The following is a 170,039-nucleotide window of genomic DNA, read 5'->3' on the forward strand; positions in this document are numbered from 1 at the left end:
GAGACGGAGACTGTTGGGGGCGTGTGCGGTCGTGACAGTGGCACTGGCGTGGGCCTGTGGAGAGTCCGAGAAGCCGATCCAGCCGTTCGCGGATCCGCCGGAGGAGCCGCAGGTGCCCGAGACGCCGAACCCGGGCAATCCACCGGACCCGGTCAACCCGAATCCCGGCAACCCGCCGGACCCGGTCATCCCGGATCCGGGCAATCCGCCGGACCCGGTCATCCCGGATCCGGGCAACCCGCCGCCGCTGGCCGGGCCGGGCCCCTGGCCCAACGAGCCCATCGTCAACTACACGCAGCGCTACAACCTGGGCCGCGTGCGCTCGGTGGGCGTGGATGACGCGTACAACATCTGGCTGCTGGACGGCGAGCGCATCGGCGTGCTGCGCCCCGGAGACACCCAGCCGCGGTGGGTGAGCAACATCGGCCAGGCGAGGCTGGGCTTCGGGCCCGACAAGCTGGCGCTGGGCTCCACCGTCATCTGCGGCGGCAGCGCGGGCCGGGCCTACGTGGGCTACTCGGCGCCGGACCTGTCGCCGGCGTTCATCTACAGCCCGGACGGGCGCTCGCACCCCAACTACGATGATCCGGACCCCACCCGCTTCGATCCGGTGCGCTACGAGGAGTACCAGAAGGGCGACCTGGACGCGGTGAAGCTCACCGAGGACGGCTCCATCGTGCTCGAGGAGCACCTGCAGAAGTCCGCCCGTCCCAACGGGCCGCAGAACGTCGGCATCCGCAACACGAACGATCACCACTTCGACGAGGACCGCACGGTGCTCAGCTGCACCAAGGTGATGCACGGGCAGCACAAGGGTGAGCTGTACATCGGCACCAACCACGGCGTCACCCGCATCCGGGGGCTGGTGTACAACAGCCACCGCCACCCCATCTGGTACAAGCCCAAGGTGGACGACCAGGGCAACGTCGTCGGCAAGACGCAGATGACGGGCCTGTCCTACGCGCTGGGCATCGGCCTGAACGGCGACGTGCTCATCGGCAACGACTGGAACGTGGGCGTGGTGGCGCCCTCGCCGAACCTGGCCGACTGGGACAAGGTGGACGACAGCCTCAACCTGGAGCGGCTCAGCACCTACGTGCCCCAGGTGAACAGCCAGGAGGAGTTCGACTACTGGCGCGGCTTCCAGCAGACGAAGGACGGCAGCTACTACCTGGGCAGCCGGGACTTCGGCCTGTGGCAGCTGAACATCGTGCGCAAGTCCGATGGGCGCGGCGTGAAGGTGGCGGGGCTGCCCACCGACTCGGTGCTGTCGCTGGCGGCCACGGAGGATGGCTCGCTCTTCATCGGCACGGGCGGCGGCGGCCTGTGGCGCATGGATGCCCAGAAGCAGCTCAGCAAGGTGAACGGCGTGGCGGGCAGCACCGTGAAGGAGCTCCGCTATGATCCGACGGTGAGCCCGGCCATGCTCTACGTCCTCACGGATGCGGGGCTCACGGTGCTGCGCGGCCACTGAGCCTCACGCGAAGCGCGGTAGGACAACGGGGTGAGGGTGCTCAGGCGCCCTCCCCCGTTTTCTTTTGTCTGCCCATGTCGGACGGCCGGTGGGCAGCCCGGGAAGCTGCACGAAGTGTAGGTGCCGGAATTTCCAGGAGCCGCTCGCGTTTTTCCTTCCCGCCAGGTCTCTGGATGCTCGTGGGGCAAGCAGGTCCAAACCCCCACCTTCAACCGCGTGGGACCTGTTCTCTAGAATCCACCGCACCCCCGCACCGATGGAAGGAACAGAATGCGCCTGAGACTCTCCCGCCGCACCGCCCACCGCGCCGCGAGCCCGGCGCCATTCTCCCAGGGGCGCAACACGCTGGCGCTGGCGCGGAACGAGGTGGTGGCGAGGGGCTACGAGGATCCGCTGCGCTCCGAGCTGCGGCTGCGCTGGAGGGACCACTTCGCGCTCAACGAGTACGAGCTGCATGTCCCCGGGCTGCACCCGGCGCACCACGGGCTGCGCGTGGCGCAGCTGTCGGACATCCACGTGGGGCAGGCCACCTCGGACATCCGCATCCGCCGGGCGGTGATGGCGGTGAACGCCTCGTCGCCGGACATGGTGTTCCTCACGGGCGACTACGTGACGCACAGCCCCAAGCCGCTGCCGCGCGTGCGCGAGGTGCTCGCCGGGCTGCAGGGCCCCGTCTTCGTGGTGCTGGGCAACCATGACCACTGGGTGAACGCGCCCTACCTGCGCGACGGCTTCGAGCGGCTGGGCTACACGGTGTTGCAGAACGAGCACCGGACGGTGAGCGTGCGCGGGGCTCCCGCGTGCGTGCTGGGCGTGGACGACGGGCGCACCGGCCGGGATGACGTGGAGGCCACCTTCCGGGGCGCGCCCACCTCCGGCACGCGGCTGGTGCTGGCGCACACCCCGCCCACGGTGGAGAAGCTGCCGCCGTACGCGGGGCTGGTGCAGTTCTCCGGGCACACGCACGGTGGCCAGTTCGTCGTGCGCGGCCTCACCGAGGCCCTCTTCCGTCGCGCCGGCCAGCCCTACATCCGCGGGCACTACGCGGTGCGGGGCAACCAGCTCTATGTGAACCAGGGCCTGGGCTTCGGCTTCGGCGGGCCGTACCTGCGCCGTGGCACCGAGCCGGAGGTGGCCTTCTTCACCCTGCGCGCCGCTCCCGCGGTACAGGCGGTGGAGTAGTCCCCGGCCTCACGGCTTTGGGCTCTCGGCTGTCCGGCCGTGGGCACGCGCCTCCGCGTCGTTCCCGGAGGCGTGCCCGGCCAGCGCCTGGCGCGCGTCCCGCGGCAGCAGCACGGTGAAGGTGGTGCCCTCCTCCTCGGTGGAGCGGACCGCCACCCGTCCCCCGTGGGCCCGGACGAGCTCCCTCACGATGTAGAGCCCCAGCCCCAGCCCCTGGCGGCGCTTGCCCGGGGCGCTCGCGGACTGGAAGGGCTCGAAGATGGTGGCCAGCCGGTGCTCCGGGATGGGCGCGCCCGGGTTGTGGACCTCCAGCGCCAGCCGCTCGCCTCGCGGGTAGGTGCGCACGAAGACCGGCACGTCCGCGCCGCCGTGCTCCAGCGCGTTGGCGACCAGGTTGCTCACCACCTGCGCCAGCCGCTCGGCATCCCAGATGCCCTCGCTGGAGCCCTCCTCCTCGTAGGAGATGTGCCGGTTCGGGAAGGCCGTCGCCAGCTCGGCCACCACCTGCTGGCACACCGTGGACAGGGACGTGGCGGACAGCGACAGCGGGATGCCGTCCGGGCGCCGCGCCCGCGTCAGGTCCAGGATGTCGGCGATCATCTTCGCCATGCGCGCCGCGCTCGACTCGATGCGCTGGCCCAGCTCCTGCTGCATGGCGGTGAGCGAGCCGTAGTGCGCCATGGCTCGCGCCGAGAGGGTGATGGCGTTGAGCGGGTTGCGCAGATCATGGCCCAGGATGCCGAGGAAGCGCTCTCGGAACTCGGCCTCCTCGCGCATGCGCTCCTCGCGAGCCCGGGCCCGCTCCAGCGCCTCGCGGGCCTCGCGCGCCTCCAGCCGCTCGCGGGTCGTGTCCCGCAGCCACAGCGCGAAGCCATCGCCCCACTGCACCGCGGTGGCGAGCCACCAGCTCTCGGCTACGTCCGTCCGCAGGTGCAGCTCGGCGACGTAGGGCTCGCCCGTCTCCACCACCCGAGCGCAGGCCGGCAGCTCGAGCAGGCTCGCGAGAGACTCCACCCACCGGGAGAGCCGCCCGTCCGGCCCGTCCATCCGGGCACAGGCCTCCGCGGCCGGGTTGCCCGACACGCAGCGGAAGGCGAGCAGATCTCCAGCGCTATCGCGCATCGCCTCGAAGAGGAGGCACGGCGTCGAGCTGTCGGCATGGTGCCGTCCCACCAGGCGCTTTCCTGGCGAAGGAACCGTGTACATGGATGCAACCCCCCAGCGCACCGCGATCGAGCCAGGGAGTCGGACACAGGAGAGAGCGGAGCGGCGATCAGGACCCTGCCATATTTCAGGGAAGTCGTGATCCTCCACCGCGCTCGAGTGCACGAAGATGATCAGCGACGAACACTCCCACCGTCCAGCGCCGAGAGGCTGTTCTTGGCTCGACAGCCCTTTCGTTCAAGGGAGCTTGATCAATAGCGCCCCTTGAGCCCGAGGATGGGCAGCACCACGGGAAGGCCGATGGGCCGCTTCTCCAGCTGCGTACCCGTGGGTCCCAGGCCCACATAGTCGAACCCCACCACCTCCTGGCTGATCGTCACGTTGAGCATGTCCAGGTAGGCCTCGAGCGTGAACGTCTCGTAGGCCCAGGCCTTGGCCACCCGCACGTCGAAGCGGAAGAAGGCGGGCAGCCGGTCCACCTGGTCGCGATCCACGGGAATCCAGTCGGTGTGGGGGGTGCCATCACTCGGGTCGACCCGGACGCCCACGCGGTGCGTCTGGTTCCCGAGCGCGCTCGTCTCCGGGCGCCCCGTGTTGAAGTGCAGCACGCCGCCCACGGTGATGTTGTTGGAGAACCTGTAGCTGAGGACCATGTTGAGGATGTGGGTCTGGTCGAAGACGAAGGGCAGGTCCTTCGCCACCACTTCCACGGCTTTCTGCTGCTCGTCATGGCGGACGAAGCGCGTGTAGCGCGTGCTGCGCTGCAGCGAGTACGAGAGCCACCCGAACCAGTTGCCGCCCAGCGGGCGGCGGATCAACACCTCCATGCCGTACGCCATGCCGTGGCTGGCCAGGCTCGGAAGCTCCTCGTCGTCGATCTGGATCTGCGAGGCCCTGACCCGCTCGCGGCGGGGCGTCAGCCGAGGCTTGTCGATGGGCTCCGGGTCCGACGGGAACGAGGGGTCCTCCTCGTCATCGTCGAAGAGCGTCTCGTCCGCGAAGGGGGTCAGCTCCACCGTGCGCAGCATCGGGTTGACGTAGAAGTCCAGGCCCACCTCGAAGTTCTTGGGCGCCTTCCACTCGGCTCCCACGGAGAACTGGAGCGCCTCCTGCAGCCCCTGCCCCAGCCCCGCGATGTCCACCACGGGCAGGCTGATCAGCGTGGTGGGCGCCTGGTGGAAGAGCCCCGCGCCGTCCTTGAGCGTCAGGTCCTCGCGCAGCTGGTAGCGCGCGGTGAGCCGAGGCTCCACGGCCACGTGGTTGGTGCCGCCCGACAGGTGGTAGTTGTCCACGCGCAGCCCGGGTACCACCGTCCACCGGTCGTCCGGCTGCCACCGCAGCTCGCCCCAGGCGCCCGTGAAGAGGCCCACGGCGACCGGCATGGTGATCTCCAGCTCCTCGAACTCGTCGAAGGGATCGTCCTCGGAGAGCAGGGTGACCTCCGCGCTCTTGCGGTCCACGTCCGCGCCGCCGCGCAGCGACAGGCGCTCGGCGAGCTTCGCCTCGTAGCCCACCCGGACCGCCAGGCTCCCCTGGTCGATGGCGAACTCGGACTCGTCCTCCGGACCGCGGCTCACCGTCGAGAGCCGATCCACGCCCCACGTCACGCCCAGCTCCAGCTCGCCGGGCCCCGCGCTCCGCCGGTCTCGCAGGTCCAGGCGGTGGAAGGCGATCCTCTGCAGCGCCGTGGTGCCGAGCTCGTCCTGGGCCTCCGTGCCCAGCGTGTCCGAGGAGCCGAACGCTAACAGCCGCAGCTTGCCGCCCGCCAGGTCCTGCTCCACGCGCGCCTGGTAGTCCCAGAAGTCCAGGACGAGCCTGTCGTTCTTCCTGCCGCGCGGCGGCGGATCCTGGATGGCGTTGGCCGCCAGGGAGATGATCCACGGCGTGTACGAGTAGCGTCCGGCGATGGAGACGTTGGTGCCCGTGGACTTGAAGGGGTACTCGAGGAAGACGCCCGCGTTGATGAGGTCCGCGTAGGCGCTGCCGTGGACGCGGTCATCGTTGGGACGGCTGAGCCGGCCGTTGATGGCACCGCCCATCAGCCGTCCGTACTCGGGCGGCGGCGTGCCCGGGTAGAAGTCGATGGTGTCGATGAAGTCCGGGTGGACCACCGCCGGACCGAGGAAGAGGTGGAAGAGGATGGGCACGCGGATGCCGTCCAGGTAGTAGCCCGTGGACGACGGCTGGCTGCCGCGCACCACGGGGTACGCCACGCCCGACACCATGCTGCCCACGCCGGGCAGCAGCATCACCACGCGGAACGGGTCTCCCATGGTGCCCGGCACTTCGCGCAGCTCCGCCTCGCGCAGGGTGACGCGGGACACCTCGGTGCGCTCGCGGTCCCCGCGCACCACCGTCTCGTACGGGTTGATGATGAGCGGCTCCAGGCCGTAGACCACCTCCAGCGTCTCGCCCCGGCTCAGGTTCTCGATGAAGGTGCCGGGCTTGTGCCCGGATGCCGTCACGCGCACCTTCTGGCCGGCCGCGGGCCAGCGGGCCTCGAAGCGTCCCTCCGCGTCCGTCTCCACCGGCGAGTCCGGCGCGGCGTCCGACACCAGCACCGCTCCCGGCAGTGGCCGGCGGTTGCCCTTCTGCCGCACGAGGCCCTTGAGCGTGACGGGAGCAAGCCGCGGCGCCGTGCCCCCGTCTCCGCCCTCGACGGCTGCCTCGGCGGGCGCCTCGAAGCGGTACTCGAAGCCGATGCGCACCGGCACCGGCTGGCCGTCCAGCAGCGCCGGAGTGAAGCGCAGCCCCATCGCCGCATGCAGCGCGGCGTCATCGAGCAGCGGATGCGGCCCCTCCACCAGCGTGGCGGACTCCACCTCGCCCGCCTCATCCAGCAGCAGCTCCAGCCGCACCGTGCCCGTCACCTGCTCCGTGGCGAGCTCCCGCGGATAGGATGCGGGCGAGTCCGCCAGCAACGTGGGAGCCTGGAATGCCGGCCCCGTGCCCGCATCGGCCGTACCGCCGGCCTCCAGCTCGAAGCCCGCGTCCGTCCGCCGCAGTCCCACCTCCGTGGCCGTTCCCGCGTCCGGAGTCCCCGCATCCGCCGGCCCACTGCCGGCGCCCCACGCCCCCTGAGCCAGCAGCACCAGCCCCAGAGCCAAACTCAACCCGAGAGCGCGACTCACACCGGCGCGCCTGTCCCGCCCACTCCGCCTGGGCAGTTCCGGGGAAGGCCTTGCCCCCTGGAGGGAACCGCCTGCGCCAAGGCAAAGCCCCGGCCAGGGAGGCGCCCTGGGCGCGAACCGGTCGCGAACTGGTACGACAAGCAGACCCGTTCGCCCAGGGTGCGCCCTGGGCTCGGACCGGTTGCGAACTGGTATGACAAGCAGACCAGTTCGGAGCCAATGCGACCGGCAGGAGGGCGGTCCGGACGCGGGGGCGGGCTCGGGCCCTCGACCCGTCCCAGGTGGCGAAGCCCGTTCGGGAGTCGTGAAGAGAGCTCTTCGGACCTGCTCAGCCGCCATGTCCCATCCCCAGCTTCCGCATGGGGTCATGAGGCCAGGGGCTCCGCGGGGATGACAAGCGCCGGTTGCCGCCTGTCGGCCTCTTCGTCGCGCCTTGAACGCACAGCGGCGTGCCAGACACCCACGCCCGGCACGCCCGAGCCTGGGACGAGCAGGCGCGTCTCAAATGCGCGCGATGATGGCCGTGGCCACCAGGTGCATCAGCTTGATCTGCGGCCGCTTCAGCCGACGCAGGCTTCGCAGCAGCCGCCGCATCTCCGGCGTGTCATCCAGCCCGGAGGGCACCTCGTCGGCCCAGGGGGACTCCCCGGAGCCGTTGCGCGGCGCCAGCCCCATGAGCTCGTCCGGGCCGCTGCGCAGCGCCACGCACAGCCGCAGCAGGGTGGGCACGCTGGGCAGCATCTTCCCGCGCTCCATCCGCCCGTACACCTCGGTGGCCACGCCGATGCGCTCGGCCACATCCGCCTGCGTGAGCCCCGCGCGCATCCGCGCCAGCCGGGACGACTCGCCCACCGTCGTCGCCAGCCGCTTCTCCATCCGCCGCACCGCCTGAGGCAGTGCTGGCCCCTTGCGGCGCGAACCTCGCCGCCCCGAGGAGAACGAGACCGTGGAACCTTTCAGGTTGGCTCTCAACACACGAACCTTGCGCACATGGCCGGCTGTAGGGGAGTGGCCTGCTGGCGCTCGCCTCCAGGCGAGTCGTTATAACCTGCCACGTCGGGAGCACATACCCCTATTTACCAGGTAGCGCCCTATTTGATGGGTTGTCTCCCCCGCCCTTCCCGCCGTCTAAGCCCTGGATTTTCCGATTAGGCCGCGCCGCCTCGACACACCGCGTCAGACAGGCCCTATCAGGTAGGACGGCGCCCAGGCAGTCAGTGGTGCCTCCACGCCCTCCCAGGTGACCCGATAGGTGACGCGGGCCAGCGGACGAACCATACTCTCCAGGTCCTCCCCGCCACAGGAGAGCCGTCATGCCGTCCCTGTCCTCAGAGCCCCCCCTGTCCGAGGTGCTGCTGCGGTCCGGACCCACGTCATATGAGTTCGTCCGGAAGCTGGGCCCGGCCCGCAACGGAGAGCTCATCCTGGCCCGCCGCCGCTATGACGAGGGCTTCGGCGGCTTCAGCGTCATCAAGCGCCCCGTGTCCCCGGTGTCCGAGGAGGCTCGGCGCCGGCTGCTGGACGAGGCCCGCGTCAGCTCGCGGCTGCACCACCCCAACCTCCTCACCACGCTGCAGCTCAAGGGCCCCGATGGCATGCCGCACCTGGTGCTGGAGCACGTGCCCGGCTACCGGCTCGAGGCGCTGCTGGAGGCCTCCGAGCGGGCTCGGCAGCCCCTCTCGGAGGGCCTGGCCTGCCATGTGGTGGCGGAGATCGCCGATGCGCTGCACCACGCCCACACGCTGCTGGATGAGCACGGGCGCCAGCTGGGCATCGTCCACCGGGATGTGACGCCCCACAACATCCTCCTGAGCGAGCACGGCGAGGTGAAGCTCTTGGACTTCGGCGCCGCCTGGTCCCGGCTGGAGGGGCGCGTGAGCAGCGAGGGCCCCGCCGTCCAGGGGAGCCTCGCCTACGCCGCCCCCGAGCACGTCCACCGCCTGGCGCTGGACGGCCGCGCCGATCAGTTCTCCCTGGGCATCGTCCTGCTGCAGCTGCTCACCGGCCGTCACCTCTTCGAGGGCGCCGACCGCTTCGACGCGCTCCAGCGCCGGCCGCGCCGGGTGGAGAATGCCACCACCCGCCTGTGCGCTCGCGAGCTGGCCGCGCGCATCCGCGGCTACACCGTGGCGGACCTGGAGGCCGCCACGCGCGCGGTGCCCGAGGTGCTGCGCCCCATCGTCCACCGTGCGCTCGCGCCGGAGCGCACCAGCCGCTTCCCCTCGTGCGCCCACCTCTCGCGGGCCCTGCGCGACCACCTGCGAGACACCGAGCAGGCGTGGGGGCGGCACGAGGTACTCACCGAGCTCGTCACCCTGCGCTACGTCACCCTGCGGGTGGAGTCCGGGGAGGCCCCGGATGACGCCGTCCATGATCGGCTGCTGCCCGAGCAGCCTGCCCCACGGTCCGCTCCTCGCTCCCACACGGTCCACAGAGGGGCCAGGCTGCGTGGTACCCCGCGGCGCCGTTGATCCATCGAGTACACAACATCCCCGAATCCAAAGACTTCACTCTTCACCGGCTTCGGATGAGGCTTCGGGGTGAACTCGTGCGCCCGTGAACAGGGGGATGGACCGCAATGCAGGAGCACTTCCGCGTCCTAGTCGTCGAGGACCACAACGACAGCCGGGAGATGCTGGAGGAGTTCCTCACCGAGGAGGGCTTCACCGTGGAGAGCGCCGTCAACGGGCTCCAGGCCCTGGAGCGGCTGCTGCGCCCGCCTCGGCCAGACCTGGTGCTGCTGGACCTGATGATGCCGGTGATGACGGGGTGGGACCTGATGGCTCGGGTGGAAGAGGAGCCGTCGCTGTGGGGGCTGCCGGTCATCATCGTCTCGGGCGCGGGCGCCACGCGCCCCGTCCCGCGGCGCATCGTGGCGTCCATCCCCAAGCCGTTGGATCTGAACCTGCTGATGGACACCATCGCGCGCCTGCGCACGGGCCACGGCAGCGCGCTGGCCGCTGGCCGCTGAAGCTTCCGCCTCAGGACGCCGTCAGCGCCGGGGCCGTCGCCGCCATCCGGGGCAGGATGACCCGGAACGTCGTGCCCGCCTCCTCGGTGGACGTCACGTCGATGCGGCCGCCGTGCCCCTTCACCACCTGCTCGACGATGTAGAGGCCCAGCCCCAGCCCGCCTCCCTCGGAGGAGGCGCGCCGGAACGGATCGAACAGGTGCGGCAGCGCCTCGGCGGGGATGGGGCTGCCGCCGTTGTGCACCTCCAGCTCCACCATCTCTCCGGTGTCCCGCAGCAGGAAGGAGATGGCCGTGTCCGGCGGGCTGTACTGGAGCGCGTTGCTGCCCAGGTTGGTCACCACCTGCAGCAGCCGGTCCGCGTCCCACTCGCCCTCGTAGCGCCCGGGCTCCGCGCGCAGGCGCACGTTGCGCTCGGGCCAGGCGGCCTCCAGCTCCTCCACGCCCTGGCGCAGCACCTGGCGCAGGTCTCCCGTCGTGCGGTGGATGGGGATGCCGCCGCCCAGGCGCCCGCGGGTGAAGTCCAGCAGCTCGGAGATCATCCGCTTCATCCGGTCGGTGGACTTGGCGACGCGGGCCGCGGCGCGCTGATCCCTCGCGGACAGCGTCTCGCTGTGCAGCAGCTGGGTGGCGGACAGGTGGATGGCGTTGAGCGGGTTGCGCAGGTCATGGCTGACGATGCCGATGAGCTTGCCTCCGAACTCGGCGGCCTGACGCGCGGCGGCCTCGGCGCGGCGCAGCGGCGTCACGTCCACGAACGTCACCACCGCCGCGACGATCTGCCCCACCCTGTCCCGGATGGGCGCGCTGGAGCAGAGCACGGCGGTGCGCTGACGATCGCTCCGGCGGAACTCGATCTCCTCGCCCTGCACCACCTCGCCGCCGAGCAGCGCGCGCGCCAGCGGCCACTCCTCGGGCGTATAGGGCCGGCCATCCAGGTGGAAGCCTGGATAGGCGGAGTACTCGCCGATGTGGTCGGCCTGGATGAAGGGCATGCCGAGGATGCTCTCCACCTGCCGGTTGCCCATCAGCATCCGCCCCGAGGGCGCCTCGGCGAGGATGACGCCCGCCGGCAGCTGCTCCAGCAGCGTGGCCAGCCGGGAGCGCTCGGCCTCGATGTCGGCCAGCAGCCGCTGGCGCTCGAGCTCCGCCGTGCGCCGCTGGGTGATGTCCAGGAAGGTGCCCGCGCGCTGCACCACCTTGCCGGACGCGTCCCGCAGCGCCGTCACGTGCGTGAGGACGGGGAAGCGGCTGCCGTCCTTGCGCAGGTGCATGGACTCGTACTCGTGATGGAGCTTGGAGCTGGCCGCCGCCACGTGCCGCGCCAGCACCGCCCGGGACTCCGGGGCGAAGACGTCCACCAGCGGCCGGCCGATCAGCTCCTCGCGCGTGTAGCCGTGCATCTGCGCGAACGCCGGGTTCACGTCCTCCAGCACGTTGTCCTCGGAGCGGGCCAGCGCCACGCCCACGCCCAGGTGGGTGAAGATCTCCTCCCACCGCTCGCGCTGCGACTCGCTCGCCCGCAGCCGGGCCATGGACTGCTCGGCCTGGGTCCGGGCCACCTGCTCGCGGGCATGGGCCTGGGCCCGCGCAATCATCGAGGTGGTGCGCGCCGCCATGGTGCGCAGCAGCAGCCGATCCTCGTCGGAGAACTCGTGGCTGGCGCGGCTGCCCATGTGCACCACGCCGAGCACCTCGTCGCCCAGCAGCAGCGGCACGGCGTAGAGGGCGCGCAGGCCACTGCCGCGCAGCGCCTGACCGAGCACCCGGGCATCCGTCGCCGCGTCGCGCACGGTGGTGGGCTGGCGCGAGGAGGCCGCCTCGCCGGCGAAGCCCTCTCCGACGCGCACGCGGAAGTCCTCCTCGAAGGTGATGCCCACCGAGCTCTCCACCCGGAGGAAGTCCCCCTCTCGCACCAGCACGGTGACCGAGTCCACCACCGGAACGGTCTCCCGCAGCACCTCGAGCAGGCGCGGCAGGAAGGCAGGAAGGTCCGGGCTGCCGATGGCCGCGGCGGAGATGCGGTCCAGCGCCTGCAGGGTGCGCTCCCGCACCTGCATGTAGCGGCTGACCGAGGCGGCCACGGCCTCGTCCACCGCCTCGTGGAAGAGAGTCACCGCCTCCCACGTATCGGTGAAGCCCTGGGCCGCCCACAGCCGCAGCACGCACCGGCGCAGCAGCCGGTACTCGGTGACGACCTGCCGCAGATCGAACCCCTCGCCCAGCCGCTCCAGGGCATGCACATCCGGGACGGAGCCGAGCTCGGCGGCCACCTCCGTCTCCGGCGAGCGGGAGATCAGCCGCGCGATGCTGTCCAGCAGCAGCGGCAGGTGGTCTCGCAGCGCGGTGCGCGACAGGCTCTGCGCGGCGGGAAGCTGACGCACCTCCGCCTCCCATGCCTCCAGGATGGCGTCACGGTGGGTGCGGAAGAACTCTGCAAGTCGAGGTGCCACGCGAGAAAGGTATGCGAGGGAACGAGAGACCGAGGCTGCGGGTGATCAGGAAGTCGAGGCCGCCATCCCTTCATCCGGGCCCCTGAGCTCCAACAAATGGAGCAGCCCATGCTTCCAGTCCACGGCGTAGTGAACATGGAAGCCCGAGGGAAGCAAGCAGGCGCCAGCGTGTTCCGTTCCCGGTGTCTGGCTCTCCGTGCCGAGCAGCGGACCGGAGAAGATGGCGCCCAGTTCATGCAGGACGCGCTCGCGCACGGCCGGCTGGCAGGCGGAGAGCACTCCCACCGCCTGGGGCATGAACTGGAGTCGGAAGGCCATCGTGGCCTCCAAGCTGGCCACTCGCCGGGGAGAGAGCAAGCGGCCTGGGAGCCAGCCGAGGGCCGCCATCTGTCACTCAGGCAACGGTTGAGGGCCCCTGAGGGGCAGTTCCTCTCCTCCCAGGAGGAGGGTTCGGGGGGATGGCCCTAGGCTGGCGCTCTCATGTCCGCTCCCCCGAGACTGCTCATCGTGGAGGATGATCCCAGCTGGCGGGAGGTGCTCCGGGTGACGGCCCGCTCGGAAGGGTGCGAAGTCGCCCTCGCCTCCGACGGGCTGGAGGCGCTCTCGTATCTGAGCGACGCCGGGCGGCAGCGACCGAACCTCGTCGTGCTGGACCTGATGCTGCCCCGCCTGGACGGCTGGGAGCTGTACGGGCGGATGCGCACCCATGAAACCCTGCGCGACATCCCGGTGCTGATGATGTCCGTGGCCAGCCAGAGCGTGACCCTGGGTGGCGTGGTGGGCTTCCTGCACAAGACGGCCACGCCGGAGCCCGCGCTGCTGGAGCTGCGGCAGCGTCTGCGCCGCTTCGAGCACTCCGGCCGGGTGCACGAGGAGCGCGGGCCCTATGGCCTGCGGATGTCGGAGGAGACGCTCCTCACGCTGAGCGCGCTGCCCTCGTCGCTGCACCACGCCGTGCGTCAGCACCTGCACCGGGCCGCGGAGTTGGCGGACGGTGCGCTCCCCCTGGCGTCCACCTGGCTCGTCGCGCTGCCGGGAGAGCCTCCCTCGCTGCTGGTGACGGTCCAGGGCATCCGGGTGGTGCTGGAGGTGGACGACGTGGCGCGCGAGCTGACCGCCACCACCGCCATCATCCCCACCTACCTGCCGCGCACGTAGCGCTCGCGCGCCGGCTACTGGACGGGGATGCGCCTCGCCGCGCCTTCCCTCAGGTCCACCCGAAGCAGCCGGCCCGTGGTGTCGAAGATGAGCAGCTCGCCCGCGCAGAAGCGGGCTCGCACGCGGGCCTCGCCCTCGAAGAGGAAGCGCGCCCGGGCCGGGCCTCCCTTCGCGGAGAGCTCCACCTGGTGGCCCTCGCCCGTCCTCATGCTCGTCAGCGACCACGGCGGCGAGACGAGGAAGCCGTCCACCCGCTCCACCCTCGCCGTCTTCTCGTCCACAACCACCATCGGCAGGCCGTCTCCGTGGCGGCGCTCGGCGCGCGAGCGCAGCGTGGGGCCTCCGGGCAGGGCGTATGTCCACAGCTGCGGCTCGCGGCCAAAGGTGGCGAAGCGCAGCGAGTCCGCGTCCGCCTCCAGCGCCACCACCACGCCGCCCACCTGGGAGACGCGCCAGAGCGCGCGCAGGCCGTCCGTGGCCAGCGCGTCCACCGCCATCACCGTGTCCGCCTCGGCGAGGAACCACAGGTTGCCGTCGTAGCTGGGGGCGAACGCATCCACCTTCGCGTCGCACCAGTGCCGGGCGCGCCGGGGGCCGGGCTCGATGACGGAGATGTGCTTGAGCTCCCCGCGCGGCGCGAGCGCCAGCACCCGGTCCTCGTGCACCGACGGCACCAGCCAGAAGGCCGGCACGTCGAAGTGCGCCACGCGGGTGCCATCCGAGCGGATCAGCCGCACCCCGCCCTCTCCGAGCGCCAGCAGGATGCGCTGGCTCGACAGCGCCACCGCGTCGTGGATGGGGTAGGGGCCGGCCTCGGTCGCGGCGATCCGCTCGTGCAGCAGCGCGGCGCCTTGCTCCTCGGCCCAGTTGCGGGGACGGGGATCGGCGAAGGTCGGGAGATCGGCCCGCAGCGTGCCATCCCCCACGTCCCGGAGGAGCCGCGTGAGGAAGCTCGCGTCGATGCGCGTGTGGCCCGCCGCCCTGTCCCTGAGGAGCGCGCGGACCGCCGGGCCCACCAGGAGGGTGCGCGGCTCGGAGCGCTGCTCGGTGGCGAGCACCTCCGCGAAGGCGAGCCGCTCGGCCGCGCGGGGGTGGCTCTCGTCCTCGAGCAGCGCGAGCGCCGAGGCCTGCGCCGAGGCGAAGGCGTCCGGGAAGGCCAGCATCAGCCGCGCCAGGGCACGGGCGCCGCTCACGCCGCCGACCGTGGCGCCCTGCTCCAGCCAGGCCCGCGCCAGGGGATGCGCATCCTCCAGCGGCCACACCACCACCGCGGCGCGCAGGTAGTCCCCGGCCTCCGCGAGCGTCTCCGCCCAGAGCAGCCGCAGCGTGCGGGCCTCGGACGGGTGCGTGCGCTCCAGCCGCAGCACCGCGTCCGGGAAGGCGCCGCTGCGCCGGGCGATGGCCACCGCGCGCCGGATGTCCCTGGCCAGCAGCCACTGGCGCACCACCAGCCCGGGAGCCAGCCCGCGCCCCTCGGCCAGCTCGGCCGCGAGCCGCAGGCGCTCGTGCTTCTCGAGGAAGGACACGGCCTCCTCGTGCGCGCCGAGCAGCTCGGTGAGGACGAAGGCGGCCTCGTCGATGCGGCCCTCTCGCTCCAGGCGCTTGAAGGCGGCGCGGTAGCGCTCCTTGAGCGCGGAGTAGATCTCCTGGCCGCCACCGAAGATGGCCGCGCCTCCGCCCCGACGCGTCTGGATGGCGAGGCTCTCGCGCGGGCCCGGCAGCCCCAGGGCGATGCGCGCCTGCTCCGTCAGCTTTTCAGCACCCAGGGGGATGGCGTGGCGCAGCGCCTCGTCGAGGTTGCCCTTCTCGAACATCTCGAAGAGGCGCTGGACGTACTCCGCCTTGCGCTGTCCCAGCAGCGGGCCGAGCGGCGTGTTGCGCAGCAGCCACTCCGAGAGCCGCGACACGAGTCCCGGGCCTCGCGGCGGGGGCGGTGAGGAGGGCGGCGGAAGCGCCGGCTGGCTCGAGGCAGCGGAGGCCGGGAACAGGGACTGCCGCAGGAACCCGAACATGCGCGACAGCAGGGACGGTGCTCCGGGCCGCTGCTCGCGGACCTGCGCCTTCGCGGGCGCGCCCGAGGGCAGCTGGGGGATGGCCTCGGCGGTCGACGAGACGCGGGGGGCCAGCGCGCGCTGGAGCCAGGCCTTGAGCCGGCCCAGGGCCGAGGAGCTCGCGCCGGGGGCCGGCGTCGCCGAGGCGGGAGTGGCGCTGGCGACCTTCTGGGCCGTCGCGGGCGTGCCACGCTCCGCCCTCCACCACGCGCGCAGCCGATCCCACAGCGAGGCTGAGGCGCCCACGCTCGCGGCCTGCACCTTCTGGAGCGCCTGGGGGACGGGGCGGCCCTCCATGCGCGCCCGGACCGCCTCGGCCTCGGGACTGGCGGGAGGCACGCCGCCGAAGAGGCTGCGCGCGGGCGTCGCGACGGGCTCGAGCACCTTGATGGGCCTGGGGGGCGCTCCGAGCCCCTTCACGGTGACGGTGCTCCACTCGGAGACATCGAGCCACTCCGCCACATCCAATCGGCGAGAGGGCTCCGCGGAGAACACCTCCGCGCGTCCGGCTCGCACCAGCACGATCGAGCCGGGAGGAGGCGCCAGCTGCGCCCGCTCGGTGGCCGACAGAGGCGCGGAGAGCAGCACGCCATCCTCGAGGGTGAGCGGCAGCCCGGGCGCGGTGGCGCAGTTCACGGGCTGGACGCGCGGCAGCCGCAGGAGGAAGCCTCCCGCGATGGCGAAGACGGCCGTGCCCGGCGTCCACGTGGCGAGCACGCGCCCACGGGCCTCGCGCTCGCCCAGGAGCGAGGGATCGAACCAGAGGGCCGACGTCACCACGATGCCGCGGTGCAGGTGGAGCCGAGGCCTCACGGGGCGCGCGCTCATGCCGCCTCCTCTGGAGCCGCGCGATACAGGGCCATGCCCTGCTGGAGGCTCCACACCACGAGCTCACCCTTCACCGTCAGCCACGCGAGCACGGGCAGCCCGTGGCTCACCGCCGCGTGTGCCACGTTCTCCGCGGCGCGCGTCAGCAGCTGCATCCTCGAGGGAGTCTGCAGCATGAAGGTCCGTCGGTCGGAGGCGAGCAGCACCAGCCCCGGCTCCTCCAGGGCCTGGGAGCTGTCGGCCACGCCCACCACCCGGTATTCCGGGCGGACGTCGAACCGGACGTGGCCATGGGCGACCAGCACCTGCCAGGTGCCGGGGCGCTGGCGCAGCGCGAGCAGCCCCGCATCCGCGTGGCCCAGGGAGGCGGTGTGGCCGAAGTAGGCCTCGTCCTCGCCGGTGCCGAGCGGCAGGTGACGCTGGTGGTTGTCCTCCAGCAGGCCCAGCCACATGCCCTCCACGGAGGAGCCCTCCGTGGGCGTCATCACGAAGGCGGGCTTGCGCCGCACCTCGGCGAAGGCGCTCACGCGGCTCGCCAGCAGCGCGGGCCCCTGCTGGCTGACGACGAAGAGGCGGCCCTCGCTGTCACGCGCCAGCACGCGCTCGCGGTCGTCCTCGAGCACCGAGGTGGCCAGCCCTGGAAGGCGGTTCGGCGGAGGCGCGTCCGGCAGCAGCCCCTCGTAGCCGAGGTAGGGGATGCCGCGAGGCCTGCTCCCTCCGATGCCCCTCACGCCTCCATGAATCCAGAGGACCTTCTCGTCGCGGGTCAGCACGAGCAGCCCGCCATTGCGCCGCCAGCCGACGGCCACGAGCCGATGGTCCGCCGGGGGCTGGAAGCGCCGCGGCTTGGGGACGGTGGAGCGCGGCGAGTGGGGGATGGGCTGAGCGGCCACGCTTCCATCCGCGCGGATGAGGATGAGCCGCGTGCCATCCGCGGAGAAGAAGAACGCCTGGATGCGGGTGGCGTTGGACAGGCGCACCGGCGTCGCGGCGCGAGCGGTGAAGGGCTCCCTCAGCAGGCGGACGCACTCCTCCGGCGGGGGCAGCTCCAGCGCCACGGAGGCGGGGGCACGGGCCACTCGCCGCACCGAGACGCAGAGCGCGCGTGCGCCGGGAGCCATCCGCTCCTCCACCTCCACGCGGGACAGGCCCGCGGCCTCGGGGAGGCGGGCGAGCCGCGAGCTGCCCACGAGCCAGCAGTCCTCCGGGGCGGAGCCGAGCGCCAGCGCCTCGCGCCACCGGCTCACGTGCTCTCCCGTCACGGGCGTGATGCTGCGAGCGGCGAGCCAGGACTGGACGGTGCCCGCGGTGATGGCGCTGAAGGGGCCTCGGTCCGGAGAGGACTGGAGCACGCCCCAGGCGAACTCGGCGCCGGCGGCCTCGGCGCGCCGCTGCAGCACCACGAGCAGCGCCAGGTGGGCGATGCGGGGAGCACCGAGCTGATCCGGCCCCGCGTCCAGGAGCACCACGGAGCGCCGCGAGCCCTGGGGCTGCTTGAAGGCGGGCTTGAGGAAGGCGTGCTCGCCGAAGGCCGCGCGGCGGATGAACTCGTCGGGGGACTCCAGGGCGTAGAGCCACTCGGTGAGCAGGAGCCGCTCATAGGGGCCGCGGCGGGTGAGCCCTTCGTAGCCCTGGGGCTCTCCGCCGTCCGTCTCGCCGCGAGGGCGGAGCGCGCCGATGGCCGCGGCCAGCCGGGCCACATGCGGGCCGAGGCTGAGCGCCAGGTCCTCCGGGAAGAGGGAGAGCTGCATCGCCCAGGGGCGCAGCACGGCGGGCAGGCTGCTCACGGGGAGCCCTCCGCGGCCTTCAGCCACGCGGCGAGCGTCTCACGGGCCACCGGCCGCGCGGCCCCCACGGGCACCAGGAACCCCGAGCGCGGGAGCACGGCGAGCGGTGCCCCGTCCGAGGCGTGGGCCACCAGGGCGCGCTCGAGCAGGGCGGGGGCGACCTCGGGCGCGAGCGCGCACGGAAGCAGCAGCGAGGGCGCGGCCCCATCCCTCCCGAGGTACACGGCCCCATCGACCCACGGCAGCGAGTGCGCCTCTCCCAGGAGGACGAGGAGGTCCGAGCCGGCCACGCCGCTCCAGGCGCCCAGCCGCGCGTCGTCCGCCGCGAGCGCCCTGCGAGCGAGCGCGAGCGCCACGGCCCCGACGCCCGCGACGGCGAGGGCGGGCAGCGGCTCCATCCGGGGGCTCCACGTCACCGGGAGTCGCGCGGGGGCTTGCGATGAGGCACGAGCGCTCAAGGGAACCCGACCTTGATTGAACCGAGGCAAGCGCACGCCTCACGCCTGGGCCACGGCGGCAGGGACGGCTGGGGCGTCAGTCTCGAGCACCATGCGGATCTCCTCGCGCAGGGCCTGGAGCTCCGTCGGCAGGGCCTCGGGCGCGAACCCGGCGTCCATCTCTCGCACCACCCCCTCCAGCTTGAGCCTCCACGCGGGCAGCTCCTCGGCGCCCTCGCCGGGCCGTCCCGCCAGTACCTCGCGCCCCGCCCGAGCGATGCGCTGCGCCCGCGCCAGGGGCCCCGCGCTCGCCTCCAGCGCCGCCGCCGCGAGCGCCGGGTTCTCCGTGGCGGCCAGCAGCTCGCGCAGCACCTCGCGCGCCAGCGCCTGCCCCTCCTTCGTGGGCACCGCGTAGATGAGCGGCCACAGGTCTGCCACTCCCGGCGTCCTGCGCCCCGCCAGCGCCGCCGCCGCGGCGATGAGCCGCTGCACCTTCACCGCGCGCCGGTCGGACAGCCCGATGCCCGAGGCTCGCAGCGTGCGCAGCGCATGCGCCAGGTGAGGCCGCACCGGTGCCAGGTCCGACTCCTGCGCGGCGCGCGCCAGCACATCCAGCGCCTGCAGCGAGGCCACCCGGGCCTCGCCCTCGCGCCACAGCGAGGCACCGCCCGCGAGCAGCTCCTCCAGCCGCGGGTCCGGCACGGGCTCCACGAAGATGCGCGCCAGGAAGCGGTCCGCGAAGGCCGCCAGGGACTCCTCCTCGGGCAGGCCGTTGGAGGCGCCCACACATACCCGTAAGGGAACCTTCATCCGGGTATGGCCGCGCCGGAAGGTGCGCTCATTGAGTACCCCGAGCAGCGTGTTGAGGATGGCGGTGGAGCCGAGGAACACCTCATCGAGGAAGGCCACCTCCGCCTCGGGCAGCATGCCGGTCGTCTCGGTCTCCACGGTGCCCTCGCGCAGCTTGCGCAGGTCCACCGGGCCGAAGATCTCCGACGGCTCGGTGAAGCGGCCGAGCAGGTACTCGAAGTAGCTGCCACCCAGGGCCCGCGCGGTGCGGCGGACGGCCTCGCTCTTGGCGGTGCCCGGCGGGCCGATGACGAGCAGGTGCTCGCCGGCGACGGCGGACAGCGCCACCAGCTCCACCATGGCCTCGCGCTCCACCAGGCCCCGGCCGGCATCGGCGAGGGCATCCCGGAGTGAGGCGGCGGCATCTTCGAAGGTCAGGGACATGGGAGCACAGTGTACGAGGCATGCGCTCGATTCCGAACGGTGAACCGAGCCCCGGGGGGCGGGTGGACCGGCCCCCTGCCCAGTGGGCTAGGCTGCGGGGGGATGAGACGCGGATCCATGCACGGGGCGTTGGTCGGGCTTCTACTCTGGGCGGGAGCCGCCCAGGCCGGAGAGTGGCGCGGGTACCTCTCGCTCGGAGCGGGAGTGGCGCTGGATCGCCTCAGCGAGTGGGACGCCAAGGGCGCCGCGATCAACGCGTACTTCGGCGTGGAGCTGCCCGTGGGGCTGTCCTTCGGCATCTACGGCGAGGCCGCGGAGACGTGGGGCCAGAAGTTCGAGGACTTCCGGGACTCGCAGTCCACCAGCCGGGTGCAGCTCGACTACCGGCAGTACGGGCTGGAGATACGGTTCCGGGGGTTCCGGGACAGGATGATTTCGCCCTGGCTGGCCGTGCGGCTGGCGCGCAGCCGCTCCACGCCGCAGACGCCGGACGAGTTCGGCCAGCTCGTCCGCCAGGAGTTCGATGCGATGAGCGCGGCGGTGCGCGGCGGCTTCGACGTGTGGCTGGGCATGAACTGGGGCCTCACGGCGGCCACGTCCTGGCAGTGGTGTGACGTGCGCTACGAGAAGGCCGCTGTCCGCGAGTGCACCCGGCCCATCAACTCGCTGCTCGTCGGGCCCACGCTGCGCTTCTGAGCGGGCGGGGACGGTTGTTCACTCCCGCGCGCCCGGGCGTCGTCGCGCGTTCGCGACTTCATCGCACGGGGCGCGAGCGCTAAGGTGACGCCCCTATGAACCGCGAATACCACCGCTGGTACAGCCACCGCCTGGGCCGGGACATGGAGCTGCTGCTCTTCGGGCACTCGGGCGAGCCGGTGATCATGCTGCCCACGAGCCGCGGTCGCTTCTACCAGAACGAGGACTTCGGGCTGGTGGGCGCCATCGCGGACCGCATCCAGGCGGGCCGCTACCTGGTGGTGTGTCCGGACGGAGTGGACGAGGAGAGCTGGCTCAACCGGCACATCCACCCGCACGACCGGGTGGCTCGGCACGCGGCGTGGGAGTCCTACCTGCTGCACGAGGTGGTGCCTCTGGTGATGAGCCGCGGCACGGGCGGGCGGCTGACGCTGGCTGGGTGCAGCTTCGGCGGCTTCCACGCCTACAACGTCGGCCTGCGCCACCCGAACACCTTCCGGCGGCTCATCTCCATGGGCGGCAAGTTCGAGACCGAGCCGTACCTCGACGGCTACCACGACGAAAGCGTGTACTTCCACTCGGCCCTGCAGTGGCTGCCGAACGTCTCGGATCCGGCGCAGCTCTCCGCGCTCCAGAAGGTGGAGATGGTGCTGGCGGTGGGCGAGCACGACTTCTGCCGCGGCGCCAACGAGCACCTCTCCAACGTGCTGTGGAAGAAGGACATCGGCAACCACCTGTCCATCTGGCAGGGCGGCACCCACGACTGGCCCACCTGGCGGCGGATGATCCAGCAGTACCTGCCCTGGTAGCCGCTCAGGCCTCCAGCGGGCGCAGCGTGCCGGCGCTCATCCGATGGAAGCGCCACACCAGGGCGAGCGCCACGGCGATGAGCCCCGCGCACAGGCCCCACCAGATGCCGACGATGCCCAGCTTCAGCCCGAAGCCCAGCAGCAGGGACAGCGGCAGGCCGATGGCGTAGTGCCCCACCATGTTGGCGAGGAAGGTGAACCGCGTCTCCCCCGCCCCGCGCAGCACACCGGCCCCCACGCCCTGCAGCCCGTCGAAGATCTGGAAGACGGCGGTCACCATCCACAGGGGGACCAGCAGGGGGATGACCTCCTCCGACGCGCCGGCCAGCCGGGACAGCGTCTGCGGGAAGAGGGCGAACACCAGCGCCGACAGGGCCATGAAGCCCCCACCGCCCGCCAGGGCGATGAAGCCGCTCATCCGCGCCTGGGGCGTGTTGTGCGCCCCCACCGCCCAGCCCACGCGCACGCTGCCCGCGTTGCCGATGCCCACCGCGATGGTGAAGGAGACGCTCGCGAAGGAGATGGCGATCTGGTGCGCCCCCATGCTCGCCTGGCCCAGCCGGAAGGCCAGGACGCCCGCGAGCGCGAAGACGCCGATCTCCGCCGCCAGGTGCAGGCCGATGGGCAACCCCACGCGGAAGGCCTGCCCCAGGTCCGGCCACACCGGGCGACGCACGGGCGCCGGCCCCTCCGAGGCAGTGGACCGCACCGCCGCCAGGACGATGGCCAGCTGGAGCACGGTGCACAGCAGCGTGGCCAGCGCCGCGCCGGCGGCGCCCATGGCGGGGATGCTCCGCAGCGGCCCGAAGCCCTCCGGCAGCACGCCGCCACCGAAGACGAGGAGGATGTCCGCGCCCAGGTTGAAGATGTTGGCCGCCACGGTGGCCACCACCAGCGGGCGGGTGTTCGCGGTGGACTGCAGGTAGCCGCGCACCATGAGGAACGCCAGCATCGTCACCAGGCTGGGCGCGCGCCAGTACAGGTAGGCCCGAGTCTCCGCCAGGTCCTCCGTGGCATACCCGAAGAAGGGCAGCACCTCCGGCACCAGGACCACCACGCCGCCCAGCATCACCCCCGCGATGAGCGCCATCCACCCGCCCTGCCACAGCAGCGCCCGGGCCCGGGACAGGTTGCGCGCCCCGAAGGCCTGGGACACCAGCGGGTCGAACCCCATCATCACCCCCATGCCCAGGCCGCTGACAGCGAAGAAGAGGGCGTTGGCCAGGCCCACCGCGGCCAGGGCCGAGGTGCCGGCGTGGCCCACCACCAGGGTGTCGACCAGGCCCATGAGCGCCTGGCCGCCTTGAGCAATGGAGATGGGGATGGCGAGCTTCATCAGCTCGCGGAACTCCTCGCGACGGGACTTCACAGGGGCAGACATGGGACAGGCCGCCTATAGCGTCTTCTGGCGCGAAATGCGCTTCTGAAGAGCCGACGGGCCCACCGGCGGGCGCTGACCCCGGGCAAAAAAAAGGCGGCCGGCTCGCATCCCCCGAGGGAGCCGACCGCCCTTCCCTCTTTCGAGGGGGGTGCTACGGGTAATAAGGCGTCGAGAAGTTCGTCTCGAAAGTCGTTGTGGCCAGAGGCACCTGCAGGTTGCTCACATGCGCCACGCGCACGCCGGCGTCGGTGATGGCGTAGACGTAGTCATCCGCCATCACGCTGCGGCGCACGTTGGGCGTCCAGTACCACGTCCAGTCCCGGTAGTTCTGGGTCCGATACAGGTCCGACATGGAGAGGGTGCCCACCGGGGTGAAGCCCGTGGCCGCGTTCACGTTGAACACGCGTAGCTCGCTGCGGAAGCCGCTCCAGTAGTCCGAGCCGTTGTACACGTAGTCCGCGAAGGGCAGCGCCAGCAGCCCCTTGGACGGGAAGAAGTTGAAGGCCTTGTGGTCCCAGAGCGCCTCGCTCCAGCCAGAGGTGGTGCCCACCAGATGGGTGAACTTCTCCGTGGGGTGCGCCGGATCCGTCACGTCGAACATGGACAGCTTCACCGTGCGCTGCCATCCCTCGTTCGGGTTCTCAGGAATGTGCACGCCCACGGTGATCAGGTGGTTCTCATCCAGCGGGTGGATGTAGCTGGAGAAGCCCGGCACCTTCAGCTCGCCCACCTTGCGCGGGTGCTCCGGGTCGGACAGGTCGAAGGTGAAGAGCGGATCCACCCGCCGGAAGGTGACGACGTAGCCCTTGTCGCCGATGAAGCGCGCGCTGTAGATGCTCTCGCCCTTGGCCAGCTCCTCCGACTGGCCCGCCTTCACCAGCCGGCCGTTCTGCTCCCGGAAGGTGACCACGCGGTTGGTGGTCTCCGTGCGGCCCCAGGGGTTGTCACCGTCCTCCTTGAAGGTGTTGATGGTGGTGGCCACGCGCAGCACGCCCTCGTGCTCGTCCATGCTGAACTGGTTGAGCGGGTGGCCCTCCACCACGCCGCTGGCCACGTAGCGCGCCGAGCCCGGGGTGCGGATGTCGAACTTGTGCAGGTACGTGTGGTCCTTCTGCCCGTCCTCCGGCCACCACCACCAGTGCCGGCTGGCCAGGTAGAGGCTCTCGGTGTTGGCGTACACCTCGCCCGGGTCCGTCACCAGGCTGGTGCGGTGGATGGTGGACTCGGCGCCGGGGGCGTCCAGGTTCAGCGAGGCCACGGTGACGAAGCCCACCTTGGCGGGCGTGTTGCTGCGGAAGAAATCCCGGCAGTCGTAGCCGACCTCCACCCTCGAGCCGTCCGGCAGCTTGCGCCAGCCCTTCGGCAGCCACTGCTCGAGCGTCTGCTCGCGGATGAGCTTCTCGTTCTGGACGATGAGCTTGTCCAGCTCGCGCTTCAGCCGGTCCTCGTCGTCCCAGAGCCCCTCCGAGTACTCCGGCCACCAGCGCGTGTTCTGGGGCCAGCGGAACGAGTCATTGAGCAACAGCCGCACCGCGCTGTCCGTGCGGCGCGCGTTGGCGTAGTAGCCGGGGATGTAGAGCTGATCCTGGACCTGCGGCGCCGCCAGGTCCGTGACATCCACCACCGTCACCTTGGTGGCGCTCATGTCATAGGTGTAGCAGCCGCGGAACGCATCGCACTGCGGCTCGGTGCTGCCGTCTCGCTGCAGGGCGACCTGGGAGAAGATCACCACGCGGTTGCCCTGCAGGAACATCTCGCGCGGCCAGCCCTCGAGGGCCACGCTGCTCAGCGCGCTGAGCGAGGCGGCGGGCCAGGAGCGGTGCACGTACAGCTTGCGGCCGGAGACGACGAAGATGCGCGTCCCGTCGTTCTTCACGAAGTCCGCTTCATCCACGCCCTCCACCTGGTTGTTGGTGTCGGTGTAGTCGTCCGGACCCGCTTTCCCCGTACCCGGGCCACCGGAGTTCGAGTCCCCCGCCGCCGGAGCACTGGGGGGAGCACCCGCGCCGTCCTCCATGATGGGGCCACCGCGCCCCCACCCGCCGATCATCTCCTTCTGCCACGACAGCTGGGTACGCATGTCCAGCACCGCGGTGTCCTCGATGTAGGACTCGAGGTCCTCGCAGCGCTCGAAGCTCTCGAGCCGGGCCTGCAGCTGGACCGGCTGGTTCCCCGGGACGCCGCCGCGCTCGCCGTCACACCCGGCCACCGCCAGCGCCAGCCCGAATCCGCCGTATCGAAGCCATCTCATAAAATCCCTCAACACTGCTCCGGCCCACCGGGGTGCCCGCCGCGGCCAACCCCGGTCGCATGCCGCGCCGGGCGTTGCCACACACGTGCCAACGGTGAAGGAGTTGGGATTTCAGGAGGTTAGGGGTTACGGGGGATCTCAGAAAGTTGATGACCTGGCAGGGAGGGCCAGGGAAAAACCGAGAGCGCGGGGGACAAACCGCTGGAACTGGGCGGCCAGCGCCGTGTCCACCCGCTCCAGGCGCAGCCCCATGCCCGCCGGGCCCTGGAAGGCCGAGCCGCGGCGCGGCGGGTTGGACCAGGCCACCACCGCCTCCACCGAGGAGGAGACGCGCTGGCCGGCCAGCGTCACCCGGAGCGCCAGGCGCGCCCCGGCCCGGGCCGGCGTGAGGGTGCGCACGAAGAGGGCCTCGGGGCTGGCGTCCGAGCTGAACCCGGTGAGCAGGGGCCCGCAGCGCGTGGTGAACTCCACCACGGAGAACAGGGGCACCCGCTCGGCGGCGCGCACCGGCGCCACCCCGGGCGCCAGCCGCTCCAGCACCCGCGCCACCAGCGCGTCCGGCGCCATCAGCCGGCGCTCCAGCAGCGGCTCTCCGGAGAGCTCGCGGGCCTTGGCGTGCACCTCCGTGGGCTCCTCCACGCCCGCCACCAGCACCAGCGGCTTGCGGGGCAGCAGCACGTGCAGCTTCCTGGCCAGCGCCAGCCCGTCCTGGAAGGCGAAGGAGCGGGACACATCCACCACCAGCCCGTCCAGCCGCGAGCCGAACGCCACCGCCAGCGCCTCCGCCTCCACCGCGTGGCGCGCATAGAGGACGTGGAAGCCCTCGTGCTCCAGCGCCCCGCCCAGGAAGGAGCCCATGGAGCGGCTGCCCTCCACCAGCAGCACCCCCAGCCCCGGAGGAGGCCCCTGGCGCGCGTGCTCCCGAGCCGCGCGCACCGCGAGCACCTTGGCCGTCAGCGCGTCGAACTCCACCGGCTTGGGCAGGAAGTCATCCGCCCCCGCGCGCGAGCAGAGCATCACCTCGTGCGGCGCGCTGGCGCCCGTGAGCATGACCACCGGCACGCTGCCCGCGTTCGGGTGGGCCTTCATGCGCCGACAGGCTTCATCTCCCTGCATGCCCTCCATGCGCAGGTCCATCAGCACCAGCGCGGGCACGCGGCGCTCCAGCTCGGCCAGACACGCCGCGCCGCCCTCGAGCGGCACCGGCTCGCAGCCCAGGCGCGACAGGTGTTGGCACACCAGGTCCCGCACGGCGCGGGAGTCATCGACGACGAAGACTTCGTCGCGCGTGAGAGCCGGTTCCATGTTCGCCCCCGAAAGCACCCCTTACGAGCTAGGGACGCTCCCCGGGCAGGGCCATGTAAGGGGCTCTGTGCTGTACATGGGCGGACGCCCCAAGCGTATGAGGAGCAACACGCCGCTGCCCGGCAGATCAGTTCCCGACAGTGCGAGGCAGGACGCTCAGGCCGGGCGGCCGGAGAGCACCTGGGTGAGCTGACGTGTGACGGTGGCGCACTGCTCGCTGTTACCGGCCTCGAGGGCGGCGCGGCCGGTGTCGAGCAGGTTACGGACGGTGCCCACGGCGGCGGTGGCCTCGGGGCTGGGGTTCTCCTCGGCGCTGCGCTGGAGCAGGCGCGCCAGCTTCTCGCCCTTCTCCAGCAGCTTGCGGAGCTTCTCCTCCGTGCCGCGCGCGTCCTCCCAGGCCTGGGAGCTGGAGTAGCGGGCCTGCTCCTGGGAGAGCTTCGCCGCCTCGGGCGCGGGCAGGCTGGGGCGGGCCTCCAGGCGGACCTGCTCGGCCATGCCCGTCCTCAGGTCCACCGCGCGCACCGAGAGGATGCTCTCGCTCGAGAGCGCGAACGTCACCTCGATCTGGTTCTCCGCGCGCTGGCCCGCCTGCAGGTTGCGCAGCACCACCTCGCCCAGCTTGCGGTTGTCGTCCTGGAAGTCGGCCTCGCCCTGGAAGATGGGGATGCGCACCTCGGCCTGCCCTGCCCTGCTGGGCAGGAAGATGTCGCGCGCCACCACCGGCACCTGGGTGTTCTTGGCGATGAGCCGCTTCACGCGCCCGCCCAGCACGCCCACGCCCAGCGACTGGCCCGCCACGTCCAGCAGCAGCGCCGCGCCGGACTGGCGCACCAGCTCGTCCGCCTGGATGGCCGCGCCCAGCGCCACGGCCTCGTCCGGGTTGACGTCCGTGGACGGCGCGCGGCCGAAGAAGTCCGCCACCAGCCGCTGCACCAGGGGCACGCGCGTCATGCCCCCCACCAGGAGCACCACGTCCACCGAGCGCGGGTCCATCCTCGCGTCCTGCATCACCGTCCGACACACCTCCAGGCAGCGGCGGGACAGCGGCTCGGACAGCGTCTCGAAGAAGGAGCGCGTGAGGACGGTCTCCACGCCCGTGAGGCGCCGGTTGGCCGAGGTGTAGTCGCCCAGGGCCGCCACGGAGATGAGGGCCTCCTCCTTCTGCGTCAGCTCGCGCTTGGCGGCCTCCGCGGCCACCTTCAGCCGGCGCAGCGACGAGGTGTCCCGGGACACCGCCTCGCGCAGCGGCTCCTCCACCTGGGCCACCAGCCACTGGACGATGCGCTGATCGAAGTCCTCGCCGCCCAGCGTCGAGTCGCCTCCGGTGGCCCGCACCTCGAAGACGCCGTTCTTCACCTCGAGGATGGACACGTCGAAGGTGCCGCCGCCCAGGTCGAACACGAGCGCGTTGCCCTGGAAGCTCGTCGACAGGCCGTAGGCGAGCGCCGCCGCGGTGGGCTCGTTCACCAGCCGCAGCACCTCCAGGCCGGCGATGGAGGCCGCCTCGCGCGTGGCCGAGCGCTGGTTGTCATCGAAGTTGGCGGGCACGGTGATGACGCAGCGGCCCACCTTCTTCCCGAAGTGCGCCTGCGCATCCAGCTTCAGCTCGCCCAGGACCATCGCCGCCACCTGGGTGAGGGGCAGCACCTTGCCCGCCAGGTTCACGCGCACATCCCCGGTGGGGCCTGGAATGAGCGGGAAGGGCACCAGCTTCCTGGCCTCCTCCACCAGCTCGGGGGTGCAGCGCCGCCCCAGGAAGCGCTTGGTGGCCCACACCACGCTACCGGGCTGGTCCTCCGCCATGCGCTGGGCGGGGGTGCCCACCACGCGCTCCCCGTCACTGTCCAGGCCTACCACGGAGGGGGTCAGCCGACCTCCCGCTCGCGACGGGATGATGCGCGCCCGGCCCCCTTCGACGGTAGCCACGGCGCTGTTGGTGGTCCCCAGATCGATACCGATGACAGGTTCTTGCATGGGCCGAATGCGGTTCCACCGGGATGGAGCGCCCCTCCCCCGACGTGCTGAAGGGCTATGAGCCAGAGGCTAGCGATGTCCCTTCCCCGGAGTCCAGCCAGCCATGCGCTGCCGGAAAGGCTCCCATCACCCGACATTCACCACGGCCTCACCCCAGCCGTTGCCCGGGGCCTGGGGGCGTGCTAAGGGCGCGGCCGCCATGGTGAACGTGTCCATCGCCCGCCGCTATGCCCGTGCGCTCCTCGACGTCGCCGCCGAGGGCAACCGCACCGATGCCGTCGCTGATCAGCTCGCCACCTTCGTGAAGGCGTTCGAGCAGAGCCGCGAGCTGTCGGACCTGCTGCTCAACCCCGCCTACAACACCACCCAGCGCAGCCAGGTGGTGGAGGCGATCATGAAGATGATGGGCAACGTCGAGCCCGCCCTGGCCAACACCCTGCGCCTGCTGGTGGAGCGCAACCGCCTCACCTACCTGCCGGACATCGCCCGCGTGTACCGGGACCTGGCCGACGCCCGGGCCGGCCGCGTGCGCGGCCACGTCACCAGCGCCAGCAAGCTGCCCGCGGACGCCCTGGAGCAGCTGCGCAAGAACCTCCAGCAGCTCACCCAGCGCGACGTCATCCTCGAGTCCCGCGTGGACCCCGCCCTGCTGGGGGGTGTGTCCGCCCAGGTGGGCAGCGTCCTCTACGACGGCAGCGTCCGCACCCAGCTGGAGCAGATGCGCCGCCAGCTCAAGCAGCAGGGCTGAGACGTCCCAGGGCGGAATTTTCCCGCCCGGGTGACCCTACTCCTCAGGTCCTCCAGGGCTCCAGCGCAATCCGCAAGCCCGGTATTTCCAGCAGGTCCCGGAGCAGCTATACTTGGCTGCCTCCCAGCGGACTTCTGTCCGCGATGACGTGGCCGACCTGCTCATGGCGCAGCCTGCTCTCCCGCGCAATTCCAATGGCGCCCTGCCCCCGGCGGTGCCGGAAGAGGCCAGGCCCTTCCTTCACGCGCTGCTCAACGCACCAGGTTGGGCCGTGGGCTTCCTGGACCGGGAGCTGCACCTGCGGTGGGGCAACGACGCGCTGGCGGCGCTGACGGGCGAGCCGCTCTCGCACCAGCTGGGCCGCTCCGTCGCGGAGCTGTGGCCGGTGCTGGCCCCGGCGCTGCTGCCCGTGTGTGAGCGGGCGCTGGCGGGAGAGACCATCCAGGGCTTCACGGTGACGGGAGAGCCCGACAGCACCTCGGACGGACGGCGCATCCACCTGCGGATCAGCCTGCTGCCGGCGGTGTCCGGTGGGGTGCAGGCCGGCCTCACCCTCCTGCTCCAGGACGACACGGAGCGGATGGAAGAGCTGGTGCAGCTGCGCGAGGCCGAGACGCGGCTGAAGACGCTGGTGGACCTGTCGTGCGACGGGTACCTGCTCCACGACGGCATCACCGTGCTGGAGGCCAGCCGCGGCAGCGCCTCGCTGCTGGGGTGCCTGCCGGAGGAGCTGGTGGACCAGCCGCTGTTCCGGTTCCTGGCCCCGGAGAGCCGCCAGGCGGCGCAGGACGCCTACCGGACGCAGCAGGAGATGCCGTACGAGCTGACCATCCTGCGCTACGGCGAGGTGCGCGTGCCCATCCAGGTGCTGGCGCGCGAGGTGACGTTCCGAGGCCAGAAGGCGTGCCTGTGGGCGCTGTGGGACATCACCGGGAAGAAGGCGGCCGAGGAGGCCGCCACGCGCGCCGAGTACCTGCGCGAGCAGCTGCTGGGGGTGGTGGGGCATGATCTGCGCACCCCGCTGAACACCATCATGCTCGGGCTGTCGGCGCTGCAGCACGAGGGCAAGCTGGAGGAGCGCCAGACGCGGCAGCTCACCATCATGTCCAACGCCGCCCGGCGGATGGAGCGGATGATCCACGAGCTGCTGGACTTCACCCGGGCGCGGCTGGCGGGAGGGATTCCGGTGACGCCGACCCCCATGTCCCTGGGGCCGGTGCTGGAGCGGGTGGTGGAGGAGTACCGGCTGGCCCACCCGGAGTACCCCATCCTCCCGGTGACGGAGGGGGACCTGGCGGGCCACTGGGACGAGGCGCGGCTGGCGCAGCTGCTGGACAACCTGCTCCAGAACGCCCTGCGGCACAGCCTGGCGAACACGTCCATCGGACTGAGCGTGAAGGGCGAGCCGGGGGGGGTGACGCTGGTGGTGCTCAACAAGGGGCCGCTGCTGCAGCCCGAGGAGCGCGAGGCCATCTTCGAGCCCTTCCGCCGGGGCAAGCGTCCGGCCGGAGAGGGGTTGGGGCTGGGGCTCTTCATCGCCAAGCAGATCGCCGAGGCCCACGGCGGGCGCATCAGCGTGGAGTCGGCCATCGAGCGCGGCACCAGCTTCAAGGTCTGGCTGCCCCGGCGGGGCTCGCGCTGAGGGGTTCCCCCGAGAGGGCCTGGACCCGGGGTGTGGCGGGAATGCGGCGGGCTGCTGGAGCGGTAGAAGAGGGAGGCCTCCCCCCCTGGGAGCGCTCCCGGCTTACCGCCCCGATTAACGCCCTGTTCGTGCCCTGATGGCCGATCGCGTTGCGGTGCTGGGGAGCGCGTGGTAAGGGGGGCCCGCTTCGGCTTCCTGGCGGCTTTACTGCCGCCCCACTCGAGGACTCAAGACGCCCATGGAAATCCGCGCCGACGAGATCAGCAGAATCATCCGGGAGCAGATCAAGGACTACGGCAAGAAGGTCACTGTCGCCGAGACCGGCAGCGTGCTCTCGGTGGGTGATGGTATCGCCCGCGTGTACGGCCTGGAGGGCGTGCAGTCGGGCGAGCTGGTGGAGTTCTCCAACGGGGTGAAGGGCCTGGTGCTCAACCTCGAGGAGGACAACGTCGGCGTCGCCATCATGGGTGACTTCAAGGACATCCGCGAGGGCGACAGCGTCAAGCGCACCTCGTCGATCGCCTCGGTGCCGGTGGGCAAGGGGCTGCTGGGCCGCGTGGTGAACGCGCTGGGCGAGCCGCTGGACGGCAAGGGCCCCATCCAGTCCACGGAGAGCCGCCGCCTGGAGATCAAGGCCCCGGGCATCGTGAAGCGCAAGAGCGTGCACGAGCCGCTGCAGACGGGCATCAAGGCGCTGGACGCGCTGGTGCCGATCGGCCGCGGGCAGCGCGAGCTCATCATCGGTGACCGGCAGACGGGCAAGACGGCCGTCGCGATCGACACCATCATCAACCAGAAGAGCCTGGGCGTTTACTGCATCTACGTGGCCATCGGGCAGAAGCAGTCCACGGTGGCGCAGGTGGTGGACAAGCTCTCGAAGTCGGGCGCCATGGAGTACACGACGGTGGTGGCGGCCAACGCCTCGGACCCGGCGCCGATGCAGTTCTTCGCGCCGTACACGGGCGTGACGATCGGCGAGTACTTCCGCGACAACAAGATGCACGCGCTCATCATCTACGACGACCTGTCCAAGCAGGCCGTGGCCTACCGCCAGCTGTCGCTGCTGCTGCGCCGGCCGCCGGGGCGCGAGGCCTACCCGGGCGACGTGTTCTTCATCCACAGCCGCCTGCTGGAGCGCGCCGCGAAGCTGTCGGACGCGGAGGGCGCCGGCTCGCTCACGGCGCTGCCCATCATCGAGACGCAGGCCGGTGACGTGTCCGCGTACATCCCGACGAACGTGATTTCGATCACCGACGGGCAGATCTTCCTCGAGACGGACCTGTTCTTCGCGGGTGTGCGTCCGGCGATCAACGTGGGCCTCTCGGTGTCGCGAGTGGGCTCGGCGGCGCAGATCAAGGCGATGAAGCAGGTGGCGGGCTCCATGAAGCTGGAGCTGGCGCAGTACCGCGAGCTGGCGGCGTTCGCGCAGTTCGGCTCGGACCTGGACAAGGCGACGCAGGAGACGCTGGCGCGCGGCGCGCGTCTGGTGGAGCTGCTGAAGCAGGGCCAGTACGAGCCGATGCCGGTGGAGCGGCAGGTGATGCAGATCTACGCGGCGACGAACAAGGACGACCCGAACAAGCGCGGTTGGATCCGCCAGGTGCCGGTGTCGGACGTGCCGCGCTGGATGCGCGAGTTCCTGGAGTTCATGGACGGCAAGCACCCGCAGGTGGCGAAGGACATCGCGGCCAAGCGTGAGCTCACCGGGGACATCAAGGCGGCGCTGAACAAGGGCATCACCGAGTTCAACGAGGTGTTCCAGCCGACGGCGGGCGCCAAGGCGTAAGGCGCGCCGTACCAGGCTGAAGTGCAAGAGGCCCCGCGCTCCCCCACAGGGAGGCGGGGCTTCGTGCTTCCGGGCTTCGGACCTACCGCCTGCGAGCTCTGCCCAGAGTCACCACGAGCAGGCCCAGCAGAGCAGCCCAGGGTGACGCGCTGGAAGCGGCACATCCGAGCCCGCCTCCGATGGCTTTGGCTTGAGTCTTGGGAGCAGCGACCTTGAAGGTGATGCTGTTAGAGAGTTCTCCTTTGTTCTTGTAAATGTTCGCGGCTCTTCCCGCGAGGGTGTATTCCTTCTCCTCCAAGGAGAGGGTGTAGGCCCAGTTTCCGTCTTTGTCTGCTTGTGCAATCCCGGTAGGTGGCGTCTCATCCGAGACCTCCGCGACATTGATGAAGAGGTCTACCGTCCCTCCCGGCACGGTCGTCCCACTGAGAGTGGGCGTCAGCGAATAGATGGTAGAGCCCTCGTGGGGCTCGATGAACTCTGGAGGGGGAGGCCTCTCGGCGGCTACCACCCAATCATGTCTCGCCGGGCTCGGATCCTTGTTCCCCGCCTCATCGACCGCTCTGGCAAGCAGAAAATGCTTTCCATTCCTCAGGTGGGGAGTTCGGTATTTGGAGGAGCCTTTGCTCCACTCACTTTCCTGCTCAGGGACCTTGTCCAGGCTGTACTCAAAAACGGTCCCCGCCTTGTTGGATGAAACGGCGAACTCCCTGGAGTCATGAATGTCGAGGACCGGCGGGTCTCCGAGAAACTCCGTGTCAGGAGGCACCGTATCGATCTGGAAGGACACGGGACCGAAGGAGACTCCCACATTGCCCACGAGATCTGTCGCAGTGGCCCTGACGGTATAATGTCCATTCGGGAGAGCATTCCTGGGTTGAAAGGTCCATTCCCCATCTGATTTGACCAGCGCTTGGCCTTCTACCCTCGTCCGCGGTTCGCCACCTTCGATGAGCACTGCGACGGTGGCGGATTGCTCGGTGATCCCGGAGATCAGTGGCGCGTTCTCGCTCACGATGTTTCCCTCCTCCGGCGACGTGATGGTCACGCTCGGTGGAGCTGTATCCACGGTCCACTGATAGGCCTCGGGGGTGGGGTCCTCATTGCCTGCACAGTCCACGGCCCATACGATGACCGTGTGGCGGCCATCAGCCAGACCTGGGAGGTCGAGCCCAGCCGAGCAGTCGAAGTTCCCTTGTACTATCGAGCGGTTGCACATGTATCTCACACCCGCCTCATCCGAGGCGAATGTGAACTTCGCCTGATTGCTGGTGCTCAGCACCGGCGGCTTTTCAGTGATGTACGTCTCAGGTGGGTCCGTGTCCCGAGTAAATTTCCTCGGGCTGGAAAGGCTCCCAGTGTTGCCCGCCACATCTTTTGTTCTCGCCGTGATGAAGTGCGGGCCATCAGCTAGACTCTCGAGGGAGAGCCCCACGATCCACCCCCCAGTTTCATCCGCCATCGTGGTGCTTGTCGCCTCCGGATTGCCGTCGAGGAAGACCATCACGGTGGCGCGAGCTTCCGTTGCACCCTCAATGCTCAGGTTACTGCTGCGGGTGCATTGCCCTTCCCCAGGTCGCTTGAGGTCGGGTGAATCCGGAGCGGTGGTATCTACGGTCCACGAATACTGCGCGGCACCAGCCTCGCCCTCGGCGTTCCCTGCGGTATCCGTGGCGTAGACACGGAAGGTGTGTGGCTGAGGAGTCTCGCCTAACTGGGTGTACGTCTTCGGGCTGCTGCACGAGGTGAAGTTGGCCCCATCCAGTGAGCACTTGTAGTCCACACCTGGCTCTCCTGCGCTGAACTCGAAGGTGGCGGTTGTCAGATTGGTGAGCGCGCTGGGATAGCTGCGGATCTGCGTCTTCGGCTTGAGGCTGTCCACAGTCCATTCATGACATGCTGCGGAGCCGTCCTTATTGGTTGCGGCATCCATTGCGGTGACGCAGAGCTTGTGGTGGCCGTCTCCCTGGACTCGGACGGTCATCGGGGTGGTGCACGTGGGTTGGCTCACTCCATCTAGCGAACACTGGTACACCACCCCCATCTCGTTCGAACTGAACCTGAACGTTGCTTCCGGGTTGTTGGTGAGCGCCGGTGGGCCCTCGGCAATGGTTGTCTCTGGAGGCGTCAGGTCCACGACCCAACTGTAGCTGGCGGCCTCCCCTTCGGCGTTGCCCGCCCCGTCCTTAGCACGGACGTAGAAGGTATAGGCCTGAGGGCGCTCAATCAGATTCGCCCATGACACGGGACTCGTGCATGTGCTGAAGTCCAAACCATTGTGTGAGCAAGAATAGCTTACCTCGGCTTCATTCGCGGAGAACTCGAACTCAGCCGTCGTCTGATTACTCGCAGGGGGTGGCTTTTTCGAGATCGTCGTATCTGGAGCCTGTGTGTCCACCTTCCACGTGGACCTTGCGGGGCTTAGGTCATCCTTGTTGCCCGCCGCATCCTGAGCATAGACCTCGAAGGTATGGGTGCCGTCGGACAGGTTGTCATAGGTCTTCGCTCCCGAATTTCCGCAATCCAGGAAGGGGCCACCCGTCGAGCCTGTCCACTCCCTGCACCAGTATTTACCTGCCGCCTCCGCTCCCGTGAAGGTGAACGTCGCCTTTCTCTCCGAGGTGGGATTATCAGGCTGACTGGCGAGCCCTGTCTCCGGAGGAATGGTATCCACCATCCAAGTGAACTTCGCCGGAGTCGCATCTTCGATGCCACTACCACTGCGCGCGTACACCTCGAATACATGAATATCATCCGTCAGGTTGGAGTAGCTCTTACTCCCAGATACACCCGAGCCGCAGTTCTCGAAGGTGCCACTGGGTGTGCCTGTCCACTTCCTGCACAGGTACGTTCCTCCAGCTCCCGCTCCTGAGAACACAAACGTCGCAGTCTTCTGGTTGCTCAGGGTCGGCGGCCCGCTGTCGATCTTCGTATCGAAGGCGATGACCCACGCAAACTGCGCTGCCGTCGCGTCCACGTTTCCGGCTGCATCCTCGGCATACACTTCAAACGAATGGGAGCCGGATGCCAGGTTGGTGAACGTCTTCGTGCCGATATCCGGCAGGCCGCCCGCACCGGCGAGGCCACAGTCCTGGAAGCTGCCACTGGGCGTTCCCATCCACTCCCTGCACCAATACCTTCCTCCCAACCCCGCCCCCGAAAAGCTGAACGTCGCTGTCGATAGCTCCGTTGGGTTTGAAGGACTACCGGTGATTGCCGTATCCGGCGGCGTGGTGTCGACCTCCCATGTGAATCTTGCTGGGGTTGCATCCTGCTCCCCGCTTGCATCCACCGCATACACTTCGAAAGTGTGAGTGCCCTCTGACAGGTTGCTGTAGGCCTTCTTCAGCGTGTCGTCAGTCGCGTCGACGGGGACGGCCCCACAGGGCTGGAAGTTGCCGGGGGATGCTCCCATCCATTCCCTGCACCTGTAGAGGCCCCCTGCCCCTGCCCCCTTGAAGGAGAACTCTGCGACCCTCTCCTTGGTCGGATTCCGCGGAGTGCCAGTAATTATTGTGTCCAGCGCCAGCAGTGCGCGGCCTCCGGATGAAAAGCCTTCAGACAGCCGTTGGATGACGCCTTGATGCGGTTCCTGGCTGCTCGACGTCGGCTGCGCCTCCACACCTGGCCGGCTTGAGGTTTCAGAAGCCCTCCTCTCACCCCCCAGACCCGCCTCCACATCGATGGGGCAGGCGCTCGTCGAGGCGGCTTGATACAGCACCCGCCCTCCACCTCCCCCACCGCCCGCACCCGCCTGCGACAACAAACCCTCCTGAGGACTTCCTCCCCCTCCTCCTCGCGCTGAGATGCTTCCACACCCAGCCGAGCCGGCCAGCCGCAGGGAGATGCTGCCTCCCGCTCCGCCACCTCCCCCACCGCCTCCGCTCGCACTCCCTCCTGCCTCGCCTTGCGCCAGCAGGGCGCCTCGGCCTGTCAACCTCCCCGCTCGCACGAAGATGGCTCCTCCCCCCGCTCCTGCCGAGCCTCCACTCTCATTCTCTCCATGCCCCTTCCCTCCTCCGCCCCCCAGCGTCAGGTGGTCCATCAGCGAATACCTCAGCGCCGTCCCCCCTCTGCCTCCCAGTTCCCGCGCCACATCCCACGGCGCAGATGAGTCCCCACCTCGCCCGCCAGTCCCACCGTTTCCTCCTCCTCCTCCCCCGGACAAGGGACAGAGTCCTCCGCCTCCTCCGTTGGAGGCATTCTCCCAACCCGTCTCTCCAGGGCCGTAGCTCAACACGGAGATGCCCTCGCCTCTACGCGCCCCGGGCCTCACCTCCCGAGGCAACAGCGAGCAGCCCACGAGCTCCGACGACAGGTGCCCCCCAGGCGCTCCCCGGAAGCCTGCACCGCTCGCATCGAGCACTCCCTCGTTGTTCACCGCTCCCGTCGCCAGGAAGGCCAGCACGCCCCCCTTCTCCCCATCCCACGGCTGTGCCTTGAGACTGGCTCCAGCGCGTACCGTCACCTCGGTGTACTCCGGTATCCGGATGACCTGCGTCACCCTCCCCGCGTACGAGTGCACCAACGGTGCCTTCAGCTTCAGCTCGCCCGGGCTCACCTTCGCCACTCGCGCAAGCTCCCACCGCCCTACCGGATCGTCCCCCAGTTCCACGGGAGCCGGCTCTCCTCTCGGTGGCTCGGGGACGATGCCCGTCGTCTGCAACACCATCACCAGGTCGCCATCACCAAACCCCTTCGATGATGAGACGAGCACCTGCACGTCTCCGGGCGCCAGCGGCCCCGTCACCTGGGCGTATTGATTGATGACCGTCCGTGGCTCGGTGACCGTGAGCGCTCCATCGCGCCCCGTCCCCAGCCCCATCGTGTCAGGCTCGGCCGCAGCCCCGGTCGCGCACAGCGCCAAGGCCACCAGCCACATCGGGCTCGCTCTGTTCCGCATGGACCTACCCTTCTCGTTCCCGTGTGCTGTCCTCACGGGAGCGCGGCGAGGGTGAGTCCATCCGGCTTCACTTCGCTGTCACTCCCATGAGAACCAAGCCACGGTAGGCCACGGTCCAAGAGGGGGGCTGTACCCCCAGCGGGGTACCCGCCGCGGTCCGCTCTACTTCGCGGGCTGCTGCTCCTTCTTCGGCTCCCACTTCCGCGTGGCCTCGCCCATGGCCTCCTCGGGCCACTCCATGCCCCGAGGCACCAGGATGGCGCCAGTCTCCGCGGGCGGCAGATCCGGCAGTGCGGCGGGCTCCGTCGCGCCCGGCGAGAAGGAGACGAACTGCGCCTCGTACTCGCGCACGCGGCCCGCGGCTGTCTTTCGCTCCGCCGGGCTCGACAGGATGACGGCGTCCGCGCCCGCCCGACACACCGTCTCGCTCAGCATCTCCTTGCGCCCCCCCACGCCCATCCACTCGTTGTCCGTGAGCCCCAGCGTCCCGATGACCTCGTACTCCCGCGGCGGCTCGCGCTGCTCGTAGACGTCGAACTCGCAGCCCTCCGGCTTGGACGGGCGCTCCTGGAACAGGCGGATGTCTCGCAGCTGTCCCGACGAGGTGGCACAGCCTCCGGCGGACACTCCCGCGCACAGCAACAGAAGGACTCGGATGGGGCGCATGGACTCCTCTCGTTCTGCCCGTTCAACGACGGGCCCGACGAGCCATATCGCCCCCTGTGTCCGACACAGGCGCCAGCGCTCGCCTCAGCCGCGCAGGCGCGGAAGGATGCCGCGCAGGCTCCGGTCCACCCCGCCGCGCGGCCCCAGCAGCTCCATCGCCCTCACTTCGTACTGGAGCGCGTTGTCCCGCTGGACGAACTGCACGTGCGCCCCCAGCGCCGCCGGCAGCGCCAGGTCCAGTTCGTAGATGTCGCCCGCCACCAGCGTCGACTCGGGGCCGGTGCCCGTCTCCTGCCAGATGGTCCGCAGCGCCTCGTAGTACAGGCCCCGCCGCAGATAGACGGGACGGGGCAGCAGCCCGTCGAAGGTGATCGTCTCCGGCAGCGCCGAGAAGCGCGCGTCCGTGGGCTGGGCCTCCTGGAGGATGTACTTGCGCGCGTCCCCCTTCACCTTCAGCCGCTCGCGGCCCTTGGGCGCCAGCCGATCCAGCTTGGCCTCCACCAGGTCCGTGTGCGCGTTGGTCACCACCCATACCGGCAGCCCCGTGGCGACCAGCGCCTCGAGCACCTCCTTCGCCTCGGGCTTGAAGGCCGTGCCCGTCAGCTCGTAGGCCTCGCGGTAGAGCGTCTGGAGCGCCTCGTGGCGCTCCGCCGGATCCGGCAGCGCGCCGTAACGCCCCATGAGCTGGCGCGCCACGCAGTTGGACAGCAGGTACGGATCCGCGGTGGCCGGCGCCACGACGCGCCCCCCGATGTCCCAGCCGAACGCGTGCGCCCCCGCCAGCACCGCCGCCTCCTCCTCGCGCCAGGACGCCTCCATGGCCTGCCGGTCCATTCCCAGCAGCTCCGCCAAGTGGCTCTTGAAGTGGAGGACGAAGGGGGCTCCCTCCGCCGCCACGTCGGTGAAGGTCCCATCGAAGTCCAACACCACGCACCCGATGCCCATGCTTCCTCTACGCTCCTCCATGAAGGGGACGAATCGGATACCACGTCCTACCCGGTAGTGCGAAGTGGGGTGGAGTAACGTGTCTGGTTGGACTCAGGCCCCCAGGCAACGCAGCGCGGCACCCGGTGGCGCACCGCGCCAGCGGCCATGTGGCACACGAGCGCCGCTGGCCCCCTTGAGGCGCACCCTGGGGGCAACGCTAGCGTTGGAGCACCAATCAACGGCAGCGGAGGCGCGACATGGAGGAAGCCCGAAGCGCAACGGACCGGCGACGCCGGGCCTGGCTTCCCTGGGCGCTTCTGGCGGGGGTCGTCGTGCTGGCGCTGGGCGGCGGGCTCATGGCCTCGCGGTCCATCTCTGCGCTGGTGGAGCACACCGCCCACCTCGAGCAGGTCGCGCTCGAGTCCGAGGCTCGGGTGGCGGAGCTCCAGCTGCTGCGCGCCAGCATGGAGCGCCGGCTGAAGCACCTGGATCAACGGCAGACGGGCACCTCGGCCCAGCGCGAAGCAGAGGCCCGCAAGGCCCGCGAGGCGGATGCTCAGCTCGTCCAGCGCGAGGCGGCGCGGAAGAAGCTGGAGGCGAAGCTGAAGGACGCCCTGGCCCAGGGAGATGCCTGGCTCGACGCCTCCCGCCCCGAGGCCCTGCGCGTGGAGCTGTCCGAGCGGCTCCTCTTCGAGCCGGGCCAGTCCACGCTGACGGCCAGGGGCGTGGAGGAGCTCGGGAGGATCGGCGCGGTGCTGGCCTCGGTGGAGGGCCACGCGGTGCAGGTGGCCTCCCACACGGACGAGCTGCCCACCGCTGCCGGCCCGGGCACGGAGGGGACGAGCTGGGAGCTGTCCTCCGCGCGCGCCACCGCCGTCGTGCGCGCGCTGCTCGAGCGCCCCGCCCGCATCGCCCCGCAGCGGCTCAGCGCCGTGGGCCATGCCTCGTTCCGGCCCGAGGTCCCCACGGATTCGCCCCAGAACCGCCAGCGCAACCGGCGCGTGGCGCTGACGCTCGAGCCCATGCCGCTGCCGCCCGCGGCCCTGCTGGCGACGCTCGAGCCCACGCCTCCGCCGCTGGCGCCCGCGAAGTCGGCGCCCGCGAGTGGCAAGTCCTCCAAGAAGTCGGGCCGACGCTGAGGCTCCCGCTTCAGTCCCGCCCCCCTCCGGAGCACGCACGGAGCGCTTCCTCCCAGCGCAGCCGGGCGCACCTCTCCTGGAATTGTGTCGCGAGCTCTTCGCGCTCACGGGCGACGAGCGCTGCCTCACGAGCCCTCTCGAGCACCGCGTCGAAGCGCCCGCGCGCCTCGTCCGCCAGCTTCCGCACATCCACGGGACTGGCCAGGTACGCCACAGCCAACGCGCCGGGCCGGGAGAGCATCTCGTAGGCATCGCGCAAGCGCCGGAACCCCTCCGGGTCCTCATGAGGCGGGTGGCGGGCCAGTGCGGCGAAGTATGCGCGCTTGACGGCGGCCGGCTCCAACGTGGGTGCGAGTCCCAACACCGCGAACGGCTCATCGGGCTGCGTCATCTCGAGTTCTCCTCCTCCTCCTCCTTGAGGAGGTCCAACTGGGGCTCCTGTTCGCGGGCAATGCCCTGCCCGGGCGAGCGCTTCTTCCGGGCCTTTGCCTTCGCGCGCGGCGTGCGCTCGGTCGCAGCCTTGGTGGATGGCTTCTTCTTCCGCGCGGCCCGGCGCTTGGGCAGGCGCACGCCATGTTTGCGCGCCAGTTCCAGCGCCCGTTTCACACTGGGAGTCGGCGCGGAGGAAGGCTGCACCAGATGGGACGCCAAAAAGGCCGCCAACAAGGGGTGAAGATACTCACAAGGGGCGCCCGTTCTTCCTGCGGCCACCACCGCCTCGGCGAGCGCTTGCACATCGTTCGCACGTCGCTCCAGCCACCGCGCCATGACACGGCGGGCGAGCTCCTTCCGCTCGCCCACATCCAGCAACTGGAGCGTCTCGAGGTAGGCCGGGTCCCCGCCGTGAGCATCCAGGTACCGGGAGATGGCCTCCCACGCCTCGCTGTCCGAAGAGGCCTGGCGCACCGCCTCCCGCAGGAACTCGGCCCGGTAGGTCAGCACCCGGGAGCCGAAGCGGCGCCAGATGCGCAGGCCCTCGGCGCTCAGCCCCATCAAGGCTTCGAGCCGCTCGATCGGCGCGTCCGTGTCCATCAACATCCGCGCCGCATCGTCCAGGCTCCGCGCACCTTGCAGCATCCGCTCCAGCTTTTGTCTCGCCCCCTTGTCCCGGCTCCGCTCCAGCAGGATGGAGATGGCATCGCTCAGCACGGGCCGCAGCTCCTCGCCCGCGAGTTCCCAACTGGCATCGACCCAGGACTCCACCAGCTCTGGCGCATGGGTGAAGGCCACGCACTCGACCAGCTCCGTGCGCTCGGAGGGGTGTGCCCGCCTCAGCCAGGCCAGCACGGCGGGCACCCCTGTCTCTATCAGCTGACGCAAGCCAGTCTGGAGCCACTCGGGCGCGCTCCTCGCCTCGGAGTCGTACGCGTCCCACGCCTGCACCGCCCGCGCCCAGAGGGCCGCGTCCGGCGCGAGGGCCAGCAGGGCCTGATAGAGGCGAAGCGCCCGCGGCAGGCCCGCTCCCGAGAAGCGCAGCTCCGACACGGCCCCCACTACCCAGAGCCGAGCCTCCGGCTGGAGCGCCGCGGCCTGGGCCAGGGCACACCAGGCCTCGGCCTCCTGGGCGCTGGAGATGCCCTCTGGTGGAAGCCTGGAGGTCACCACCCGCAGCGCCTGCAGCACCGGCTCGGACAGTTCCCGTGCGTCCCCGGCCTCCCGCGCCGCCCGGGCGAGCAGCACGGCGGGCTCCAGGAGCGAGGCGCTCCCCTGCCCATGCTCGGCCCGAAGCCACAGCTCCCGCGCCGCGAGCAGCCCCGCCTGTCGCCATGTCGCCCGAGCCACCTCCGCGGGCAGTTCCTTCCCCCAGGCCTCGACGCGGCTGGCGAAGCGGGGGAAGGGCTCGAGCGCATACAGGGCCAGGAGCGCCTCTTCCACTTCCTCCAAGGAGCGGGGCGGAGACAGGGAGACGTGCGTGCGAGCCGGCTCGACCCCCAGGCGCGCGTCCACCGGAGGCAGGCATGCAAGGGCCGGGGCAACGCTCCTTGGCTCAGGAGTGCCCTGGCTGGAGACCCAGGCCTCCATGGCCACGGCCAGCCTGGGCGCGTGCTCCCGCGCGGTGGGAGCCAGGGGCTGCCACAGGCGCTCCGCGCGCGCCCACTCGCGCGCGCGGCTCGCGGCCCACAGCAGCGACCAGTAGGTGGCGCGGGCCTCCTCGGGTTCCACGCCTTGCTCCACGAGTCTGGGCTCGACATCCGCGCGCGCGGCCAGGGTCGCCAGTGCGCCCCAGGCACCGCGACGGTGCAGCTCCTGAACGGCCTGCCGGAACAGCTCCGCACCGCGAGGCAGCAGCTGCTCCCGCTGCGACGGGGGCAACCGAAGCAGCGCGGGCAGTCCCGCTTCGAGCTCTCCCCTGGTCAGATACTTCCGGGCATCCTCCAGCCAGCGGCGGTGCTGGCGCTCCTCTCCCTCTTGCCTGGCCATGGCTCACGGCTCCTGGTGCCGCGGCTCATGTTCGAGGAAGAAGTCCAGCAACGCCTCCTCGGCGCGCTCACGCCCTGCCCCTTCCGCCGCGGCATACCGCTCGAGCAGTCGCTCCAGCTCCGCCTTCGGCCCGACGGGGAGGCGCTCCAGCAGGGCGCGCCCCTTGCGTGCCACCACGGTCTGCGCCGCCTGGGCCTGGGTGGCCCTGCCCGCGTCCGCCAGGGAGAGCGCCACCGTCTTGGCATTCGCCGTGCCGGGCTGGCTGACGGAGACCTTCACCACCCCGTTGAGGTCATAGGCAAACTCCACCCGTACCGGTGAGTTCGCGGGCCGTGGCTCCAGCGGGAAGTCAAAGGCCCCCACCCGCGTGTTCTCCGACACCCGAGGCGCCTCGCCCTGAAACACCTCCACGTTGAGACGCTCCTGCTCGGGCAGCAGGGTGTAGAACTCATCCACTCTCACGGCCGGCAGCGGCGTGTTGCGGCGGATGACGGGAGCGAAGGTCTCCGGCTCCGCGCGCAGGGCATCGTCCTCGCCGACGACGCGCACTCCCAGGCTGTGGGAGGCGACGTCCACCAGGATGCGCTCCACCGGCTCGCCACTGAGCAGCCCTGCCTGGATGGCAGCGCCCAGCCCCACCGCCAGATCCGGATCCACCTCCTCGTGGATGTCCGCCCCGAACAGCTCCTCCAGCATCTCGCGTACCCGCGGAATCCGGGTCGAGCCCCCCACCAGACATACCCGCGACAGGGACTGCCCCTCGAGCCGTGCTTCCTGGAGCGCCTGGCGAGCCAGCACCATCGTGGACTCGAGCAGCGGCTCGATCAGGGACTCGAAGTCGCGCCGCCGCACCTCCAGCTCGAGATGGACGGGCCTGCCCCGAGCGTGGGTGAGGAACTCCTCGCGCACGTGCACCAGGACGTCCGACGAGAGGCGGATCTTCGTCTCCTCGGCCAGCCGGCGCAGGCGCGCCATGGCGCGGAGGTCCTCGCGGGGATCCACGCCCTGGCCCCGCGCGAGCTCCTCGAGGAAGCGCTGCACCAGCCTGTCGTCGAAGTCATCGCCTCCCAGGTGGGTGTTGCCCGCGGTGGCGCGCACCTCGCGCACGCCTTGGAACACCTCGAGCACCGACACATCGAAGGTGCCACCCCCCAGGTCGTAGATGAGGAGGATCTCGGGCTGGGCTCCGCCCGCGTCCTCCGGGGCGAGCACCCGGTCATATACGAGCGAGGCGCTGGTGGGCTCGTTGAGCAGCCGTAGCACGTGGAGCCCCGCGAGCTCGCCAGCCTCGAGGGTCGCTCGGCGCTGGGCATCGTCGAAGTAGGCCGGCACGGTGATGACGACATCTCTCACGGCAAGGCCCGTCGCCTTCTCGGCGCCGCGCTTGAGCGCGGACAGGATATCGGCGGAGACCTGCTCGGGAGACAGCTCACGTCCGGCGAGCAGGTAGCGGTGAGCCGTCCCCATCCTGCGCTTCACCGAGCGAACGCACCGCTCGGGGCTCTGCAATTCGAGGTTGCGCGCCTGACGCCCCACCACGGGGCCATCGTCCGTGTAGAGCACCACCGAGGGGACGATGGGGCTGCCATCGATGGGTAGCGCCACCGGACGACCATCGACGAGGTGCGAGATGACCGAGTTGGTCGTGCCGAGATCGATGCCGAAGGAGTGATTCATGCGTGGTTCCTCACTGTGATGGCCTCGCCCTCGCGCACGAGGTGCTCACCTCGCAGCACCGCGGCGCGGACGACGCGGACGACAGCCCCGTCGGCGAGATCGGAATGGGGCTGGGTGCCCACGACACGGAACACGCGTCCGTCGGGCGGGTGCCCCAGCGGGACCAGGCGCGTGAGCCCCCGGAGCGCCAGGAAGCGCTCGAGCCGAGACGCCACCCCCGCCAGGCCAGGCGCCAAGGCGGAGTCCGCCACGCGAACGGCCTCGTCGAGCAGGTCCATCGCGTCCAGCAGCTCATCCCAGCCAGCTTCGGCCTTCGAATCCTGGCCGGGCCTGGCGCTCTCGAGCGAGGACAGCGAGCCCCTCAGCTCCGCAAGCCCTCCCTCGAGCTTGCGGTCCAGGTCCTCGGCCTGAAGGCTCAGGCGAGCCAGGACGCGAGCGGACTTCTGGGTGGCATCGAGCAACGCGCCAGCCCAGGCGGGAGGGCCGTCCGAGGCACTCCTCTCCCCAGGGAGCTCAGGCACTTGCGAACGTGCCGTGAAGAGACGACGCAACCAGGAAACCATGCCTGCCTCTACCACGGCAGGACGGTCAGAGCCAACCCATTACGTAGGCTGTCCTGTCGCCAACCTACGTCACCCATCGGGTAGGGCCACGCCCCTGCTGTCGAGGAGGTGTAAAGGAGGGCGCTCCCACATGTCCGGCGGACTCAGCCGCTCAGCGGCTTCACCTCGTCGGTGTTGGCGATGCGGCGCAGCTCCGGAAAGAGCCACGCCCAGAGCGCCACCACGACGCACGTGCCCACCCCGCCCACCACCACCGAGGGCACCACGCCGAACCACTCGGCGGTGAGGCCCGACTCGAACTCGCCCAGCTCGTTGGAGGCGCCGATGAACACCATGTTCACCGCGCTCACCCGGCCGCGCATCTCCGGCGGGGTGGCCAGCTGCACCAGCGTCTGCCGGATGACCACGCTCACCATGTCCGCGGCGCCCAGCACCACCAGGGCGCCCACGGACAGCGCCAGGTTGCGCGACACTCCGAACACCATCGTCGCCACTCCGAAGAGCGCCACGCATGCCAGCATCAGCACCCCCGCGTTGCGCTTGAGCGGGAAGATGGCCAGAGACAGCGCGATCAGCGCCGCCCCTATCGCCGGCGCGCTGCGCAGCAGGCCCAGCCCCCACGGCCCGGTGTGGAGGATGTCCTGGGCATAGATGGGCAAGAGCGCCGTCGCGCCGCCCAGCAGCACCGCGAACAGATCCAACGAGATGGCGCCCAGCACCACCTTCTGCCTCCGCACGTACCGCAGGCCCGCCAGCAGCCGCTGCCAGGACGTCGCCGCCTGCTCCATGCGCCCGGTGCGCACCCGCATCAGCGCCAGCATCACGAAGGCCCCCGCCATCATGAAGGCGCAGATGAGGTAGACCGCCGCCGCGTGCAGGGCGTCATAGAGCAGGCCGCCCACCGTGGGCCCCACGATGGTGCCTATCTGGAACACCCCCGAGTTCCACGCCACGGCGCTCGACAGGTGCCGCGCGGGCACCAGGTGCGCCACGAGCGACTGGCCCGCCGGGCCCGCGAAGGCACGCGCGGTGCCCAGCAGCGCCAGCACCCCATAGTACGGCCACGTCTGCGTCACTCCCGACCGCGCCAGCCCGAAGAGCAGCAGCGCCCCCGTCACCATGGTGGCGTAGCAGCACATGAGCACCCGGCGCCGGTCATGCCGATCCGCGGTGTCTCCCGTCACGAGCGACAACAGAATGATGGGTAGGAACTGTGCGAGCCCCACGTACCCCAGGTCCCTGGGCCGGTGGGTGAGGCCGTAGATGTGGAGGCCCACCGCCACCGACTGCATCGCCACCCCGAGTGTCATGAAGAGGCGGGCGCCCTGGTAGAGACGGAAGTCGCGGTGCGCGAAGGCGGAGCGGGTGGAAGCCGCGGACTCACGGTCCATGGCCTCCACATACCTGTGTGCAGTGCACGTCACCAGCGCCGGGCGCAGGCTTGCTTGCTTCCAGGGATTTGCGTTTTAAATAGATTCGAGCAGGCCCTCGTCCATGCGTCTGGCCGAACCATGGCGGCCCCCACCTGCCCCAGGAGCTGGACCGTGTCGTCCATCCGCAACCTGCTGTGCGCCACGCTCGCCGTGGGCGTGCTGCTCTCGGCCCCCCAGGCCGAGGCCCGCTTCGGCAAGCGCTCCGACTCGAACGAGTCCTCCAAGAGCAACAAGACCCACGACGCCTCGGCGGTGGGTGATGATGATGACGACGACGATGATGCGCCTCGCCGCCGCCGCCGCTCGTCCGGAGCCTCCGCGGGCTCGCTCCTGGTGGACCTGCTCTTCGCCGTCTTCGTCGACGTGCGCCCCACGGCCTATGTGGCGCCGCCGCCGCCCGTCGAGTCGGTGTCCTCGGGCGAGGTACGGGCCTCGTCCTCGCGGCCCTCGCCGCTCAACGTCCGGCTCGGCGTGGACGGCGCGGCCTTGAACACCGCCGCCGGTGTGGGTGCCTTCCTGGGCATCGAGGGCGAGCGGGTCGGCATCGACGGGCGCGCGCTGGCGCTCGTGATGCCCACGGATGACGGGACGGAGGGCACCGACAGCATCACGCTGCTGAACGCACACCTCACCTACTCCCTGGTCTCCCAGGAGCGGGTGCGCCTGCGCGTCGAGGGCGGCATCAGCAGCGCGCACGCGCCGGACGTCGTCATGCTGGGGCCGAGCTTCGCGCTCTCCCTGGACGCGTGCCTGGCGGGGAACCTGGATCTCGAGCTGCGCGCGCAGGCCACTCCGTACCCCTACGTTCAGCTCGACGGGCAGGCCGGCCTGGCGGTGCACCTGAACGCCTTCGTGCTGCGCGGCGGGTGGCGGGCCGTCTACCTGAACGACAACGGCTGGGCGGACGACGTGGAGCACGAGGACACCTTCGGCGGTCCGTACGTCGGCCTCGGCTTCGCGTTCTGAGGCCTCGAGCCCAGGCCGCGCTCCAGCTCGGGTGATCCGCGGTTGAATTTCCGGGGCAGGCAGCCGTCCAAGCCTGCAATCGCCGCAAGGGCCACCCCCGCTCAGGAGCTGGACCGTGTTCGACCTCAAGAACCTGCTGTCCGCCGCGCTCGTCGCAAGCCTGTTCTTCTCCGCCTCGGCCGCCGAGGCCCGCTTCGGCAAGAGCTCCAGCTCGAGCGACTCCGAGAAGAAGGAGAAGAAGAAGGACAAGGAGGACCGGGACGACTCCTCCTCCCGCCGCGTCCACGACGCCTCCCCCGTCCGCACCCATGATGCCTCGCCGGTGGGCAGCAGCCGTCCCAGGCCCCCGCCGCCTCCCCCGCGTGAGCGCGTCGTCGTCGTCGAGCCCGCTCCGACCTACTACGTCGAGCCCGCTCCGACCTACTACGTCGAGCCTGCTCCGACCTACTACGTAGCACCGGCGCCTCCGCCGACCTCCTACGCCGAGCCTGCGCAGGTGGTGCAGCCTCTCCCCGAGCCTGCCCCCGCTCGCAAGGACTCCGTCTACAGCCCGCTGCGCCTGGGCCTCGAGAGTGGCCCCACGGGCGGGGGCTCCCGAACCCACCTGTCCCTCGCCCTCGAGGGAGATCGGCTGGGCCTGGACGGACGCATCACCGGCCTGGTGCTGGGGACCGATGACGGCTCCGCGGGCACGGACACCATCGCCGCCGCGAGCGTGCACCTCACCTACGCCATCGTCACGGAGGACCGGATTCGCGTGCGAGTGGAGGGCGGCTTCACCTATGCGGAGGCCCCGGAGCTGAAGGTCTTCGGCCCCAGCATGGGCTCCTCGTTCGAGGGACGGCTCACGCCCCACCTGGACTTCGAGCTGCGCCTGCAGGCCACGCCCTTCCCGTACCTGCAGGTGGACACGCAGGCGGCGCTGGCCGTCAAGTTCCACCCCTTCGCCCTGCGCGCCGGCTGGCGGACGCTCCTGATGGACGACGCCGGCCTGGTGGACGGCGAGGTGCATCGGGACGTCTTCCACGGCCCCTTCATCGGCCTGGGCCTCTTCCTCTGATTCCGAGCGCCAGCGCGGCCACGGCCCCTCTCGCTCCGAGAGGGGCCAGGGCCTGGGGACTCACTCCTCGGGCGAGGCGGACATCTCCATCCCGGAGGAGACCACGGGCATCGCCGTCGACGCGGCCTTCTTCGCCCGCCGCTTGGGCGGAGGCGCCAGCCGCGGTGCCGTCCCGAAGAGCCGCTCGTACGTCTCCGGCGTGTTGATGTTGACCACCACGCCCGGATCCTTCACGGACACCCGCCGCAGCTTCATGCCCTGGAGCGCCGCATCGAGCTGCACGGCGTCCGAGCCCATCAGCCGCTCGACCAGCGCGCGCGAGAGCACCACCGGATAGCCCGGCGCCCCCTCGAACTCCGGCCGCAGCCCGTCCTCCGCGTCGCCCACTCCCTTGAGCAGCGACTTGAGCGTGGAGGCCCTCACCGCGGGCATGTCCACCGGGTGCAGCAGCACCACGTCCGCCTCCTCCTCCAGCGCGGCCGACAGCCCCGCCTTGATGGACGCCATGGGCCCGTCCTGCCACCGAGGGCTGTCCACCAGGTTCACGCTGGGGTGCTGCTCACGTACCGCCTCTGCGTCCTTGCCGATGACTCCCAGCACCGCGCAACCCGCCTTGCCAAAGGTGGATGCGAGAGACTGGAGGAAGCTCCGTCCCCCCTCGTGCTCGATGAGCGCCTTGGGGTGGGCCATCCGCCGGGCCTCGCCCGCGGCAAGGATGATCGCCACTGCCTTCATAGCTACGCCTCCTCATGGCCCACGCGGGATCGCGGGGCAACGGCACTCACGCTGGTGCCTGCGCGCCAGATTGCAGCCCACCCCCAAGGGCTACCCGTTGGGAAGGCAGCACTCCCACCGGGGCGGTGTTCGATAGCAGGTGGGATGGAGTCGGTGCCGCGTCCACCAGCCAGCAGATGCCTGCCCTCTCCGCCGTCACCGCCCCGGGCCTCCCCTCAGTGCAGCCAGCGCGAAGCGGTGCCCGAGGCCTGCTTCAGGCGCCGATCAGCCCCCACCGTCATTCCTTCCTCACCGCCCAGCGACTTGGCAGTCAAAACTTCAGAGAGTGAGAGCAGCGGCAGCCGTGACGCAACGCGGCAGAGCTCCGCCTCCGTCACCTCGGCGATCAGCTCCCCGCGCTCCTCGTCCACCACCGGCAGCACTGCCAGTCCGTATTGCTGCATCACCCGCAGCGCGGAAAGCACCGTGTCGCTGGGGAAAAGGGTGATTGCCCGAGAGATGAGGGACTCACTGCGAGTGCTGCACTTGGCCACGCCGACCTCCACGAGAGGGACCTTCCGTCCCGTTCCGGGAGACCATGGAGCAATTTGCTTGCCAGGGATGTCGGACTGTTGACTACCAGCCTGACACAACATCCGACAAGGTTTGGCGGATAATGGGGACAAGCTGATCCACCATTCGAAAGATTCCGGACCGGAGCATCACCATGTCCGTCAAATTGAACCCGCCGTCTCCGGGCTCGCCGCGGCGAACCCCGCAGGAGACGCCAGCGCCCCAGGCGCAGAAGTCAGAGAACTCCAACCCGTTGGCGAAGCTGGGCCAGAACCTGCAGCGCGTGGCGCAGCAGGTGGACAAGGGCCTCAACCGCGTCCTCGACACCTTCGACGCCCAGCTGCCGTCGCTGCCGCACGCCAACGCCACCAGCGCCCGGCCCTGGGAGGGCATCACCCTCACCGGCAAGCCGCTGCAGATACCGCTCGACAAGCTGCTGAGCGTGGACCTGTCGCAGGTGCGCAAGGTCCTCGAGCGCGTGGTGCCGCAGAAGATCCGCGATGACGAGGCCAGGCAGCTCATCGGTCAGACGCAGCCGTTCCGGGACACGCTCTCCAAGGTGCGCTCGCTGGGCGCCGAGCTGGACATGCTCTCCCCCAAGAGCGAGCGCTATGCCGAGGTGAAGGCGCAGCTGGCCAAGGCCGAGGGCGAGCTCACCTCGAAGTATGGCTACACCCGCGCCAACGCGCCGAAGCCGGGCGCCATGTGGGTGGATCCGCAGTTCATGGCCAAGGAGCTGCCCGGCGGCCAGCTGTCCGCCTCGCGCCTGGCCACGGGCACGCCGGTGACGAAGCCGCCCGAGCCCCTGGACTTCCTCTTCGGCGGCAAGCCGGACGGGGCCAGGCAGTCCCAGGCGTACCAGCAGGCGGTGGCCGCGCGCCGCGCCGAGCTGGGCATGCCCATCCAGGACGGCAAGCCGATCGGCGTGCACATGAGCCTGGAGGGCGGTGGCGGCAAGGGCAAGCGCTACGCGGCGATGCTCGGGGAGATGCGCGAGCTGGGCGTGGTGCCCACGAGCCTCACCGGCACCTCGGCGGGCTCCATCGCGGCGGCGTTCGCGGCCACGGGCGCCTCGCCCGAGCAGATCGACGCGATCGCCAAGGACCCTCGGCTGCAGAAGCTCTACGACTTCGACCTGGACCTGAAGGACGGAGGCCTGCTCAACGGCAAGGCCGCGTATGACTTGTTCGACGCGAAGCTGCGCGAGCTGACCGGCATCAAGGACCGGCCCGTCACCTTCGCGGACCTGAAGGTGCCGCTGCAGCTGGTGGCCGCCAAGGCCTACGACAGCGCGGCGCCCAACGGCTTCCCGACGAACAAGGACCGCCTCTTCGTCTTCAGCCAGGAGACCACGCCGGACACGCCGGTGGCGCTGGCGATGCGCGCCTCCATGGCCATCCCCGGCGTCTTCGAGCCGGTGCAGATGGTGGACCCGGCCACGGGCCGCAGCATGCACCTGACGGATGGTGGCTCGCTCGACAACCTGCCCATGGGCTACGCGAAGAACAACCTGCCGCAGATCGGCGCGGCGCTGCTGAGCCCGGACGCCAACCACCCCTCCAACGCCATCGGCACGGCGAAGCCGCTGCCCACCGGCCAGCTGGACACGACCAACGTCCTGTGGAGCGCCGTCAACGGCTACAGCTTCCTCAAGGACAACGCGACGGGCGCGGCGGACTTCCGCGATCGCACCTCGCCCGGGCCCAACCAGTTCATGCTCAGCCTGCCCACCTGGAACCTGGACAACCCCAAGGAGTCCAACAGCCTGCTGGGCTTCGGCTACGACGCGAAGGTGGACCCGACGCTGGACAAGCAGACCCGCGAGGTGACGCGCGGCTTCCTGCGCAGCTTCCTGGACGACATGCGCGTGCCGGGCTCGCGCGGCTCCAACGTCACCACCCACGTGCCCAAGAACCTGCGCTTCAACGAGCAGGTGACGGTGAACGGCCAGAACTACAGCGTCTCCTACAGCGGCGGGGACAACCTGGTGGCCGTCAACACCGCCACCGGCAAGAAGTCCGACCTGAAGCTGGGCCAGAAGAAGATCGAGGCCATGTACCTGGACCACGTGGCCTTCGGCGACCTCAAGGCGCAGCTGGCCTACGCCCTGAGCACCCCCAAGAGCGTCAAGCCGGACTGGCTGCCGTTCTAGGCAGACGCGGCTCCAGCGGCGATGCTACCCTACAGGTAGGGTGCCGGCCATGAGACGTGGCCGGGCACCCCTTGCCCGGGAGCCACGCCGCATGGAGTCGCAGCAGGACCTTCGCACGCCGTACTCGGATGACACCCTCCTGCATCGCAGCCTGCTGGCCGAGTCCAACGCGGCCCTGAGGCTGGCGGCCTTCGGGGTGCTCGGCTACGTCATCATCACCAGCCTGCTGCTCTCCGTGGCCCCAGGTAGCGGGCGAGAGGGCCTGCTGGCCTCGTGGCGCTTCTTCCCGCTGGCCCTGGCGGCGAGCACCACGCTGGTCCTGCTGGCGCATCAGCAGCTCGTGCACGGGTGGGTGGCCTATGCCGTCCTGGTGCCGTTCGCCTCGCTCCCCACGATCTCCTTCCTCGTCTGCCTGATGGTGCTGCCAGAGGAGGCCTCGGCCTACGTCCAGGGTCACCTGTCGAACCTCTACTTCGCCACCGTGGCCATGACGGGGCTCATGCTCGACTTCCGGCTCACCGCCATCTCCGGCGGCGTGGCGGCGGTGGGCTTCGAGTGCTGCCGCCTGCTGGCTCGAGCCGGCGCGAGCGCCGACGCCTCGGAGGGCTCCTGGACCCCGCTGGAGCTCTTCGACCCGTCCCGCGGCGGCTTCAAGTCGCTGATGATTCTCTCGAGCGGGCTCATCGTGGCGGTGATCGCGCTGATCACCCGGCGGATCATTCTCCGCGTGCTGAGCGAGGCTCGGGTGGAGAGGACGCTCGGCCGGCTGTTCGGGCCGTACATCCGCGAGGAGGCGAGGAGGCAGCTGCTGTCCCCCCAGCGCGCGCCGTTCGCCGAGCGCAGGCAGGTGGCCGTCCTCGTCGCGGAGCTTCGCGGGTTCGACGAGTACACCCGGGGGGCGGGGCCGCAGGAGCTCGTCGAGCAGCTCAACACCTACTTCGAGGCCATGGCGCAGGCCATCACCCTGCGCGGAGGCGCCATCGACCGGTTCGCCGGGGACTCCCTGCTGGCCACCTTCGGCGGAGTGATGGCGCTGGAGTCCCCCTGCACCCTGGCGCTCGAGGCGGCCCGGGAGATGCGCTTCCGGCTGGAGCTGCTCAACTCGAGCTGGCGGCTGCGCGGACGGGCCCCGCTCGACAACAACATCGGCCTGCACGTGGGGGAGGTGGTGCTGGGAGTGATGGGCAGCGCGCAGCACCGGGACGTCACCCTCGTGGGCCAGCCCGTCAGCACCGCCGCGCAGGTGGGAGCGATTCCCCGGGAGCCTGGCTACCCCATCCTCCTCACCGAGGCGTTCCACGCACAGCTGCCCCCCTCCCAGAAGTCCACCTGTCGTCGGCTGGGGAGCGTGCAGGTCAAGGGCCACAGCGCCCCCATGGAGCTCTACGGCATCCTCGAGGGCCCCATCGTCATGCCTGTGCGTGTCCCCGTGGACACGCCGTACGCCCGTGACACGACGGTGACATGGGAGTGACAATGGGCGCCCCCCGCGTGCCGCGTGCTTCGAGCTGACTAGGCTGCTCTCGAGGCACCCGACACAGGAGAGACCATGAACCCGCTGGACTGGACGGGCCCGGAGTTCCTCTCGCTGTACATCCCCCTGCTCGCAGGGGGACTCGGGGTGGCGCTGCTGCTGCGCTACTTCCTGCGTGCTCCTTCGGGAGAGCCGCTGCTCTCCGCTGGACGCATGGATCCATACGAGGTGGCGGCGCTCCACGGCTCGGACACCCTCATCGAGGCCGTCACTGCCTCGCTCTTCCACCGCCGCGTGCTCCGCGTCGATGGCGACAGGCTCGCCACGGGGGAGACGCTGCCTTCGAATGCGGCTCCCATCGAGCGCTCCGTGTTCGAGTGCGTGGCGACGGGGAACATGAAGCTGGAGACGCTGCGGCGGGCCTTGAGCCCCGACGTCCAGCACATCCAGGCCCGGCTCATGCGCAAGGGCCTGCTGGTGGACGACGCCCAGGCCCTCAAGGCCCAGCTCTACCCCTTGATGGCGTATGGCGCGGTCCTGCTGCTGGGCCTCACGAAGGTGGGCGTGGGACTCGCGAACGACAGGCCGGTGGTGTACCTCGTGCTGCTCCTGTGCCTCGGCTCGCTCGGGCTCCTGTTTCTCTGGCGCCGCCCCTGGCGCAGCCGCCTGGGTGACGCGACGCTGAAGGCCCTCCAGAGCGCGCACGAGCCCTTGCGCACCACCGCCATGGCGGGAGAGTCCTCCCAGGCCCTGAGCGGGCCGGACCTGGCGCTCGCGGTGGGCCTGTACGGTCCGGCGCTGCTCATCCCCATGGGCTACTCGGACCTGCGCCAGGTGATGCACCCTCCGAGCGCCAGCGGAAGCTCCAGTGACAGCTCGTCCGGTGGAGGAAGTGACTCCAGCTGCGGAGGAGACAGCGACGGCGGGGGTGGCGGCTGCGGCGGCTGCGGCGGAGGTGGGGATTGAAGCCGCTGACGGGCGTGGGCCTGGGCTGGCGGCGGCAGCTCGCGCACCGCATCGACCAGGACCGGGCGCTCGGCTTCGTGGAGGTGCTGGCCGAGCACCTGAACCCCAGCGCCCCGCTGCCCGTGCCCCTGGAGCGGCTCAAGGAGCGCGGCATGCCCTTCGTGCTCCACGCGGTGTCACTGGGCCTGGGGGGCGCGGAGCCGCCGGAGGCCCGACGCCTGGACATGCTCGCGAGGCTCGCAGAGCGGCTGGGCGCGGTGTGCGTGAGCGAGCACGTGGCCTTCGTGCGCGCGGACGGCATCGAGTCGGGCCACCTGCTCCCCGTGCCGCGCGGTGACGAGGCGCTCGACGTGCTCGTGGAGAACGTCCGGCTGGCCCAGGCGGCGCTGCCCGTGCCGCTGGCGCTCGAGAACATCGCCACCCTCTTCGAGTGGCCCGACCCCGCCTTCACCGAGGCACAGCTGCTCACCGGCCTGCTCTCGCGCACCAGCGCCCTGCTGCTGCTGGACGTGGCGAACCTGTACGCCAACGCGCTCAACCTCGGCACCGACGCTCAGGCCGTCCTCGCCGCCGTGCCGCGCGAGCGCCTCGCCTACGTGCACGTCGCGGGAGGTGTCCGCCACGGCGCCCTGTACCACGACACCCACGCGCACCCGGTGCCCTCGGGCCCGCTGGAGCTGCTGGAGGCGCTCGCGGCCCGGCTCGGTCCCGTGCCCGCCATGCTGGAGCGGGATGACCACTTCCCGCGACCGGAGGAGCTGACCGCCGAGCTCCGCGCCATCGAGGCGGCGCTCGCACGCGGAGGCTCCCGATGGGAGGCCACCAGGGCCCCTGGTCCCTCCCAGCTTCCGATGGAGCGCAGCGAGGGAGAGCTCCGGCCATGAGCTCCCAGGCGGCACGCGAGCGGCTGGCCAGGACCCAGGCGGCGCTGGTCCGGGCACTGGCCCAGGGCGCACCGGCCCCGGCGGGCTTCGACACGGAGCGGGTGAGGGAGAGCGCGGCGGCCCTGCTCTCCAAGCGCAGGCGGTGGGTGGAGCGCGCCTGGCCCCGGCTCGCGGCGGCGCTCGGCGAGTCCTTCCGCTCGCGGTTCGATGCGTGGGCGCTGGAGCACCCGATGGAGTTGGAGGCCAACCCTCGGGCCGAGGGGCGCAGGTTCGCCGACGCGCTGCTTGCCGCGGCGGAGTTCCCGGACGCCGCCCGCGAGGAGCTGTTCTTCTTCGACATGCGCTACCAGCTCACCGAGCACGGACTCGTGGAGCGGCGAGGCCTCGGAGTGAAGGCGCTCTGGAGGAGGCCTGCCAGGCTGCTGGCTGCCCGGCTGCCGTGGGGACAGGTACTCTGGGTGCGCCTGCCCTTCTGAGCCGCGGCCGTTCTCACGACTCTCCGAGTGTCCGAATACCTGCGCTTACCTGAACCGACTTGCGGCACACCCCGAGGGAGCCGCTAGGGTCCGCCCCTCAACTCCCATCCAGGAGAGACGGCGCGGCATGGCGGATTCGTTCTGGGAGAAGCAGGAGCGGCGGCAGTCTCGGCTTCCGTGGCTCATCACGGTGCTGGTGGTGCTGCTGGCGGGTGTCGGCATCTATTTCGGGCAGGCCGCGTTCCGCACCGCGCAGGCCCGCGCGGAGACCGCCGAGGCCGAGGCCCTCAAGGCGCACGAGCGCGCCAAGACCGCCGAGCACGCGCAGAAGCTCGTGGAGGAGAAGCTGGCGGCGCTCGACTCCGAGAAGTCCCAGCTCAACAACCAGCTCTCCCAGCTCTCCACCGAGCGCGACCAGCTCACCCAGGCGGTGCAGGAGAAGGACGCGGAGCTGGCCCGCCTCAAGGCCACCTACCAGGACCTGGAGGAGAAGATGAAGGCGGAGATCGCCGATGGCGAGATCCGTCTGTCCCAGGCCGAGGGCCGCATCCAGGTGGACCTGGTGGACAAGATCCTCTTCGACTCGGGCGAGGCCAGCCTCACCGAGCGTGGCGCTGGCGTCCTCTCCCGCCTGGGCGCGGTGCTCGTGGGCGTGGAGGGCCGCACCATCCAGGTGTCGGGCCACACCGACGACAGCCCGCCCTCGCAGCGGCTCGCGGCCACCTTCCCCACCAACTGGGAGCTGTCCGTGGCGCGCGCGGTGAACGTGGTGCGCTTCCTCCAGGAGAAGGCGAACGTTCCGGCGCAGAAGCTCGTGGCGGCCGGCTACGGCGAGACGCACCCCGTGGCCAGCAATGCCACGCCCAAGGGCCGCGCGCGCAACCGGCGCATCGAGATCCTCCTCATCCCCGACCTGCCCGCCGCCAGGCCTGCGGAGCTCACCGACACCACGGCCAAGGCCGCTCCCACCGCCGAGGTGAAGAAGGCGGTGGCCGATGCGCCCGTGGCGAAGGAGGACGTGCAGCCCGCCAAGGGGACGGCGAAGCCCGCCCCCAAGTGAGCCCCACGGCTACTTCTTCTTCATGCCCTCGAGCATCTTGCGGAAGGGCTTCTCCGCGGCGGCAACGGTCTTCTCCGGCCCGGTGAGCTTGAAGAAGACGGCGCCCTGAGGACCCTCGACGATGGCGCCGAGCATCCGGAAGCCCGGCTTCGGCGTGGACGGCCCCATCATCGGGCCTCCGCCGGCATAGGTGCCCTTGACGTCCACCATCGTCACGGCGAACCCGGCGATCTTCTCCTGCTTCGTCTTCGCGTCCTTCTCGACGGAGGAGCCATCCGGCTTCTGGAACTGGGACACCCAGCGCTTGACGTTGGCGTCCACGCCGCCGCCCCGTCCTTCGCCGAAGTAGAAGATGGCCAGCTCCGCGCCCTCCGTGTCGCCCTTGGCGGCCGGGATGCTGTAGGTGGCCGCGCGCATGGGGCGCTCGCCCTGCGCGGTCCACTCGGTGGGAGCCGTCCACGACAAGCCACCGGCCTCTTCCGCGGCGGCGACTCCCGCCACCGCCAGGCCGAGCACTACGACGCTGATCATTCGGTTCATACGCCCAGCGTAACCGAAGCCCCCGTGCGGTGCGCGGCTGGCTGGGTGTGGGCGTCCGTACGAGACAGCGCTCACCCGGCCGCGGGAATACGCTCGCGCCTCAGCGGACGCCACCGGTACTGGCACTCGCGCAGGTGCAGCACCGAGTCCAGCCGCGCGCTGCCCGCCAGCGCCCCCTCCTGCAGGTACTCGCAGTAGAGCTCCACGGGCTTCACGAAGCGCGCGTTCCACGGCCCGCGATCGATGGTGAGCACGTACATGTACCCGTCCGCCACGCCGAAGGCGTCGTAGCACTCGACGAGCGGCTCGTGCAGCTCGTCCAGGCTGGACCAGACGGAGCCCTCCGGAGGCCCGGGCAAAGGTCGCGTGTCCAACACTCCCACGAGCCGGCCCCCGGGAAAGGCGGGCAGTGGATCCACCGCGAAGGTGAGCCTGTCCCCGTCGCGGGCCATCAACATGTCCGCCTCGCCGAACTCGTGGAACTTGAACTCGATGAGCGAGTTGCCGATGCGCCGCATCAGCGCGTCATTCGTCTCACTGCGCACGAAGTAGCCGCCGCGCCGCCACTGCCCCCGCGCGTTGCGGTAGCGCACCGCCGCGCGGTAGCTCACCTGGTAGAAGTTGAAGCCCAGCAGCCCGCTGAGCCCCTGTGGCCGCATCTCCCGCAGCGAGGACATCAGCACCTGCACCCAGGCCGTGCCCTGGTGCAGCTCCGGCTCCAGCGGCGCGGGCAGCAGCCGCGACAGCGCCTCCGGCTCCACCGCGTAGTTGAGCGAGAGCGCCTCCACCCACTCCGTCCGCACCTGGGTGAGCCAGGGCACCGAGGGGCACTCCTCCATGCCCTCGCTGGAGGGGCTCACGTCCTGGGCCGCCTCGAGCTCCGCGTAGGCCGCTCGCAGCGCCTTGTGCCCGCTCGGCGTCAGCCGCCAGAAGCCCGCCTCCTCCGCCACGAGCCGACGCCGCGCCAGCGAGGTGATGGCCGCATCCCCTGGCGCGCGCTCCACGTCCGAGGCGTGCAGGCGCGCCAGGAGCTGCTCCCGCATGAGCCCCAGCGGCTCCAGGGCAAGCACGACCATGGCGGCCAGCTCCGCCGGCGAGAACATCATCATCATACGAGCCGCGCCTGCGGGCTCCCCGCGGCCAGGCGCCGACGCCGGGCCCTCACCAGCACCAGCCCCCCGGTCAGCTGCGTGGCGAACCACAGCCCCCCGAGCACCGCGAAGCCCAGGTGCGGCACGCGCGCCAGCCCCAGCGCCGAGAGCGCGTAGATGGCGGCGGCCGCGTACCAGCCTCGCCCCATCAGCGCCCCCATCACCGAGAAGGCCATGGCGATGAGGACACACCCCACCACCGGCATGAAGAGCACCTGCAACCCCATGACCCAATTGGCCAGCGCCACCAGCGCCAGGCCCGCCATGCACGTCGTCCAGATGGACCACACCTGCCGCTCGATGAACGAGCGCACCCCCGCCGTCTCTCGCCGCTGCAGCCAGAAGATGGAGAGCAGGTTGAGCGGAATGATCGCTCCCCACAGTAAGGCGTAGGGGCCGGGCTCGCGGTGGCCCTGGAGGAAGAGCAGGTGCGTGCCCAGGAAGCCGCCCCCGTTGGTGAAGGCGTGGAGCACCCAGATGACGCCCCAGTTCTGGAGCGCCGAGTCATCCCGGGCCTGGGAGACGACGCGGCGGATGAGCTGCAGGGCCTCGGCGGCTTCCTCTCGGTTCATGCGCGCCGCGAAGCCTACTCGAAGCCGCACCCAGGTATGTCCCCTGCTATGTGACTCAGCGCGTCACTCGCCAGCGCTTTCGGCACCTTGAGTTACGTGCTAGCAAACCGGCCCTCAGCAAGTCGTCCCACCTTGGAGGGGGTTACCCACAATGAAGAAGCTGTTGCTCGTCGGGGCGCTGACCCTGGGTGCTGCATCCTGTGCACCCGATATCAAGCAGGATCCTGCACCGGACGTCGTCGTCGCGCAGTCCGATCCGTCCGCCTCACCCGCCGTCGTTCCGTCGCCGAACGATCTGGCCATCAATCCCGCGACAGGTCTGGTCAACGCGCCGATCGACCCCAAGTCCTCCGCGGCGCAGCAGGAGTTCACGAGGGACTACCTCAACACCCTCAACGGCTTCCCCACCAGCGTCACGGCGACCACGAAGCTCGTCGACCTGGACAAGAGCACGGTGAGCCCCACCACGGTGCGCTTCATCGACCTGCTCCAGGGCACGCCCATCGCCACGCCGGCCGTCACGCCGACGATCGCCTACGACGAGGACAGCGATCAGCTGATCATCGCCCCGCCGGCCACCGGCTGGCCCAAGGGTGGCCGCTACGCGGTGGCGCTCATCGGCGGTGAGAACGGCCTGAAGGGCGTGGGCGGCAAGCGCGTGGTGGGCTCGTCCGTGTGGTCGCTCGCCACGCTGGAGAAGTCGCTCGTCACCTGCGAGGACCTGACGGCGCCCGACTGCGAGGCCGCCACGGACCTCATCCCGGTGGAGAGCACCGACCCGGCCGAGCAGCTCGAGGAGCGCACCGCCTCGGCGCTGCAGCTCGAGCAGCTGCGCCGCTCCTACAAGCCGCTGCTGGACGCGCTGGCGGCGCAGGGCGTGAACCGCCAGGACATCGTCCTGCTGTGGACCTTCCGCATCATGAACCACCCGGAGGTGACGTTCGATCCGGCCGCCAGCATCATCCCCTTCCCCAACAACATCCTGCTGGCCGACGCGGGCAAGCCCACCCAGCACCTGAACCTGCCGATTCCGCCCAACGCGTCGGAGACCCAGCGGCAGCTGTTCACCGGGCTGAACACGCTGGATGGCTTCTCCACCACCGCGCCCATCGTCTCGGAGAACAGCGAGACCCGGGGCCCCATCGACACCGGTAGCAAGCTGGACCAGGCCGGCTTCGAGGCGGCCGCGCGGTTCTTCAAGCTCACGCCGGGCGGCACGGCGCCGCAGGTGAAGGCGTGCCTCATCCCGAGCTCGGATGCGGCGTGCCCCACGCCGACGAGGGATCCGCAGGGCAACGTGCCCAACAACCCGCAGCAGATCCAGTTCGTGCCGCAGCTGCCGCTGGACGAGAAGTCCACCTACGCGGCGGTGCTGACCACGGACCTGAAGGACGAGCGGGGCCGCTTCGTGGCGCCCGCCTCGGCGTTCGCGCTGCTGCGCCTGAGCAGCCCGCTGGCGGTGGACGGCAAGAGCCAGGTGTCGGTCGTCCCGGACGCCATCGCCAACCAGCTCGAGCCGCTGCGCGCGGGCTTCAAGCCCATGTTCGACGCCCTGGCGGCGCAGGGGCTGCCCCGCTCGAAGATCGCGCTGGGGTGGGCCTTCACCACGCAGAGCACGGTCTCCATCCAGAAGCAGCTGTACGCGCTGCCGGCCTCCTACGGCCCGGCGGGTCTGACCGCCGCGCCGGCCTACCTCGCGGACATCACGACCACCTTCAAGAACCGCATGACGGCGTCGGGGCTGGCCTCCGACAACATCGGCAAGGTCTTCCAGGGCATGATCTCCGTGCCGGTGCTGCTGACGGGGACGGGCGGAACGCTCAACCCGGCGGCTCCGAAGTTCGAGCGCGCGCCCTTCCTGCTGGCGCTGCCCGCCACGCCCGTGCCGGCGAACGGGTATCCGGTGGCCATCTTCAGCCACGGCCTCAAGAGCACCCGCAACGCCGCGACTCCCCTGCTGAACGCCCTGGCGGCGGGTGGCCACGCGACGATCGCCATCGACACCGTCTTCCACGGTGATCGCAGCACCTGCGCGGGCATCACCGCGGCTTCGGGCATCACCGATGGCAGCGCCGCCATCGACACCCCGGACAAGGCCTGCAACACCGGCGGACGCTGCGACGTGAACACCGCCAGCGCCACCTACGGCCGCTGCGTCGCCGCCGATCCGGCCACCCGCCTGACGTGCGACCCCTCGACGGGCACGGGCGATCTCTTCTGCACCGCGAACGGTCAGGGCCGCTGCCTCCAGCGCTCCTCCGACCCGGCGGACGGCCTCTGCGAGGGCAGCTCCTTCAGGCTCAACGCCCGCGGCGAGCCGTTCATCTCCGGCTGGAACCTGCTCAACCTGGGCAACCTGTTCGCCACGCGCGACAACTTCCGCCAGCACACGGTGGAGCACTCCCAGCTCGAGCGCGTGCTCACCTCCACCGCCACGGGCAACATCAACGCCCAGCTGGAGGCCCAGCTGGCCCCGAAGCTGGATACCACCCAGATCGACTACGTCGCCCACAGCCTCGGCGGCATCGTGGGGCCCCTCTACGTCTCCGCGTCTCCCAAGGTGCGGCGCGCGGTGTTCAACGTCCCGGCGGGCAACCTGACCGGCATCCTGCTGACGTCCACCAACAAGGACTTCACCGCGGCTCGCAACGGCTTCATCGGCGCCCTCGAGGCTCAGGGCATCGTCCGGGGTACGCCCGCCTTCGATCAGTTCATCGGCCTGGCCAAGACGATTCTCGACCCGGCGGATCCCATCAACTACATCTACGCCGTGGAGAATGCCCAGGGGCTGCCGGCCGGGCGTGAGGCCTTCATCCAGTACATCGACGCGGATGGCGTCACCCCCAACCCGCTGACCGAGGCCCTGATTGCCGCGGCCAACGACCGCGCGGCGCAGGACAAGAAGGTGACGACCTACAAGTTCGTGCCCGCCACTCCCCCCGCCGAGGGCGAGGAGCGCCACGGCTTCCTGCTCGACTTCGCCAACCCCGTCTTGACGACGCAGGCCCAGGCGCAGGTGCGTGACTTCGTCACCACCGGCACCATCACCGCCCCGTAACCCACCGCGAGAGAGGACACGAACTCCCCATGAAGAAGACACTCTCAGTCGTGACCCTGCTTGCTGCCGGCGTCAGCCACGCGGCGGGCTTTGCCTTCGACACCCACAGCGGCCGGGCCACCGGCATGTCCTTCGCGACCACCGCGGCCGCCCAGGACTCCACGGCGATCGCCTTCAACGCCGCCAACATCCTGGGTGTGAAGAAGCTCGACATCACCCTGGGTGACGTCACCACGCTCCCCCAGCTCCGGTTCACTCCGACGGAGCAGGACGAGCAGAAGATGGACACCACCGTGGTGCCTCCGCCCCACGTGTTCGGCGTGTACCGGCTCAACGAGCAGATGGCCGCGGGCATCGGCGTCTTCGTGCCCTTCGCCGCGGGCTCCAACTGGAAGGATGACTTCCCGTTCCGCACCCGGGGCTACCAGGCGCAGATCGCCACCTACTTCATCAACCCCACGTTCGCCTACGCGCCCCACGAGCGCCTCCGCTTCGGCGTGGGCCTGGACATCGTCCGCGGCACGGTGGGCATCACCCGGAAGATCAACTTCATCGACTCCGAGGGCACCGTCGAGCTGGGCGGCGCGGGCTGGGGCGTGGGCTACAACCTGGGCCTCAACGTCACCATCCTGGACAAGCTGCTGAACTTCGGAGCGGCGTTCCGCGCCCCCACGAAGCTCACCTTCAAGGGCCAGGCCGACTTCCAGGACATCCCCTCGGGCTTCCAGACCACCCTGGTGGACCAGGACATCGAGTCGACGGTGACGCTGCCGGGCGCCGCGAACCTGGGGCTCGCCTTCACGCCAACCGAGCGGCTGACGATCGCGCTCGACGCGCAGCTGGCCCTCTGGTCGACGTTCCAGGACTTCGGCATCGAGTTCACGGACCCGGGGCTCACCAGCATCCTGGCCAAGAACTGGGAGGACACCTGGAACTTCCGCATCGGCGCGGAGTACGTCGTGACGGAGAACATCGCGGTGCGCCTGGGCGCCGCGTATGACCCCGCGCCGACCCCGGAGAACACGCTGACCCCGGACCTGCCGGACGCCAACCGCTACAAGGGCTCGGTGGGCCTGGGGTTCAACTTCTCGCCCATCCGGGCGGACCTGGGCTACCAGTTCGTCTACCTGACCGACACGGACAGCACCGCGCCCGGCTTCGAGGGCACGTACAACGGCATCGCCCACGTGGCGGGCCTGACCATCGGCTACAGCATGCAGTGATGCTTGGGGGTTGGGGCGAAGCCTGAGCGCTTCGCCCCGGCGCCTCGGCCTCGAGCCGTCACGAGCCCGGGCTCCTCACCACGAGGACCCGGGCTTCGTGTTTGCGGGCCCTGGGGCCGCCTCAGAACGAGTAGGTGTAGCGCACGAAGGCGTAGTCGTTGGCGTCGTAGATGCCGCCCAGCGACAGGGCCGGCCCGTCCAGCACCATGGCGCCCACCGCCACCTCGTGCCCGGTGCTCACGTCGTAGGCGACGATGGCCGAGATGACCCAGTCCTCCTGGGTGATGCCGTACCGCAGGCCCAGGTTCACCCGCAGCTCATCGCGCAGGAACGAGTCGCGGTACAGGAACGCCACGTTCGTCCAGCGCCTGTCCACCAGCGCCAGCGGCGCGTCCTCCGCCGAGCGGCCGGGCACCCACATGCCGTTGAGCTCCAGCATGTAGTGCTCGCGGAACTCGAACCCGCCCGCCCAGGACAGCGCTCCCTCGCGCACCGGCTGGAGCGCCTCCGTGTAGAACGTGCGCTTGGCCGAGTAGCGCGCATCGGCCCGGAAGACGATGTCTCCCACCACCGCCGAGCCGTCGACCCCCACGCTGAACTCCCGCCTGAACGGCGAGCCCGTGTCCACGGGCGCGGACGGATCCGTCGAGGGCACCAGCGTGCGCACCGGGACGCGATCCCATCCATAGAACACGTTGAGGCGCACATCCCACCCCGCGCCCCGCATGAAGGCCCGCCCCCCCACGCTCCCGTGGCGGGGCATGAAGGAGGGCGCATCCGCCGAGAACAGCAGCTCCTCGGCCACACCCGTCCGGGCGGGAATCCCACTCGCCTGCTGCTCGATGAACGCGAGCAGATCCGGCGCCACCGTCAGCAGCGTCCAGTCGCTATTGAACGTGTAGCCGCGATGCGGGAAGAAGAGCGGCACGTACACCAGCTCGCCGCCCGCGGTGTCCCCCGAGTAGGCCGCGCGCACCATGGGAATGGGCAGCACGGGCGTCTCGAAGTCCGGACTCAGCCCCTGCCGGTAGTCCGTGGGGTTGATGATGTCATTGGGGCTGCTGAACTCCGTGCTGCCCCAGCGCAGCACCTGCTGGCCGATGTCCAGGCTGGCCCGGCCCCACTCCAGGGAGACGACGGCGTCTCGCAGCTCGGCGCCGTGGAAGGCACGCGAGCGGCCTCCGAAGTCCTGCTCCGGGCCACGAACGTCATAGAAGAGCCGCCCCGAGATGCGCGCCTTGAGCCGGGAGCCGAGGCGGAGATCCGACTCGACATCGAAGAAGCTCTGCGACTCGAGGACGTCCTCGCGGGGCCTGTCGTGCGACAGGTCCTGGTTGAGCAGCGTGCGGAGCCTTCCGCGGAACGTGGCGGATGTCCCTTCCGCCTCGGAGGAAGAGGTGCTCGTGGGGATGCTCGTCGACTCCCCAGCGAGGCTCGGCATGCCCTCCAGGTCCGAGTCCCCACCGAGGCCCGGCATGCCCTCCAGGTCCGGATCCCCGCCCAGGCTCGGCATGCCCTCCAGGTCCGGATCGCTGGGGCTCGCCGGGGGCGGGGACTCGGGGGGAGGCGACTCCGGGCTCGAAGTCGCCTCCTGGGACTGGCTGGAGTCCGGGCTCGTCTTCGGCTCCTCCTGGGCCGCCCGAGCGGCGCTGGGAGGAGTCAGGCTGCATGCCAAGGCCAGGGGGAGGGAACGAAGGACGTGCTTGAGCATAAGCCTCGGGACCGCGGGGGAACTCCTCTCAGTTCGATGCCATCCGCTCCGGCGTGAAGTCGCCAGCATTCTGCGCGGTCTTCAGGTCCACCGAGTCGATGAGGAAGAACGTCGTGTGCTTCTTCTGCTTGTCCCAGACCTGGGACTTCGTCGCGATGGCCTTGCCATCGATGTTCTTCACCTCGATGAGCCGGAAGACTTTATGCAGGTTGCCGGACTTGTCGTACATCTTCATCTGCTGCGCAAGGAAGTTGTCCTTGCGCACCCAGAGCTCGATCTTGCTGTAGCGCTCGGTGTCCTTGGGCGTGGCGACGAGCTGGTAGCAATCCACCCCCTCCAGCTTCGCGTCCGCCTGCTTCTGGTGCGTGGCGTTCTCCACGTCCTCGTAGGTGATGTCCGCGTAGCTCACGTCGCTGCCCATGAAGGCGCCGCTCTTCTGCGCCCCGGAGATGCGGCGCGTGCGCTTCAGGGCGGGCAGGTACACGAACAGCTCATCCTCCTTGTCCTGGCCGTGCTCGATGGTGAGGAAGGCGCTGCCCTGCACCTCGGCGGGGGCCACGAAGCGGATGAGGTTCTTGGTCTTCCCCTCCACGTCCACGGTGGTCAGCGTGTAGCGCCGCTCGCGCTTGTCGTCCGGGGCCTCGCCCTGGAGCACGAGCCGCATCTCGGCCTTGCCCTGCTTGAAGCCCGTGGAGTTGTTGTTCGTGAGCCGGTCGATGATCTGCTGCGCCGTGAGGTCCTCGGCGGCCGCCGGGCTCGGGGCCAGCGCGTAGCCCAGCCCCAGCAGCAGCACCAGGGCCTTGGCCGAGCCGCCCTTGCTCTCGCTCACCTCCGCCTGCGGGGCGGTGGCCGGCACGGCGTGCACGACGTTCGACGCGGCCTGGGCCGGCTTCACCTTGATGCCCTTGAGCAGCCACGGCCCCACCGCCGTCAGCAGGTTGGGCATGAGCATCAGCTCGCAGAGCACGGCCACCGTCATCGTGATGGCCACCAGCATGCCCAGCACGGTGATGGGCTCGAAGCCGGAGAGCAGGAACATGGAGAAGCCCACCGTGAGGCAGACCGCGTTGACGAGCATGGGCTGGCCCACCAGCTCCATGGCCTCCTCCAGCGCCTTGCGGACGTCTCCCGTCGCCGAGAGCCGGTCCCGGAAGGCGGTGATGAAGTGGATGGTGTCATCCACGGCCATGCCCATGGCGATGCACCCGGTGATGCTCGTGCCCGAGTTCAGCGTCAGCCCCGTCCAGCCCAGCAGCGCGTAGTTGAACGCGATGGGCAGCACGTTGGGGAAGAGCGCGAGCAGGCCGAGCCGGATCGACCGCGCGACGATCATCATCACGATGCCGATCAGCCCGATGCTCAGCATCAGGTTCTGCGCCAGGCCGCTGGTGAACACGATGTTGGACTTGGAGTAGAGGTACGGCGTGCCCGTGATGCGCGCGGTGAGGCCCATGCCCGCGAAGTGCGTCTTCAGGTAGTCGTTCACCTCCGCCACCATCTTCACGCCCAGCTCCGACCTGACGATGTGCGAGCGCAGCAGGATGTTCGCCTTGCGGTAGTCCTTGGTCACCATGGTGTCCAGGCCATCCGACTCGTAGAGCAGCATCGTCTGGGCGATCTCGGGCCGCGTGTCCGGGATGACGCGCTTGGCCGCGTCCCCGTCATGCAGGGCCTGCGTCATGAGCTTCACGTAGTCCACGTACGAGAGCGAGGTGTCGATGTCGTCACGCCCGACCAGGTACTGCTGGAGCGCCTCGATCTTCTTGAGCACGGCGGGCTCCTGAAGACCGCCCTCCTCGGGAGACTCGATGACGATGCTGTACGGCGAGATGCCGACCATGTTCTCGTTCACGAACATGGCCCGCTGGTACGGCTCGGAGCTCTTCGGGAACCAGGAGATGGGATCGCTCTCCACGCGCATCCGCGTCACGCCGTAGGCGCTGGCGGCGATCATGACCACGGTGCTGATGGTGGCCACCCGGCGCCCGCCGCCGGACAGCAGCGTGGGCAGCAGCCGGACCGGGTGCAGCCGGCGGCCCAGCAGGGCGAGCTTGGAGGGGGCACGCGCCTTCAGCGGGAGCACCGCGGCCAGCGCGGGGATGATGACCACGGAGACGATCGCCGAGCAGATGACGCCAGCGGCCGCGAAGTAGCCGAACTCGCTGATCGCCTCGATGTCGTTGAACGTCAGGCTGAGGAAGCCGATGGCCGTGGTGAGCGCCGACAGGAAGATGCCCGAGGCCGTGTGTGAGATGGCGCTGCGGACCGCGGCGTGGCGGTCCTTCTCCTCCTGCAAGGCCTGGAAGATGGCCGACATGACGTAGACGCCGAAGGTGGTCCCCACGGCGATGATCATCAGCGGCAGGGTGTTGGTGAGCATCGAGATGGTCTTGCCGACCAGCTGCAGGTTGCCCATGGTGGCCAGCAGCGACAGGATGACGCCCAGCACGGGGAGGAGGACGCCCGCGGGGCGCCCGAACGCGAACAGCAGCATCACCGTGATGGCGAGGAACGCGAGCGGCAGCAGCCGGCCCAGGTCCTTCTCGATGGTCTGGGCGATGTCCACCTGGAGCGACGGCCAGCCCGTGACGAAGTACTTGCCCGCGCCGAACTCCGCGCTGACGATCTCGTTGACCCCGCGCAGCAGCTCCTTCTTCTTGGCCTGCATCTCGAGGGGCTCGATGTCGTGCGTCACGCGCACGTTGATGGCCGTCATCTTCCCGTCCTCGGACACGACGTTCTTCAGCAGGAACGGGTCCTTGAGGACGTGCTCGCGGACCTGGTCGAGGGTCCAGCCCTCCTTGCGCACCTTGTCCATCAGCTCGGGGAAGCGCAGCTCGCCGTTCTCGCCGGTGAGCACCTCGTTGTTGGTGAGGCTGTAGACGTCCTCCACCAGCGCGAGCTGCTCGATCTTGCGGGTGACCCGGTCGATCTTCTCCAGGTAGGGCAGCTGGTAGATGCCAGCCTCCTCGGTGAGGACGATCAGCATCACCTCGTCGCCGCCGAAGATCTTCCGAACCTCTTCGTGCAGCTTCCGGTCCGGATCATTGCGGACCATGCTCCGCTCGGAGGAACCGTCCACCCGGAGCTTGCCCACGGCACCCAGGTAGACAGCCATCACCGCCACGCTCAGGGCAATCACGAGCCAACGGCCTCGGACGATCGCCCCGTAGAACTTGTCCACCATCAGCAAACTCCTTCGAGTACGGTTTTCAGGAGCCGACGACAGCGCCGCCGCGCCGGGCTCGAGCGCGCGCAATCTATCGTCGATCCTTGGAAACTCATAGAAGGGGGGTAGGGTGGCGCCATGAGCTCCTCGAGACCCGGCCGCAACGATCCCTGCCCCTGTGGCAGCGGAAAGAAATACAAAGCCTGTCACGCGGCCGAGGACCGGGCGCGTGCCGCTCCCCCGCCTGCTTCCCCTCACCCGCTGGCCGCCGACCTCCAGGCCGCCATGGCCCTGCTCGGTGACCCGGATGTGTCCAAGCTGTCACGGACGCTGGACCACCTGGGCACGCTGCTGACGAAGTGGGGCCCCGCGCCGAACCTGCGCTTCGACGCCCAGGCCTTCGACGAGCACCTCACCCGGAAGCTGGAGGCCCTGCCGGACACCGTGGAGAAGAACCCGGCGCAGGCCCACCGGGAGCTGCTCGTTGACACCGTGCGCCACTTCGGCACACGCGCCTTCCTGGACGCGTTCCGGGCGAGCGTGCTCCAGCGCGCCGTCGAGTCCGGCCACTCGCCCGAGGACCGACAGGCCTTGTGTGTCGCTGCCCTGCTCGCCTCCCCCTCCGCCAGGAGCAAGAGCTTCCGTCCCGAGGACATCCCCGTGCTGGATGTCGTCTTCGACGTGCAGTTCCGCGAGTGGTGCGCCCGGCACCGGGAGCTGGCCAGCAAGTTCGAGGCGCTCACCCGCTTCGCCGAGGACGAGCTCTCCCCCGAGGTGCGCGAGGCCCTGCGGAAGGCCCGCGAGGGCAACGTGGATGCCCTGCTCCAGCACGTTCAGTCGGACCCGCGCCTCGTCGAGCGCATCACCCGCGAGGCCAAGGAGCGCTCCGCCCGCGTCGAGGCGAAGCTGCGCGAGCGCACCACTCCGCCGCTCTTCGCGCCCGAGGAGGAGCTGTGGTTCACCTGCGTGCTCTGGGAGCCGCTGCGGGCCGTGAAGGGCGCCGCCACCAGCGACACCACGCGCCGCGCCGCCGTGGAGAACCTCATCCGCGCGGTGAAGGGCGCGCTGGACTCGGAGCTGCTCGAGGGGATGCTGGAGCGCCTGCGGCGCAAGGCTCAGGACACCTCGCTGGACGAGCCCACCCGCGCCTGGTTCACCGATGCCTCCATCGCAGTCGAGGCCGAGCCCTCGCGCATGGTCATGGCCGCCCTCTTCACCGCCAGCCAGGAGGCCGTGGGCCGCTCCGCCGAGGAGCTGGTCATGCTCGCCGACATCAAGGCGAAGCCCATGTGGACGGCCGAGGACTTCGAGCCCTACCACAAGCTCCTGGAGGAGATGGGGCTTCCAGCCGCCGCCGCGCGCATCCGCCGCTGCCAGGACTGGCTGCGCGAGCACCCCGTCTCGCTCGCCACCGAGAGCGTCTGAGCCCTTCTCCGCGCGCGGCGGCGCGGCTCAGACGCGCATGTCTCCGTCGTGGAGCTCCCGGCCCGAGAGCAGCTTCGCCGTGCGCTGCAGCCGCTCGGTGCCCACGCGCGTCAGCGCGCCGCGCATGCCCGGCTGGCTCAGGATGAGCCGGTCGAAGGCGGCCCGCTCCAGCTTCAGCACCACGCTGGGCACCTCCGCCCGCACCGTCGCCGTCACCGGCTTGCCGAGCAGCAGGGAGATTTCTCCGAACACGTCACCCTCGCGCAGCGGCGGGTACGCGCGCTCCTTGCCGTCCGCCTGCACGTGGTACGGCGTGCAGCGCCCGCGCAGCAGCAGGTAGAAGGCGTCTCCCTGCTGGCCCTGCTCGAGCACCACCTCGCCCGTCTTCACCTCGCGCAGCTCGAACTCGCGCGCCACCGCCTGCTTCTGCTCGGGCTGCAGCGGCGTGAACACCGGGTTGCTGCGCAGCAGGTTCTCCACCATCCGCTCGCGGTAGAAGGACTGCACCACCTGGCCCACCACCGGGTGGCGCTTCATCACCTGCGCCAGCCGCTCGCGGGTGAACTCCAGGAGCACCACCGGCGCCAGCGTCAGCACGCTGGCCAGCCGCGGCCCCTCCGAGATGAGCGCCAGCTCTCCGAAGAAGGAGCCGTCGGCCAGCTCGCCCACCTTGCGGCGCTCGCCGCCCTCGAGGTGGCGCACCACCGCCACCCGGCCCTCCACCAGCGCGAACATCGAAGCGCCGTGCTCGCCCTCCTCCACCACCGCCTGGCCCATGGGGACCTTGCGCACCTCCATCGCCTCCACCACGGCGGCGAAGGGCTCGCGGCCCAGCTGCGAGAACAGCGGCACCACCGGCATGCCCGCCGCCGGCCCGCGCCCGTCCGGCAGCGGAGCGAACTCCTTCTGCGGCTGGCTCGCGGTGCCGCGCAGGCTGGGCCCCTGCCATCCATAGAGGTCCGCCAGCGAGCGCGGCGTCCGCGTGTGCCCCGGCTCCAGCGCCAGCAGCCCCTTGCACGCAACGATGGCTCGCAGCAGCTGGCCCGTCCGAGCGAAGGCCAGCGAGGCCTCCTCGTACGCGGCCACCGCCTCCACCCGGCGCCCGAGCCGCTCGCGCAGCTCGGCCACGCGCTGGTGGCTCGACCCGTCATCCGGCGCGAGCTTCACCACCTGCTCGTACTCGGCCAGCGCCGCCTCGAGCTGATCCAGCCCGAGCAGCCGCGCGGCCTTCTCCTTGTGTCGCTGAATCGTGTCGCCTGCCATACGCGCCCGGGCCTCAAGCGCTCAGCGCGCGAACGCGCGCGGCGAGGTTGCGCGTGAAGAGTCGATAGATGCGCAGCGCCGCGCCCTCGTGCGTGTCCAGGTAGTGCTGGAACCCCGCGCGGGTGATGCGCAGCGCCCGCACCGCCGTGCGCGCCCTCACGTGCGCCGACGTCGGGCCGTCCTGGATGAGCGAGATCTCTCCGAGGTAGGCCCCCGGCCCCAGCGTGTTGAGCCGCTTGGCGTCGGGCTCGGGGCCGCTGAACACGTCCACCGTCCCCTCCAGCAGCACGAAGAGCCCCGTGCCCTGCGCGCCCTTCTCCAGCACCGTTGCCCCCTCCGGGATGAGCACCTGCTGCGCCACCCGGTACAAGTCCTTCATGTCATCCAGCGACAGCTCGCCGAAGATGGGGATGGCCTTGAGGTAGCCGTAGCCGCTCGTGGACGGCGTCACCCGCGCCACCGGCGGCACCGTGGAGGTGGCGCCGCCCACGCCCGGCAGCTGCGCCAGCACCTCGTCCGCCTCCGCGTCCCGGCCCACCCGCCGCAGCAGCCGGGCCTGCTCGGCCAGCACCGCCGGATCCTTGCGGGCCTCCTCCGAGCCGCGCAGCGTGTCCACCAGCAGCGCCAGCGCGCGCCGCGGCTGCCCCTCGTTGTCCAGCAGGGTGCAGATACGCAGCACGGACTCCAGGTGCCGCGCATCGTCCACCGGCACGCCGCACAGCGCCTCCACCTCCGCGTGCACGTTGCCGAGCTCGCGGTACACCGCCGCCGCCTCCAGCGGCCGGCCGAGCCGGGCCAGACACTGCGCCATGGACTCGCGCGCGCCCAGGCCCCGGTACAGCTCCAGCGCCCGCTCCAGCGCGCCGCCCCGCTCGAGCGCCGCCGCCGCCTTCGCGATGTCGCCGGCGCGGAAGTACGCCTCGGCCGCCTCCACCTGGTTGCCGCCCTGCTCGTACAGCGCCGCGGCCTCCGCGTCCGAGCCGAAGCCCTGCAGCAGCCGCGCGGCGCCGGTGAAGTCACGCGCCTTGCGCAGCACCTCCACCAGCCCCCTGCGCTCCTCCACGGTGGCGCTCGCGGCTTCCTTCAGCAGCCGATCGCGCTGCGCCGCGCTCATGTCCTCGTAGAGCTGGACGGCCGTGTCCACCTCGTCGCGCGTGGCCAGCCACTGCACGACCTGGTAGGCGCTCCCGCCACCGGGTGCGCCCGCCTGCCCGCTCTCATCCGCCTTGTTGGACCCCGCCGAGGATTGCTCCATGCCGTATTCCTATACCGGCTCGAACGCTCTGGCGATGTGCTTCATCCCGCGCGTGCTCCGCGCCAGCGCCGGCCAGAGGTGGACCAAACGACTACACCCGGCGGATCGCGCCCCCCGCTGCCAGCGGCGGCGCTCCCAGTGGGATCATCCCCTCAGTTGTCTGTAATCCGACAGTCCTCCTGGAGCCGCAGGCCCGCGGCTCACCCGTTCCCCGCGCGCGTGAAGACGAGGAAGTACTGGTTGGGGAGGAAGCCGTGCTCCTGGGCGAACCGGTAGCCCGCGGCCTCCAGCTCCTGGCGCACCTGCTCCGGTGACAGCCGGTGCTGCTCCGGCGGGCCCATCGGCTGCCCCAGCCGGAAGTCGATGATGGCCAGGCGGCCTTTCGGCGTCAGCGAGCCCAGCACCCGCTGGAAGTACGCCGGGCGATCCGCGATGTGGTGGTACGTGTTGACCACGAGCACCAGGTCCACGGGCTCGGGAATCTTGGGATCCGCGGGCGCGCCGAGCACGGCGGTGAGGTGGCTCAGCCCTTCGCTCCGGGCCCGCTCGCCGAGGTAGCGCGCCATGTCCGGCTCGATGTCCACGCCGTAGACACGCCCCTTGGGCACCGCCCGCGCCAGCCGCACCGCGAAGTACCCCGTGGCCGAGCCGATGTCCGCCACCTTGGCGTCCGGGGGCAGCGCGAGCGCGGCGATCACCTCGTCCGGCTTCTGCCAGACATCCCGCTCGGGATCCTCGAACCGCTTCGCCCACTCGGCCGCGTTGTCGAAGCGGTGGGGCATGCCGCCGTGGTGGACCATTCCGTGCCCGGAGCCGTGCTGACCGTGTTGACCGTGCTGACCGTGCTGACCGTGCCGACCGGTGGCAGGAGGCGTGGCCTGGCTCCCCTCCGGCGAGGAGTGAGCACATGCACCCACGGCGAGAAGGGCCAGGATCGACGCGGCCAGGCGGAGCGAAGAGCGTTGCTGCACGAGAGCCTCCAGGAGAAAGGGCCGGGCATTTTCGCGGCGGGCCGGCGTTCGGGGAAGCGCCTCATGCACGAAGCGAGCGGCCTATCCCAACGCGCCCACACACCGTGCCGAGCGTGCCAGGTCGGCCCCTGGGGGCACAAGAGGCTCTCAGGTGCCAAGAACGGGTGCGACCATGATGAGGAGGGCCCCCTGTCTGGTTTCGGTGCTCAGCGCCAACCCACCCCGGAGGAGCCGTGAGCCCCTGGTGCGGCGAAGACGGTCATCCGCCTGGGTCCATCACAACACGCGGGCGGCGCGGGCCTCCTCCAGCGTGTACTCCTTTCCGACGGTGGTGGAGGGGCCTGTCTTCTGGATGAGCCACGCGCGGGAGCCCTGCGGCATGTAGAAGTCCTCCTCGAAGGGCGAAAGCCCCAGGTGGCGCAGGTAGTCCTTCAGCATCTCAAAGGTGAACCGGTCCCTCACCCGGCGTGCCTGGTAGTGCTCCACCTGCTCGAACGGGAAGGGCTCACCCGACTGTACGAAGACCCAACGGCCCCCGTCATTGGCAACCTCCACGACGCGCACAGTGTTGCTGATCTTGCCCGGCTGCTCCGGGCCGAACACATCCAGCATGACCGAGCCATAGCGGCCTTTGTCCCCGCGTAGCGTGTGGGGCACGGCGACCACCCGCAGGCACCGGATGCTCAACCTCCGGGCCATGGTGCTCATGGGACTGGTGGCATCCGTCCCAGTCCACTGGCTGGAAACGTAGGCTGTCCAGGCGCTGCGCGTCGGGATGAACAAGCGCCGCTGGGTCTCCCCACCGCTCAGGGGTAACAGGCTGGAGAGGGCTTGCTCCAGGGTGCCCGAGACGGGGCTCACCTCGATGGTGCTGTCACGGGACGTTGGCAGCCCTCTCTGCCACGTGGCGAAAGCTTGCGCCGCCTGCTCCGCCCCCAGCTCCAGAAAGCCCATCTCCGAAGTGACAGGCGCCCAGCGGTCCTCCAGCAGCAGTCCCTTCATCTCTTGCGTCACTCAGGCACGCCTCATTCCTCGGGGATGATGATCCGGATGATGATGGCTTCCGAGTCGTTGGCGGTGAGGCGCGACTGGTGGCCAGGGCCACGGCCCGAAGTGGGTGAGTCATACTCCACAGAGTAGCGGCGGTTGTTGTAGTCGAATTGCAGATCCGGCCGATTGATTCCCACGCGCTGGCCGTTCTTGAACGTCAGTTGCTGCTGGTTCACTCGAATGTTCTCGGCGCCTAGCTCGTCCTGCAGGTACTTGATGTCCCTCTGGAGTTGCGCATTTTGCCTGGGGCTGGGGCTGATGGGACGGCCTGTGTCGAGTCGATCTGGCACCTTCGGCTTGACAGTGATGTCCTGACGCAGACGCGGGCCTGCGGGCACCTGCGGCGTTGGGTTCTTGCCCGTGAGGGCTTGGACCAGTTCCGGAGAGGGCACCAGCGTGCCCGGCGCCGGTGGGGGCGGTGCTGGCGCAGGAGCGGACTCTGAAGCAGGTGCCACGGCTCTCGCCGGAGCGGGCGGAGCCTCCACCCTGCCAGGGCGCACCGGCCCCACCGGCTCCGGGACACCCCACCCGGGCACCGGCCGCGTGGCGGTCATCAACTTCCCAGCGGCCACTCCCACCGCCAGCGCCGTGAAGAACTCCTGGGCCGCGCCGAGCCGGGACACCTCCCGTGCGGTGAACATCTCCTGGCCACTGCCCATCTGCCAGCCGCGCTCCAGCGCGAAGTGCAGCGGGCTGACATCCCTGGCCAACCCATACAGCCCCAGCGAGAGCTGAAGGGTGGCTGGGTGCGTCCACACGTAGTGGTTGACGATGCGCCGTCGGTTCTCCCAGTGCGCATACCCCTCGGCGGCGGCGGCGCCTGTGCCCAGCCGCCGCTCCATGTCCTCAGTCTGCTCTGGGGTGAGGCGCCGTGGCGTCACCAGCGGCCACATGCGGAGGGGCTCGGGCACCGTCTGCGCGCTCAGGGCCTCGGCGTATTTGAGTTCCCACTCGGACAGCGGGTGGCTCCAGTGCTGGAGGTCCACCCCGGGGCCCGCCTTCCACCAGAGCGCGACGTCCCTGGGCAATCGCAAGAGCAGAATCTGCTGAATCACATCCCGCTCGCCGGAGGGCAGGTGTACCCCCTCCGAAGGAGCGGGTGAGAGCCCCGCCGTCCTCACCTCTGCCGCGGACGAGGAGCCCGAGCCCTGCGGCTGGAAGGCGCCTCGTGGACTGTGGGCGGACTGCTGCGCCCATGGGTGCTGAGGCGAGGCGAGGGCAGGCGTGCGCGACGGTGCGCCGAAGCCGAAGAGGAGACCCACTCCGAGGGAGAGCACCCCTTCTCCTTGCGTAGGCCTGGAGGGAGGGAACGCGTACACGCCAGCAAGGCCCACCTCCAGGCCGATGCTCCCCCGGATGGCGTGCACCCCGACTTCGCCGCCAGCGCGCAGCCGGGGTGGCCACATGGGGCGGGGGGTGATGGCCACTCCACCGAGAGCCTTGAAGTACAGCGGCCCCTCGCCCGTGAGGCGCGCCATCGCGTCGGTGGACAGCTCCCACGCCCCGGCGGAAGTGGCCGGGGGCAGCAAGCTCAAGCGCGCCCCCACCCCCTGGCCTGCTTCCGACAGGCCCCACAGGCTCATGCTGTACGAGGTGCGTGGCGCCCACGCTCTGCCCAGCGCGGTGCCCCGGGAAACCCCCGCCCCCACCACGGCCCGTATCTGGCTCCTCTCGTCAGAGGCCTGTGCCCCGGGCGCGGCCAAGACCGCCAACAGCAAGAAGCTGACAGCCGCATGGAACCGAGAGGACTGGCTCGCTCCCTGGCTCCTCATCGGGCAACCCCTTCGAGGGTCGCTCCTCCGGCGCTGGCGCCGAGCAACCCGGGGAAGAGTGCCTCGGCCTTCCACAGAGGACGCCACAGGTTCATGTGCCACCCCTTTTGCGAGGAGGGGATCAGGTTAGAGGGCTGCCACAGGCAAGGGGAGGAGCCGCCGGGTGGCGCCCGTGCTTCACCTCCGGCGCCCCCTGTAGGGGGCGGCCTCGCGCCCGACGCTGACGCATGGACGCTCGCCACATCCCTCTCCCCTCCAGGTAGCGCCGCGCCGCTGCTACGGTCCTGCCTGCTGGGTCGCTCGCCACGCGCCCAAGTCGTTGCGCTCCAGAGCCCCGAGCCGGGAGCCAGCGCCGGTGGCTGTCGCCCGGGCGCGCTTCACCGCGTCGATCAGGCGCTGCCCGGCGCGCGCGACTGGGGCCGAGTTGGAGCTGTCGACTCTTCTTGAGCGCCCGCTCCTCGGGGGATTTGCCCAGCGGCTCCACCTCCTGCCGACGCACGGTGTCCACCGCCTCAAAGCAGCTGCCACGCTCTCTTCCCAGCGCTATGCTTGGGCTTCCCCCCTCCAACTGTCTCCCGCTGTGGACTCCTCCGTCCTCCCTGCGAGACCGACGATCCCTGCAGAAGAGCCACTTTCGCGGCGGGCCGGCGTTCTGGGAAGCGCCTCATGCACAAAGCGAGCAACCAGGCAGTGGGCCTTCCATTCCCTGCGGCAAAAAGCCACATCGCTTCACCTGCGAGGTGGAGCGACCCTCGCGCCGCGAGCACGTCCGGGCGCTATCGTACGCGGCACGTTCACCGCCTGGAGCCCACATCGATGAAGACGCCCCCCTCTTCCTGCTGGAGGCTGCTGCTGGTGCTGCTCACGCTGCGCGCCCTCCCAGCGCTGGCCCACGCGGGCCTGCCCGAGACGAGCAGCCTCAGCGCGCGCCGCGGCAGCCAGAGCGACTTCATCGCGGGCGCCTCGTTCGGCGCGGTCATCTCGAGGGACCAGGGGCAGAGCTGGCGGTGGCTGTGCCCCGAGGGCATGGGCATCGGCGCCTGGCGCCCGGAGAAGTACTTCTGGCTGACGGGCGGAGAGATCCTCGCCGCCACGGGCAGCGCGCTCATCCGCTCGAGCGACGGGGGCTGCACGTGGACCTCGCACCCGTTCTTCAAGGACACGTGGGTCACCAACCTCGCCGTGCACCCGACGAACGAGCGCCTCATGTACGCCACCACGGGCCGGCCCTCCGTGGGCAACGGCATCTTCCGCTCGGACGACGGGGGACAGACGTGGACGCCCCTCACGGTGCTGCGCCCGGAGGTCCGCTACTCCGCCATCCGCATCTCGGCCTCCAACCCGCTGCGGCTCTACGTCTCCGCCCAGGATCCGGACGGGATGTTCCTCTTCCGCAGCGACGACGGGGGCCAGACGTGGGCCCGGCTGCCGCAGCCGCTGCCCCAGTTCCAGCGCCCGTATGATCTCATCCTCCTGCTGGTGAGCGATGCCTCGCCAGACGTCCTCTGGGCCCGCGTCTCGGCGCAGGGCTTCAGCTACCTGCTCGTGAGCACGGACGGTGGCGCCACGCTGACCCAGGCGATGGAGACGGCGGATGTCATCATCGGCGCGGAGGCCTCCGCGGACGGCCGCACCGTCTGGGTCGCCACCCCCGTCCACCTCTACCGAGGGCGGGATGGCGCGTTCGAGGAGCTGCCCCTGCCGAACGGCAACGCGTGCGCGCTGCGCGTGGGTGACACCCTCTATGGATGCGGCTCGAGCTGGGTGCACGACTGGGCCCTGGCGAGCAGCCGCGACGAGGGGACGACCTGGCAGCCCATCTTCGGCCTCACCGGCATCCAGGGCTCCCACGTCTGCCCGGCGGGGACGCCCGTCCAGCAGTTCTGCCCTCCGCGCTGGCCGCAGCTCGCGTCCATCCTCGGTGCGCCCGTGTACAACGAGACCGATGGCGGCGTGGAGCCACCGCCCGACGCGGGCGTCCAGGAAGAGCCCAACGAGCCGGAGCCTCCGCCCACCAAGAAGGGCGGCTGCAGCGCCACCACGGGCCTGATCCCCGCGGCCCTCCTGTTCCTCACCCTCACCCTCGGCCGTCGCTCCCGGCGAGCCCCCAACCAGAGAGCCTGAACATCATGACGACACGACGCATCCTCGGGACTGTCTGCGCCTCCGCGCTGCTGCTGCTCACCTCCGCCTGCGACGGCAACGAGGAGGAGCCGACGAAGTGCGGCGAGCCCCTCTATGGAGGCTCCGCCACGGACGAGGCGTGGATGACGATGGTGGACGCGCAGAAGAAGCCGATGGACGCCTCGCGCGCCGTGACGCTGATGACGCCCTCGGAGGGAGAGACCCTCACCGCCAACGCGGCCCCGCCCCTCATCTCGTGGACGTCGCCGCTGCGCGCCTCGCTGGAGCGTCACCAGCCGGGTCGCCTCGCCCGGGCGTTCCCCCGACGCTCTCCCGGCCCGCTGGCCTGGCTGGGGGAGCTGCTCGTCCCCACGGCCGAGGCGCACCTGCCGCCCTACACCGGTGACATCTATCTGGTGCAGGTGACGGTGCCGGGCCGCGAGTGTCCCCTCGAGGTGCTCACCTCGGAGCTGTCGTGGCAGATGGACGCCGCGTCGTGGAGCACCATCGCCGGAGCGAACGGCCAGGAGCTCTCCATCCAGGTGACGAGCGCCTACCTCCAGGAGAACCGCCTCAAGGAGGGGCCCTTCCGGATGGCGACGCCGCGCACGTTCCGCCGGGCGGCCACGCCATGATGCGCTCCGGACTGCTGCTGGCGGCGCTCGCGCCCCTGGCCCTGGTCGCATGCGGGGAGAAGGACACCACCGGCCCGCTGAAGGTGCCCGAGCTGGAGTACGGCACCGAGCAGCCGTGGCCCGCTCCCCCGGCGCTGCCGCCCGTCGGCCCCGCCGGGCGGGTCATCATCACCAACAACATGGATGACACCCTGAGCCTGCTGGACCTGGACACCCTGGGCTCGGCGGACTGGAAGGAGCTCGCGCGCGTGCCGGTGGGGCTCAACCCCGTGGAGCTGGAGGGGCCCCACCACGCGGTGGTCTCTCCGAACGGGGACTTCTATTACGTGGGCATCTCCAACTACGTGCCCGGCGCGGGCTCGGGGCCCCACGGCACGCACGGCGCGGGCACGGCGGACGGCTACTGCCTCAAGATGGATGCCTCCACCCACACGCTCCTCGGCTCGGTGCGCGTGGACGCGAACCCGGGCGATGTCATCCTCAGCCAGGACGGACGCACGCTGTTCCAGACGCACTTCGATCTGCTGAAGATCGCCGAGGTCGCCAAGCGCAACGGGCCCGAGCGCGAGATGGACTCGCGCATGGCCATCCTCGACGCGCAGACGATGACGCGAAAGGCGATGGTGTCCGTGTGCCCCGCGCCTCACGCGGTGCGCCTGTCCCCGGACGAGCGCCGCGCGTACATCGCCTGCTGGTCCGATGAGGTGGCCATCGTGGACCTGACGCAGCCGACCTACCCGGTGTCGCGCGTGAAGGTGGCCCCCAACGCCGGGACGGCCGTCTCCCCCCGACACGAGCCCTACGCGCTCACCGTGTCCCCCACGGGCGCGGTGTGGGTCAGCTCGCTGTCGAGCCGCTCCGTGCAGTACCTGGACCCGGTGACGCTCACCATGAATCCCGACCGCACGGTGCGCCTGGACGGCTCGCCGATGTTCGGCGCCTTCACCGCCGACGGCCGCACCCTCTACATGCCGTACCAGGGCGTCGAGTCCATCGCCGTCATCGACCCCGAGCTGGCCAGCCCCTCCTATATACCGCCCGAGATTCCCCTGGCGCCCAGCGGCTGCCTCAACATCCACCAGGTGATGCTGACGCCGGACGAGCGGCACGGGCTCGTCGTCTGCGAGGGCGACCACGTGGGCCCCGGCACGTTCCACGTCGTGGACCTGGCCGAGCGCAAGGTGGTGAAGACGGTCCAGGTGGGCATCTTCCCGGACTCGGTGGCCCTGCTCCGGAGGCAGCCATGAGGTGGGGACTGCTGGCGGCCGGCCTGCTCGCGGTGGGCTGTGGCGGGCCCACCACCGCGGCGGACTTCGGTGAGGAGCTGTTCCAGGACGCGCGGCTGTCCGAGAGCGAGTTCAACAGCTTCTCGTGCGCGACGTGCCACGGCACCAGCGCCACGCCGGAGCCCGGACACGTCCGCGCGGGCTACTCGCTCTACAACTCGGCCTTCCGCCCGAGCTGGTGGGGCGGCTACGAGACGAACCTGCTGAGCGCGGTGAACTTCTGCTACGTGAACTTCATGCGGGGCGTGTCGCCGCTGACGCCGGAGGACCCGAAGTCTCGTGCCCTGTACGAGTACCTCGTGAGCATCAGCCCGGACACGGAGGCCCCCGCCCTTCCCTTCACCGTGGTGAAGAACATCGAGGACGTGCCGCGAGGGAACGCCAGCCGCGGCGCCGAGGTGTACCGCACCGCCTGCCAGACGTGCCACGGCGAGACGCACACCGGAAAGGGGCGCCTCACCGAGCTCGCCTCCATCCTGCCGGAGGTGGTGGAGGACTACGACGCGCTCTTCCCGGGAGTGCCGCACCAGCTCGTCGTCATCGAGAAGGTGCGCCACGGCCAGTTCTTCGGCGTCGGCGGCAGCATGCCGCCCTACAGCCGGGAGGCCCTCTCGGATGAGGACCTGGGCGCGCTGCTGGCGTTCCTGGGGCTCTGAGCGTCTGGCCGTGGACTCCCTGCCCTCCAGGGGGCTGGGAAGCGTCCGCGAGTGGACTTAGTTTCACGTCCATGAGCCTGCAGCCGCCCGAGCAGCTCGCGCTCTTCGACGTGCCGGGGGCCTCACGCCCTGGGCCCGAGCGTGCTCGCTCGCCCAGGCCCCAGGCACCCGCGCCCTCCTCGGGCGAGCAGCTGACCCTCCCCGCCCGCATCGACACCCTGCCCCGGGCCGCCGAGCTGGCCCACCGGCTGTCCGCGCTGCTGAAGCTCCCGGTCCACCTCACCCTCACCGACAACCGGGCCACGCTGGTCAGCTTCCGCCGCCACCCCGACGCGCTGCGCCTGCGCGTCCATCACCTCTTCCTCGACGCGCCGGACGCCGTGGTGAGGGCCATCGCCACCTTTATAGGGCAGGGAGATGCGCGGGCCCGGGCCACGCTGGAGGAGTACACCCGAACGCAGCAGACGCGGGTGCGGCGCACGCGGCGGCCCGGCGCTCCCCTCAAGGCGCGCGGCCAGTGCTTCGAGCTGCGCTCCATCTTCGAGCGCCTCAACGCCACGCACTTCCAGGGCCAGCTCCAGGCGGACATCGGCTGGGCGCGGCGCCCGGGCCGCAAGCAGCGGAAGACGATCCGCCTGGCCATCTACGACGAGCGGCTGCGGGAGATCCGCGTCCACCCCGCGCTGGATCAGCCCCACGTGCCGGCCTTCGTCGTGGACGCCGTCGTCTTCCACGCGATGCTGCACCAGCTCTTCCCGGAGGAGCCCGGGAGCTGTCCCTCCTCGCACTCGGCGCGCTTCCTCGAGCGCGAGCGGGCCTTCCCGCTGCTCGATGCGGCCCTGCGGTGGCAGCACGAGCACCTGCGCTCCCTGCTGCGCGGGTAGAGCCTCCCCGGCCTTCGCCACGGATCAGCCCGGCCTTCCCGGTGGGTGAGGAAACCCGGGACAAGGATGGACTCCACGCCACAATCCGACGCATCCTGTTGGCGTCGGGGGAGGAGCACGCTGCATGCTTCGGGCAATGCGTTACTTCGGCGTGGACGAGGCGAATCGGCTCATTCCCCTGCTGAACGGCGTCTTCGAGCGCGTCCGCCCCTGGGTGGAGAACGTGCAGCGGCTCGCCGGAGAGCTGGATGCGCTCCGGAGCCGGGGCACGCGGGACGCGCACACCGAGCAGCTCCGGGAGGAGCACGACGGGCTGGTCGAGAAGATCCGCGCGGAGCTGCAGCAGCTCGAGGAGATGGGCATCGAGGTGAAGGCCGCCAACGGGCTGGTGGACTTCCACGCGCAGCTCAGCGGGCGCACGGTGTACCTGTGCTGGCGCTACGGGGAGAAGTCGGTGTCCCACTGGCACGAGCTGGACGCGGGCTTCGCGGGGCGCCGGGCCATCGATGATCCGGACGCCTTCACCCCCACCTACCTGAGCTGAGGCCGGGGCACCCGCTCAGGCGGACGCGAGCCCATTGCGCAGCAGGCCCAGCTTGTTGCGCGCCGAGAGCAGCTGCTGGCGCAGCGAGTCCGCCTGCCGCCCCACGTCCGTGAAGTCCTGCTCCTCGGCGAGCTTCGTGACGGCCTGGGCCTCCTGGGCCACCTCCACCATCCGATCGTTGAGGGCGTCCAGGGTGCCGATGAGCTCCGTGTTCTGCTCGGGCGTCTGGGCCTTGGCGCGCTGGGCGGCGAACTCCTGCATCCGCTGGTTGAGCTCCGCGGCGCTCTGCCCCAGCGCGCCGTAGCGCTCCAGGAGCGCCTTGAACGTCTCCGCGCGATGCTGCAGCTCCTGGGCGCGGGCGTTGACGGCCTCGGCCTGCTGCTGCTGCCTGTCCCGGGCCGCCGTCACGGCCGCCACGAGCGCGCTCACGCTGGCGTTGAGGACCTGGTCCTGCTCGGCCACGTCGCGCAGCAGCTTCGAGGCGCGCTCCAGGCTCTTCTCGGAGTTCAGCGGGGCCTTGCGGAGCTGGTCGGCGAGCGACTCGAAGCGGGTGAGCTGGGACTCGAGGGACTCGGCGGCGGCAACCAGCTCGGAGGAGGGCGACTTGTCGCGCTTGCTCATAGGGCGGCCACCATGGCACGGCCCGTGCCCGTTGCCACTTCCGGAGCGAGCTGGGCGCACCGGGAGCGTTGCTGATGGACATCACCCGGAGCCGCCCTGCCAGCCACTCGACCCCAAGCAGCCCTGGCCTGCCTGCCTGCTCGGGTTGTACTTCCGGACAAGGGGACTGCCTACCTTTCCTCCGGGGGCCTGCATGCCCCCCGCGACAAGGAGAGAGGCATGCCCAGGAGCTATAGCTTCGACCACTTCACGGCAGTGAAACCGGACCCGAGCAAGGTCGGCACCACGCAGGACAGCCATCATCCTGTGAAGAGCGAGACACCTCTGCCCGAGCAGGAAGGCCTGCACTACGGCCAGCACCACGCGGAGACCATCATGAGAGCCCAGGCTCGACGGATGGACCGCGAGGCGGAGCAGCTCCTGGACGAGGCCTCCGAGGAGCTGGTCGAGCCTCCGGTGGAGCTGGCGATGGAGCCCGAGTCCACGCCCCAGGTGGAAATGACGATGGAGGCCGAGCCCCCTGCTCAGGTCGAGCTCCCCATGACGGCCGAAGCGCCCGCCCCGGAGCGTGCGGCCCCGGAGGCCACGCTGGCACCTGCCGAAGAGGCCACGCAGGAGCCCGAGCTGCCCGAGCCGCAAGCCGTGACGCCGGAGGTGGAGCCGCCCCCACGACAGCGCATGGCGACGAAGCGTGGGGCCTCCAAGCGCACGCCGGCGAAGCGTGCGGCCTCCAAGCGCGAGCACCACACCACCGTGGCGCGGCGAAGCCCGGCGAAGCGGAAGACGGCGAGCCCCCAGAAGGCCACGACCCGAGCCAAGGCCCAGGCCAGGGTCCAGCCCAAGGCGAAACCGTCGAAGCCGGCACCCAAGCCGACCCGAGGAGCGAAGCGCATCGCCAGCACCACGGCGGTGGCGCGAACGGCGCGTGGAGTCAGCAAGCCCACCGCGAAGGCGAAGCCCACCGCGAAGAAGACGACGCGCGGCACGGCTCGGCGCCCGACGAAGAAGCGCTGAGCCGAGCCTCAGGCGGACTGGGCCGGAGCGATCCGGAGCGTCCCCTCCAGGGGCGCTCCGAGGTCCAGCATGAGCCGCGCGAGCGCCTCGGCGGCGGACTCGGCGGTGTTGCCCAGGCGGACCAGCATGTCGCCCACCTCGTCCGGCGTGCGCGCGAGCGCCAGCGTCTGCAGCCCCACTTCGCCCTGCCAGAGTTCCATCGCCTCGGTCCGGGCCTCCCGCTCGAAGCGGGCCGGGTCCAGGCCGTTGCGCTCACACACGCGCAGGCGCGCCAGGTCCCGCCACAGCATGACCTCCTGGTCCGCCAGCAGCAGCTCGGCGTGCCACCGCCCCTCCAGGCCCTCCGCCTCGCCTCGCAGTCCCCGCGCCAGGGCCGCCACGGTCCGCGGCGACAGGTGGCTGAAGACCACCGACAGGTCTCCGCGCGTCTGCTGCCCCGCGGAGTCGATCACCACGTGCCAGAGCACCATGCGCCCGGTGAAGCGGGCCGAGGCGCGCACCTCCACGCTGCCGTCGTCGTACTCGGCCGACCACTGCACGTTCAGCACGCTCTCGGCATCCAGCCGCCGGAACTGTCGCAGGTACGCCAGCTCCGCTCCCGGCGCGCGCTGCTGCGTGAACACCGCCACCCGCCCCGAGCGCAGCACCCCGCCATCCGGATCCGCCAGCGGCACCGCGCCCGTGCTGATGAAGTGCTGGTAGGCCCCCAGCGTCCCCTCGCGGGACAGGTCCAGGTCCGCGGTCCGCCCCAGCGAGCGCTCCAGCACCGGCATCACGCGCTCCTGCGCCCCCTCACCCAGCGGCTCCAGCCCCGCGAAGGGGTCCTCCACCTGCCCGCGCATGGACGTGGTGGTGACGCGCATGAGCTGCGAATCCAACCGGCTCACCTCGTGGAGCCGCCCCTGAGCCCCCTGCCCCTCGCCCGAGGCCTCCCAGCGCAGGGTGCTGCCCTCCGGAACCGTCATCGGCTCGGCGAGACTCAGCGGCGGCAGCTCTCCGGCCCGCAGCTGCGCGGCCACCGTGACGTTCGTCTCCAGGTAGCAGGAGGGCGGCACATCCTTCACCCAGGGCGTGCCTCGCCCGGCCGCCGCGTCGAGCAGCAGGACGTAGGTGTCCTGGAGGTCCTCGCTGACCAGCGTCTCGGCCGGCGCGGAGATGGGGCCGGTGCCCTCCGTCAGCTCGTCGACGGACTGCTCCTGTGGACGGCCCGAACCTGCCTGCCGTGGCGCGCCCGCTCCGTCGCCGTCGGCCGCTGCCACCCTCCTGGAGGACACCTCATCGGAAGTCGCCATGCTGGAATCCGCCCAGGGTCTGTCCCTCACCACACACGCTCTCCCGGATGCTATCCGCACATCCAAGCACCGCAGAGTTTCTTCTCCAGGGCAAGCCGGGTCGGCCAGGACTCCCACCTCTCCACCCTCGGCCGGTCAGCATCCAGGCATGACGCAGGTGCTCGCGGTCCCTCCGGTGCGCGCGCAGCTTACAGGGAACAGATGTGCCGGAGGCACTGCACATGGATTTCCCTCTCTCCGTGCTGGTGACGGGCGCCACGGGCCGCCAGGGTGGTGCGCTGGTCCGCCAGCTGCTCCACCGGGGCTACCGCGTCATGGCCCTCACCCGGAACCCGGACTCCGCGACGGCGCACGCCCTGGAAGGCCTGGGAGTGAAGCTGGCGCTCGGTGACTTCGATGATCCCGTCTCCCTGGAAGCAGCCATGCGCCGCGTGGACACCGTCTTCGCCATGGCCACGCCCTTCGAGGCGGGGCTCGAGGCCGAGGTGCGCCAGGGCATGAACCTGGTGGACGCCGCCCGGCGAGCGGGCGTGAGGCACTTCATCTACTCCTCGGTGGCGGGGGCCGACCAGCACACCGGCGTGCCCCACTTCGACAGCAAGCACCAGGTGGAGCTCTACCTGCGCCGCTCCAACCTGCCCTACACCATCGTGGGCCCGACGTTCTTCATGGAGAACTTCACCGGCTCCCTCATCCGCGAGGGCCTCGAGGCCGGCGTGCTCAGCCTGCCCCTGTCGCCCACCCGGGGCCTGCAGATGGTGGCCCTGGAGGACCTGGCCTGCTTCGTCGCCCACATCATCGGCAACGCTGAGGACTTCTATGGTGAGCGCATCGACATCGCCTCGGACGAGGTGACGCCGCAGCAGGCGACGGATCTGCTCTCGTACGTGAGCGGCCACCGCATCCACTACGAGCAGCTGCCGCTGGACCTGCTTCGCGAGCGCAGCGAGGACATGGCGCTGATGTTCGAGTGGCTCGAGCGCGTGGGCTACCACGCCGACGTGCTCACCCTGCGCCACGAGATCCTGGAGGTGCCCTGGCACACCTTCGAGGAGTGGGCCCGTAGCCAGGACTGGAGCTTCATCGGCGGCGCCGCCCGCGCCGACAGCGGGCTGGGAACGAGCTCGGGCCCGTGAGACAATGAGCCGCTTCCAGGGAGGCTCTCATGCGGACGCATTGGCTCGGAGTCGTCGCACTGCTGCTCACCGCTGGCTGCACCCATGATGGACAGCTGCGCCCCCAGACGGGCGCCATCCCGCTGACGGAAGAGGGCACGGCCGCCGTCATCGGTGAGCATGGGGTGACGCTGGTAGCGTATGGCTCGAACTGGAAGGGCCGGCCGCGAAACCTCGAGCGCCACTTCACCCCCCTGGAGGTCCGGCTGGAGAACCGCAGCGGGCGGACACTGAGCGTGCAGTACGCGAGCTTCGAGCTCGAGGGCCGCAAGAGCTATGTCGCGCGCGCTCCGAAGGAGCTGGGTCAGCTCCTGGCCGCGCGGGACACCAGCTTCCGGCCGCCTGGGGACGTGTACGGCACCCGGCTGGTTCCTCGCGCCTATCAGGCACGCACCTCGAGCCGTCAGCCGGCCCCGTATGACATGACGTACACCTCCCACAACGGCGTCTCTCCCTACACCCCGCCGCCCTGCCTCACGTGTGCCTCGAGCGGCGAGCTCGGCGCCCTGCCGTCCCCGGACATGCTGCGCCAGGCCTTCGCGGAGGGCCCGCTGGAGGATGGGCAGAGCCGCCAGGGCTTCGTCTACTTCGAGGAGGCGCTGCGGATGGATGACGTCGTCACCCTGAAGGTGAAGCTGGTGGATGCCTCCACGGGCGAGCCGTTCGGCGCCCTGAGCATCCCCTTCGAGGTCCACTGAGCCAGCCCGAGCGCCGCGCCGCGAGCGCCCGGGAGCGGACTTCGCTAGTCTGCGCCGCCTCAGCGATGCCTACCGAGTCCAAAGCCCTGTCCCGCACCACCTTCCTTGCCTCCTGCCCCATCTGCGGCGCCCGGGAGGCCAGCGAGGTGGTCACCTTCCCCGAGCTGCGCTTCGGCCGCTGCGCCGGGTGCGGCCTCATCTACAAGCAGGAGCAGCAGCCCGGGCTGGGCGACGGCTACGAGGAGAAGTACTTCCGCTTCACCCCCGCCGGCTACCTGGCGCGGTGGGATCACCGCGTGCGCAAGTGCCAGCGGCAGATCCTCGCGTGCCTGGAGTTCGCCCCGCATGCCCGCAGCCTGCTGGACGTGGGGTGCTCGGCCGGGTACGTGCTCGCGGCGGCGAAGTCGCTGGGCCTGTCCGAGATGGGGATGGACTTCTCGGACTTCGCCGTGCAGCTCTGCCGCGAGCGCGGCTTCCGGGCCGAGCGCGGCTCGCTGGACAAGATGCCCTTCGCGGACGAGTCATTCGACATCGTCACGGCCAAGCACACGCTGGAGCACATCCCGAGCCCCATCGACGGCCTGCGGGAGATCCACCGCGTGCTGCGGCCCGGGGGCGTGGCCTTCCTCATCGTCCCGGACGCGGCCTACTACAAGCACACCCTCATGCCGCGGCGCGGGAGCTCGTTCCGGCCGGACCGGCGCGGGTGGCAGCACCACGTCTACTTCTACGAGAAGAACCTGGCGGACGCGTCCGCGCGGGCGGGCCTCACGCCCGTCAAGGCGGGCAAGAGCATCTTCCGCAGCAGGCTGGCGCGGGGGCCACGCGCCGCGCTCGAGTACGCGCGCTATGCGTTCCTGGTGGGCTGGACCCACGGCTCGCGGGTGACGCACACGCGGCGGGAGATCCAGCTCATCTCCGTCAAGCCGGGCACGCCCCAGGCCCTGCCCGCGTCCCAGGCCCACGCCGAGAGCGCCGCGCGCTGAACCCTCCGTGGCTCAGTGCAGCATCATGCGGGCGCGCGGGGAGAGCCGCTCGTAGCGCGTCTTGAACAGGCGCAGCTCCTCGGGCATCCCCAGGCCGCGGCGGATGTCCGCGCCCTTGATGGAGCGTCCGAAGAGCGGGCCGAGCAGGCACAGGTCCAGCGCCCCCGCCACCAGCGGCCCCAACCCCACCAGGGCCACCACCGCGCCACGCGGTGAACTCGACGAGAGCCCTCCCAGCACCATCCCGGCGCCCGCCAGGATGCGGAGCCATCGCCCTGTCCGTGACGCCATGAAGCCAACGAGCATGCGGCACCTCCAGGCAGAAGATGGGCACGGCCCCGCGCCACACCAGCACTCGCGACGCGCCGCGAGCCCCTACACGCCCCCTCGCCCTCCAGGCGCCCATCACTCCGAGCCCGGCGCGGAGCGAGCACCGTGTCGGATCGCCGGTGCACCCGAACTGTCCAGAGAACAACTTCCCACCAGGGCCGCGTCACCACGGCGGCCCGGGGAGCGGAGCGCATGTTCGACAGATCGGAGATCCAGAAGGGGATGACGGTGCGCAGCATCGATGGGCACAAGCTCGGGCGCGTCGTCGACATCCAGGACGAGGAGTTCATCGTGGAGAAGGGCTTCTTCCGCCGCAGGGACTTCGCCGTCCGTCTGTCCGACGTGCGCGAGGTGGCCCACGGCGAGGTGTTCCTCCAGCACGGGCAGGACAGCCTCTTCGCCGCCCCGCGCGAGGTGCCACACCGGCCCCATCCTCGTGTCAGCAAGCCCGTGGCGCACCTGCCCTCGCGTCAGCAGGGCTGAGCGCGCGGGGACCGCAGGGCGCGCCCTCGGCCCACGCGGGCGCGCCTCAGGCGCTGAAGTCCACCCGGCGCACGTCCTCGTCTCCCACCGCCGCCTGGTAGACGTGCCACGCGGCCGCCAGGTCCTGGAAGGGCAGCCCCACCGTGCAGAAGAGGGTGAGCTGCTCGGGCGACGTCCTCCCAGGGCGCAGCCCGGCGATGATCTCTCCCAGCTCCGCGTGGATGGACTCCTCCTTGAGCCCGGCGCTCCCCACGACACCACCTGACAGGGCCAGCCCCCGGTGATCACACACGAAGGTGGCGCGCTCGAGCAGCGCTGGCGACAGCTCCACGCGATCCTGCTCGTCCTCTCCCAGCGCGGTGATGTGCATGCCGGGGCGCACCAGCTCCGCGGGGAGCGAGGCCTTGCCGCCCGTACTCGTCGTCACGACGATGTCGGCCTCCTCCACCGCCTCCGCCACCGAGCCCACCGGCCGCACGGGCAGGGACAGCTCCTGGTACATGCGCGTGGCCAGCGCGGCGGCCCGCGTGAAGTCCGCGTCATAGACGAAGGCCTGGGACAGCGAGCGCACCAGCCGCAGGGACTTGAGCTGGAGCACGGAGCGGCTGCCCGCGCCCAGCAGCGCCACGCGGCTCGCGTCCGGCCGGGCCAGCACGTCCGTGCCCAGCGCCCCCACCACACCCGTGCGCACGGCCGTCAGCTGCGCCGAGTCCATCATCGCCAGCAGCTGTCCCGTGGCCAGATCATGCAGCTGCAGCATGCCCTGCAGCGGGGGCGTGATGGCCGGGAAGCGAGCGCTCACCTTGACCGAGTAGGCGGGCACTCCCGGCAGGCTGCCCGGGAAGAGCACCATGGTCGTGCCTTCGGTGTGCAAGGGTACACGCGTGCGCTGGGGCGCCACCGTCCGCGCGAGCGCGTCCGCGCGGAACGCCTCGCGCATGTCCGTCAGCAAGGTGAGGGCCTGCAGGTTGCGGGACACATCCGAGCGGGTGAGGAGAAGGGTGCTCATCTTCGACGAAACCTAACCGAGCGCGACGGAAGTCCGAAGGTTCACCGTCACATGCCTCTCCAAGACTCTCGGTCGTTCGCACACGACGTAACACCTGGCGGATGGTTCAGGCGGGCGAGCATGGGAGGCATCCCACCGAGGCCCTCGGAGGTCTCGGCCGCTCCGCCCCCGGCCCGCCCGCCCCGGAAATCCCGGTACGGGCGCGGTTGTCTCATCATGTCCAGAGTGAGGCTGGGCCTGAGCCAGAGGTCGTCGTCCCGGAGGTCACGATGCTGGAGCAGCAACCACGTCCCCAGGCTTGGGAGTCAGCGCGAGATCCCGAGGAGCCGCATCGGCTGGGGGCCTTCCTCCGCGCTCACCGAGAGGACATCCTCGCCGACTGGCGGCTGTCCGCCCATGCGCTCCACTCGCGCCGGTCCGGCGAGCTCCCGGTGCTGGACCACATCCCCGCGCTGCTGGACGGCGTCACCGAGGCGCTGGTGCACGAGGCGCACGGCATTCCACTCCAACTGCCGAGCGTCATCTCGGACGTGCATGCCCTGGCTCGGCTGAACCAGGGCTTCGGCATCCACGAGCTCACCTATGAGTACAGCGTGCTGCGCACCTGCATCCTCCGCCGGCTGGAGGCCTCGGCGGTCCACCCCGCGCCTGGCACCCTGCTGCTGCTGGACGAGCTGCTGGATCAGGCAGTCACGCGCTCGGTGCTGAGCTACTCGCGCCTGCGCGAGCGCACGCTCAACGCGCTCGACCGGATGATGCAGGCGGCCCTGGAGAGCCCGGACCTGGACACCCTGCTCCATCGGCTGCTCACCCTGCTGATGGAGTCCGCCATGCAGGTGAACTCGGCCACCATCCTGCTGCGCGAGGACGGCATGCTGCGGGTGCGCGCGGCGATGGGGCTGGACGCGGAGCAGACGGTGGGCCAGCGCGTGCGCATCGGAGAGTGCTTCGCGGGCCGTGTCGCCGCCGAGCGCAAGCCGCTCGCGGTGCGCTCGGCCTCGACGGATCCGCTGCTGAAGGAGGAGGCGCTGGGCCAGCTGGGGCTTCACGCGCTGTATGGCGTGCCGCTGCTGGACGGAGAGCACCTGGTGGGCGTGGCGTACATGGGCTCTCGCACCGCCTATGCCTTCTCCGAGGCGGACACCCTGCTGTTCCGCATCATGGTGAGCCGGGCCACGGCCCTCATCGTCCAGGCGCAGCTGCGCGCGCGAGAGCAGGCCGCCCGCGAGGAGATGCAGCGCTCGCTGGCGATGATCGACACGCTGCTGGCCACCTCGCCGGTGGGCATCGCCTTCCTGGATCGCGAGCTGCGCTACCTGCGCATCAACGACACGCTGGCCAGCATCAACCAGCTGCCCGTGGCGGCCCACCTGGGCCGCCCCATCCAGGAGGTGCTGCCCCCCCGTGTCGCCCAGCAGCTGGTGCCCATCCTCCGCTGCGTGCTCGAGACGGGCGAGCCGTCGGGGAGCTTCGAGTTCCCCACGCCGCCCGAGTTCTCCCGGTTCCAGGGGCACACGTGGCTGGCCAGCTACTACCCGGTGCGCTTCCAGGGCGGGGAGCTGATGGGGGTGGGCTGCATCGTGCTGGACATCACCTCGCACAAGCAGGCGGAGCAGGCCCTCGAGCAGGCCCTCACCTTCCGAGAGCAGCTGCTGGCGGTGCTCGGGCACGATCTGCGCAACCCGCTGGGCGCCATCGGCGCCTCGGCCTTCCTGCTCTCTCGGGCGGAGGGCCTGAGCGAGCGCGAGCGCCAGGCCGTGGAGCGCATCCGCCGCAGCGGCGCGCGGATGGCCCGGCTGATCGACGACATCCTGGACTTCGCGCGCAGCCGTCTGGGCGGAGGCATCCCGGTGACGCGCCAGCGCATGAACATGGAGGAGGTGTGCAGGACGACGCTCGAGGAGTTGCAGGTGACGTTCCCCGAGCGCCAGCTCCTCTTCGACGTGCACGGCCACACCTGGGGAGAGTGGGATCCGGATCGCGTGGCGCAGGTGCTGAGCAACCTGGTGTTCAACGCCCTCCAGCACGGGCGGGAGGACACGCCCATCCGCACCACGCTGCGCGACGCGGGCGACCACGTGCTGCTGGAGGTCTACAACCAGGGAGAGCCCATCCCGGAGGAGCTGCTGCCGCGACTGTTCGATCCGTTCAAGCGCCGCCCGGAGGATCAGCGCCCGCACGAGGGCCGGAGCGGCGCGCGGAGCCTGGGGCTGGGGCTGCACATCGTCCGGCAGATCGCCCTGGCGCACGACGGAGACGTGGTGGTGCGCTCCGACCCGCAGGGCACGTCCTTCACGGTCCGCTGGCCACGCGGCGCGAAGTGAGCGTCCCGCCCAGTCCGGCCCGCGGGGGGCTCACCGGCCCAGGGGGGAGAGCGCCAGGGTGTGGATGGCCTCGGCGAGCATCTGGGTGATGAGGCCCAGGTGCTCCAGGGAGATGGACTCGTCGGGCGCGTGGCCGGTGTAGGCCCCCATCTCCTTCAGGTCCGGTCCGAAGTCCACGGCGTTCGGGAAGAGGCGGGCATAGGTGCCGCCGCGGATGGAGACGGGAGCGATGGTGCCGCGGATGTTGCGGTGGCGCTGGTAGATGTCCATCAGGGTGGTGACGAGCGCACCGGAGGCATCCGCCACGTGCGGGTCTCCGACGAAGCGTCCCGGGCCCTCGATGACGCGCCCGTCCGTCTCCTGGGTGATGAGCGCCACGGCGTGGTCCAGCGCCTGATGGAAGTCCTCATTGCCCTCCTCGGAGCGAGGCCGGCGCAGGTTGATGCCCAGCGACACCTTGCCGTCCTTCACGCGCAGCAGGGTGGCGGCGGAGACCATGGGCCCCATCAGCTTGTCCTTGCCGACGAAGCCCAGGCGCTCGCCATGGTGGTCCTTGTCGAAGCGGCGCGACACCGTGCGCAGCACGGCCGTCAGCCCGTTCTCCGCCAGCGAGAGCTTGTCGGCGATGGCGGCCAGGTCCCAGAGCGCGTTGCGTCCCTCCTCGGGGATGGAGGAGTGCACGGCCTTGCCCTGGGTGGAGACGACGATGAGCGAGGTGCCCTTGGTGGCGCCGGGCACGGTCTTCACCTCGGCCTTGAGCTCGGGCCGCTCCTTGCGCACGGCCTCCATGGCGGCCTTCACGGCGGCCAGCCCCTGCTCCACCGACTTGCCAGCGAAGGGCGACAGCGTCAGCGAGGCGGCGCCGGGGACCTGGGTGAGGAACTCTCCGGCGCTGGCATCCACGGGCAGCAGGGTGGCGGAGTCGTTCGCCTCCGGAGTGTCCAGCGCCGCCTCCAGCGTCAGGGAGACGAAGCCGGACTGCGCCACCACCACCGGGTAGGACGAGTCCACGGAGATGGTGTGCGTGGGCAGCTGCTCGTTGCGCGCGTACTCCTGCATGCCCGCCCAGGAGCTCTCCTCGTCGTTGCCGATGATGACGAGCACCTTGCCCTTCGGCGGCTCGATGCCGAGCTCCTGCGCCAGCGCCAGGGACACCAGCGCCGTGGCCAGCGGCCCCTTGTCATCCATCACGCCGCGGCCATAGAGCCGGCCGTTCACGACCTTGGGCTCGAAGGGCTTGTACTTCCACTCGTGGGCGGGCGCGGGGACGACGTCTCCGTGGAAGACGAGGCCCAGCCGGGGCGCGCCCTGGCCCCAGGACAGCTCGAACACGTCGTTGCGGCCGGCCACGCGGAAGCCGAAGCCCCGGGCCTTCGCCCACTGCTGAAGGAAGGCGCCCATGGCGGCGACGGCCGGGTTCTTCGCGGCGGGCTGATCGCTGTTCACCGTCTTGAAGCGCACGAGCTGCTGCGTCAGCTCCACCACGTCCCCGAGCCCGCAGGCGCCGACGTACAGCGCATAGCGGCCGGCGGGGGCAATGCCGGGCAGCGCCTCCTCGGAGAACTGGGCGGCGCGCTTGCCGGCCGGGAGCTTGCAGTTGACGGGCTTGGGCTCCGCCTCCTTCCCCTTGCCCCTCCTCTCGGTCTTCTCCACCTTCGCGGACTGGACGCCATACTTCTTGTTCTTCTCGGACTGGATGCGGGCCTGGCGCGCCTGCTCCTGGAGCTGGGCCGGCGTGGGCTTCGACGGAGCCTGGGCGAGCGCGAGGGCGGGAACGAGGAGGCAGAGGGTCAGAGAGTGCGGACGCGGGCGCATGACGTTGCGAACCCTACCCTACCGGGAGGAGCACGGCATCGGTCGCCCGGGGAACAGCCGGGGCGCGGTCCGCTTCACGGAGAGGTGAAAACCGGCGGGCAGGTGGCTAAACAGCAGGGCATGTTCACCCTCTCTCCGAAGAAGTTGAGGCTCCCCACACCGGACGAGGCGCTCAAGGGCCGCTCCGAGCCGATCCCCGTCCCCGACAAGCACTTCGTGCTGGGCACTCCGCTGAAGGGGCCCTTCCCCGCCGGCCTGCAGCAGGCGGTGTTCGGGCTGGGCTGCTTCTGGGGCGCGGAGAAGAAGTTCTGGCAGACGCCCGGCGTGTACAGCACCCAGGTGGGCTACGCGGCGGGCCTGACGCCCCACCCCACCTACCGCGAGGTGTGCTCGGGCATGACGGGGCACAACGAGGTGGTGCGCGTCATCTTCGATCCGGCCAAGGTGAGCTACGACACCCTGCTGCGCGTCTTCTGGGAGAACCACGACCCGACGCAGGGCATGCGCCAGGGCAACGACGTGGGCACGCAGTACCGCTCGGGCATCTACTACTTCGACGAGGCCCAGAAGCGCGTGGCCGAGCAGAGCCGCGACTCCTACCAGAAGGCGCTCGGCGCGGCGGGCTACGGCCCCATCACCACGGAGGTGCTGCCCGCCCCCGAGTTCTACTTCGCCGAGGACTACCACCAGCAGTACCTGGCCAAGAATCCGGACGGGTACTGCGGGCTGGGCGGCACGGGCGTCAGCTGCCCGGTGGGCGTGGGCGTGGCCAGCCGCTAGGCCGCCCGAGCCCTCAGCGGCACTGCGGCTGTTCCGAGGCGCCGGCGCTGCTGGCGAGGACCTGGAGGAACTCGCTCGCCTGGGGCTCCTGCCCGCGCTCCCAGAGCGTGGCCTCCGCCCAGCACTGCACCCAGGCGGGGCCCCAGTCCTGGGGCAGCGCGCTGCACTGCGCCCGGCGAGCGGCGCCTCGGGCGACGCTGTCGGCCTGCACCGCCGCGAACACGGAGGGCGCCACGTTCCCGACGAAGGCGCTCGCGTAGGCCTCCGGGGGCGGAACGTTCAGCGGATCCGGCGCGAGCCCGCCCGGGGCGAAGCCCACGTGCTCCTGGTCCTCGAAGGCCAGGGCGCCCGTCTGTTCCGGCGTGGGGGCCGAGCCCGAGCTGCTCGACTGGAGCGAGTACTTGTAGTTCGACGTCCAGCGGTGGGTGAGCACGCTGTAGATGAAGTCGTCCCACACCTCCTCGGTCAGCGTCTCCGGAGTGCTGTCGAGGATCCGGCGCGCCTCCCGGAGATCACTCCTGCGGCTCTTGAGCTCGTCGTCGAGCGCCGCGACCTCGTCGCAGGGCGACTTCTGCTCGGTGCAGCCCACGCAGGAGGCCGCGTGCGTCTTCTTGGCCTGCGCGCACGCCTTCTCCTTGTCGTCCTTCTGCGACGCGACGCGCTCCACCTCGTTCTCGGCGTACCGGTAGCGCTCCCGGACGGCCTTGTACTCGGGGTTGCGGACCTGGCGCGTGCCGCTGACGTAGCGCACGCTGCGCACGTCCTCGTGGACGCGCTCCACGACGCGCTCGATGAGCGCGTTCAAGCGAATCTCCAGCGGCTCCGGCTGACCGGCGGCCACGCTGCCCCCCGCGCACCGGGCCGCGGGCGCCAGGTTGGAGGCCATGCGCTCACACAGGCCGGAGAGCGAGTCGGAGATCTGCCGCGGAATCCGGCCCTCGAGGCGGATGCCCACGGGGATGGCGCTCTGGGCGAGGAAGCCCTGGCGGGACTGCGCGGCGCGCGAGGCCGTGGGCTCGGCGGGCGCCAGGCACTGCGCGGCGGACCACAGCACGGAGGCCGCGCCCTCGGAGCTCGGCCCCTGCGCGGTGGCGGCCAGCTGCGCGAAGCGCGAGGAGAGCTGGTTGGCGCGCTCGGTGAGCAGCGACTGGTAGCCCGGGACGGGGAGCTGCGCGGAGCGGGCCTGGAGGCAGCCGAGCTCGGCCGACGCCGTGGCCAGCGGGCCATCCGCCTTGTACTTGCTGGCGCAGCGCTCGGCATGGACCTGGCCGGCCTTCTCCAGCATCGAGTTCACCTCGGGGTGGTCGGGGATGAGATCGCGCGCCGCCAGGAGCGGCGGGAGGCACTGGTCCAGGTCGCCCGCATCGCACGCGGGGCGCGCGGTCGCGATGGCCTGGTCCGTCGCCTTCTGCGCGAAAACGGGGGCGCGGCTACAGGCCTTCTCGTCGTCGGGCGAGGCGGCACAGGCGTCGCGGTAGGCGCGGGCCGCCGTCATGAAGTCACCGGCGATGGCCGCATCCTCGGCGCGGGACATGGCCTGGCGGTAGGCGGAGTTGCAGCCGCTCAACACGAGGAGGGTGAGGAGCGAGGAGAGACGCGAGAACGGAGGCAGTGAGCGCATTCGAGAGGGAGCGGGCAAGAGTCGAGGGCAGCAGACGAGCGAGCAAGCCGCAAATTCACTGCCCCGGGGACGCGCCGCATCCTACAGCCTCCGGGCGCGGATCAGCGAGAGGGGGCTGCCTGCGCCGCGCTCCCGGGGGCGGCGGGGCGGCCCGCCTGCGCGCGCTCCAGGTGTGGCCCCAGCTGGCCCGAGGCCATGAGCCCCAGCATCCGGAAGTCGGAGATCAGGGACCAGAGTGGGTACTTGAAGGTAGCGGGCCGGTTCTTCTCGATGCCGAAGTGGCCGATCCACGCCAGGCCGTAGGCGACGACGGGGAAGCCGATCGCCAGCGCGCCTCGGCCCAGCACGATGGCGCTGACGCCGATGCCCAGGCCCACGGTGGTGCCCACGAAGTGCAGCCAGCGCGTGGCGGGCCGGGAGTGCTCGCGGAGATAGAACGGCCAGAACTCGGCATAGGTACGGATGCGCTCGGACATGGAATAGTTATCGCCCATGGCCGACTGGACCCCCAAGCCCAACCTCTCGGTGGACCTCAAGCGCCTGACACTCAGCGCGGAGGAAGGGTTCGTCCTCTCGCGGCTGGATGGGCACACCTCCATCAGCCATCTGCCCGCACTCACAGGGATTTCTCCCGACCGGCTCCGGCCCATCCTCGACCGGCTCGTGGCGCAGGGCGCCCTACACCCCGCCCCGGGTGCCCCGAGCGCTCCGGCCCGGACCGCCCCCCCCGCTGCCCCTCGGGCTCCCGTGCCGACCGCCCCCGAGGTGCCGACGCTCGAGGCACTGCCCGATGAGCTCGACGGGGCTCCGCCTCCCGATGGAGGAGCGGACCCGGAGCCTTCCGAGGCCTCCAGCACCGAGGAGCCCGAGCCCACCGAGGACGAACCCACCGAGGCGCTGGGCAACTACCGCCAGCTCTTCGAGACGCGGCTGCACCCGCTCACCGAGGACGAGCGCGCCGCCCGGGCCCACGCGGCGGAGGATCCGGAGCTGTCCGCCTTCTGCTTCGATCCGGTGCCCGCCGTCATCAAGGCGGTGATGGAGAACCCGCGCACGGGCCTGGCGCACGCGCGGCTCATCGTCCGCCACCACCGCAACCCGACGGGGCTCGAGGCTGTGTGCGCCCGCGCGGCCTTCGCGGCGGATGGTGGGGTGCGCCGCTGGCTGGTGCGCAACCCGCAGCTCCCCTCGGGCCTGTTCCGGCGCCTGTGGAGCGGCCGGCGGCTGATGGAGCTGCACAAGGTGACGATCGATCGGGACATCCCCGAGGGCACGCGGCGCGCGGCCCGAGAGCTGCTGCGCCAGCGCTTCAGCACCGGCCCCGCCGAGGAGAAGGCGGAGCTCATCCTCAACACGGAGGGCCGCTCGCTGGTGGCGCTCACGGGGCTGCCGGTGGATGGGAAGACGGCGGCGCTGCTGTGCGGGCGCACCTACCGCTCTCCACTGCTCATCCAGAACATCGCGCGGTGGAGCGCGGCGCCGCCGGCCCTCGTGGCCCACCTGCTCAAGCAGGAGGCGGTGCGACGGCAGCCGCAGCTCCGGATGCTGCTGCAACGTCACCCCAATGCCCCCGCGGACGCGCGCCGCGGGGAGCACTGAGGCAAGGCTCGCGCCTTACTGGCAGTCGCGCGCCTCGAAGTGGCCGAGCAGCGGGTGGCCACCCTCGGCCACCGTGTCGCGGCCCACCAGGCACTTGCCCGCGGGCACAGTCACGGTCGCGTCCTTGCCGTTCAGCGTCAGCTCACCGGACACCACCTGCAGACCGCCGGGGAAGCCCGTGGCCGTGTTGGCGTCCACCGGGCGGAAGCTCGGCGCGCTGGAGCCGGACAGCCGCACGCGGTAGGTCTGGTCCTCGTAGAAGGAGGGCACCTCGGCCGACGGGTCCGCCTTGAGCGGCGCCATGAAGGCCCCGGCGACCAGGTCGAACTCGGGCAGCACGCGCACCAGCGGCAGGCCGTCCGCGCCGCGGGCGAGGTTCAGGTCAAAGTGCCGACCGGACACGGCGTTCAGGTCCGCGGTGAAGACCTTCTTCCCATTCAGGCTCATGTAGCTCTGCGCCTGGCCCAGGCCCACGTGGGCGATGACGAAGTCGTCCTGGCCCTCCTCGGCGCTGAACTCGAAGGACAGGCCGGACAGCGAGTACACCACCTGCTGGCTGGACAGCGCCGAGGTGCCGCCGTACGGCCCCTTGTACTCGGTGGTGCCCAGGTTCAGATCGAAGCTCACGCGCTTGGAGGCCGCGTTCATGCGCAGCTCGGACAGCGGGGTGGCCTTCGCGGTGGAGAAGGAGTGGGTGGCGCCGTCCTCATCCAGCTCGATCTGGATGGCGTTGAGGATGCCGGTGCTGAAGGTGATGTCCTGCTCGCCGTTCTTCGTCAGCCGCAGCTCCACCTTGCCCACCATCACGCGCGGCAGCTCCGCCGCGGCCTCGGGAGCCAGTAGCTGCACCACGTCCTTGCTCTCGCCCAGGTCCACGATGACCGCCGAGGTGTCCTTGCCGAGGCTCAGCACCACCGGCTCGTCGCGCTTGGAGCCGAGCTGGAAGCCCAGGTCCATGCCGTCCTTGTCGGTGCGGGTGGCGCGGATGCGGACCTCGAGCTGATCCACGGCCCGCACGCAGTCCGCGTCCGGCGCGGCTCCATCGATGGAGCACACGTCGTCACCGCTGATGCGGAAGATGGTGGAGTCTCCGTCGGTCTCCTCGACGTTGGCCTCGGTGAAGATGCGCTCGCGCAGCAGCTTCTCCATCAGGGCGATCTGCGCCTCGGTCGCCGCCGGGTCCGTCGGGATGGGGTTGCTCGGCGTCAACGGGGAATCGCAGCCCTCGGGGTCCTCGCAGGTCGCCGGGCTGCCCATGATGGGGACCTTGGCGAAGGCGTCCTGGAAGATGCTCGCGGCCGAGCCCAGGCTCTCGAAGGAGGACATCTCTCCCATCACCCGGGCGCTGGCGCTCGCCGCGCGGATCATGTCGGCCGTGCGAGTGGCCGTCGTGTCCGAGACTTCCTTGGCCTCCGGCGCGTCGCTGCAGCCTACGCCGCACAGCGCCATCATCATGGTTCCGGTCAGCCAGAACTTCGTCTTCATGCACTCTCCTTGGTGAAGCGGGACGCGGCGACAGGAGCAAGGGCTGCGCCAACGACTCGACGACGTAACCCCGCGAGATCCCGCATCCCGCACGCGTACTGTGGTCGAGCACCCTGACATGCTCGTCGTGCTAAGCCTGGGGTATGACGCGACCTCGGAAGATGCTTCCCCTGTTGGGCGCCGCGGTGCTGGGCATCGCCGCGCAGGCCTGGGCCGGAGAGCCCGCCGCTGCGGCTCCTCGTCATCGCGTGCCCACGAAGGATGCGCCGCGCTACGTCATCGCGAACGGCAAGGGCGCGGCCACGCTGCTGCTCAATGCCTCCACGGGCGCCAAGGAAGCCTCGGTGACGCTGCTGGAGCTGAACCAGGGCGCGGCGGTGCCCGAGCACGTGCACGAGTCGAGCGCGGAGATCCTCTATATCGAGGAAGGCGCCGCGGAGATGATGGTGGACGGCAAGAAGCTGCGCGTGGAGAAGGGGGACGCGGTGTACATCCCCCCGGGCGCGAAGCACTCGGCGCAGGTGGTCTCCCAGGAGACGTTCCGCGCGGTGCAGGTGTACGCGGGGCCGGGCCCCGAGCAGCGCTTCACCCAGGGCCCGCGCGCGGACAAGAAGGACGCGAAGTAGCGGAGGCGCCTCAGTCCCAGTCGAGGGGCGCGAAGCACTCGCCGCACTGACGCTGGGCGAGATCCAGCCACTCGAGCGCATCCTGCAGCACGGCCTTCGTGGGCCCGCTGTGGATGTTCACCGTGGCGTAGAGCATGCCGAAGCGGTTGGCGACGGCCAGCCGCGCCTCGCCCGGTGCCGCTCCGATGGCCTGGGCCAATTCGCGGGAGATGCGGCCCTCCGCGTCCCCGAGCGCTCCAGGAGGCAGCGGCTCGCCCTGCTGGCCCGACGGCACGATGGAGAAGACGTCGACCTCCTCCTGGCGCAAGCGCGGCGCCCGCTCCATGAGGCTGCGGTGGAGCGCCTGGCAGATGTCGCAGCCCGGGTGCAGCAGGGCCACCAGCATCTCGCGCCGCTGCCAGGCATCCAGGGTGCCTCGCGGCTGCCCGCCCGGCACCGGAAGCTGGAACAAGGGGACCTCGGCTCGCTCTGCCATCCTCGCACCTCCCTGGGCTCTACGAGGATAACACCCAGGCTCAGGCGAGACTGCGCGCAAGGCTGCCCAGCGTGGACATGGCGGCCTCGATGCGCGGCGACCACGGATAGCCGCAACTCAGGCGGATGAAGTGCGAGTAGCGCTGGCCCTGCGCGGAGAAGATGGGCCCGGGCGCGATGCTGATCCCCGCCTCCAGCGCCCGCGCGTGGAGCACGAGCGCATCCACCGTGGCGGGCAGCTCCAACCAGAGCAGCGAGCCGCCCGTGGGGCGCGTGACGCGAGTGCCCTCGGGGAAGTGCTCGGCGATGGCCTCCGTCATGCGCTCCACCTGCGCGGCGAGCCGGCGTCGGAGCGCTCGCAGGTGTCGGTCATACCCGCCTCCCTGGAGGAAGCGCGCGAGGGCGAGCTGGGGCAGCGTGGGCGTGGCGCCCGTCTGCGCGAACTTGAGCAGCTCCACGCGCTCGCGGTAGCGGCCGGGCGCCACCCACCCCACGCGGTAGCCCGGCGCCAGCGTCTTGGAGAAGGAGCCGCACAGCAGCACGCGCCCCTCGGTGTCGAACGCCTTGCAGGGTCGCGGGCGCTCCGAGCCGAAATAGAGGTCGCCGTAGATGTCGTCCTCGATGAGCGGCAGGTCCCGCTCGGCCAGCAGCTTCACGAGCCGCTGGCGGTGCTCCTCGGGCATGCAGCTGCCGAGCGGGTTGCTGAAGCTGGGCACCACCAGCACGGCGGCCACGCGCCGCTTGTCGAGCATGGACTCCAGCGCCTCCAGCTCCAGGCCATGGCGCGGGTGGCTGGGGATCTCCAGGGCTCGCAGCCCGAGCGCCTCGATGGCGCGGAGGGTGCCGTAGAAGGCGGGGGACTCGATGGCGATGGTGTCTCCCATCCTGGCCACGGCCAGCAGGCACAGGTGGATGGCCTCGGAGCCGCCACAGGTGGTGATGAAGTCATCGGGCCCCAGCGCGCAGCCCCACTCCATCGCTCGGCGGGCGAGCTGTCTGCGCAGCTCGGGGCTGCCGGGCGGCATGTCGTAGCCCACCGCCGCCTCTCCCGCCTCGCGCGCCAGGGTGGCCAGCTCCCGGTTGAGGCGCTGGGTGGGCAGCAGCTCCGGCGCGGGCATCGCGGCCCCGAGCTGCACGATTCGTGGATCACTCGCGGCCCGGTACACGTGCGCCACCAGGGCGCTGACGCTCACGGGGCTCGCGCTCGGGGCGGGGCGGGACACCTGGGGCTCGGCGGGCAGGGGCCGCTCGCGCCGGCGCACGTAGTGGCCGGACTGGGGACGCGTCTCGACGAGCCCCAGGGACTCCAGGTGGAGGTACGCCTGCAGCACGGTGGAGATGCTCACCCGCTCCCGGGTGCTGAGCTCTCGCACGGAGGGCAGGCGCTCTCCCGGCCGGAGGGTGCCAGCGGAGATGGCATCGCCGATCCGCTCGGCGACCTGCTCGTACAGCTTGGCTCTGTGCGCGGTGTCCATCATGCGTGCCTCGACTCCAGGCCTCCGCTGGCCCGTCCTGGATCCTGGTGAATAACCACGGGCGCTCTGGCCGCCCAGGTACAGCTACAGCCCTTCTCGACCGGCACAGTTTCTCCCATGACAACTGTACCGGTCACAATTCCAACCTGCTGAATCTGTTCTTGTGCCCATCCGAGGCGCATCGTTGGCGGGACTGGAGGTGGTCGATGAAGGGGTCTGTCGCCAGCTTCGGATGGCTGCGCGGGGCCGTGGCCCGGTGGCTGCCGGCGCGGTGTACCGGCGCGCCCGGCACGGTGTCGCTGAAGCAAGGCACGCTGTGGAGCCACCGGCTGCGCTCGTGCCAGCACGTGCTCACCTGCCACGAGGGCCAGGTGTGGCTCACCCGCGAAGGGGATGCCGTGGACCACATCCTCTCGGTGGGAGACAGCCTGCGGCTGGAACAGCCTGGACTGGTGGTGGTGCAGGCGCTGCGGCCCGGATGCGTCGCGCTGTCCCGGGATACCCGTCGCGAGGACAAGGGCGCACGTGTCCAGAGCGGACAGCCGGTGACGCCGGGAGCCCGGCTGGGAGAGGGAATCCTGCTGGGCGTGCTGGCGGTGATCGCGTTCAGCCTCTCCCTGCCCGCCACGCGGGTGGCGGTGCCGGAGCTGGGAGCCACCCTGGTGGGACTGGGACGGGCGGTGGTGGCGGCGGGGCTCGCCGGAGCGCTGCTCCTCATCCGGCGCGAGCGGCTCCCCGAGCGGCGGTACTGGCCGCGCCTGGCGCTCGTGGCCGGAGGCGTGGTGGTGGGCTTCCCGCTGCTCTCGGCGATGGCGCTGCGGTCCATGCCCTCGGCGCATGGGGCGGTGCTGGTGGGACTGCTGCCAGCGACCACGGCGGTGGCGGCCGTGCTGCGAGCCAGGGAGCGGCCCTCCACGGGCTTCTGGCTGGCCTCCGCCGCGGGGCTGGTGTGCGTGCTGGCCTTCGCGATGGCCCAGGGGGCGGGCCGGCTCACGGCGGGGGACGGGCTGGTGCTGCTCGCGGTGGCGGCGGGAGCGCTGGGCTACGCGGAGGGCGGAGCGCTCGCGCGCGAGCTGGGAAGCTGGCGCGTCATCTGCTGGGCCCTGGTGCTGGCGGCTCCCGTGCTCGCCCCCGTGGTGGCGCTCTCCGTGGGGCTGCACGTGCTGGAGGCCAGTCCGCGCGCGTGGCTCGGCTTCGGCTACGTCTCCCTGGTGAGCATGTTCCTCGGGTTCTTCGCCTGGTATCGAGCCATGGCTCTGGGCGGGGTGGCTCGGGTGGGGCAGCTTCAGCTGATCCAGCCGCTGCTCACCCTCCTGTGGTCCGCTCTGCTCCTCGGAGAAACCGTGAGTCGAGGAACTCTCGGCGCCGCGCTGCTCGTGCTGCTGTGCGTGGTGGCGGGAGTGCGGAGTCGCGTCCAGCTCCCGCCCTCGAGCCTCTTCAGCGCTCGAAGACAGCCTGTCCGCCCACATCCGTGAGCATCATCTTCATGTCAGAGTAGGCTGCTATGTCCCAACCTCTGTGGTAGGATACATCCGCTCGTGAGCAAGCGGGCGGTACCAAGGAGGAAGGTGGAGATGGCCAAGACAACGGGTGGGGATCTGGTGCTGCAGCTGCTCACGGAGTTCCGGGAGCACCAGCAGGACTACAAGCACTTCAAGCACGACATGCTTCAGTTCAAGCACGAGATGCTGGAGTTCAAGCAGGACTACAGGCACTTCAAGTACGAGATGCTGGAGTTCAAGCAGGACATGCTGGAGTTCAAGCAGGACATGCTGGGCTTCAAGCACGACATGCTGGGCTTCAAGCACGACATGCTGGGCTTCAAGCAGACCATGGAGAAGCGGATGGACCTGCTTCACCAGGCCAATGTGGAGACCCTCAGCTACCTGAAGCACATCGTGAAGATCCTCCAGCCAATGCGGAGTCAGCTGGACGACCACGAGCAGCGCCTGGTGATGCTGGAAAAGGAATAGCCGTACGGTCCGGCTCCTCCGCTCCTCAGTGGAGGAGCCGGTGCACCTGCTCGAGCATCGCCGCGCTCAGCAGCCCGCCGTAGGTTCCCAGCACATACCCCAGCACCGCCAGCAGCACGCCCACCGGTGCCAGTGCCGGGTGGAAGGCCGCCGCCACCACGGAGGCTGACGCCGTGCCCCCCACATTCGCCTGCGAGCCCACCGCCGCGAAGAAGATGGGCGCTCGCAGCAGCCGCCGCACGCCCAGTATCACCGCCGCGTGGAAGGCCATCCACACCATGCCCACGGCCACCAGCGCGGGTGCATCCAGCAGACGGCGGAACTCGGCCTGCGCGCCAATGGTGGCCACCAGCAGGTAGAGGAACACCGAGCCCATCCGACTGGCCCCCGCCCCCTCGAGCCGCCGTACCGGCGTGAACGACAGCACCACCCCCACCGTCGTCACCAGCAGCACCACCCACGTGAAGCCCGTCACCACACTGCCCAGATCCGGCAGCTTCGAGGCGAGCACCGTGCACCCCACGGTCACTCCGATGGCGATGGCCAGCATCCACAGCAGATCCGCCAGGCTCGCTGGCCTGGACGTCTCCGCCTGGAGGCGCGCCACCTCCTCTCGCACCGCATCCAGCGTTCTCCGGTCCGCTCCCAGCTTCGCGTCCATCCGCTGCTCGCGACCCGCGAAGGACAGCAGCACCGCCGTCCAGATGTTGGAGACGCCTACGTCCACCACCACCATCATGCTCAGGGTGCTGTCGAGCGCGCCCACGCTCTGGCCGATGGCCACGAAGTTCGCGCTGCCTCCAATCCACGAGCCGCTCAGCGCCGCCAGCCCCTTCCAGGCCTGCTCTCCCAGTTCCGCTGGCACCAGCCAGCCCAGCGCGAGGTACGCCAGCGGCCCGCCCAGGACGATGCCCGCCGCTCCCGCCAGGAAGATCACCACCGCGTTGCGCCCCAGCCGAGCAATGGCCGGCAGATCCACCGACAGCACCAGCAGCACCAGGCTGGACGGCAGCAGGTACACCCGGACGAAGCGGTACAGCTCGGATTGGAGCGGGATGATGCCCACGTTCGACAGCAGCGTGGGCACGAAGTAGATGAAGACGAGCAGCGGCACCACGCGGAAGAACCGCTGCCCCAACGGGTGCCGGTCGGCCAGGAACAGCAGCCCCACCACGCCGAGCAGCACGGCGAGCACCGCCATCGGATCCTGGATGAGCGCCGGGCTCACGCGCCCGCCACCGGCTCCACGCCGAGCCCTGCTCCATCCCCGAGCTGGATGCGCCCCTCCACCACCGGGTGCCCGCGGAACGGGTCCTCGGAGATGAGCAGGTTGCCGTCCAGGTCCAGCCAGTCCGCCAGGGGCCCCAGGTGCGCCGCAGCCGCGATGCCCACCGACGTCTCCACCATGCAGCCGATCATCACCTTCAGCCCGCAGGCCCGGGCCACGTCGATGATGCGCAGCGACTCGCGAATACCTCCGGCCTTCTGCAGCTTCACGTTGATGCCGTGATAGCCCTCGGCCAGCCGCGGCACGTCCGAGGCGTGAATCAGGGCCTCGTCCGCCACCAGCGGCAGCGGCGAGCGGGCCCGCAGCCACTTCGCTCCCTCCACGTCCACCGCCGGCAGGGGCTGCTCCACCAGCTCCACGCCCTGGGTGGCCAGCCACTCGATGTGCTGGAGCGCCTCCTCCGGCTTCCACGCCTCGTTGGCATCCACGCGGATCACCTTGGACGTGGTGGCCCGCACCGCACCGAACACCTCACGCACCTTCTCGGCGCCGAGCTTCACCTTGAGGACGGGGTACGGCTCCGCCTCACGCACCTTGCGCGCCAGCGTCTCCGGCTCGTCGATGCCGATGGAGAAGGAGGTGAGGGGCATGCGCTTCGGATCCACTCCGAGCAGCCGGTACAGCGGCGCCCCGAGCGCCTTGCCCGCCAGGTCATGCACGGCGATGTCCAGCGCCGCCTTCGCCGCGCCATTGCCCGGCATCGCCCCCTGCACCGCCTCCGACACGTCCCGGAACCAGCGCAGATCTCCCTCGAGCGCCGGTGACAGCGTGCGCAGGGCCTCCAGCACCGTCTCCGCCGACTCCTGGTAGCGCACGTTGGGTGCGGCCTCCCCGAACCCCACGTGCGCTCCGGAGCGCAGCTCCACCAGGACGTTGCGCTTCGAGGTGCTGGTGCCTCGGGCGATGGTCCAGGCGTGACGCAGGGGCAGCTCGACGACTCGAGAGGTGAGGTGAGGGTGCATGAGGGGCAGGGCTCTCCTGGTGGGTTGGCCCTCTAGCACGACTTTCCTTCCAGGCGGCACCGCCCGGTGGATTCGGGATACAACGCCCGCATGGACTTCAATTTCGCCGACGAGGTGAGGCGCCAGCTGGAAGAGGCCCTCCAGAAGCGGGGCCGCGTCAACATCGTCGTTGCCGGCCGCAGCGGTGTGGGCAAGAGCACGCTCGTCAACGCCGTCTTCCAGGGCGACCTCGCGGAGACCGGCCAGGGCCGCCCCGTCACCCAGAGCGCGCGCGAGTACTCCAAGGAGGGGCTGCCGCTCACCATCCTCGACACCCGCGGCCTGGAGATGGAGCAGTACGCCGAGACCACCCGCCAGCTCGAGAACGAGGTCCGCGCCCGCTCGATGGACCCCGATGCCAAACGCCACCTGCACGTGGCCTGGGTGTGCATCTCCGAGGACTCGCGCCGCGTGGAGCAGGGCGAGTCCGCCGTCGCGGAGATGCTCTCGCGCTACATGCCCGTCGTCGTCGTCATCACCAAGGCTCGCTCGGATCGCGGCTTCCGCGAGGAGGTGCTCCGCCTCATCCCCACGGCTCGCAACGCCATGCGCGTCCGGGCCCTGCGCGAGGAGGATGACGAGGGCCACGTGCTCGAGCCGCGCGGGCTCAAGGAGCTCGTGGACGTGACGATGGAGCTCGTCCCGGAGGCCCAGCGCAACGCCTTCGCCGCGGCCCAGAAGGTGAGCGTCGAGCAGAAGAAGAGCCGAGCCCACTTAGCGGTAGGGAGCGCCGCCACCCTGGCTGCCGCCGTCGGCGCATCCCCTATCCCCTTCTCCGATGCGGCGCTCATCGTCCCCGTGCAGATCGGCATGCTGGCGAGCATCAGCGCCATCTTCGGCCTCCCGCTGAGCCAGGCGTTCCTCACCACGCTGATCAGCTCGGCGGGCGGAGGGCTCGCGGCGACGCTCGCGGGTCAGACCATCGTGTCCGGGCTGCTCAAGCTGCTCCCTGGCGTGGGCACCATCGCGGGGGCCGCCATCTCCGGGACCACGGCGGCCACCATCACCACCATCTTCGGCGAGGGCTACATCGCCGTGCTCTCGAGGCTCTTCATGCGCAACCCGGGCGTCCTCCCCTCGGAGGAGGAGATCGCCAGCGCCTTCCGAGAAGAGCTCAACGGACGGAAGTCCGCCGCCTGAGTCCGCCCCATGCGCTCCCTGCCCCTCTGTCTCACCCTGATTGCCCTGGGCTGCAGCCACGCCGCGGGCCCGGCCACCTCCTCCCGTCCCCGTGACGCCGAGGAGCTGCGCACGCTGCTCGCCGAGCTGATCGCCGCGGACACCTCCAACCCGCCCGGCAACGAGACCGCCGCCGCCCAGGTGGCCGCGCGGTGGCTGAAGCAGGCCGGCATCGAGGCGGAGATCCTCGAGCCCGCTCCCGGACGCGGCAACCTGTTGGCACGGCTGAAGGGCTCGGGGAAGGGCCGTCCCCTCCTCGTCCTGGCGCACCTGGACACGGTGCCCGCGAAGCGCGAGGAGTGGGTCACCGATCCGTGGAAGCTCACCGAGCGCGACGGCTTCCTTTACGGGCGCGGCGTGCAGGACAACAAGGGCATGGCGGCCGCGAGCGTCCTGGCGCTGCGTCGGCTCCAGCGTGAGGGCGGCAAGCGCTCGCGCGACATCCTCCTGTACCTCGGCGCGGATGAAGAGGTGGGCTCCGGCAACGGCCTGGAGTGGATGCTGGAGAACCGCCCGGAGCTGCGCGAGGCCGAGTTCGCCCTCAACGAGGGAGGCCTCACCGAGCTCTCCACGGACCGCGGCCGCGTGCAGTTCGTGGCCCTCCAGGCCGCCGAGCGCGTCTCCCGGAACGTGGTGCTGAAGGCCACGGGCCCCGGTGGGCACTCGTCCGCTCCGACCGCCGATCCCAACCCGCTGGTGCGCGTGTCCGCGGCGGTGGCTCGCATCGGCGCGCTCACCTTCCCCGCCCGGCTGACTCCCGCCGCCCGGCTGCACATCCAGGGTCGCGCGCCGAGAACCCCTGGCGAGCTGGGCGCGGCCCTCCAGCGCATCGCCGCGTCCCCCGACGCGCCTCCGCAGGACGCCGTGGACACCGTGGTCCGGATCGATCCGGCGCTGGCGGCGGTCATGCGCTCCACGTGCGTCCCCACCGTCTTCCAGGCGGGCACCCGCCCCAACGTCATCCCCGCCACCGCCGAGGCCACCCTCAACTGCCGCCTGCTCCCGGACGAGGACGCGAAGGCGCTCCATGACCGACTGGTCGCCGCGGTGGCGGACCCCTCCATCGAGGTGAGGATGGACACGAGCCCTCCGAACTCGCCCATGTCGCCCGTGGGAGACAACGCCATGTTCCGCGCCGCGAAGGCCGCCGCCGCCAAGGTATGGCCGGGCGCTCCCGTCATCCCCCGCCAGTCCACCGGCACCACCGAGTCCGCCATGCTGCGCCGCGCCGGCATCCACGCCTACGGCATCGACCTGTTCGCGCTCACCCCCGAGGATGCGCGCACCGCGCACGCTCCCAACGAGCGCGTCCCGGTCGCCTCGCTCCAGCCGGGCGCCGAGTTCGTCTACCTGCTCCTCGAGGAGCTGACACGCTGACACCTCACCGGGGATGCGCGGTGCACCCATCCGGCTTTCGTGCTTTCTTCCGCCCCCGTGAACGCTCGCTCGTCGCTTCTCCCGGTGCTCCTCGCCGCCTCGACCCTGGTGGCCTGCGCAGGAACTCGTTCGTCTCAAGGGTCGGACTTCCCCGAGGAGGGACCCGTGTCACGCCTGTGGCGGATCAGCGCGCAGACGCGCCAGTTCGAGCCCTTCTCCCGTGAGGGCACCCTGCTCGCCGCCGATGGCGCGCTGGAGCTGGACGCGTCGGCGCTGACCAGCACCGAGCCCTTTCCCTCCGGCAAGGAGGGAGGCCCTCCTCCCGTCGCGAGCTACCGCTTCGGCAAGGCCATCCTGGCCGAGCAGCCCATCCCCACCGGCTTCAACAGCGCAGTGCCCTCCGTGGAGGCGCTCACGCCGCCGGGCACCTGGGTGCGGGTGATGCTCGCCGCGCGCGTGGACGGCACGTGGACCAAGGACTACGACTTCGGCCCCTGGGCCACCGACAAGAGCACCGTGTCGCGGCGCAGCGTGAACGGCCAGGAGGATGCCCAGGGCAACGTCTTCACCGACACGCTCGTCCTCAAGAAGCGCGCGGACGCGGTGCGCGTGACGCTGTGGCTCTACTCCGCCCAGTCGGGCGTCAGCCCTCGCGTGCGCGCCCTCTCGCTGGCGCTGACCGACGGCACGCGCACGCCCATGGACGAGCCCTCGGATCGGCTCGCCTGGGGCACGGTGCTGGCGGTGCCCGGCCGCTCGCAGATGATCTACCCGAACGGTGGTCCCGTGTGGTGCTCTCCCACGTCCACCACCATGCTGCTCGGCTACTGGGCCCAGAAGCTCAACCGCCCCGAGCTGGTCGAGGCCGTGCCCACCGCCGCCGCCAACACCTATGACGAAGTCTACGAAGGCACCGGCAACTGGAGCTTCAACGTCGCCTACGCCTCCGCCCAGGGTGGCGGCGCCCTCCATGGCACGGTGGCGCGGCTCGACTCCTTCGCCCAGGTGGAGCGGCTCATCGCCGCCGGCATCCCCGTGAGCATCAGCATCGCCTACAAGGAGGGCGAACTCACCGGCGGCGCCTCTCGCAAGTCGGACGGCCACCTCATCGTCGTGAAGGGCTTCTCGCCCCAGGGAGACGTGGTGGTCAACGATCCGGCCTTCGCCGCCGATGAGCAGGTGGAGGCCATCTACAAGCGCGACGAGCTGTGGCGCGCCTGGCGCCACTCCTCGGGCGCCGTGTACCTGCTGTGGCCCGCGGGCACGCCGCTGCCCGAGGGCGCGCTGAGCCCCGTGCCCTGAGGCACGGCGTCACGGCAGCGTGAGAATCTCCGCGCCCTGCTCGGTGACGAGCAGCGTGTGCTCGAACTGCGCGCTGCGGCTGCCGTCGGCGGTGACGGCCGTCCACCCATCGTCCCACGAGCGGTGCTGCCAGTGGCCCAGGTTGATCATCGGCTCGACGGTGAACGTCATCCCCGGCTTCATGATCGTGTCGGCGCCCGCCTCGTAGTAGTGGGGGATCTGCAGCGGGCTGTGGAAGCGCTCGCCAATCCCGTGGCCGCAGTAGGCCCGCACCACGCTCATGCCGTTCTTCGTGGCATGCTCCTCGATGACGCGGCCGATGTCGTTGATGGGCCGGCCCGGCTTCACCGCCGCGATGCCCAGGTCCAGGCACTCGCGCGTCACGCGCACCAGGCGCTCGGAGTCGGGGTCCACCTTGCCCACGAAGAACGTGGCCGAGCAGTCGCCGTGCACGCCCTCGAGGAAGATGGTGATGTCCAGGTTGATGATGTCGCCTTCCTCCAGCGGCCGGCTGTCGGGGATGCCGTGGCAGATGACCTCGTTGACCGAGGTGCACAGCGACTTGGGGTAGCCGTGGTAGTTGAGCGTGCTCGGATAGCCGCCGAGCTGGATGTAGGCCTCGTGGGCGATGGCGTCCAGCTCGTCCGTGGTGATGCCCGGGCGCACGGCGGCTCCCGTCATCTGGAGCACCTTGGCGGCCGCCTGGCCGGCCCGCCGCATGCGGGCAATCACATCCGGGCTCTTCACCTCGGGCAGCTCCGGCGAGCGGACCGGACGGCCGGTCTCCGCGTAGTCCGGACGCGGGATGTGCGCGGGGACGCTGCGGCGCGGGCTGATGATGCCGGGGCTGATGCCTCGCCGCTGGACGTCCGCGCCCTTCTTGCGGGCCTCGACGGCGTCCGCGCCTCGGTGGCACTTCTTGTACTTGGAGCCGCTCCCGCACCAGCAGGGCTCATTCGGCCCTGGCAGGACGGCGGGAGCCTGGCGCGCAATTTGAGTGGTCATCGCACCCGTCTATAACCCGTGGACGCACCGCAGCGCACTGCTCTTGGTCACGGAGCGTACTGGAATACAGCGGCTCCCCTGTCTGCTCGCCTGTAGCCCTCCCTCGCTCAGCGGACCACCAGCGTGCTGCACGTCAGGCAGTAGCGGGCCTCCGGGATGGCTCGCAGCCGGTGCCGGCCGATGGCGCCCCCACACCGCGAGCACCGGCCGAAGCCTCCCTCCCGCATCCGCGTCAGGGCGTCGTCGATGTCGCGCAGCTCCTTGTAGTCCCGCTCCGACAGCCCGCCCGCTGATTGCTCCGCCTGCGACGGCCCTCGAGCCCCCCTCGCGCGCAGACGGCTGCGCCGCTGCATCAGCGCCTCTCGCGCCTCGTTCTCCCAGATGTCCATGGTGACCTCCACGTTTCCCACCCCTCCTCTCCCGCTCATGGAGGGTATTTCAGGAAACGTGCCTTCCCTGTTCCGAGGGGGAAGGAGCGCGGGAGGAGGCCCCGGGAGACGCAGCCTTTGCACGCCCCTGCCTGGCTACGCATGGAATGCGCTGATCCGCCAGCGGCGCTCAGGGGGCCGTGGGAGCGGACGGCTTCGCCTTCTTGCGCTCCTCGCCCAGCTTCTGCGCGCGGTCCTGCACCGCCTTGAGCGTGTCCAGCACGCCGTCCTTCTGACCGAAGCTGGCCAGCCAGCCGGGCACCGAGCCGCCCGGATCCACGCTGAACTTGTAGACGATGTGCGTCTTGCCCTCGCCCTTGGGGATGATCTGCCAGGTGCCCTCGTTGTGCTTGATGCGGACGATGTCCTCACGCACGGGCAGTGCGTCGGGCACAGCCTTCCAGCGCTGCACGTACTCGCCCGTCCCGTCCTCGGCCAGCTTCTTCTCGTCCACCACGGTGATGGCGTAGTCGCGGTCATCCACGACGGGCAGCTTCAGCCGGGCGTAGGCCACGCGCGAGCCATCCGGCTGGGTGGACACCACGCGGGACTCCTTCACGTACGGCATCCACAGCCGGAACGAGCCCGAGTCCATCAGCGCGTTCTGGACGTCCCGGGCGTCGGCCTCGACTTCCTTCTCGGCCCACACTTCCTTGCCGTTGCCGTCCGGGCGGGGGCGCACCTTGATGACGGCCTTCTTGCTCTCCACCGTCTCCCACTCCTCGGCGGCCTGCGCCACGCCCGCGACCAGCACCAGCGCCAGCGCTCCGCCCCACCACTGCCTCTTCCGCTCGTACATGCTCGTCTCCTTCCGAAAATGGGCACGCCACCCTCCCCTCCCCGGCCTGTCGGAGTGTGCGCACGCCAACGGAGCTTAACCCCAAGCCCGGACACGGCGGCAGGACGATGCCCGGGGAGTGATGGCCCGTGGAGGATTGCCAGGCGGAACACCGTCTCGTCGCTCGACATTTGAGCAGGGGCAGGGCAGGAAGCGCTCCATATGAGTGGCTACCTCGCTGCCCCCCCGCCCGAGCGCGGCATCTTCTGCAACCGCACCCTCAACATGCGGGCCATCAAGGCCATCGGCTACGACATGGACTACACCCTGGTCCACTACCAGGTGGAGGCCTGGGAGCGCCGCGCCTACGAGCACATCCGGGATCGGCTCGTGGCCCTGGGCTGGCCGGTGGAGCAGCTCACCTTCGATCCGATGCTGGCCATCCGCGGCCTCATCATCGACACCGAGAAGGGCAACCTGCTCAAGGCCAACCGCTTCGGCTTCGTGAAGAAGGCGCTGCACGGCACGCGCCCCATGGACTTCGACTCGCAGCGCACCGAGTACACGCGCACCATCATCGACCTGGCCGAGAAGCGGTGGATGTTCCTCAACACGCTCTTCTCGCTCTCGGAGGCGTGCATCTACGCGCAGCTGGTGGACCTGCTGGACGCCGGCCGGCTGCCGGGCCCCATGGGCTACGCGGACCTGTACGCCGTGGTGCGCAGCACGCTGGATGCCGCGCACATGGCGGGCAAGCTCAAGGCGGAGATCATCGCCGCCCCCGAGCGCTACCTGCAGCCGGACCCCGAGACGGCCCTGGCGCTGCTGGATCAGCGCAGCGCCGGCAAGAAGCTGCTGCTCATCACCAACAGCGAGTGGGCCTACACCCTGCCGATGATGCACGCGGCGTTCGATCCATACCTGCCCAAGGGCATGACGTGGCGCGAGCTGTTCGACGTGGTCATCGTCAGCGCGCGCAAGCCCGAGTTCTTCACCACGCGCTCGCCCCTGTTCGAGGTGGTGGAGAGCCAGAGCGAGGCGCTGCTGCGGCCGCACTCGGGGCCGCTCAAGGCGGGCACGCCGTACTTCGGCGGCAGCGCGCTGGAGCTGGAGCGCCACCTGGGCATGAGCGGGGACGAGATTCTCTACGTGGGCGACCACATGTTCGGCGACGTGCACGTGACGAAGAACGTGCTGCGCTGGCGCACCGCGCTCATCCTCCGCGAGCTGGAGGAGGAGGTGCGCGCCATCGCCGCCTTCCGCGCCACCGAGGCCCGGCTGGCCGAGCGGATGGTGGTGAAGGAGCGCCTGGAGGCCGAGTCCTGCCAGGTGCGCCTGGAGCTGCAGCGGCGCCGGCTCCAGTACGGCCCGCGCTCGGAGGTGCCGGAGGAGCAGCTGCTGGCACGCGGCGCCGCGCTGCGCCTGGAGCTGGAGGCCCTGGACGCGGAGCTGGGGCCCATGGCGCGCTCGGCCGGCGAGCTGTCCAACCCGCACTGGGGCCTGTTGACCCGCGCGGGCAACGACAAGAGCCACCTGGCGCGACAGGTGGAGCGCTACGCCGACATCTACACGTCGCGCGTCTCCAACTTCCTGTTCGCCACGCCCTTCGTCTACCTGCGCAGCCCGCGCGGCAGCCTGCCGCATGATCCGAACGTGCCCGGCGGCGCCCCGGTGTTCCAGGCCACGGACGCCGCCAGCGGCCCCAACCCGTGAGGCCTGTGGCGGCTGTCCCCGCCCGCTAGTGCTCCGGTCTCCAGAGCGCCCGGAGGTCCGGCGGGAGATTGCTCGCCACGTCCTCGGCCTCGCCCTCGCTGATGAGCTCGCGGAACGCCTGGAACACCGCGCGCACCAGGGGCTCCACCTCCTCCACCGGCTTGCGCAGGTCCTCGGCCACCGTCCGCAGGAACTCCTCGCGACCGAAGCGGTGCGGGCGGGCGGGCCGCTGCTCCGGCGGCGGCAGGAACTCCACCAGCAGGCGCGGCAGCTGCGCCTCCAGGTCCCTCGCCTCCCTGGGAAGGATGCGCCGCTCCAGGGCGCTCAGCACCGAGACCGCCGCGCACTCGGCCGTCTCCGCGTCCATCGGCCCCAGCTCACCCAGCTGCCGGATGAACGCGGCATAGGTCGCGTGGACGTGGGACTCGTGCCGCTGCATGCGGCGCTGCGTCAGCTCCTGCTCGTTCGTGGGACGTGTCATGGGGGCCTCCTCTTCTCCCCTCAACCTGCGCATGGTCTCCCGCGCTCCCCGGCCGCCCGCCCCCTCCCTCTCCAGTCGTGCGTTCATGGGCTGGCGCACATCCACACACCCAAATAAGTAGATGAAATCCTTGGGTTATTGGCTGAACGGCCGCTGGGAGCGGGCGGCCGGCCCAGGGCTGATCCCAGCGCCTGATCCAAGCGATGTCAGACGTCCCCAGTATGAATTGTCCCCGTGAGCCACTCGACCACTGAGAGCGCGACGCAGGTCCTCGAGCAGGGCAACCTTCTGGGCGGAACCGATCTGGTCCCCGTCGTCGGAGGCAAGAAGGGCAAGCGCGCCCGCAAGTTCCACGTCGCCTCGGACCGGCCGCTGGGCTTCGCCAAGGCGCTGGCGCTCGTGGTGGAGCATGGACGCCAGAAGGCCAGGGAGCACGGCGTCACCTCGCTGAGCCGCTGCCCGCGCTGCGACCACGTGGGCCCCACCTCGAAGGATTTCGGCTACCGCGTCATCCGCGGCGAGCGCCGCCCCCAGTCCTGGTGCCGTGGCTGCCGGGCGCTGAACCTGCCGCCCTCCAACCCCTCGGCGCCCCTCAAGTGGTCCACCGGCGCAGCCCCCGAGCCCGCCGCCTCGCGTGACTTGGACGAGTCGGCCGACGGCTGGCTCTTCCCGCCGGAGACGCTGCGCGCCCGCCCCGGCAACAAGGGCGGCAAGGGCCAGCGCTGAGCCGCCTCCCCGGCTGCCCACCACAGGCACGTACCGGGGCCCTCGTCCCGTTCCCCGCAGGGGGTTGGAAAAGCCGTGGCGTCGTCCCTACCTCTATCGAAGGAGGGCACCATGGCTGTGCGGACGAAACTGGCAGGAATCAAGAACAGACGACCTGTGGATGCGCGCTCGGCTCAGCCCAGCCAGCAGGCCAGCAAGGGACGCAAGACGCTGCCTCGTGACGAGGCCGCCGCGCTCCGCAGGCAGAAGGCGCTCGAGCGTGTGACGCTGGGGCCCGCCGCGGAGACTCACGAGCCCAAGAGCCACCGTCGCAAGACGTCGCTCAACGGCCGCAAGAAGGCGCCCAGCCAGATGCGCGTGAAGCGCGCGGGCGGGCCCGCCAAGCGGCTCCCGCTCCACGGAGGCTGAGTTCGCTGTCCCCCAGCGCTGAGGCCGGTGTGCCATGTGTCCGCGAAGAAGCGCGCGGCGCATGGTGCCCCGGCCTCAGGCCTGTGCATCCTCCGAGCGGCGCCAGCGGCGCAGGTGCTCGAAGGCGTAGTACGAGAGCAGCACCAGCACCGTGAAGAGCGCGGTGATGCCCAGCAGCTCCGGGTGCTCCGCCGGCTCACGCAGGTGCTCGAGGATGGCCGAGAAGAAGGGCCGAGGCTCCGTCAGCACGTCCCAGCTGTTCCAGCGCTCCACCCGGCCCAGGTAGATGCCGTAGCCGCAGAGCACGGACACGAGCGCCACGCCCGCCCAGGCGCCCGCGCGGCCCACGCGCTCCTCCAGCAGCCGCTTCCACACGTCCAGGGACAACAGCCCCAGCATCCAGCCGGTGGCGGCGAACACGCCCAGCAGCGCCACGTCGAACCACAGCGGAATCCCCTGCCGGGGCCGCAGGTGGATGAAGTCCGTGAGCAGGTAGGGCGCGTTGGGGAAGACGAGCAGCCAGGCCACGCCCAACGGCGCCAGCATCCACCACCGCGCGCCTCGCGAGTGGAGCAGGCTCGTCACCAGCGCCAGGCCGTAGGGCACCCACGCCAGGAAGAGGTTCCAGAGCAGCCAGAGGTAGACGGTGTGCCGGGCCCAGTCGACCCGGGCCTTGATCATGACCACGCACACGGCGGTGCTCAGCAGCGCGGGCAGCAGTCCGTGGCGGTGCAGGAAGCGGAAGGGGAGGTGGCGCATGGTGGACGCGTGGCTGGAGGCCCGCGCGCCGTGGCCAGCCGGCCACACCGCTCGGGCCCTGGGTTGAAAGGTATCCACGGCGCTCCAGGCCTCGGAGCCCGTGCCCTTCACGAGGAGCAAGTCCGGGGCCAGCCCCGCCGATTGCCCCGGAGCGGCTCGGGGCCTCTCATCGAGATGCTGCTCGAGGCGAGCGCTGGCATATGGTGCGCGCCGAGCATGCCTCGCTCCACGTTGCCTCCCGCACAGACACTGAACGCCGATGAGGCGCGAAGCTGGCTCGTCAGCCACCTGGGCCTGGCCTCGAACCGCCTGCCTCCGGGCGCCGAGGGCACCCGCGCGCTGCTGAAGGCGCTGCGCTGCATCCAGCTGGACCCGCTGGACGTCATCGGCACCAACGCGGACCTCGTGGCCCTGGCGCGGGTGGACGGGCTGGTGCGCGGAGACGTGTACCGGCACCTGATGCCCGGCCACGCCTTCGAGCACTGGGCCAAGGAGCGCTGCATCCTCCCCGCGTACGCCTTTCCGTACTACCGCGAGCACACCCGCGAGGCTCCCTGGTGGAACCTGGCCACGCGCCTGGAGCGGCTGCCCCCACGCGTGGTGGACGCCGTGCTGGAGGAGGTGGTCACGAGAGGCCCCATCTCCGCCGCCGAGCTGACCGACCATGGCGCGGTGAAGCCCCTGGACTGGAGCGGCTGGAAGGGCACCGGCAAGGCGACGTCCATGGCGCTGGAGGTGCTGTGGACCCGCTGCCAGGTGGTCATCTGCGGCCGGGGCCCGGGAGGCAAGCGCTACGACATTCCCGAGCGAGCGCTGCCGGAGGTGGCCGGAAAGCCGCGCGCCAGCGGACCGGAGGTATTTGATAGGTGGGCCGTGCTCGAGCGCGTGGAGGCCGCGGGGATGCTCTCGCGCGCGGCCGGCGCTCACTGGTCCATCCTCTCCAAGGTCCGCACCACGGCGCTGCCGGACACGCTGGTGCGCGAGGGGCTGCTGGAGGAGGTGGGGCTGCCCGGTTCGCCCCGGCGCTACCTGGCCCCCGCGGGCTTCCGAAAGCGGCCCATCACCTCGCCTGACGCGCGCATGCGCATCCTCGGTCCGTTGGATCCGCTGCTGTGGGACCGGGGGCTGGTGAAGCTGGCCTTCGGCTTCGAGTACATGTGGGAGGTCTACAAGCCCGCCGACCAGCGCCGGTGGGGTTGGTACGTGTGTCCACTGCTGCACCGGGGCCAGTTGGTGGGCCGGCTGGAGGCGCGCGTGGTGGAGGGCGTGCTGCGCGTGGACAACGTGTGGCGCGAGAAGGGCGTGAAGCTGGACGATGCGGCGCTGGATGAGGCGCTCGCCCGCCACGCGAAGGCCTGTGGCGCCACGGGGGTCCGCCGGCCTCGGGCCCGCGTGGGCTGAGGGCCCGGGGACGGATTCCCAGCAGACACCAGACATGGACTCCGGGGCATGCTCGGTCCTCTGCCCTCTGGCACCTCCGCCGAGCCATCCCTAACTGAGTTCCTGGGAGGCTCCATGCCAGAGAAATCACATGCGGTTCGCGCCAAGAGCGCGAAGAAGAAGGGCACCACGCTGGCGCTCAAGGCTTCGGATGTCGAGGCGGGTGAAGGCCTGAGCACGCACCGCGCCAAGAAGATCGGCGGGCCTCGTGAGATTGGCGAGGTGGGGTTCACGGATCGCAGCGTCAGCCCGCGCAAGCCGCCCGGGCGCGGCCTGACGACGAGGAGCCGGAAGCTGCCTCTGCCGGAGACGGGCAGCAGCACCTCGCGCCGCAAGACGCTCCCGGCCGAGGCTGCGGCGGGCTACCGCAAGGAGGGGACTCGGAAGCGGACCACGGGTCGGGGAGACACGTCGCCGCTCAAGGCCGCCAAGGTCCTCACGAGGCAGAAGCGGAAGAATCCGCGGTAGTTCGCACGCGACGGCGGTTGCGCGTCATCGGGAGCACCCACGCGAGCAGCCCGAGCAGGGCCGCTCCCGGTGCGCTCGCGCAGCCTCCCGACTCGGAGCGAGGCACCTCGTCACAGGGCGTGAAGCAGCGGCATGCTTCATCGCCTTCGGGCTCCAGCCGCGCGCACAGTCCCGCGGCTCCACACGCGGCGTCCTCCGTGCAGGGCGCGCCGTAGTCTCCCTGCTGCAGCGCGGGCAGGAGGCACCGGCGTGGGGCGCCGTCCACGGCGTCGCAGATGAGGCCCGAGGGGCAGTCCGCGTCCCGCTCGCAGGCGGCCCGACAGAGGTTCTCGGGCTCCAGCGTGGGCACGGCGGGCTGGGGGAGCGTGGAGAGGAACGGCTGGAGGAAGGTGTCTCGCAGCACGTCCACTCGCACGTTGACGGCCTCCGTGCGGCAGGCCACGTCTCCGCTGACGGTGATGCCGACGAGAACCTCTCGAGTGCCGTCACTCACCAGCACCGGGCCTCCGCTGTCTCCCACGCAGCTCATCCCGGGTGCCGGGCCCGCGCTGAAGGCGCTCGCGGACACCTCCCTCACGGCGAGCATCCCCTGGCGGCGACGACCCGCGGGTGCGCTGGCGTCCTTCGTGTCTCCATAGCCGAGGACACGCGCAGGGGTTCCGGGTGACAGGGAGAGGCGCGCGGGCTCGGGCAGCGGGAGGGGTGAGATGTCCACGGGGGTCGCGAGCCGCAGCAGCGCCACGTCGAAGGCATGGGTCTCGGGCACGTAGTCCGGATGGCGCAGGGCGCGGGAGACCCGGACGAACCGCCCCTGAGGCGCTGGCAGGAGGACCGAGCCGAGGAAGATTTCGTACGGCCCCTCTGGACCGAAGATGTTCAGACAGTGCGCCGCGGTGAGCACCACATCCGGCGCGATGAGCGCCCCGGAGCACAGCAGCGTCAGCGGCTCTCCCGAGCAGCGCGTCCGCCTCGCCACGAGCGCCACCACCGCCCCATCGTCCGGCGCGTCCGTGCCGTTCACCACGCGCTGTGACATCCGCGTGAGGGCGGGCGGATCCTCGGTGGACGTGCAGCCCGTGGCTCCCAGCGCCAGCAGGAGCCAGCCGATCCGGAAGACACCACCGTGAGGAGCGAGCGGGAACAGACGCCGCCTCATGGCAGCTCGGGCGGCTCGTTCTCCGCCTCGCGCGCGAGCTGCTGGAGCTCCTCTCGCAGCTTCTTCAGCCGAGCCTGGTGACGCTGGATCAGCGTATCCAGGCGCTGGCGCTCGGCCGCGTCTCCACGCGCCCCCGCCGCATCCCGGTCTCGCTCCAGCCGCTCCACGTCCCGAGCCAGCAGCGAGGTGATGCGCTCCGTCTTCCCGAGCCGCCACCGCGCCGTCTGGGGCTTCTCCGGCAGGATCGGATCATTCACCTGCGGCAGCGGGTTGGGCGACTCGGGCAGGGGCACGTCGTCCCCGGGACCGATCGGCACAACCGTGGCCCGCCCGGATGCTTCGGGCGCGGGCTTGGACGCGGACGCCACCGGCTCAGTGGCGCGCGGCGCGGGCGGACGCGATGGAGCCGCGGGCGCTCGTAGCTCAGGCGTCACTGTAGCTACGGAGGCCGAAGGAGGCGGAGGTACCTCCGGTGACGGCGGAGCGGGCGGCGTGGGCCAGAGCACCACGGCGAGCACCGCCACGGCGAGCACCGCGGCACCCGCGAGCGGTAGGACGAGACGGGCGGAGACTTTCATGGAGGGAGCGCTCGGGAGCGTACTTCAAGACTCACAGCCTTAGCTTCCACCCGCCGCCCTGCTGCTCGACGCGCAGGATGAACGGCTCCTCGCGGACGGCGCCATCGCGGGCCACCCTGGCCTGGACGAGCACCGCGTCGGGGGTGCGCCCGTCCACCTGCGCGCTCACGATGTCCACGAGCTCGATGCGATGCTCGAGCAGCTCGCGCACCGTGTCCTCGCAGGGCTTCGCGCTCCCACCGGTGGCCAGCATGGGCCCGAGCGTCCCACAGTCCGCGGACGGCAGCGCGGAGAAGAAGGCGCGCACGGTGCTCCGTGCGGCCTCCGTCTTCCGCGTCTCCGACGAGGAGCAGGCGAGCGTGGCGAGCGCCAGCCCGAGTCCCCAGGCCCTCGCCGACCTCACAGCGCCCCGGTTCAAGGGGGAACGGACCATCGCGCTCAGTAGCAGTTGGGAGCGAACAGCTCGTCGTCGCTGGCGGACGCGAACTGGTCGTCGCAGTAGCCGCTGGCCAGCATGTGGCCGTTGCGCACGCAGCCGTCGTGGTTGGTGGCGTCCAGCGTGTACTGGTTGTCACCGCCGCAGCCGCCGCCGCAGCGACCGAAGCAGTTGCCGATCACCTTCGGACGGCTCCAGTGGTCCGGCTCGCCGCACACCCACGAGCCGTTGCTCATGTAGAACTCATCCCCGCTGCACGTGCTGTGGTTGCCGAGCTGGGCGATCTGCTGGTTCACCGCGAGATCGAAGCCGCCCTTGTTGCAGTCGTGCTTGGCGTACGAGTACCAGTTGTAGGAGCTGCCGCAGCTGCCGGTCCAGCTGCCGTTGCACTTCGCATAGCTGCACAGCATGGTGTAGCCGCGGCCCTGCTCGCCCATCACCGTGCGCTGCATCTTCACGGTGCTCGGGTGCTCGGCCCACAGGCCCACCGCGCGCCGCAGGTACTTCGTCTCCGGCGTGGCCGCGTCACTGGAGGGCAGCTGCTCGTTGAGCGCGCCGTAGAAGGCCGTGGCCACGTCGCGGTCCGCGTCCGTCATCTGCGTGTCCTGGCCGTTGGCCTCGGCGAAGCCGTCCAGCGTGGACACTCCGTTCTCCGCGTCCACCAGGCCGGTGAGCGTCATCCCGCTGTAGCGCACCTCGATGCGGTACACGCCCGGCTCCACCTCGCGCGAGGAGAACGTCACCTCGGCGCCGCCCTGGCTGTTCCCGGCGATGAAGGTGCCGTGCGTGGCGCCCTGCTCCACGGTGACCGACAGGCCCTCCGCGGGCTGATCAACTCCCGGCTCCGTGGGGGCACCGCTGGGGTTCCCACAGGCACACAGCACCACTGCCACCACTGCTCCCAGAATCTTCCGCATACGACGAGACCCTCCCGGCCCAGGCTCCCTCTCGGATTCCGAGAAAGTGCGGGGATGTCGCGTGTACCGGAGTCGTTGCGACTCGTTCAAGACGGGGCGCGTCAATCCGCTGGGGTCAATTCCGACGCGCGGCGACGCCATGCCGCGCGCTGGGTAACGGCGGACCTCAGCCGCGCATCAACGTGAGGTTTTCCGGAAGGTGGGCGCCACAAGGCGAGGCCCTGTTGCCTTCTTCGGGGGGTACCATGAGCCAACCTGGACAATGAAGGCTCGTGGAGACCCATCACATGAGAGCAGCCTCGGTGCGACTGCGGGCGATGGCGGTGGGCCTTGCGCTCATGCTCGTTTCCTGTAGTGCGACTCGCTCCTCGGCTGTCGGACCTTCGGGACCCCAGGACCTGGCGAGGTACGCCATTGTCTTCGAGCAACAAGCGGATGGGCAGCTCGCACACGCCTGGGTCCCACTGACGGAGTTCGACCTGACGAGATTCCAGCACACCTTGAGCACGGTCAACATCCGCCGAGATATCGTGCGTGTCTCCTCCTCGGGTCTGAATGCTTATTGCGACGGTCGACATGACCAATGCGTGAATGACTGCCTCAAGAGCAGCAGGCCATTCGTGGTTGGTGGCCGCACTGTCGTGGTCATTGCCGGTGTGGCTTTCGCGGTCGTGGTCGCCGGCTCAGGCGGAGCGGCCCTCGCGCTGGCTCCACTCCTGGTCGTGGCTGAAGCCTCGCCAGCGTTCTCACCCGGAGTCCAACTGGCGGAGGCATGCAGGTGAATACGCTCGAAGCTCTTGCAGATGCCGCCGTCTTCATCGCGTCCAGGCGGCAGGCCGCGCACCTGGATGGCAACGAGGAGGAGGAGAGAATCTGGCTCTATTTGCGCGCACTCACCCACTTCGTCCGCGCCACTGGCCAAGTCTACCGGTTCGAGGATTCTCTCGAGATGGCTACTCCAGCTGGCGCACACAGAGGCGGGTTCGCGCGGCTGGCCGGAGAGTTGCTGCTCAAGGTCCTAGACGAGACAGCGGAGCCCCAACAGAAACAGCAAGTGCTCCTGCCCACTGCCCTCATCCATTTCATTGTCGATACCGGGCAGTCCGACGCCGCCGAGGACTTCTTCGTCCATCAACTGGAGTACGCCCCAGTGGCCATCGCGCACTTCGCAAGCATCGAGGAGGCAGACGCATGGCTGAGGAGTGTCGCGGAGCCTCCAAGCCCGGCCTACATCCTCATCGGCGATGAATATCATCAATTCTGGTACAGGCGTGAGGACAGCACGCGCGGCATGTATCGCGACTATCCCATCGAGACGGAGATGGAGGCGCTGACTGCCAGAGGAATCCCTCCACGGCCTCCCTCATTTGCCACACGAGCAGAGGCAGAGGCATGGCTGACGGACCACCCTGCCAATCCCTATACTTTTGTGCGGATCGCTGGGGAAGACTACTTCGCGGTCAACCACCGGAGGCTGAAACGCCATTCTCTCCACCACGTGGCGTCAGCCCTGAAAGCCTGGGAGGAGCGCAAGAGGGCTGTCGCGCAAGAGGACTCCCTGGAGGCGGCCCAGTCTGGCAAAGCCCGTGTGTAGCATCGAAACATTGCAGCCAAAGGCCCTGCAGATTCCTCCCCCATCCCTTCCGTACATCAGCTCAGTCAATTCACAGCTCGCCGAGAATCCGGCCACGTCTGTCGATCGCATATGTGGCCCCCGCATCCATGATGGGAGTCTCAAGCTCGATGCCACACCTGGAAAACCTGGGAAGGAAGCTGACAAAATAGAGATCATCGTTGGCCTTCAACACCGTGACGTCATACGTGTCCCGGCTTGCAAGGCAGCGCGCGAGTTTCTCATCACGAGCCGTCGACGTTACGCCCGGTGGCATGAACTCATTCCTGGCCACCTCGAGCACCGCCATCGTGGGACCATCCAGGTGGATGCCACCCTCATATGAATTCGGGAAGACGACCTTCTCGGCCTCCGCCAGCGGCGCTCGCTCCGCCTTGTCGATCTTGTAATATCCAAAACGCGCGCAACCGCTCACCAAAGCAACACAGGCGATGCTCGCCATGAAGAGGGAGGTCCTCATGTCAAGGCAACCAATCCTTTCCCTCGAACATCTGGATGTTGCCAGATTCATCATAGACTCGACCAATCTGAACCCACTGGCGCTCACGAAGCGCCGAAACGATGCGCGTCACATAGTTATAACCAAAAGCCCTGCATACCCCTCCCCCATCTAGATACAATAAATACAACTCGCGATGAAACACCCGCCCGGTCTTCTTGTCCACGACACGGGAAGGGCGCCAGGTGCCGCTCAAGTCCCCAGGTGAAAACCGTATGTTGTGCGGGTGAGTGTGGTCACCTCCGATGATGATGGCATCCGAATGACTTGGGTCATTGAGCGCTTGCGGCATCGAACAAGTCTTCGAACCCTTCGTATCGAGCTTCTCTCTGACATCGGAAAGATAGCTGAGATAAAAGGCATCCTCGCCCGGTGCGTAATAGCTTAGCGCGCAGTATTCACTTCCATGCACGCCACCGGTTGCCCCACCCTGGCTCGTCATGATCTTGCACGCATTCGCGGCCAACTCTTCCGTATTCCTGAAGGGGCCCGCCAGGGGCCCGGCGACCTCAAGGAGTCCATCGGGGCGACGGTACACTCGGACATTTGGGTTGGTCCCACACCCCATGGTGATTCCCAGCACTACAAGCGCGGCGACCCGCAGCAACCTTATAGGACGGTCGTGCGCCATGCAGGCTTCCTCATTCCTGGGCTCCCCTCAGCATCTCTGCCCGCAATGCTCTCACGAACATCCAAGATAGATGACACCAAACGGTGGGGGAAGAGCTGGGAGAACCAACCCACCACGCAACCTCACGGGTCGCGAGTTCCCGGAACAGATGCCACGGCAGGAGTACGTCAGCGTGAGGGCTTGCGGAAGATAGGCGCTGCTCCAGCGGCCCGCTCGAGCCCGAACGCGCCTTCGGGAAGCGACTCGTGCCCGCCGATGACGAGCAGCCCTCCGGGAACGAGCCGCTCCACCAGTCGCTCGAGCACCTCTCGCTGGAGCGGCGGGGCGAAGTACGTGAAGGCCACGTTGCGGCAGAGCACGAGGTGGAATGGCCCCGCCGGCAGCTCCGCGCGCAAGTCCTGACAACGGAAGGTGAGGTCCTCGCGGAACTCCGCGGCCAGGCACTGCTCTCCCTCCTCCGTGAGCGTGAAGGCCCGAGCAGCCCACTCGGCTGGCAGCTCGCGCAGAGTGCCCGGCGGATAGCAGCCTCGACGCGCCCTTCCGAGCAGGGCCTCATCCGCGTCGGTAGCCAGCAGCTCCAGCCTCAGCTCCGTGAAGGCTGGCGCGAGCCCCAGCCGGAAGAGGACGGCCACGGTGTAGGGCTCCTCGCCCGAGGCACACCCCGCGCTCCACACGTGGAACACGCTCTCACCTCGAGCCCGCGCCTCGCGCAGGAGCACGGGCAGCAGCTCCTCGCGCAGCACATCGAACACGTGCCGGTCCCGGTAGAAGCGGGAGATGGTGACACGGCAGAGCGCGTCGAGCACCGCCCACTCGGCCTCATCCGTCTCCAGGCGCTCACGGTAGGCGGCGGCCCCCTCCAGCCCGAGCCCCTTCATCCGCCGGCCGATGCGCTTGCACACCTGCCCTCGCACCCGACGAAACCCCTCCCAGCGCAGGCGCAGGCGCGGCGCGGCCCACCGCAGCAGCTCCACGCACTCGCGGTCCGTCATGGCCTCCGCCTCGGGCTCACTCCGGGAGCGCCGTCACTGCTGGATCTGCTCCCACAAGTCCGGCCCGCCATGCCCCTCCGGCGGAAAGCGCCGCGTGAAGCGGGACCGGAACCACTGCTTGCTCTCCTCGGTGAGCTGCCAGTCTCCACGCCACCCCAGCACCACGAAGCGACTGCGCTCCAGCAGCTCGCGGATCGCCTGCTGCGAGGCCGGCGTCCGGAAGGCCTCCGCCGTCTGCGTGAACTCCCGGCCCGTGGACATGGCTCCCCGAAGCATCAACGCATAGGAGTCCACCACCAGCGGCGCATCCGGGATGCTCGGTGGCAACAGGCCTCCCGCAAGCCCCCAGGCCGGCTCGAACGCGAAGAGCGATGCGCCTCGCGGCACCGACTGGCGGATGTACTTGCCGAGCAGCACCGTCTCGCGCTCCTTCATGCGCAGCCCCCCGCGCAGGAACGACACGGTGGGCGTCACCACCGCCACACACAGCACCAGCCACACGGACAGGGCCCAGTGCGGACGCCACGTCGTGAGCCACTGATAGACGGCCGCGGCCCCCATCCCCGCCAGGATCGCCTCCGAGGCGGCCAGGTAGGTGTTGTACTGGTTCCAGTAGCTGGGGGACGTCAGGAACGCGGTGATGGTCAGGATGTATGCCACCGCGCCGAGCCGCTCCGCCGGCCGCGTCGGCTCCGCCGTCCGGAACGCTCGCACCGCCACCAGGATGAGCCCCAGCAACGCCAGCGCCATGCCCACCAGGCGACGCTCATGGAAGAGCTCGTGCATGCGGCCGAGCTGGCTCAGCTCGCCATCCGCGGGGCGCATCGCGTGGAACATGAACACCTGGGAGAAGAACTCCGTGGGCGCCTTCCACACGAAGGGCCCCACCAGCAGCGCCACCGTCCCCCCCGCCGCGAGCACCAGTCCCAGGTGGGCTCGCCAGTTCGGCCACGGCGGACGCGAGATCAACGCGGCGAAGAGCCAGATGCCGCCCAGCACCTTCACCGAGATGGCCAGCCCGAAGAACACGCCCGCCAGCAGCCACCGCGGCTCCTCGCGCCCCGAGCGCGGCTCCGCCAGCCACGCATTCGCCCCCGACAGGCATGCGAGGTTCAGCAGCGGCTCCAGGAAGGGGCCTCGCTCGACGAGCACCGCCTCGGGATAGGTGGCGTAGGCCAGCGCCGCCACCACGCCCGCCACCGGCCCCCACACGCGCATCGCGAGCCGGCCCACCAGCAGCACGCTGAGCGCCCCGCTCACCGCGGCCATCCACCGGGCCAGCGCGAAGCCGCCATCCATGCCCACCTGCGAGCCGGCCAGGGCCGCCGGCCCCCAGAGCCACACCGAGCCCGGAGGGTGCACGAAGATGAAGTCCCGGTACGGCCAGTGCCCCTGGAAGAAGAGCGCCGAGGCCGAGAAGTAGACGCCCTCGTCATAGTCGATGGGGTAGCCGAAGGCGCCCCCAGACCGGAGCAACGGGATGAGTCGCAGCACGCCGGCGGCTACCGCCACGAGCGCCAGCGCCCATACCCCTCGTCGTTCCCAGCCACGCTCCATGGACCCTGGACGGTACCCATGGACGCGGGAAAGTAAAAGGACGCTTCCCATTCGTGACAACGCGCGGAAGGCTGGAAATCGCGGACTCGCGACGAACGCCCTTGACGCCGGACGACGAACGGTCTGCTCAGGCGCTACCCTCGGCCTCGCTCTCGTGGAGCGCGGCCTCCACCTCGGCGCCCAGCGGATAGATGGTGAGGTGGCGCACCGGCTCACTGCCCTGGCTCACCGTCTCCAGGTGGTATCGGCTCACGAGCCGGTGCTGCAGCTTGCGCAGCCGGGGCGGACGCGGCGCCAGCGGCACGGCCACGCCCTCGCTCAGCACGCGCTGGATGGCGTGCTCGGCCTCCGCCACGGCCTCGCGCACCAGGTCCTCGTCCACGCCCTCCACCATCAGGAAGGCCCCGCGCAGCGCCCGCCGCAGCTCCGCCCCGCTGTTGCGCTTGAGCACCTCCACGCGCGCGCCCGTCCGCTCCACCGTGCGCCGCATCTTCGGATCGTTCGCCCGTGAGCGCAGCGTGAGGATGAGGTCCGCCGACTCCAGCCGCCCCACCACCCGCGCTTCCACCTTCAGCTCGCGCAGCACGCGGTCCAGCAAGTCCCGGCTCACCGCGTGCGCGTAGACACGCGTAGGCCCGCTGTACGGCGCGGGTGCCGCCGGGGCCGCCTTGCTCCGAGGCGCCGGCAGCGGCGCCACCGACTGCGGCACCGCCTCCACCTTCAGCTCTCCCCCGTCCAGCCGCCGCCGCTCGCCGCCCACCTCCTGGCCCGCCAGCAGCCGGTCCACCGCCTCCGCCGTGTCCAGGTGCACCAGCACCTCGTCCCGGCCCACCATCTCCACCACCATGTCGAAGGTGGGCGGTGCCTTGCGCTCGCTCACCGTCTTCTGCGTGTTGCGCCGGCGGGCCTCCTCGTCACTCAGCGTCACCGTGTGCACCCCGCCCACCAGGTCCGAGAGCGTGGGGTTGAGCACCAGGTTCTCCAGCGTGTTGCCGTGCGCCGTCGCCACCAGCTGCACGCCGCGCTCGGCGATGGTGCGCGCCGCCGCCGCCTCGGCCGAGGTGCCGATCTCGTCCACGATGATGGCCTCGGGCATGTGGTTCTCCACCGCCTCGATCATCACGTCGTGCTGACGGTCCGGCCGCGACACCTGCATGCGCCGCGCGCCGCCGATGCCCGGGTGGGGGATGTCTCCGTCTCCGCCAATCTCGTTGGAGGTGTCCACCACCATCACCCGCTTGCGCAAGTCGTCCGCGAGCACGCGCGCCACCTCGCGCAGCTTCGTCGTCTTGCCCACGCCGGGCCGGCCCAGCAGCAGCAGGTTGCGCCCGGTGCCGATGAGGTCCTTCAGCATGTCGATGGTGCCGAACACCGCGCGCCCCACGCGCAGCGTGAGCCCCACCACGCGGCCCTTGCGGTTGCGGATGGCGGAGACGCGGTGGAGCGTGCGCTCGATGCCGGCGCGGTTGTCCTCGCCCGGCGGCCCCACCTGCGCCAGCACGTGCTCCAGGTCCGCCTGCGCCACGGGCTCGTCCCGCAGCCGCTGGGAGCCCTGGGTGAGCCGGGCCTCGGGCGGACGGCCCAGGTCCATCACCACCTCCAGGACTTCGCCCGGCGTCAGCTCGCGCACCACGGCCCGCAGAGCGGGAGGGAGCACATTCACCAGGAGCAGGAAGTCGTCATCGGGCTCGAGGCGCGTCTGTTCCATAGAGTGACCTCCTGGAAGAATGGGGTCTCCCCTCCCGAACGGCACTGCACGGAGGGACACCTGCTGGCGGGCAGGCGGGCGCTCCTTCCTAGCCCCGCCCGGGCCCGGTCCGCGATACAGATCGCCTCATGCGCCTCCTGACCTCCTTGCTCTCCCTCACCCTCCTCTGTGTCACTCCCCTCGGCCTCACCGGCTGCGACTTCGGCGACGAGGACTCGCAGGAGCCCGATGGCGGCTCGCCCGATGGTGGCTCACCCGATGGCGGTTCGCCGGACGGTGGCTCGGCGGACAGCCCGTTCGCGCGGGAGATGCTCTCCGCCCACAACGCGGTCCGCATCAATCCCTTGCCCACGCCCAACCCGGCCCTGCCCGTGCTCACCTGGTCCGAGACCGCCGCGGCCAAGGCCCAGGCGTGGGCGAACCAGTGCAAGTTCGCCCACAACCCTGACCTCAAGGGCTACGGCGAGAACATCTTCGCCGCGACGCCCAACTCCGTGACCACCGCGGGCGTCGTGCAGGGCTGGGCCTCCGAGGCGAGCTTCTACGACTACGGAAGGAACACCTGCGCCGCGGGCAAGCAGTGCGGCCACTACACGCAGATCGTCTGGAGGGACACCACGCAGGTGGGCTGCGCCTTCAAGGACTGCAACCAGAACTCGCCCTTCGCTGGCTTCCCCCAGTGGCGGTTCTGGGTGTGCGACTACACGCCTCCGGGCAACTTCGTCGGCGAGCGCCCGTACTGAGGCTCAGCGCTGCACGGACAGGAGCGCCTCGCAGCGACGCGAGAGCTCCTCCGTGTCGTCTCCCCGGAAGCCGAAGCCTGACCAGCGGTAGGCGGCCATCCGCGTCCCGGATGCACTGGGGCGCGGCGCCACGAAGGAGTCCGTCCGGTGCAGCGCGCACAGCACCCCGGGCTCCTCCGGCAGGAGCCGGGCGTCGATCAGCGGCCAGGCCAGCCCGGACCCACGCCACCTCGCCACGAGCCTCCCTCCCCGGCCCTCGTACACGTAGGGCCGCAGCGCCTCTTCCCCATCCAGGGGAGAGAAGCGCCGCTCCAGCGTGAACAGCCGTGGCTCGCCCGAGGCCTCGAGCCGTCCAACTTCGAGCGCCGTGAGCGCTCCCGAGCCGACCCGCATCGTCACCTGCTCCCCCTGCACCACCTCCACCTGCGCCACGGGGAGCTCTCCCTGCACCGAGCGCGCCTGGAGCCTCAGGGCTCCCAGCTTCACCGGCTCGTGCAGCGGCACTTCGCAGCCCTTCAGCCGTGCCTCCGTCTCGGGACTCGCAGCGACCTCCGGCCAGCCCCTCCCAAAGGGGAAGGAGGTCTCCAGCCCTCCACAGCGCAGGATCCGCTCCACGATGCGGCAGTCCGCCGCGAGGCCCACTCGACCGGCCGGGTACTTGTCGCGGAAGCGGAAGTTCCCCACGGAGAAGTAGACGGGCCGTCCGTCCACGCACTCGGGCGCCTGCACCACGTGCGGGTGGTGCCCGACGATCAGATCCGCCCCCTGCCTCACGAGCCACTTCGCCGCCTGCCGCTGCGCGGGGTGCGCCCAGTCGAACAGCTCCTCTCCCCAGTGCACGTACACGACGACCAGATTCGAGAGCGCTCGCGCCAGCCGCAGCTTCCGCGCCAGCTCCACCGAGGGCAGCTCCCGCACCGGCCCCGTGCCCTTCGTGACTCGAGAGAGCGACACCACCCCCACCGTGACGTCCCCCACCCTCAGGAACGTCGGAGACGACTCGTACCGCAGCGGGAAGACTCCCGACTCGGACAGCACCCGCGCCGTCCGCTCCAGGGCCTCGGGCCCCAGGTCTCGCGAGTGGTTGTTCTCCAGCCCCAGCGCGGTGAACCCCGCCCGGGCCATCAGCGCCCCCGTCGTCTCCGGCATGGCGAAGCAGGGCGACTCCGGCGTGGGCCGGACACAGGCGGACGCCTCGCCCATCGAGCCCTCCAGGTTCCCCACCACGAGCTGGGACGCCCGCGCCTCCGTGAGCCAGGAGCTGCTGGCCGGCGGCTCGGGCGTGCCTCGCTCCGCGACGATGTCTCCCACGAAGAGCAGGCGCGGCGCCTCCGCCCTCGCCGGCCCGAAGGCCGAGAGGACCACCAGCGCCGCGAGGATGAAGGGCCGCGCGCTCAAGGCCAGGCGATGAACGGAGCAATCCAGGTCGGCCGGGGCGTCCGGGCCTCCATGGCCTGCCACTCCTCGTCCGAGATGGGCTCGTCCTGGATGACCTCGTAGTACGAGTACACCGCCCCGCGGACGATCTGCCGGCGTCCCAGGTGGGGCACGACCAGCTTCCACTCCAGCGGCTTGCCCACCGCCACGTGCAGCAGCGGCTTGGGCCCGCCATCCGCCACGTCGGCGATCTTCGAGATGGGCTTCGGCTCCGAGAGCGCCAGCTTCGGATCCCCCAGGCTCTTGAAGATCAGATAGGTGTGCTCGAAGTTCCGGCCCACGTAGAGGATCTGCTCATACTCCGTGGACGTGAGCGCCTCGCCCCGGAGCTGCTTCTCCGCCATCGCCTTGAAGGCGCGCGCGGCCTGCGCCGAGCTCGTCAGCCGCTTGAGCACTCCCTCCACCACCGCCTCGCGCTCCTCCCCGACGTCGCTGGTGAACTGGCGGTTGCCCAGCGAGGCGCTCGCGCGACGGAAGGCCTCGGCCGTGCCCTCGAAGAGCTGGGCGATGGCCTCGAACGTCTTCGGATCCGGCTCGACGAACCCGCGCGGCTGCTCCGGCCAGACCCGCTCGAACTCACCGCCCGAGCCCAGCTCGGCGGCGACGCGCTCGTTCACCAGCACCGTGGCGTGCCGCAGGGTCGCCCAGCTCCCCAGCCCCGTCTGCAGGCGCTTGGCCTTCCACAGCTTCGCGTCCACACCCTTGGGAGGCGCCACGTCCTCGGCCCACTGCAGGGCCAGGGCACGCAGCCACCTGTCATAGAGGCTCGTCGAGGCCTGGGCCGCCGTGTACTTCTTGAACCGCGCGCCCAGCTCGTCGAGCGCCCGCCCCAGCGGCGGGAACTGCTCGAGCTCCGAAGCCATCAGCTCCCGAGCCCTCTGGCTGCCCATCGCCGCCGCCACATCCAGCCCGGTGGGCAGCAGGCGAGGCACCCGCGGCTCCGGGGCCTTCTCCAAGCACCGCTCCGCCACGAAGAGGAGCTCCGGGTCCACCTTCATGCCCGGCGGAACGGGCCCCTGCATGCGCTCGGGAAGCGGCGTCTCGCAGTGGAACACATCCGTGAGCATCACCTCGTTGTCGAAGCCCCACGAGAGCGGGAACACCATGGCCGTGCTGCTCGGCGCGCGCAGGTACGGCGGCGGAGCGAACGCCTCCTTCGACCAGATCAGCGGCGCTCGGGCCGGCGCGATGTAGCCGTCGTAGGCGGCGATCCACGCCCGCGCCAGGTCCTGCGTCCTGGGAGGCAGCCTTCCCAGGAGCTTCGTATCGAGGCCTCTCGACACGTACGTCAGGTAGCGCATCGCCTGGAAGTAGCGCTTCAAGTCATCCGAGGCGGTGTAGTGGCCGCGCGGCTTCAGCTCGCCGAAGTCGAAGTTGCCGTTCAGCGCCTGGGAGCGCTCCGGGCCCTTGGCCGCGATGATGCGCTGGGCCTCGGGGTGCTTCGGCGCCGGCTCCGCGCGCAGGGACTCGAGCGCCGCGAACACCACGTCCCAGCCCTCGGCCAGCTTCTTCCCGTCCTGGTTCGCCTCGCGGACGAAGTCCCAGAAGCGCGGCATGGCCTGGTAGCGCTCGGCCAGGATGAACGAGCCCTCGTACGCCGCCGCGAACAGCTCCCAGAAGCCATCGGTGGTGACGAGGTACGGCACCGCCTCGGAGGTCTCCTCGCGGTACAGCTCCTCCTCATAGAGGTGGTAGAGCTGGGTGTACCGTCCGGGCACGAACGCCCCCGCGTGGCGCCCGAGCTTCTCCAGCTCCGCCTTCGACTTCACCGCCAGCCACCCGTTGGACACGTCCCCCAGCGGAATGGAGACGGGCTCGAAGACCACGGCGGGCCGCTCGCCGCCGACCACGCCCACCAGCCCCTTACCGTCCACCGTCAGCGCCGGAGGCGCGAGGAAGCGCTGGCCCTCCACGATGGGCCGGGGCTTCTTCTCGAGCGACAGCTGCACCCGCGCCCCGGGCTTCCCTGGCTCCCAGAGCAGCAGGCCCAGGCCATTGGGCAGGAAGGCCACGGCGGTGGCGGGCGCGGACGAGCTCTTCTCCCTCAGCTCCCAGGGCGGGGAGTAGTCCGCGATGCGTGCGCTCCCCTTCGCCTCGGTGAAGAGCAGCCGCTGCCCGTTGGGGTGCACCGCCACCGGCAGGGCGCTCGGCAGGTTGAGGGGCTCCGGCACGTCGTACTCATCCATGTCGCGCGGCTCGAGCTTCTCCGAGGCCGGGCCAATCACCAGGTACTCGCGCGTGCCCAGCTCCGTGAGCGTGCGCAGGGCGTAGCCGCCCGCGTACCGCACCCCGAAGAAGAGCCGATAGCCTCGCACCTCCTTCTTCCCGTCGGAGAACAGGAAGGGCCGCGGGCTCACCACCAGCCCCTTCAGCTCGCGGTCGCTCGAGTAGAGCTCCGAGCGCTCCAGGAGGTCGCCCTCGCCCGGCGGCGTCAGGAGGCTGATCCCCGAGCGGCTCCCCTGTCGCGTGAGGGCGAACACCTTCCCGCCACCCGGGTGCCAGGCCACTGCCTCGACCGAGACCCCCGCCGGGGCCTTCCACGCCATCGACGGCCTCGCCTTCCCCACCGTCCAGAGCGCCACCCAGGAGCCGCCGTCAGGCGCGCGCACGGCCACGGCCACGTCGGGCCCCAGCGGGGAGACCGCGGTCGCGAGGACCTGCTCCCCGGCCGCCAGCTCATACCGCGCCGGTTTCGAGGCAGAGGCGACGACTACCGGCTCGGGCGTGTCGAAAGGAGAGACAGCGGCTGCAACCCCGGTTAGTAGGCAGGCGAGTGTGGCCAGGAGACGTGTCATCGCGCGGGAGACTCCTGAGAGAGGCCGGAAGCCAAGCCCGGCCGGGCTTGTGGCTGCGCAAGCTAGCAGTGCGGATACCCCATCGCACAGGCCACCACTCCTGAACCGGGTAGGTGTCTACCCGGCGCGCTTCCTTCGGGCCGGTTGGGAGCGCGGAGGGCACCCGGTCTAGGCTCGTCTCACGCAGTCGAGGCTTCCTTCCGTCATGAAAGAGTCCGTCAACGCCGCTTCTCCCCTCTCCGAGGGGGAGGCCTCCACCCTCCACCGAGCCCCGAGCCAGAACACCCCGGCCTCGGACGAGTTCGCCACCACGCTGCACCCCAGCCAGCGGACGCCCTCCCAGGCGGGAGTGGACCCGCTCAGCTGGAACCTGCCGCTGGTGGATCGCGAGCGCTACCTGCTCGAGGGCGTCGTCGCCGAGGGCGGCCACGGCCGCATCCTCCGCGCGCAGGACCTCCACCTGGAGCGCGTGGTGGCGCTCAAGGAGCCCATCTCCACCGGCACCTCCACCCAGGGCCGCTTCCTGCGCGAGGCCCGCATCACCGCGCGCCTGCAGCACCCCTCCATCGTCCCGGTGTACGAGGCCGGCCGCTGGCCCGGGGGCGAGCCCTTCTACGCCATGAAGCTCGTCTCGGGGCGCTCCCTGGCCCGGCTCATCGAGTCGATGACCACCGTGGACGAGCGCCTGGCCGCGCTGCCCCACGTGCTCGCCGTGGCCGAGGCCATGGCGTACGCCCACTGCGAGCGCGTCATCCACCGGGACCTCAAGCCCTCCAACGTGCTGGTGGGGGAGTACGGCGAGACGGTCGTCATTGACTGGGGCCTGGCCAAGGAGCTCGACGCGCCGGAGCCGGCCATCGAGGAGGAGGCCAGCCGCGCCGGCTCGCCGGAGACCGAGCGCACCCAGCTGGGCACGGTGATGGGCACGCCGGCGTACATGCCACCCGAGCAGGCCGCGGGCCAGCCCGTGGACGAGCGCGCGGACGTCTACGCGGTGGGCGCCATCCTCTACCACCTGCTGGCGGGCCGGGCGCCCTACCTGGGCACCACCTCGCAGGAGGTGCTCCAGCACGTGCTCCACGAGGAGCCCACGCCGCTGGGCACGCTCCAGCACTGTCTGCCCCAGGAGCTGCTGGACATCGCCTCCCGGGCCATGGCGAGAGATCCGGCGCGGCGCTACCCCAGCGCTCGCGAGCTGGCCGAGGACCTGCGCCGCTTCCAGGCGGGCCAGTACGTGCGGGCCCACCAGTACACGCTCTGGGAGAAGCTGGTGCGCCTGGTGCGCCAGCACCGCGGGGCCTTCGCCGTGGGCGGGGTGATGCTGGTGGTGCTGCTCCTGATGGCGGCCAGCGCCCACCGCCACATCATCCACGAGCGCGACATCGCCCAGCAGGAGCGGGATCTCGCCCGGCAGCGCCAGGCGGAGCTCACCCAGCGCGCCGACGAGCTCGTGCTGCTGCAGGCCCGCCACGCGTTCGAGGAGTCCCCGGACGGCGTCCTCGTCCAGCTCGACTCGCTCTCGCCCGACTTCCAGGACTGGGGGCGGGCTCGCATCCTCTCGGGTGAGGCTCAAGCGCAGGGCCTGCCCATGCGCCTGAAGGGCCACACCCACGCCATCAACCACATCGAGCTGTCTCCGGATGGCCGCGAGCTGGTCACCGCCAGCGACGACAAGACGATCCGGCTGTGGGACGCGCGCTCGGGGCAGGACCGCGTCGTGATGACCTTCGACGACGAGGTGTGGAGGAGCTCCTTCTCCCATGACGGGCGCTACGTGGCCGCCGGTGGCAAGCAGGGCCTGGTGAAGGTGTGGGAGCGCTCCACGGGCACCATCCGGGAGTTCGCGGGCCACAAGCTGCCGGTCATCTTCACCGCCTTCACTCCCGACGGGCGCTACCTCCTCTCGGCCGGCTACGACGGGAAGCTCCTCCGCTGGGACCTGGCCACGGGCACCTCCTTCCTGCTGGGCAGCCACGAGGGCGGCGTGCTGGACCTCCGGCTGATGCAGGGCGGAAGGTACCTGGTCTCCGCGGGGATGAAGGACCGGAGCGTCCGGCGCTGGGAGGTGGAGACGGGCGCGAGCGAGCTCCTCCTCGCCCACACGCGCTACCTCACCGCGCTGGCCACCTCCACGCGGGCCGAGGCCTTCGCCGTCGGCACCGACAACGGGAAGATCCTGCTGTGGGACTCGCCCACGGCGGCACCCCGGACGCTCGACAGCGGGAGCAGGTCCGTGAGCGTCGTGGCGCTCTCGCCGGACGGGCGCTACCTGGCGGCCCAGGCCTCCATGGACCCCATCCTGCTGTGGGACTTGAAGAGCGGCGGACCTCCGCGCTCGCTGCCGAGCGCCCCGAGCTGGAAGTGCACGCTCACCTTCTCCGAGGATGGCCGGTGGCTGGCGGCGGGCGGCAAGGACACCAAGGCCCGGGTGTGGGAGGTGGCCACCGGGCGGCTGCGCGTGCTGCATGGGGCACGGTCCACGGTCAGCTCGGTGGCCTTCTCGCAGGACGGCCAGTGGCTGGCGGCCGCCAGCCATGACGGGACGACGCGGCTCCACGAGCTGGCGGAGCGCTACCCGCTCACCGTGGCGAGCCACGGCGGGGCGCTCCCGGAGGAGGCCGTCTCCCTGGACTGGCGCCACGTCACCCCGTGGGAGATCCGCGAGCTCATGCGCGGCGTCGTCTCCGCCGCGGCCTTCACGCCGGATGGCCGCCACGTGCTCTCCGCCGGCAAGCGAGATGGCACGGTGCGCCTGTCCGCCCTGGACGGCACCCCGGCCCTGGTGACGAAGGCCCACGCTGGCGACATGACGGCCGCCTTCGTGCTGGAGGACGGCAGCCTGCTGGCCACGGCGGGACAGGACGGCTCGGTGGCGCTCTGGAACAGCCAGGGCCAGCGGACCCAGGAGCTGAAGGGCCCCACGGGCCGCATCGAGGCACTGACGCTCTCGGCGGACAGGGCGTGGGTGGCCGCGGGCCTCGCCGACGGCGAGCTCTGGCTGTGGAGCACGGCCACCGGCCAGGGGCGCTCCCTGGGCAGGCACGCCAAGAGCCCGCGCGCGCTGGCCTTCTCACCGGACCACCGCTCGCTGGCCTCGGGGAGCACGGATGGAGAGGTGCGCCTCTGGGAGCTGGCGAGCGGTGAAGGCCGCCACGTCTACAGCCACCAGCTGGAGGTGGTGGACGTGGAGTTCTCGCGGGATGGCCTGCAGCTGGCCTCCTCGAGCTCGGACCACACCGCCTGGGTGCAGCCGCTGCCCCTCGAGCTGGAGGGCAAGCCGCGCCCGGGCATCAGGAAGGACCTGAGCGGCACCGGCGTCGTCACGATGCGCTTCTCTCCGGATGGGCGTGAGCTGCTCACCAGCAGCCTGGGCGATCACCTCGTGATGCGCACCCACCTGGCGGAGGACAGGCCGACTGGACACCTGCTCGGCCACGCCGGCACCGTGCTGAGCCTGGCCTTCTCCCCGGACGGCCAGCGCATGGCCACCGCCAGCGCGGACGGCTCGGCACGGCTGTGGGACTTGCGCAGCGGCGAGAGCCGGGCCCTGCATGGACACCAGGGCCCCGTCCTCTGGGTGGCCTTCTCGCCGGATGGGCGGCAGGTGCTGTCGGCCGGCCAGGACGGCACGGCGCGCGTGTGGCCGGATGATCTGCCGCTGGAGCCCCAGGCGCTGCGCGACTGGGTGCACGCTCAGGCCACGCGCTGAGGCGAGCGGCTCAGGCCATGGCCTGGGGCTGCTCCAGCTCCAGGGGCATGGCGGGCTCGCGAGTGCCCGGCTCCTCCAGGCGCCGGACCCGGCGGATGCGCGAGACGATGCGCAGCGCCTCCAGCTCCGTCTCGGCGAACTCCACGTCCACGCGCCACGCCCCGGTGAAGTAGAGCGCGATGACGATCGCCTTGGTGATGGCGCGCTGGAGCGCGTCGGCCCCCACGTAGATGAGGCCGTGGAACCACTCCGCGCGCAGGTTCTGGGAGAGGTGCTCCCGCGCCGCCTTGTCGATGGTGGAGCCGGAGACATCCGAGATGACGAAGATGGGTCGCTCCGCGGCGGCCTCCTGGAAGATGGTCAGCACGTTGTCGACATCCTCGATCCGAGTGGGGCCGCGCCACGTCAGGCGCAGCAGGTCCGGAGCCTCCCAGCGAGCGCTGTGGGTGCCGAACGTCCACTCCTTGATCACGCTCATCGCATCCCTCCCCGTCAGTCCCAGGAATCTAGGAATGAGGCGCAAGCCTCCAAGGGGGGCCCCCGCGGGACAGTGGATCCGCCTTCTCCGGTGTGGAGTGCTGGAGGATCCAGGTGCTCAGCCCATGACAGAAGGGCTCGGGCCTTCACGAGGAGTGAGGAGGACTGCGACGCGGCGGGAGCCCGCCAGCGCCCGCATGAACGAAGCCCCCGCGCCAGACCTGGGGACAGGTCCGACCGGGGGCCTCGGGGACTCGGCGCCGGCTGACGCTCAGGGGCGGCGGCGGGCGCGGAGGGCTGCTACTTGGTGGGCGCGCCCGCGGGCTTGCCCTGGGCCGGCGGGGTGGCCGACTTGCCGGGGGGCGGGGTGCCCGGGGTGTTCATCGGCATGGGCGAGGTGGGAGGCGCCATGCCCTGGGTGACGTCCAGCAGCTCCACCTCGAAGACGAGCGTGGATCCGCCCGGGATGTTCGGCGGAGCGCCGCGGTCGCCATAGGCGAGATCCGACGGGCACACCAGGCGGGCCTTGGTGCCCACCTTCATCATCTGCACACCCTCCGTCCAGCAGCGGATGACGCCGTTGAGCGGGAAGGTGGCGGGCTCGTTGCGCTTGTAGGAGCTGTCGAACTCCGTGCCGTCGATGAGGGTGCCCCGGTAGTTCACCTTCACGATGTCCGAGGACTTGGGCTGGGCGCCGGTGCCGGCCGTCAGCTCCTTGTAGACCATGCCGGACTCGGTCTTCTTGGCGCCCTCCTCCTTGGCGGCCTGCTCCAGGAAGGCCTTGCCCTTCTCCTTCTCACCGGAGGCCTTGGCCGACTGGCGGGTGGTGTGGAGCGCGGAGATCTTCGGCCCGTACTGCTCGATCTCCACGGCGGGCTTCTCGCCCTTGACCTGGGCGGAGATGCCGGCCTTGACGTACTCGAGCTCCTCGGCGCTCAGGCCGAAGCCGGTGATGCTCCGGCCGATGGAGAGGCCCAGCGCGTACAGCGTCTTCTGGTCCTCGGTCTGCGGGTTGGCGGCCGTGCCCGAGCCACCGCTCGCGCTCGCGCTCGCGCCCGTGGTCGCACCCGCCGAGCCACCCTCGGCGCCTTTGTTCTCCGCGGGCTTGTTGCAGCCGGCCAACGCCAGCGCACCCGCCAGTATCCAGATCTTCCGCATGTCCTCGCCTTTCCTTGCTGCAGGGGCAGCGTGGGAACGCTGCCAGCAGGGGCCACTTACTACAGAACGAGGCGAGGCTCGCGCTTTCCGACCATCTTCCTGTCGGGTGTGCTGCCCTCCGGCTGGCCGGGAGCCGCCGCCCTGGCAGGCCCACCCCGGGCTCCTCGGGGCGGCTGGGGCGCTCAGCGCTTGGAGGAGAGCGCCTGGGAGATCAGCAGCAGGACGATGGCGCCGACGATGGAGCCGATCCAGCTGGAGGGGGAGGGGCTCTTCCAGTTGCCGCCCCAGATGAGGGCGGACATGACGCCGCCGACGAAGGAGCCACCGACGCCCAGCAGGGTGGTGCGGATGAAGCCCATGTTCTGCTGGCCGGGCATGACGAAGCGGGCGATCAGGCCCACGATGAAGCCGAAGACGACCCAGCTACACAACGACATCATGACGTCTCCTCCCAGGCGCGGGGACAGCCCGCACGGGTGCTTCCACCCACAGCCACCGAGTCTGCCCCACTCTCCCCCGCGGTGCGAGGGGAGAGGTCCAGCCCGGGTGGCACAGGCTGAACGAAAAGCGTGAGCCCATCGAATCAGGGCTTGCCTGCTTGCTGCCGGGCACGAAGTGCCAGCAGCTCACGTTCGACGAGGCGGTCCTTGTCTCGCCCGAGGTGATGCTTGACGGTGATGAGATCGTCCAGGCTGATGATGCGGCAGGGACGTCCATAAAGCTCCAGGGTGGTCGCTCTGGCCGCTACCTGTTCATAGGAGCCCACGGGTACGACCTCCGACAAGACGTCCAGACGGCCCAGGTCCGTCAGCAGGTACAGGTTGCGGTTCGCGGAGAGCTCCGCGGCAGTCTCCGTCACGGGGCGCTTCGGTACGGCGAGCGCATACCTTGGATGGAGCGAACCGAGTGCAGTCAGCAGTCGCGAGAGGTTCTCCTCCCGGAAGGAGGCCGTGACGTCGAAGTCCTGTGTGAAGGTCGCCGAGCCATAGGCGATGGCGGCCACGCCCCCGATGATGACGAACTCCACCTCCGCATCGAGCAGCAGGCGAAGGAGCTCAGGAGTCCGTTGCATCGTCAGGGACTCCCTTGGGGCGCAGCGCCTCGTACAGCTCCGTCATCCGCTGCAGCTGCTCGATTCGCTCGGTCGGAGTCAGGCGTAGGTTCTCCTCGAGCAGCGAGACGTCCACTCCCTCCTCGATGGCGGCGTCCCAGTCCGGCCCATAGCTTGGAAACGCTTGCCGAAGCATCTCGCGTGCATCCATCTGAAAAGTGTAAGTCGAAGTGACCGGCCTGCTCCACAGGAAGGCCTCCCTCCTCAGTAACGACGGAGGAAGGCGGTGATTGCAGGACCGTTGCGCTCCCACATGGCGGCGCACAGCTCCGCGCGCTCCAGCGCCCGGGCCAGGACCAGCGGCCCTCCATCCACGCGGCTCGCTCGCGGAGTGAAGAAGGCCCGGGCGTCCTCCACCGAGGCCTTGTCACAGAAGAAGCCCGGCGCTCCGAACAGCAGCTGCGAGGCCTCCATCGACGTGAGCTGCCCGGCCAGCGTGTCGAAGTGCTCCTTCACGAAGACGTAGGCCAGCGCTCGCGTCTCGCGCGAGGCCAGGGCGGTGAACAGCAGCCCTCGGCCATCGCGTGGCGCGAAGCTCCCATCCACCAGCAGCGTCAGCGCCTGCTTCGCCAGCGCCGGCTCCCGGAAGCTCCCGAGCGCGGAGAGCAGCTGTGCCCGATCCTCGGGCTGCTCCGCCTTCCGGGCCTGCGCCACCAGGGCATCGAAGAAGGCCTTGTCTCCGGCGGAGGCCGCCACGTGCAGCACCGGCGACACGAGATCCGGATCCACCTTCGTGCCGTCCTTCAGCCACGCCTTCGCCAGCGAGAGCGCCTCGGAGACGAGCACCGGATCCTCGCCTCCCATGGCCGCCATGGTGACGAGCATGCTCCGGAGCTCCCGGGTGTCCTCGCTCTCCCCGGGCCGTGTCCTCCAGCCCAGCGCCCGCGCCCGCTCGCTCAGCAGCGTGCGCACCAGTCGCCGGTAGCGCGGGAGCCACTCGTCCGGCAGCGCGTCGGGGCGCAGCAGGCCCAGCATCGACAGCCCGGCCTCCGTGGAGGAGCGGTCCGGCTCCTTCAGCAGTCCGGGCATCATCCCGAGCGCCTCGTCCAGCGGCAGCCGGCCCGTGCTGGCGAACGCGCGCAGGTCGGCGAGGAAGGCGCCGCGCTCGCGGGCCGTGAGCGGCTTCAGCTGTGCCTTCACGAGCTTCTGACGGAGCGGCTCGCTGTAGGCCACGCGGTAGTAGCCCCGCGCCTCCTCGTTGGCGGAGACCCAGGCGGGGCACGCCTTCGCCTCGGACAGGACGAGCTCTCCCGCGGGCTCGGTCAGCAGCGTGCACGCCCGGCCCTGGGCGCTGCCCGTGCCGTAGCGGACACAGACGGGGATGTGCCACCGCTGCGCCGGAAGGGTGGTGCCCCGCGGAGCCTCGCGGGTGAAGAAGCGGGACTGGGAGAGCTTCAGCCGCGGCACCTGCCCCTGGGCACACTCCAGCTCCACCGAGACGAGCGGAGCGCCGGGCTGTTCGAGGAAGGTGCTCATCGCGGCGCCCACGTCGCGCCCGGCCTCCGCGCTGAGCGCGGCGAACAGATCCGCGGCGGTGGCGGTGCCCCAGGCGTGCTCCCGCACGTAGCGTCGGATGCCGCGCCGGAAGGCCTCCTCGCCCATCCACCGCTCGAACATGCCGAGCACGGCAGAGCCCTTGAAATAGGTGGTGGTGGTGTCGAAGGCGCTCTCGAAGTCGGTGCGGGAGGTGACGGGCTGGCGGAGCGCGCGGGAGGAGGCGAGCCCGTCGGTCCCCAGGGCCGCGATGAGCTCCCACAGGCGCTCCTGGGACTCCTTCCACGTGGGCTCCAGCTGGTCGATGAGCTTCGCCTCGAGCCAGCTGGCGGAGGCCTCGTTGAGCCACAGGTCGTCCCACCACGCCATGGTGACGTAGTCACCGAACCAGTAGTGGGCCAGCTCGTGGATGGCGATACGCGAGTAGTTCTGCCGCCGCGCGAGCGTCTCCTCCCCGGGAGGAATCAGCGTCAGCGTCCGATCGAGCGCCACGATTCCCGGGTGCTCCAGCGTCCCCTCGGGCCGCGGCACCACGGCGACGTCGAGCTTGCCGAAGGGGTACTCCATGTCGAAGTAGTCCTCGAGCGCGGTGACGAGGCGCGGTGTGGCCTTCAGGGCATAGCCCAGCTCCTCGCGGTGGCCCTGGGGGAGGACGAAGCGCAGCGGCGTGCGAGCCCGGCCGAAGGTGCCCCCGTCCACCACGTCGAAGGGCCCGACGACGAAGGCGACCAGGTAGCTGGGCAGCGGCTTCGACTCGGCGAAGGTGACGGTCTTCAGCCCCTCGGCGCTCGGAGGGCTCTCGGACTCGATGGGCGGGTTGGCGAGCGCCACGTCCCCCGCGCGCACTCGCAGCGTGAGGCGCCAGGGTGTCTTGAACTGGGGCTCGTCGAAGCACGGGAAGACGCGGCGGGCATCCACGGGCTGGAAGTAGGTATAGGCGTACCAGACACCCTTCTCCTGCTCGCGGTAGAGGCCCCGAGAGCGCTCCTTGTCGATGAGGCCCTCATAGGAGAGCGAGAGGCGGGCGGGCCCGGGCCCCACGGGTCGCTCGAAGGCGAAGCCCACGAAGTCGGCACCACCGGGCACGACACGAGCGGCCACAGTGGCGCCTCCGAGCGACAGCCGCGCGGAGGACACCTTCAGGTCGGTGGCATTGAGCCAGAGCAGCGAGCTGGCCTCGGTCAACTCCAGGTCGATGTCGATCTTCCCCTGGAAGGTGTCCTGGGTGGGAACGACGGTGAGCTCGACGCTGTAGCGCAGGGGACGCGCGTTCTTCGGCAGGCGCAGTTCGGGCGGAGTGGGCGCCGCGGGTGGCTCGGCCGGAGCGGGCGTCTTCTCCGCGACGAGAGCCTGAGGGCCTGCGGACTCGGAAGCGGGCGCCGTGGTGGCGCAACCCGTCCACCCGAGGGCAAGCAGGATCCACAGCAGGAGTCGAAACGAAGGGAGCGTCCTCATGAGGACCTGTTCTACCCCTCTGCCCATGTCATTCCGAAAAGTTCATCCCCCTGGAGGGAGGCTCCTGTGCCAGGGAACGGCCTGGCCAGGGAGGCGCCCTGTGCGCGAACCAGTAGCCAACTGGTATGACAAGTAGACCAGTTCGGAAGAACCGCGCCCGACAGGAGGGTGGACCGGCCGCGGGGGGGCCTGAACCCTCTGCTCGTTTCAGGTTGAGCAGCCTTTTACGGGAGACGTGAAACCTGGCCCGGGGCGAACCCGACCGCCGCCTATATAAGGAGGCGATACCTCAGTTCCGCGTGGCGACGGTGGCAGTGAAGGACGGCGCCGACGGGAACCGGGCCGGCGCGTGCAGGGCGGCCAGCGTGGAGCCCGCCGCCAGCGAGCCTCCCACCCGGCTGTTGTTGTCCTTCAGCAGCTCCGGCTCTCCGCCGTACACGTCGGCGATGGCGCCCAGGAACCACGTGCCCTGCGGAACACCAGCGCCACTGGAGATGGAGACCGTGGTGCACTCCCCCGCCGCGAGCGCCGGCAGGCTCACGTCTCCCAGCAGCGTGTCCGAGACCGTGACGGTTGCATCGCTCGACACGAAGAGGCCGACCCGAGCGCCCTCGCCGCTGCTCCGCGTGCCCTCGTTGCACACCTCCACCTGGCCCATGAAGGCCTGCGCGTCCCGCAGGTAGGCCGGACCGGCGACGCGCGAGACGGACAGGTCCGCCCGGTCCCCCACTCCGACGAGGCTCCCCGCCCGGAGGTTGTTGCTCTCGGACAGCTCCGCCACGGCGTTGTCGCCATCCACGTAGGCGCCCACGTACCAGGCTCCCTCCCGCACGTTGGCCAGGCCCGTCAGCTCCACGGGCGTGCACTCGCCGGCCCGCAGCTCGGACACCGGCGCGAGGCCCAGCAGGGCGTCGGCGGTGGTGATGGTCGCATCCAGCGACAGGAAGAAGGCCACGGCGGTGGCGGCGCTCCGGGCCGTGCCCTGGTTGCACACCGTCGCGGTGGCTCGCACCGACTGCGCGACCGCCACGCTGCCAGGCCCGCTCACCGAGGAGACCGCGAGGTCCGGCGCGCTGCCCGCCGGAGTCCGCTGGCCGAGCCGAACGTTGTTGCCCTCCACCAGCTCCGACACGGTGTTGGCCCGGTCCACCCACGCCGCCAGGTACCACAGCCCGCTGCCCACGCTCGCGGAGCCACGGATGCTGACCGGAGCGCACTGGCCCGGCGCCAGGGACTCGACCGGGGCGCTGCCCACCAGGATGTCCGCGGCGGAGAGCGCGGAGTCCGCCGTCAGGTACGCCTCCACCTGGGTGGACGCCGCCACGTTGCCCTGGTTGCACACCGTGGCCGTCAGCGCGATGGGCTCGGAAGAGCCGCTCGGCAGGCTGGACGGGCCGCTCACGGCGGACACGGTGAAGTCCGGCCCGTCATCCACCACCACGCGGCTGCCGAGCCGGATGTTGTTCTGCTCCTCCAGCTCCGGCACGGCGTTGGCGCGGTCCACCCACGCCGCCACGTGCCACGGGCCGCGAGGCACTCGCGCCGAAGAGGAGACCACCACCGTGGTGCACTGGCCCTCGGACAGCGGGCCCGAAGAGGCACTGCCCACCCACGTATCATCCGCGGCCACGGTGGTGTCCGCCGACAGATAGACGTCCACGTCCGCCGAAGCGGCGACAGTGCCCGGGTTGCACACCTGGACGCTCGTCTCGAAGCGAGCGGACGGAGACACGCTGGCCGGAGCGCTCACCTGCGCCACCTGGAGCTCCGCGCCGGAGCCGATGGCCATGCGCGTCCCCACGCGGGTGTTGTTCGTCTCGGACACCTCGCTCACGGCGCCGTCGGAGTCGATGACCGCGCCCAGGTACCAGAGCCCGTTGGCCACGCTCACCGGGCCCCGCGTCCGCACGTTCAGCGTGGCGCACTGCTTCGAGTGCAGCGTCCCCGTCGGCGCGCTGCCCACCAGCGTGTCCTCGGCGGTGATGCTCGGGTCCGCCGACAGATAGAGCTTCACCTGCGAGTCGGCGCTGCCCGCGCCCTGGTTGCACGCCGCCACCGTGACGAAGTAGCCGCTGCCGGACGTGGCGCTCGCGGGCCCCGTCACCGAGGCCACCCACAGGTCCGCCTTGCCGGAGGTGGTGATGGCACCCACCACCGAGTCCAGGAAGAGCTCCGCCGGACCCGAGCTCCCGCCCGTGCACCCGGCGGCCATCGCGCTGGCCATCAGCAGGGAGACCCACCAACCCTGTCGATGTGCTGCCCTCATGGACTGCCTCCCAGCGCGAACACCCGGAAGTGAACAGGAATGCTTCACTAATCCGCTGAGAGAGAACTTTCAGCCATCCTTCCCAGAAAATCCAGCTTAATACGCCTTCAAAGATGAAAAGGCGAACTCTGGCAGGTCGAATTGGACTCGCACTGTCCGAAGATAGGCAGGAGGAGGCTCTTCCCGTGTGCGCTTCAGGGCGCTGCTGAGGGCGGAGGTGCGCTGGAAGGAGAAGGAGTCGCGGTGCCAGGGGGTGGCGTCTCGGCGGGCAGCAGCGCGCCGCACGTCTGGGAGGACAGCCACTGGTGGCCGCAGGCGAAGCGGGCCAGCGGGGCGCGGGCCTGCCAGAAGAGGGCTCCGAGGATGAGGACCACCACCAGGAGCTTCACGAGCCCTGGGATGCCCTCCTCCTGCTCCGCCTCCTCGTCGCCGCGCAAGGCGGAGACGGTGGAGCGCAGCGAGTCGGTGCGATCGATGGTGGAGCCCTTGGGCAGCCGCGGCTTCCGGGTGACGAGCGCGGCCAGGTCCGGCGTGAGCATCAGCCGATCGTTGAGCGCCCAGCCCGAGCCCTCCAGCAGCAGCGCGAGGTTGCGCCGCCGCAGCTTGAGCCACCCGAACAGCCCCGCCGGGAGCATGACGGCCGCGGCGATGGTGATGGCCGCCGAGAGGACGTCCACCAGGGTGAGCGACCTGGCCTGCGACACGATGAAGGCCAGCGACGAGCCCAGGGCGGCGAACGCGATGCCCCCCGCGGCGATGAGGCCCGCGAGCCCTCCGCCTTGCGCCGGAGCCGCGGCGGGAGCGGCCCCGGGCGCGGTGGCGGCGGCGGTCGCCGCGGCGGTGGTGCTGGCATAGCCCTTCTCGAGCTGCTCCTCGAAGGCCTTGTCCCCGGAGGACGCGAAGGCCTCCACCTTCGAGGAGATGAAGCGGCCGATGCGCTGGAACGGCATGGTCATCGCTTCCCAGAGCGAGACGGGCTGGCGGAAGACATGGGTGACCAGGGCGTCGTACTCCTTGCCCTCGACGTCATGGAAGATGCCGCGCTTGCCCACCTCGAGGTAGGCGCTGCGCCCGCGCGTGACGGGGACGGCCACCTCGTAGCCCGGGCCACCCTCCCTGGGCGTCACCTGCACATAGAGGATGCAGGTGGTGCCCTGGCTGGTGAGCGCGGCGTGAGCGGCGCGAGGCTGGGCCAGCACCGCCAGCGTGTACTTGCGGCCACCGAGGATGAGCGTGCCCTTCTCGAAGAGGGCGCGCTTCTTCGCGGTGTAGAGGTCCGGCATGCTGATGAAGTTGTTGGCGAACGGCAGCAGCCAGCGCTGGAAGAGGATGAGCCGCTCCAGCTCGGTGATGGCGTCCAGCTCCTCCTTGAGCGCCAGGTCCGCCTGGCTGGCGGCCTCGAGCGTGGCCAGGTCCCCATCGGCGATGGAGGGCAGCTCGGCCACCATGCCGCGCACGGGGCTGGCGTCGAACGTGGCCTGCCAGGCCAGCACGGCGTCGGCCTTGGAGGACAGCTCCTTCCAGGCCGCGTCGCTCAGCTTCTCCGCGTCTGCGGTGACGGGCGCGGCCACGTCCTTGCGGAACGCCTCCAGCACCTCGAAGGCAGGCCCTCGGTACAGCTCGGCCCAGGTGAGCCCCCCCGAGGGCTTCGGCGGGGCGATGGGGAGCACCGCCGCGGCCTTCTCCAGCGCGGCGGTGTCTCCCAGCGCGCCCTCCACGCGGCCGGCGGGGAGCTTGAGGCTGGCCGCGGCGTCGGGCTGGGCGGCCACCACGCGGCACTGGAGGAAGTACGCGTCCAGCAAGGGCTTCACCGCGGCGATGCGCCGGGCGCGCTCCAGGCTCGGCTCGCCCCAGACGTGGACGGCCTCCTTCTGGGCCATGTGCGTGAGCAGCGCGGCGCGCGCCTCGCGGAAGCGCTGGAGCGTGGGAGGATCGATGCCGGCCTGTCCCGCGCGGTTCTTCACCTCGGGGAAGGCGGCCATGATGCGCGCGGCCAGCCCGCGCACCTTTTCCGGCAGAAAGGCGGGAGCGACGATGCCATCGCCGTTGAGGCCCGCCTCGCGCAGCACCTTCTCGCTGGCGCGCACCTGCTCCAGGGAGATGCGCGCGGTGTCGGTGACCTTCAGGGCGCCGAGGATGCGCAGCGCCGCGGCCCGCAGCTTCGCCCCCTCGGGCGAGAGCGCGTCCATCTCGAGCACGTCGCTGCGAGCATCCGCGCCCTTTCGGGACTGGAGGAGCTTCGCCGTGTGCTTCACGGCCTCGCGGACCTCTGCGACGCGGATGCGCCCGTTGCCATCGGCGTCCATGAAGGACAGGAAGCGCGGGTCACACTGGAGGCCCTCGAGCGGACACGCGGTGGCCATCCACTGCGTCTCGGGGATGTGGATGGCCTCGACGAGCGCGTCGAAGTGAGGAATGTCGACCTGGAGGGAGCCGCCATAGCGGCGATACACGAGCGGAGTGGCCATGAGCGCGCGCAAGCAAGCACAACTTCCCCGGAAGTTCACGCGCTGCGAGGCCCGGAGGGAGCGCGCTCGGACTCGAGGCGCTCCCGGCCCGTCAGCAGCTACTTGCCCACGCGCATGAGCGTGGCGGTGGTGGTGAACGAGCCCGGATAGGTATCACCATAGAGCACGGCGTTCAGGGTGCCCGAGTAGGTGAGCTGGACGACCTTGCCGTTGCTCGTCGCCGAGCCCGCCTTGAACGTCATCGTGACGCGGACTCCGTCGACGCTCTCGGTGCACGAGGAGCCCTGGGCGACGAGCGCGACACCGTCCTGGACATTGAGGGGGATGACGCAGTTGGGAGCGGAGGGGTCGGTGAGGATGAGATCGGACCCGATCCCCTCCGAGATGGTCACCGTGCCGCCGAGCTGGGTGGTGTTGTCCTCATAGTCGTCGATGGACATCGTCGCGGTGCCCGACGCGGTGTAGGTCCCCACGAAGTCGTGGCCGGAGCCGCCACAGGCGGTGACGAGGGTGCTGAGCAACAGGGCGGAGATGAAACGCAGGCTCTTCATGATGAGGCTTCCTTTCGAGCGCGGCGCGGAGTGGAGAGAGACGGACAGCCAGGTGCGCCGCGAGCGGTGCGGCCCTGTGCAGCCGGCTTGCCAACGCGCGCGCTCTCGCGCGTCACCCCCGCGAAGCTCCGCGGATCCGAGTCTCTTCAGTCACTTGGGTGTGGCGCTCCCAGTCGCGCCGCGTGGGACGGCTGTCGCCACAGTCTCTGGAGCGAGACGGTCACCGTCCGTGGAGTGAGACGGCTCGTCGAGTCAACCCCGTGCGCGTGCACAGGGGCGACGTCGCGCGCTCGACGCTCGGAATCTCCGCGCCACATAAACTAACAAATCCCCAAGGAAATCCAAGGGGTTGACCAATCCGTCGCCAGGGTTCACCTTGCGCCACGGATCCGGGTGGAAGCCGCCGGCTCCAGCGCGAGGATTTCCATGAGCCAGCCACAGGAAGAACTCAGCGCCCAGGCGCGCGCCATCATCGAGGAGGAGGAGGCGCTGCTCGAGCGCGTGCGCTCGGCGATCCAGGCGGCGCGGATCCGGTCGAGCAAAGGCCAGGACCGAAGCGCGCTGCTCGAGCGGCTCACCGAGCTGCGCGACGAGGCGAGCACCGCCGTCGAGAGCGACCTGCCCGCCCTCTTCCAGCAGCTGGACAACACGCGCGGCCTCCTCGAGCGCGACGCCTCGGCGACGCTGCCCGACTCGAACACGCCCTACTTCGCGCATCTGCGCCTGAAGCGGCACGAGGGCACCTCGAACGAGTACCTGCTGGGGCGCACCACCTTCACGGACGCGCAGGTGGGCGTGCGCATCATCGACTGGCGCTTCGCCCCCGTGGCGCGCGTCTTCTACGGCTACGAGGAGGGCGACGACTACGAGGAGTGGTTCGGCGAGCGGCTCGCCGAGGGCGTCGTCGAGGCCCGGCGGCTGGTGGTCCTCGAGCGCGGCGTGCTCACCCGCATCCGCGCCGGCACGCTCCACCTGGAGCGGACGCCCGAGGGAGCGTGGCGAGAGGTCGGCGGCCTCACCTCCGTGCTCTCGGGCGGAGCGGGCACGGCGGTGCGAGCCGGCAGCCTCGGCGTGGGCACGGGCGAGGCCGGGCGCGCGGCCCGGTTCGACGTCACCGCGCAGCTCGATGCCGAGCAGTTCCAGGCGCTCCAGGTCGCCGCGGACCAGCCGCTGCTGGTGCTGGGGAGCGCCGGCAGCGGGAAGACGACGGTGGCCCTGCACCGGCTGGCGAAGATTACCTTCGATCTGCGCGCGGCCTCGCTGCCCTCGAGGATGAAGGTCATCGTCCCCGAGGAGGGCCTGGCGCGGCTGTCCAAGCGACTGCTCGCCCCGCTGGAGCTGCGCAACGTGTCCGTGGAGACGCTCGACGCCTGGGCCTACGCCACGGCCTGCACGGCGTTCGGGGTGAAGTCCATCGCGCTGTCCCCGGACAAGCCGGCCCTCACCGCGCGGCTCAAGCGCCACCCGGCCTTGCGGCCCGTGCTGGAGCGCCAGCTCGGAAAGCGGAAGCTGTCGGACCCGTCGCTGAAGAAGCTGCGCAAGCGGCTGGCGGAGGTGCTCACCGACCGGACGCTGCTGGCCGAGGTGGTGGCCGCCTCGAAGGGAGACCTGCCCACCACGGCCATCGAGGACACGGTGCGGCACACGATGCTGCAGCTGGCCACCCCGCTGACGCAGGAGTTCGAGGGGTACGATCCGGAGGCGCTGGCGACCGTGGACGGACTGTCCCTGGACCAGTCCACACCGGACGAGCTGGCGGGCACCGTGGACGTGGAGGACCTGCCGCTGCTGCTCTTCCTCAAGATGCGGCACGGGCACCTGGGCACGGACCCGCTGGCGCACGTCGTGCTCGACGAGGCGGAGGACTTCTCGCTCTTCGAGCTGGCGGTGGTGGGCCAGCAGCTGGGCCGGACGCGCAGCTGCACGCTGGCGGGCGACGAGATGCAGCAGACCACGACGAGCTTCGCCGGCTGGCCCACCGCCATGGCGGAGCTGGGCGTCAAGGACGCGGCGACGGTGCGGCTCTCGGTGTCCTACCGCTGCCCCAGGCCCGTCATCGAGCTGGCGCGCCACGTCCTGGGCCCCCTGGCGCCCGAGGCTCCGCCCAAGAACGCGCGCGAGGGCGTGCCGGTGGGCTTCCACCACTTCCCGGAGGAGGCGCAGGCCTGGCTCTTCGTCCGGGACGCGCTGAAGGATCTGCTCGACCGGGAGCCGCGCGCCTCGGTGGCCGTCATCGCCAGCACGCCCGAGGCCGCGCGGGCCTTCCACAAGGTGGTGGATGACATGCCGGCCGTGCGCCTGGTGCTGACGGGAGACTTCACCTTCGAGCCCGGCGTGGACGTCACGGACGTGGAGAGCATCAAGGGCCTCGAGTTCGACTACGTCATCCTCCCGGATGCCACGGCGCGAGCCTGGCCGCAGACGGACGAGACCCGGCGCAAGCTGCACGTGGCCATCACCCGCGCCTCGCACCAGCTCTGGGTCATCTCCTCGGGGCTGCGCTCGCGACTGCTGCCCGCCTCCCTCGCCTGAGCGGGACACTCGGCTCAGCGGGCAGTGGAAGCGCCAGGATCGGACGAATCGTCGACCCGCTCTGTGTCGCATTCGTCGAATGGAGCTCACTCCCGCCCCCCACGGCTTGGGCGCCTGGGGGAGGAGGTGGTTACCCTCGGCACATCCTCAAAGGAGGAACCTGCATGTCGAGTGAGGTCCGGACACCTCCGGATGTGAACGCTGAGACTCCTGAAGCTCCCCCCGCTGCCTCGGCTCCCGAGCCGCAGCCGGTGCTGAGCGTGAATGACACCGGCGCGGTCAGCGCGCGCAAGCGGGGCAAGTCGGGCGCGACGGCCAGGACGGCTCGCACCACCGCCAGGCGCAAGCCCGAGAAGAAGCTGCCCGCCTCCCAGAAGACGGCGAAGAAGGCGGCGAAGAAGGCGGCGGGCACCAAGGGGCGGTTCAAGTCCACGACCGACGCGGCGGGCAGCTGGAAGTCGGCCGCGAAGCGCACCTCGGGCAGCAAGCCGACCGCCGCGCAGAAGAAGACGCCCAAGAAGTCCACCGCCCGGAAGGCGGCTCCGGCGCGCAAGGCGGCTCGCTCGAAGCGCACTGGCGGGCGCTGAGCCCGCGGCCTCCGCGCGGGAACGACGGGCTCACGTGTGAAGCACGCGTGAACCCGGCGGCGCTCACTGCTTAGATGGCTCCACCAGGAGACATCGGATGACCGCTGCGAACCTCTTGCCGGGTATCTCTTCCTCGAAGCTCGCCACCTCCCGACTCGGAACGCACCTGCTGTCGAGCGGCGCTCCCGGTGGCGAGCCCGTCGTCCTCCTCCATGGCAACGTCTCCTCGGGCCGCTTCTACGAGGAGCTCATGGCCGCGATGCCGCCGCGCTACCGGTGCCTGGCTCCGGACCTGCGCGGCTATGGCGGCTCGGATCGCGCGCCCATCGATGCGACGCGCGGCATGCGCGACTTCTCCGATGACCTGTTCGAGCTCCTGAGCCAGCCGGAGGTGCTCCCCGCGAAGCGGAAGGTGCACCTGCTGGGCTGGTCCGCGGGCGGCGGTGTCGCGATGCAGTTCGCCATCGATCACCCGGAGCGTGTGACCTCGCTGATCCTCATGGCGCCGGTGTCTCCCTACGGCTTCGGCGGCACGAAGGGCCTGGACGGGGCGCCCTGCTGGCCGGACTTCGCCGGGTGTGGCGGCGGCGGGGCGAACCCGGAGTTCGTCAAGCGCATCGCGGGCCAGGACACCTCGGAGGAGAGCCCCTTCTCCCCGCGCAACGTGATGAACCAGTTCTACTTCAGGCCTCCGTTCCGGGTGCCGCGTGCGCGCGAGGACGTGCTCGTCTCGGAGATGCTCCGGATGGCCGTCAGCGATGGCACGTACCCGGGGAACATGGAGCCCTCGGCGAACTGGCCGGGCGTGGCGCCGGGCAGGCTGGGCATGAACAACGCCCTCTCGGGGCGCTACTGCAACCTCACGGCGCTCGCGGACATCTCGCCGCGCCCGCCCGTGCTGTGGATCCGAGGCGACTCGGATCAGATCGTCTCGGACAGCTCGCTCTTCGACTTCGGCCAGCTCGGCAAGCTGGGCCTGGTGCCCGGCTGGCCGGGCGAGTCGGTGTTCCCTCCGCAGCCCATGGTGGGACAGATGCGCGCGCTGCTCGACAGGTACCGCGCGCGAGGCGGCACCGCTCGCGAGGAGGTGCTCGAGGGCGTGGGCCACTCGCCGCACCTCGAGGCACCCGAGAAGTTCCGCGCGCTGCTCGTGGGCTTCCTGGAGCAAGTGGCACCTCGCTGAGCGGCCCCGGGTGAGGCATTGCCTCCACGTGCGGCATCTATCCGCGAAGGTGCGCCAGGGGGAGAGAACAGCGGCAGATCCTGGCGCGGAGCGGAATTTTTCCGCTGCGGATCCGCGAAGAGTGCGGCGCGCGTCCACCTCCGCGCAGCGAGTCTCCGTTGACGTTTCGCCCCGGTGAGCGCTCCATTAGGAGGGTCAGAAAGGGGTGACTCATGGGCTCGAAGGAGGACGGTAGTAGCAGCCTCACGATCGCGCGAGGAGATGCCTCCAGTGGACCCGACAGCGCACGCTCGCCCGTGCTGGGCGGCATGTCGGAAGCGGAGCTCGACGCGATCGTCAGCATGCTCCGCACGGACAAGAACCTGGTCGTCGCGGCGGTCCCCGCGGCGTCCGAGCGCCTGGGCGCGCTGACCGAGCAGCTGCTCCGAAGCAGCTCCGGCCTGCTCCTCGATCCGCGCGAGGCGCGCGAGGAGGCCGCGCGACAGGCCTGGTACATCGGGCTGGGTGAGAAGGTGGCGGGGCCGCTCGACATCGCGGCGCTGCGGACGCACTGGGAGCGCGGAGAGCTGGGGCCCGACTCGCTGTGCTGGCGCAAGGGCTTCGATGGCTGGCAGCCGGTGTGCCGGGTGCACGGGCTGGCGGAACTCCTGTCACCTCGGGCGAATCTCGATCCCTCGACGCCCGAGGACCTGGTGCCCAACCCTCGCGCCGACGCGCTGGACTTCCCGCTCAAGGGCGCCGAGGCCCTGCGCATCCTCGCGGAGGACACACCGCCGCCGCTGCCCATCCTGGCGCCCTCGCTCCCGCCTCCAGTCCTGGAGCCCGAGCCCGTAACGGCGCCCGCGCTCGAGGCCGAGCCGGACACCGTGCCAGACGCGCCTCGCGCCCAGGACGTCGCCGGAGTGCACGCGCTGCTGCCCGCGACTCCGCCCACGCGGGTGGAGGTACGCGTTCGGGGAGGCGCCTGGCTCGCGCTCGGTGGCGGGCTCGTGGGCGGAATACTCGTGAGCGGCGCGGTGTGGCTGCTCGGCCTGTCGGCTGGGGGAGGCCTGCTCGCTCGTGGAGCTTCGTCCGAGACCACCACGCCCGCCCGCGGCGGCGAGGCCACGACCTCGGCTCCCGCGCGCGCTCCGGTGAACGCGACGACGCCCCGGGCTGCCGTGGCCTCCAAGCCGGAGCTGACGGCGCCCGTCCCGCTGAGCGCCACGCCGCTTCCGGCCTCCGAGCCTGCCAGGGCCGATGCCATGGCCCCCGTGCCGGCCATCAGCGCGGGCTCCGGCATCGCGAGCAGTGGCGTCTCCAAGCCGGACGTCACGGCGCTCGTGCCGGCCGTCGGTGCTGGCTCCGGCCTCGGCGGCGCTGCCGTCTCCAAGGCGACGCCTGGCTCCACGCTGACGCCGCTGGCCCGGCCGACGCCGACGGGAGCCGAGACCGTGGCCGCTCCGCCGCGCGCCGTCGCTTCGGTGCGCCCCGCGCCGGTGGATCCGTCCATGAGCAAGCCCACGAAGACGGAGCTGGCCTTCCAGTCCGAGCCTTCGGCTCCCAAGGCCGTGGCCGCTCGAGCCGCCGAGGCGAAGGAGGAGGAAGAGGACGACGAGCTGAGCCTGGACGAGGACTTCGAGCGCGAGCTCTTCGATCCCGCGAAGCGGGCCGTGCCCGCCAAACGCACGGTCTGGGTTCCTCCCGCGCCGACGCCCAAGGAGCCTCCCGCCTCGCTCGCCGAGTCCGACGTCTTCTCCGTGGTGGTCGCGAACAAGGCGGACATCACGTCGTGCGTCAGCGCCCAGAAGCTCCAGTCCGAGGACGGCAGCCGCAAGGTGGTGGTGCGCTGGACCATCCTGCCCAGCGGCCGGGTGACGGACGTCGTCACGGAGACCGCGAAGCTCCGGGGCACGCCGCTGGCCCTGTGTCTGGAGGAGAAAATCCGCGCCTGGACGTTCCCTCGGCACCGCGAGCAGGGCGGCCCGGTCCGCTTCCCGTTCGTGTTCTGAGCCCAGGCCGGCCCGACGCAGAGGGCCCGAGTCCACCCTCGCCTCCGATCCGCCCCCCTGTCGGGCGGACCCTATCCGAACTGGTCTGCTTGTCATACCAGTTGGGAACCGGTCCGCTCACAGGGCACCTTCATGGCAGAGCGGCTCCCTTGGTCCGGGAACCTCCCTCGAGGGTGCAAGAACTCCTTCAGGCTCCTCAGGCCCGCAACGGAGAAGGGCTCCCAGGTCGCCCCGGGAGCCCTCCTGTACGGCCGCTACGAGGCGGTGACTCCTCCCCGCCCGCTCAGGCCGGGAGGAGTCCGGTGAGGCTCAGCGCCCCACGAGGCCGCGGCCCTGCGTCGTCGAGCCCGGCGCGATCGTCTGCGCGAGCGGCGACACGACGGTGAAGGCCAGGTCATCGCGCTCGTTGTAGCTGCCACCCGCGCAGGTGTTCACCACGCCGCCGTACCGGATCTGCGCGCGGACGGCGTGCGTGCCCGGCGTGCTCCCCGCGTTGAAGTTCTGGGAGAACACCTTCGGCCCGGAGCCCGTGCAGGCCAGGCCCGTGACGAGCGGCGTCCAGGACGGCGAGGCCGCGTTGGTCGTGTAGTACAGGTCCACCCGGTCCGTGCCGCTCTGGCACCACACCGACACGTCGAGCTTCAGCGCCGTGCCCGGCATGATGGTGCTCCGGTCCACGCTCTTGAGCACCAGCTTGTCGATGCTCTCGTCCACGTGGAAGGTGCCGGCGTTGCCGTCCGCGCACGTGCCACCCAGCGTATTGGGCCGGTTGCTCTCGACACCGCCGTACATGGAGCCGCGGCCGCGCACGAGCGTGCCGGTGTCGCACCCGCAGCCGGAGGCGCAGTACGGCGTCTTGAAGTTGGGGTTGTAGATGGCCGTCGAGGGCGAGCAGACGTTCGCGGTGGTGAAGCTGGCCGTGGTGTACGAGCCCTCGCTGCACGAGTCCTTCGCGCGAGCCCGCCAGTAATAGGTGGTGTTCGGCACCAGGGCGCTGGACACCGTCCAGGAGCTGTCGCTCACACCCGAGGCCGAGGCCACGACGTTGTTGAAGGCGGAGTCCAGCGCCACCTGCACGTCATACCCATCGGCCAGCGGCACGTCGCTCCAGTCGAGCGAGGGCTGGTGGGCGACACCGGTGGCCCCATCGGCCGGGCTGGAGGACGAAGGCGTGCCGAGCGCCACGCACGCGCGCGTGGTGAACGAGCCAGCCGAGGTCCACGGGGTGGCGCCACCGCACGAGGAGACGGCCCTCACGCGCCAGTAGTACGTGGTGACGTCCTCGAGGGCCGGCGTCACGGCCCACTCGCTGGAGGTCAGCCCCTGCGCCGCGCGCGCGATGGTGGTGAAGTTCGGGTCCGTGGACACCTGCACGTCGTACTTGACGCCCTCCACGTCGTTCCAGTCCAGCGGCCCGGTGAACTGCACGTCCACGCTGCCGTCGAGCGGGCCCTCGCGGACCGGCGAGATGGTCGGAGCCAGGCATCCCGGCGTCACGCAGGTGCACGTGCTGGCCGGGGTGTAGCAGGCGGAGCTCGAGCCGGCGGCGACGACCGAGTAGCAGTAGGAGCGGTCATTGGCCACCTCGGGGTCCGTGTAGCTGGTGCCCGTCACGGTGGCGATCTTCGAGTTGCCGAAGTTGCAGCCGGCGAAGCCCTCGGTCTTCATCACCCAGTACTGGGAAGCACCGGGGACCGAGCTCCAGCTGAGGTCCACCTGGCTATGGGCCGCCGTGGCGCTCATCGCGGGCGCCGTCTTCGGAGCGTTGGTCGCGCAGCCGCCGTCCACGGGGGCCGGCGTGTTGCAGGCGATGCCGTGGCGGTTGAAGGCCGCGTAGATGGCCGTCATGTGCGGGGTGCCGTTGGCCAGGTTGCCGTCGTCGTCATCGGCCGCCAGCCACTGCATGTAGCCGTTGGTGGCGCCGCAGCCGTCCGAGGTGCCGGCGTTGCAGTCGCAGCCGTGCCACGAGCCGACGTTACCGCTGCCCTGGTAGAAGACCTTGTTGCCCACCAGGAAGGCCGACTGCGCGTCCAGGTTGAAGGGCGGCGCGCGCAGGTCCCGGGCGACGAAGTCCCAGGCGGCCTGGCGCGTCGGGCCGGCGGAGCAGTGCACCTGCCTGCCGCAGGGGCCGCTGCCCGAGTCGCACCGCGAGCAGCTGAAGTTCGCGGGCGTCTGGGGCGTGGGCGGGTTGTGCTTGGCGTAGTCGGAGTCGCGCACGCCGGAGCAGTCCGTGGCGCACCACGGCGAGCCGGTGCGGGCCTCGTTCACGTTGAAGCCGGTGCCGTCCGCCGTCTGGCCGCAGCCCCGGTCGGAGGTGTGGAAGAAGCCGTGGCCCACGCACGACGCCTGCAACCGGTAGTTGGCCGCGATGTCCGCGTAGCCCTCGCTCGAGCTGCTCAGCGTGCCGTTGGCGTCGTTGTTGTCGATGCCGTGGCCCCACTCGTGGTCGAACACCGCGCCAATCTCACCGGTGTTCCGGCAGCCGCCGCCGCTCCGGTAGAAGTTGACCGTCTGCCCCAGCGAGTCCCAGAAGGCGTTGCACGTCTGGTTGAGGTTGACGTTGGCGACGAGCTGCCCCTGCAGCCACGTGTTGGTGGGGAGCCAGCCGCGCGCCTGCTCCTTGAGCTTGTTCAGCTCGTAGAAGCACGAGCGCGCCGAGGCCGTGTTGCCCGCGCCCCCGCCGCCCGTGGTGCAGTCGTGGTGGCCGTTGACGCCGCCCAGGTCCAGCGTGCCCGCGGCGCTGAAGGTGACGGCGCCGCAGCTGTCGTTGATCTTCACGTACTTGCCCGACAGCGTCGTGGTGACGGTGCCGCTGCCGGAGTAGTCGTACACGCCGGCGCCGTCCGTGAAGTCGTTCGGCGCGGGCAGGCCCGTGTTGGTCCACGGCATGGGCGAATTCAGCTGCAGCGTGCCGCACGTGGCGTCCGAGGGGCAGATCTCCGTGTTGGTGGACGGGTAGATGCCGCCCTTCACGCTGGCATCGAGGTAGCTGTTGGTGTCCTCGAAGGACAGCAGCTCGCCCGTCTGCGCGTCCACGGACACCTTCCAGTGCTCCAGCTCACCGGTGCGCTGGAAGCCATACGTCCACACCAGCCGGTGGTTGTAGCCGACGCCGAAGTTGCCGGTGAAGGTGTGACCGTTCTGCTGCTCGGCGCGGGCCAGCGAGAGGACCTCGAGCGTGGGCTGCTGCCACAGCTCGCCCGGCGTCTCGAAGAAGCCGAGGGCATCGCCCGCGAACCCCATGGCCTCCTCCGGCTTCACGCGCGGCTGGAGGCTCACGCTGGGGCTCACATGCGCCCAGGCCTCGGTGCCCAGGAGGATGAGGTTGCCGCTGTTGATGGTGGCCGCCACGCGCGCGTGGCGCACGGGGATGCCGTTCACCTGCTGCGGGATGTGGACCTGCCACAGCGTGTCCGACACCTGCGTCACGCGCGGCTCGCCCAGCTGCAGCGGATCCACGCCGATGGCCGCGTGGTTGTCCGCGATGAACTTGACGATGAGGTCACCCACCACCGCCGCGTCCACCTTGGCGACCGGGCGCCCCAGCTGCTGCCGCAGCGAGCTGAGCGACACGGTGTTGCCCGTGCCCGTGCCGGGGATGAGGGGGATGACGCCCTGGATGGAGCTGGCCGAGCCGGTGCGCAGGTCCACGTAGACGTTGAAGTCGCGGCCGTTGCGCGCGAAGAAATCGCTCCAGGCGCTCGCGTTGAGCGAGCTCATCCGCGCCTGAGCCTCCTTGAGCGGCGTATTGATGATGGGGAGATACAGCTCCGGCTTGAAGAAGGCCTTGCTCGAAAGGGAACTCGGACCTGACTCGGGAGGAACGATCGCCTGGCTCGTCGCCGCGATGAGCAGCGCGAGACAGGCGATCAACTTCATGGTGTGGCGCATGTACAGCTCTCCTGATGGGGGAACTACGGGCCGTGGGACCGCAGATGGTCCCAGGGAGGGGCGGCGGTCCTGTAGACCAGTGCCCTATTAGATACAAGAACGGGGGGCATCAGTCACAGGGGCACCGCTTCTCTCGAATTCCGAGAGGCCGATGCGCCCCGCTCACCCAGGGACGAGCTCCACGGGTAGCACCCTGGGTCCGCGCACGGACAGGGAGAGGTTCCACGCCACGGGGCCTCGGGGGAGGATGGAGCTGAAGCGCGACAGGAGCGCCTCCAGGCCCAGCCGCGCCTCCAGCCGGGCCAGCGACGCGCCCAGGCAGAAGTGGATGCCGTGGCCGAAGGGCATGTTCTGGGGCCCGGGCCGGTCCAGGTCGAACTGGTCGGCGCCGGGGAAGCGCGCCTCGTCCCGGCTGGCCGAGGCCAGGAGCACCAGCATCCAGGAGCCCGCGGGCAGCCGCACCCCGCCCAGCTCCGTCTCCTCCTTGGAGATGCGCATGAGGCCATGGACGGGCGGCTCGTAGCGCAGCACCTCCTCCACCAGCTTCGGCAGCACCGAGCGATCCGCGCGCGCGCGCCCCAGCACGTCCGGGCGCTCCATCAGCAGGCGCACGGCGTGGTTGAGCAGGTGGATGGTCGTCTCCATCCCGGCGATGAGGAGCATGAACAGGAAGCTCAGCAGCTCCTCGTCCGTCAGCGCCTGTCCGTCCACTCGCGCCGAGAGCAGCTCGCTCACCATGTCCTCGCCCGGGGCGCGGCGGCGGTCCGCGAGGACCTGGGACAGGTGCCCGCGCGCCACGCGCACGGTGGAGCGTATCTGCTCCATCCGCTCGGTATCCCCTGGAGCGACGGAGGAGGTGCTCGTCAGATCATCCGCCCAGCGCGCGAAGAAGGGCTGGAGCGAGACGTCCAGCCCCAGCAGCTCGCGCATGACGCCCGAGGGGAGGGGGCGGGTGAACGCCTCGATGAGATCGACCGTCTGGCCAGCAACCAGCCGGTCGGCGAGCGACTCGGCGAGGACGCGCACCCAGGGCTCCATCCGGCTCAGGGCGGTGGGGCCGAAGGCGCGGCTGACGAGCGCCCGCAGCCGCCCATGCACGGGAGGATCGTGGACGATCATCGCGTGCGCGAAGGGCGCATCCTCGAGCCAGGGCGGGCAGGTGACGCGGCGCATGCCCTCGGAGGAGAAGAGCTGGGGGTTCTTGAGGACGGCGACGACGTCATCGAAGCGGGTCACCGCCCAGAAGCCGCCGGGATCCACCTGGGACACGGGAGCGGTGCGTCGCAGCTCGGCGTAGTACGGGTACGGGTTGGCACGTACCTCGGGAGCCAACAGGTTCAACCGTGAGCCCATAGCTTCCTTGAATGTCGAGAGGGGGGCGCAGGCTAGACGCACTCCCCACGAAATGCAGGCAAAAGGTGTGGGGAACGGCGTCGGCCACCGTGGAGGAGGCTAGGCTGCCGCTCGCCGATGAGCCCGATGCGCCGCGCCACCGCCGAGGACAACGCCGCCCTGCTGGAGCTGTTCGGCGCCGTGCCGATGCAGGGGGAGCTGGTGCTGTCCACCCAGCGCTCGCCGGACTACTTCGCCCTCTTCGAGCTGCAGCGCGGCGCCACCGAGGTGTGGGTCCACGAGGAAGGAGGCCGGCTCGACGGCATGGGCGCCATCCACGTGCGGGAGGGATGGTTGGAGGGCCAGCCTTGTCGGGTGGGCTACCTGGGAGATCTCCGGGCGCGCTTCTCGGCGCGTCGCAGCCGAGGGCTGTCCCGCTTCTATGGGCCCACCCTGGAGGAGGCGGCCGAGCGTCACGGGGTGAGCGCCTTCCTCACGGCGGTGATGGCCACCAACGCGGGGGCGCTCCAGGCGCTGGTGAGGCGCAAGGCGTCGCGGGCGGCGCAGCCACACTATGCGCTGCTGCGCCGCTTCTCGGCGGTGTCCGTCCAGTTCGTGCTGCGCCGCAAGCCGCGCCCGAGCCCCTATACGGTGCGCCGCGCCACGCCGGAGGACGTGCCCGCGATGGCGGCGATGCTGGACGCGGACCACCGCGCGCGGCCCTTCGGGTACCGGTATGACCTGGGCGAGCTGGAGCACCGGCTGGCGCGCTGGCCCGGGCTGGCGGTGGAGCACTGCTACCTCGCCTTCGACGGGGACGGACGCCTGGTGGGGTGCACCTCGGCGTGGGATGCGGCGGCGGTGAAGCGCTACCGGGTGCTGGCGTACCGGGGCGGGATGCGGTGGGTGCGGTTCGGCTTCGATGCGCTGGCCACGGTGGTGGGAGCGCCGCGGCTGCCTGAGCCCGGCCAGGACTTCCGCTACTTCTACCTGTGCAACACAAGCATCGCGGGGGAGGACCCGGCCATCTTCCGCGCGCTGCTGGAGCACGTGTACGCGGACCACCATGGCCGGGGCTTCCACTTCTTCACGCTGCAGCTGGACGAGGGGGACGCGCTCGCGCCCGCGCTGAAGGGCTTCCTGCTGCGCCGGCTGGACTTCCACCTCTACGCCGTCACTCCGGCCAGCCGCCCGAGGGAGCAGTTCCCCCCCGGGCGCACCGGCTTCGAGATCGCCCTGCCCTGAGCGCGCGGCTCGCGGCCCGGGCGGGCTACACCTGGTGGAGCTTCCAGCGTCCCCGCCGGAAGAGGACGACGCTGACCACGGCGAGCATGCAGTAGCTGATGAGGATGGAGAGGAAGGCGCCCGACGGCCCCAGCCCCATCGGATTCGCGAGCACCCAGGCGAGCGGCAGCTCCAGCACCCAGAAGCAGCCCAGGTTCATGAGGGTGGGCGTCACCGTATCCCCGGCGCCGTTGAAGGCCTGCTCGAGCACCAGGGCGAAGGCGTAGAAGAGGAAGCCACAGCTCACGATGCGCAGGCACCTCACGCCGTACGTGGCGGCTTCGGCATCCTGGGTGAAGAGGCCGATGAGCGGCTCGGCCGCGAGGATGAAGATGAGCCCCACGGAGCCGAGGAAGATCATGTTGTAGCGGGCCGCGGTCCACACGGCCTGCTCGCCGCGCTCGGGCTTGCCGGCGCCGAGGCTCTGGCCCACGAGGGTGGCGGCGGCATTGCCCAGCCCCCACGAGGGCAGCAGGGCGAACAGGATGATGCGCATGGCGATGGTGTAGCCGGCGGTGGCGGTGCTGCCGAAGACGGCGACGATGCGTGCCAGGACCATCCAGCTGGACGTGGCCACGAAGGCCTGGAACATGCCGGTGCCGGACAGCCGCAGCATGCTGAGCATCGTCCGCGGCTCCAGGCGGATGTGCTCGAGCCGCACGCGGAGGTGGCCGCTGCCCCGAGCCAGGCAGTAGAGCTGGTACACCACGCCCATGCTCCGGCCGAACGCGGTGGCCACCGCCGCGCCCGCGACGCCCATCGCGGGGAAGGGCCCCCACCCGAAGATGAGACAGGGAGCCAGGACGATGTTGAGGCCATTGGCCAGCCACAGCGTGCGCATGGCGACGGCGGCATCGCCCGCGCCACGAAAGATGGCGTTGATGAGGAACAGGAGGACGACGCTGCTCATGCTCGCCAGCATGATCTGCGTGTAGCGAACGCCGTGCTCGAGCACCCAGGGCGAGCCTCCCATGAGCGCCAGGAGCGACCGGGAGAACGAGGCACCGATGATGCAGAAGGGCACGCTCAGCAGGATGCCCAGGCCGATGGCCTGCACGGCGCTGCGAGCGGCCTGGTCGTGGGCCTTCTCACCGATGCGCCGGGAGACGGTGGCCGAGGCGCCGATGCTCAGCCCCATGGCGACGGCATAGATGATGGTGAAGACGGCCTCGGTGAGGCCCACGGTGGCGACGGCGTCGGGACCGAGCCGGCCCACGAAGAAGACGTCGACCACCGCGAAGATGGACTCGAGCACCGTCTCCAGCACCATGGGGACGGAGAGCAGGAAGATGGAGCGGCCGAGGGAGCCCTCGGTGAAGTCCGCGTGCGAGCCGCGGACGGCCTCCTTGAGGGCGGCCCAGAAGCTCTGGGGGGCGGGCGTGGAGGGACGTCCTGCGTCCTGTGAGAGCTCAGTTTCCGAGTGAGGTGCTTCCGTCATATCGCCCTTCCTCCACGCCCGGTGCCGGATGGGCGGGAAAACTAGCCGGAGGACCGCCTCGGGTCGATCCATCTGACAGGACTAACGAAGGGGCAGCACACGGAAGGCGATGTCCTGCTCGTAGCCCAGGCGGCGAGCCGTCTCCACGAAGCGCTCGGAGGCGATGATGGCCGTGGGGAAGTCCTCCAGCCGGAACGCATCCAGCTCTGGGGGAACAGAGGAGGCTCGCAGGATGAGCTCCTCCGGACGCTTCCACCCCTTGCGACCACACTTCGTGCAGGGCTCTGGTCGGTACTCCGGCAGGCAGTCCGGATGCGCCTGACCGCGAGGCAGCAGCTCCAGCTCGAGCAGCTCCGGCGGGTTCTTCTGGCGAAAGCGCAGCTCGGTGTGACAGCCCTTGAGGCCCTGGACTCCTTCGGCTTGCAGGCGCTCCAGCGCCTCGCGCCTCATCAGCAGCATCCACGAGGAGTACAGGAAGCATAGTCCTCCTCTAGCCGAGCCGTGTATTTCTCCTGATCCGGCAGGCGGGAGAGATCCACGGAGGGATAGGCATCCGAGAGGCCCACCCCAGACCGCATCACACTGGGGACAGTGCACTCCAGGGAGAAACCATCGGCGCTCGACGTTGTGGGAGCCGGAATAGCGCGGCTCCTGGACCCCCTCCATGACGTAAGTAACGCATCGTCCCTCAGTAACCTCCAATGGGAGGAGGCTGCGTCCACTGACGCCAATACGGGACAACCGGACCGAAGAGCCCGAACTCATAGATGAGCTGTCCCGCATACCTCATGATTTCTTCCTTCGACGCTCCTCGGCCAGCTGCGAGGGCAGTGAGCCCGGCGCACAGCAGCAGCCACACCCAACCTCGAAGCACCTCGATCATGGCCCGCGAACGTACCGCGTCACGGCCAGGCCGCATCCCGAACAGCAAGTTGCAAGCTCATCGCACGCACGGCGCGGCGCGCCATGAGAAACAGAGTAGGGAGCTTTTGCCAGCTCGGCGGAGAACTCCTACCCTGCTGGCCCCACTTCGCGAGGCTCCGTCTCCGGCCTCCGGGAGGTTTCCATGCACTTGTTTTCCAGGACAGGGTGGCTGACCGCCGCGACCTGTGCCGTGTTGCTCGGTGCCGGCGGTGAGGCCTTGGCCGCCGACGGCGTCGTCTTCGTCCACGGCACGGGCGACCAGACGCCGAGCTCGGCCACGAGCGGCTACTGGACGCAGTCGTCCATCGACACCATGCGCAATGGCCGGCCCTACCTCATCATCGGCTACCCGGGCGCCACGTGCGCCGGCTTCAGCCAGTGCAGCTGGGGCCCGATCGTCGATCAGATCGTCCCCTGGATGAACACCAACAACATCACCCGCTTCACCGTCATCACCCACTCGAATGGCTCGAGCCCGCTGCGGTACATGCTCGGCCACACCGGCGCGGTGAGCCCCAACGGCAACGTCGTCAACACGGTGACGAGCCGCATCTCCCAGGTCATCTTCATGGCGCCGGACCTCGCCGGCACGCCCCTGGCCAACCAGGTGACGACGAGCGGCTCCTTCCTGAACATCGCCAACAGCGTCGTCGAGTTCTTCGGTGGGGGCAGCTACAACAACCCCGCCGTGGTGCAGCAGCGCACCGACAACATGCGCGTCTACAACTCGAACGGCACCTTCGCGGGAGGCCAGGGTGCGACGACGGTGGGCGGCAAGCCCATCTCGGTGGTGCGCGGCAACCGCGTCTACGCCAACCTCTTCTCGAGCGACGCGCACTGCGGTGGCTACTTCTACACCATCGGCCTGAAGGCGGCGGCGCTGCTCGGCTGGGGCAGCTTCAACGCCGGCACGGACGGCTTCATCGGCAACGACAGCTCGGGCTACTTCGGCAACATCATCATCGACGACGGCCGCCTCAACCACCACCAGTCGCGCCGCAGCTGCCACAACAGCGGCAACCTGGTGGCGCAGAAGGTCGCCAGCGCGCCCATTCCGCCGCCCTCCAGCCAGACGTACGCGCCGGAGACGAACGTGCAGGGCGCGGGGCTCGCCTGCAACAACTACTACTCGGGCTACGCCACGGACTTCATGACCAACCACACCGTGTGGAAGTACGGCTGCTCCAGCAGCATGCTCACCAACGGCTACCCCGAGCCCGACTGCCTCATCTCCTACGGCTACTCGAGCAGCTATCGCGTCCCGAGCACCGAGAGCTGGAACCCCTTCCTCAACCCGGCCTACTACCCGACCTGGAGCCAGGTCTGCCCCGACTCCTGGCACGGTGACGGCGTGTGCGACGCGTGCCTGGTGGCCAAGTACGGCTTCGATGCCACCACGGGCAGCGCGGGCGCCAACGACTGCGTGAAGGCGCCTCCGGGAGGCTCCAACTGGTGTGGAGACCTCGCCTACGACACCTACTGGGGTGTCCATAACTACGCCGTCGTCCAGGCGCTTCACTGAGCCCGAGCCGGAGAACGCACATGAACGCTCATCGTTCCTTCCTCAAGTCCGCCGGCCTGTCGCTGGCGGTGATCTTCCTCGGGGGATTCACCCCGGAGCCCGCCGTGAACACCAAGCTGCGCACCACCGCGGGTGTCACGCCCGCCACGGGGGACGTGGCCCCTGGCCGCCTGTTTGCCCGAGACGTCCGAGAGGGCATCGGCCCGGGCCGCGTCTCGGTGTCCAACCCCACCGCGCCCCAGCCGCTCGCGGCGCCCATCGCGCCTGAGACGCGGCGCTCGAAGCACACCGTGCTGCACGTAGCCCCGGGCTCGGCGGCCACGCAGCTGGAGCTGCCCATCACCGCGCCCGAGGACGCCTGGGTGATGCTCATCCCCAAGGGCAACGATGCGAAGGTGGGCGAGGACGCGCTGCGAGACGTGGCGATGTTCGACCCGCGGGGCGTGCGCGCGGACGTTCGGGCGGCGCGCGATGGGAGCGCGCAGCTCGGCGCGGATGAGGACCGGCTCAAGGCCGAGGGCGTCACCAGGCCCATCTCGATGCTGCGCATGAGCCGCGACATGGGCCGGGGGCTCTACAAGCTCCAGGTGGGGCCCAAGGCGGCCAAGGTGGGCCTGGCCATCGAGATTCGTGAGCCCTCCTCGTCCACGGAGCTGGCCATCACGGCGTCGGCGATGCAGCTCTCTCCGGATGCCGAGGGCTACGTGACGGTAGCCCTGCAGTCCGACGGGGTGCTGGAGAAGGTGAACGTCGAGGCCTCGCTGTTGAACCCGCGCTATGAGCGCGTCCGGACGGTGCCGGTGGTGAAGGTGGGCAAGGAGTACCGCGTCATGGTGTCGCGAGCCATGACGGACCGGGACGAGCCGGGCACGTGGATGGTGGAGGTGCACGCGACGGGCCTTGCGGGAGGCCAGCCCTTCGATCGGCTGGAGCAGACCGCCTTCGGCTTCGTGGTGCCTACGGCGCGCATCGCCTCGGTGGGGCGCGAGCGGCTGGTGCGAGACGCGAGCGGCCGGGTGGCGGCGCTCGAGGTGGACGTGGTGGTGGAGAGCCAGGGGCTCGACCGCTACGAGGTGACGGGGACGCTGGTGGCGACGGACAAGAAGGGCGTGGAGCGGACGGTGGCCGAGGCCCAGGTGACGGACCAGCTCGGCTCGGGCTCTCACGTGCTGACGCTGCGCTTCGACGCGGGGCACGCGGGGCTGTCGCGGCTCGGCGGCAGCTACGCGCTGCGGGGGCTGCAGCTCTACTCGCTCGGCACCAACACGCTGTACCACCGGCTGAACCGGGGGCTGGAGGTCCGCTTCCCGGCGGTGCGCGTCGACGAGCTGGCGGCTCCTGAGATGACGCCCGCCATCGAGATGATGCTGAACGCGGGCGCGTTCAACGTCACGGAGTAGCGGGGGCCACGAACCTCCCCTGTGCCTCTCCGGAAGCCAGCGGGGCGCCCTCGGGCGCTCCCGTGTCCGCGCTACCGGAGAGGCAACTCGCGGAAGAGGATGTCCTGCTCGTAGCCCAGGCGCCGAACCGTCTCCACGAAGCGCTCGGAGGCGATGATGGCCGTGGGGAAGTCCTCCAATCGGAACGCATCCAGCTCTGGGGGAACAGAGGAGGCTCGCAGGATGAGCTCCTCCGGACGCTTCCACCCCTTGCGGCCACACTTCGTGCAGGGCTCTGGCCGGTACTCTGGCAGGCAGTCCGGATGCGCCTGGCCGCGAGGCAGCAGCTCCAGCTCGAGCAGCTCTGGCGGGTTCTTCTGGCGAAAGCGCAGCTCGGTGCGACAGCCCTTCAGGCCCTGGACTCCTTCGGCTTGCAAGCGCTCCAGCGCCTCGCGTCTCATCAGCAGCAGCCACGAGGAGTACAGGAAGAAGGGGCCGAACTCCCCCTGAGCGGTGCCTGTGAGCGGCCCCAGCTCCGTGCCTGGCCACAGGGGAACACCGGGAGGAACCAGGGGGCGCACCTGCTCTCGCAGCCGCTCGAACTCAGCGTAGTTCTCCTCCAACCGGGCCGTGTACTTCTCCTGATCCGGCAGGCGGGAGAGGTCCACGGAGGGATAGGCATCGACGTTGCTGGACCAGACTGCATCACACTGAGGGCAGTGCACTCCAGGCAGCCCCCACCGATGCTCAGCCCAATAGGAGCCAGAGTAACGTGGCTCTCGTACACCATCGACCTGGTAGTAGCGCATGGCCCTCACCAGTTTCCGACGGGCGGCGGCTGCGTCCACCGGCGGTAATACGGGACAACCGGACCGAGCAGCTGGAATTCATAGAGAAGCTGCCCTGCGTACCGGAAGATCTCTTCTTTCGGGGCATCAAAGTGAGCTTGCTGGTACTTCCGCCATGCCTCGTTCCACGCTCCTCCCGAGGGCGGCGGATGGTGGATCCGCCGATGTACATCCACCAGCAGCGGCATCGTGTAGTCGTGGACGTTGATGCCCTTGGAGGCAAACCACCTCTTGAGGCCAGGCTCCTGCGGAAAGATGTGGTGCTTCTCATGGGGCTTGCGCCACTCCTCCGCCCACTGCTCCAACAGCTTCTTCTGGCTGGGCAGCGGCTCGGGCTTGGGCCCCCACGGGATGATGAAGACGGGCTGCGAGGGCTTGGGTAACCCATCCGCACTGCCCCAGTACCTCTGCGCCGTGCCCCCGGGAATGGGTAGCACCATGCCACCGGTGCGCGCGGGCACCACCTGCCCCACCTGCAGCAGTCCCATCACCTCGCGGCATCGGTACAGACCGCACTGCTGACCGTCACACAGCGGCAGCAGGCTCTCCTCCTCCGCGCATAGTTCCTCGAAGGAGGCAACTCTCTCCCCCTCCTCGACCTCCTCACCCAGCGAAACCTGCGTTGACGCGCACGCCGTGAGCCCGGCGCACAACAGCAGCCACACCCAACCTCGAAACACTTCGACCATGGGCCGCCAACATACCTCGCCTTGGATGGGCCACGGGCTCCACTCCAACAAACCCTTCGGACGGCCTACCGCAGAGGCAGCTCACGGAAGGCGATGTCCTGCTCGTAGCCCAGGCGTCTGGCCGTTTCCACGAAGCGCTCGGAGGCGACGATGGCAGTCATGAAGTCCTCCAGGCGGAACGCATCCAGCTCCGGGGGAACGGAGGAGGCTCTCAGGATGAGCTCCTCCGGACGCTTCCACCCCTTGCGGCCGCACTTCGTGCAGGGCTCTGGCCGGTACTCCGGCAGGCATTCGGGATGCGCCTGGCCGCGAGGCAGCAGTTCCAGCTCGAGCAGCTCTGGCGGGTTCTTCTGGCGAAAGCGCAGCTCGGTGCGACAGCCCTTCAGGCCCTGGACTCCTTCGGCTTGCAAGCGCTCCAGCGCCTCGCGTCTCATCAGCAGCATCCATGAGGAGTACAGGAAGAAAGGGCCGAACTCGCCCTGAGCGGTGCCTGTGAGCGGCCCCAGCTCCGTGCCTGGCCAGAGGGGAACACCGGCGGGAACGAGGGGGCGCACCTGCTCTCGCAGCCTCTCGAATTCGGCATAGTCCTCCTCCAGCCGGGCCGTGTATTTCTTCTGATCCGGAAGGCGGGAGAGGTCCACGGAGGGATAGGCATCCGAGAGACCACCCCAGGTGGCATCACACTGGGGGCAGTGCACTCCGGGGAGGAACCATCGGCGCTCAGCGTTGTGGGAGCCAGAATGACGCGGCTCCTGGACACCCTCCATGACGTAGTAACGCATCGCCCCTCAGTAACCACCAATGGGAGGAGGCTGCGTCCACTGACGCCAATACGGGACAACCGGACCGAAGAGCGCAAACTCATAGATGAGCTGTCTCGCATATCTCATGATTTCTTCCTTCGACGCTCCTGCATGGTCCTTCTTGTACTTCCGCCATGCTTCATTTCACGAGCCACCCGCGGGAGGAGGTCGGTGGATGCTCCCATGAAATCCTACCTCCAGGGGAATCGTGTACTCGTGGATGTTGATGTCCTTGAGCGCAAACTAGTGGAGTGTCCGACAAGTCCTTGGACATAGTCGCGGGGGATGAATAGCTCTGGTGGATGAGGAGACGCCCTCCGCGACTCATCCACCTGTCGCCCGAAGAGACCGCTCTGCTTGAGGACCTGGTGCGAGATGGGCGCACCGAGCAGCGAGTGGCTCGCCGTGCGCGAATCCTGCTGGCGATGAGCAACCCGGACACCATCGTCTCGGAGTTGGCCGACCACCTTGAGCAAGACCGCAGGACCATATGGGCCCTGTGTCGTCGCTTCGAGGCACATGGGGTGGAGGCTGTAGAAGATGCTCCCCGTTCCGGTCGGCCGCAGGAGCTTTCCCCCCCTCCAGCGAGTGGAAGTGGAGCGACTGGCCTGCTGCGAACCGGCCGGCGTCGGGCTGCACATGACCCACTGGTCCACTCGTAGTCTGGCGCGTGCCGCCCAGCTGCGGGGGATCGCCCCCACCATCTCCCACTCCACCGTCGCGCTCATCCTCCGCGATGCCGAGTTGCAGCCGCACCGCTCGCGCTACTGGAAGACGCCGATTCCAGACGACACCTTTCGTGCCAAGGCCGCCAAGGTCCTCTGGTGCTACGAGAATGCTCACGCCCTGGCAGAGCGAGGCGAGGTAGTGCTGTGCGTGGACGAGAAGCCCAACATTCAAGCTCTGCAGCGGCGCTGTCCCACCCGCCCGATGAGGCCCGGCCTCATCCAGCGGCAGGAGTTCGAGTACGTGCGGCACGGCACGGTGAACTTCCTGGCCAAGCTGGTGGTGCATACCGGCAAGATGCACGGCTGGTGTCTGGAGCACAACGACAGCGCCAGCCTGCGGGCGGTCCTGCCCGAATTGTTGTGGGAACACCGCGATGCGCGTCGCATTCACCTCATCTGGGATGAGGGCTCCAGCCACATTGCCCACCCGACGCGTTCGTTCCTCAGCAACTACTACCCTCAGGTTCGAGTGCTCTTCACTCCGGCTCATGCCTCCTGGCTCGACCAAGCCGAGTTGCTGCTGCGCGCCTTCGGGGCGCGCTACCTTCAGCGAGGCGACTGGGCCAGCCGCTCCCACCTCATCGAGCACCTCAACGCCAGCTGGCCTGAGTACAACCGTCTCTATGCCCACCCGTTCACTTGGTCCTGGACTCGGACCAAGATGCACCGGTGGGTGGACCGTCACCAGTCCTGACTATGTCCAAAAACTTCGCGGACACTCCACTAGGCTTTCAGGTCTGGCTCCTGTGGGAAGATGTGGTACTTCTCATGGGGCCTGCGCCACTCCGCCGCCCATTGCTCCAACAACTTCTTCTGGCTGGGCAGCAACTCGGGCTTGGGCTCCCACGGAATGATGGGCTGCGAAGGCTTGGGTAGCCCGTCCGCACTGCCACAGTACCTCTGCGCCGTGCCTCCGGGATGGGCAGCACCATGCCGCTGGTCTAGGAGCTTGTCGGTGAACGGGCATGAGGAAGGGCGCGCGTAATAGCCCCCCTCCAGCGCCTGATAGGGAGAGGCCGCCAATGGCGCCCCAGTGCTGGTGCGCCGCCACCGCCGGGCGGCGGCGCCCCCTCTATGCGGCCTGCGCCCCCAGCGGGGCCAAGCCCTGCCCCATGTTCCACAGCTTCGTAAACCCCCGGTCCTACCCAGGTGGTAGTCGGAGCTCTGGAGGTGCAGGGTGGCGGGATGATGAAGAGCCGAGAGC

The 170,039-nt window shown here is 70.2% G+C and carries 135 protein-coding genes and 3 pseudogenes; 58 read left to right on the plus strand and 80 right to left on the minus strand.

Going from position 1 to position 170,039, the window contains the following annotated elements:
- Positions 1–31 precede the first annotated feature (31 nt).
- Both KY572_RS22020 and KY572_RS22025 read left to right on the plus strand, forming a co-directional pair.
- Complete coding sequence (locus tag KY572_RS22020) at positions 32–1,474, plus strand: hypothetical protein (RefSeq protein ID WP_224244880.1); 1,443 nt, start codon at positions 32–34, stop codon at positions 1,472–1,474.
- 270 nt (positions 1,475–1,744) lie between these two features.
- The gene (locus KY572_RS22025; RefSeq protein WP_224244881.1) at positions 1,745–2,656 is read left to right on the plus strand and encodes a metallophosphoesterase; all 912 of its coding nucleotides are present in this window, start codon (positions 1,745–1,747) and stop codon (positions 2,654–2,656) included.
- 9 nt (positions 2,657–2,665) lie between these two features.
- On the opposite strand, the gene KY572_RS22030 is transcribed toward KY572_RS22025, so the two are convergent.
- From KY572_RS22030 to KY572_RS22040, 3 genes are all read right to left on the minus strand, one after another.
- Positions 2,666–3,778 carry a sensor histidine kinase gene (locus tag KY572_RS22030; protein ID WP_224244882.1) on the minus strand — a complete coding sequence of 371 codons (1,113 nt, stop codon included), beginning with the start codon at positions 3,776–3,778 and terminating at the stop codon, positions 2,666–2,668.
- Between the two features lie 293 nt (positions 3,779–4,071).
- On the minus strand, positions 4,072–6,933 hold the full coding sequence (locus KY572_RS22035) for a TonB family protein (RefSeq protein WP_407659986.1): 2,862 nt from the start codon (positions 6,931–6,933) through the stop codon (positions 4,072–4,074).
- 519 nt (positions 6,934–7,452) lie between these two features.
- On the minus strand, positions 7,453–7,827 hold the full coding sequence (locus KY572_RS22040; protein WP_224244883.1) for a helix-turn-helix transcriptional regulator: 375 nt from the start codon (positions 7,825–7,827) through the stop codon (positions 7,453–7,455).
- Positions 7,828–8,264: 437 nt separating this feature from the next.
- Here KY572_RS22040 and KY572_RS22045 point away from each other — a divergent pair, with 437 nt between their 5' ends.
- Together KY572_RS22045 and KY572_RS22050 are read left to right on the plus strand one after the other, a co-directional pair.
- Complete coding sequence (locus KY572_RS22045) at positions 8,265–9,422, plus strand: serine/threonine protein kinase (protein ID WP_224244884.1); 1,158 nt, start codon at positions 8,265–8,267, stop codon at positions 9,420–9,422.
- Between the two features lie 107 nt (positions 9,423–9,529).
- The gene (locus tag KY572_RS22050; protein WP_224244885.1) at positions 9,530–9,922 is read left to right on the plus strand and encodes a response regulator; all 393 of its coding nucleotides are present in this window, start codon (positions 9,530–9,532) and stop codon (positions 9,920–9,922) included.
- Positions 9,923–9,932: 10 nt separating this feature from the next.
- Here KY572_RS22050 and KY572_RS22055 read toward each other — a convergent pair whose 3' ends face one another.
- Together KY572_RS22055 and KY572_RS22060 are read right to left on the minus strand one after the other, a co-directional pair.
- On the minus strand, positions 9,933–12,374 hold the full coding sequence (locus tag KY572_RS22055) for a PAS domain S-box protein (protein WP_224244886.1): 2,442 nt from the start codon (positions 12,372–12,374) through the stop codon (positions 9,933–9,935).
- Between the two features lie 45 nt (positions 12,375–12,419).
- Complete coding sequence (locus KY572_RS22060; RefSeq protein WP_224244887.1) at positions 12,420–12,692, minus strand: hypothetical protein; 273 nt, start codon at positions 12,690–12,692, stop codon at positions 12,420–12,422.
- 162 nt (positions 12,693–12,854) lie between these two features.
- Here KY572_RS22060 and KY572_RS22065 point away from each other — a divergent pair, with 162 nt between their 5' ends.
- The gene (locus KY572_RS22065) at positions 12,855–13,532 is read left to right on the plus strand and encodes a response regulator (protein WP_224244888.1); all 678 of its coding nucleotides are present in this window, start codon (positions 12,855–12,857) and stop codon (positions 13,530–13,532) included.
- A gap of 14 nt (positions 13,533–13,546) precedes the next feature.
- On the opposite strand, the gene KY572_RS22070 is transcribed toward KY572_RS22065, so the two are convergent.
- From KY572_RS22070 to KY572_RS22085, 4 genes are read right to left on the minus strand one after another with little or no spacing between them, the layout of a single operon-like run.
- Positions 13,547–16,411 carry a bpX6 domain-containing protein gene (locus KY572_RS22070; protein WP_224244889.1) on the minus strand — a complete coding sequence of 955 codons (2,865 nt, stop codon included), beginning with the start codon at positions 16,409–16,411 and terminating at the stop codon, positions 13,547–13,549.
- Entirely contained in the window at positions 16,408–18,198 is a 1,791-nt protein-coding gene (locus KY572_RS22075; protein ID WP_224244890.1) for an LpqB family beta-propeller domain-containing protein, read from the minus strand. Before KY572_RS22075 ends, KY572_RS22070 begins: the two co-directional genes overlap by 4 nt.
- Positions 18,195–18,692: a bpX5 domain-containing protein gene (locus KY572_RS22080; protein ID WP_224244891.1), complete on the minus strand. Its 498-nt coding sequence runs from the start codon at positions 18,690–18,692 to the stop codon at positions 18,195–18,197. Before KY572_RS22080 ends, KY572_RS22075 begins: the two co-directional genes overlap by 4 nt.
- A 3-nt stretch (positions 18,693–18,695) precedes the next feature.
- Positions 18,696–19,868 (minus strand): AAA family ATPase, encoded by a 1,173-nt coding sequence (locus KY572_RS22085; RefSeq protein ID WP_224244892.1) that lies wholly within the window; start codon positions 19,866–19,868, stop codon positions 18,696–18,698.
- Positions 19,869–19,985: 117 nt separating this feature from the next.
- Between KY572_RS22085 and KY572_RS22090 the strand changes: the two genes are divergently transcribed.
- Both KY572_RS22090 and KY572_RS22095 read left to right on the plus strand, forming a co-directional pair.
- Positions 19,986–20,564, plus strand: a complete 579-nt coding sequence (locus KY572_RS22090) for a hypothetical protein (RefSeq protein ID WP_224244893.1) — start codon at positions 19,986–19,988, stop codon at positions 20,562–20,564.
- A 95-nt stretch (positions 20,565–20,659) separates the two neighbouring features.
- Entirely contained in the window at positions 20,660–21,373 is a 714-nt protein-coding gene (locus KY572_RS22095) for an esterase family protein (RefSeq protein WP_224244894.1), read from the plus strand.
- A 4-nt stretch (positions 21,374–21,377) separates the two neighbouring features.
- Here KY572_RS22095 and KY572_RS22100 read toward each other — a convergent pair whose 3' ends face one another.
- From KY572_RS22100 to KY572_RS22115, 4 genes are all read right to left on the minus strand, one after another.
- Positions 21,378–22,754, minus strand: coding sequence for an MATE family efflux transporter (locus KY572_RS22100; RefSeq protein WP_224244895.1), 1,377 nt, complete (start codon positions 22,752–22,754; stop codon positions 21,378–21,380).
- A gap of 151 nt (positions 22,755–22,905) precedes the next feature.
- Positions 22,906–25,005 (minus strand): beta-propeller domain-containing protein, encoded by a 2,100-nt coding sequence (locus KY572_RS22105; RefSeq protein WP_224244896.1) that lies wholly within the window; start codon positions 25,003–25,005, stop codon positions 22,906–22,908.
- A 138-nt stretch (positions 25,006–25,143) separates the two neighbouring features.
- Complete coding sequence (locus tag KY572_RS22110) at positions 25,144–26,310, minus strand: TIGR02266 family protein (RefSeq protein ID WP_224244897.1); 1,167 nt, start codon at positions 26,308–26,310, stop codon at positions 25,144–25,146.
- A 156-nt stretch (positions 26,311–26,466) separates the two neighbouring features.
- Positions 26,467–28,284 (minus strand): Hsp70 family protein, encoded by a 1,818-nt coding sequence (locus KY572_RS22115; RefSeq protein WP_224244898.1) that lies wholly within the window; start codon positions 28,282–28,284, stop codon positions 26,467–26,469.
- Positions 28,285–28,483: 199 nt separating this feature from the next.
- Between KY572_RS22115 and atpH the strand changes: the two genes are divergently transcribed.
- The 3 genes from atpH (at position 28,484) to atpA (ending at position 32,460) form a co-directional block, all read left to right on the plus strand.
- Positions 28,484–29,032, plus strand: coding sequence for an ATP synthase F1 subunit delta (atpH, locus tag KY572_RS22120; protein WP_224244899.1), 549 nt, complete (start codon positions 28,484–28,486; stop codon positions 29,030–29,032).
- A gap of 112 nt (positions 29,033–29,144) precedes the next feature.
- On the plus strand, positions 29,145–30,674 hold the full coding sequence (locus KY572_RS22125) for a sensor histidine kinase (RefSeq protein WP_224244900.1): 1,530 nt from the start codon (positions 29,145–29,147) through the stop codon (positions 30,672–30,674).
- Between the two features lie 238 nt (positions 30,675–30,912).
- Positions 30,913–32,460 carry a F0F1 ATP synthase subunit alpha gene (gene atpA, locus KY572_RS22130; RefSeq protein ID WP_224244901.1) on the plus strand — a complete coding sequence of 516 codons (1,548 nt, stop codon included), beginning with the start codon at positions 30,913–30,915 and terminating at the stop codon, positions 32,458–32,460.
- Positions 32,461–32,542: 82 nt separating this feature from the next.
- On the opposite strand, the gene agmC is transcribed toward atpA, so the two are convergent.
- The 3 genes from agmC to KY572_RS22145 form a co-directional block, all read right to left on the minus strand.
- Complete coding sequence (agmC, locus tag KY572_RS22135; protein WP_224244902.1) at positions 32,543–37,339, minus strand: adventurous gliding motility protein AgmC; 4,797 nt, start codon at positions 37,337–37,339, stop codon at positions 32,543–32,545.
- Positions 37,340–37,522: 183 nt separating this feature from the next.
- On the minus strand, positions 37,523–38,026 hold the full coding sequence (locus KY572_RS22140) for a hypothetical protein (protein WP_224244903.1): 504 nt from the start codon (positions 38,024–38,026) through the stop codon (positions 37,523–37,525).
- 84 nt (positions 38,027–38,110) lie between these two features.
- Positions 38,111–38,971, minus strand: a complete 861-nt coding sequence (locus KY572_RS22145; protein WP_224244904.1) for an HAD family hydrolase — start codon at positions 38,969–38,971, stop codon at positions 38,111–38,113.
- 239 nt (positions 38,972–39,210) lie between these two features.
- Here KY572_RS22145 and KY572_RS22150 point away from each other — a divergent pair, with 239 nt between their 5' ends.
- Complete coding sequence (locus tag KY572_RS22150) at positions 39,211–40,092, plus strand: OmpA family protein (RefSeq protein ID WP_224244905.1); 882 nt, start codon at positions 39,211–39,213, stop codon at positions 40,090–40,092.
- Between the two features lie 10 nt (positions 40,093–40,102).
- Here the strand turns inward: KY572_RS22150 and KY572_RS22155 are convergent, their stop codons facing one another.
- The 5 genes from KY572_RS22155 to KY572_RS22175 all read right to left on the minus strand — a co-directional run bounded on the left by KY572_RS22155 (position 40,103) and on the right by KY572_RS22175 (position 46,144).
- Positions 40,103–40,483, minus strand: a complete 381-nt coding sequence (locus tag KY572_RS22155; RefSeq protein WP_224244906.1) for a J domain-containing protein — start codon at positions 40,481–40,483, stop codon at positions 40,103–40,105.
- Positions 40,480–42,513: a DUF6109 family natural product biosynthesis protein gene (locus KY572_RS22160; protein WP_224244907.1), complete on the minus strand. Its 2,034-nt coding sequence runs from the start codon at positions 42,511–42,513 to the stop codon at positions 40,480–40,482. Before KY572_RS22160 ends, KY572_RS22155 begins: the two co-directional genes overlap by 4 nt.
- Before the next feature lie 3 nt (positions 42,514–42,516).
- Positions 42,517–44,190: an Hsp70 family protein gene (locus KY572_RS22165; protein WP_224244908.1), complete on the minus strand. Its 1,674-nt coding sequence runs from the start codon at positions 44,188–44,190 to the stop codon at positions 42,517–42,519.
- A complete protein-coding gene (grpE, locus tag KY572_RS22170) occupies positions 44,187–44,651 on the minus strand; it encodes a nucleotide exchange factor GrpE (RefSeq protein WP_224244909.1) in 465 nt (154 codons plus the stop codon). Before grpE ends, KY572_RS22165 begins: the two co-directional genes overlap by 4 nt.
- Before the next feature lie 245 nt (positions 44,652–44,896).
- Complete coding sequence (locus KY572_RS22175) at positions 44,897–46,144, minus strand: MFS transporter (RefSeq protein WP_224244910.1); 1,248 nt, start codon at positions 46,142–46,144, stop codon at positions 44,897–44,899.
- A gap of 153 nt (positions 46,145–46,297) precedes the next feature.
- On the opposite strand from KY572_RS22175, the gene KY572_RS22180 reads away from it, so the two are divergent.
- Together KY572_RS22180 and KY572_RS22185 are read left to right on the plus strand one after the other, a co-directional pair.
- Positions 46,298–47,152: a hypothetical protein gene (locus KY572_RS22180; protein WP_224244911.1), complete on the plus strand. Its 855-nt coding sequence runs from the start codon at positions 46,298–46,300 to the stop codon at positions 47,150–47,152.
- A 115-nt stretch (positions 47,153–47,267) separates the two neighbouring features.
- Positions 47,268–48,212, plus strand: coding sequence for a hypothetical protein (locus KY572_RS22185; protein WP_224244912.1), 945 nt, complete (start codon positions 47,268–47,270; stop codon positions 48,210–48,212).
- 60 nt (positions 48,213–48,272) lie between these two features.
- Here the strand turns inward: KY572_RS22185 and KY572_RS22190 are convergent, their stop codons facing one another.
- Complete coding sequence (locus tag KY572_RS22190; protein WP_224244913.1) at positions 48,273–48,947, minus strand: nucleotidyltransferase family protein; 675 nt, start codon at positions 48,945–48,947, stop codon at positions 48,273–48,275.
- A gap of 215 nt (positions 48,948–49,162) precedes the next feature.
- Entirely contained in the window at positions 49,163–49,480 is a 318-nt protein-coding gene (locus tag KY572_RS22195) for a CBS domain-containing protein (RefSeq protein ID WP_224244914.1), read from the minus strand.
- A 173-nt stretch (positions 49,481–49,653) separates the two neighbouring features.
- Here KY572_RS22195 and KY572_RS22200 point away from each other — a divergent pair, with 173 nt between their 5' ends.
- The 6 genes from KY572_RS22200 (at position 49,654) to KY572_RS22225 (ending at position 56,511) form a co-directional block, all read left to right on the plus strand.
- Positions 49,654–51,651 carry a patatin-like phospholipase family protein gene (locus KY572_RS22200; protein ID WP_224244915.1) on the plus strand — a complete coding sequence of 666 codons (1,998 nt, stop codon included), beginning with the start codon at positions 49,654–49,656 and terminating at the stop codon, positions 51,649–51,651.
- 91 nt (positions 51,652–51,742) lie between these two features.
- Positions 51,743–53,125, plus strand: a complete 1,383-nt coding sequence (locus KY572_RS22205) for an adenylate/guanylate cyclase domain-containing protein (RefSeq protein WP_224244916.1) — start codon at positions 51,743–51,745, stop codon at positions 53,123–53,125.
- Between the two features lie 75 nt (positions 53,126–53,200).
- A complete protein-coding gene (locus KY572_RS22210; RefSeq protein WP_224244917.1) occupies positions 53,201–54,091 on the plus strand; it encodes a TIGR04222 domain-containing membrane protein in 891 nt (296 codons plus the stop codon).
- A complete protein-coding gene (locus KY572_RS22215; RefSeq protein ID WP_224244918.1) occupies positions 54,088–54,975 on the plus strand; it encodes a DUF692 domain-containing protein in 888 nt (295 codons plus the stop codon). The genes KY572_RS22210 and KY572_RS22215 overlap by 4 nt, the downstream gene beginning before the upstream one ends.
- On the plus strand, positions 54,972–55,451 hold the full coding sequence (locus KY572_RS22220; protein ID WP_224244919.1) for a hypothetical protein: 480 nt from the start codon (positions 54,972–54,974) through the stop codon (positions 55,449–55,451). Before KY572_RS22215 ends, KY572_RS22220 begins: the two co-directional genes overlap by 4 nt.
- Before the next feature lie 127 nt (positions 55,452–55,578).
- Positions 55,579–56,511 carry an OmpA/MotB family protein gene (locus KY572_RS22225; protein WP_224244920.1) on the plus strand — a complete coding sequence of 311 codons (933 nt, stop codon included), beginning with the start codon at positions 55,579–55,581 and terminating at the stop codon, positions 56,509–56,511.
- 9 nt (positions 56,512–56,520) lie between these two features.
- Here the strand turns inward: KY572_RS22225 and KY572_RS22230 are convergent, their stop codons facing one another.
- The 3 genes from KY572_RS22230 to KY572_RS22240 form a co-directional block, all read right to left on the minus strand.
- Positions 56,521–57,042 (minus strand): hypothetical protein, encoded by a 522-nt coding sequence (locus KY572_RS22230; protein ID WP_224244921.1) that lies wholly within the window; start codon positions 57,040–57,042, stop codon positions 56,521–56,523.
- An 80-nt stretch (positions 57,043–57,122) separates the two neighbouring features.
- Positions 57,123–58,163 (minus strand): DUF2071 domain-containing protein, encoded by a 1,041-nt coding sequence (locus KY572_RS22235; protein ID WP_224244922.1) that lies wholly within the window; start codon positions 58,161–58,163, stop codon positions 57,123–57,125.
- On the minus strand, positions 58,160–58,774 hold the full coding sequence (locus KY572_RS22240; protein ID WP_224244923.1) for a hypothetical protein: 615 nt from the start codon (positions 58,772–58,774) through the stop codon (positions 58,160–58,162). The genes KY572_RS22235 and KY572_RS22240 overlap by 4 nt, the downstream gene beginning before the upstream one ends.
- Before the next feature lie 151 nt (positions 58,775–58,925).
- Between KY572_RS22240 and KY572_RS22245 the strand changes: the two genes are divergently transcribed.
- Together KY572_RS22245 and KY572_RS22250 are read left to right on the plus strand one after the other, a co-directional pair.
- Entirely contained in the window at positions 58,926–61,832 is a 2,907-nt protein-coding gene (locus KY572_RS22245; RefSeq protein ID WP_224244924.1) for a hypothetical protein, read from the plus strand.
- A gap of 29 nt (positions 61,833–61,861) precedes the next feature.
- Positions 61,862–63,055, plus strand: coding sequence for an OmpP1/FadL family transporter (locus KY572_RS22250; protein ID WP_224244925.1), 1,194 nt, complete (start codon positions 61,862–61,864; stop codon positions 63,053–63,055).
- 121 nt (positions 63,056–63,176) lie between these two features.
- Here KY572_RS22250 and KY572_RS22255 read toward each other — a convergent pair whose 3' ends face one another.
- Positions 63,177–64,766, minus strand: a complete 1,590-nt coding sequence (locus KY572_RS22255) for a DUF1302 domain-containing protein (protein ID WP_224244926.1) — start codon at positions 64,764–64,766, stop codon at positions 63,177–63,179.
- Between the two features lie 28 nt (positions 64,767–64,794).
- The gene (locus tag KY572_RS22260) at positions 64,795–67,953 is read right to left on the minus strand and encodes an outer membrane lipoprotein-sorting protein (RefSeq protein WP_224244927.1); all 3,159 of its coding nucleotides are present in this window, start codon (positions 67,951–67,953) and stop codon (positions 64,795–64,797) included.
- A 120-nt stretch (positions 67,954–68,073) separates the two neighbouring features.
- On the opposite strand from KY572_RS22260, the gene KY572_RS22265 reads away from it, so the two are divergent.
- Positions 68,074–69,360: a YecA family protein gene (locus KY572_RS22265; RefSeq protein WP_224244928.1), complete on the plus strand. Its 1,287-nt coding sequence runs from the start codon at positions 68,074–68,076 to the stop codon at positions 69,358–69,360.
- Positions 69,361–69,387: 27 nt separating this feature from the next.
- On the opposite strand, the gene KY572_RS22270 is transcribed toward KY572_RS22265, so the two are convergent.
- From KY572_RS22270 to KY572_RS22290, 5 genes are all read right to left on the minus strand, one after another.
- Positions 69,388–70,623 carry a cyclic nucleotide-binding domain-containing protein gene (locus KY572_RS22270; RefSeq protein ID WP_224244929.1) on the minus strand — a complete coding sequence of 412 codons (1,236 nt, stop codon included), beginning with the start codon at positions 70,621–70,623 and terminating at the stop codon, positions 69,388–69,390.
- A 13-nt stretch (positions 70,624–70,636) separates the two neighbouring features.
- Positions 70,637–71,878 carry a cyclic nucleotide-binding domain-containing protein gene (locus KY572_RS22275; protein ID WP_224244930.1) on the minus strand — a complete coding sequence of 414 codons (1,242 nt, stop codon included), beginning with the start codon at positions 71,876–71,878 and terminating at the stop codon, positions 70,637–70,639.
- A 200-nt stretch (positions 71,879–72,078) separates the two neighbouring features.
- The gene (locus KY572_RS22280; protein WP_224244931.1) at positions 72,079–72,660 is read right to left on the minus strand and encodes a class I SAM-dependent methyltransferase; all 582 of its coding nucleotides are present in this window, start codon (positions 72,658–72,660) and stop codon (positions 72,079–72,081) included.
- A gap of 465 nt (positions 72,661–73,125) precedes the next feature.
- Positions 73,126–73,863, minus strand: a complete 738-nt coding sequence (locus tag KY572_RS22285) for a hypothetical protein (protein WP_224244932.1) — start codon at positions 73,861–73,863, stop codon at positions 73,126–73,128.
- Positions 73,864–73,874: 11 nt separating this feature from the next.
- Positions 73,875–75,434, minus strand: a complete 1,560-nt coding sequence (locus tag KY572_RS22290; protein ID WP_224244933.1) for a hypothetical protein — start codon at positions 75,432–75,434, stop codon at positions 73,875–73,877.
- 1,053 nt (positions 75,435–76,487) lie between these two features.
- On the opposite strand from KY572_RS22290, the gene KY572_RS22295 reads away from it, so the two are divergent.
- The 6 genes from KY572_RS22295 to KY572_RS22320 all read left to right on the plus strand — a co-directional run bounded on the left by KY572_RS22295 (position 76,488) and on the right by KY572_RS22320 (position 81,800).
- Positions 76,488–77,795: a WD40/YVTN/BNR-like repeat-containing protein gene (locus KY572_RS22295; protein WP_224244934.1), complete on the plus strand. Its 1,308-nt coding sequence runs from the start codon at positions 76,488–76,490 to the stop codon at positions 77,793–77,795.
- Positions 77,796–77,800: 5 nt separating this feature from the next.
- The gene (locus KY572_RS22300; protein WP_224244935.1) at positions 77,801–78,430 is read left to right on the plus strand and encodes a hypothetical protein; all 630 of its coding nucleotides are present in this window, start codon (positions 77,801–77,803) and stop codon (positions 78,428–78,430) included.
- Positions 78,427–79,677 carry a YncE family protein gene (locus tag KY572_RS22305; RefSeq protein ID WP_224244936.1) on the plus strand — a complete coding sequence of 417 codons (1,251 nt, stop codon included), beginning with the start codon at positions 78,427–78,429 and terminating at the stop codon, positions 79,675–79,677. The genes KY572_RS22300 and KY572_RS22305 overlap by 4 nt, the downstream gene beginning before the upstream one ends.
- The gene (locus tag KY572_RS22310) at positions 79,674–80,372 is read left to right on the plus strand and encodes a c-type cytochrome (RefSeq protein WP_224244937.1); all 699 of its coding nucleotides are present in this window, start codon (positions 79,674–79,676) and stop codon (positions 80,370–80,372) included. Before KY572_RS22305 ends, KY572_RS22310 begins: the two co-directional genes overlap by 4 nt.
- 71 nt (positions 80,373–80,443) lie before the next feature.
- Positions 80,444–81,256 (plus strand): hypothetical protein, encoded by an 813-nt coding sequence (locus KY572_RS22315; RefSeq protein ID WP_224244938.1) that lies wholly within the window; start codon positions 80,444–80,446, stop codon positions 81,254–81,256.
- 124 nt (positions 81,257–81,380) lie between these two features.
- Positions 81,381–81,800: a DUF2203 domain-containing protein gene (locus KY572_RS22320; RefSeq protein ID WP_224244939.1), complete on the plus strand. Its 420-nt coding sequence runs from the start codon at positions 81,381–81,383 to the stop codon at positions 81,798–81,800.
- 15 nt (positions 81,801–81,815) lie between these two features.
- Here the strand turns inward: KY572_RS22320 and KY572_RS22325 are convergent, their stop codons facing one another.
- The gene (locus tag KY572_RS22325; RefSeq protein WP_224244940.1) at positions 81,816–82,421 is read right to left on the minus strand and encodes a hypothetical protein; all 606 of its coding nucleotides are present in this window, start codon (positions 82,419–82,421) and stop codon (positions 81,816–81,818) included.
- A 219-nt stretch (positions 82,422–82,640) separates the two neighbouring features.
- On the opposite strand from KY572_RS22325, the gene KY572_RS22330 reads away from it, so the two are divergent.
- A complete protein-coding gene (locus KY572_RS22330) occupies positions 82,641–83,435 on the plus strand; it encodes a hypothetical protein (RefSeq protein ID WP_224244941.1) in 795 nt (264 codons plus the stop codon).
- Positions 83,436–83,443: 8 nt separating this feature from the next.
- On the opposite strand, the gene KY572_RS22335 is transcribed toward KY572_RS22330, so the two are convergent.
- Entirely contained in the window at positions 83,444–84,727 is a 1,284-nt protein-coding gene (locus tag KY572_RS22335; protein ID WP_224244942.1) for a hypothetical protein, read from the minus strand.
- Positions 84,728–84,948: 221 nt separating this feature from the next.
- Here KY572_RS22335 and KY572_RS22340 point away from each other — a divergent pair, with 221 nt between their 5' ends.
- From KY572_RS22340 to KY572_RS22350, 3 genes are all read left to right on the plus strand, one after another.
- Entirely contained in the window at positions 84,949–85,863 is a 915-nt protein-coding gene (locus KY572_RS22340) for an NmrA/HSCARG family protein (protein ID WP_224244943.1), read from the plus strand.
- Between the two features lie 29 nt (positions 85,864–85,892).
- On the plus strand, positions 85,893–86,600 hold the full coding sequence (locus tag KY572_RS22345; RefSeq protein WP_224244944.1) for a hypothetical protein: 708 nt from the start codon (positions 85,893–85,895) through the stop codon (positions 86,598–86,600).
- 65 nt (positions 86,601–86,665) lie between these two features.
- Positions 86,666–87,586, plus strand: a complete 921-nt coding sequence (locus KY572_RS22350; RefSeq protein WP_224244945.1) for a class I SAM-dependent methyltransferase — start codon at positions 86,666–86,668, stop codon at positions 87,584–87,586.
- Between the two features lie 12 nt (positions 87,587–87,598).
- Here KY572_RS22350 and KY572_RS22355 read toward each other — a convergent pair whose 3' ends face one another.
- Positions 87,599–87,892, minus strand: a complete 294-nt coding sequence (locus tag KY572_RS22355) for a YgaP family membrane protein (protein ID WP_224244946.1) — start codon at positions 87,890–87,892, stop codon at positions 87,599–87,601.
- Between the two features lie 216 nt (positions 87,893–88,108).
- On the opposite strand from KY572_RS22355, the gene KY572_RS22360 reads away from it, so the two are divergent.
- Positions 88,109–88,399 (plus strand): PRC-barrel domain-containing protein, encoded by a 291-nt coding sequence (locus KY572_RS22360; protein ID WP_224244947.1) that lies wholly within the window; start codon positions 88,109–88,111, stop codon positions 88,397–88,399.
- 46 nt (positions 88,400–88,445) lie between these two features.
- Here the strand turns inward: KY572_RS22360 and KY572_RS22365 are convergent, their stop codons facing one another.
- Positions 88,446–89,408, minus strand: coding sequence for an ornithine cyclodeaminase family protein (locus KY572_RS22365; protein ID WP_224244948.1), 963 nt, complete (start codon positions 89,406–89,408; stop codon positions 88,446–88,448).
- 269 nt (positions 89,409–89,677) lie between these two features.
- Between KY572_RS22365 and KY572_RS22370 the strand changes: the two genes are divergently transcribed.
- The gene (locus KY572_RS22370) at positions 89,678–91,732 is read left to right on the plus strand and encodes a sensor histidine kinase (protein ID WP_224244949.1); all 2,055 of its coding nucleotides are present in this window, start codon (positions 89,678–89,680) and stop codon (positions 91,730–91,732) included.
- A 30-nt stretch (positions 91,733–91,762) separates the two neighbouring features.
- On the opposite strand, the gene KY572_RS22375 is transcribed toward KY572_RS22370, so the two are convergent.
- Positions 91,763–93,547: a Sapep family Mn(2+)-dependent dipeptidase gene (locus KY572_RS22375; protein ID WP_224244950.1), complete on the minus strand. Its 1,785-nt coding sequence runs from the start codon at positions 93,545–93,547 to the stop codon at positions 91,763–91,765.
- A gap of 120 nt (positions 93,548–93,667) precedes the next feature.
- Between KY572_RS22375 and msrA the strand changes: the two genes are divergently transcribed.
- Complete coding sequence (msrA, locus tag KY572_RS22380; RefSeq protein ID WP_224244951.1) at positions 93,668–94,327, plus strand: peptide-methionine (S)-S-oxide reductase MsrA; 660 nt, start codon at positions 93,668–93,670, stop codon at positions 94,325–94,327.
- Positions 94,328–94,340: 13 nt separating this feature from the next.
- Here the strand turns inward: msrA and KY572_RS22385 are convergent, their stop codons facing one another.
- Together KY572_RS22385 and KY572_RS22390 are read right to left on the minus strand one after the other, a co-directional pair.
- Positions 94,341–95,948, minus strand: a complete 1,608-nt coding sequence (locus KY572_RS22385) for a hypothetical protein (RefSeq protein ID WP_224244952.1) — start codon at positions 95,946–95,948, stop codon at positions 94,341–94,343.
- 101 nt (positions 95,949–96,049) lie between these two features.
- Positions 96,050–96,424 (minus strand): DUF962 domain-containing protein, encoded by a 375-nt coding sequence (locus KY572_RS22390; protein ID WP_224245028.1) that lies wholly within the window; start codon positions 96,422–96,424, stop codon positions 96,050–96,052.
- A gap of 16 nt (positions 96,425–96,440) precedes the next feature.
- Between KY572_RS22390 and KY572_RS22395 the strand changes: the two genes are divergently transcribed.
- Positions 96,441–97,547: a hypothetical protein gene (locus KY572_RS22395; protein WP_224244953.1), complete on the plus strand. Its 1,107-nt coding sequence runs from the start codon at positions 96,441–96,443 to the stop codon at positions 97,545–97,547.
- A gap of 15 nt (positions 97,548–97,562) precedes the next feature.
- Here the strand turns inward: KY572_RS22395 and KY572_RS22400 are convergent, their stop codons facing one another.
- A complete protein-coding gene (locus tag KY572_RS22400) occupies positions 97,563–99,032 on the minus strand; it encodes a hypothetical protein (RefSeq protein ID WP_224244954.1) in 1,470 nt (489 codons plus the stop codon).
- Between the two features lie 161 nt (positions 99,033–99,193).
- Between KY572_RS22400 and KY572_RS22405 the strand changes: the two genes are divergently transcribed.
- Positions 99,194–99,658: a cupin domain-containing protein gene (locus KY572_RS22405; protein ID WP_224244955.1), complete on the plus strand. Its 465-nt coding sequence runs from the start codon at positions 99,194–99,196 to the stop codon at positions 99,656–99,658.
- 10 nt (positions 99,659–99,668) lie between these two features.
- On the opposite strand, the gene KY572_RS22410 is transcribed toward KY572_RS22405, so the two are convergent.
- Positions 99,669–100,133: a thioredoxin domain-containing protein gene (locus KY572_RS22410; RefSeq protein ID WP_224244956.1), complete on the minus strand. Its 465-nt coding sequence runs from the start codon at positions 100,131–100,133 to the stop codon at positions 99,669–99,671.
- A gap of 40 nt (positions 100,134–100,173) precedes the next feature.
- Complete coding sequence (locus KY572_RS22415) at positions 100,174–101,610, minus strand: aminotransferase-like domain-containing protein (protein WP_224244957.1); 1,437 nt, start codon at positions 101,608–101,610, stop codon at positions 100,174–100,176.
- 203 nt (positions 101,611–101,813) lie between these two features.
- On the opposite strand from KY572_RS22415, the gene KY572_RS22420 reads away from it, so the two are divergent.
- The gene (locus KY572_RS22420) at positions 101,814–103,082 is read left to right on the plus strand and encodes an EamA family transporter (protein ID WP_224244958.1); all 1,269 of its coding nucleotides are present in this window, start codon (positions 101,814–101,816) and stop codon (positions 103,080–103,082) included.
- A 99-nt stretch (positions 103,083–103,181) separates the two neighbouring features.
- The gene (locus tag KY572_RS22425) at positions 103,182–103,580 is read left to right on the plus strand and encodes a hypothetical protein (protein ID WP_224244959.1); all 399 of its coding nucleotides are present in this window, start codon (positions 103,182–103,184) and stop codon (positions 103,578–103,580) included.
- 25 nt (positions 103,581–103,605) lie between these two features.
- Here KY572_RS22425 and KY572_RS22430 read toward each other — a convergent pair whose 3' ends face one another.
- Both KY572_RS22430 and KY572_RS22435 read right to left on the minus strand, forming a co-directional pair.
- A complete protein-coding gene (locus tag KY572_RS22430; RefSeq protein WP_317987884.1) occupies positions 103,606–104,808 on the minus strand; it encodes a DUF819 family protein in 1,203 nt (400 codons plus the stop codon).
- Entirely contained in the window at positions 104,805–105,830 is a 1,026-nt protein-coding gene (locus KY572_RS22435) for a dipeptide epimerase (protein ID WP_263451883.1), read from the minus strand. The genes KY572_RS22430 and KY572_RS22435 overlap by 4 nt, the downstream gene beginning before the upstream one ends.
- 90 nt (positions 105,831–105,920) lie before the next feature.
- Between KY572_RS22435 and KY572_RS22440 the strand changes: the two genes are divergently transcribed.
- From KY572_RS22440 to KY572_RS22450, 3 genes are all read left to right on the plus strand, one after another.
- Positions 105,921–107,009 carry a YcjF family protein gene (locus tag KY572_RS22440; protein WP_224244960.1) on the plus strand — a complete coding sequence of 363 codons (1,089 nt, stop codon included), beginning with the start codon at positions 105,921–105,923 and terminating at the stop codon, positions 107,007–107,009.
- 9 nt (positions 107,010–107,018) lie between these two features.
- On the plus strand, positions 107,019–108,425 hold the full coding sequence (locus tag KY572_RS22445) for a M20/M25/M40 family metallo-hydrolase (RefSeq protein WP_224244961.1): 1,407 nt from the start codon (positions 107,019–107,021) through the stop codon (positions 108,423–108,425).
- 165 nt (positions 108,426–108,590) lie between these two features.
- A complete protein-coding gene (locus KY572_RS22450) occupies positions 108,591–109,727 on the plus strand; it encodes a peptidase C39 family protein (protein ID WP_224244962.1) in 1,137 nt (378 codons plus the stop codon).
- Between the two features lie 9 nt (positions 109,728–109,736).
- Here KY572_RS22450 and map read toward each other — a convergent pair whose 3' ends face one another.
- From map to KY572_RS22465, 3 genes are all read right to left on the minus strand, one after another.
- The gene (map, locus tag KY572_RS22455; protein ID WP_224244963.1) at positions 109,737–110,732 is read right to left on the minus strand and encodes a type I methionyl aminopeptidase; all 996 of its coding nucleotides are present in this window, start codon (positions 110,730–110,732) and stop codon (positions 109,737–109,739) included.
- A 107-nt stretch (positions 110,733–110,839) separates the two neighbouring features.
- Positions 110,840–111,133 carry a TraR/DksA family transcriptional regulator gene (locus KY572_RS22460; protein ID WP_224244964.1) on the minus strand — a complete coding sequence of 98 codons (294 nt, stop codon included), beginning with the start codon at positions 111,131–111,133 and terminating at the stop codon, positions 110,840–110,842.
- Between the two features lie 157 nt (positions 111,134–111,290).
- Positions 111,291–111,959 carry an START domain-containing protein gene (locus tag KY572_RS22465; protein ID WP_224244965.1) on the minus strand — a complete coding sequence of 223 codons (669 nt, stop codon included), beginning with the start codon at positions 111,957–111,959 and terminating at the stop codon, positions 111,291–111,293.
- 201 nt (positions 111,960–112,160) lie between these two features.
- Between KY572_RS22465 and KY572_RS22470 the strand changes: the two genes are divergently transcribed.
- Positions 112,161–113,651, plus strand: a complete 1,491-nt coding sequence (locus KY572_RS22470) for an HAD-IG family 5'-nucleotidase (protein ID WP_224244966.1) — start codon at positions 112,161–112,163, stop codon at positions 113,649–113,651.
- A gap of 25 nt (positions 113,652–113,676) precedes the next feature.
- Here KY572_RS22470 and KY572_RS22475 read toward each other — a convergent pair whose 3' ends face one another.
- Complete coding sequence (locus KY572_RS22475; RefSeq protein ID WP_224244967.1) at positions 113,677–114,132, minus strand: DUF2267 domain-containing protein; 456 nt, start codon at positions 114,130–114,132, stop codon at positions 113,677–113,679.
- A 234-nt stretch (positions 114,133–114,366) separates the two neighbouring features.
- On the opposite strand from KY572_RS22475, the gene KY572_RS22480 reads away from it, so the two are divergent.
- Entirely contained in the window at positions 114,367–114,858 is a 492-nt protein-coding gene (locus KY572_RS22480; RefSeq protein WP_224244968.1) for a hypothetical protein, read from the plus strand.
- A 156-nt stretch (positions 114,859–115,014) separates the two neighbouring features.
- Positions 115,015–115,266, plus strand: coding sequence for a hypothetical protein (locus KY572_RS22485; protein WP_224244969.1), 252 nt, complete (start codon positions 115,015–115,017; stop codon positions 115,264–115,266).
- A gap of 75 nt (positions 115,267–115,341) precedes the next feature.
- Here KY572_RS22485 and KY572_RS22490 read toward each other — a convergent pair whose 3' ends face one another.
- Positions 115,342–116,025 carry a DUF1361 domain-containing protein gene (locus tag KY572_RS22490; RefSeq protein WP_224244970.1) on the minus strand — a complete coding sequence of 228 codons (684 nt, stop codon included), beginning with the start codon at positions 116,023–116,025 and terminating at the stop codon, positions 115,342–115,344.
- 216 nt (positions 116,026–116,241) lie between these two features.
- Here KY572_RS22490 and KY572_RS22495 point away from each other — a divergent pair, with 216 nt between their 5' ends.
- Together KY572_RS22495 and KY572_RS22500 are read left to right on the plus strand one after the other, a co-directional pair.
- Entirely contained in the window at positions 116,242–117,426 is a 1,185-nt protein-coding gene (locus tag KY572_RS22495; protein WP_224244971.1) for a DNA glycosylase AlkZ-like family protein, read from the plus strand.
- A 114-nt stretch (positions 117,427–117,540) separates the two neighbouring features.
- Entirely contained in the window at positions 117,541–117,933 is a 393-nt protein-coding gene (locus tag KY572_RS22500) for a hypothetical protein (RefSeq protein ID WP_224244972.1), read from the plus strand.
- On the opposite strand, the gene KY572_RS22505 is transcribed toward KY572_RS22500, so the two are convergent.
- From KY572_RS22505 to KY572_RS22520, 4 genes are read right to left on the minus strand one after another with little or no spacing between them, the layout of a single operon-like run.
- Positions 117,902–119,089 (minus strand): S1 family peptidase, encoded by a 1,188-nt coding sequence (locus tag KY572_RS22505; protein WP_224244973.1) that lies wholly within the window; start codon positions 119,087–119,089, stop codon positions 117,902–117,904. The genes KY572_RS22500 and KY572_RS22505 overlap by 32 nt on opposite strands.
- On the minus strand, positions 119,086–119,667 hold the full coding sequence (locus KY572_RS22510) for a hypothetical protein (protein ID WP_224244974.1): 582 nt from the start codon (positions 119,665–119,667) through the stop codon (positions 119,086–119,088). The genes KY572_RS22505 and KY572_RS22510 overlap by 4 nt, the downstream gene beginning before the upstream one ends.
- A gap of 31 nt (positions 119,668–119,698) precedes the next feature.
- Entirely contained in the window at positions 119,699–120,070 is a 372-nt protein-coding gene (locus tag KY572_RS22515; RefSeq protein ID WP_224244975.1) for a hypothetical protein, read from the minus strand.
- Between the two features lie 35 nt (positions 120,071–120,105).
- On the minus strand, positions 120,106–121,020 hold the full coding sequence (locus KY572_RS22520) for a hypothetical protein (protein WP_224244976.1): 915 nt from the start codon (positions 121,018–121,020) through the stop codon (positions 120,106–120,108).
- Positions 121,021–121,798: 778 nt separating this feature from the next.
- On the opposite strand from KY572_RS22520, the gene KY572_RS22525 reads away from it, so the two are divergent.
- Positions 121,799–122,614, plus strand: coding sequence for a hypothetical protein (locus KY572_RS22525; protein WP_224244977.1), 816 nt, complete (start codon positions 121,799–121,801; stop codon positions 122,612–122,614).
- A 70-nt stretch (positions 122,615–122,684) separates the two neighbouring features.
- Here the strand turns inward: KY572_RS22525 and KY572_RS22530 are convergent, their stop codons facing one another.
- From KY572_RS22530 to KY572_RS22550, 5 genes are all read right to left on the minus strand, one after another.
- A complete protein-coding gene (locus KY572_RS22530) occupies positions 122,685–123,113 on the minus strand; it encodes a hypothetical protein (RefSeq protein WP_224244978.1) in 429 nt (142 codons plus the stop codon).
- A gap of 1 nt (position 123,114) precedes the next feature.
- Positions 123,115–123,783 carry a hypothetical protein gene (locus KY572_RS22535; RefSeq protein ID WP_224244979.1) on the minus strand — a complete coding sequence of 223 codons (669 nt, stop codon included), beginning with the start codon at positions 123,781–123,783 and terminating at the stop codon, positions 123,115–123,117.
- 167 nt (positions 123,784–123,950) lie between these two features.
- Complete coding sequence (locus KY572_RS22540) at positions 123,951–124,775, minus strand: CheR family methyltransferase (protein WP_224244980.1); 825 nt, start codon at positions 124,773–124,775, stop codon at positions 123,951–123,953.
- A gap of 33 nt (positions 124,776–124,808) precedes the next feature.
- Positions 124,809–126,332 carry a glycosyltransferase family 39 protein gene (locus KY572_RS22545; RefSeq protein WP_224244981.1) on the minus strand — a complete coding sequence of 508 codons (1,524 nt, stop codon included), beginning with the start codon at positions 126,330–126,332 and terminating at the stop codon, positions 124,809–124,811.
- A 127-nt stretch (positions 126,333–126,459) separates the two neighbouring features.
- A complete protein-coding gene (locus KY572_RS22550) occupies positions 126,460–128,040 on the minus strand; it encodes a R3H domain-containing nucleic acid-binding protein (RefSeq protein WP_224244982.1) in 1,581 nt (526 codons plus the stop codon).
- A gap of 128 nt (positions 128,041–128,168) precedes the next feature.
- On the opposite strand from KY572_RS22550, the gene KY572_RS22555 reads away from it, so the two are divergent.
- Complete coding sequence (locus tag KY572_RS22555; protein ID WP_224244983.1) at positions 128,169–128,783, plus strand: CAP domain-containing protein; 615 nt, start codon at positions 128,169–128,171, stop codon at positions 128,781–128,783.
- Positions 128,784–128,786: 3 nt separating this feature from the next.
- On the opposite strand, the gene KY572_RS22560 is transcribed toward KY572_RS22555, so the two are convergent.
- Positions 128,787–130,181 carry a CapA family protein gene (locus tag KY572_RS22560; RefSeq protein ID WP_224244984.1) on the minus strand — a complete coding sequence of 465 codons (1,395 nt, stop codon included), beginning with the start codon at positions 130,179–130,181 and terminating at the stop codon, positions 128,787–128,789.
- A complete protein-coding gene (locus KY572_RS22565) occupies positions 130,178–133,015 on the minus strand; it encodes a DUF3160 domain-containing protein (protein WP_224244985.1) in 2,838 nt (945 codons plus the stop codon). Before KY572_RS22565 ends, KY572_RS22560 begins: the two co-directional genes overlap by 4 nt.
- 205 nt (positions 133,016–133,220) lie before the next feature.
- Between KY572_RS22565 and KY572_RS22570 the strand changes: the two genes are divergently transcribed.
- A complete protein-coding gene (locus tag KY572_RS22570) occupies positions 133,221–136,724 on the plus strand; it encodes a serine/threonine-protein kinase (RefSeq protein WP_224244986.1) in 3,504 nt (1,167 codons plus the stop codon).
- 10 nt (positions 136,725–136,734) lie between these two features.
- On the opposite strand, the gene KY572_RS22575 is transcribed toward KY572_RS22570, so the two are convergent.
- The 9 genes from KY572_RS22575 to KY572_RS22615 all read right to left on the minus strand — a co-directional run bounded on the left by KY572_RS22575 (position 136,735) and on the right by KY572_RS22615 (position 147,704).
- Entirely contained in the window at positions 136,735–137,202 is a 468-nt protein-coding gene (locus KY572_RS22575) for a hypothetical protein (protein ID WP_224244987.1), read from the minus strand.
- 299 nt (positions 137,203–137,501) lie between these two features.
- A complete protein-coding gene (locus KY572_RS22580; protein WP_224244988.1) occupies positions 137,502–138,359 on the minus strand; it encodes an FKBP-type peptidyl-prolyl cis-trans isomerase in 858 nt (285 codons plus the stop codon).
- Positions 138,360–138,541: 182 nt separating this feature from the next.
- The gene (locus tag KY572_RS22585) at positions 138,542–138,799 is read right to left on the minus strand and encodes a GlsB/YeaQ/YmgE family stress response membrane protein (protein ID WP_224244989.1); all 258 of its coding nucleotides are present in this window, start codon (positions 138,797–138,799) and stop codon (positions 138,542–138,544) included.
- Positions 138,800–138,942: 143 nt separating this feature from the next.
- Positions 138,943–139,431, minus strand: coding sequence for a nucleotidyltransferase (locus tag KY572_RS22590; protein WP_224244990.1), 489 nt, complete (start codon positions 139,429–139,431; stop codon positions 138,943–138,945).
- The gene (locus KY572_RS22595; RefSeq protein WP_224244991.1) at positions 139,415–139,606 is read right to left on the minus strand and encodes a hypothetical protein; all 192 of its coding nucleotides are present in this window, start codon (positions 139,604–139,606) and stop codon (positions 139,415–139,417) included. Before KY572_RS22595 ends, KY572_RS22590 begins: the two co-directional genes overlap by 17 nt.
- Positions 139,607–139,674: 68 nt before the next feature.
- Positions 139,675–142,419 carry a M1 family metallopeptidase gene (locus KY572_RS22600; RefSeq protein WP_224244992.1) on the minus strand — a complete coding sequence of 915 codons (2,745 nt, stop codon included), beginning with the start codon at positions 142,417–142,419 and terminating at the stop codon, positions 139,675–139,677.
- A 289-nt stretch (positions 142,420–142,708) separates the two neighbouring features.
- Positions 142,709–144,685 (minus strand): CARDB domain-containing protein, encoded by a 1,977-nt coding sequence (locus KY572_RS22605; protein WP_224244993.1) that lies wholly within the window; start codon positions 144,683–144,685, stop codon positions 142,709–142,711.
- A 194-nt stretch (positions 144,686–144,879) separates the two neighbouring features.
- Positions 144,880–147,153, minus strand: a complete 2,274-nt coding sequence (locus KY572_RS22610; protein ID WP_224244994.1) for a kinesin — start codon at positions 147,151–147,153, stop codon at positions 144,880–144,882.
- A gap of 98 nt (positions 147,154–147,251) precedes the next feature.
- Positions 147,252–147,704 carry a hypothetical protein gene (locus KY572_RS22615; protein WP_224244995.1) on the minus strand — a complete coding sequence of 151 codons (453 nt, stop codon included), beginning with the start codon at positions 147,702–147,704 and terminating at the stop codon, positions 147,252–147,254.
- A gap of 426 nt (positions 147,705–148,130) precedes the next feature.
- On the opposite strand from KY572_RS22615, the gene KY572_RS22620 reads away from it, so the two are divergent.
- The 4 genes from KY572_RS22620 (at position 148,131) to KY572_RS22635 (ending at position 153,997) form a co-directional block, all read left to right on the plus strand.
- Positions 148,131–150,236 carry an ATP-binding domain-containing protein gene (locus KY572_RS22620; protein WP_224244996.1) on the plus strand — a complete coding sequence of 702 codons (2,106 nt, stop codon included), beginning with the start codon at positions 148,131–148,133 and terminating at the stop codon, positions 150,234–150,236.
- A 164-nt stretch (positions 150,237–150,400) separates the two neighbouring features.
- Positions 150,401–150,823 (plus strand): hypothetical protein, encoded by a 423-nt coding sequence (locus tag KY572_RS22625; protein ID WP_224244997.1) that lies wholly within the window; start codon positions 150,401–150,403, stop codon positions 150,821–150,823.
- Between the two features lie 97 nt (positions 150,824–150,920).
- Positions 150,921–152,006: an alpha/beta fold hydrolase gene (locus KY572_RS22630; RefSeq protein WP_224244998.1), complete on the plus strand. Its 1,086-nt coding sequence runs from the start codon at positions 150,921–150,923 to the stop codon at positions 152,004–152,006.
- A 212-nt stretch (positions 152,007–152,218) separates the two neighbouring features.
- Positions 152,219–153,997, plus strand: coding sequence for an AgmX/PglI C-terminal domain-containing protein (locus KY572_RS22635; RefSeq protein ID WP_224244999.1), 1,779 nt, complete (start codon positions 152,219–152,221; stop codon positions 153,995–153,997).
- Between the two features lie 309 nt (positions 153,998–154,306).
- Here the strand turns inward: KY572_RS22635 and KY572_RS22640 are convergent, their stop codons facing one another.
- A complete protein-coding gene (locus tag KY572_RS22640) occupies positions 154,307–157,888 on the minus strand; it encodes an endopeptidase (RefSeq protein ID WP_224245000.1) in 3,582 nt (1,193 codons plus the stop codon).
- Positions 157,889–158,050: 162 nt separating this feature from the next.
- Positions 158,051–159,229, minus strand: coding sequence for a cytochrome P450 (locus KY572_RS22645; protein ID WP_317987885.1), 1,179 nt, complete (start codon positions 159,227–159,229; stop codon positions 158,051–158,053).
- Positions 159,230–159,358: 129 nt separating this feature from the next.
- Here KY572_RS22645 and KY572_RS22650 point away from each other — a divergent pair, with 129 nt between their 5' ends.
- Complete coding sequence (locus tag KY572_RS22650) at positions 159,359–160,465, plus strand: GNAT family N-acetyltransferase (protein WP_224245002.1); 1,107 nt, start codon at positions 159,359–159,361, stop codon at positions 160,463–160,465.
- A gap of 25 nt (positions 160,466–160,490) precedes the next feature.
- Here KY572_RS22650 and KY572_RS22655 read toward each other — a convergent pair whose 3' ends face one another.
- The 3 genes and pseudogenes from KY572_RS22655 to KY572_RS48330 form a co-directional block, all read right to left on the minus strand.
- The gene (locus KY572_RS22655; RefSeq protein WP_224245003.1) at positions 160,491–161,942 is read right to left on the minus strand and encodes an MATE family efflux transporter; all 1,452 of its coding nucleotides are present in this window, start codon (positions 161,940–161,942) and stop codon (positions 160,491–160,493) included.
- A gap of 81 nt (positions 161,943–162,023) precedes the next feature.
- The gene (gene sitI6 / locus KY572_RS22660; RefSeq protein WP_224245004.1) at positions 162,024–162,608 is read right to left on the minus strand and encodes a SitI6 family double-CXXCG motif immunity protein; all 585 of its coding nucleotides are present in this window, start codon (positions 162,606–162,608) and stop codon (positions 162,024–162,026) included.
- Between the two features lie 22 nt (positions 162,609–162,630).
- Positions 162,631–162,753: pseudogene (locus KY572_RS48330) on the minus strand (SitA family polymorphic toxin lipoprotein); the annotation flags it as partial.
- Between the two features lie 255 nt (positions 162,754–163,008).
- Here KY572_RS48330 and KY572_RS22665 point away from each other — a divergent pair.
- Both KY572_RS22665 and KY572_RS22670 read left to right on the plus strand, forming a co-directional pair.
- Entirely contained in the window at positions 163,009–164,388 is a 1,380-nt protein-coding gene (locus KY572_RS22665; protein ID WP_224245005.1) for a hypothetical protein, read from the plus strand.
- 20 nt (positions 164,389–164,408) lie between these two features.
- Positions 164,409–165,788, plus strand: coding sequence for a DUF4785 family protein (locus KY572_RS22670; RefSeq protein WP_224245006.1), 1,380 nt, complete (start codon positions 164,409–164,411; stop codon positions 165,786–165,788).
- Between the two features lie 71 nt (positions 165,789–165,859).
- On the opposite strand, the gene sitI6 (KY572_RS22675) is transcribed toward KY572_RS22670, so the two are convergent.
- From sitI6 (KY572_RS22675) to KY572_RS48155, 4 genes and pseudogenes are all read right to left on the minus strand, one after another.
- Entirely contained in the window at positions 165,860–166,576 is a 717-nt protein-coding gene (gene sitI6 / locus KY572_RS22675) for a SitI6 family double-CXXCG motif immunity protein (protein ID WP_224245007.1), read from the minus strand.
- Positions 166,577–166,581: 5 nt separating this feature from the next.
- The gene (gene sitA6, locus KY572_RS22680; protein ID WP_224245008.1) at positions 166,582–167,304 is read right to left on the minus strand and encodes a SitA6 family polymorphic toxin lipoprotein; all 723 of its coding nucleotides are present in this window, start codon (positions 167,302–167,304) and stop codon (positions 166,582–166,584) included.
- A gap of 65 nt (positions 167,305–167,369) precedes the next feature.
- Positions 167,370–168,086, minus strand: coding sequence for a SitI6 family double-CXXCG motif immunity protein (sitI6, locus tag KY572_RS22685; RefSeq protein ID WP_224245009.1), 717 nt, complete (start codon positions 168,084–168,086; stop codon positions 167,370–167,372).
- Between the two features lie 6 nt (positions 168,087–168,092).
- Positions 168,093–168,239: pseudogene (locus KY572_RS48155) on the minus strand (SitA family polymorphic toxin lipoprotein); the annotation flags it as partial.
- 507 nt (positions 168,240–168,746) lie between these two features.
- On the opposite strand from KY572_RS48155, the gene KY572_RS22690 reads away from it, so the two are divergent.
- Positions 168,747–169,529 carry an IS630 family transposase gene (locus KY572_RS22690; RefSeq protein WP_263451885.1) on the plus strand — a complete coding sequence of 261 codons (783 nt, stop codon included), beginning with the start codon at positions 168,747–168,749 and terminating at the stop codon, positions 169,527–169,529.
- Positions 169,530–169,579: 50 nt separating this feature from the next.
- Here KY572_RS22690 and KY572_RS48160 read toward each other — a convergent pair.
- Positions 169,580–169,858: pseudogene (locus KY572_RS48160) on the minus strand (DUF2380 domain-containing protein); the annotation flags it as partial.
- Positions 169,859–170,039: the final 181 nt, after the last annotated feature.

This window comes from Hyalangium gracile (genome assembly GCF_020103725.1).
GTDB classification, from domain to species: Bacteria; Myxococcota; Myxococcia; order Myxococcales; family Myxococcaceae; genus Hyalangium; species Hyalangium gracile.

Excerpts from the sequence above, each read along its gene's own strand:
- KY572_RS22025 (WP_224244881.1), top strand. The coding sequence starts at position 1,745 with ATGCGCCTGAGACTCTCCCGCCGCACCGCCCACCGCGCCGCGAGCCCG.
- KY572_RS22030 (WP_224244882.1), bottom strand. The coding sequence starts at position 3,778 with ATGCGCGATAGCGCTGGAGATCTGCTCGCCTTCCGCTGCGTGTCGGGC.
- KY572_RS22040 (WP_224244883.1), bottom strand. The coding sequence starts at position 7,827 with ATGGAGAAGCGGCTGGCGACGACGGTGGGCGAGTCGTCCCGGCTGGCG.
- KY572_RS22045 (WP_224244884.1), top strand. The coding sequence starts at position 8,265 with ATGCCGTCCCTGTCCTCAGAGCCCCCCCTGTCCGAGGTGCTGCTGCGG.
- KY572_RS22050 (WP_224244885.1), top strand. The coding sequence starts at position 9,530 with ATGCAGGAGCACTTCCGCGTCCTAGTCGTCGAGGACCACAACGACAGC.
- KY572_RS22060 (WP_224244887.1), bottom strand. The coding sequence starts at position 12,692 with ATGGCCTTCCGACTCCAGTTCATGCCCCAGGCGGTGGGAGTGCTCTCC.
- KY572_RS22065 (WP_224244888.1), top strand. The coding sequence starts at position 12,855 with ATGTCCGCTCCCCCGAGACTGCTCATCGTGGAGGATGATCCCAGCTGG.
- KY572_RS22070 (WP_224244889.1), bottom strand. The coding sequence starts at position 16,411 with ATGAGCGCGCGCCCCGTGAGGCCTCGGCTCCACCTGCACCGCGGCATC.
- KY572_RS22085 (WP_224244892.1), bottom strand. The coding sequence starts at position 19,868 with ATGTCCCTGACCTTCGAAGATGCCGCCGCCTCACTCCGGGATGCCCTC.
- KY572_RS22090 (WP_224244893.1), top strand. The coding sequence starts at position 19,986 with ATGCACGGGGCGTTGGTCGGGCTTCTACTCTGGGCGGGAGCCGCCCAG.
- KY572_RS22095 (WP_224244894.1), top strand. The coding sequence starts at position 20,660 with ATGAACCGCGAATACCACCGCTGGTACAGCCACCGCCTGGGCCGGGAC.
- KY572_RS22100 (WP_224244895.1), bottom strand. The coding sequence starts at position 22,754 with ATGTCTGCCCCTGTGAAGTCCCGTCGCGAGGAGTTCCGCGAGCTGATG.
- KY572_RS22105 (WP_224244896.1), bottom strand. The coding sequence starts at position 25,005 with ATGAGATGGCTTCGATACGGCGGATTCGGGCTGGCGCTGGCGGTGGCC.
- KY572_RS22110 (WP_224244897.1), bottom strand. The coding sequence starts at position 26,310 with ATGGAACCGGCTCTCACGCGCGACGAAGTCTTCGTCGTCGATGACTCC.
- KY572_RS22115 (WP_224244898.1), bottom strand. The coding sequence starts at position 28,284 with ATGCAAGAACCTGTCATCGGTATCGATCTGGGGACCACCAACAGCGCC.
- atpH (WP_224244899.1), top strand. The coding sequence starts at position 28,484 with ATGGTGAACGTGTCCATCGCCCGCCGCTATGCCCGTGCGCTCCTCGAC.
- atpA (WP_224244901.1), top strand. The coding sequence starts at position 30,913 with ATGGAAATCCGCGCCGACGAGATCAGCAGAATCATCCGGGAGCAGATC.
- agmC (WP_224244902.1), bottom strand. The coding sequence starts at position 37,339 with ATGTGGCTGGTGGCCTTGGCGCTGTGCGCGACCGGGGCTGCGGCCGAG.
- KY572_RS22140 (WP_224244903.1), bottom strand. The coding sequence starts at position 38,026 with ATGCGCCCCATCCGAGTCCTTCTGTTGCTGTGCGCGGGAGTGTCCGCC.
- KY572_RS22145 (WP_224244904.1), bottom strand. The coding sequence starts at position 38,971 with ATGGGCATCGGGTGCGTGGTGTTGGACTTCGATGGGACCTTCACCGAC.
- KY572_RS22150 (WP_224244905.1), top strand. The coding sequence starts at position 39,211 with ATGGAGGAAGCCCGAAGCGCAACGGACCGGCGACGCCGGGCCTGGCTT.
- KY572_RS22155 (WP_224244906.1), bottom strand. The coding sequence starts at position 40,483 with ATGACGCAGCCCGATGAGCCGTTCGCGGTGTTGGGACTCGCACCCACG.
- KY572_RS22160 (WP_224244907.1), bottom strand. The coding sequence starts at position 42,513 with ATGGCCAGGCAAGAGGGAGAGGAGCGCCAGCACCGCCGCTGGCTGGAG.
- KY572_RS22165 (WP_224244908.1), bottom strand. The coding sequence starts at position 44,190 with ATGAATCACTCCTTCGGCATCGATCTCGGCACGACCAACTCGGTCATC.
- KY572_RS22175 (WP_224244910.1), bottom strand. The coding sequence starts at position 46,144 with ATGGACCGTGAGTCCGCGGCTTCCACCCGCTCCGCCTTCGCGCACCGC.
- KY572_RS22190 (WP_224244913.1), bottom strand. The coding sequence starts at position 48,947 with ATGAAGGCAGTGGCGATCATCCTTGCCGCGGGCGAGGCCCGGCGGATG.
- KY572_RS22200 (WP_224244915.1), top strand. The coding sequence starts at position 49,654 with ATGTCCGTCAAATTGAACCCGCCGTCTCCGGGCTCGCCGCGGCGAACC.
- KY572_RS22205 (WP_224244916.1), top strand. The coding sequence starts at position 51,743 with ATGGAGTCGCAGCAGGACCTTCGCACGCCGTACTCGGATGACACCCTC.
- KY572_RS22210 (WP_224244917.1), top strand. The coding sequence starts at position 53,201 with ATGAACCCGCTGGACTGGACGGGCCCGGAGTTCCTCTCGCTGTACATC.
- KY572_RS22220 (WP_224244919.1), top strand. The coding sequence starts at position 54,972 with ATGAGCTCCCAGGCGGCACGCGAGCGGCTGGCCAGGACCCAGGCGGCG.
- KY572_RS22225 (WP_224244920.1), top strand. The coding sequence starts at position 55,579 with ATGGCGGATTCGTTCTGGGAGAAGCAGGAGCGGCGGCAGTCTCGGCTT.
- KY572_RS22230 (WP_224244921.1), bottom strand. The coding sequence starts at position 57,042 with ATGATCAGCGTCGTAGTGCTCGGCCTGGCGGTGGCGGGAGTCGCCGCC.
- KY572_RS22235 (WP_224244922.1), bottom strand. The coding sequence starts at position 58,163 with ATGATGATGATGTTCTCGCCGGCGGAGCTGGCCGCCATGGTCGTGCTT.
- KY572_RS22240 (WP_224244923.1), bottom strand. The coding sequence starts at position 58,774 with ATGAACCGAGAGGAAGCCGCCGAGGCCCTGCAGCTCATCCGCCGCGTC.
- KY572_RS22245 (WP_224244924.1), top strand. The coding sequence starts at position 58,926 with ATGAAGAAGCTGTTGCTCGTCGGGGCGCTGACCCTGGGTGCTGCATCC.
- KY572_RS22250 (WP_224244925.1), top strand. The coding sequence starts at position 61,862 with ATGAAGAAGACACTCTCAGTCGTGACCCTGCTTGCTGCCGGCGTCAGC.
- KY572_RS22255 (WP_224244926.1), bottom strand. The coding sequence starts at position 64,766 with ATGCTCAAGCACGTCCTTCGTTCCCTCCCCCTGGCCTTGGCATGCAGC.
- KY572_RS22260 (WP_224244927.1), bottom strand. The coding sequence starts at position 67,953 with ATGGTGGACAAGTTCTACGGGGCGATCGTCCGAGGCCGTTGGCTCGTG.
- KY572_RS22265 (WP_224244928.1), top strand. The coding sequence starts at position 68,074 with ATGAGCTCCTCGAGACCCGGCCGCAACGATCCCTGCCCCTGTGGCAGC.
- KY572_RS22270 (WP_224244929.1), bottom strand. The coding sequence starts at position 70,623 with ATGGCAGGCGACACGATTCAGCGACACAAGGAGAAGGCCGCGCGGCTG.
- KY572_RS22275 (WP_224244930.1), bottom strand. The coding sequence starts at position 71,878 with ATGGAGCAATCCTCGGCGGGGTCCAACAAGGCGGATGAGAGCGGGCAG.
- KY572_RS22280 (WP_224244931.1), bottom strand. The coding sequence starts at position 72,660 with ATGCCCCACCGCTTCGACAACGCGGCCGAGTGGGCGAAGCGGTTCGAG.
- KY572_RS22295 (WP_224244934.1), top strand. The coding sequence starts at position 76,488 with ATGAAGACGCCCCCCTCTTCCTGCTGGAGGCTGCTGCTGGTGCTGCTC.
- KY572_RS22300 (WP_224244935.1), top strand. The coding sequence starts at position 77,801 with ATGACGACACGACGCATCCTCGGGACTGTCTGCGCCTCCGCGCTGCTG.
- KY572_RS22305 (WP_224244936.1), top strand. The coding sequence starts at position 78,427 with ATGATGCGCTCCGGACTGCTGCTGGCGGCGCTCGCGCCCCTGGCCCTG.
- KY572_RS22310 (WP_224244937.1), top strand. The coding sequence starts at position 79,674 with ATGAGGTGGGGACTGCTGGCGGCCGGCCTGCTCGCGGTGGGCTGTGGC.
- KY572_RS22315 (WP_224244938.1), top strand. The coding sequence starts at position 80,444 with ATGAGCCTGCAGCCGCCCGAGCAGCTCGCGCTCTTCGACGTGCCGGGG.
- KY572_RS22320 (WP_224244939.1), top strand. The coding sequence starts at position 81,381 with ATGCTTCGGGCAATGCGTTACTTCGGCGTGGACGAGGCGAATCGGCTC.
- KY572_RS22325 (WP_224244940.1), bottom strand. The coding sequence starts at position 82,421 with ATGAGCAAGCGCGACAAGTCGCCCTCCTCCGAGCTGGTTGCCGCCGCC.
- KY572_RS22330 (WP_224244941.1), top strand. The coding sequence starts at position 82,641 with ATGCCCAGGAGCTATAGCTTCGACCACTTCACGGCAGTGAAACCGGAC.
- KY572_RS22335 (WP_224244942.1), bottom strand. The coding sequence starts at position 84,727 with ATGGCGACTTCCGATGAGGTGTCCTCCAGGAGGGTGGCAGCGGCCGAC.
- KY572_RS22340 (WP_224244943.1), top strand. The coding sequence starts at position 84,949 with ATGGATTTCCCTCTCTCCGTGCTGGTGACGGGCGCCACGGGCCGCCAG.
- KY572_RS22345 (WP_224244944.1), top strand. The coding sequence starts at position 85,893 with ATGCGGACGCATTGGCTCGGAGTCGTCGCACTGCTGCTCACCGCTGGC.
- KY572_RS22350 (WP_224244945.1), top strand. The coding sequence starts at position 86,666 with ATGCCTACCGAGTCCAAAGCCCTGTCCCGCACCACCTTCCTTGCCTCC.
- KY572_RS22355 (WP_224244946.1), bottom strand. The coding sequence starts at position 87,892 with ATGCTCGTTGGCTTCATGGCGTCACGGACAGGGCGATGGCTCCGCATC.
- KY572_RS22360 (WP_224244947.1), top strand. The coding sequence starts at position 88,109 with ATGTTCGACAGATCGGAGATCCAGAAGGGGATGACGGTGCGCAGCATC.
- KY572_RS22365 (WP_224244948.1), bottom strand. The coding sequence starts at position 89,408 with ATGAGCACCCTTCTCCTCACCCGCTCGGATGTGTCCCGCAACCTGCAG.
- KY572_RS22370 (WP_224244949.1), top strand. The coding sequence starts at position 89,678 with ATGCTGGAGCAGCAACCACGTCCCCAGGCTTGGGAGTCAGCGCGAGAT.
- KY572_RS22375 (WP_224244950.1), bottom strand. The coding sequence starts at position 93,547 with ATGCGCCCGCGTCCGCACTCTCTGACCCTCTGCCTCCTCGTTCCCGCC.
- msrA (WP_224244951.1), top strand. The coding sequence starts at position 93,668 with ATGTTCACCCTCTCTCCGAAGAAGTTGAGGCTCCCCACACCGGACGAG.
- KY572_RS22385 (WP_224244952.1), bottom strand. The coding sequence starts at position 95,948 with ATGCGCTCACTGCCTCCGTTCTCGCGTCTCTCCTCGCTCCTCACCCTC.
- KY572_RS22390 (WP_224245028.1), bottom strand. The coding sequence starts at position 96,424 with ATGTCCGAGCGCATCCGTACCTATGCCGAGTTCTGGCCGTTCTATCTC.
- KY572_RS22395 (WP_224244953.1), top strand. The coding sequence starts at position 96,441 with ATGGCCGACTGGACCCCCAAGCCCAACCTCTCGGTGGACCTCAAGCGC.
- KY572_RS22400 (WP_224244954.1), bottom strand. The coding sequence starts at position 99,032 with ATGAAGACGAAGTTCTGGCTGACCGGAACCATGATGATGGCGCTGTGC.
- KY572_RS22405 (WP_224244955.1), top strand. The coding sequence starts at position 99,194 with ATGCTTCCCCTGTTGGGCGCCGCGGTGCTGGGCATCGCCGCGCAGGCC.
- KY572_RS22410 (WP_224244956.1), bottom strand. The coding sequence starts at position 100,133 with ATGGCAGAGCGAGCCGAGGTCCCCTTGTTCCAGCTTCCGGTGCCGGGC.
- KY572_RS22415 (WP_224244957.1), bottom strand. The coding sequence starts at position 101,610 with ATGATGGACACCGCGCACAGAGCCAAGCTGTACGAGCAGGTCGCCGAG.
- KY572_RS22420 (WP_224244958.1), top strand. The coding sequence starts at position 101,814 with ATGAAGGGGTCTGTCGCCAGCTTCGGATGGCTGCGCGGGGCCGTGGCC.
- KY572_RS22425 (WP_224244959.1), top strand. The coding sequence starts at position 103,182 with ATGGCCAAGACAACGGGTGGGGATCTGGTGCTGCAGCTGCTCACGGAG.
- KY572_RS22435 (WP_263451883.1), bottom strand. The coding sequence starts at position 105,830 with ATGCACCCTCACCTCACCTCTCGAGTCGTCGAGCTGCCCCTGCGTCAC.
- KY572_RS22440 (WP_224244960.1), top strand. The coding sequence starts at position 105,921 with ATGGACTTCAATTTCGCCGACGAGGTGAGGCGCCAGCTGGAAGAGGCC.
- KY572_RS22445 (WP_224244961.1), top strand. The coding sequence starts at position 107,019 with ATGCGCTCCCTGCCCCTCTGTCTCACCCTGATTGCCCTGGGCTGCAGC.
- map (WP_224244963.1), bottom strand. The coding sequence starts at position 110,732 with ATGACCACTCAAATTGCGCGCCAGGCTCCCGCCGTCCTGCCAGGGCCG.
- KY572_RS22465 (WP_224244965.1), bottom strand. The coding sequence starts at position 111,959 with ATGTACGAGCGGAAGAGGCAGTGGTGGGGCGGAGCGCTGGCGCTGGTG.
- KY572_RS22470 (WP_224244966.1), top strand. The coding sequence starts at position 112,161 with ATGAGTGGCTACCTCGCTGCCCCCCCGCCCGAGCGCGGCATCTTCTGC.
- KY572_RS22475 (WP_224244967.1), bottom strand. The coding sequence starts at position 114,132 with ATGACACGTCCCACGAACGAGCAGGAGCTGACGCAGCGCCGCATGCAG.
- KY572_RS22490 (WP_224244970.1), bottom strand. The coding sequence starts at position 116,025 with ATGCGCCACCTCCCCTTCCGCTTCCTGCACCGCCACGGACTGCTGCCC.
- KY572_RS22495 (WP_224244971.1), top strand. The coding sequence starts at position 116,242 with ATGCCTCGCTCCACGTTGCCTCCCGCACAGACACTGAACGCCGATGAG.
- KY572_RS22500 (WP_224244972.1), top strand. The coding sequence starts at position 117,541 with ATGCCAGAGAAATCACATGCGGTTCGCGCCAAGAGCGCGAAGAAGAAG.
- KY572_RS22505 (WP_224244973.1), bottom strand. The coding sequence starts at position 119,089 with ATGAGGCGGCGTCTGTTCCCGCTCGCTCCTCACGGTGGTGTCTTCCGG.
- KY572_RS22510 (WP_224244974.1), bottom strand. The coding sequence starts at position 119,667 with ATGAAAGTCTCCGCCCGTCTCGTCCTACCGCTCGCGGGTGCCGCGGTG.
- KY572_RS22520 (WP_224244976.1), bottom strand. The coding sequence starts at position 121,020 with ATGCGGAAGATTCTGGGAGCAGTGGTGGCAGTGGTGCTGTGTGCCTGT.
- KY572_RS22530 (WP_224244978.1), bottom strand. The coding sequence starts at position 123,113 with ATGAGGACCTCCCTCTTCATGGCGAGCATCGCCTGTGTTGCTTTGGTG.
- KY572_RS22535 (WP_224244979.1), bottom strand. The coding sequence starts at position 123,783 with ATGGCGCACGACCGTCCTATAAGGTTGCTGCGGGTCGCCGCGCTTGTA.
- KY572_RS22540 (WP_224244980.1), bottom strand. The coding sequence starts at position 124,775 with ATGACGGACCGCGAGTGCGTGGAGCTGCTGCGGTGGGCCGCGCCGCGC.
- KY572_RS22545 (WP_224244981.1), bottom strand. The coding sequence starts at position 126,332 with ATGGAGCGTGGCTGGGAACGACGAGGGGTATGGGCGCTGGCGCTCGTG.
- KY572_RS22550 (WP_224244982.1), bottom strand. The coding sequence starts at position 128,040 with ATGGAACAGACGCGCCTCGAGCCCGATGACGACTTCCTGCTCCTGGTG.
- KY572_RS22555 (WP_224244983.1), top strand. The coding sequence starts at position 128,169 with ATGCGCCTCCTGACCTCCTTGCTCTCCCTCACCCTCCTCTGTGTCACT.
- KY572_RS22565 (WP_224244985.1), bottom strand. The coding sequence starts at position 133,015 with ATGACACGTCTCCTGGCCACACTCGCCTGCCTACTAACCGGGGTTGCA.
- KY572_RS22570 (WP_224244986.1), top strand. The coding sequence starts at position 133,221 with ATGAAAGAGTCCGTCAACGCCGCTTCTCCCCTCTCCGAGGGGGAGGCC.
- KY572_RS22575 (WP_224244987.1), bottom strand. The coding sequence starts at position 137,202 with ATGAGCGTGATCAAGGAGTGGACGTTCGGCACCCACAGCGCTCGCTGG.
- KY572_RS22580 (WP_224244988.1), bottom strand. The coding sequence starts at position 138,359 with ATGCGGAAGATCTGGATACTGGCGGGTGCGCTGGCGTTGGCCGGCTGC.
- KY572_RS22585 (WP_224244989.1), bottom strand. The coding sequence starts at position 138,799 with ATGATGTCGTTGTGTAGCTGGGTCGTCTTCGGCTTCATCGTGGGCCTG.
- KY572_RS22590 (WP_224244990.1), bottom strand. The coding sequence starts at position 139,431 with ATGCAACGGACTCCTGAGCTCCTTCGCCTGCTGCTCGATGCGGAGGTG.
- KY572_RS22595 (WP_224244991.1), bottom strand. The coding sequence starts at position 139,606 with ATGCTTCGGCAAGCGTTTCCAAGCTATGGGCCGGACTGGGACGCCGCC.
- KY572_RS22600 (WP_224244992.1), bottom strand. The coding sequence starts at position 142,419 with ATGAGGACGCTCCCTTCGTTTCGACTCCTGCTGTGGATCCTGCTTGCC.
- KY572_RS22605 (WP_224244993.1), bottom strand. The coding sequence starts at position 144,685 with ATGAGGGCAGCACATCGACAGGGTTGGTGGGTCTCCCTGCTGATGGCC.
- KY572_RS22610 (WP_224244994.1), bottom strand. The coding sequence starts at position 147,153 with ATGGCCACTCCGCTCGTGTATCGCCGCTATGGCGGCTCCCTCCAGGTC.
- KY572_RS22615 (WP_224244995.1), bottom strand. The coding sequence starts at position 147,704 with ATGAAGAGCCTGCGTTTCATCTCCGCCCTGTTGCTCAGCACCCTCGTC.
- KY572_RS22620 (WP_224244996.1), top strand. The coding sequence starts at position 148,131 with ATGAGCCAGCCACAGGAAGAACTCAGCGCCCAGGCGCGCGCCATCATC.
- KY572_RS22625 (WP_224244997.1), top strand. The coding sequence starts at position 150,401 with ATGTCGAGTGAGGTCCGGACACCTCCGGATGTGAACGCTGAGACTCCT.
- KY572_RS22630 (WP_224244998.1), top strand. The coding sequence starts at position 150,921 with ATGACCGCTGCGAACCTCTTGCCGGGTATCTCTTCCTCGAAGCTCGCC.
- KY572_RS22635 (WP_224244999.1), top strand. The coding sequence starts at position 152,219 with ATGGGCTCGAAGGAGGACGGTAGTAGCAGCCTCACGATCGCGCGAGGA.
- KY572_RS22640 (WP_224245000.1), bottom strand. The coding sequence starts at position 157,888 with ATGCGCCACACCATGAAGTTGATCGCCTGTCTCGCGCTGCTCATCGCG.
- KY572_RS22650 (WP_224245002.1), top strand. The coding sequence starts at position 159,359 with ATGAGCCCGATGCGCCGCGCCACCGCCGAGGACAACGCCGCCCTGCTG.
- KY572_RS22655 (WP_224245003.1), bottom strand. The coding sequence starts at position 161,942 with ATGACGGAAGCACCTCACTCGGAAACTGAGCTCTCACAGGACGCAGGA.
- sitI6 (WP_224245004.1), bottom strand. The coding sequence starts at position 162,608 with ATGGAGGGGGTCCAGGAGCCGCGCTATTCCGGCTCCCACAACGTCGAG.
- KY572_RS22665 (WP_224245005.1), top strand. The coding sequence starts at position 163,009 with ATGCACTTGTTTTCCAGGACAGGGTGGCTGACCGCCGCGACCTGTGCC.
- KY572_RS22670 (WP_224245006.1), top strand. The coding sequence starts at position 164,409 with ATGAACGCTCATCGTTCCTTCCTCAAGTCCGCCGGCCTGTCGCTGGCG.
- sitI6 (WP_224245007.1), bottom strand. The coding sequence starts at position 166,576 with ATGCGCTACTACCAGGTCGATGGTGTACGAGAGCCACGTTACTCTGGC.
- sitA6 (WP_224245008.1), bottom strand. The coding sequence starts at position 167,304 with ATGGTCGAAGTGTTTCGAGGTTGGGTGTGGCTGCTGTTGTGCGCCGGG.
- sitI6 (WP_224245009.1), bottom strand. The coding sequence starts at position 168,086 with ATGCGTTACTACGTCATGGAGGGTGTCCAGGAGCCGCGTCATTCTGGC.
- KY572_RS22690 (WP_263451885.1), top strand. The coding sequence starts at position 168,747 with ATGACCCACTGGTCCACTCGTAGTCTGGCGCGTGCCGCCCAGCTGCGG.